This is a genomic window from Paucibacter sp. M5-1, from assembly GCF_027498415.2.
Lineage (GTDB): Bacteria > Pseudomonadota > Gammaproteobacteria > Burkholderiales > Burkholderiaceae_C > Roseateles_E.
The window spans coordinates 4,081,157-4,302,652 of the sequence record NZ_JAPZLM020000001.1; the positions used below are offsets into that span (position 1 = coordinate 4,081,157).

208 protein-coding genes, 4 tRNA genes, 2 pseudogenes and 1 riboswitch (2 of these 215 only partly in view) are annotated in these 221,496 nt (G+C 68.2%); of the genes and pseudogenes, 150 read left to right on the forward strand and 64 right to left on the reverse strand.

Annotated elements, in window-relative coordinates:
- The 5 genes in view from O5M90_RS19270 to O5M90_RS19290 are tightly spaced (at most 32 nt apart) and all read left to right on the forward strand, a layout consistent with a single transcriptional unit that may run on beyond the window.
- On the forward strand, positions 1-1,079 hold the 3' portion of the coding sequence (locus tag O5M90_RS19270) for a TonB-dependent hemoglobin/transferrin/lactoferrin family receptor (RefSeq protein WP_269840007.1). 1,201 nt of this gene lie to the left of the window's left edge; the window shows 1,079 of its 2,280 coding nt (coding positions 1,202-2,280); its start codon lies off the left edge, out of view; it ends in the stop codon at positions 1,077-1,079.
- A gap of 15 nt (positions 1,080-1,094) precedes the next feature.
- On the forward strand, positions 1,095-5,132 hold the full coding sequence (gene cobN / locus O5M90_RS19275; RefSeq protein WP_269840008.1) for a cobaltochelatase subunit CobN: 4,038 nt from the start codon (positions 1,095-1,097) through the stop codon (positions 5,130-5,132).
- Positions 5,133-5,164: 32 nt separating this feature from the next.
- Positions 5,165-5,659: a MotA/TolQ/ExbB proton channel family protein gene (locus O5M90_RS19280; protein WP_269840009.1), complete on the forward strand. Its 495-nt coding sequence runs from the start codon at positions 5,165-5,167 to the stop codon at positions 5,657-5,659.
- A gap of 1 nt (position 5,660) precedes the next feature.
- Positions 5,661-5,987 (forward strand): DUF2149 domain-containing protein, encoded by a 327-nt coding sequence (locus O5M90_RS19285; protein WP_269840010.1) that lies wholly within the window; start codon positions 5,661-5,663, stop codon positions 5,985-5,987.
- Positions 5,984-6,874: a ChaN family lipoprotein gene (locus tag O5M90_RS19290; protein ID WP_269840011.1), complete on the forward strand. Its 891-nt coding sequence runs from the start codon at positions 5,984-5,986 to the stop codon at positions 6,872-6,874. The genes O5M90_RS19285 and O5M90_RS19290 overlap by 4 nt, the downstream gene beginning before the upstream one ends.
- Positions 6,875-6,907: 33 nt before the next feature.
- On the opposite strand, the gene O5M90_RS19295 is transcribed toward O5M90_RS19290, so the two are convergent.
- Together O5M90_RS19295 and O5M90_RS19300 are read right to left on the reverse strand one after the other, a co-directional pair.
- Positions 6,908-7,483: a peroxiredoxin family protein gene (locus tag O5M90_RS19295; protein ID WP_269840012.1), complete on the reverse strand. Its 576-nt coding sequence runs from the start codon at positions 7,481-7,483 to the stop codon at positions 6,908-6,910.
- Between the two features lie 13 nt (positions 7,484-7,496).
- Complete coding sequence (locus O5M90_RS19300; protein WP_269840013.1) at positions 7,497-8,048, reverse strand: carboxymuconolactone decarboxylase family protein; 552 nt, start codon at positions 8,046-8,048, stop codon at positions 7,497-7,499.
- 129 nt (positions 8,049-8,177) lie between these two features.
- Between O5M90_RS19300 and O5M90_RS19305 the strand changes: the two genes are divergently transcribed.
- Entirely contained in the window at positions 8,178-9,044 is an 867-nt protein-coding gene (locus O5M90_RS19305; RefSeq protein ID WP_269840014.1) for an AraC family transcriptional regulator, read from the forward strand.
- A gap of 98 nt (positions 9,045-9,142) precedes the next feature.
- Positions 9,143-9,952: an isocitrate lyase/PEP mutase family protein gene (locus tag O5M90_RS19310; protein ID WP_269840015.1), complete on the forward strand. Its 810-nt coding sequence runs from the start codon at positions 9,143-9,145 to the stop codon at positions 9,950-9,952.
- Between the two features lie 19 nt (positions 9,953-9,971).
- Here the strand turns inward: O5M90_RS19310 and O5M90_RS19315 are convergent, their stop codons facing one another.
- Complete coding sequence (locus tag O5M90_RS19315; RefSeq protein WP_269840016.1) at positions 9,972-10,541, reverse strand: hypothetical protein; 570 nt, start codon at positions 10,539-10,541, stop codon at positions 9,972-9,974.
- Positions 10,542-10,616: 75 nt separating this feature from the next.
- Positions 10,617-11,594, reverse strand: coding sequence for a helix-turn-helix transcriptional regulator (locus O5M90_RS19320; protein ID WP_269840017.1), 978 nt, complete (start codon positions 11,592-11,594; stop codon positions 10,617-10,619).
- A gap of 63 nt (positions 11,595-11,657) precedes the next feature.
- On the opposite strand from O5M90_RS19320, the gene O5M90_RS19325 reads away from it, so the two are divergent.
- From O5M90_RS19325 to O5M90_RS19350, 6 genes are all read left to right on the forward strand, one after another.
- Positions 11,658-12,833 carry a benzoate/H(+) symporter BenE family transporter gene (locus O5M90_RS19325; protein WP_269840018.1) on the forward strand — a complete coding sequence of 392 codons (1,176 nt, stop codon included), beginning with the start codon at positions 11,658-11,660 and terminating at the stop codon, positions 12,831-12,833.
- Positions 12,834-12,877: 44 nt separating this feature from the next.
- The gene (locus tag O5M90_RS19330) at positions 12,878-13,198 is read left to right on the forward strand and encodes a DUF6172 family protein (RefSeq protein ID WP_269840019.1); all 321 of its coding nucleotides are present in this window, start codon (positions 12,878-12,880) and stop codon (positions 13,196-13,198) included.
- Positions 13,199-13,282: 84 nt separating this feature from the next.
- Entirely contained in the window at positions 13,283-14,233 is a 951-nt protein-coding gene (gene gshB / locus O5M90_RS19335; protein ID WP_269840020.1) for a glutathione synthase, read from the forward strand.
- 89 nt (positions 14,234-14,322) lie between these two features.
- Positions 14,323-14,898, forward strand: coding sequence for an RNA polymerase sigma factor (locus tag O5M90_RS19340; RefSeq protein ID WP_269840021.1), 576 nt, complete (start codon positions 14,323-14,325; stop codon positions 14,896-14,898).
- Positions 14,899-14,906: 8 nt separating this feature from the next.
- Positions 14,907-15,113 carry a hypothetical protein gene (locus O5M90_RS19345; RefSeq protein WP_269840022.1) on the forward strand — a complete coding sequence of 69 codons (207 nt, stop codon included), beginning with the start codon at positions 14,907-14,909 and terminating at the stop codon, positions 15,111-15,113.
- Positions 15,114-15,181: 68 nt separating this feature from the next.
- Positions 15,182-15,694, forward strand: a complete 513-nt coding sequence (locus tag O5M90_RS19350; protein WP_269840023.1) for an OsmC family protein — start codon at positions 15,182-15,184, stop codon at positions 15,692-15,694.
- On the opposite strand, the gene O5M90_RS19355 is transcribed toward O5M90_RS19350, so the two are convergent.
- Positions 15,642-17,006, reverse strand: coding sequence for a cytochrome P450 (locus O5M90_RS19355; RefSeq protein ID WP_269840024.1), 1,365 nt, complete (start codon positions 17,004-17,006; stop codon positions 15,642-15,644). The two genes, O5M90_RS19350 and O5M90_RS19355, sit on opposite strands and share 53 nt — an antisense overlap.
- A gap of 63 nt (positions 17,007-17,069) precedes the next feature.
- On the opposite strand from O5M90_RS19355, the gene O5M90_RS19360 reads away from it, so the two are divergent.
- Genes O5M90_RS19360 through O5M90_RS19370 form a run of 3 tightly spaced genes read left to right on the forward strand, consistent with a single transcriptional unit; the run spans position 17,070 to position 20,583 of the window.
- Positions 17,070-17,933: a helix-turn-helix domain-containing protein gene (locus O5M90_RS19360; RefSeq protein ID WP_262971747.1), complete on the forward strand. Its 864-nt coding sequence runs from the start codon at positions 17,070-17,072 to the stop codon at positions 17,931-17,933.
- 32 nt (positions 17,934-17,965) lie between these two features.
- Entirely contained in the window at positions 17,966-18,424 is a 459-nt protein-coding gene (locus tag O5M90_RS19365) for a GNAT family N-acetyltransferase (protein ID WP_269840025.1), read from the forward strand.
- Between the two features lie 2 nt (positions 18,425-18,426).
- The gene (locus O5M90_RS19370; protein WP_269840026.1) at positions 18,427-20,583 is read left to right on the forward strand and encodes an FUSC family protein; all 2,157 of its coding nucleotides are present in this window, start codon (positions 18,427-18,429) and stop codon (positions 20,581-20,583) included.
- On the opposite strand, the gene glyA is transcribed toward O5M90_RS19370, so the two are convergent.
- On the reverse strand, positions 20,528-21,874 hold the full coding sequence (gene glyA / locus O5M90_RS19375; protein ID WP_269840027.1) for a serine hydroxymethyltransferase: 1,347 nt from the start codon (positions 21,872-21,874) through the stop codon (positions 20,528-20,530). The two genes, O5M90_RS19370 and glyA, sit on opposite strands and share 56 nt — an antisense overlap.
- Before the next feature lie 131 nt (positions 21,875-22,005).
- Here glyA and O5M90_RS19380 point away from each other — a divergent pair, with 131 nt between their 5' ends.
- Genes O5M90_RS19380 through msrA form a run of 4 tightly spaced genes read left to right on the forward strand, consistent with a single transcriptional unit; the run spans position 22,006 to position 25,433 of the window.
- Positions 22,006-22,929 (forward strand): LysR substrate-binding domain-containing protein, encoded by a 924-nt coding sequence (locus O5M90_RS19380; protein WP_440402265.1) that lies wholly within the window; start codon positions 22,006-22,008, stop codon positions 22,927-22,929.
- A 34-nt stretch (positions 22,930-22,963) separates the two neighbouring features.
- On the forward strand, positions 22,964-24,070 hold the full coding sequence (locus O5M90_RS19385; RefSeq protein ID WP_137942930.1) for an S-(hydroxymethyl)glutathione dehydrogenase/class III alcohol dehydrogenase: 1,107 nt from the start codon (positions 22,964-22,966) through the stop codon (positions 24,068-24,070).
- On the forward strand, positions 24,070-24,909 hold the full coding sequence (gene fghA / locus O5M90_RS19390; protein WP_269840028.1) for an S-formylglutathione hydrolase: 840 nt from the start codon (positions 24,070-24,072) through the stop codon (positions 24,907-24,909). The genes O5M90_RS19385 and fghA overlap by 1 nt, the downstream gene beginning before the upstream one ends.
- Before the next feature lie 17 nt (positions 24,910-24,926).
- Positions 24,927-25,433: a peptide-methionine (S)-S-oxide reductase MsrA gene (gene msrA, locus O5M90_RS19395; protein ID WP_440402266.1), complete on the forward strand. Its 507-nt coding sequence runs from the start codon at positions 24,927-24,929 to the stop codon at positions 25,431-25,433.
- Positions 25,434-25,442: 9 nt separating this feature from the next.
- Here the strand turns inward: msrA and O5M90_RS19400 are convergent, their stop codons facing one another.
- Positions 25,443-25,940, reverse strand: a complete 498-nt coding sequence (locus O5M90_RS19400) for a MarR family winged helix-turn-helix transcriptional regulator (RefSeq protein WP_269840030.1) — start codon at positions 25,938-25,940, stop codon at positions 25,443-25,445.
- A 38-nt stretch (positions 25,941-25,978) separates the two neighbouring features.
- Between O5M90_RS19400 and O5M90_RS19405 the strand changes: the two genes are divergently transcribed.
- Positions 25,979-26,731 carry a siderophore-interacting protein gene (locus tag O5M90_RS19405; RefSeq protein ID WP_269840031.1) on the forward strand — a complete coding sequence of 251 codons (753 nt, stop codon included), beginning with the start codon at positions 25,979-25,981 and terminating at the stop codon, positions 26,729-26,731.
- Between the two features lie 10 nt (positions 26,732-26,741).
- Here O5M90_RS19405 and O5M90_RS19410 read toward each other — a convergent pair whose 3' ends face one another.
- Entirely contained in the window at positions 26,742-27,995 is a 1,254-nt protein-coding gene (locus tag O5M90_RS19410; RefSeq protein ID WP_269840032.1) for a flavin-dependent oxidoreductase, read from the reverse strand.
- An 81-nt stretch (positions 27,996-28,076) separates the two neighbouring features.
- Between O5M90_RS19410 and O5M90_RS19415 the strand changes: the two genes are divergently transcribed.
- Positions 28,077-28,625: a MarR family winged helix-turn-helix transcriptional regulator gene (locus tag O5M90_RS19415; RefSeq protein WP_262971737.1), complete on the forward strand. Its 549-nt coding sequence runs from the start codon at positions 28,077-28,079 to the stop codon at positions 28,623-28,625.
- Positions 28,622-29,593 (forward strand): Bug family tripartite tricarboxylate transporter substrate binding protein, encoded by a 972-nt coding sequence (locus O5M90_RS19420; protein WP_440402267.1) that lies wholly within the window; start codon positions 28,622-28,624, stop codon positions 29,591-29,593. The genes O5M90_RS19415 and O5M90_RS19420 overlap by 4 nt, the downstream gene beginning before the upstream one ends.
- Here the strand turns inward: O5M90_RS19420 and O5M90_RS19425 are convergent.
- Positions 29,562-30,557, reverse strand: a complete 996-nt coding sequence (locus O5M90_RS19425; RefSeq protein WP_269840034.1) for an SGNH/GDSL hydrolase family protein — start codon at positions 30,555-30,557, stop codon at positions 29,562-29,564. The two genes, O5M90_RS19420 and O5M90_RS19425, sit on opposite strands and share 32 nt — an antisense overlap.
- A gap of 175 nt (positions 30,558-30,732) precedes the next feature.
- On the opposite strand from O5M90_RS19425, the gene O5M90_RS19430 reads away from it, so the two are divergent.
- From O5M90_RS19430 to O5M90_RS19440, 3 genes are all read left to right on the forward strand, one after another.
- Positions 30,733-32,634 carry an ATP-binding cassette domain-containing protein gene (locus O5M90_RS19430; RefSeq protein WP_440402270.1) on the forward strand — a complete coding sequence of 634 codons (1,902 nt, stop codon included), beginning with the start codon at positions 30,733-30,735 and terminating at the stop codon, positions 32,632-32,634.
- A gap of 80 nt (positions 32,635-32,714) precedes the next feature.
- Positions 32,715-34,391 carry an FAD-dependent oxidoreductase gene (locus O5M90_RS19435; RefSeq protein WP_137942779.1) on the forward strand — a complete coding sequence of 559 codons (1,677 nt, stop codon included), beginning with the start codon at positions 32,715-32,717 and terminating at the stop codon, positions 34,389-34,391.
- Positions 34,392-34,393: 2 nt separating this feature from the next.
- Positions 34,394-35,947, forward strand: a complete 1,554-nt coding sequence (locus tag O5M90_RS19440; RefSeq protein ID WP_269840035.1) for a GGDEF domain-containing protein — start codon at positions 34,394-34,396, stop codon at positions 35,945-35,947.
- Between the two features lie 6 nt (positions 35,948-35,953).
- Here O5M90_RS19440 and O5M90_RS19445 read toward each other — a convergent pair whose 3' ends face one another.
- On the reverse strand, positions 35,954-36,325 hold the full coding sequence (locus O5M90_RS19445) for a VOC family protein (RefSeq protein ID WP_269840036.1): 372 nt from the start codon (positions 36,323-36,325) through the stop codon (positions 35,954-35,956).
- A gap of 129 nt (positions 36,326-36,454) precedes the next feature.
- On the opposite strand from O5M90_RS19445, the gene O5M90_RS19450 reads away from it, so the two are divergent.
- Complete coding sequence (locus O5M90_RS19450) at positions 36,455-36,922, forward strand: Lrp/AsnC family transcriptional regulator (protein WP_440402271.1); 468 nt, start codon at positions 36,455-36,457, stop codon at positions 36,920-36,922.
- A gap of 33 nt (positions 36,923-36,955) precedes the next feature.
- On the opposite strand, the gene O5M90_RS19455 is transcribed toward O5M90_RS19450, so the two are convergent.
- Positions 36,956-38,416 (reverse strand): aminotransferase-like domain-containing protein, encoded by a 1,461-nt coding sequence (locus tag O5M90_RS19455; protein ID WP_269840038.1) that lies wholly within the window; start codon positions 38,414-38,416, stop codon positions 36,956-36,958.
- A gap of 74 nt (positions 38,417-38,490) precedes the next feature.
- Between O5M90_RS19455 and O5M90_RS19460 the strand changes: the two genes are divergently transcribed.
- Genes O5M90_RS19460 through O5M90_RS19490 form a run of 7 tightly spaced genes read left to right on the forward strand, consistent with a single transcriptional unit; the run spans position 38,491 to position 44,091 of the window.
- Positions 38,491-39,408: a DMT family transporter gene (locus O5M90_RS19460; RefSeq protein ID WP_269840039.1), complete on the forward strand. Its 918-nt coding sequence runs from the start codon at positions 38,491-38,493 to the stop codon at positions 39,406-39,408.
- Positions 39,405-40,139, forward strand: coding sequence for an aspartate/glutamate racemase family protein (locus O5M90_RS19465; protein ID WP_137942784.1), 735 nt, complete (start codon positions 39,405-39,407; stop codon positions 40,137-40,139). Before O5M90_RS19460 ends, O5M90_RS19465 begins: the two co-directional genes overlap by 4 nt.
- A complete protein-coding gene (locus O5M90_RS19470; RefSeq protein WP_269840040.1) occupies positions 40,136-41,347 on the forward strand; it encodes an aminotransferase-like domain-containing protein in 1,212 nt (403 codons plus the stop codon). The genes O5M90_RS19465 and O5M90_RS19470 overlap by 4 nt, the downstream gene beginning before the upstream one ends.
- A complete protein-coding gene (locus O5M90_RS19475; RefSeq protein ID WP_262971730.1) occupies positions 41,344-42,186 on the forward strand; it encodes a PhzF family phenazine biosynthesis protein in 843 nt (280 codons plus the stop codon). The genes O5M90_RS19470 and O5M90_RS19475 overlap by 4 nt, the downstream gene beginning before the upstream one ends.
- 5 nt (positions 42,187-42,191) lie before the next feature.
- Positions 42,192-42,770 (forward strand): VOC family protein, encoded by a 579-nt coding sequence (locus tag O5M90_RS19480; RefSeq protein ID WP_269840041.1) that lies wholly within the window; start codon positions 42,192-42,194, stop codon positions 42,768-42,770.
- The gene (locus O5M90_RS19485; RefSeq protein ID WP_440402273.1) at positions 42,767-43,489 is read left to right on the forward strand and encodes an alanyl-tRNA editing protein; all 723 of its coding nucleotides are present in this window, start codon (positions 42,767-42,769) and stop codon (positions 43,487-43,489) included. The genes O5M90_RS19480 and O5M90_RS19485 overlap by 4 nt, the downstream gene beginning before the upstream one ends.
- The gene (locus O5M90_RS19490) at positions 43,486-44,091 is read left to right on the forward strand and encodes a glutathione S-transferase family protein (protein ID WP_269840042.1); all 606 of its coding nucleotides are present in this window, start codon (positions 43,486-43,488) and stop codon (positions 44,089-44,091) included. Before O5M90_RS19485 ends, O5M90_RS19490 begins: the two co-directional genes overlap by 4 nt.
- 23 nt (positions 44,092-44,114) lie before the next feature.
- Here O5M90_RS19490 and O5M90_RS19495 read toward each other — a convergent pair whose 3' ends face one another.
- Positions 44,115-44,573 carry a c-type cytochrome gene (locus O5M90_RS19495; RefSeq protein ID WP_432767364.1) on the reverse strand — a complete coding sequence of 153 codons (459 nt, stop codon included), beginning with the start codon at positions 44,571-44,573 and terminating at the stop codon, positions 44,115-44,117.
- Positions 44,574-44,725: 152 nt separating this feature from the next.
- On the opposite strand from O5M90_RS19495, the gene O5M90_RS19500 reads away from it, so the two are divergent.
- From O5M90_RS19500 to O5M90_RS19575, 16 genes are all read left to right on the forward strand, one after another.
- Positions 44,726-45,424: a cytochrome b/b6 domain-containing protein gene (locus tag O5M90_RS19500; RefSeq protein ID WP_262971728.1), complete on the forward strand. Its 699-nt coding sequence runs from the start codon at positions 44,726-44,728 to the stop codon at positions 45,422-45,424.
- A 7-nt stretch (positions 45,425-45,431) separates the two neighbouring features.
- Complete coding sequence (locus tag O5M90_RS19505; RefSeq protein ID WP_262971727.1) at positions 45,432-45,923, forward strand: GNAT family N-acetyltransferase; 492 nt, start codon at positions 45,432-45,434, stop codon at positions 45,921-45,923.
- Positions 45,924-45,955: 32 nt separating this feature from the next.
- On the forward strand, positions 45,956-46,855 hold the full coding sequence (locus O5M90_RS19510) for an SMP-30/gluconolactonase/LRE family protein (RefSeq protein WP_269840044.1): 900 nt from the start codon (positions 45,956-45,958) through the stop codon (positions 46,853-46,855).
- 109 nt (positions 46,856-46,964) lie between these two features.
- On the forward strand, positions 46,965-47,534 hold the full coding sequence (locus tag O5M90_RS19515) for an ATP synthase subunit I (protein ID WP_440402275.1): 570 nt from the start codon (positions 46,965-46,967) through the stop codon (positions 47,532-47,534).
- Between the two features lies 1 nt (position 47,535).
- Positions 47,536-48,405, forward strand: coding sequence for a F0F1 ATP synthase subunit A (gene atpB, locus O5M90_RS19520; RefSeq protein WP_137942793.1), 870 nt, complete (start codon positions 47,536-47,538; stop codon positions 48,403-48,405).
- 51 nt (positions 48,406-48,456) lie between these two features.
- The gene (atpE, locus tag O5M90_RS19525) at positions 48,457-48,705 is read left to right on the forward strand and encodes a F0F1 ATP synthase subunit C (protein ID WP_137942794.1); all 249 of its coding nucleotides are present in this window, start codon (positions 48,457-48,459) and stop codon (positions 48,703-48,705) included.
- A gap of 38 nt (positions 48,706-48,743) precedes the next feature.
- Entirely contained in the window at positions 48,744-49,214 is a 471-nt protein-coding gene (locus O5M90_RS19530; RefSeq protein WP_137942795.1) for a F0F1 ATP synthase subunit B, read from the forward strand.
- A gap of 2 nt (positions 49,215-49,216) precedes the next feature.
- Positions 49,217-49,750 carry a F0F1 ATP synthase subunit delta gene (locus tag O5M90_RS19535; protein ID WP_269840046.1) on the forward strand — a complete coding sequence of 178 codons (534 nt, stop codon included), beginning with the start codon at positions 49,217-49,219 and terminating at the stop codon, positions 49,748-49,750.
- A 102-nt stretch (positions 49,751-49,852) separates the two neighbouring features.
- Positions 49,853-51,412: a F0F1 ATP synthase subunit alpha gene (gene atpA, locus O5M90_RS19540; RefSeq protein WP_137942797.1), complete on the forward strand. Its 1,560-nt coding sequence runs from the start codon at positions 49,853-49,855 to the stop codon at positions 51,410-51,412.
- 62 nt (positions 51,413-51,474) lie between these two features.
- On the forward strand, positions 51,475-52,347 hold the full coding sequence (atpG, locus tag O5M90_RS19545) for a F0F1 ATP synthase subunit gamma (protein WP_137942798.1): 873 nt from the start codon (positions 51,475-51,477) through the stop codon (positions 52,345-52,347).
- A gap of 44 nt (positions 52,348-52,391) precedes the next feature.
- Positions 52,392-53,804, forward strand: a complete 1,413-nt coding sequence (atpD, locus tag O5M90_RS19550; protein WP_137942799.1) for a F0F1 ATP synthase subunit beta — start codon at positions 52,392-52,394, stop codon at positions 53,802-53,804.
- Between the two features lie 84 nt (positions 53,805-53,888).
- Complete coding sequence (locus O5M90_RS19555; RefSeq protein WP_137942800.1) at positions 53,889-54,302, forward strand: F0F1 ATP synthase subunit epsilon; 414 nt, start codon at positions 53,889-53,891, stop codon at positions 54,300-54,302.
- Positions 54,303-54,471: 169 nt separating this feature from the next.
- Positions 54,472-55,152, forward strand: coding sequence for a CsgG/HfaB family protein (locus tag O5M90_RS19560; RefSeq protein WP_269840047.1), 681 nt, complete (start codon positions 54,472-54,474; stop codon positions 55,150-55,152).
- A 10-nt stretch (positions 55,153-55,162) separates the two neighbouring features.
- Complete coding sequence (locus O5M90_RS19565; protein WP_269840048.1) at positions 55,163-55,546, forward strand: DUF4810 domain-containing protein; 384 nt, start codon at positions 55,163-55,165, stop codon at positions 55,544-55,546.
- Between the two features lie 25 nt (positions 55,547-55,571).
- A complete protein-coding gene (locus O5M90_RS19570; RefSeq protein WP_440402276.1) occupies positions 55,572-56,240 on the forward strand; it encodes a DUF799 domain-containing protein in 669 nt (222 codons plus the stop codon).
- Between the two features lie 57 nt (positions 56,241-56,297).
- Positions 56,298-57,167: a D-hexose-6-phosphate mutarotase gene (locus O5M90_RS19575; RefSeq protein ID WP_269840050.1), complete on the forward strand. Its 870-nt coding sequence runs from the start codon at positions 56,298-56,300 to the stop codon at positions 57,165-57,167.
- A gap of 7 nt (positions 57,168-57,174) precedes the next feature.
- On the opposite strand, the gene O5M90_RS19580 is transcribed toward O5M90_RS19575, so the two are convergent.
- From O5M90_RS19580 to O5M90_RS19590, 3 genes are read right to left on the reverse strand one after another with little or no spacing between them, the layout of a single operon-like run.
- Positions 57,175-57,696 carry a TPM domain-containing protein gene (locus tag O5M90_RS19580; protein ID WP_269840051.1) on the reverse strand — a complete coding sequence of 174 codons (522 nt, stop codon included), beginning with the start codon at positions 57,694-57,696 and terminating at the stop codon, positions 57,175-57,177.
- On the reverse strand, positions 57,696-58,592 hold the full coding sequence (locus tag O5M90_RS19585) for a TPM domain-containing protein (RefSeq protein WP_269840052.1): 897 nt from the start codon (positions 58,590-58,592) through the stop codon (positions 57,696-57,698). The genes O5M90_RS19580 and O5M90_RS19585 overlap by 1 nt, the downstream gene beginning before the upstream one ends.
- Before the next feature lie 6 nt (positions 58,593-58,598).
- Positions 58,599-59,213 carry a LemA family protein gene (locus tag O5M90_RS19590; protein ID WP_171018242.1) on the reverse strand — a complete coding sequence of 205 codons (615 nt, stop codon included), beginning with the start codon at positions 59,211-59,213 and terminating at the stop codon, positions 58,599-58,601.
- Between the two features lie 86 nt (positions 59,214-59,299).
- On the opposite strand from O5M90_RS19590, the gene hemE reads away from it, so the two are divergent.
- Together hemE and O5M90_RS19600 are read left to right on the forward strand one after the other, a co-directional pair.
- Positions 59,300-60,385, forward strand: coding sequence for a uroporphyrinogen decarboxylase (gene hemE, locus O5M90_RS19595; RefSeq protein ID WP_440402278.1), 1,086 nt, complete (start codon positions 59,300-59,302; stop codon positions 60,383-60,385).
- Between the two features lie 299 nt (positions 60,386-60,684).
- The gene (locus O5M90_RS19600; protein WP_269840053.1) at positions 60,685-62,772 is read left to right on the forward strand and encodes a primosomal protein N'; all 2,088 of its coding nucleotides are present in this window, start codon (positions 60,685-60,687) and stop codon (positions 62,770-62,772) included.
- On the opposite strand, the gene O5M90_RS19605 is transcribed toward O5M90_RS19600, so the two are convergent.
- The gene (locus tag O5M90_RS19605) at positions 62,773-65,178 is read right to left on the reverse strand and encodes an alpha/beta hydrolase family protein (protein ID WP_269840054.1); all 2,406 of its coding nucleotides are present in this window, start codon (positions 65,176-65,178) and stop codon (positions 62,773-62,775) included.
- A 33-nt stretch (positions 65,179-65,211) separates the two neighbouring features.
- A complete protein-coding gene (locus tag O5M90_RS19610; protein WP_137942807.1) occupies positions 65,212-66,180 on the reverse strand; it encodes an AEC family transporter in 969 nt (322 codons plus the stop codon).
- 157 nt (positions 66,181-66,337) lie between these two features.
- On the opposite strand from O5M90_RS19610, the gene O5M90_RS19615 reads away from it, so the two are divergent.
- Positions 66,338-67,462 (forward strand): hypothetical protein, encoded by a 1,125-nt coding sequence (locus O5M90_RS19615; protein WP_440402280.1) that lies wholly within the window; start codon positions 66,338-66,340, stop codon positions 67,460-67,462.
- Here O5M90_RS19615 and O5M90_RS19620 read toward each other — a convergent pair.
- Positions 67,420-68,946 carry an alkaline phosphatase D family protein gene (locus tag O5M90_RS19620; RefSeq protein ID WP_269840057.1) on the reverse strand — a complete coding sequence of 509 codons (1,527 nt, stop codon included), beginning with the start codon at positions 68,944-68,946 and terminating at the stop codon, positions 67,420-67,422. The two genes, O5M90_RS19615 and O5M90_RS19620, sit on opposite strands and share 43 nt — an antisense overlap.
- 11 nt (positions 68,947-68,957) lie before the next feature.
- The gene (locus O5M90_RS19625; protein WP_171018243.1) at positions 68,958-69,734 is read right to left on the reverse strand and encodes a substrate-binding periplasmic protein; all 777 of its coding nucleotides are present in this window, start codon (positions 69,732-69,734) and stop codon (positions 68,958-68,960) included.
- 112 nt (positions 69,735-69,846) lie between these two features.
- Here O5M90_RS19625 and O5M90_RS19630 point away from each other — a divergent pair, with 112 nt between their 5' ends.
- From O5M90_RS19630 to O5M90_RS19655, 6 genes are all read left to right on the forward strand, one after another.
- On the forward strand, positions 69,847-72,327 hold the full coding sequence (locus tag O5M90_RS19630; RefSeq protein ID WP_269840058.1) for a hypothetical protein: 2,481 nt from the start codon (positions 69,847-69,849) through the stop codon (positions 72,325-72,327).
- Between the two features lie 45 nt (positions 72,328-72,372).
- Positions 72,373-74,439, forward strand: a complete 2,067-nt coding sequence (locus O5M90_RS19635) for an ATP-dependent helicase (protein WP_269840059.1) — start codon at positions 72,373-72,375, stop codon at positions 74,437-74,439.
- 147 nt (positions 74,440-74,586) lie between these two features.
- The gene (locus O5M90_RS19640; RefSeq protein ID WP_262971703.1) at positions 74,587-75,072 is read left to right on the forward strand and encodes a hypothetical protein; all 486 of its coding nucleotides are present in this window, start codon (positions 74,587-74,589) and stop codon (positions 75,070-75,072) included.
- Between the two features lie 163 nt (positions 75,073-75,235).
- Complete coding sequence (gene alaC, locus O5M90_RS19645; protein WP_269840060.1) at positions 75,236-76,447, forward strand: alanine transaminase; 1,212 nt, start codon at positions 75,236-75,238, stop codon at positions 76,445-76,447.
- 94 nt (positions 76,448-76,541) lie between these two features.
- Positions 76,542-78,110, forward strand: coding sequence for an ABC transporter substrate-binding protein (locus tag O5M90_RS19650; RefSeq protein ID WP_269840061.1), 1,569 nt, complete (start codon positions 76,542-76,544; stop codon positions 78,108-78,110).
- 193 nt (positions 78,111-78,303) lie between these two features.
- Positions 78,304-78,981: a lysoplasmalogenase gene (locus tag O5M90_RS19655; RefSeq protein ID WP_269840062.1), complete on the forward strand. Its 678-nt coding sequence runs from the start codon at positions 78,304-78,306 to the stop codon at positions 78,979-78,981.
- A gap of 7 nt (positions 78,982-78,988) precedes the next feature.
- Here the strand turns inward: O5M90_RS19655 and O5M90_RS19660 are convergent, their stop codons facing one another.
- The 7 genes from O5M90_RS19660 to O5M90_RS19690 all read right to left on the reverse strand — a co-directional run bounded on the left by O5M90_RS19660 (position 78,989) and on the right by O5M90_RS19690 (position 84,970).
- Positions 78,989-79,993 (reverse strand): questin oxidase family protein, encoded by a 1,005-nt coding sequence (locus O5M90_RS19660; protein WP_269840063.1) that lies wholly within the window; start codon positions 79,991-79,993, stop codon positions 78,989-78,991.
- 76 nt (positions 79,994-80,069) lie between these two features.
- Entirely contained in the window at positions 80,070-80,912 is an 843-nt protein-coding gene (locus O5M90_RS19665) for a LytR/AlgR family response regulator transcription factor (protein WP_137942818.1), read from the reverse strand.
- A 10-nt stretch (positions 80,913-80,922) separates the two neighbouring features.
- The gene (locus O5M90_RS19670) at positions 80,923-81,336 is read right to left on the reverse strand and encodes a hypothetical protein (RefSeq protein ID WP_269840064.1); all 414 of its coding nucleotides are present in this window, start codon (positions 81,334-81,336) and stop codon (positions 80,923-80,925) included.
- Positions 81,333-82,778, reverse strand: coding sequence for a sensor histidine kinase (locus O5M90_RS19675; protein ID WP_269840065.1), 1,446 nt, complete (start codon positions 82,776-82,778; stop codon positions 81,333-81,335). The genes O5M90_RS19670 and O5M90_RS19675 overlap by 4 nt, the downstream gene beginning before the upstream one ends.
- Positions 82,779-83,198: 420 nt before the next feature.
- Positions 83,199-83,768, reverse strand: coding sequence for a YceI family protein (locus tag O5M90_RS19680; protein WP_269840066.1), 570 nt, complete (start codon positions 83,766-83,768; stop codon positions 83,199-83,201).
- 37 nt (positions 83,769-83,805) lie between these two features.
- Positions 83,806-84,390 carry a YceI family protein gene (locus O5M90_RS19685; RefSeq protein WP_137942822.1) on the reverse strand — a complete coding sequence of 195 codons (585 nt, stop codon included), beginning with the start codon at positions 84,388-84,390 and terminating at the stop codon, positions 83,806-83,808.
- A gap of 22 nt (positions 84,391-84,412) precedes the next feature.
- Positions 84,413-84,970 (reverse strand): cytochrome b, encoded by a 558-nt coding sequence (locus tag O5M90_RS19690; protein ID WP_269840067.1) that lies wholly within the window; start codon positions 84,968-84,970, stop codon positions 84,413-84,415.
- Positions 84,971-85,136: 166 nt separating this feature from the next.
- Between O5M90_RS19690 and O5M90_RS19695 the strand changes: the two genes are divergently transcribed.
- From O5M90_RS19695 to O5M90_RS19765, 15 genes are all read left to right on the forward strand, one after another.
- Positions 85,137-85,712, forward strand: a complete 576-nt coding sequence (locus O5M90_RS19695) for an HD domain-containing protein (protein WP_269840068.1) — start codon at positions 85,137-85,139, stop codon at positions 85,710-85,712.
- A 250-nt stretch (positions 85,713-85,962) separates the two neighbouring features.
- Positions 85,963-87,792, forward strand: a complete 1,830-nt coding sequence (locus tag O5M90_RS19700) for a PAS domain-containing protein (RefSeq protein ID WP_440402281.1) — start codon at positions 85,963-85,965, stop codon at positions 87,790-87,792.
- Positions 87,785-90,172, forward strand: a complete 2,388-nt coding sequence (locus tag O5M90_RS19705; RefSeq protein WP_440402282.1) for a two-component system response regulator — start codon at positions 87,785-87,787, stop codon at positions 90,170-90,172. The genes O5M90_RS19700 and O5M90_RS19705 overlap by 8 nt, the downstream gene beginning before the upstream one ends.
- Positions 90,173-90,272: 100 nt before the next feature.
- The gene (locus O5M90_RS19710; protein ID WP_137942827.1) at positions 90,273-90,908 is read left to right on the forward strand and encodes a response regulator transcription factor; all 636 of its coding nucleotides are present in this window, start codon (positions 90,273-90,275) and stop codon (positions 90,906-90,908) included.
- Positions 90,898-92,691 carry a hybrid sensor histidine kinase/response regulator gene (locus O5M90_RS19715; protein WP_269838352.1) on the forward strand — a complete coding sequence of 598 codons (1,794 nt, stop codon included), beginning with the start codon at positions 90,898-90,900 and terminating at the stop codon, positions 92,689-92,691. Before O5M90_RS19710 ends, O5M90_RS19715 begins: the two co-directional genes overlap by 11 nt.
- A complete protein-coding gene (locus tag O5M90_RS19720) occupies positions 92,648-96,682 on the forward strand; it encodes an alpha/beta fold hydrolase (protein ID WP_269838351.1) in 4,035 nt (1,344 codons plus the stop codon). The genes O5M90_RS19715 and O5M90_RS19720 overlap by 44 nt, the downstream gene beginning before the upstream one ends.
- Position 96,683: 1 nt before the next feature.
- A complete protein-coding gene (locus O5M90_RS19725; protein WP_269838350.1) occupies positions 96,684-98,315 on the forward strand; it encodes an alkaline phosphatase D family protein in 1,632 nt (543 codons plus the stop codon).
- Between the two features lie 31 nt (positions 98,316-98,346).
- Positions 98,347-98,712 carry a DUF1801 domain-containing protein gene (locus tag O5M90_RS19730; protein ID WP_269838349.1) on the forward strand — a complete coding sequence of 122 codons (366 nt, stop codon included), beginning with the start codon at positions 98,347-98,349 and terminating at the stop codon, positions 98,710-98,712.
- A gap of 21 nt (positions 98,713-98,733) precedes the next feature.
- Positions 98,734-99,084, forward strand: coding sequence for a DUF2845 domain-containing protein (locus O5M90_RS19735; protein ID WP_269838348.1), 351 nt, complete (start codon positions 98,734-98,736; stop codon positions 99,082-99,084).
- 17 nt (positions 99,085-99,101) lie between these two features.
- A complete protein-coding gene (locus O5M90_RS19740) occupies positions 99,102-99,539 on the forward strand; it encodes a GFA family protein (RefSeq protein WP_269838347.1) in 438 nt (145 codons plus the stop codon).
- Positions 99,536-99,997, forward strand: a complete 462-nt coding sequence (locus O5M90_RS19745; RefSeq protein ID WP_269838346.1) for a YybH family protein — start codon at positions 99,536-99,538, stop codon at positions 99,995-99,997. Before O5M90_RS19740 ends, O5M90_RS19745 begins: the two co-directional genes overlap by 4 nt.
- A 65-nt stretch (positions 99,998-100,062) precedes the next feature.
- Positions 100,063-100,779, forward strand: coding sequence for an SDR family NAD(P)-dependent oxidoreductase (locus tag O5M90_RS19750; protein WP_269838345.1), 717 nt, complete (start codon positions 100,063-100,065; stop codon positions 100,777-100,779).
- Positions 100,780-100,796: 17 nt separating this feature from the next.
- On the forward strand, positions 100,797-101,321 hold the full coding sequence (locus O5M90_RS19755; RefSeq protein WP_269838344.1) for a GNAT family N-acetyltransferase: 525 nt from the start codon (positions 100,797-100,799) through the stop codon (positions 101,319-101,321).
- A gap of 144 nt (positions 101,322-101,465) precedes the next feature.
- A complete protein-coding gene (locus tag O5M90_RS19760) occupies positions 101,466-101,903 on the forward strand; it encodes a GNAT family N-acetyltransferase (RefSeq protein ID WP_269838343.1) in 438 nt (145 codons plus the stop codon).
- A 34-nt stretch (positions 101,904-101,937) separates the two neighbouring features.
- Entirely contained in the window at positions 101,938-102,390 is a 453-nt protein-coding gene (locus tag O5M90_RS19765) for a thioredoxin family protein (protein WP_269838342.1), read from the forward strand.
- Here the strand turns inward: O5M90_RS19765 and O5M90_RS19770 are convergent.
- Genes O5M90_RS19770 through O5M90_RS19780 form a run of 3 tightly spaced genes read right to left on the reverse strand, consistent with a single transcriptional unit; the run spans position 102,354 to position 105,140 of the window.
- Positions 102,354-103,538: an alkane 1-monooxygenase gene (locus O5M90_RS19770; RefSeq protein ID WP_269838341.1), complete on the reverse strand. Its 1,185-nt coding sequence runs from the start codon at positions 103,536-103,538 to the stop codon at positions 102,354-102,356. The genes O5M90_RS19765 and O5M90_RS19770 overlap by 37 nt on opposite strands.
- Before the next feature lie 58 nt (positions 103,539-103,596).
- Positions 103,597-104,256 carry a DsbA family protein gene (locus tag O5M90_RS19775; protein WP_269838340.1) on the reverse strand — a complete coding sequence of 220 codons (660 nt, stop codon included), beginning with the start codon at positions 104,254-104,256 and terminating at the stop codon, positions 103,597-103,599.
- Positions 104,250-105,140: an MBL fold metallo-hydrolase gene (locus O5M90_RS19780; RefSeq protein WP_269838339.1), complete on the reverse strand. Its 891-nt coding sequence runs from the start codon at positions 105,138-105,140 to the stop codon at positions 104,250-104,252. Before O5M90_RS19780 ends, O5M90_RS19775 begins: the two co-directional genes overlap by 7 nt.
- A 119-nt stretch (positions 105,141-105,259) precedes the next feature.
- Here O5M90_RS19780 and O5M90_RS19785 point away from each other — a divergent pair, with 119 nt between their 5' ends.
- The gene (locus O5M90_RS19785) at positions 105,260-106,759 is read left to right on the forward strand and encodes a CYTH and CHAD domain-containing protein (RefSeq protein ID WP_269838338.1); all 1,500 of its coding nucleotides are present in this window, start codon (positions 105,260-105,262) and stop codon (positions 106,757-106,759) included.
- 5 nt (positions 106,760-106,764) lie between these two features.
- On the forward strand, positions 106,765-107,673 hold the full coding sequence (locus O5M90_RS19790) for a LysR family transcriptional regulator (RefSeq protein WP_269838337.1): 909 nt from the start codon (positions 106,765-106,767) through the stop codon (positions 107,671-107,673).
- A 40-nt stretch (positions 107,674-107,713) separates the two neighbouring features.
- On the opposite strand, the gene O5M90_RS19795 is transcribed toward O5M90_RS19790, so the two are convergent.
- Complete coding sequence (locus tag O5M90_RS19795) at positions 107,714-109,855, reverse strand: prolyl oligopeptidase family serine peptidase (RefSeq protein WP_269838336.1); 2,142 nt, start codon at positions 109,853-109,855, stop codon at positions 107,714-107,716.
- 43 nt (positions 109,856-109,898) lie between these two features.
- Positions 109,899-110,489: a PEP-CTERM sorting domain-containing protein gene (locus O5M90_RS19800; protein WP_269838335.1), complete on the reverse strand. Its 591-nt coding sequence runs from the start codon at positions 110,487-110,489 to the stop codon at positions 109,899-109,901.
- 141 nt (positions 110,490-110,630) lie between these two features.
- On the opposite strand from O5M90_RS19800, the gene O5M90_RS19805 reads away from it, so the two are divergent.
- On the forward strand, positions 110,631-112,268 hold the full coding sequence (locus O5M90_RS19805) for a winged helix-turn-helix domain-containing protein (protein WP_269838334.1): 1,638 nt from the start codon (positions 110,631-110,633) through the stop codon (positions 112,266-112,268).
- A 93-nt stretch (positions 112,269-112,361) separates the two neighbouring features.
- On the opposite strand, the gene O5M90_RS19810 is transcribed toward O5M90_RS19805, so the two are convergent.
- The gene (locus O5M90_RS19810) at positions 112,362-113,156 is read right to left on the reverse strand and encodes a substrate-binding periplasmic protein (RefSeq protein ID WP_269838333.1); all 795 of its coding nucleotides are present in this window, start codon (positions 113,154-113,156) and stop codon (positions 112,362-112,364) included.
- Positions 113,157-113,393: 237 nt separating this feature from the next.
- Here O5M90_RS19810 and O5M90_RS19815 point away from each other — a divergent pair, with 237 nt between their 5' ends.
- Positions 113,394-113,819: a hypothetical protein gene (locus tag O5M90_RS19815; protein ID WP_440402284.1), complete on the forward strand. Its 426-nt coding sequence runs from the start codon at positions 113,394-113,396 to the stop codon at positions 113,817-113,819.
- A gap of 39 nt (positions 113,820-113,858) precedes the next feature.
- Here O5M90_RS19815 and O5M90_RS19820 read toward each other — a convergent pair whose 3' ends face one another.
- The 8 genes and pseudogenes from O5M90_RS19820 to O5M90_RS19855 all read right to left on the reverse strand — a co-directional run bounded on the left by O5M90_RS19820 (position 113,859) and on the right by O5M90_RS19855 (position 121,294).
- On the reverse strand, positions 113,859-114,185 hold the full coding sequence (locus O5M90_RS19820; protein ID WP_269838331.1) for an antibiotic biosynthesis monooxygenase family protein: 327 nt from the start codon (positions 114,183-114,185) through the stop codon (positions 113,859-113,861).
- A gap of 62 nt (positions 114,186-114,247) precedes the next feature.
- A pseudogene (locus O5M90_RS19825) lies at positions 114,248-114,664 on the reverse strand (DUF3224 domain-containing protein).
- A 180-nt stretch (positions 114,665-114,844) separates the two neighbouring features.
- Entirely contained in the window at positions 114,845-117,565 is a 2,721-nt protein-coding gene (locus O5M90_RS19830; RefSeq protein ID WP_269838330.1) for a M16 family metallopeptidase, read from the reverse strand.
- A gap of 80 nt (positions 117,566-117,645) precedes the next feature.
- Positions 117,646-118,374: a DUF4386 domain-containing protein gene (locus O5M90_RS19835; protein ID WP_269838329.1), complete on the reverse strand. Its 729-nt coding sequence runs from the start codon at positions 118,372-118,374 to the stop codon at positions 117,646-117,648.
- Positions 118,375-118,420: 46 nt separating this feature from the next.
- Complete coding sequence (locus O5M90_RS19840) at positions 118,421-118,771, reverse strand: hypothetical protein (protein ID WP_262971666.1); 351 nt, start codon at positions 118,769-118,771, stop codon at positions 118,421-118,423.
- A gap of 79 nt (positions 118,772-118,850) precedes the next feature.
- Positions 118,851-119,273, reverse strand: coding sequence for a hypothetical protein (locus tag O5M90_RS19845; protein ID WP_269838328.1), 423 nt, complete (start codon positions 119,271-119,273; stop codon positions 118,851-118,853).
- Between the two features lie 157 nt (positions 119,274-119,430).
- Positions 119,431-120,387, reverse strand: a complete 957-nt coding sequence (locus O5M90_RS19850; RefSeq protein ID WP_269838327.1) for a tripartite tricarboxylate transporter substrate binding protein — start codon at positions 120,385-120,387, stop codon at positions 119,431-119,433.
- The gene (locus tag O5M90_RS19855) at positions 120,380-121,294 is read right to left on the reverse strand and encodes a LysR family transcriptional regulator (RefSeq protein ID WP_269838326.1); all 915 of its coding nucleotides are present in this window, start codon (positions 121,292-121,294) and stop codon (positions 120,380-120,382) included. Before O5M90_RS19855 ends, O5M90_RS19850 begins: the two co-directional genes overlap by 8 nt.
- Positions 121,295-121,383: 89 nt before the next feature.
- Between O5M90_RS19855 and O5M90_RS19860 the strand changes: the two genes are divergently transcribed.
- The 6 genes from O5M90_RS19860 to O5M90_RS19885 all read left to right on the forward strand — a co-directional run bounded on the left by O5M90_RS19860 (position 121,384) and on the right by O5M90_RS19885 (position 128,717).
- Positions 121,384-122,601: a PEP-CTERM sorting domain-containing protein gene (locus O5M90_RS19860; protein WP_269838325.1), complete on the forward strand. Its 1,218-nt coding sequence runs from the start codon at positions 121,384-121,386 to the stop codon at positions 122,599-122,601.
- Positions 122,595-123,926, forward strand: coding sequence for a hypothetical protein (locus O5M90_RS19865; RefSeq protein WP_440402286.1), 1,332 nt, complete (start codon positions 122,595-122,597; stop codon positions 123,924-123,926). The genes O5M90_RS19860 and O5M90_RS19865 overlap by 7 nt, the downstream gene beginning before the upstream one ends.
- A gap of 187 nt (positions 123,927-124,113) precedes the next feature.
- Positions 124,114-125,256: a TRAP transporter substrate-binding protein gene (locus O5M90_RS19870; RefSeq protein ID WP_262971660.1), complete on the forward strand. Its 1,143-nt coding sequence runs from the start codon at positions 124,114-124,116 to the stop codon at positions 125,254-125,256.
- A 72-nt stretch (positions 125,257-125,328) separates the two neighbouring features.
- Positions 125,329-125,949 (forward strand): TRAP transporter small permease subunit, encoded by a 621-nt coding sequence (locus O5M90_RS19875; protein WP_262971659.1) that lies wholly within the window; start codon positions 125,329-125,331, stop codon positions 125,947-125,949.
- Positions 125,946-127,898 carry a TRAP transporter large permease subunit gene (locus tag O5M90_RS19880; RefSeq protein ID WP_269838324.1) on the forward strand — a complete coding sequence of 651 codons (1,953 nt, stop codon included), beginning with the start codon at positions 125,946-125,948 and terminating at the stop codon, positions 127,896-127,898. The genes O5M90_RS19875 and O5M90_RS19880 overlap by 4 nt, the downstream gene beginning before the upstream one ends.
- A 45-nt stretch (positions 127,899-127,943) precedes the next feature.
- A complete protein-coding gene (locus tag O5M90_RS19885; RefSeq protein WP_269838323.1) occupies positions 127,944-128,717 on the forward strand; it encodes a DUF2189 domain-containing protein in 774 nt (257 codons plus the stop codon).
- A 9-nt stretch (positions 128,718-128,726) separates the two neighbouring features.
- On the opposite strand, the gene O5M90_RS19890 is transcribed toward O5M90_RS19885, so the two are convergent.
- From O5M90_RS19890 to O5M90_RS19900, 3 genes are all read right to left on the reverse strand, one after another.
- The gene (locus O5M90_RS19890; protein ID WP_137942861.1) at positions 128,727-130,256 is read right to left on the reverse strand and encodes a methyl-accepting chemotaxis protein; all 1,530 of its coding nucleotides are present in this window, start codon (positions 130,254-130,256) and stop codon (positions 128,727-128,729) included.
- 198 nt (positions 130,257-130,454) lie between these two features.
- A complete protein-coding gene (locus O5M90_RS19895; RefSeq protein ID WP_137942862.1) occupies positions 130,455-131,264 on the reverse strand; it encodes a substrate-binding periplasmic protein in 810 nt (269 codons plus the stop codon).
- A 37-nt stretch (positions 131,265-131,301) separates the two neighbouring features.
- Positions 131,302-134,847 carry an indolepyruvate ferredoxin oxidoreductase family protein gene (locus tag O5M90_RS19900; RefSeq protein WP_440402289.1) on the reverse strand — a complete coding sequence of 1,182 codons (3,546 nt, stop codon included), beginning with the start codon at positions 134,845-134,847 and terminating at the stop codon, positions 131,302-131,304.
- A gap of 222 nt (positions 134,848-135,069) precedes the next feature.
- On the opposite strand from O5M90_RS19900, the gene O5M90_RS19905 reads away from it, so the two are divergent.
- Genes O5M90_RS19905 through O5M90_RS19915 form a run of 3 tightly spaced genes read left to right on the forward strand, consistent with a single transcriptional unit; the run spans position 135,070 to position 137,661 of the window.
- A complete protein-coding gene (locus tag O5M90_RS19905; RefSeq protein WP_137942938.1) occupies positions 135,070-135,618 on the forward strand; it encodes an Lrp/AsnC family transcriptional regulator in 549 nt (182 codons plus the stop codon).
- A 16-nt stretch (positions 135,619-135,634) separates the two neighbouring features.
- Positions 135,635-136,732, forward strand: coding sequence for a GGDEF domain-containing protein (locus O5M90_RS19910; RefSeq protein ID WP_137942864.1), 1,098 nt, complete (start codon positions 135,635-135,637; stop codon positions 136,730-136,732).
- Positions 136,733-136,761: 29 nt separating this feature from the next.
- Entirely contained in the window at positions 136,762-137,661 is a 900-nt protein-coding gene (locus O5M90_RS19915) for an EamA family transporter (RefSeq protein WP_269838382.1), read from the forward strand.
- On the opposite strand, the gene O5M90_RS19920 is transcribed toward O5M90_RS19915, so the two are convergent.
- Entirely contained in the window at positions 137,616-138,224 is a 609-nt protein-coding gene (locus tag O5M90_RS19920) for a flavin reductase family protein (protein WP_137942866.1), read from the reverse strand. The genes O5M90_RS19915 and O5M90_RS19920 overlap by 46 nt on opposite strands.
- A gap of 38 nt (positions 138,225-138,262) precedes the next feature.
- On the opposite strand from O5M90_RS19920, the gene O5M90_RS19925 reads away from it, so the two are divergent.
- A complete protein-coding gene (locus O5M90_RS19925; RefSeq protein ID WP_269838322.1) occupies positions 138,263-139,075 on the forward strand; it encodes a class I SAM-dependent methyltransferase in 813 nt (270 codons plus the stop codon).
- A 12-nt stretch (positions 139,076-139,087) separates the two neighbouring features.
- Here O5M90_RS19925 and O5M90_RS19930 read toward each other — a convergent pair whose 3' ends face one another.
- On the reverse strand, positions 139,088-139,396 hold the full coding sequence (locus O5M90_RS19930; RefSeq protein ID WP_269838321.1) for an EthD family reductase: 309 nt from the start codon (positions 139,394-139,396) through the stop codon (positions 139,088-139,090).
- A gap of 46 nt (positions 139,397-139,442) precedes the next feature.
- On the opposite strand from O5M90_RS19930, the gene O5M90_RS19935 reads away from it, so the two are divergent.
- From O5M90_RS19935 to O5M90_RS19945, 3 genes are all read left to right on the forward strand, one after another.
- Positions 139,443-140,108, forward strand: coding sequence for a hypothetical protein (locus O5M90_RS19935; protein WP_269838320.1), 666 nt, complete (start codon positions 139,443-139,445; stop codon positions 140,106-140,108).
- A 69-nt stretch (positions 140,109-140,177) separates the two neighbouring features.
- Positions 140,178-141,425, forward strand: a complete 1,248-nt coding sequence (locus tag O5M90_RS19940; protein WP_269838319.1) for a glycoside hydrolase family 18 protein — start codon at positions 140,178-140,180, stop codon at positions 141,423-141,425.
- A gap of 45 nt (positions 141,426-141,470) precedes the next feature.
- Positions 141,471-142,055, forward strand: a complete 585-nt coding sequence (locus tag O5M90_RS19945) for an NAD(P)H-dependent oxidoreductase (protein ID WP_269838318.1) — start codon at positions 141,471-141,473, stop codon at positions 142,053-142,055.
- Here O5M90_RS19945 and O5M90_RS19950 read toward each other — a convergent pair.
- The gene (locus tag O5M90_RS19950; protein WP_269838317.1) at positions 142,041-142,598 is read right to left on the reverse strand and encodes a GNAT family N-acetyltransferase; all 558 of its coding nucleotides are present in this window, start codon (positions 142,596-142,598) and stop codon (positions 142,041-142,043) included. The genes O5M90_RS19945 and O5M90_RS19950 overlap by 15 nt on opposite strands.
- 17 nt (positions 142,599-142,615) lie before the next feature.
- A complete protein-coding gene (locus O5M90_RS19955) occupies positions 142,616-144,790 on the reverse strand; it encodes a gluconolaconase (RefSeq protein ID WP_269838316.1) in 2,175 nt (724 codons plus the stop codon).
- A gap of 110 nt (positions 144,791-144,900) precedes the next feature.
- Between O5M90_RS19955 and O5M90_RS19960 the strand changes: the two genes are divergently transcribed.
- From O5M90_RS19960 to O5M90_RS19975, 4 genes and pseudogenes are all read left to right on the forward strand, one after another.
- Positions 144,901-145,500: a histidine phosphatase family protein gene (locus O5M90_RS19960; protein WP_269838315.1), complete on the forward strand. Its 600-nt coding sequence runs from the start codon at positions 144,901-144,903 to the stop codon at positions 145,498-145,500.
- Positions 145,484-145,870 (forward strand): hypothetical protein, encoded by a 387-nt coding sequence (locus O5M90_RS19965; protein WP_269838314.1) that lies wholly within the window; start codon positions 145,484-145,486, stop codon positions 145,868-145,870. The genes O5M90_RS19960 and O5M90_RS19965 overlap by 17 nt, the downstream gene beginning before the upstream one ends.
- Positions 145,867-146,277: pseudogene (locus O5M90_RS19970) on the forward strand (cysteine hydrolase family protein); the annotation flags it as partial. The gene O5M90_RS19965 and the pseudogene O5M90_RS19970, both read left to right, overlap by 4 nt.
- 162 nt (positions 146,278-146,439) lie before the next feature.
- Positions 146,440-146,883, forward strand: coding sequence for a GNAT family N-acetyltransferase (locus O5M90_RS19975; protein ID WP_262972394.1), 444 nt, complete (start codon positions 146,440-146,442; stop codon positions 146,881-146,883).
- 24 nt (positions 146,884-146,907) lie between these two features.
- Here the strand turns inward: O5M90_RS19975 and O5M90_RS19980 are convergent, their stop codons facing one another.
- On the reverse strand, positions 146,908-147,642 hold the full coding sequence (locus O5M90_RS19980) for an SDR family NAD(P)-dependent oxidoreductase (protein WP_269838313.1): 735 nt from the start codon (positions 147,640-147,642) through the stop codon (positions 146,908-146,910).
- A 66-nt stretch (positions 147,643-147,708) separates the two neighbouring features.
- Here O5M90_RS19980 and O5M90_RS19985 point away from each other — a divergent pair, with 66 nt between their 5' ends.
- From O5M90_RS19985 to O5M90_RS20035, 11 genes are all read left to right on the forward strand, one after another.
- Positions 147,709-148,713, forward strand: coding sequence for an NAD(P)/FAD-dependent oxidoreductase (locus tag O5M90_RS19985; protein WP_269838312.1), 1,005 nt, complete (start codon positions 147,709-147,711; stop codon positions 148,711-148,713).
- 175 nt (positions 148,714-148,888) lie between these two features.
- On the forward strand, positions 148,889-150,493 hold the full coding sequence (locus O5M90_RS19990) for an ABC transporter substrate-binding protein (protein WP_269838311.1): 1,605 nt from the start codon (positions 148,889-148,891) through the stop codon (positions 150,491-150,493).
- Positions 150,493-151,533 carry an ABC transporter permease gene (locus O5M90_RS19995; RefSeq protein WP_269838310.1) on the forward strand — a complete coding sequence of 347 codons (1,041 nt, stop codon included), beginning with the start codon at positions 150,493-150,495 and terminating at the stop codon, positions 151,531-151,533. Before O5M90_RS19990 ends, O5M90_RS19995 begins: the two co-directional genes overlap by 1 nt.
- Entirely contained in the window at positions 151,530-152,444 is a 915-nt protein-coding gene (gene nikC / locus O5M90_RS20000; RefSeq protein ID WP_269838309.1) for a nickel transporter permease, read from the forward strand. The genes O5M90_RS19995 and nikC overlap by 4 nt, the downstream gene beginning before the upstream one ends.
- Positions 152,444-153,295: an ABC transporter ATP-binding protein gene (locus O5M90_RS20005; protein WP_269838308.1), complete on the forward strand. Its 852-nt coding sequence runs from the start codon at positions 152,444-152,446 to the stop codon at positions 153,293-153,295. The genes nikC and O5M90_RS20005 overlap by 1 nt, the downstream gene beginning before the upstream one ends.
- Positions 153,292-154,059, forward strand: coding sequence for an ABC transporter ATP-binding protein (locus tag O5M90_RS20010; protein WP_269838307.1), 768 nt, complete (start codon positions 153,292-153,294; stop codon positions 154,057-154,059). Before O5M90_RS20005 ends, O5M90_RS20010 begins: the two co-directional genes overlap by 4 nt.
- Before the next feature lie 194 nt (positions 154,060-154,253).
- The gene (locus tag O5M90_RS20015; protein ID WP_269838306.1) at positions 154,254-155,036 is read left to right on the forward strand and encodes a TIGR04255 family protein; all 783 of its coding nucleotides are present in this window, start codon (positions 154,254-154,256) and stop codon (positions 155,034-155,036) included.
- 8 nt (positions 155,037-155,044) lie between these two features.
- Positions 155,045-155,560 (forward strand): hypothetical protein, encoded by a 516-nt coding sequence (locus O5M90_RS20020; RefSeq protein ID WP_269838305.1) that lies wholly within the window; start codon positions 155,045-155,047, stop codon positions 155,558-155,560.
- Between the two features lie 365 nt (positions 155,561-155,925).
- The gene (locus tag O5M90_RS20025) at positions 155,926-156,246 is read left to right on the forward strand and encodes a hypothetical protein (protein WP_440402293.1); all 321 of its coding nucleotides are present in this window, start codon (positions 155,926-155,928) and stop codon (positions 156,244-156,246) included.
- A gap of 113 nt (positions 156,247-156,359) precedes the next feature.
- The gene (locus O5M90_RS20030; protein WP_269838303.1) at positions 156,360-157,028 is read left to right on the forward strand and encodes a glutathione S-transferase family protein; all 669 of its coding nucleotides are present in this window, start codon (positions 156,360-156,362) and stop codon (positions 157,026-157,028) included.
- Positions 157,029-157,065: 37 nt separating this feature from the next.
- Positions 157,066-157,440 (forward strand): methylglyoxal synthase, encoded by a 375-nt coding sequence (locus O5M90_RS20035; protein ID WP_269838302.1) that lies wholly within the window; start codon positions 157,066-157,068, stop codon positions 157,438-157,440.
- 24 nt (positions 157,441-157,464) lie between these two features.
- Here O5M90_RS20035 and O5M90_RS20040 read toward each other — a convergent pair whose 3' ends face one another.
- The 4 genes from O5M90_RS20040 to sodC all read right to left on the reverse strand — a co-directional run bounded on the left by O5M90_RS20040 (position 157,465) and on the right by sodC (position 162,208).
- Positions 157,465-158,613, reverse strand: coding sequence for a DNRLRE domain-containing protein (locus O5M90_RS20040; RefSeq protein WP_269838301.1), 1,149 nt, complete (start codon positions 158,611-158,613; stop codon positions 157,465-157,467).
- 138 nt (positions 158,614-158,751) lie between these two features.
- Positions 158,752-159,696 (reverse strand): class I SAM-dependent methyltransferase, encoded by a 945-nt coding sequence (locus tag O5M90_RS20045; RefSeq protein WP_269838381.1) that lies wholly within the window; start codon positions 159,694-159,696, stop codon positions 158,752-158,754.
- Positions 159,697-159,701: 5 nt separating this feature from the next.
- On the reverse strand, positions 159,702-161,609 hold the full coding sequence (locus O5M90_RS20050) for a B12-binding domain-containing radical SAM protein (RefSeq protein WP_269838300.1): 1,908 nt from the start codon (positions 161,607-161,609) through the stop codon (positions 159,702-159,704).
- A 59-nt stretch (positions 161,610-161,668) separates the two neighbouring features.
- The gene (gene sodC, locus O5M90_RS20055) at positions 161,669-162,208 is read right to left on the reverse strand and encodes a superoxide dismutase [Cu-Zn] SodC (RefSeq protein WP_269838299.1); all 540 of its coding nucleotides are present in this window, start codon (positions 162,206-162,208) and stop codon (positions 161,669-161,671) included.
- Positions 162,209-162,415: 207 nt separating this feature from the next.
- On the opposite strand from sodC, the gene O5M90_RS20060 reads away from it, so the two are divergent.
- From O5M90_RS20060 to O5M90_RS20075, 4 genes are all read left to right on the forward strand, one after another.
- Entirely contained in the window at positions 162,416-162,574 is a 159-nt protein-coding gene (locus O5M90_RS20060) for a hypothetical protein (RefSeq protein ID WP_269838298.1), read from the forward strand.
- A gap of 21 nt (positions 162,575-162,595) precedes the next feature.
- Positions 162,596-163,564: a DUF2157 domain-containing protein gene (locus tag O5M90_RS20065; protein WP_269838297.1), complete on the forward strand. Its 969-nt coding sequence runs from the start codon at positions 162,596-162,598 to the stop codon at positions 163,562-163,564.
- Positions 163,561-165,204, forward strand: coding sequence for a GDYXXLXY domain-containing protein (locus O5M90_RS20070; protein WP_269838296.1), 1,644 nt, complete (start codon positions 163,561-163,563; stop codon positions 165,202-165,204). The genes O5M90_RS20065 and O5M90_RS20070 overlap by 4 nt, the downstream gene beginning before the upstream one ends.
- Positions 165,205-165,250: 46 nt before the next feature.
- Positions 165,251-165,342, forward strand: a riboswitch (cyclic di-GMP riboswitch).
- A gap of 107 nt (positions 165,343-165,449) precedes the next feature.
- The gene (locus O5M90_RS20075; RefSeq protein WP_269838295.1) at positions 165,450-167,639 is read left to right on the forward strand and encodes a putative bifunctional diguanylate cyclase/phosphodiesterase; all 2,190 of its coding nucleotides are present in this window, start codon (positions 165,450-165,452) and stop codon (positions 167,637-167,639) included.
- Here the strand turns inward: O5M90_RS20075 and O5M90_RS20080 are convergent.
- The gene (locus O5M90_RS20080; protein WP_137942892.1) at positions 167,599-167,844 is read right to left on the reverse strand and encodes a hypothetical protein; all 246 of its coding nucleotides are present in this window, start codon (positions 167,842-167,844) and stop codon (positions 167,599-167,601) included. The two genes, O5M90_RS20075 and O5M90_RS20080, sit on opposite strands and share 41 nt — an antisense overlap.
- Entirely contained in the window at positions 167,841-169,001 is a 1,161-nt protein-coding gene (gene mltA, locus O5M90_RS20085) for a murein transglycosylase A (protein ID WP_269838294.1), read from the reverse strand. Before mltA ends, O5M90_RS20080 begins: the two co-directional genes overlap by 4 nt.
- Between mltA and O5M90_RS20090 the strand changes: the two genes are divergently transcribed.
- Complete coding sequence (locus tag O5M90_RS20090; RefSeq protein ID WP_262971629.1) at positions 169,000-169,131, forward strand: hypothetical protein; 132 nt, start codon at positions 169,000-169,002, stop codon at positions 169,129-169,131. The two genes, mltA and O5M90_RS20090, sit on opposite strands and share 2 nt — an antisense overlap.
- Here the strand turns inward: O5M90_RS20090 and O5M90_RS20095 are convergent.
- Both O5M90_RS20095 and apaG read right to left on the reverse strand, forming a co-directional pair.
- Positions 169,128-171,140: a site-specific recombinase gene (locus O5M90_RS20095; RefSeq protein WP_171018250.1), complete on the reverse strand. Its 2,013-nt coding sequence runs from the start codon at positions 171,138-171,140 to the stop codon at positions 169,128-169,130. The genes O5M90_RS20090 and O5M90_RS20095 overlap by 4 nt on opposite strands.
- On the reverse strand, positions 171,140-171,514 hold the full coding sequence (apaG, locus tag O5M90_RS20100; RefSeq protein ID WP_137942894.1) for a Co2+/Mg2+ efflux protein ApaG: 375 nt from the start codon (positions 171,512-171,514) through the stop codon (positions 171,140-171,142). Before apaG ends, O5M90_RS20095 begins: the two co-directional genes overlap by 1 nt.
- A 92-nt stretch (positions 171,515-171,606) precedes the next feature.
- Here apaG and O5M90_RS20105 point away from each other — a divergent pair, with 92 nt between their 5' ends.
- Both O5M90_RS20105 and O5M90_RS20110 read left to right on the forward strand, forming a co-directional pair.
- The gene (locus tag O5M90_RS20105) at positions 171,607-172,377 is read left to right on the forward strand and encodes a substrate-binding periplasmic protein (RefSeq protein ID WP_137942895.1); all 771 of its coding nucleotides are present in this window, start codon (positions 171,607-171,609) and stop codon (positions 172,375-172,377) included.
- Entirely contained in the window at positions 172,374-172,982 is a 609-nt protein-coding gene (locus O5M90_RS20110; RefSeq protein ID WP_137942896.1) for a DNA-3-methyladenine glycosylase I, read from the forward strand. Before O5M90_RS20105 ends, O5M90_RS20110 begins: the two co-directional genes overlap by 4 nt.
- Before the next feature lie 12 nt (positions 172,983-172,994).
- On the opposite strand, the gene O5M90_RS20115 is transcribed toward O5M90_RS20110, so the two are convergent.
- From O5M90_RS20115 to O5M90_RS20125, 3 genes are read right to left on the reverse strand one after another with little or no spacing between them, the layout of a single operon-like run.
- A complete protein-coding gene (locus tag O5M90_RS20115) occupies positions 172,995-173,447 on the reverse strand; it encodes a fasciclin domain-containing protein (RefSeq protein ID WP_269838293.1) in 453 nt (150 codons plus the stop codon).
- 46 nt (positions 173,448-173,493) lie between these two features.
- A complete protein-coding gene (locus tag O5M90_RS20120) occupies positions 173,494-174,420 on the reverse strand; it encodes a fasciclin domain-containing protein (RefSeq protein WP_269838292.1) in 927 nt (308 codons plus the stop codon).
- A gap of 52 nt (positions 174,421-174,472) precedes the next feature.
- Positions 174,473-175,363, reverse strand: a complete 891-nt coding sequence (locus tag O5M90_RS20125) for a fasciclin domain-containing protein (RefSeq protein ID WP_269838291.1) — start codon at positions 175,361-175,363, stop codon at positions 174,473-174,475.
- 173 nt (positions 175,364-175,536) lie between these two features.
- On the opposite strand from O5M90_RS20125, the gene O5M90_RS20130 reads away from it, so the two are divergent.
- The 7 genes from O5M90_RS20130 to O5M90_RS20160 all read left to right on the forward strand — a co-directional run bounded on the left by O5M90_RS20130 (position 175,537) and on the right by O5M90_RS20160 (position 183,169).
- Positions 175,537-176,142 (forward strand): TetR/AcrR family transcriptional regulator, encoded by a 606-nt coding sequence (locus O5M90_RS20130; protein ID WP_137942900.1) that lies wholly within the window; start codon positions 175,537-175,539, stop codon positions 176,140-176,142.
- Positions 176,143-176,175: 33 nt separating this feature from the next.
- The gene (rpe, locus tag O5M90_RS20135) at positions 176,176-176,871 is read left to right on the forward strand and encodes a ribulose-phosphate 3-epimerase (RefSeq protein WP_137942901.1); all 696 of its coding nucleotides are present in this window, start codon (positions 176,176-176,178) and stop codon (positions 176,869-176,871) included.
- 13 nt (positions 176,872-176,884) lie between these two features.
- Positions 176,885-180,085 carry an nSTAND1 domain-containing NTPase gene (locus O5M90_RS20140; RefSeq protein WP_269838290.1) on the forward strand — a complete coding sequence of 1,067 codons (3,201 nt, stop codon included), beginning with the start codon at positions 176,885-176,887 and terminating at the stop codon, positions 180,083-180,085.
- 32 nt (positions 180,086-180,117) lie between these two features.
- The gene (locus tag O5M90_RS20145; RefSeq protein ID WP_262971624.1) at positions 180,118-180,498 is read left to right on the forward strand and encodes a hypothetical protein; all 381 of its coding nucleotides are present in this window, start codon (positions 180,118-180,120) and stop codon (positions 180,496-180,498) included.
- A gap of 266 nt (positions 180,499-180,764) precedes the next feature.
- Positions 180,765-181,043 carry a helix-turn-helix domain-containing protein gene (locus O5M90_RS20150; protein WP_137942904.1) on the forward strand — a complete coding sequence of 93 codons (279 nt, stop codon included), beginning with the start codon at positions 180,765-180,767 and terminating at the stop codon, positions 181,041-181,043.
- 150 nt (positions 181,044-181,193) lie between these two features.
- Positions 181,194-181,661, forward strand: a complete 468-nt coding sequence (locus tag O5M90_RS20155) for a low molecular weight protein-tyrosine-phosphatase (protein ID WP_269838289.1) — start codon at positions 181,194-181,196, stop codon at positions 181,659-181,661.
- A 53-nt stretch (positions 181,662-181,714) separates the two neighbouring features.
- Complete coding sequence (locus O5M90_RS20160) at positions 181,715-183,169, forward strand: GGDEF domain-containing protein (protein ID WP_269838288.1); 1,455 nt, start codon at positions 181,715-181,717, stop codon at positions 183,167-183,169.
- On the opposite strand, the gene O5M90_RS20165 is transcribed toward O5M90_RS20160, so the two are convergent.
- A complete protein-coding gene (locus O5M90_RS20165) occupies positions 183,170-184,087 on the reverse strand; it encodes a pseudouridine-5'-phosphate glycosidase (protein WP_440402295.1) in 918 nt (305 codons plus the stop codon). It abuts the gene before it with no gap.
- Positions 184,088-184,095: 8 nt separating this feature from the next.
- A complete protein-coding gene (locus tag O5M90_RS20170; protein WP_269838287.1) occupies positions 184,096-185,184 on the reverse strand; it encodes a carbohydrate kinase in 1,089 nt (362 codons plus the stop codon).
- A gap of 105 nt (positions 185,185-185,289) precedes the next feature.
- On the opposite strand from O5M90_RS20170, the gene gph reads away from it, so the two are divergent.
- Positions 185,290-185,982, forward strand: coding sequence for a phosphoglycolate phosphatase (gene gph, locus O5M90_RS20175; protein WP_269838286.1), 693 nt, complete (start codon positions 185,290-185,292; stop codon positions 185,980-185,982).
- Here gph and O5M90_RS20180 read toward each other — a convergent pair.
- The gene (locus tag O5M90_RS20180; RefSeq protein ID WP_137942908.1) at positions 185,936-186,532 is read right to left on the reverse strand and encodes a chalcone isomerase family protein; all 597 of its coding nucleotides are present in this window, start codon (positions 186,530-186,532) and stop codon (positions 185,936-185,938) included. The two genes, gph and O5M90_RS20180, sit on opposite strands and share 47 nt — an antisense overlap.
- A 352-nt stretch (positions 186,533-186,884) precedes the next feature.
- Between O5M90_RS20180 and trpE the strand changes: the two genes are divergently transcribed.
- The 15 genes from trpE to O5M90_RS20255 all read left to right on the forward strand — a co-directional run bounded on the left by trpE (position 186,885) and on the right by O5M90_RS20255 (position 202,229).
- Positions 186,885-188,369 carry an anthranilate synthase component I gene (gene trpE / locus O5M90_RS20185; protein WP_137942909.1) on the forward strand — a complete coding sequence of 495 codons (1,485 nt, stop codon included), beginning with the start codon at positions 186,885-186,887 and terminating at the stop codon, positions 188,367-188,369.
- 81 nt (positions 188,370-188,450) lie between these two features.
- Complete coding sequence (locus O5M90_RS20190; RefSeq protein WP_269838285.1) at positions 188,451-189,035, forward strand: aminodeoxychorismate/anthranilate synthase component II; 585 nt, start codon at positions 188,451-188,453, stop codon at positions 189,033-189,035.
- Positions 189,032-190,114: a low-specificity L-threonine aldolase gene (gene ltaE, locus O5M90_RS20195; protein WP_269838284.1), complete on the forward strand. Its 1,083-nt coding sequence runs from the start codon at positions 189,032-189,034 to the stop codon at positions 190,112-190,114. Before O5M90_RS20190 ends, ltaE begins: the two co-directional genes overlap by 4 nt.
- A 20-nt stretch (positions 190,115-190,134) precedes the next feature.
- Entirely contained in the window at positions 190,135-191,169 is a 1,035-nt protein-coding gene (gene trpD / locus O5M90_RS20200) for an anthranilate phosphoribosyltransferase (RefSeq protein ID WP_269838283.1), read from the forward strand.
- Between the two features lie 17 nt (positions 191,170-191,186).
- On the forward strand, positions 191,187-191,975 hold the full coding sequence (gene trpC, locus O5M90_RS20205) for an indole-3-glycerol phosphate synthase TrpC (protein ID WP_262971616.1): 789 nt from the start codon (positions 191,187-191,189) through the stop codon (positions 191,973-191,975).
- Complete coding sequence (locus tag O5M90_RS20210) at positions 191,972-192,661, forward strand: uracil-DNA glycosylase (protein ID WP_269838282.1); 690 nt, start codon at positions 191,972-191,974, stop codon at positions 192,659-192,661. Before trpC ends, O5M90_RS20210 begins: the two co-directional genes overlap by 4 nt.
- A 120-nt stretch (positions 192,662-192,781) precedes the next feature.
- Positions 192,782-193,714 (forward strand): BadF/BadG/BcrA/BcrD ATPase family protein, encoded by a 933-nt coding sequence (locus O5M90_RS20215; RefSeq protein WP_269838281.1) that lies wholly within the window; start codon positions 192,782-192,784, stop codon positions 193,712-193,714.
- 7 nt (positions 193,715-193,721) lie between these two features.
- Positions 193,722-194,471: a GntR family transcriptional regulator gene (locus O5M90_RS20220; protein WP_137942916.1), complete on the forward strand. Its 750-nt coding sequence runs from the start codon at positions 193,722-193,724 to the stop codon at positions 194,469-194,471.
- A 7-nt stretch (positions 194,472-194,478) separates the two neighbouring features.
- Positions 194,479-195,612 (forward strand): N-acetylglucosamine-6-phosphate deacetylase, encoded by a 1,134-nt coding sequence (nagA, locus tag O5M90_RS20225; protein ID WP_269838280.1) that lies wholly within the window; start codon positions 194,479-194,481, stop codon positions 195,610-195,612.
- Positions 195,605-196,615, forward strand: coding sequence for an SIS domain-containing protein (locus O5M90_RS20230; protein ID WP_269838279.1), 1,011 nt, complete (start codon positions 195,605-195,607; stop codon positions 196,613-196,615). The genes nagA and O5M90_RS20230 overlap by 8 nt, the downstream gene beginning before the upstream one ends.
- Positions 196,616-196,617: 2 nt before the next feature.
- The gene (gene nagZ, locus O5M90_RS20235) at positions 196,618-198,102 is read left to right on the forward strand and encodes a beta-N-acetylhexosaminidase (protein WP_269838278.1); all 1,485 of its coding nucleotides are present in this window, start codon (positions 196,618-196,620) and stop codon (positions 198,100-198,102) included.
- A 7-nt stretch (positions 198,103-198,109) separates the two neighbouring features.
- Positions 198,110-199,423 (forward strand): MFS transporter, encoded by a 1,314-nt coding sequence (locus O5M90_RS20240; RefSeq protein ID WP_440402297.1) that lies wholly within the window; start codon positions 198,110-198,112, stop codon positions 199,421-199,423.
- A 15-nt stretch (positions 199,424-199,438) separates the two neighbouring features.
- A complete protein-coding gene (locus tag O5M90_RS20245) occupies positions 199,439-200,362 on the forward strand; it encodes a glycoside hydrolase family 16 protein (protein ID WP_440402299.1) in 924 nt (307 codons plus the stop codon).
- A 19-nt stretch (positions 200,363-200,381) separates the two neighbouring features.
- Complete coding sequence (locus O5M90_RS20250) at positions 200,382-201,440, forward strand: acyltransferase family protein (RefSeq protein WP_269838275.1); 1,059 nt, start codon at positions 200,382-200,384, stop codon at positions 201,438-201,440.
- A gap of 81 nt (positions 201,441-201,521) precedes the next feature.
- Entirely contained in the window at positions 201,522-202,229 is a 708-nt protein-coding gene (locus O5M90_RS20255; RefSeq protein WP_269838274.1) for a DUF6445 family protein, read from the forward strand.
- A gap of 146 nt (positions 202,230-202,375) precedes the next feature.
- Here the strand turns inward: O5M90_RS20255 and O5M90_RS20260 are convergent, their stop codons facing one another.
- The gene (locus O5M90_RS20260) at positions 202,376-205,033 is read right to left on the reverse strand and encodes a TonB-dependent receptor (RefSeq protein WP_269838273.1); all 2,658 of its coding nucleotides are present in this window, start codon (positions 205,031-205,033) and stop codon (positions 202,376-202,378) included.
- A 391-nt stretch (positions 205,034-205,424) separates the two neighbouring features.
- Between O5M90_RS20260 and O5M90_RS20265 the strand changes: the two genes are divergently transcribed.
- The 14 genes from O5M90_RS20265 to O5M90_RS20330 all read left to right on the forward strand — a co-directional run bounded on the left by O5M90_RS20265 (position 205,425) and on the right by O5M90_RS20330 (position 221,048).
- A tRNA-Tyr gene (locus tag O5M90_RS20265) sits at positions 205,425-205,510 on the forward strand.
- Positions 205,511-205,602: 92 nt separating this feature from the next.
- Positions 205,603-205,676, forward strand: a tRNA-Gly gene (locus O5M90_RS20270).
- A gap of 82 nt (positions 205,677-205,758) precedes the next feature.
- A tRNA-Thr gene (locus tag O5M90_RS20275) sits at positions 205,759-205,833 on the forward strand.
- 43 nt (positions 205,834-205,876) lie between these two features.
- Positions 205,877-207,067 carry an elongation factor Tu gene (tuf, locus tag O5M90_RS20280; RefSeq protein WP_262971603.1) on the forward strand — a complete coding sequence of 397 codons (1,191 nt, stop codon included), beginning with the start codon at positions 205,877-205,879 and terminating at the stop codon, positions 207,065-207,067.
- 14 nt (positions 207,068-207,081) lie between these two features.
- A tRNA-Trp gene (locus tag O5M90_RS20285) sits at positions 207,082-207,157 on the forward strand.
- Between the two features lie 150 nt (positions 207,158-207,307).
- On the forward strand, positions 207,308-207,691 hold the full coding sequence (gene secE, locus O5M90_RS20290; protein WP_262971606.1) for a preprotein translocase subunit SecE: 384 nt from the start codon (positions 207,308-207,310) through the stop codon (positions 207,689-207,691).
- A 17-nt stretch (positions 207,692-207,708) separates the two neighbouring features.
- Positions 207,709-208,296, forward strand: coding sequence for a transcription termination/antitermination protein NusG (gene nusG / locus O5M90_RS20295; protein ID WP_137945762.1), 588 nt, complete (start codon positions 207,709-207,711; stop codon positions 208,294-208,296).
- Positions 208,297-208,449: 153 nt separating this feature from the next.
- Complete coding sequence (gene rplK, locus O5M90_RS20300; protein WP_137945763.1) at positions 208,450-208,881, forward strand: 50S ribosomal protein L11; 432 nt, start codon at positions 208,450-208,452, stop codon at positions 208,879-208,881.
- Between the two features lies 1 nt (position 208,882).
- Positions 208,883-209,590 carry a 50S ribosomal protein L1 gene (gene rplA / locus O5M90_RS20305; protein ID WP_137945764.1) on the forward strand — a complete coding sequence of 236 codons (708 nt, stop codon included), beginning with the start codon at positions 208,883-208,885 and terminating at the stop codon, positions 209,588-209,590.
- 277 nt (positions 209,591-209,867) lie between these two features.
- Positions 209,868-210,401, forward strand: a complete 534-nt coding sequence (rplJ, locus tag O5M90_RS20310; RefSeq protein ID WP_137945765.1) for a 50S ribosomal protein L10 — start codon at positions 209,868-209,870, stop codon at positions 210,399-210,401.
- A 48-nt stretch (positions 210,402-210,449) separates the two neighbouring features.
- Entirely contained in the window at positions 210,450-210,830 is a 381-nt protein-coding gene (gene rplL, locus O5M90_RS20315; RefSeq protein WP_137945766.1) for a 50S ribosomal protein L7/L12, read from the forward strand.
- Between the two features lie 335 nt (positions 210,831-211,165).
- Positions 211,166-215,287 (forward strand): DNA-directed RNA polymerase subunit beta, encoded by a 4,122-nt coding sequence (gene rpoB, locus O5M90_RS20320; protein WP_137945767.1) that lies wholly within the window; start codon positions 211,166-211,168, stop codon positions 215,285-215,287.
- Positions 215,288-215,306: 19 nt separating this feature from the next.
- A complete protein-coding gene (rpoC, locus tag O5M90_RS20325; RefSeq protein ID WP_262971605.1) occupies positions 215,307-219,527 on the forward strand; it encodes a DNA-directed RNA polymerase subunit beta' in 4,221 nt (1,406 codons plus the stop codon).
- Positions 219,528-219,647: 120 nt separating this feature from the next.
- Positions 219,648-221,048, forward strand: coding sequence for an IS1182 family transposase (locus O5M90_RS20330; RefSeq protein ID WP_262968893.1), 1,401 nt, complete (start codon positions 219,648-219,650; stop codon positions 221,046-221,048).
- A 183-nt stretch (positions 221,049-221,231) separates the two neighbouring features.
- Here O5M90_RS20330 and O5M90_RS20335 read toward each other — a convergent pair whose 3' ends face one another.
- On the reverse strand, positions 221,232-221,496 hold the 3' portion of the coding sequence (locus O5M90_RS20335) for a putative toxin-antitoxin system toxin component, PIN family (protein ID WP_269838272.1). 197 nt of this gene lie beyond the right edge of the window; 265 of the gene's 462 nt are visible here — the last part of the coding sequence; its start codon lies beyond the right edge, outside the window — the gene reads right to left on this strand; its stop codon occupies positions 221,232-221,234.

The window sequence follows — 221,496 nt, forward strand, 5'->3', positions numbered from 1 at the left end:
ATTCGCTCAAGGATGGTGCCAACTACCTGAACGGCAATCTGGTCACGACGGGCAGCAATGCCTTTATCGTCAACAAGAGCTTTCCGGACACCGACTACCGCTTGTTCGGCGCCTTCATTCAGGATGAGATCACACTGGGCAGCTTCACCGTGACGCCGGGCCTGCGCCTGGATCGCTTTGAACTCGATCCGCGCAAGAACGACCCGCTTTACACCGTCAACAACAAGACCGAACCGGCCAAGCTCAGCGACCAGGAGCTGTCGCCCAAGCTGGGCGTGGTGTGGACCTACACGCCGATGCTGCGCGTGTTCGGTCAGTACTCGCATGGCTTCCGCGCGCCGACACCCAGCCAGGTCAATGGTGGCGTGACCAACCTGAACCCGACCCTGCCGAGGCCTTACCGCTCGATCGGTAATCCTGACCTGAAGCCCGAGACCAGCGATTCCATCGAACTGGGCCTGCGCGGCCGCAGCGAGACGCTGCGCTACAGCGCGGCGCTATTCAAGGGTCGCTACAAGGACTTCATTGCCTCCGGCATCGATGTGAGCGCCACCACTACGGTGCCGCTGGAACCCGGCATGCCCAGCAACACCCAGACGCTCCAGTCGATCAATCTGAACAAGACCACGATCAGCGGATTCGAGCTGAGCGGCGCATGGAGCTTCCTGCCCAACTGGACGATCAGCGCAAGCTACGCCCACACCAAGGGCGACAGCGAGGCGCCGGGCGGTGCCAGGAGCCCGCTGGAGAGCATCGACCCCGACAAGGGCGTACTGGGCCTGCGCTACGAACAGGCCGGCGCCTGGGGTGCGGAGCTCAACATCACCGGCATGAAGAGCCAACGCCGCAATCCGAACCCGGCCGTCCACTACGCGCCCAAGGGCTTCGTCGTCGCGGACCTGTCGGCCTGGTACGAGATCGGCAAACAGTGGTCGCTCAACGTCGGCGTCAGCAATATCGGCGATGTGAAGTACGCACTGTGGTCGGACACGCGATCCGTCGCGCCGACGGCCGTCGCGCTGGACGCCTACACCCAGCCCGGCCGCAATCTCAGCGCCAGCGTTCGCTACCAGTTCTGAGGTCGCCAGTCCCGTATGCGTCGTTTCCTGACCTTGTGGCTGCTGCTGGCCGCAGCCGCCGTACTGCCCGGCCTGGCCCAGGCCGCCACCGTGCTCTTCGTCTCGGCCAGCCCGGTCGCGCCGGGCAAGTTCGTCGCGCTGGCCAAGGCGGCCGAGCCGCTGGGCCTGCGCATCGAGGCGCGCTTTGCCGAGAAGCTGGGGCCTGATCTGGACGCCAAGTTCTGGTCCGGCGCCGACCTGGTCTTGATCGACGCGCCGCGCCAGCATATCGAGGACTATGTGAGGCAGCGCCTGGGCGCCGCGCTGCCGGCGCTGGCGGGCAAGCCCCATGTCTGGCTGCCCAGCGCCGCGCCCAAGTCTTCAGGCCTGCCCGAGGCGCTGGCCCAGCGCCTGCATGCCTACTACGTCAACGGCGGGCGTTCGAACATGGACGCCTTTCTGCGCAGCATCGCTGCGCATCTGAAGAGCGGGCCGGGCAGTCAGGGCATTCAGGACTGGGCCCGGCTGCCCGCGCCTATCGTGTTCCCGCCGTCCGCCCTCTATCACCCGAAGCTGGCCGATGGCAAGGTCGTGCTGCCGACGCCGGCAGCCTATCTGCAGTGGCGCGGCATCGACCCGGCCCTGGATGCAAAAAAACGCCTACCGACTATCGGCATCGCCTTCCACCAGCAAAGCATATCGGCCGAGCAGACCGGCTTCATCGACGACTTGATAGCCCGAATCGAGGCGGGCGGCGCCGTGGCCTGGCCTTTCTACAGCCCGGTGATGGGCGACGACAACATCCGCAAGATGGTGACCGGCGCCGATGGCACGCCGCTGGTCGATGTGCTGATCAACACCCAGATCACCTTGAGCCCCGAGCAGCGGCGCAAGGAGTTCGAGGCCCTGGGCCTGCCGGTGATCCAGGCCATGGCCTACCGGCGCGGCGACGCCGCCGCCTGGGCCGCCGACCCGCAGGGCGTGCAGCTGATGGACGTGCCTTTCTACCTGGCCCAGGCCGAGTACACCGGCATCACCGATATCCAGATCGCGGCGGCCACGCGCAAGGGCGACGAGCAGGTCGAGCCCATCGCGGCGCAAAGTGCGGCGGTGGTGGGCAAGGCGCTGAACCTGGCGCGGCTGCAGCGCAAGAGCGCGGGCGAGCGCAGGGTCGCGGTGTTCTTCTGGAACTATCCGGGCGGCGAGAAAAACCTCAGCGCCTCCTTCATGAATCTGCCCAAGAGCCTGTCGGCCACCCTGGCCGCGCTGCAGGGCGCCGGCTACCGCACCGAGACCATGGGCGAGACGCCGCTGACCCTGCAGCTGCAGCGCCTGCTGGCACCGGCCTACCGGCCACCCGAGGACAAGCAGGTGCTGCAGGCCCTGCTGCGCGAGGGCCTGGCCGATCGCCTTCCGCTGGCCGACTACAAGCGCTGGCTCGCCGGCCTGCCGGAGCCCGTGCGGGCCCAGCTGCGCCAGTCCTGGGGCGAGCCTGAGAGTTCGTCGATGCTGCTGGCCGAGGGCGGCCAGCGCTTCTTCGTAATCCCGCGCCTGCAGCTGGGCCATGTGAGCCTGCTGCCGCAGCCGGGCCGTGGCGACCGCGGCGGCGACAAGGAAAAGTCGCTGTACCACTCGAGCAGCGCCGCCCCCTCGCACCATTACATGGCCACCTATCTGTGGGCCCGCCAGAGCGCCGACGCGCTGGTGCACTACGGCACCCATGGCAGCCAGGAGTGGCTGCCCGGCAAGGAGCGCGGGCTGTCGGCCACGCACGACTATCCGATGTTGGCGGTCGGCGATCTGCCCGTGGTCTACCCCTATATCGTCGACAACATTGGCGAGGCTACCCAGGCCCGCCGCCGCGGCCGCGCCACCATCATCAGCCACCAGACCCCGCCGTTCGCGCCGGCCGGCCTGCATGCCTCGCTGACCCGCATCCACGACCTGCTGCATGACTGGCTGGCCCAGGACGAGGGCAGCGTGCGCGACAAGATCCGCGCCGAGTTTCTCGAGGCCGTGCGCAAGCAGCGGCTGCCGCAGGACATGGGCTGGAGCGAGGCCCGCATCGCCGCCGAGTTACCGGCCTTCGTCACCGAGGTGCACGACCATCTGCACGAGCTGGCGTTGACGGCCCAGCCCATGGGGCTGCACACCTTCGGCCAGGGTGCCGGCGAGCCCTGGCGCACCGCCACCGTGCTGATGATGTTGGGCAAGGAGTTCTGGGAAGGCGTGGCCGGGCCCGGCGAGGAGGCCGATGAGATGCTGGTCGGCGACTGGAGCAAGCTGCCGGAGTCCACGCCGTTTCGCAAACTGCAGGCCCTGCTGGCCGGCGACGACAGCGTGGCCAAAAGCCTGCCGGCAACGCTGCAAGCGAAGCTGGCCCAGGCGCGCAGCTGGCACCAGGCGTTGGGTGCGCAAAGCGAGATGGACGGTCTGCTGGCGGCGCTGGCCGGCCGCTATATCGCGACCAGCTATGGCGGCGACCCGATCAAGAATCCCGACTCGCTGCCGACCGGCCGCAACCTCTATGGCTTTGACCCCTCGCGCGTGCCGACCCGCGCGGCCTGGGAGGCCGGCAAGGACGCGATGAATCAGTTGATCGCGGCCCATCAGGCCAAGAGCGGTGGCAAGCCGCAGAAGCTGACCTTCACGCTGTGGTCGGTCGAGACCATGCGGCATTTCGGCCTGCTGGAGGCGCAGGCGCTATGGGCCTTGGGCGTCGAGCCGGTCTGGGATGCCGGTGGGCGAGTCAGCGATGTGAAGCTGATCCCGCGCGCGCAGCTGGGCCGGCCGCGTGTCGATATCGTGCTGTCGGCGACCGGCCTGTACCGCGACCATTTCCCCAATGTGATGCGCCAGCTCGCCAAGGCCGCCAAGCTGGCCGCCGAAGCCGCTGACGAGGCCGACAACCCGGTGGCCACCAACGCCCGACGCATTGCGCAGCAGTTGCAGGCCCGGGGCGTCGATGCGGCCGCCGCGCTCCGGGCCGGCCAGACCCGCATCTTCTCGTCCGAGAGCGGCCGCTACGGCACTGGCCTGGACGATGCGGCGCTGGCCACTGACACCTGGAAGACGCAGGCCGAGGGCGACCGCAAGCTGGCCGAGCTCTACTTGTCGCGCATGCAGTTCGCCTACGGGCCGGACGAGGCCGAATGGGGCAGCAAAGGTGTCGCCGCCGGCGGAAAGGCGGGCCAGCTGAACCTCTATGCCGAGCATCTGCGCGGCACCGAGGGCGCGGTGCTGGCGCGCAGCTCCAACCTCTATGGCATGCTGACCACCGACGATCCCTTCCAGTACCTGGGCGGCATCGGCCTGGCGGTGCGCCATCTGGATGGCAAGGCGCCCGAGCTCTACGTCTCGAATCTGCGGGGGTCGGGTGGCGGCAAGGTCGAGGGCGCGGCCGAGTTCCTGGCCAAGGAGTTGGCCACACGCAACTTCCATCCCGGCTATATCAGCGGGCTGATGAAGGAGGGCTATGCCGGCACCTTGCAGGTGCTCGACGGCATCAACAACTTCGCCGGCTGGCAGTCGGTGGCGCGCGAGATCGTGCGCCACGATCAGTGGCAGGAGTTCATGGATGTCTATGTGCGCGACAAACACAATCTGGGCCTGAAGCGCTGGTTCGAAAGCCAGAACCCGCACGCGCTGGCGCAAAGCATCGAGCGCATGCTGGAGGCGGCGCGCCAGGGCCAGTGGCAGGCCGATGCGCAAAGCGTCGCGGAGCTCAAAGTCCGCTGGCGTGAGCTGTCCCGCCGCCATGATGTGAAGACCGACAACCAGGCCTTCAATCAGTTCGTCGGCGCAGTGGGCTTTGGTCTGGAGCGTGTGGCCGCAGCGGTCGTGGCCCAGGCGGCGGCCGCCGCCGCTGCGCCACCGGCTGCCGATGTGGCGCCGCCACCCCCGCCAATTCAAGGCATGAAGCTCGACAAGGTGGCCGAGCCGCCGCCGGCCCACGCGCCGCAGCTGATCGTCACCAGCCTGGCCGTGATGCTCCTGCTGCTGCTGGCCACCGTCGGCGGTGGCTGGCGCGCCTGGCGTCAGGACGCCTCTGCGTCTCTGCGCATCGCCTCCTGAACAACCCTCTCATTTCCGACTCTCCAAACCCTATGTCTTCCATTCTCGAAAACAGCATGTATCTGGTGGCGCAGTGGTTTCTGCTGCCCACGCTGGCCCTGATCGCCGTCCTCTTTCTCTATGCCTTCTGGGTGCTGGGCGCTTTTGTCGTGCACCTGCAGCGGCGCCGCTCTGGGGCGGGCCGCCCGCTGCTGGCCGCGTATCGGGCGGCCGGGCCTGAGGGCTTGAGCGAGGATGAACTGGACCTGAAGGCCCACCGCCTAATGGAAGGCCCGCGCATCGCCAGCCGCGTCACGCCGATGCTGGGCCTGGTCGCGACGATGATCCCGATGGGGCCGGCGCTGCGCTCGCTGTCCGACGGCAATCTGGCCGCCGTCTCGCAGAACCTGACCGTGGCCTTCTCGGCCGTGATCCTGGCGCTGATCGCCGCGTCCATCACCTTCTGGGTGGTCAATATCCAGCGCCGCTGGCTGGCCGAGGAGATCGTCGAGATCGGCAAGCTGCGTATGAAGCAAGCGGGAGCCTGAAATGGCGCTCAAGTTGCTGCACGAAGCCGAGACCGACGATCCCATCCTGTCGGTCGTCAACCTGATCGACATCTTCCTGGTCGTGATCGCCGCGTTGCTGATCACGGTGGCGCAGAACCCGCTGATCAACCCCTTCAACAAGCAGGATGTCACCGTGATCACCGACCCCGGCAAGCCCTCGATGGAGATCATGGTCAAGAAGGGCGAGAAGGTCGAACGCTTCAAGGCCAGTGGCGCGATCGGCAGCGGCGACGGCGAGAAGGCCGGCGTGGCCTACAAAATGAAGGACGGTTCCATCGTCTACGTACCGGAAGGCGGCACACAATGAAAAAGACTCTGCTGATGGGCTTGAGCCTGCTGTTGGCCGGCTGCGCCCAGCTGGGCATGACACCGAGCAACGAGCGCATCGTCGAGGTGGCCAGCGGCCGCGCGATCAGCCGCGACGAGCTGCTGCAGAAGCTGCTCGCCAGCGACTATGTGCTGCTCGGCGAGCAGCATGACAACGCCGTCCACCATCAGCGCCGTGCTGAGCTGCTGAACGCGCTGGGCGCGCGCGTGCCGGTGGTGGCCGAGCACCTGACGCGCGGCCAGGCGGTGCTGAACGGCCCCGCGCTGCTGCCGCGCCTGCAGGCGGCCGGCTTCGACGAGAAGGGCTGGCGCTGGCCGCTGCACGAGCCGCTGTTCGCGGCCGTAGCGGCGCCGGGCCGCATGCTGGTCGGCGGCAATGCGCCGCGCGATCTCGCGCGCGAGCTGGCGCGCAAGGGCGAGGCAGCCCTGCCCGAAGACTTGCAGGCCGTCACCCGGGCCGCGCCGCTGGACGAGGCCGGCACCAAGGCGCTGGATGCCGACCTGGTGCAAGGCCATTGCGGCATGCTGGCCGGCGAGCGCCTGGTTGGCATGGGCTGGGCCCAGCGCGCCCGCGATGCGGCGATGTGGCTGAGCCTGCAGGCCGCGGCGCAGGCCCAGGGCAAGCCGGCGGTGCTGCTCGCCGGCAACGGCCATGTGCGGCGCGACTACGGCGTGGCCCAGCTGATCGCGGCCCAGCAGCCGGCGGCGCGGGTGGCCAGCGTCGGCTTTGTCGAGACCGGGGCCCAGATCCAGGGCGCGCCCTACCACTACGTCTGGATCACCGCCGCACCCAAGCGCGAGGACCCCTGCGCGGGCATGCGCGAGATGATGGACAAGATGAAGACCAGGGAGGCCGCCAAGCCATAGCGGCCCGAGGGCTTCCTGGCCGAGATCGATGCCTCAGCGGGAGTGCTGGGCCGCAGATTCGGGCAGGCGGCAGCCCTGATCGTCGCAGAGCGGCGCGGCGGCTGCGTCCTCGTCGGGCTCGGCGAGCAGGCGGCCGATCAGTGCACCCAGGCGCAGGTCGTCGACGCGGCCGAATTGGTGCAGCCGGATGCGGCCCCGCTTGTCCAGCAGTATCAGGCTGGGCGTGCCGCGCAGGCCCAGGGCCTGCATCGTCAGCGGCACCGGACCGCCGCGCGGATCGGGCCGGTCCAGCCCGATGGCGAAGCCGAGCCGGTACTCATCGATGAAGGCCTGCAGCGCGGCGGCATTACCCATCACCTCGTGGTGTTCGAACACGCTGTGCAGCCCGATCACGGCCAGCTGCTCGGGCGGGAACAGCTCGTGCAGCCTGGCGGTCTGCGGCAGACCATGGGCGACGCAGCCGGGACACAGCATCTGGAAGGCATGCAGCGCGACGACGCGGCCGCGCAGCTGCGGCAGCGCGATGGGCTGGCCGCCGGTATTGAACCATTGCGCGATCTGCAGCGGCGGCGCCAGATCGGCCTGGGCGGCGGGGATCTCGAAGGACATCGTGGTCTCCGTTTCAGAGGGGCTGGGTCCCGCGCCGCTTGACGGCCGGGAAATCGAGCGGCACCTGGAAGGCCAGGTTCATATAGTTGGTGAACAGGTTCAACGCCACATGGGCCAGGATCTCGACGATCTGCTCGTCGTTGAAGCCGGCCTCGCGCAGCGCCTGCACATCGGCATCGCCGACCTGGCCGCGGTTGTCGACCAGCTGCAGCGCGAAGCGCAGCGCGGCGGCGGTTTGCGGGTCGGTCGATTCGCCCTGCTGGGCGGCGGCCATCTCGGCGGTGCTGGCACCGGCCTTGCGGCCCAGCATCGTGTGGGCGGCCAGGCAGTATTCGCAATCGTTGCGGTCGGCGACGGCGACGGCGATCTGCTCGCCCAGCTTGGCCGGGATCACGCCGGAACCCAGGGCGCCGAATGCGCCCCACATGCTTTGCAGGGCCGCCGTGGAGTTGGCGACCGCGCGGAACATCGCGGGGGTGGCGCCGAAGGCACCATGGATCTGCTGGAGCAGCTCCTTGCGGGTGCCGGTGGCCTGGGCGGGATCGATCAGATGAAGGCGGGACATGAGGGTTCTTCCTTTGCTGTGGAGGCGATGGGTCGGGAGGGTTCGGGCAGCTGCTGGATCTCAGTGTGCGCCGCCGCGTCGTACCATTGGCCACTTATCGTCCAAGTCGCATACCAATTCGTCCAGACCATGAGCCAGCCGACCATAGACCGCCTGTCCAGCCTGCTGGAGCGCTTCAAGGTGCGGGCACGCCTGTTCCACCAGGGCCCGCTGTGCGGCATCAGCCGCTTCCCGGCCGAGCCCGGGCGCGGGTTCCTGCATGTGATGCGGCGCGGCGAGCTGGAGTTGCGCCATGGGGCGAAGCAAAGCGAGCTGCCGCGCCGCCTGCTGGTCACCGAGCCGACCCTGCTGTTCTATCCAAGGCCCTTGGCGCACCAGTTCCGCAACCCGCCCGAGGACGGCTCGGACTTTGTCTGCGCCGAGCTGGAGTTCGACGGTGCTGCGCTGAACCCGCTGGTGCGCGCGCTGCCGCCGCTGGTGGTGCTGCCGCTGGCACGGGTCGAGGGGTTGGGGCTGTCTTTGCAGCTCTTGTTCAGCGAGACCGAGCGGCTGCGCTGCGGCCAGCGCCTGCTGGCAGACCGGCTGTTCGAGGTGGTGTTGATCCAGCTGCTGCGCTGGCTGATCGACCATCCGGCCGAGGCCGGCGTGCAGCCGGGCCTGATCACCGGCCTGGCGGACCCACGGCTGGCGCGCGCGCTGGTGGCGCTGCACGAAGACCCGGGCGCGGCCTGGAGCCTGGCGGCGATGGCCGAGCGAGCCGGCATGTCGCGCAGCGCCTTCGCCGCCCATTTCAAGGCGGTGCTGGCGCAGACGCCGGCCCACTACCTGGCCGACTGGCGCCTGACCCTGGCCCAGTCCCGGCTGCGCCAGGGCCGGCCGGTCAAGCAGATCGCCGACGAGCTGGGCTACGCCAGCGCCTCGGCGCTGTCGCGCCTGTTCAGCCAGCGCCTGGGGCGCTCGCCACGTCAATGGCTGGACGGCCAGGCCGAGGTCTGAGCCCGCAGCAAGGAGGCAGAGGTCCGATAACTTCCAGCAGCCGGCGCAGGCGCATGGGAGGATGGCGGCCTTCAATCGATCACCAGGGAGCCGACACCATGCCCGCCGACCACGCCGCCGCCTTCCATGCGCTGCACCACGCCGCCTCGCCGCTGCTCTTGCCCAATGCCTGGGACCCGGGCAGCGCGCTGCTGATGCAGAGCCTGGGCGCCGCAGCGGTGGCCACCAGCAGCGCCGCCGTGGCCTGGGCCATGGGCTATGGCGACGGCGACCGGCTGCCGGTCGCCAAGCTGATCGCGCTGACCGAGGCGCTGGCCGCGCGCCTGACGGTGCCGCTGACGGTGGACTTCGAGGGCGGTTATTCGGACGATCCGCAGAGCGTCGGTGCCAGCGCCGCCGCGCTGATCGCCGCCGGTGCCGCCGGCATCAATATCGAGGACGGCCGCGCCGCGCCCGAGCTGCTGGTACGCAAGATCGCGGCGGTGCGCGAGGCGGCCGAGCGCGCCGGTGTGCGCCTCTTCATCAATGCCCGCAGCGATGTCTATCTGAAGGGCCTGGTGCCGCCCGAGCAACGCGTTGACGAGCTGCTGGCCCGCGCCGAGCGCTATGCCCAGGCGGGCGCCGACGGCCTGTTCGCGGCCGGCGCACGAGCGCCCGAAGAGATCGCGGCGATCTGCGCCGGCAGCCGCCTGCCGGTCAATATCCTGGCCCTGCCGGGCGTGCCCGCAGCAGCCGAGCTGGGACGGCTGGGCGTGCGCCGCATCAGCGCCGGCTCGGGCATCGCCGAGTCGGTCTACGCCCGCATCGCCGAGCTGACCCAGGGCTTCTTGCGCAGCGCTGACGGTCAGGCGCTGGGCGAGCGGGCGATGGCTTATGGCGAGCTGAACGCCTTGATGGCCCAGCCCTGAGCCGGCCGGCGGCGCGGCCTCAGCGCCGCGTCCACAGCATCACCCAGTTTTCCGCCCAGCGCTTGCCGCCGTCGCGCGACACGGCCTGGTACCAGCGGCAGGACCTGGGCGTGATCTGGTCCCAGACGCCGCGATAGATCACGGTCGCCTCGCCGTCCTTTTCCTCGCTGTCCCAGGTGCCGACACCGGCCACGAAACTGCCCCAGGACGGCGGTGGGGTTAGTACCCCGCTCTTGGCATTGACCCAATGGTCGGCCCAGAGCCTGCGCTCCACATCCAGCAGCCGCAGCCCCATGCCGCTGAAGCCGCGCGCGGGGATGCGCAGCTCCTCGACGCTGCCGACGCCGCCCAGAATGGCGTGCACCGTGGCCTCGCCGTCGAACTGCTCCCATTCGCCCTGTTTGTTCAGCTGGCGATGCTTGATCGTCCATTCGCCGCTGAGAAAGTCGAAGTCACCGGGCTTGCCGGTGGCCGGCGGCGGCGCCATCGCGGCCAATGCCGGCAGCACGATGCCGCTGCCGGCAGCGGCCAGGCCGGCGCTGAGTTGCAGCATCGAGCGGCGCTGCAGATCGGGGTTGCTGGTGTTCATCCTTGGTCTCCGTTGTGGCGCTGCGGAATTGGCGCCGGCCCGGCCACTGTGCAAGGCTTTATATGACAACAAATGTCAGCTTTTCTCCGGCGCCTCGCGATAGACGCGATGCAGGGCCGCAGCCGCCTCGCGCAGCGCCACGCGCAGCTCGGCCGGTGCCAGGGCTTCGACGTCCGGCCCCAGGCGCAGCAGCTCGCCCACCGCCGCCTCGTTCGACTCGATCGGGATCTCCAGCCGATGCCAGCCATCCGCATCGCAGGGGCCGGCGCCGGCCACCGCCTGCGCCATCGCATGGCTGGCCTCGGCCAGCCGCCGCAAGGCCTGCGGCCGCGCGCGCACCCGGGCGCGGCCGGCCTGCATGCGGGCCTCGTAGTCGCGTGCGAAGGCCTCCCAGTAGCGGCCGAGATTGAAGTCGGCTGGCGGCTCGGCGCGCTGCTGTTCGATCTGCAGGCTCCGGATCGCGCTGACCCGGTAGGTGCGAACCTGCGGGCCAACGGCCGCCACTAGATACCAGAGCCCGCCCTTCAGCACCAGGCCCAGCGGCGCCACCTGGCGCGCCACCCGACCCTGCCAGCTCTGGTAGTCCAGGCTCAGCAGGCGGCCGGACCAGACCGCCTCGGCCAGCGCCGGCAGCAGTTGCTGGGCTTCGGGTCCCTGGAACCAGGCGACCGGGTCGAGGTGAAAGCGTGCCGCCACGCGCAAGGCATCCTGGCGCAACGCCTCGGGCAGGGCGGCCATCAGCTTCAGCCGGGTGGACTCCAGGCTGGCGCCCATGCCCAGTTGCGCCGCCGCGAAGGGCACGCCGGCCAGGAACAGGCTCTCGGCCTCGGGCCTGTCCAGGCCGGTCAGCGCGGTGCGGTAGCCCTCGCGCAGCACAAAGCCGCCCGAGCGGCCATGCTCGGCATAGACCGGCACGCCGGCGGCGCTGAGCGCGTCGATATCGCGGTAGATGGTGCGCACCGAGACCTCCAGCGCCTCGGCCAGCGCCGCGGCCGACACCCGCCCCTGCGCCTGCAGGCGCAGCAGGATGGAGAGCAGCCGGCTGGATCGCATGGCCGCTATCTTGCCCGCGCGCCGGCCCAGGCTTGTCAGCAGCCTCGCCGCTATGCTGGCGCCATGACGACGCAACATCGCCTCTGGCTTCAAGACCTGACCCTCTCCGCCGCCGTGGCCGGCTTTGTCGCCGTGCTGGTGGGTTTCACCAGCTCGGTGGCCATCGTGTTCCAGGCCGCCCAGGCGCTCGGTGCGACAGCCGCCCAGACCAGCTCCTGGATGTGGGCGCTGGGACTGGGTATGGGCATCACCAGCCTGGGGCTGTCGCTGTGGACCCGCCAGCCGGTGCTGACCGCCTGGAGCACGCCCGGCGCGGCCTTGCTGGCCGGCTCGGCCGGGCTGTCGATGGCCGAGGCGATCGGCGCCTTCATCGTCTGCGCGGCGCTGATCATGCTGTTCGGGGTGACGCGCTGGTTCGAGCGGGTGATGGACCGCATCCCGCTGGCCGTGGCCTCGGCCCTGCTGGCCGGCGTGCTGGCCCGTTTCGGGCTCGATGCGGTGCTGACGGTCCAGAGTGCGCCGCTGATGGTGCTGGTGATGGCCGGAGCCTATCTGCTCGGCAAGCGCTTCATGCCGCGCTATGCGGTGCCCGGCGTGCTGCTGGCCGGTGTGGCGGTCGCGGCGGCGCAGGGCCGGCTGCGCCTGAGCGCGGTCGACTGGGCCTGGGCCCAGCCGGTCTGGACCACGCCGGTTTTCAGTCTGGCGGCCCTGGTCGGCGTGGCCCTGCCGCTGTTCCTGGTCACGATGGCCTCGCAGAACCTGCCCGGCGTCGCGGCGCAGCGAGCCTCGGGCTACCAGACCCCGGTGTCGGCCAGCATCACGGTGACAGGTCTTGCCTCGCTGCTGTTGGCGCCGTTCGGTGGCTATGCCTTCAATCTGGCGGCCATCACCGCCGCCATCTGCATGGGCCGCGAGGCGCACGAAGACCCGGCCAAGCGCTACACCGCCGCCATGATGGCCGGCCTGTTCTATATCGCCGTGGGCCTGGCCGGCGGCGCGGTCGTCGGCCTGCTGGTCGCCTTCCCGCGCGAGCTGGTCGCAGCGGTGGCCGGCCTGGCCTTGCTGGGCACGATTGCCGGCGGTCTCTCGGCCGCGCTGAAGGACGAGAAACACCGCGACGCCGCCATCCTGACCTTTCTGGTCACGCTGTCCGGCGTCTCGCTGCTGGGCATAGGCTCGGCCTTCTGGGGCGTGGTGGCCGGCAGCGCGGCGCTGCTGGTGGCGCGTTGGCGGGCCTGACGGATAATTCCTGCCCCGAACGCGCGCTGTCCCAGAGACTTGCCATGAAGAAGACTTTCCAACTCCACGTCGAAGGCAAGAACCCCGAGCGCCTGCTCGAAGCCATCAAGCACGAGATCCGCCAGTACCTGAAGCGCGAGCGCCGCAAGCCCCTGCCGGCGCAAGCGGACTTCTGGGACTTCGACTGCCGCTTCGGCCTCAGCGAGGCGGCGGCCGAGGTGATCCATGTCGGCGCCTTCATGGACCGCATCAACGAGGCCGCTGCCGCCCAGGCCCCGGCCTTCTACCTGGAACTGCTGGCCAAGCCGGCGCAGCGCAGCTTCGTGCCGCGCGCATCGGCGCTCGACGACGACCACGAAGATTGATGAAGGGCTGAGCCCTGCGCCTTGGCGCCAGTCGTGCAACACTGCGCACCGCCGAGTACCTCCCCTTGTGAAAGTGCGCCCGTCATGATCCTCTTATTCGTCGCCGACCCGCTGGAGTCCTTCAAGACCTACAAGGACACGACTTTTTCGATGATGCGCGAGGCCGCCAAGCGCGGTCATGTGCTGTGGGCCTGCCATCCGGCCGATCTGGTCTGGATTCGTGGTGGCAAGGTCAGCGCCCACGGTGCCCGCCGGATCACGCTGACCGGTGACGAGCATGACTGGTTCAGGGTCGAGCAGACGACGGACCTGGTGCTGGCCGAGACGGATGCCATCGTGATGCGCAAGGACCCGCCGTTCGACAGCGAGTTCTTCTACGCCACCCATCTGCTGAGCCAGGCCGAGCGCGAGGGGGCGAAAGTCTTCAACAAGCCGGCATCGCTGCGCGACCATCCCGAGAAGCTGGCCATCCTGGAGTTTCCCGAGCTGATCGGCCCGACCCTGGTGACGCGCAGCGCGGCGGCTATCAAGGCTTTCCACGCCGAGCACCGTGACATCATCCTGAAGCCGCTGGACGGCATGGGCGGCATGGGCATCTTCCGCGTCGGCCCCGACGGGCTGAACCTCGGCTCCATCATCGAGACGCTCAACCAGGGCGGCGCCGAGACCGTGATGGTGCAGCGCTATCTGCCGGAGATCGTCCAGGGCGACAAGCGCGTGCTGCTGATCGGCGGCGAGGTCGTGCCCTTCTGCCTGGCCCGCATCCCGCAGGGCACGGAGATCCGCGGCAATCTGGCCGCCGGCGGCAAGGGCGTGGCCCAGCCGCTGACCCCGCGCGACCGCGAGATCGCCGAGCAGCTGGCGCCGGTGCTGGCCGCGCGCGGCCTGCTGCTGGTGGGCCTGGATGTGATCGGCGACTGCGTCACCGAGATCAATGTCACCAGCCCGACCGGCTTCCAGGAAATCACGAAGCAGACCGGCTTCGATGTCGCGAAGCTGTTCGTCGATGCGCTGGAGCGGGCCGCCGGAGCCTGAGCTTTTTCTTCGGGCGCTGAACCCTTTGGGCCGTTCGGGCCCTCCTTGCTGCAGAAACTGGTGTGAACCCTCTGCAGGAGTGCTGAAGAATGTTGCAAGCCCCGATTGAACTGGTGGAGTCCGCGCGCCGTGGTGACAAGGGCGCGGTACTGCAGTTGCTGAGCCTGTGCCAGCCCGATCTGAAGCGCTTTGCGCGTCGCAGCTGCAGCAGCAGCGAGGATGCCGAGGACGCGGTGCAGCTGGCGCTGTGGCAGCTGTATCGCCGTGTCGGCGCGCTGCGCGCGGCGGCAGCGCTGGCCGGCTGGCTGTTCCGCATCGTCGAGCGCGAGTGCTACCGGCTGCTGCGCCTGCGCAAAGGCAGCGACTCGCTGGAGGACCTGCCCGAGGCGCTGGAGCCCCAGGCGGCGGTGCTGCCGCTGGATCTGCGGCGCGATCTGGCCCGGGCGATCGAGCAACTGAGCCCGGCCTATCGCGAGGTGCTGCTGCTGCGCGATGTGCACGAGTTGACGGCACCCGAGGTCGCGGCCCAGCTGGGCCTGAGCCTGGAGGCAGTCAAGAGCCGGCTACACCGGGCCCGCGCCCGGGTGCGCGAGCAGCTGCTGGCCAGCGGCTACTGGCTCAAGGACGGCGCGCCACAGACCGGCGCCCAGGGCGACGCACCGTGAGGCCCGGAATGTTTTTTTGCAGTCGTTCCATCACCATTCATCTGCTGCGCGGCGCGGCGGCCGCGCTGCTGCTAGTGCTGGCGCTGTGGCCGGGGCCGCAGCAGGGCTGGCTGCGCGCCGGAGCGCTGCTCGGCGCGGTGCTGCTGATGCGCGGCTGCCCGATGTGCTGGCTGCTGGGGCTGTTCGAGACGGTGCGGCAACGCTTGAAGCCTTGACGCCGAAGAGGCCCCGGGTCGGCACCGCTAGGATGTGAGGCTGCGTTCAACCGATAGGAGCATCTGTGATGGCCGAGTTCTCCGCATCCGTGACCTGGGCACGCCAGGCCGATGAAGTCTTCACCGACCAGCGCTACAGCCGTCGGCATGCCTGGGGCTTCGATGGCGGCGTACAGGTGCCGGCCTCCTCATCCCCGCATTCGGTGCCCCTGCCTTACTCGGACCCGGCGGCGGTGGACCCCGAGGAGGCCTTTGTGGCTTCGCTGTCCAGCTGCCATATGTTGTGGTTTCTGAGCCTGGCGGCCAAGGCCGGCTGGGTGGTCGAGAGCTATCGCGACGATGCGCTCGGTGTGATGGCGCGCAACGCGCGCGGCAAGATGGCGATGACGCGCGTGACCCTGCGGCCTGTCGTGCAGTTCGCCGATGCCGCGCCCGATGCGGCGGCTCACGAGGCTCTGCACCACGCCGCCCACGAGGCCTGCTATATCGCCAACTCGGTGGCCTGCGAGGTGCTGTGCGAGCCGCAGCTCAGCAACGCGGCCGCAGCGCCAGCCGCAGGGGTTCCGTCGGCCGCAGCGTGATCTGCAGCGCCGGTATCGGCGCCGGCCGGCCGGGCGCGGGCGCCAGCTCGTAACGCTGCAGTAGCAGGGCCGCGATCAGCCCGATCTCGGTCAGCGCGAAATGGCTGCCCAGGCAGACCCGCGGTCCGGCGCCGAAGGGCAGCCAGGCGCCGCGCGGGATCTCGGCATGGCCGCTGGCCGGATCGAAACGCTCGGGGCGGAAGGCCTCGGGCTCCTCGAACCAGCGCGGATCGCGCTGGATGATGCCCGGGGTCAGCCGGATCATCGAGCCCGCCGGCAGGGTGTAGCCGCCGATCTGCAGCGGCGCGGTGCTGATGCGCGACAACAGGGCCGGGGCTGGCGGGTACAGGCGCAGCACCTCCTTGATGCAGGCCTGCAGCCAGGGCAGACGCGGTAGGTCGGCGGCGCTCGGTGCCCGCCCGCCCAGCACCTCCTGCAGCTCGTCGGCGGCGCGGCGCTGTGCGTCGGGATGGGCGGCCATGCACCAGCCCCACCAGGTCAGCGCGGCGGCGCTGGTCTCGTGGCCGGCCAGGAAGATGGTCATGCACTCGTCGCGCAGCGCCTGTTCGCCGAGCGGCCGGCCCTGCGGGTCGCGCAGCTGCAGCAGCATCTGCAGCAGATCCTCGCCCTGGAAGTCAGGCATGGCGCGGCGCCGCGCCAGCTCGCCGCGGATCAGCCCATCCAGGGTCTGCAGCGCCCGGCGCTTGCCCGCTTTCCAGGGCGCCCACAGCGGGGCGCTGGCCGGCCAGAACATCTCCTGCATGCCGATCAGGCTGATGGCATGGACGGCATCGGCGGCGCGCCTACCCTCGGCCGTGTCGCTGCGCGAGAACAGGCTGCGCAGGATCACCTCCATCGTCAGCTGGGTCATCGCCGACTCGAAACCGAACTCGGGGCCGCTCTGCCAGCCCGCCAGCGCCTGCTCGGTGGCCGCCACCATCAGCGGCGCGAAGGCCTCGACCCGCTTCGGCGCAAAGCCCGGTTGCAGCATCTGGCGCTGGCGCTTCCAGGCCTGCCCCTCGGCCACCAGCACGCTCTGGCCATGGGCCGAGGCAAACACCTCGATGCCGCGCTCCCAGCGGATCAGCCCTTCGTGGGCGGCCACAAGCAGCTCACGCACTTGCTCGGGATGGAAGAAGTTGTAGTCGCGGTACTGCATCAGGCGCAGATGCACGATGTCGCCATGGCGGCGCTGCAGGCCGCTCAGAAAGCCCAGATAGTCGCGCCGCAGCGCGCCCAGCTCGGGCAGGCCCAGCCAGCGGCAGGGCGGGCCGGGGGGCAGGGTGGAGCGGGTCAAGGTGTCGGTCGTCATGGCGGCGATCTTGCCGGCACCCTGTTTTTCGGTATTGAACGGTTGCGACACTAGACTGCGAGCATGGATCACTCCCTGCATCCCGATGCCGTCGCCCGCCTGCTGGTGCCAGGTCTTGCGCTGAGCGGCTGCCTGCATGCCCATCTGTGGCGCGACACCTCGGCGGCGGCCGGGCTCAGCGAGGCTCAGCGCAGCAGCTGGTTTCCGGCCACGCCGCTATGCGGCCTGAGCTGGGTGCTGGCCGGGGCGGGCGAGCAGTTGGACGAGGCGGGGCGCTCGCTGGGCCTGTTGCCGGGTCCGCTGCTGGTCACCGGGCCGCGCAGCCGGCCGGCCTTCTACCGCGCGCATGGGCCGACGCGCTGCTTCATGACCGCGATCACACCGGATGCGCTGCAGGCGCTGACCGGGCTGGACATCGCAGCCCTGTGCGACCGCTGCGTCAGCATGGAGCAGCAGCCCGGGCTGAATGAGCCGGACTGGCGTGCGTTGAACGCGGCGATGCTGGCCGCGCCCGACGAGCAGGCCTGCCAGCGCCTGCTGGAGGACTTCCTGCGGCCGCGCTGGCGCGCGGTGCCGCAGGCGGGCGGTAGCGGCTACCGTGACTGGATGCAACACCTGGCCCTGCGCGCAGTGGCCGCCGGCCATGGCCGCAGCCTGCGCCAGATGGAGCGCCGCATCAAGCAATGGAGCGGCCAGAGCCTGCGCGCGCTGCGTGCGCTCAGCCGGGCCGAGGCCACCTATGCGCAGGGCCGGCGCGCGATGGCCGAGGGCGAGCTGGTCTGGAGCGCGCTGGCCCAGGATATGGGCTATGCGGACCAGGCCCATCTGTGCCGCGAGACGCGCCGCGTCACTGGCTTCAGCCCCGAGGAACTGCGCCGGCGCATCGACAGCGAGGAGGCTTTCTGGCCCTATCGCGTCTGGGCCTGAGCGCCCCCTGTTTTCAAAGCAAGGAAGCCCAAATGTCCGTGCAACTGGTCGAAATCACCCGCCACAACCTGGCCGAGCTGCTGAAGCTGGACGCCGGCGACGGTGGCAAACAGGTGGCGCCCAATGTCAGATCGATGGCCCAGGCCGCCGTCTATGCCGAGGCCTGGCCGCGCGGCATTGCGGTGGACGGCGTGCTGGTCGGCTTTCTGATGCTGTACGACCCCAGCCTGACGCCCGCGCCCGAGGAACCCAAGTTCGCGCTCTGGCGGCTGATGATCGACAAGGGGCAGCAGGGCAGGGGTTATGGCGCGGCGGCGGTGCAGGCGCTGATCGCCCATGTGCGCACGCGGCCCGGCGCCGAGACGCTGTATCTGAGCTATGTGCAGGACAGCGCGAATGCAGCGGCGGCCGAGCGCTTCTACCGCTCGCTGGGTTTCACGCCGACCGGCGAGATCGATGATGGCGAGCTCGTGATGAGCCTGAAGCTCTGAACATGCCAGGCCCCTGGCGCCGCCTCTCCGCCGCCCAGTTGAACGGCATCAGTGTCGCGCTGGGCGTGGCGTTGATACAGGCCTTGTTCACTGCGCTGTTCGGGCTGGACGCCGGCCTGGCCGCCGCCGGTGGTGCGGTCTGCTGCAGCCTGCCAGACCTGCCGAACCCGCCGCAGCGGGTCTGGCGCCGGCTCTTCCCGGCCGCGCTGCTGGCCGCGCTGGTGACCCTGGCCGTCGGCCTGCTGCGGCATTCGCCGGTGGCGATGACGGGGCTGATCGCGCTGATCGCCTTTGGCACGCTGATGATGATGGCCTGGGGCCCGCGCGCCGGGCCGTTGTCCTTCACCGGCGTGCTGGCGCTGGTGTTCGCGATGGCCTGGCATGCGCCGCCGTCGGCCACCGCGGCCCTCGCCCATGCCGGCTGGGTGCTGGCCGGTGCGCTGGTCTACACCCAGTGGGCACGCGCCGGCGCCTGGCTGCTGCGGCGGCGCTACCGCGAGCTGGCCGTGGCGGCGGCGATGCGGGCCTGCGTGGCGCGGCTGCGATCGCGGGCGCAACGCATCGCCGGCGCGCTGCCGCCGGCCGATGCCAGCATCCGCGCCTCGATTGCCGACGACGTCCTGCTGGCCGACGCGCTGCAGGCCGCGCGCGACCAGGTCTTTGCCGCGCGACCCTCGGCCGTGAGCCGGCGCCAGACCGATCTGGTGCTGGGCCTGATCGAATTGCGCGATCTGATGCTGTCGATCCGGCTCGACGTCGAGCTGCTGGGCAGCGACGCCGCCGGCCTGCATTGGCGCGGTGCGCTGGCCACCACGCTGATCCACCTGGCCGAGGCCCTGGAGACCCTCGCCGCTGCCATCGGCCAGGGGCAAGTCATGCCCGCCGTGTCGGCGCAAGGCTGGCGCGAGGCGCTGGCAGCGCGTCTGGCCGGTGCGCCGGCCGCCGCCGACGACGCGCGCCACCACCTGGTCGACGCGCTGCAAAGCCGGCTCGGCCATATGCTGGACGATGTCGCGGCGATGGCCGAGCGCCAGGCGGGCCCGGACCGGGACAGTGCCTGGCCGCCCGAGAAGCTGCAGCTCTTCGTCTCGCCCGAGGGCTGGCCGCTGGCCGCGCTGAAGCCGCATCTGAGCCTGCAGTCCGGCGTGATGCGCCATGCCTTGCGCGCCGGCCTGGCCTTGTCGCTGGCCTATGTGCTGGGCCAGTTCCTGCCCTGGAACGCCCATCCCTACTGGCTGGTGCTGAGCGTCGCGGTGGTCTTGCGCGGCAATCTGGAGCAGACCCTGTCGCGCCGCAACGAGCGCATCATCGGCACCGTGATCGGCTGCCTGCTGGTGCTCGCGCTGGCACAGCTGCAGCAGCCGCGTCTGCTGGCGCTGGCCTTCATCGTCGCGGTGGGCGTGGCCCATGCCTATGTCAACCAGCGCTACCGCGTCGCCGCCACCGCCGCCACCCTGATGGCCCTGGTGCAGCCGCTGCTGCTGCAGCCGGGCAGCAGCCCGGCGATTGCCGAGCGCCTGGCCGACACCGTGATCGGCGCGCTGCTGGCCTGGGCCTTCTGCTTCGTGCTGCCCTCGTGGGAGCGCCGTTCGCTGCAGCGCCTGAGCGGCCAGCTGCGCGCGGCGCTGGCCCGCCATGCCGGCAATCTGCTGGTCTGGGCGCCGGCGCCCGAGCAGCAGCTGGCCCAGCGCCTGAGCCGCCAGCAGGCCTACACGGCCCTGGCTGCGCTGGCCGCCGCGGCCCAGCGCAGCCGGGTCGAGCCGCGCCAGGTGCGTCTGCCCGAGCCGGAGATCGAGGCGGTGCTGAGCCATGGCTACCGTTTCATGGCCCTGCTGGGCACGGTGCAGCAGATGCTGAACCGGCGCACCGACCGGCTCGCCGCCGAGCTGGCCGGCCCCGAGCTGGCGCTGGCCCGGCAGGACTGCGCAGCATGGCTGGTGCAAGGGCAGGGCGCCGAGCTGCCGGTGATGGCGCCCGCCGAGGTCGACTGGCCCGAGCATGCCGGCCAGCAAGACCTGACCCCCTGGTTGCTGCGTCGGTTGCGCCTGGCGCGGCGCGAAGCGGCAGACCTGGTCGCTGCCGAGTCGCGGTTGCTGGCGGCGATCAGCCGCGCAGATAGCGCAGGCCGCCCGCGCAGTGGCGTCGGCGAAAGGCCGTGACCTCGGGTGCCAGCGCGGCGGCCGCCGCATCCGATTCGAGCGCGCCGGCGATCAGCGCCGCCAGCTCGGCCATCTGAGCCGGACCCAGGCCCAGGCGCACGATCTCAGGCACGCCCAGGCGCAGGCCGTTGACATCGCCGGCCAAGGCCGGCACGCGGTCCAGCGGCAGACCGATGCCGCAGCTCAGCAGCCGGGCCCGTGCCAGGCGCTTGGCGGCGGCCTGGCCACCGCCCCAGGCGGCCGCCTCGATGGCGAACTGGTGCGAGTCGGTGCCGCCGCGTTCGCGGGCGAACACCGGCAGGTCGCGAGCGATCAGGCCGGCGGCCAGCGCCCGCGCGCTGGCCTGCATCGCCAGGCCGTAGTCGTGGCCGTGTTCCTTCCAGTCCAGCAGGCCCAGTGCCAGCGCGGCGGTCTTGCCGGCATCGAAATTGGCGGTCAGCCCCGGGTAGGCGATCGCGTCGAGCCGCTCGGCCAGGCCCGCGTCGTTGCCGACGATCAGGCCGCCCGGCGGACCGCCCAGGCTTTTGTAGGTGCTCATCGTCATCACATGGGCGCCCAGATCCAGCGGGTTGGCCCAGGTGCCGCCGGCAATCATGCCGCTCAGATGCGCGGCGTCGAACATCAGCAGCGCGCCCACCTTGTCGGCGATCTCGCGCACCGCCGCCACCGGGTGGGCGAACAGATTCAGGCTGCCGCCCAGCGTGATCAGCTTGGGGCGGACCTCGGCGGCAAGGCGCACCAGGGCCGGCACGTCGACACTGTAGCCATCGGCCCGCACCGGCGCCGGCACGCTGCGCAGGCCGTAGAGCCCGGCGGCGCCGGCCGCATGATGGGTCACATGACCGCCGATCTCGGCCGGCGGCACGATGATGGTGTCGCCGGGCTTGCAGCAGGCCATGAAGACATAGAGATTGGCCAGCGCGCCCGAGCCGACGCGGATCTCGGCATAGCGGGCCTTGAATACCTGGGCCGCCAGCTCGGCCGCGATCACCTCGATGCGCTCGATCGCCTCCAAGCCCATCTCGTACTTGTCGCCGGGATAGCCCAGCGAGGGGCGCGTGCCCAGGCCGGCGGCCAGCAGGGCCTCGGCGCGCGGGTTCATCAAATTGCTGGCCGGGTTGAGATTGATGCCCTCGACATCGTGGATGCGATGGTTCTCGGCCACCAGGCGGGCCAGCTCCTCGTCCAGCGCGGGGCTGTCCAGCGCGCCGGCCGCGCCGGCCAGCGCCTGTACATGGTGGTCGATAGCGGCCGGCACCCAGGGCCGGGCCTGCAATTGGGCTGTGCTCATCTGCGGGTTCGCTTTCTTGGTCGGGCATCGCGCGGAGATTGGCGACGGGCCGATGCTGGGGCCAAGCGCCGGCAGCTTCAAGCAAGTTATTCTTGGGTCCAGGCCTAGAGAATCTAGGCCTGAGTCGAGCCATGGCCGTCCAACCCCCCAACCCCCGTCTGCCGCCTTTCCTCGCGCTGCGCGCCTTCGAGGCGGCCGCGCGGCACCAGAGCTTTGCACGCGCCGCCGAGGAGTTGTGCGTGACGCCGGCGGCTGTCGCGGCCCAGGTCAAGGCGCTGGAACAATGGCTGGGCGCGCCGCTGTTCGAGCGCCACAGCCGGGGCCTGAGCCTGCGTGCCCAGGCGGCCGCCGCGGTGCCGGCGCTGGCCGCCGCGATGGACCAGCTGGGCCAGGCGGCGCAGACCCTGCGCAGCGAGGCTGGCGCCGCGCGGCTGCATATCGCGGCCCTGCCGGCCCTGGCCCAGCTCTGGCTCACGCCGCTGCTGCCGGCCCTGCGGCGCGAGCTGCCGGGGCTGCAGCTCTCGCTGAGCGCGCTGGAGGCGCCGCCGAATTTCCAACGCGAGGCCTATGACCTGGGCTTGTTCTATGCGCCGGCGCTGCCGCGCAAGCCGCCGCCCAAGGGTTGCCAGCGCCTGGTGCTGGCCGAGGATGCCTTGCTGGCGGTCTGCAGCCCCAGCCTGCTGGGCCCGCGCGGCCGCGCGCCCGAACTGGCCGAGCAGACCCTGCTACACGACATCGTCTGGTCGCAGGACTGGGCGCGCTGGCTGAAGGCGGCCGGCCGCAGCGATATCGCCGCGACGGACGGCCCACGCTTCTCGCTCTACAGCATGGCGCTGCAGGCGGCGCTGGCCGGGCAGGGGGTGCTGATGGGGCGGCAACGCCTGGTGGCTGCCGCGCTGGCCGAGGGCAGTCTGGTCGCGCCCTGGGGGAGCGCTGTGCCGCTGGCCGAGACCATCGCCCTGCTGATGCCCTTGCCTCGCGCCGGGCAAGACCTGACGCTGCGTCTGGTCGATGCCTTGCAGCGCCTCGGCGGCACGGGCGCTATGCGAAGATGAGACCACTGTTTCTTTGCAAGGATGTCCCGCCATGATCAAGACCCGTGCTGCCGTCGCCTGGAAGGCCGGCGCCCCGCTGAGCATCGAAGAAGTCCAGCTCGACGGTCCGCGCGCCGGCGAGGTGCTGGTGGAGATCAAGGCCACCGGCATCTGCCACACCGACTACTACACCCTGTCCGGCGCCGACCCGGAAGGCATCTTCCCCGCCATCCTGGGTCATGAGGGGGCCGGCATCGTGCTGGAGGTTGGCGAGGGCGTCACCTGGCTGAAGCCCGGCGACCATGTGATCCCGCTCTACACGCCCGAGTGCCGGCAGTGCAAGTTCTGCCTGTCGCGCAAGACCAATCTGTGTCAGGCGATCCGCAGCACCCAGGGCAAGGGCCTGATGCCCGACGGCAGCGCGCGGTTCTCGATCGACGGCAAGCCCATCTTCCATTACATGGGCACGTCCACGTTTTCGAATCACATCGTGGTGCCAGGTATTGCCCTGGCCAAGATCCGCGAGGACGCGCCCTTCGACAAGGTCTGCTACATCGGCTGCGGCGTCACCACCGGTGTCGGCGCGGTGCTGTTCACCGCCAAGGTGGAAGCCGGCGCGAACGTGGTGGTGTTCGGCCTGGGCGGCATCGGCCTGAACGTGATCCAGGGTGCCAAGATGGTGGGCGCCGACAAGATCATCGGCGTGGACCTGAACCCGGCGCGCGAGAAGATGGCGCGCGAGTTCGGCATGACCCACTTCGTCAACCCAAAGGAGGTACCCAATCTGGTCGATCACATCGTGCAGCTGACCGATGGCGGCGCCGACTACAGCTTCGAGTGCATCGGCAATACCAAGGTGATGCGCGACGCGCTGGAGTGCACGCACAAGGGCTGGGGCCGCTCCATCATCATCGGCGTGGCCGAGGCCGGCGCCGAGATCAGCACCCGACCCTTCCAGCTGGTGACCGGCCGCAAATGGGAGGGCAGCGCCTTCGGCGGCGCGCGTGGCCGCACCGATGTGCCCAAGATCGTCGACTGGTATATGGACGGCAAGCTCAATATCGATTCGCTGATCACGCACAAGCTCAAGCTGGAACAGATCAACGAAGGTTTTGATCTGATGAAGCGCGGCGAGTCGATCCGCTCGGTGGTGGAATTCTGATGGAGCTGTTGTCCGAGCACGCCTCGTTCGGCGGAGCCCAGCGCTTCTACAAGCATGAGTCGGTCGAGATCGGCTTGCCGATGCGCTTTGCGCTGTACCTGCCGCCCGAGCCGAAGGCGCTGCTGGTCTTCCTCGCCGGCCTGACCTGCAGCGAGGAGACCTTCACGATGAAGGCCGGTGCCCAGCGTCTTGCGGCCGAGCTGGGCCTGGCGCTCTTGATGCCGGACACCAGCCCACGCGGCGCCAATGTGGCCGGCGAGAGCGCGGCCTGGGACTTTGGCGTCGGCGCCGGCTTCTATCTGGACGCGACGCAGCAGCCCTGGGCCCAGCACTGGCGCATGGAGAGCTATCTGACCAGGGAACTGGTGCCGCTGGTGCAGCGCGAGTTCGGCCTTGATGCCGCACGCACCGGCATCTTCGGCCACTCGATGGGCGGCCATGGCGCGCTGACCCTGGCGCTGCGCCATCCGGGTCTGTTCGCCTCGGTCTCGGCCTTTGCGCCGATCGCCGCGCCGACCCAGTGCCCCTGGGGCGAGAAGGCCTTCAGCGGCTATCTGGGCGATGACCGCAGCGTCTGGGCCGCGCACGATGCCAGCGCGCTGATGCGAGCGCGGCCCAGCGCACCCTTCCCGGGTGGCATCCTGATCGACCAGGGCCTGGCCGACAAATTCCTGACCGAGCAGCTGCAGCCCGAGGCCTTCGAGTGCGCCTGCAAGGCCGCCGCTCAGCCGCTGACCCTGCGGCGCCAGGCCGGCTACGACCATGGCTATTACTTCATCGCGAGCTTTGTCGACGATCATCTGCGCCACCATGCGGCGCAGCTGCTGCCCAAGTCTTGAACACAAGGAGTGCCATGATGGCAAAGGAAACTGCGGTACTGGCTGGTGGCTGCTTCTGGGGCATGCAGGAGTTGATACGCAAGCTGCCCGGCGTGTTGCAGACCCGGGTCGGCTACACCGGCGGGAGCAATGAGAGCCCGACCTACCGCAACCACCCTGGCCATGCCGAGGCGATCGAGATCGTGTTCGACAACGAGGCCACCAGCTTTCGCCGCCTGCTCGAGTTCTTCTTCCAGATCCATGATCCCAGCACGCTGAACCGCCAGGGCAACGATGTCGGCAGCAGCTACCGCTCGGCCATCTTCTACACCAGCGAGGCGCAGAAGGCGGTGGCCATCGACACCCTCAAGGATGTCGATGCTTCCGGCCTGTGGCCCGGCAAGGCGGTGACCGAGCTGGTGCCTGCGCCGCAGTTCTGGGCCGCCGAGGCCGAGCATCAGGACTATCTGCAGCACCGGCCGAACGGCTATACCTGCCACTTCCCGCGCCCCGGCTGGGTGCTGCCGCAGCGCAAGGCGGGCTGAACCCCGGCGTCAGTCCGGCGCGTCCAGATTGCTCCGGACCCGCTGCAGCAGGGCCAGCAGCTGTGCCTGCTCTTGCGGACTCATGCCGACAACGGCCTTGCCGGCCAGCCGCTGGGCCTGCTGCTTCAGCGTGCCCAGCAAGGCCTGACCCTCGGCGGTCAGCGTGAGCCGCGTGTTGCGGCGGTCGGCCGGGTCGGGTGTGCCGTCCAGCAGGCCGCGCTCGCGCAGGCCCTTGACCAGCCGGGCCAGCTGAGCCTTGTCGCGGCCGCTGTCGCCGGCCAGATCGCTCTGCGTGGCGCCCGGGTGGCGGCCGAAATAGCCCAGCACCTTGCTCTCCATATGGGTGATCTGATGCGGGCCATCGCGCAAGACCTGGTACTGCTGCGCGCGGTACTGATGCATCACGCGATGCACCAGCTCCAGCACATCGTCCTGCGCCGCGTCCGGCCGCCCATGGGCTGTCCCGGTGCGGGGTGAATGGTTGACAATGTCCAATGATTTGCGCATGATGGATGATATTGTCAACCATATCCAGGGAGCCCGCCATGAGTGCAGCCCAAGTCCCATCAGAGCGCCGCGTACAGCGCCTGCGCCACGAGATCGTTCGCCGCGAGCTGGAGGTGCGTCGGGTCGAGGCGCTGAGCCCGCATATGCGGCGCATCACGCTGGCCGGCCCCGAGCTGGCCGGTTTCCACAGCCCCTCGTTCGACGACCATATCAAGCTGATCTTCGGCCCGGCCGGCGCGGAACCGGCGCGGCGCGACTACACGCCGCGCCGCTACGATGCGGTCGCCGGCGAACTGACGCTGGAGTTCGCGCTGCATGGCGACGGGCCGGCGGCCGGCTGGGCTGCCCAGGCGCAGCCCGGCCAGCGGTTGACGATTGCCGGCCCGCGCGGCTCCTTTGTCATCCCGCTGGACTATGACTGGCATCTGCTGATCGGCGACGCGAGCGCGCTGCCGGCGATCGCGCGCCGCCTGGAGGAGTTGCCCGCCGGCGTGCCGGCCCTGGTGCTGCTGAGCGTGCCCGATGCGGCCGACCGCCGCGAGCTCGCCAGCGCGGCCGATGTGCGCTTGCAATGGCTGGATGGCGACGCCGAGCTGATCGCTGCGCTGCGTGCGCTGGCGCTGCCGGCCGGCGAGGGCTATGCCTGGTGTGCCGGCGAGGCCGGCACGATGGCTGCGCTGCGCAAGATTCTGGTCGATGAAAAGGGGCACAGCCGCCACGCGATCCGCGCCGCCGCTTACTGGAAGCGCGGCGCCATCGCCCATCACGAGAACCTCGAGGATCCTGCCTGAGGGTTCCGCCTCAGCCGGCAAGCGGGCGCTGTTGATGGCCGGCTGCGGCCTTGTAGCGCTTGACGAAGGCATCGACCTCGGCCGGGTCGATCACATCGGCCAGCCGCGCAAAGCCATCCGGCGCGCGATCCTCGACCAGATCGAGGATCGCGTCCAGCCCCTCCTGGCGATTCATCGTGACAATGCCGGCGCACAGCGGCCGGCGTTGCGCCTCGTAGGCGTCCAGTGCTGCCTCGACATCGGCCGTGCCGCTCAGCACCTCGGCGATGCATTGCGCATCCATGATGGCCTGGGTCGCACCGTTCGAGCCGATTGGGTACATCGGGTGGGCGGCGTCGCCCAGCAAGGTGATGCGGCCATGGCGCCAGCGCGGCAGCGGATCGCGGTCCACCATCGGGTACTCCAGCAGCTGGGTGGCGCCCTTGATCATCGCCGGCACATCGAGCCAGTCGAAATGCCAGCCGCCAAAAGTGGGCAGCAAATCGTCCAGCGAGCCGGGCTTGCTCCAGTCCTCGCGGCCGGGCGCCGTCAGGCCGCCGCCGATGCCGTCCTCGCGCAGCCGGCGGTCGCAGATCCAGTTGATCAGCTGCGTGCCGTCGGCCTGCGGCGGCGCGATCGGATAGACGACGAACTTGGCGCGCCGGTGGCCGGCCTGCACCATGGTGCGGCCGTCAAGAAAGGGTGGGGCGAGGCTGGTGCCGCGCCACATCATCATGCCGTTCCAGCGCGGCGCGCCTTCGTCCGGATAGCACTGGCGGCGCAGCGCCGAGTGGATGCCGTCGGCCGCAATCAGCAGGTCGGCGTGCAGCTCGGCCGTGTCGCCGTCGGCGAGCTGGACCTGGGCCACGACACGATCACCCTCGGTGCGCGCGCCGGTGATGCGCTGGCCGCTGCGCAGCTGCTCGGCGCCCAGCCGCGCCTGGGCCTCGGCCCAGAGCTTGAGCTGCAGCTCGCCACGATGGATGCTCAGCTGCGGATGGCTGTAGCCGCCGGCCAGCCCGCGTACATCGCGGTAGATCTCCTGGCCATGGCGGTTCGCGAACACCAGGGCCGAGGTCTCGACGGCCATCTCGCGCAGCGCCGGCAGCAGGCCCAAGCCGTCGAGCACCGCTACCGCATGCGGCAGCAGATTGATGCCCACGCCCAGCGGCTTCAGCGCCGCCGTCGCCTCGCAGACCCTGACCCGGTGGCCGCGTGCCTGCAGCGCCAGTGCGGTCGTCAGCCCGCCGATGCCGCCGCCGGCGATCAGGATGTCCAGGGCCATGGTGTTCTCCTTGTGGTCTTGATAAAGATCAGGGTAAGCGAGATTGTTGCGTAGTGCAACGATATCTAAGCTAGGGAAACCATGAGCAAGCTGCCCTCTCTTGAAGCCCAGCCGCCCGAAGGCCTGCTGATGCCGGTGCCGGGCCTGCGCTACGGCGTGCTCGACGACTTGCTGGGCTATGCCTTGCGGCGCGCACAGAACGCGCTCTACCTGGACTTCTACCGCGCCACCCAGGGCGAGGACATCAGCCCGCAGCGCTTTGCCGCGCTGGTGCTGGTGGCCGAGAACCCCGGCATGCGCCAGGGCCTGTTGGCCCAGGCCATGGGCTTGCACCGCAGCGGTGCATTGCGCCTGACCGACTGGCTGACCGCCCAGGGCTGGGTGGAGCGGCGCGACGACCCGGCCGATGCCCGCTCCTGGGGCCTGCATCTGAGCGCCACCGGCCGCCGCCGCATGGCCCGGCTGGAGCGGGCGGTGCGCGAGCATGATGCCGCTTTGCAGCGCGGCCTGGGCGAGCAGGCTGCCGTGCTGAAGGCTGCGTTGGAGCGCCTGGCCTGGGTGGCCACGGCGGCGGCCCAGCCCCTGCCCTCGAATTCATCCCCCAAGACAACCACTAGGAGACAGCGATGATGCAACGCCGTGATTGGATGCTGAGCCTGGGCGCACTGCTGAGCGGAGCGGGCGCGCGTGCCCAGGGGGCGGCGCCGCCGCGCATCCTGGTCGGCTTCCCGGCCGGCGGCTCGGTCGACGTCAGCGCGCGGCGCCTGGCCGAGGCCTGGCGCGGCCGCATGGCCGAGACCGTGCTGGTGGAGCAGAAAGTCGGCGCCGGCGGGCGCCTGGCGGTGATGGCGCTGAAGGAGGCGGCGCCCGACGGCCAGACCCTGCTCTTGAGCCCCTCGTCAATGTTCACGATCTACCCGCATGTCTACCGCAAGCTGGCCTACCGCGCCGAGGCCGATGCGATCCCCGTCTCGCCGGTGGCCAATGCGACCTGCGGCTTCGGCGTCGGGCCCATGGTGCCGGCCTCGGTCAAGACCCTGAGCCAGTTCGTCGACTGGGCCAAGGCCAATCCGCAGAGCGCCGCCTTCGCCTCGCCGGCGGCCGGCGCGATGCCGCATTTCCTGGGCAACCAGTTCGAGCGCGCGGCCGGCATCAAGCTGACCCATGTGCCCTACCGCGGCGCGGCACCGGGCATGCAGGACCTGATGGGCGGGCAGATCGCCGCCGGCTGCTTCATCGTCGGCGACTATCTGCCGCATCTGGCCAGCGGCCGGGTGCGCATCCTGGGCATCACCGATGCACGTCGCTCACGCTTCGTGCCCGAGGTGCCCACCTTCGAGGAGCAGGGCTTCAAGGGCATCGAGGGCGTGGAGAGCTATGGCCTGTTCCTGCCGGCCCGCACGTCGGCCGCCATCGTCGAGCGGGTCTACGACCTGGCCAAGCTGGCGCTGCGCGAGAGCGCCGTCACCGAAGGCCTGGCCAAGCTGGGTTTCGAGCCCGCGTCGGCCGCGCCGGCCGACTACGCGCGCCGCCTGGCGCGCGAGCGCGAGCAATGGGGGCCTGTCGTCAAGGCGTCGGGATTTTCTTCCGACGATTGACGCCAGCGGCCACGCCGGCAAGGCCCAGCATCCACAGCGCCGTGGTGGCGGGCTCCGGCACGGCCAGCGCGTACATCGAGTTGCTCAAGACCTGGTGGGCCAACGTGGTCGGGTGGATGCCGTCGTAGAACAGCGCGCTGGCCGGGTTGCAGCCCAGCACCGCCGCGCCGCAGGCCGCGCCGACGTTCTCGAAGCCGTAGCTGCTCGGACTGGCGACCACGTCGTTCAGCAGGCCGTAGACATCGAAGCTGCGCACGCCGGCGTCCTCAAAGGACAGGCGGGTCTGCAGCGCCGCATTCATCGCGGCGCTGATCGCGGTGGCCAGGCCGGTGCCGGCGGCGCCATAGCTCTGGGCCAGCGGTGTCAGGCCGAAGTTGGGTGCGTTCCAGACGATGATGTGCTTCGCACCGGCGGCCTGCAGGCCATCGACGATGGTGCCCATCGTGATCGCGTACTGGGTCGCCAGCGCCTGGGTGGTGGCGACCGGGTCGGCGCCGGCCATCACGTCCATCAGCGCGGCGCTGATATTGGGGCCACCGCCGGCCACGACATAGAGCCCGTCGGCATAAGCCTGACCGTTCACGTCGGCGAGGAACATGCCCAGTTGCGAAGTCATGCTGGGCGGCTCGCCCGGCTGCCATGCACCGTCGATCTTGGCGCCGCCAAACGCATAGTTGCCGCCGCCGGCCAGTGAGGGCGTGGCGCTCAGGCCCAGCCTCGTCGCGAACTGCTGGCTCCAGACGGCGCCGTTGCTATAGGTGCCCGAGGCGAACGGTCGGCTGGCGATGTACTGATTGCCGTCCACGACTTGAGCCGGATCGGCGCCGATGGCCAGCGCGTTATTGCCGCTGTCGGACAGGCTGTCGCCGAACACATAGAGGCTCGAATAACTGCCGGCCTGCGCCGCCCCGGCCAGTACCAGACTCAGCCCGGCAAGCAGGCGCACCCATCCATTGGATTTCATCGTGATCACTCCCTGGTGTTTGTGAGCCCGGCGCACCGCCTTGGGGCGGGGCTCTTGTTGCGGCGAGATTGCCGGTCGCAGCAGCATCCGTTATCCCTCGGCTGCTTGTCAATTGGACCGATGAGGGATTGCGCCCGCGCCGTGCTTGCGGTGCACTCGGCGACAATGGCTGCCTATGGCAGTCCTTTCCATCTCCAATGCCCATCTTGCTTTCGGCCACGTGGCCCTGCTCGATGGTGCCAATTTCTCGCTCGAAATCGGCGAGCGCGTCGGCCTGATCGGCCGCAACGGCACGGGCAAGTCCTCGCTGCTGAAAATCCTGGCCGGCATCGAAAAGCTCGATGACGGTCTGCTGCAGCTGCAGCAGGGCCTGACCAGCGTCTATGTGCCGCAGGAACCCGAGCTGAGGGCCGACGCAACGATCTTCGATGTGATCAGCGAGGGCGTGGCCGAGGCCAAGGCCTTGCGCGAGCGCTACGAGATCCACGACGAGAACGACGACCTGGCCTGGGTGCAGGAGCGCATCGAGCATATCGGCGCCTGGAACTGGGAGCAGCGGGTCGAGGAAACGCTGCAGCGCCTGGGCCTGGACGGCGAGCGCCTGGTCGGCTCGCTGTCGGGCGGGCTGAAGAAGCGGGTGGCGCTGGGCCGCGCGCTGGTGGCCCAGCCCGATGTGCTGCTGCTGGACGAGCCGACCAACCACCTGGATCTGGACGCGATCACCTGGCTGGAAGAGCTGCTGAACAACTTCCAGGGCTCGCTGCTGCTGATCACCCACGACCGCGCCTTCCTGGACAACGTCGCGAACCGCATCGTCGAGCTCGATCGCGGCCAGCTGCGCGGCTACCCGGGCAATTTCGCTGCCTTCACCGCCGCCAAGGCCTATGAGCTGGAGAACGAGGCGCTGTTCAATGCGCGCTTCGACAAGCTGCTGGCGCAGGAGGAGATCTGGATACGCAAGGGCGTCGAGGCCCGCCGCACCCGCAGCGTCGCGCGCATCCAGCGCCTCGAACAGATGCGCCTGGCCCACCAGGCGCGCCGCGATGTGCAGGGCAAGGTCAAGCTGGACATCGACACCGGCGGCGCCAGCGGCAAGATCGTCGCCGAGCTGGAGAACGTCTCGAAGAGTTATGGCGAGCGCGTCATCGTGCGCGACTTCACCGCGACGATTCTGCGTGGCGACAAGGTCGGCCTGGTCGGCGCCAACGGTGCCGGCAAGACCACCTTGCTGAAGATGATCCTCGGCGAGCTCGCGCCCGACAGCGGCGAGGTGCGCCAGGGCTCGCGGCTGACGGTGGCCTATTTCGACCAGATGCGCGACACGCTGAACCTCGATGCCACGCTGGCCGACACCATCAGCCCCGGCAGCGAGTGGATCGAGATCGGCACCCAGAAGAAGCATGTGAAGAGCTATCTGGGCGACTTCCTGTTCTCGCCGGCGCGTGCGAACTCGCCGGTCAAGAGCCTGTCCGGCGGCGAGCGCAACCGGTTGCTGCTGGCGCGCTTGTTCGCCCGCCCGGCCAATGTGCTGGTGCTGGACGAGCCGACCAATGACCTGGACATCGAGACGCTGGAACTGCTGGAGGAGCTGCTGGCCGACTATGACGGCACGGTCTTCCTGGTCAGCCATGACCGACGCTTCCTCGACAACGTCGTCACCTCCACCATCGTCAACGAGGGCGATGGCCGCTGGCGCGAGTACGAGGGCGGTGTGCAGGACTGGCTGATCCAGTCCAAGCGCGCGGCGGCGATCAACGAGCAGCGTGCCAAGCAGGCCGCCACTGTGTTATCCACTGCACCGGCCGCGGCACCGGCGGCAACACCTGCCCCCGCGCCAGCGCCCGTGGTCGCCAGCAAGAAGAAGCTCAGCTACAAGGAGCAGCGCGAACTCGACGAGCTGCCGGCCAAGGTGGCGGCGCTGGAGGCCGAGCAGAAGCAGCTCAATGCCTTGCTGGGTGGCACCGAGCTTTACACGCAGGGGGCGGCCCGCATCGCCGAGGTGACCGAGCGCGCCGGCCAGATCGACGAGGAATTGCTGGGCCTGATGGAGCGCTGGGAACTTCTTGACGCGAAATAAGCCGGGGCTTTGACCCTTTTGGGTCTCGGCAAACGGCGCCGCAGGCTCAACAATGGGTGCAAGCCAGGAGTGAGCACCCGATGAGCCAGGAACCCGCCGACCCCCAGCGTGCCGAACGGCACGAGCAGATGTTTCCCACCCTCAAGCCCGAGGAGATCGCGCGCATCAGTCGCTTCGGCACGCTGCAGCATTTCCCGCGCGGCAGCATGCTGGCCAAGGCCGGCCAGCGCGGGCCTGGCATGGTGGTGGTGCTCGCCGGCCGGGTGCGCATCAGCCAGCGCAACGGCCTGGGCGAGGTCGTCCCCATCATCGACAACGGGCCCGGCCAGTTCATGGCCGAGGTGGGCCAGCTGTCCGGCGCCGCCGCCCTGGTCGACGCCGAGGTGCTGGACGATACCGAGGCCCTGGTGATCCCGACCGAGCAGCTGCGCGCGCTGATCATCGGCGAGGCCGATCTGGGCGAGCGCATCACCCGCGCGCTGATACTGCGCCGCGTCGGCCTGATCGAGGCCGGCATCAGCGGGCCGGTGCTGGTGGGTGCGCCGGACTCGCCGGCCATCGTGCGCCTGCAGGGCTTCTTGCGCCGCAACGGTCAGCCGCACCAGCAGATGCAGGCCAGCGAATGCTCGGCCACCGCCGCGCTGCTGGAGCAGTACGGGGTGGCGGCCGACGATGCGATGGTGGTCTGCCCGAACGGCGCGGTGCTGGTCAACCCCAGCGAGGCCCAGCTGGCGCGCTGCATCGGCATGCTGGACATGCGCGTGCGCGAGGAGCTGTTCGATGTGCTGATCATCGGCGCCGGCCCGGCCGGGCTGGCGGCGGCGGTCTATGCGGCCTCGGAGGGGCTGTCGGTCGGGGTGCTGGACTGCCGGCATTTCGGCGGCCAGGCCGGGGCCAGCGCCCGCATCGAGAACTATCTGGGCTTTCCGACCGGCATCTCCGGCATGGCGCTGGCCGGGCGCGCCTTTGTGCAGGCGCAGAAGTTCGGTGCCGACCTGATGATCCCGTCCGAGGCGCTGGCGCTGGACTGCAGCCGCGCCGGACCCGAGGGCGAGCTGCGCCTGCAGCTCAGCGATGGCCGCTGGCTGCGCAGCCGCACGGTGGTGGTCGCCAGCGGTGCGCGCTACCGCCGGCCCGAGGTGCCGCGGCTGGCAGAGTTCGAGGGCCGCGGGGTCTGGTACTGGGCCTCGGCGGTGGAAGCCAGGCTGTGCGCCCAGGCCGAGGTGGCCCTGGTCGGCGGCGGAAATTCGGCCGGCCAGGCCGCCGTCTTCCTGGCCGGGCATGCGGCCAAGGTGCATATGCTGGTGCGCGGTCCCGATCTGTCGGCCAGCATGTCGCGCTATCTGATCGACCGCATCAGCCACACGCCCAATATCGAGCTGTGCACCCATACCGAGCTCTGCGGGCTGCGCGGTGAGCGCGGTGGCAGCCTGAACGGGCTGCGCTGGCGCGACCGGCGCAGCGGCGCTGAGCATGACTGCGATACCCGCAATCTGTTCCTGTTCGTCGGCGCCGAGCCCGAGACCGGCTGGCTGGAGGGCTGCGGCGTGGCCGTCGATGCCCGCGGCTTTGTGCTGACCGGAGCGGCCGCGGCCGAGGCGGCCGGCGCCTATCTGCCGGCCGCGCTGGAGGCCAGCGTGCCGGGGGTGTTCGCGGTCGGCGATGTGCGGGCCGGCTCGGTCAAGCGGGTCGGCGGCGCGATCGGCGAGGGCGCGGCGGCGGTGGCCCAGATCCACAGCTATCTGGCCGGAGGCTGAGCATGCGGCTGCGCCTCAAGGTGGTGTGCGGTGTGCTGCTGCTCTCCAGCTTGTTGGGCGGCCTGGGACTGTGGATGCTGCGTGCCAGCGTGGCCGCCAGCCATCTGGAACTCGAGCAGCGCGCCGCCCGCGAACACTTTGTGCGCCTGCTGCAGACACTGGACGACGAGCTGGCGCTGCGCGACCGGGTGCTGCGCGAGTGGAGCATCTGGCCGGATTTCTACCAGTTCGCCGAGGACGGCAACCGGCAGTTCGCCGAGCGCAATCTGACGCCGCAAAGCATCGCCAACTCCAGCCTCAACTGGCTGGGCTTCTACGACCCGCAAGGCCAGTTGCGGCACAGCATCGGCGCGCCCGGCCAGGCGGTCGAGCTGCGGCTGCCGCAGGACTTCAGTGCTGCGGTGCAGGCCCAGCTGAGCCGGCCGGCCATCGATACGCGCCTGCCTTGCGGGCTGGCGCGGCTGCGCCAGGACCTGATGATGGTGTGCCGCCGGCCGCTGCTGGACGGACTCAGCGGCGCGCCCGCGCGCGGCACGGTGGCGATCGCCGAATGGCTGAGCCCGGCGGTGATGCTGGCGGTGGCGCGGCGCAGTGGGCTGGACAGCAAGCTGCGCCTGCTGCGCGAGGGCGAGGTCTTGCCGGGCCGGCCGGCGAGCTTGGACTTCCAGGCGCTGACCGGCGACGGCCCGGTCTGGCTGGACGATGCGCCCGACTGGCTGCTGATCAGCTGGCCGGTGCAGGACCTGGCCGGCGCGCCGGTGGCGGTGCTGGAGACGCGCTGGCCGCGCCATATCCAGCAGCGTGGTCAGGAACTGCTGGGGCGGGTGCAGTGGGTGTTGCTGGGCCTGGCGGTCGCGCTGACCCTGGGCCTGCTGCTGCTGGCCGACCGTCTGGTGGTGGCGCGGCTGGTGCGGCTGCGCCGCGAGCTGGCCGATATCCGCGAGCAGCGCCAGTGGGGCCGCCAGGTCACGGTGCAGGGCCAGGACGAGATCACCGAGCTGGCCGGCGGCGCCAACCATCTGCTGGGCGTGATCGCATCCCAGGTCCATGTGCTGGAGCGGCTCTCGCAGACCGATGCGCTGACCGGGCTGGCCAACCGGCGCTGCTTCGGCGAGCGCCTGGAGTTGGCGATGCGCCAGCGCCAGCGCCGCAGCGATGCCGCGCTGAGCCTGCTGCTGATCGATGTCGATCACTTCAAGGCCTTTAACGACCGCTACGGCCATCACCAGGGCGATCTGGCGCTGCAGGCGCTGGCGGCCTGTCTGGCCCAGGTGGCGCGCCGACCCGAGGATCTGGCGGCACGCCTGGGTGGCGAGGAGTTTGCGCTCTTGCTGACGGCCGACCGCAGCGGCGCCGAGCATTGCGCGACCGAGCTGCGCGCCGCGCTGGCGGCCCGGGGCATCGCCCATGAGGCCGGCGGCCCGGGCGGCCTGCTGACCCTCAGCATGGGCCTGGCCCTGGCGGTGCCCGGCGAGAGCTCGGACGAGTTCTACCAGCGCGCCGATGCGGCCCTGTACCGCGCCAAGGCGGCGGGGCGCGACCGGCTGATGGAATGAGCGGGGCTAGTTGGCCGCGTCGGTCTTGACCTCGACGCGGTGGCCGTCCAGATCGCTGAACATCGCGCCGAAATAGCTGTCGCTGATATCGGGCCGCAGCCGTGGCGTGAACAGGTCCTGGCCGCCGGCCGCCAGCGCGGCCGCATGGACCTGCACGACCTGCTCGCGCGAGGCGGCGCGCCAGGCGATATGGGCGCCGGGCGCGGTCACCGGGGTGTCGGCCGGATAGATGAAGAAGCACCAGTGCTGGGCGCTGCCGAAGGCGGCTTCCTTGCCGGTATCGCGCAGCAGGCCCAAGCCCAGCGGGGCCAGCACGCGGGCATAGAAGGCGGCGGCTTCGGCATAGTGCCGGGAGCCGATGGAGACATGGTCGATCATGGGGCGTCGCTTGTCGGTGGATGTCGATGAATAATGCGCAGCCCTCAGTGTCGCGGCCGGACGGCGCCGCTGCGGCGCATAGGGCCGGGCCGGTTTGCGGCCTGGCCGCATCTTTTCAGCCGTTTTTGCATGATGACCCTGGACGCCCTGGACAAACGCATCGTCGCGCTCTACCAAGAAGACACCACCCGCTCGGGAGAATGGATCGGTGCCCATGTCGGGCTGTCGGCGGCGGCGGTGCAACGCCGTCTCAAGCGCTTGCGCGAGCAGGGCGTGATCCTGGCCGAGGTGGCGCGGCTGGATCCGCGCGCGCTGGGCCTGCACCTGACGGCCCTGGTGCATGTGGACCTGGTGGACGAGTCGGCGCTGGCCGCCGGCGCCTTCTGCCAGCGCCTGCTGGCGCGGCCTGAGGTGCAGCAATGCTATGGCGTGACCGGTGAGGCCGACTATGTGCTGGTCATCGTCGTGGCCGATCTGCCCTCCTACGAAGCTTTCTGCGCGGCCTGTCTGCTGCACGACGCCAATGTACGCAGCTTCAAGACGCAGATCGTGCTGGACGCCGTGCGGCGCGCCGGGCCGCTGGCGATCCCCGACTGAGCGCCGGGCCGGCATGGCGGCCAGGCCATAGGGTCAGGTCTTGCCCAGCCACTCGCCGCGCAGCAGCCGCAGCCGGGTCCAGAACTTGGCATCCTGCGCGGTCGCGAAGTTGATGCGCATCAGCGTGCCGGCACGCCGCGTCGCGCTGAACAGCAGGCCCGGCGCGATCAGCCAGCCTTCGTCGAGCAGGCGCTGGGCCAGCCGCTCGGTGTCGACGCCGACATCGACCCAGCCGAACAGGCCTTGCGGCGGCGTGACGAAGCGGCAGCCGGCCTCCAGCGCCAAGCGCACCGAACGGCTGCGCGCGGCGTCGAGCCGGCTCAGCACCCGCTCGGCATGGCGGCGAAGCTGGCCCTGTTCCAGGCAAATCGCGACAGCGCGGTCCAGCAGCGGGCTGGTGGTCAGGGTCGACAGCAGCTTCAGCTCGGTCAGCTTGGCAATGCGCTCCGGGCTGGCCGCCAGATAGCCGACCCGCCAGGCCGGGGTCAGGATCTTCGAGAAGCCGGAGACATAGAGCGTGCGCCGCAGACCGTCCAGTGCCGACAGTCGCGGCGCATGGTTGGGCGCCAGCCAGGCATAGGTATCGTCCTCGACGATCAGCAAATCGCCGGCCTCGGCCAGCTTCAGGATCTGGTGGGCGGCGGCCAAGGACAGCGTGTGGCCGGTCGGGTTGTGCAGCACCGAGACGGTGACATACATGCGCGGCCGGTGCTGCTCGATCAGGCGCTGCATGATGGCCAGATCCGGCCCATCGGCACCTCGGGGCACCGGCAGCAGCCGCATGCCGGCCTGGCTCAGCCGGGCGTATTCGATGGCCCAGCCGGGGTCGTCGACCAGCACCGCGTCGCCGGGGTTCAGCAGGCTGCGGGTGATCAGGTCCAGCCCATGGGTGGCGCCCACCGTCGACATGATCTGCGCCGGCTGGGCCGCGATGCCCAGATCGGCCAGGCGCTGGGCCAGCGCCGCGCGCAGCCGCGCATCGCCGCCGGGCTCGCCGTACTGCAGGGCCAGCTGGTCCGGTCCCTCGCTCTGGGCCAGCACCTTGCGCATCGCGCTCTGCAGCATCGGCAGGTCCAGCCACTCGGCCGGCAGGGTGCCCAGGCCCGGCGCGCTGCGCGCATCGGCCTGGAACATGCCACGTATCAAGGCGGTGGCATCAAACGGCGCCTGGCTCTGCAGGCGCACGGGGCGCGGCTCGGGCGCGGCTGTGCGCCCGGCCCGCACGCCGGACTCCCGGACAAAGAAGCCGCGCTGCTTGCGCGCCTCCAGCAGGCCCTGGGCCAGCAGCTGGTCGTAGGCGGCGACCACGGTGTAGGGGCTGACGCCATGATGCCGTGCGCATTCGCGCACCGAGGGCAGGCGTGAGCCCGGCAGCAGCAGGCGCTGGGCGATGCGCTCGGAAAAGCGCTGTGCCAGCTGTTCGGCCAGCGGCACGCTGGAGGCGCGTGACAGGATGGCCGCGTTGTTGCCGCTACTGCTTGTGCTGGTGTCCATGCCAATACAGTCGTTTGTGATGTCCGGCAAAGTGTACTGGTTCTGTATTGGTTGTCGAGACTAGACTGGGACGCATGACAGCCCTCGCCAGCCCGCCGCCCGCCCGTCTCGACGACGCCAGTCGCGGGTTGTTGCTGGGGGCTCTGGGCGTGTTCATCTTCGCCCTGAGCATCCCGATGACGCGGCTGGCCGGCGGCACGGCGGCGGCGCCGCAGCTCGATCCGCTGTTCGTCGCGCTGGGCCGGGCGGCGCTGGCCGGCCTGCTGTCGACCGCCTATTTGTGGCTGAGCGGCGCGTCCCGGCCCCGGCGCGAGCAATGGGCGCCGCTGGCCTGGACCGCGGCCGGCGTGGTGTTCGGCTGGCCGCTGCTGCTGGGTTATGCGGTGCGCCATGTCGATGCGGTCCATGCCTCGGTGATTTCGGGCGTGCTGCCGCTGGCCACCGCCGCGATGGCTGCCCTGGTGCTGCGCCAGCGGCCGTCGCTGGGTTTCTGGGCCTGCGCGCTGGCCGGTCTGGGCCTGGTGATCGCGTTTGCCTGGTGGCGCGGCGCGGCCGGCTTCCAGTGGGCCGATGGCCTGCTGTTGGGCGCGGTGCTGAGCGCCTCGGCCGGCTATGTGGGCGGCGCGCGGCTGAGCGCGCAGATGCCGCCGCAGCAGGTGATCTGCTGGGTGCTGGTGCTGAGCCTGCCGATCACGCTGCCGGTGGCGGCCCTGACCTGGCCGGCCCAGCCGGTGGCCTGGTCGGCCTGGGGTGGGTTTCTGTATGTCTCGCTGTTCTCGATGTGGCTGGGCTTCTTCGCCTGGTACCGAGCGCTGGCGATAGGCGGCACGGTGCGGGTCAGCCAGGTGCAGGTGATCCAGCCCTTTTTGTCGATGCTGCTGGCCGTGCCGGTGCTGGGCGAGCGGCTCGATGCGATGACCCTGGTGTTCGCGCTGGCGGTCATTGCGATGGTGTGGCTGGGCAAGAGAATGCCGGTGGAGACGCGCCCATGAGAACGCTGGGAATCCTGGGTGGCATGAGCTGGGAGTCCAGCGCCCATCTGTACAAGCTGCTGAATCAGGGCATGGCCGCCAGGCTGGGCGGCCTGCACAGCGCGCGGCTGATCTTGCACAGCGTCGACTTTGCCGAGATCGAGGCGCTGCAGCGCCGTGGTGACTGGGCCGCAGCGGCCGCCCTGCTGGGCCGTGCCGGCGCCGGGCTGAAGGCGGCCGGTGCCGAAGGCCTGCTGATCGCGACCAACACCATGCACAAGGTGGCCGATGAGATCGAGGCCTTGAGCGGCCTGCCGCTGATCCACATCGTCGACGGCACGGCCGCCGCGCTGCGCGCCGCCAGCATCGAGCGTGCCGGCCTGCTGGCGACCGCCTACACGATGGAGCAGGATTTCTACCGCGGCCGCATGGCGCGCCACGGCATCGAGTTGCTGACGCCCGATGCGCCGGGCCGTGCCGAGGTCCACCGCATCATCTATGAGGAGCTGTGCCGGGGCCGCATCGTCGATGACTCGCGCCGCTTCTATGAGCAGCAGGTCGCTGCGTTGGCCGCTGCCGGCGCGCAGGCGGTGATACTGGGCTGCACCGAGGTCTGCCTCTTGCTCGACCCGGCCACGGCGTCCACCCCCGTGCCCCTTTTTGACAGCACATCGCTCCATGCGCAGGCCGCACTGGACTGGATATTGGCTGCGCCACAATCGAATAAACCTGTTGGAGACCTGAAACCATGAGCAGCCCCTGGACCCAAGCGCGCCGTGCCGCGCGCATGAACCCGTCGATCATCCGCGAGATCCTGAAGGTCACCGAGAAGCCCGGCATCCTGTCGATGGCCGGCGGCCTGCCCTCGGCCGACACCTTTCCGGTCGACGCGCTGAAGGCCGCCTGTGACCAGGTGCTGAGCAAGAACGCCAAGGAGGCGCTGCAATATGCCTCCAGCGAGGGCTTTGCGCCGCTGCGCGAATGGGTGGCGGCCAAGGTCGGCAGCTTGGGCCTGAACGCGCGACCCGATCAGGTGCTGATCACCAGCGGCTCGCAGCAGGGCCTGGATCTGGTTGGCAAGATCCTCTGCGATGCCGGCGCGCCGGTGGCCGTCGAGACCCCCACCTATCTGGGCGCGCTGCAGGCCTTCACGCCCTATGAGCCCATCTTCACCAGCCTGGCCAGCGACGAGCAGGGCGTGCGCCCCGAGGCTTTTGGCCAGCTGCCGCACGATGCGCCGGGCACGCGCTTCGCCTATCTGCTGCCCAACTACCAGAACCCGACCGGCCGGGTGATGAGCCTGGCCCGCCGCGAGGCCGTGGTGGCCGCCGCCCAGGCCGCGCGCGTGCCCATCGTCGAGGACAACCCCTATGGCGATCTGTGGTTCGACGAGCCGCCGCCGGCCTCGCTGAGCTCGCTGTGGCCCGAGGGCTCCGTCTACCTGGGTTCTTTCTCCAAGGTGCTGACGCCGGGCTTCCGTTTGGGCTACATCGTCGCGCCCGATGAGCTGTATCCGAAGCTGCTGCAGGCCAAGCAGGCGGCCGATCTGCACACGCCGGGCTTCAATCAGCGCGTGGTCCACGAGGTCATCAAGAACGGCTTCCTCGACCTGCATGTGCCCAAGATCCGGGCCCGCTACAAGGCCAATCGCGATGCGATGGCCGCCGCGCTGCAAGAGCATCTGCCGCCCGGCTGCGAATGGCAGAGCCCGGCCGGCGGCATGTTCTTCTGGATCCGTCTGCCCGAGGGTTTTGATGCGATGGCCTTGCTGCCGCTGGCCGTCGAGGCCGGCATCGCCTATGTGCCGGGCGCGGCCTTCTATGCCCACAAGCCCGACCCGCGCAGCCTGCGCCTGTCCTTCGTGACCCTGACGCCGGAGCTGATCACCGAGGGCGTGGCGATCCTGGGCCGGGTCTTGCGCGAGGCCCTGGTCGAGACGGCGGAGACGACGACGCCATGAGCCAGCTCAGAAGGTTTGCCCAGGTCGATGTGTTCACGGCCGAGCCCCTGCGGGGCAATGCGCTGGCCGTCGTGATCGACGGCGAGGGCCTGGACGAGGCGCAGATGGCCGCGTTCGCGCGCTGGACCAATCTGTCCGAGACCACCTTCTTGCTGCCGCCCACCGACCCGGCGGCGGACTACCGCCTGCGCATCTTCACACCCGGCGGTGAGCTGCCTTTCGCCGGTCATCCGACCCTGGGCTCCGCCCATGCCTGGCTGGCTTCCGGTGGCGATCCGAGGAAGCCCGGCGAGCTGGTGCAGCAGTGCGCGATCGGCCTGGTGAGGCTCAAGCGCGAGGGCACACGGCTGGCTTTTGCCGCGCCGCCGCTGCGGCGCAGCGGGCCGGTCGAGGAGCCGGCGCTGCGTGCCCAGGTGGCGCGTTCGCTGCGGCTGGATGAGGCCGAGCTGCTCGATGTGGTCTGGGTCGACAATGGCCCGGGCTGGATGGCGGCGCGGCTCAAGGATGCGGCGGCGGTGCTGGCGCTGCGGCCGGATTTCGTCGCGATGCAGGGGCTCAAGCTGGGCGTGGTCGGTGCCTATCCCGCCGGGGCGGCCGAGGCTTTCGAGGTGCGCGCCTTCGTGCCCGGCCTGGGTGTGCCCGAGGATCCGGTCACCGGCAGCCTCAATGCCGGCCTGGCCTTGTGGCTGCAGGGGGCAGGTCTTGCGCCCGAGCGCTATATTGCAGCGCAGGGCGCGGCGCTGGGGCGGGCCGGCAAGGTGCATGTGGCGCGCGAGGGTGAGCACACCTGGATAGGCGGCGATGTGACGCCGCTGATCCATGGCCAAGTGAGGCTTTGAGCAGCATGGAACTCGATCATCTGGTGGTGGGTGCGGACACGCTGGAGGCCGGCGTGGCCTGGTGCGAACGGGTGCTGGGCGTCACGCCCGCTCCCGGCGGCAAGCACGCGCTGATGGGCACGCACAACCGCCTGCTGAACATCAGCGGCCTGAATCACCCGCGCAGCTACCTGGAGATCATCGCGATCGACCCCGAGGCGCCGGCCCCGGGCCGCGCGCGCTGGTTCGATCTGGATCAGCCGGGCCTGCAAGCGGCCCTGAAGCGGGGGCCGGGCCTGATCCACTGGGTGGCGCGGGTGCCGAATCTGGAGGCCGCGCTGGCCTACTGGCGTGGCGAGGGCGTCGACGCCGGCGAGCCGGTGGCGGCCTCGCGCGGCGCACTGAGCTGGCAGATCGCGCTGCGCGAGGATGGTCGCCGGCTGCGGCGCGAGGCGCTGCCGACCTTGATCCAGTGGGGCGAGGCCCATCCGACCGATACCTTGCCGGCCAGCGGCGTGCAGTTGCTGGGCTTTGACTCGCGCGATGGCCTGAAGGCCAGGCTGCGGACACCGCAGGGCGAGGTCGAGCTGGACTTGGTCGGATGACGACGGACCCCACGCTGGATCTGTTTCGCGAGGACGCGACGCTGCGCGAATGCACGGCGCGCCTGCTGCGCGCCGACGAGCGCGGCCTGCTGCTGGACCGCACGGTGTTCTATCCGATGGGCGGCGGCCAGGCCGGCGATGCCGGCGTGTTCGAGCTGCCCGATGGCCGGCTGATCGTGATCGCCGACACCCGCAAGGGGGAGGGGGGCGAGATCCTGCATCTGCCCGCCGGCGATCAGCCGCTCGATGGCCTGAGCCCGGGCGCCATCGTGCGGGCCCGGATCGACTGGTCGCGCCGCCATGCCCATATGCGTTTTCATACCGCCACACACCTGCTGTGCGCGCTGGTGCCGCATCCGGTCGATGGCTGCTCGATCACGGCCGGCTATGCGCGGCTGGACTTCCATATGACCGAGGCGCTGGACAAGGACGAGCTGACGGCCGGCATCGCGCGGCTGGTGGCCGCCGCCCATCCGGTCACTCATCGCTGGATCAGCGACGAGGAGCTGGATGCGAACCCGGGCCTGGTGCGCAGCATGAGCGTGCAACCGCCGCGCGGATCGGGGCGGGTGCGGCTGCTGAGCATCGAAGGCATAGACCTGCAGCCCTGCGGTGGCACGCATGTGGCGAACACCGCCGAGATCGGTGCGGTCGTCGTGACGAAGATAGAGAAGAAGTCCGCGAAGACGCGCAGAGTCGTGCTGGGGTTCTCGACATGAAGCTATTGGGACGTGCTGCCTCGATCAATGTGCGCAAGGTCTTGTGGACCTGTGCCGAACTGGGCCTGGACCCCGAGCGTGAGGAGCCGGACATGGCCGCGCCGGCGCTGCGCCAGCTCAATCCCAACGCGATGGTGCCGGTGCTGCTGGACGGCGACTTCGTGCTCTGGGAGAGCAACAGCATCTGTCGCTATCTGGCCGGGCGTGAGCAGCGCGTCGACCTCTTGCCGGCCGCGCCGCGCGCGCGGGCGCTGGTCGAGCAATGGATGGATTGGCAGGCCGGCGAGCTGAACAACGCCTGGCGCTATGCCTTCATGAGCCTGGTGCGGCGCAGCCCTGCGCATCAGGATGCGGGCCTGCTGCAGGCCGGCGTGGCCGGCTGGAACCGGCACATGGGGATGCTGGACGAGCGGTTGGCGGGCAGCGGCGCCCATGTCTGCGGCGCCGAGTTCACGCTGGCCGATGTGGTGCTGGGCCTGTCGGTGCAGCGCTGGATGATGACGGCGATGGACAAGCCGGCACTGCCGGCCGTCCAGGCCTATTACGAGCGTCTGAGCGAGCGGCCGGGCTTCATGGCCCATGGCCGCAACGGCCTGCCCTGAACAGGGCTCAGCCGCTCAGCCGCTCAGTCGTTGCGGAAGTTGTCGTGGCAGGACTTGCAACTGCCGGCGGCACTGCCGAAGGCGGCTTTCAGCTGGTCGAGGTTGTTGGCCTTGGCGGCCGCCGCCAGCTTGATGACCTCGTCCTGCATCTTCTTCGCGCCCTCGTCGAACTTGGCCCGCTCGGTCCAGACCTTGGTGTTGGGCTGGCCTTTCTCGGTGCCCGCCGTGCCTTCGACAAAGCCGGCATAGGGCAGCTTGGACATCGCGACGACGATGTCGGCGTTCGCCGCTGCGGCCGCCGCATCGAAGGGCACGCGGCCCTGGGCCATCGCGCCGATGCGGCCGAAATGCGTGGCCATCACGGTGAAGGCGGCCTTGCGGTACTTGACGGCATCCTCGGGCTTTTGGAACTGCGCGGCGGCGGGCAGGGCGCTGGCCAGACCGGCCAGGGCGGCCAAGGTGATCAGGGTGTGCTTCATCATGCTGGGGATTCCTTGCAGACGGGTTGATCAGGCGCGAGTGGCGCTTCGCCACGGGCTCGTGCAGTGTACGAAGGCTTGGCCTTGTTTGCAGGGCTGGGCCGGGGCCAGTTCTTGCGTTATCTTTGCCGCCATGCAATGGCGGGGTGACAACAATGGCTGAGGCTTCGACGAGCGGGGCGACGAGCCTGGTGCGGGTCTGGGATTTGCCGACGCGGCTGTTCCACTGGGTGCTGGCGCTGTGTGTGCTGGGCTCGGTGATCAGCGCCAAGATCGGCGGCAATGCCATGGTCTGGCATATGCGGCTGGGCTATGCGGTGCTGACCCTGCTGCTGTTTCGCCTGCTATGGGGCCTGGTGGGCGGGCGCTGGTCGCGCTTTGCCAGCTTCATCTACAGCCCGGCCGCCTGGCTGCGCTATCTGCGTGGCCGCCCGCAGCGCGGCGACTGGTTCGAGGTCGGGCACAGCCCGCTGGGTGCCCTGTCGGTGCTGGCGATGCTGGGCTGGCTTGTGGTGCAAGTGGGTTCGGGTCTGATTGCGGATGACGAGATCGCGATCACCGGGCCGCTGGTGCGCTTCGTCTCAATGGACACCAGCCTGGCTTGGACCGGGCATCACAAGAGCTGGGGGCAATGGCTGATCTATGCCTTGGTCGCGCTGCATCTGCTGGCCATCGTGTTCTATCGCGTCGTCAAGAAGCGCCGCCTGGTCGGGCCGATGATCAGCGGTGACAAGGCGCTGCCGCCCGAGGTGCCGGCCTCGCGCGACAGCGCCGCCACCCGCTGGCTGGCGCTGCTGTTGCTGGCGGCGAGCGCGGCGGCCGTGGCCTGGCTGGTGAGCCTGGGTACACTTTGACGCGTTCATGAGCAGTCCCGACATCACCCTGATAGCTCCCGACGATGCCGAAGGCTGGCAGGCCGTCCGCGAGATCCTGCGCGAGTACAGCCAGAGCTTGGCGGTCGACCTCAGCTTCCAGAACTTCGAGGCCGAGCTGCAGCAGCTGCCTGGGCAGTATGAGCGGCCGGGTGGCCTGATGCTGCTGGCTCTGGTCGATGGCGCGCTGGCCGGCTGCGGGGCCTTCCGCAACCTGCCCGATTCCGACTATCCGAACGCCTGCGAGATGAAGCGGCTCTATGTGCGGCCGGCGTTTCGCCGTTTCGGCCTGGGCCGCACGCTGGCCCAGGCCCTGATCGACCGTGCGACCGAGGCCGGCTACTCGGCCATGCTGCTGGACACGCTGGACGATATGGAGGCGGCGCGCGGGCTTTATGAAAGCCTGGGCTTTGTCGAGGTGCCGCCGTTTTATTTCAATCCGGTGCCGGGCGCGCATTATCTGAAAGTCGAGTTGGGCTGAGTTACAGCGCATTACCGCCGTAGCATCGCGGCATGACCGATGAACTGATCGAATTGGCCGGCCCGCACCGGGCCACGCTGGGCGAATCGCCGCTCTGGCACGCGCAGGAGCAAGCCCTCTACTATGTGGACATCGCCGAGCGCCAGGTCTTGCGCCTGGACCCCGCCAGCGGCGCGCTCAAGTCCTGGCAGCTGGACAGCGAGCCCGGCTGCATCGCGCTGCTGGCCGGTGGCGGTCTGCTGGTGGCCCGGCGCGACGGCTTGTGGCGGCTCGACACCGAAAGCGGCGCGCAGGCGCAGATCGCTCCCGCACCCTATGACGCGGCGCGTCAGCGCTTCAACGACGGCAAGCCCGATGCGCAGGGGCGCTTCTGGGTCGGCACGATAGACGATGCGCGCGCCCCTGATTCGGCGCTGTTCCGCTTTGCCGGCGGCGCGTTCGAGCAGATGGCCAGCGGTATCGTCACCTCCAACGGCCTGGCCTGGAGCCCGGACCAACGCCGGCTCTACTGGTCGGATACCAAGGCGCATCAGATCTATCAGCTGGATTTCGATGCGGACAGCGGCGCGGTCAGCAACAAGCGTCTGTTCGCCGGCTTTGCGCCGCGCGCCGCCGGCGCCTCACTGGATGGGTATGGCGGCCGGCCCGATGGCGCGGCGGTCGATATCGAGGGTTGTTACTGGGTGGCGATGTTCGAGGGCCAGCGCCTGCTGCGGCTCTCGCCCGAGGGCCAGGTGCTGCGGGAGCTGCGCCTGCCGGTGCGCTGCCCGACCATGCCCGCTTTTGGTGATGCCGATCTGCGCACGCTCTACATCACGACGGCCTGCGAGAAGCGGCCGGCCGAGGAACTGTCGGCCCAGCCCTGGGCCGGCTGCGTGCTGAAAGTGCGGGTCGAGGTGCCGGGCTTGCCGGCGCAGATTGCCCGGCTCTGAGGCCGCGCCCTGCCAGAAGTCATGATCGCCGGCAAGTACGCCTGACCGACTTGTAGGGAGACCCCGCCACCCGCCTTGGCGGCGATGTGCGGGTTTCCACATATAATCTTTGGGTTTTGCCGACCAGCCCCGAGTTGCCGTGAATCCAAACCCTCTGCGCGCACGACCGAAAGCCGTGCCCAGCGCTGATGAGGGGCAGGACAGCCGCTGGGGTGATGAGGGAGGAGATGCGGACGATGACGCGGCTTTCAAGCCCCTGACGCGAGAGCAAGCGCAGGCCTTGAAGGCACGGAGTCCTCTGCTGTCGCCCTGGCAGATCGTGGCGGCCCAGGCGTTGGCGGGATTGTTGTGCGTCCTGCTGTGGGGTTTGTTCACGTTCGAGGCCGGCAAGGCGTGGTCGGCGCTGTTGGGCGCGATCGCGGTGGTGCTGCCGAATGCCTTGATGGCATGGGGCACGACCCGACGACCGGTGAATCACGCGGGAGCCGCTCTGGTCTCGCTGATGATCTGGGAGTTGATCAAGATCTTTCTGGTCATTGCCATTTTGGTGGCGGTGGTCAAGATGGTAGGCAATCTGAGTTGGCCGGCACTGCTGCTGACCATGATTGTGTGCCTCAAGGTTAATTGGCTGGTCCTGCTCACGCGGGGCCGATTCAAGAAAATTAGCGACGGAAACTGATATGGCAGCCGAAGGACATGGGCCCAGCGCTGGTGAGTACATCACTCACCACCTGCAACATCTGCAGAAGAATTTCTCGTTCGAGAGCGTCAAGCAGACCAGCATCGTCGACTTCAGCGTCTTCAATCTGGACTCGGTGGCGTTCTCGCTGCTGCTGGGCGTGATCGGCTGCTTCGTGCTGTGGCGCGCCGCGCGCAAGGCCACCTCGGGCGTGCCGGGCCGCTTCCAGGCTGCCGTCGAGATCCTGTCCGAGATGGTCGAGAACCAGGCCAAGGGCGTGATCCACAACGCCAAGAGCCGCAAGCTGGTCTCGCCGCTGGCGCTGACCGTGTTCGTCTGGATCTTCCTGATGAATGCGATGGACATGCTGCCGGTCGACCTGATCCCTGCGATCTGGCACAGCGCCGGTCCGGCCCTGGGTTTCAAGGACTACATGCGTGTCGTGCCGACCGCCGACCTGTCCACCACGCTGGGCCTGTCGAGCAGCGTGCTGCTGATGTGCTTCTTCTACAACATCAAGATCAAGGGCCTGGGCGGCTGGGGTCATGAGCTGATCTCGGCGCCGTTCGGCGCGCACTGGGCGCTGTGGCCCTTCAACTTCCTGATGCAGGTCATCGAGTTCGTCGCCAAGACGGTCTCGCACGGCATGCGGTTGTTCGGCAATATGTTTGCCGGCGAACTGGTCTTCATGCTGATCGCACTGATGGGTGGTGCGTTCACGCTGTCGGCTACGGGCATCGGCCTGGCCATTGGCCATGTCATTGCCGGTACGGTGTGGACCTTGTTCCACATTCTTGTGATCACGCTGCAGGCCTTCATCTTCATGATGCTGACGCTGATCTACATCGGTCAGGCGCACGACGCGCATTGATCACGAGTTTCTCTTTTCTCTTTCTTTCTTTCATCTCTCTAGGAGCAAATAATGGAAAACATCCTCGGCCTCGTGGCACTGGCTTGCGGCATCATCGTTGGTCTGGGCGCTATCGGCGCTTCCATCGGCATCGCGCTGATGGGTGGCAAGTTCCTGGAGTCCTCGGCTCGCCAGCCTGAGCTGATGAACGAACTGCAAACCAAGATGTTCATCTTGGCCGGTCTGATCGACGCTGCTTTCCTGATCGGCGTGGCTATCGCTCTGCTGTTCGCGTTCGCCAACCCCTTCGTGCTGGCCTGATAACTCCCGAACCTTTCACGACTTGAAAGGATCGTGCCGTGAATATCAACGCAACCCTATTTATCCAGGCGATCGTCTTCGCGATCCTGGTGTGGTTCACGATGCGTTTCGTCTGGCCGCCTATCACCAAGGCGCTGGATGAACGTGCAGAGAAGATCCGCGACGGCCTGGCCGCTGCGGATAAGGCCAAGGCCGAGTTGGCAACCGCCAACAAGAAGGTCGACGAGCAACTCGCACAAACGCGCAACGAAACCACCAAGCTGCTGGCCGACGCCGAAAAGCGTGCCGCTGCCATCGTGGACGAAGCCAAGAAGCGTGCCGAGGACGAGGGCGCCAAGATCGTGGCCGCCGCTAAGTCCGAAGCCGATCAGCAAGCCACCCGCGCCCGCGAGGCCCTGCGCGAGCAGGTCGCTGCGCTGGCCGTCAAGGGTGCCGAGCAAATTCTGCAGCGCGAGGTCAACGCCTCGGTGCATGCCGAATTGCTGGGCCGTCTGAAGACGGAGCTGTAATCATGGCTGAGCTCGCAACCATTGCACGCCCTTACGCTGAAGCGCTCTACCAGGTCGCCAAGAAGCACGATGTGAAGGCTTGGGGCCAGGCGCTCGACGCGCTGTCCCTGGTCGCGCAGGATGCCGATCTGCGCCAGTTCGCCGATAACCCCAAGGTCACGTCCGAGCAGGTCTACGCGGTCATCACCGCGGCGGCCAAGCAAGACCTGGCCCCGGAGCTGCAGAACTTCCTGCGCGCGGTGATCGAGAACTCGCGCCTGGCGGCTCTGCCGGCGGTGGTCGGACAGTTCCATGTCCTGGCCAACGCGGCTGACGGCGTGGCTGATGCGCAGATCTTCAGCGCCTACCCCATCGAAGCAGCCCAGCTGAGCGATGTGGTGGTCACGCTGGAAAAGCGCTTCGGTCGCAAGCTCGAAGCCCATGTATCGCTGGAGCCCTCGCTGATTGGCGGTATCCGCGTGGTGGTTGGCGACGAGGTGCTGGACACCTCGGTCAAGGCCCGCCTGGAACGCATGAAGGTGGCCCTGACCGCTTGACCGAATCAAGCGCGACGACACCGAGACCGAATCACCCCCTTAGCCCGGCCGTGACACTGCCTTGTGCAGCGCGCGGAAGGGCCGAGCAGATGGGAGCAAGCAATGCAACTGAATCCTGCTGAAATTTCCGAACTCATCAAGTCCCGTATCGAGGGTCTCGGTGCATCGACGGACGTCCGTAACCAGGGCACCGTGGTGTCCGTGTCCGACGGCATCTGCCGCATCCATGGTCTGTCCGACGTGATGCAAGGCGAAATGCTGGAGTTCCCGGCCGACGCCAACGGTCAGCCCTCGTTCGGCCTGGCCCTGAACCTCGAGCGCGACTCCGTCGGCGCCGTGATTCTGGGCGCCTACGAGCACATCTCCGAAGGCGATACCGTCAAGTGCACGGGCCGCATTCTGGAAGTGCCGGTCGGCCCCGAGCTGATCGGCCGCGTCGTCAACGCGCTGGGCCAGCCTATCGACGGCAAGGGCCCGATCAACGCCAAGATGACCGACGTGATCGAGAAGGTTGCCCCGGGCGTGATCGCCCGCAAGTCGGTCGACCAGCCGGTGCAGACCGGCCTGAAGTCGATCGACTCGATGGTGCCCGTCGGCCGTGGCCAGCGCGAGCTGATCATCGGCGACCGCCAGACCGGCAAGACCGCCGTGGCCATCGACGCCATCATCAACCAGAAGGGTCAGAACATGACCTGCGTCTACGTTGCGATCGGCCAGAAGGCTTCGTCGATCAAGAACGTGGTGCGCGCTCTGGAGCAGGCCGGCGCGATGGAGTACACCATCGTCGTGGCCGCCTCGGCCTCCGACTCGGCCGCGATGCAGTATGTGTCGGCCTACTCGGGCTGCACGATGGGCGAGTACTTCCGCGACCGCGGCCAAGACGCGCTGATCATCTATGACGACCTGTCCAAGCAAGCCGTCGCCTACCGCCAGGTCTCGCTGCTGCTGCGCCGTCCGCCGGGCCGCGAAGCCTACCCGGGCGATGTGTTCTATCTGCACAGCCGCCTGCTGGAGCGCGCCGCTCGCGTGAACGCTGACTATGTCGAAGCCTTCACCAAGGGTGAAGTCAAGGGCAAGACCGGTTCGCTGACGGCACTGCCCATCATCGAAACGCAGGCCGGCGACGTGTCCGCTTTCGTGCCGACCAATGTGATCTCGATCACCGACGGTCAGATCTTCCTGGAAACCAGCCTGTTCAACGCCGGTATCCGCCCCGCGATCAACGCCGGTATCTCGGTGTCGCGCGTCGGTGGTGCGGCCCAGACCAAGCTGATCAAGGGCCTGTCCGGCGGTATCCGTACCGACCTGGCGCAGTACCGTGAGCTGGCCGCGTTCGCGCAGTTCGCTTCCGATCTGGACGAGTCGACCCGCAAGCAGCTGGACCGCGGTGCCCGCGTGACCGAGCTGCTGAAGCAGGCCCAGTACTCGCCGCTGCCGATCAGCCTGATGGCCGCGACGCTGTACGCGGTGAACAAGGGCTTCATGGACAGCCTGGACGTCAAGAAGGTCCTGGCCTTCGAACACGGCCTGCACCAGTTCCTGAAGACCAGCCATGCCGCTCTGCTGGCCAAGCTCGAAGCCGACCAGGCCTTCGACAAGGAAGGCAAGTCCGAAGCCGAACTGAACGCCGCGATCACCGCGTTCAAGAAGTCCTTCGCCTAATGACCATGACCGGGCGCGTATTGAAGCAATTCGGCACGGCCCGGCCCTAGACAGGAGAAATCATGGCATCAAGCAAGGAAATTCGCGGCAAGATCAAGTCGGTCGAGAACACCAAGAAGATCACCAAGGCCATGGAAATGGTCGCCGCTTCCAAGATGCGCAAGGCGCAGGAGCGGATGCGCTCGGCTCGTCCCTACAGCGAGAAGATCGGCAATATCGCCGCCAATCTCGCCACGGCCAACCCCGAGTACAAGCACCCCTTCCTGGTCAAGAACGAGCAGGCCAAATCGGCTGGCTTCGTCGTCGTGACCACGGACAAGGGCTTGTGCGGCGGTCTGAACACCAACCTCTTGCGCGCGGCCACGGCCAAGCTCAAGGAGCTGGAGACGGCCGGCCAGAAGGCCGAGGTCGTTGCCATCGGCAACAAGGGCCTGTCCTTCATGAACCGGATCGGCGCCAAGGTGGTCTCGCAGGTCACGCAACTGGGCGACCAGCCGCACATCGAGAAGATGATCGGCCCGGTCAAGGTGCTGCTGGACGCTTATGCCGAAGGCAAGCTGTCCGCCGTCTACCTCTGCTACACCCGCTTCATCAACACGATGAAGCAGGAGCCGGTGGTGCACCAGCTGCTGCCGCTGACGACCGAAGGCATGAAGACCGATGGTGGCACGCACTCGTGGGACTACATCTACGAGCCCGATGCCGCGACCGTGATCGACGAGCTGCTGCTGCGCTACACCGAGGCCCTGGTCTACCAGGCTGTGGCCGAAAACATGGCGTCCGAGCAGTCGGCACGCATGGTGGCCATGAAGGCCGCGACTGACAACGCAGGCACCCTGATCGGTGAGCTGAAGCTGGTCTACAACAAGACCCGCCAGGCTGCGATCACCAAGGAACTGTCGGAAATCGTCAGTGGCGCTGCCGCCGTGGGCTGACAAGCAGGCTACGCAATAGTTTTTGGAATTGAAGGAACGAAAAAATGGCTAACACTCAATCAGTGGGCAAGATCGTTCAGTGCATCGGCGCCGTGGTGGACGTGGAATTCCCGCGCAACCAGATGCCGAAGATCTATGACGCGCTGAAGATGGAAGGTTCCGCCCTGACTCTGGAAGTCCAGCAGCAGCTGGGCGACGGTATCGTGCGCACCATCGCGCTGGGCTCGTCGGACGGCCTGCGCCGCGGCACCCAGGTCTACAACACCGGCGACAACATCAAGGTGCCGGTGGGCAAGGCGACGCTGGGTCGCATCATGGACGTGCTGGGCGCGCCCATCGACGAGCGCGGCCCTGTCGACCAGGCGCTGACCGCGTCGATCCACCGCACGGCCCCGGCCTACGACGAGCTGAGCCCGTCGCAAGACCTGCTGGAAACCGGCATCAAGGTGATCGACCTGATCTGCCCGTTCGCCAAGGGCGGCAAGGTGGGTCTGTTCGGCGGCGCCGGCGTCGGCAAGACCGTCAACATGATGGAGCTGATCAACAACATCGCCAAGGCTCACTCGGGTCTGTCGGTGTTCGCGGGTGTCGGCGAGCGTACCCGCGAGGGCAACGACTTCTATCACGAGATGGCCGATTCGGGCGTCGTGAACCTCGAGAAGCTCGAAGACTCCAAGGTCGCGATGGTCTACGGCCAGATGAACGAGCCTCCGGGCAACCGTCTGCGCGTGGCCCTGACCGGTCTGACCATCGCCGAGTCCTTCCGTGACGAAGGCCGCGACGTGCTGTTCTTCGTGGACAACATCTACCGCTACACGCTGGCCGGTACCGAAGTGTCCGCGCTGCTGGGCCGTATGCCTTCCGCTGTGGGCTACCAGCCGACGTTGGCCGAGGAAATGGGCCGTCTGCAAGAGCGGATCACGTCGACCAAGGTCGGCTCGATCACCTCGATCCAGGCCGTCTACGTCCCTGCGGATGACTTGACCGACCCCTCGCCGGCCACGACCTTCGCCCACCTGGACGCCACCGTCGTGCTGTCGCGTGACATCGCCTCGCTGGGTATCTACCCCGCCGTGGACCCGCTGGACTCGACCTCGCGTCAGATCGACCCGAACGTGATCGGCGAAGAGCACTACAACACGACCCGTGCGGTGCAGGGCATCCTGCAGCGCTACAAGGAACTGCGCGACATCATCGCCATCCTGGGTATGGACGAACTGGCTCCGGAAGACAAGCTGACCGTGGCCCGCGCCCGCAAGATCCAGCGCTTCCTGTCGCAGCCTTTCCATGTGGCCGAAGTGTTCACCGGCTCGCCCGGCAAGTACGTGCCGCTGAAGGAAACCATCCGCGGCTTCAAGATGATCGTGGCCGGCGAGTGCGATCACCTGCCCGAGCAGGCCTTCTACATGGTCGGCACCATCGACGAAGCCTTCGAGAAGGCGAAGAAGCTGCAGTAATTGCGATACCAGCGGCACGCGGCTCGACGGGGCCGTGCGCCGCTGATCCGTTACCGAAGTTTCTTAACGCTAAGGAAGATTGAGATGGCAACTATCCACGTTGATGTGGTTTCCGCCGAAGAGCTGATCTTCTCGGGCGAGGCCAAGTTCGTCGCGCTGCCGGGCGAAGGCGGTGAGCTGGGCATCCTGCCCCAGCACACGCCGCTGATCACCCGTATCAAGCCCGGTGCGGTGCGCATCGAGAAGTCCGATGGCGGCGAAGAGTTTGTCTTCGTGGCTGGCGGCATTCTGGAAGTGCAGCCCGGCACGGTCACCGTGCTGGCCGACACCGCGATCCGCGGCAAGGACCTGGACGAAGCCAAGGCCTCGGAAGCCAAGAAGCTGGCCGAGGAAGCGATGAAGAACGCCAAGAGCGATATCGACTTCGCCGCCGCGCAAAGCGAGTTCGCCGCGATGGCCGCCCAGATCGCTGCGCTGCGGAAGTTCCGCAAGAAGTAAACGGCAGGCCCCTGGTGGGCACTCTGCTCTGCAACGGCAGGATGTGCGAGAAGTCGCACTCCTGCCGTTGCTCTTTGGTGATCGTGAAAAAGCTCCCTCGCCGAAACATTACAGTTACATACCCACCCGAATCCATCGGGCAGGGAATAAAGACTGTTGAGGGAGTTCTATGCAAGTTTCTGTCTTGGCCCAGCGGGCCGGTTTGGCGCTGGCGGTGTCGGCATTGTTTGGATGCGCCGCAACCGAGCAATCACGGACGATCGAGGTGCCCAAGCCTGCCGCCGTTGCGCCGGTCACGCAGGGTGCGCGCTCGCCCATCGCTGTTGGCAAGTTTGACAACCGGTCCAGTTTCATGCGCGGCATGTTCTCTGACGGGCTGGATCGTCTCGGTTCGCAATCCAAGTCCATCCTGATCGCCCACCTTCAGCAGAGCCAACGCTTCAATGTGCTGGACCGAGACAACCTTGAAGAGGCCAAGCAGGAAGCCCAATTCAAGGCGGGCGCTTTGAACATCAAGGGTGCGGATTATCTCGTCACGGGTGCCGTGACCGAATTCGGTCGCAAAGAGGTCGGTGATCAGCAATTGTTCGGGCTCTTGGGTCGCGGCAAATCTCAGGTTGCTTATGCCAAGGTGACCTTGAATGTGGTCAACAGCCAGACCTCAGAAGTGACGTTCTCCGTCCAAGGGGCAGGTGAATACACCCTGTCCACTCGGGAGGTCGTGGGCTTTGGCGGGACCGCCAGCTACGACTCGACCTTGAATGGCAAGGTGCTGGACTTGGCCATCAAGGAAGCCGTCACCGCTCTGGTGGCTGGTGTCGATGCCGGTGCCCTGCGCACTCAACGGTGAGGAGCCGCATATGACTCTCTATCACCTCGTGTCGCGCCTGGGATCTCTTGCTCTGATCGTCTCGCTTGTCGCATGTGCCGCACCTCAAAAACCGCTTTACCAGTGGAACGGCTACCAATCGCGCCTCTATGAGCACTTCAAGAGTGGTGGTGCCAATGCTGGCGAGCAGATCACCGCACTCGAAGCGCAACTGCTGAAGAACAAGGCTGCCGGCGAAGCTTCGCCACCGGGTCTGCACGGTCACCTGGCACTGCTGTACAGCAAGGTCGGCAACGATCAAGCGGCCCGTGCGCATCTGGAGGCTGAGCGTGCCTTGTTCCCCGAGTCGGCGGCCTATGTCGACTTCCTGCTCAAGAGCGGCAACGCTGACGCCAAGCCTGCCTCCAAGAGCTGAGCCAAAGAAAACTGGGAGATTGATCATGAAAAAAACCTACGAGTTGCTGCGCCGCCTGCTGGCCGTGGTGGGTCTGGCCGCGCTGACTGCTTGCGCCACCCAGACAAAGCCTTATGACTACACTGCGCTCAAGGAGGCAAAGCCGGCCTCGCTGCTGATCTTGCCGCCACTGAACGACTCGCCGGATGTTGCCGCTACTTACAGTGTCTATTCACAGTTGACGCAGCCACTGGCCGAGTCGGGCTACTACGTGTTGCCCGTATCACTTGTTGACGAAACGCTGCGTGCGAATGGCGTGGTCAACCCGGCCGAAGCCCAATCTATCGAGCCGGCCAAACTGCGCCAGATCTTTGGCGCCGATGCGGCCCTTTACGTCGTCGTCAAGCGCTATGGCTCGGTCTACAAGGTCGTGTCCAGCGATGCAACGGTTGAAGTGGAGGCGAAGCTCGTCAGTCTCAAGACGGGACAGCAACTGTGGGATGGCAAGGCCGTGGCTTCCACAGCTGAGCAGAACAACAGCAATCAAGGTGGTTTGGTAGGGATGCTGGTGAAAGCGGTGATCGACCAGGTGGCCAACAACCTGACCGAACGCAGCCATGGGGTTGCCGCCATCGCCGGCCAGCGCTTGTTGACAGCAGGCACACCCAACGGACTTTTGCACGGTCCGCGCGCGCCTGCTGCTGCGAAGAACTAAGATTCGGCTCCAGGCGCTACGACCCACCGGCTTGCCGGTGGGTTTTTCTTTTCTGTCATGAATACACGCATAGTTCCTACTCACTACCAAGGGCTGGAGGCCCTGGAGCTGCTCGCTCCCGACGGCGCCCGCGCCACGCTGCTGCTGCACGGCGCCCATATCGTCTCCTGGGTGCCGGCCGGCGCCGACGAGCAGCTGTACCTGTCGCCGAAGTCGGTCTTCGCCACCGGCCAGGCGATACGCGGCGGCGTGCCGGTGTGTTTTCCGCAGTTCGCCGCGCGCGGTCCGCTGCAAAAGCATGGTTTCGCGCGCAACAAGCCCTGGCAGCTGGTGTCGGCCGAGCAGGGCGAGGATGACGCGCTGGCGGTCTTGCGTCTGGCCGATGACGCTGCCTCGCGCATGTTCTGGCCCCATGCCTTCGAGGCCGAGCTGAGCGTGCGCGTGGCCGGTCGCAGCCTGGAGATCGAACTCGCCTGCGAGAACCGTGGCGACACGGCCTTCAGCTTTACCGGTGCGCTGCATAGCTATCTGCGCGTTCAGGATCTGAATGAAAGCAGCGTTCAGGGCCTGTCGGGCCTGCATTACTGGGACTCGGTCGAGAACGTCGAGAAGAGCCAGCGTGTCGACCTGCTGCTGCCCGGCAGCCCCGGTGCGCAGGATCTCGACCGCATCTATCACCAGGTCAAGCAAGACCTGACCCTGATCGAGCAGCGCGGCGCCGACAAGCGCGAGCTGCTGATCCGCCAGCAGGGCTTCGAGGACGCGGTGCTCTGGAACCCCGGCGCCGAGAAGTGCGCGGCGCTGGCCGATATGCCGGCCGAGGGCTGGCGGCAGATGCTGTGCATCGAGGCGGCGGCCATCGAGCATCCGATCACGCTGGCTCCCGGCGAGGGCTGGGCCGGCATGCAAAGCCTGACCCTGCTCTAGCGCTCACTCAGAGCAGCACCACCGCGTCCGGCAACTCGTTCGGGTTTTTCTGACCCTCGGCCAGCGGATAGTGCTGGCGCAGCAGGCGGTCGACCGCATCGACCGCCGCGATCAGGCCCGGCTCGAAGCGGCCGGCGCGCAGATCGGCGCGCAGCCCTTCGATCACCGTGGCCCACTCGTCCACCGACACCCTGGCATTGAGCCCGCGGTCGGCGACGATCTCGATCGCGTGATCGGCCAGCAGCAGATAGATCAGCACGCCGTTATTGGCCTCGGTGTCCCAGACCCGCAGCTTGCCGAACAGGGTCAGGGCGCGGTCGCGGGCGCGCAGGCCCTTCCACAGATAGGACAGCGGCAGCCCGGCCTCCACGCAGACGCAGATCTCGCCGCTGTGGTGGCCCTCGCTGTCGCGCACCTTCTGCTCCAGATGCGACACCGCGTCGCCGGGCAGGGCGCGCTTCAGATCGGACTCATCGGTCCAGCGGTGTTGCAGCAACCGCAGCAGGCGGTTCTTGGTCAGCGTCGGCATCACCAGTCTCCCGAGGCGCCACCGCCTCCAAAATCGCCCCCGCCGCCGGACGAGAAGCCGCCGCCGTCACCTCCGCCCCAGCCGCCGCCACCGCCGCCGCCCCAGATGATGGGGCCGCCGCCCAGCCCTCCGCTGCGCCCGCCGCGGCGGGCCGCGCCGATGCCAAGCACGCCCACCAGCACCAGGGCCGCGACGCCGGCCAGGCCGGCGACGATGATGCTGGTGCTGAAGAACCAGCCCAGTGCACCGGCCGCGCCGCCGGTCGCGACGCTGCCGAGCTTGCGGCCGAAGATGCCGGTCAGCAGCGCGCCCAGCACCGGCACGCCGATGAAGAACACCGCCGCCAGTTCCTCGAAGTCGAAGCCGCTGGCGCCGCTGCCTGCGGAGCCTTGCCGCGGAGCCGGCAGGTTCTCGCCGCGTATGCGGGCCTGCAACTGGTCCACGGCCTGGTTCAGGCCGCCCGCATAGTCGCCCTTCTTGAAAGCCGGCGTGATCGCGTTCTGGATGATCTGCCGCGCCGCCAGATCGGGCACCGCGCCCTCCAGCGCCTTGGCCACTTCGATGCGGATCTTGCGATCCTCCTTGGCCACCAGGATCAGCACGCCGTCACCGACCTCGCGCCGACCTATCTTCCAGCTGTCGGCCACGCGCTGCGCATAGGCGGCGATGTCCTCGGGCAGCGTGGTCGCCGTGATCAGCACGACGATCTGCGGCCCTGACTCGGCCTCGAAGGTCGCCAGCTTGGCCTCCAGCGCCGCGCGCTGGGGCTCGCTGAGCGTGGCGGTGCGGTCGATCACCCGCGCACTGAGCACCGGCACCGGCTGCTCCTCCTGCGCCGAGGCCGGCAGGCTCAGTGCGAGGAACAGCCCCAGGATCAGGGCAATCGGGCCGCGCATGTCCGCCTACTTGGACGCGGGCTTGTCGAAGCTGACCGCCGGCGCGGTCTGGATCGCGGCCTCGTTCTCGACCGTGAAGTTGGGCTTGGTGTCGTAGCCGAACACCATCGCGGTCAGGTTGTTCGGGAAGCTGCGGGCATGCACGTTGTAGTCGGCCACCGACTTGATATAGCGGTTGCGTGCCACCGTGATGCGGTTCTCGGTGCCTTCGAGCTGCACGCGCAGATCCTGGAAGCCCTGGTTGGCCTTCAGATTGGGGTAGTTCTCGGTCACGACCAGCAGGCGCGACAGCGCGCTGGAGAGCTCGCCCTGGGCGGCCTGCCACTTCTTCAGCGCCTCGGGGTTGTTGGCCAGCTCGGGCGTGACCTGGATGCTGGTGGCCTTGGCGCGCGCCTCGACCACCTTGGTCAGCGTCTCCTGCTCGAAATTGGCCTCGCCCTTGACGGTGTTGACGATGTTCGGAATCAGGTCGGCGCGGCGCTGGTACTGGCTCAGCACCTCGGACCACTGGGCCTTGACCTGCTCGTCCAGGCGTTGGAACTCGTTGTAGCCGCAGCCCGACAAGCCCAGCGTCGATGCCAAGACCAGGGCGGCGAGGCCGCTGCGTTTGATCCAATTCATGAAACACCTCCTTGTGGAACGGTCCGCCGGGTAGATGGTGATGTCCGGGCGCGAATCAAGCCAGTATCGCAGCGGATAATGTCGCGATGAGCGCCCCCCTGCAAAACGACAGCTTTCTGCGCGCCTGCCTGCGCCAGCCCACCGAGCACACTCCCGTCTGGCTGATGCGCCAGGCCGGCCGCTACCTGCCCGAGTACCGTGCGACGCGGGCCACGGCCGGCAGCTTCATGGGTCTGGCCACCAACCGCGACTATGCGACGGAGGTGACCCTGCAGCCGCTGGAGCGCTACCCGCTCGACGCGGCCATCCTGTTCAGCGACATCCTGACCGTGCCCGATGCGATGGGCCTGGGCCTGTCGTTTGCGATTGGCGAGGGGCCGAAGTTCGAGAAGGTCGTGCGCGACGAGGCGGCCGTGGCCGCGCTCGAAGTGCCGGACATGAACAAGCTGCGCTATGTCTTCGATGCGGTGAGCTCGATCCGAAAGGCGCTGAACGGCCGCGTGCCGCTGATCGGCTTCTCCGGCAGCCCCTGGACCCTGGCCTGCTATATGGTCGAGGGCGGCGGCTCGGACGACTACCGCCAGGTCAAGAGCCTGATGTATGCGCGCCCGGATCTGATGCACCGCATCCTGCAGGTCAATGCCGACGCAGTGGCCGCCTACCTGAACGCGCAGATCGAGGCCGGTGCGCAGGCGGTGATGCTGTTCGACTCCTGGGGCGGCGTGCTGGCCGACGGCATGTTCCAGCGCTTTTCGCTGGACTACTCGAGGCGCGTGCTGGCCCAGCTCAAGACCGAACACGAAGGCCAGCGCATCCCGCGCATCCTGTTCACCAAGGGCGGCGGTCTGTGGCTGGACGAGATCGCCGATGCCGGCGCCGATGTGGTCGGCCTGGACTGGACGGTCAATCTGGGCCGCGCCCGCGCCCAGCTCGGCCACAAAGTCGCGCTGCAGGGCAATCTCGATCCGAACGTGCTGTTCGCCCCGCCCGACGCGGTGCGCGAGCAGGTCAGGGCGGTGCTCGACAGCTTTGGCGCCCCCGGCCCGGACAGCGGCCATATCTTCAATCTGGGCCACGGCATCAGCCAGCACACCCCGCCGGAATCGGTGACGGCCCTGGTCGACGAGGTGCATGCCTATTCACGGCTTTTGCGGCAGCGGCGCGGTGGGTGAGCAAGCACTCCGCTTTTGACTTATCCCCATTTTTCGCAACGCGAAAACTTCGCATTTGCCATGCTGCGGCGCAGCTCAGTGTTTTCCCGAGAGTCTTCTAAGTCATTGATTCATTGGGCTTTCACTGATTTGAGGGGGAATGCATTTTGCAGAGCTACCGGGCGCCGTCCGGCGACGGCGACCGGGCTGTTAATAAATTTCCCACAAAGTTATCCACAGAAAACATGCTTCCGTGGAAAACGTATTGAAATCATGGATTTAGAGCCTGTTCCTCAGCCCGATTCGATCTTGAGGCGGGAATGAGCGAGGCCGGGCAGCAGCGCGTGCGCGTGGTGGTCGACGCCCCCCAGCACAGCGGCATCACCGGGCCGCTGGACTATCTGAGCGAGCGCGCGCTCACACCAGGCACGCTGGTGCAGGTACCGCTGGGGCGGCGCGAGCTGACCGGCATGGTCTGGCCCGGCACCCCTGACCCGGCCGCCGAGCAGCTGGATGAATCCCAGCTGCGACCGATCAGCGCCGTGCTTGACGGCCTGCCGCCGCTGCTGCCGAGCTGGTGCGCGCTGGTGGATTTCGCCGCCAGCTACTACCAGCGCAGTGCCGGCGAGGTGGCCTTGTCGGTGCTGCCGCCGCAGCTGCGCGAGCTTGACGGCCAGCAGCTCCAGGCGCGGCTGAAGAAGCTCGACAAATGGACCGCGGCCCAGGCCGCCAGCCCCGAGCCCGCCACGCCCAGGCCGCAGCTGAGCTCGGCCCAGGCCGAGGTGCTGGAGAAGATCGATGCCTTGATGGCGGCCCGTGCCGAGACGGTGCCGTCGCCGGTGCTGCTCTATGGCGTCACCGGCAGCGGCAAGACCGAGGTCTATCTGCGTGCTGCCGAGCATGCGCTCGCCGCCGGCCGCCAGGTGCTGGTGCTGGTGCCCGAGATCAATCTGACGCCCCAGCTGGAGGCTCGCTTTGCCGAGCGCTTTGCCGGCCGTGTCATCGTCTCGCTGCACAGTGCCCTGACGCCGGCCCAGCGCCTGCGCAACTGGCTGGCCGCCCACCTGGGCCAAGCCGAGCTGGTGCTGGGCACACGGCTGGCGGTGTTCGCCTCGATGCCCCGCCTGGGCCTGATCGCGGTCGATGAGGAGCACGACCCCTCGTACAAGCAGCAGGATGGCGCCCGCTATTCGGCGCGCGACCTGGCCGTCTACCGCGCCCGGCTCGAAAAGGTGCCGGTCATTCTCGGCTCGGCGACACCGTCGCTGGAGAGCTGGCAGCACGCCAATAGCGGCCGCTACCAGCGCCTGGCCCTGCCCGAGCGCATCGGCGGCGGGGCGCTGCCGCGGGTGCGCCTCTTCGACATGAACAGCCTGCCGCGCAACAAGGGCGTGATGACCGCGCTGACCGCGCCGCTGATCGCCGCGCTGCGCGGCCGGCTGGAGCGTGGCGAGCAGAGCCTGGTGTTCCTGAACCGGCGCGGCTATGCGCCGGTGCTGCACTGCACCGAGTGCGGCTGGAAGAGCGAGTGCCCGCACTGCAGCGCCTACCGCGTGTTCCACAAGGGCGACCGCACGCTGCGCTGCCACCACTGCGGCTTCACCGAGCGCGTGCCCCATGCCTGCCCCGACTGCGGCAACCAGGACATCGCGCCGCTGGGTCGCGGCACCGAGCGGCTGGAGGAACAACTGGCCGAGGCACTGCCGGGCGCCCGCGTTGCCCGTATCGATGCCGATTCGACCAAGCACAAGGGTGCGCTGGAGGCCCAGCTAGGCGCCGTGCATGCCGGCGAGGTCGACATCCTGGTCGGCACCCAGATGATCACCAAGGGCCATGACTTCCGCCGCATCACGCTGGTGGCGGTGGTCAACCCGGACGGCGCCTTGTTCAGCAGCGACTTCCGCGCGCCCGAGCGATTGTTCGCGCTGCTGATGCAGGCCGCCGGCCGGGCCGGGCGCGATGCCGAACAGGCCGCGCGCAGCGAGATGTGGGTGCAGACCTGGCATCCGCAACATGCGCTCTACAAGGCGCTGGAGCGCCATGACTTCGAGGCCTTTGCCCAGAGCCAGCTGGCCGAGCGCGAGAGCGCCGGCCTGCCGCCTTATTCACACCTGGCGCTGCTGCGCGCCGAGGGCCGCACGGTGGAGGCCGCGCGGGACTTTCTGAGCGCCGCCGCCCAATGGGCCCAGGCCCTGCCCGAGGCCAGCGGCCTGCTGATCTACCCGCCGGTGCCGATGAGCGTGGCCCGGGTGGCCAATATCGAGCGCCTGCAGATGCTGGTCGAATCGCCGACCCGCGGCGCGCTGCAGCGCTTGCTGTGGCTATGGATGCCCGAATTGCAGATGCTCAAGCGCGAGCACAAGGGATTGCTGCGCTGGGCGGTGGATGTGGATCCGCTGGCGATCTGATCAGGGCTTGTCGCCCCCGCGTGGATCACCCAGATGGGTCTTGAGCCACTGGCTCATTTCCCACTGCACCTGGCCGACCGACTCGCGCGCCGTGTAGCCATGGCCCTCGTGTGGCAGCGACACATAACGCACCGTGCCGCCCAGGCCGGCCAGGGCCTGGTAGAGGCGCTCGCTTTGCATCGGATAGGTGCCGGAGTTGCTGTCTTCCTCGCCGTGTATCAGCAGCAGCGGCTCCTTGATCTGGTTGGCATAGAGAAAGGGCGAGAGCTTCAGATAGGTTTCGCGGGCGTCCCACAGCGAGCGGCGTTCGCTCTGGAAGCCGAACGGCGTCAGCGTGCGGTTGTAGGCGCCGCTGCGCGCGATGCCGGCCTTGAAGAGCTTGGTGTGGGCCAGCAGATTGGCGGCCATGAAGGCGCCGTAGCTGTGGCCGCCGATCGCCATGCGGCGGGTGTCGGCCACACCCAGCTCCTCGGCCTTGTCGATGATGGCGCGGGCATTCATCGTGATCTGCTCGATGAAGCCATCATTCATCGTGCGCGCATCGCCGACCACCGGCATGGTCGCGTCGTGCAGCACGACAAAGCCGTCCAGCGCCAGCAGCTGCGGGCTGATGCCGGCGAACGTCGCATAGCGGCTCGGCGCGCCGGCCAGCTGGCCGGCCAGCGCGGCGTCGTTGAACTCCAGCGGATAGGCCCAGACCAGCGTGGGCCGGCGCTCGCCCTCCTTGTAGTCGGGTGGCAGATGCAGCCAGAACGAAAGCTCGACACCATCGGCGCGCTTGAAGCTGACCAGCTCGCGCTTGACCCGGCGCAGCTGCGGGCTCGGGTCCTTGATGCGTGTCAGCGCCTGCGCCGTCGCGCCACCATTGCCCAGTTCGCGCAGGTACAGATTCGGCGGCTCGACCGGGCTCTCGCGCTGCAGCAGCAGGCGCTTGTCGTCCAGCGTCGCCAGCGGCATCTCGTAGGCGCTGTCGGCCGACTGGAACAGGCGCTGCACGCTCAGGTCCTTGATCGACAGCCGGTCCAGGAAGGGGCGCTCGCCGCGCGGGTTGGCGCCCTGGCCGATCAGGAAGATCTCGCCCTCGCGCGTGCTCTGGATCACGCTGTGGCCATTGACCAGCGTGCGCATCAGCGGCGCGCCGGGGTGGCGGTAGCGTTCGCGCAGCGAGTGCTCGAACAGCGGCTTGCTCTGGCTGCCGTTGAGCGGCAGCAGATACGTGCGGGTCCAGGCGCGCAGGCGGTCGGTCTCGGTCAGCAGCGCGTGCTGGCCATCGTCGAGAAAGCGCAGCCGCGTGAAGCGCTGCGGCATGCGCTGCACCTCGATGGGCTCGCCGTCATAGGGCGGGTCCAGTCGCATCACCCGGTCGCGGAAGGCCACCCGGCTGTTCGGGTTGCCGCCGTCCAGCGCCTCGACCCAGTAGACCGCCGCATCCTTGGTCGGCGAGGGGTAGAAGATGCGCGGGCCGGGCAGCACGCCGTCGATCGCGACGCCGGCCTTCAGCGGCAGCTTGGCAAGCTCGCGCAGCACCCGGCCGTCGCGCTGGCGCAGCTCGATCACCTGCGGAAAATCATCCCAGGTCAGGCGGTAGCTGAAGGGGCGCACCAGGCGCTCGGTCAGCAGGTACTGGCCCTCGCCGACGCTGCTGACATAGGCGAACAGGCCTGGCTCGCCGATATCGCGGGACTGCGCGCTGGCCAGATTGACCAGGGTCAGCTGCGAGCGCGCATGGTGCTCGAACAAGGCCTCGTCATGCGGCGACTGCAGCAGATCTGGATAGCTGCGCTCGGGCGAGGCGCGGCCCTGATGCTCCTGCACCACCGGGCTGGGCTGGGCGCGCGGCGCCGCGCCGCGCCGCTTGGGTATCGTCAGCACGACCAGCTCGCGCGGGTTCAGCCAGGCCTGCTCGCCCTGGCCCAGCGCATTGCTCAGGCGCACAAAGGGAATCTGGCGCAGCTCGCCGCTGGCGGTCTCGCCCATCCACAGCTCATTGCCCAGGTCGACGCGCCGCTCCAGCACGAAGCGCTGGCCGTCCGGCGCCCAGCTGAAGCTGTGAAAGCCCTCGCCGGGCAGCTCGACGGCGCGCTCCGGCGCATCCGGCTGCAGCAGGCTGCGCAGGCGCAGGCGCCGCACGGTGGCCAGCGGCTGCGGCGTGCCGCTGGCCGCGTCGAAGCGAAGGCCGGCCAGGCGCAACCCCGGGCGGGCCAGCTCGGCCAGGCTGTTGAAGCGCTTGAGTTCCAGCAGGGCCAGGGTCTGCTTGTCGGGCGAGGGCAGCAGGCGCGGCGGCGCCGGCGCGTCCAGCAGCTCGCGGATCGCGGTCGAGGGCTGGCGATAGCCGTTGGCCAGCGCCTGGAGTGGTTCGCCCAGGGCAACACAGAGCAGCAGAAGCAGGGCGTGGCGCAGGAGCATGGGGTTCGTGCAATCAGACAGCGCGCAACGATATCAGGCCGCCGGTCGGGCACCGAGCAGCCAGGCCAGCGCGGTGAAGCTGACGAAGGCCAGGCTGGTCGAGGCCAGGATGATGCGGGCCACGCGGCCGTTGTCGGCGCCGTAGCGCTCGGCCAGCAGCGAGACATTGCTGGCGCTGGGCAGGGCGGCGGCCAGGGTCAGCACCAGCAGCTGGAAGGGCGTCGGGCCGACGCCCAGCGCATGGGCGGCCGCGCCCAACGCGAACACCAGGGCCGGATGGACGATCAGCTTGATCAGCGCCACCGGCAGGAACAGCGCCACCGGCGTGCGCGTGTGGGCATGCTGCCCGGCGCGCCACAGCACCGCGCCTATCGTGAACAGGGCCACCGGCGTTGCCGCATCGGCCAGCATCTTGACGACGCTGTCGACCGGACCCGGCAGGCGCAGCGCGGTGGCCGAGGCCACCGCGCCCAGCGCGATGGCCCAGGGCAGCGGATTCGACAGCGCGCCGCGCAAGGCCTGCAGTGCGGCGCGCTTGGCATTGCCGGCGCCGGCATCGTGGGCGCGCGCCAGCGCGATGCACAGCGAGCTGGTGACGAAGAGATCGGCCAGCACGGTGCAGATCACCGGCCCGGCCGCGGCCGGGCCCAGCAGCGCCACCAGCAGCGGCACGCCCATGAAGCCGGTGTTGGGGAAGGCCGCCACCAGCGCGCCGAAGGCCGCGTCCTTCAGCTGCACCCGCGCCGACAGGGTCACCGCGATCGTGAATGCGACGATCAGCAGCGCCGCGACCAGATAGACGCCCAGCACGCCCGGGTTCAGCAGTTCCAGCACCGGCGTGTTCATGCCGAAGCGGAACAGCATGCAGGGCAGCGCGAAGAACAGCACAAAGCCGTTGAGCCCCGGGATTGCGCTCTCGGCCAGCACGCCGCGCTGCGCCGCCAGATAGCCGCACAGCACCAGCGCGAAGAAGGGCAGGGTGACGGCCAGAATCGCTTGCATGGGGGCGGAGTATCGCAAGGCTTGGGCCGGGCCGCCGCCCGTGCACAAGTTCTCGCCGAGCGTGAGCGATTGCGCGCGACACCCCGTGTTGAGGGGGGCGCCGGGCGCCGCTGCGGCCTGGCTTGAGCCTAGGATGCCGGGCAAACCCTGAATACTCATGTCCTCCGCCCGCTTCTCCGCCTCTTTTCCCGCACCGGTCAGTGCCGGCGCCCCGCTGCCGACATCGCTGTCGGTTGGCGAGCGCCTGGGCGTCTGGCGCATCGCCGCCGCCCTGCACGCCGGTGATTCGGGCCGCTGGTACCGGGCCGAGCATTCGCTGGCAGATGATGTCAGCGCGGCGCTGCTGGTCTATCAGCAGAGTGCGGACGCGGCGGCGGTGCTGCTGCGTTTTGCCGAGCTGTCGGCGGCCCTGAACCAGCTCAGCCATCCGGCCCTGGCCACGCCGCTGGACAGCGGCCTGACCGCCGAGGGCAAACCTTTTCTGGCCCTGCCCTGGCAGGACAAGGGCCAGCCCCTGCTGGCCGCCGCCGCCGAGCTGCCGCTGCGCCAGCGCCTGCAGCTGCTGCTGCAACTCTGCGACGCGCTGCAATATGCCCATGAGCAAGGCCTGCTGCTGCGCGAACTCGATCCCGGCCTGCTGTGGCTGGTCAACGGTACCGAGCTGCGGCTGATGGCCCTGGGCCTGGCCGAGCTGGCGCCCGAGCCGGACGCCGAGCCGCCGCTGTTCAGTGCCGCCGCCGCGCCCTTTGTCGCGCCCGAGCTGCAGCGCGGCGCCCAGCCCAGCCTGGGCAGCGAAGCCTATGCGCTGGGCGTGCTGGCCTGCTGGTTGATCAATGGCCGGCCGCCCAGACCCGATGCCAACGGCGTGCTGATGCCCTCGGCCGCCAGCCTGGGCGGCCTCAGCACGGCCGAGCGCTTCAGCCTCGAAGCTCTGCTGCAGAAGGCCATGGCGCCGATGTCGGTGGCCCGCTATCCCTCGGCCCGCGAGCTGGGCGAGGATTTGCGCGCCTGGCTGGCCGGGCAGAACCATTCGGCCCTGGTGCTGCATCCGATGCCCGAGCCCAGCCCGGCGCCGGGCAGCCGCTTCATGCCGGCCTTCGACGGCAGCCTCAGCACCCCGCCGCTGCAAAAGCCCGCCAAGCGCAAGCGCTGGCGCACCTTGCTGGCCGCCGGCGGCCTGGCCTTGCTGGCCGTGGGTGGCTGGGCCGGCCACCAGTACCTGGGCCTGGACGGCCTGCTTCAGTCGCTCAGCGCGCCAGCGCGGCCGGCCTCCACGACATAGCGCGCCTGGCGGCGCAGCGCGCTGGCGGCATCCCAGGGCTGCTCGACCGCGCGCAGCTCCGCCTCCAGCCGGCCGGCGCTCAGCTCGAAGCGGATATAGCCGCGCTCATCGCTGCGCGCATGGCGGATATGCGGGTTGTGCGGGCGCATCTGGTCGAGCCGGCGCTGCGCCAGGCCGTGGCTGCTGATCGAGCTGCCGCAGAACTCGGTGGCGATCACCGGCTTGTCGGCGCCGCCGGCATGCAGATCGCTCACGTAATGGGCATGGACATCGCCGCCCAGCACCACCGCATTGCGCACCCGCGCCGCCTGCAGATCGCGCAGCAGGCGCTGGCGGGCGGCCGGGTAGCCGTCCCAGCCATCGGTCCAGTGCAGGCCGCTGCCCTGCTCGGGCGGCTGCCAGTTCAGCGGCGCCATCAGGGTCTGCTGGGCCAGCAGGTTCCAGGGCCGCTCACGATCCCAGCTCTGCGCCAGCCATTGCTCCTGGGCCTTGCCCAGCAGGCTGCGGGCCGGGTCCAGCAGGGCCGGGCAGTCGCTCAGCGCGACGGTGTTGGAACCGCCCCGGCCCGGCTTGGGGCAGGCCTGGGGGTCGCGCCACTGGCGGTTGTCCAGCGTGATGATGCGGGCCAGCGCGCCCCAGTCGTAGCGCTCGTGCAGACGGAACTCGGCACCGCGCGGCCGCGCCGCCTTCGGAAAGGGCAGATGCTCCCAGTAGGCCTGGGCCGCCGCCGCGCGGCGGCGCGCGAAGCCGGGCTCCAGATGCTGGGAGATGTTGCCGGCATAGTCGTTCTCGACCTCGTGGTCGTCCCAGGTCAGCAGCCAGGGCGCGGCCGCATGCATGGCTTGCAGATGCGGGTCGCTCTTGTACTGGGCATAGCGCTGGCGGTAGTCGTCCAGCGTGCGGCACAGCCCGCCCTGGTGGCGGCGTGCGGGCGCGCTGTCGGCTGCGGTCGCGGATTCGTAGATGTAGTCGCCGAGGAACAGCAGCAGGTCCAGCTCCTGGCCGGCCAGATCGCGCCAGGCGGCGTATTCGCCGTGGTCCCAGCGCTGGCAGGAGGCGATCGCGAAGCGCAGGCGCTGCACCGCCGCGCCGGGCGCCGGCGCCGTGCGGCTGCGGCCGACCGGGCTTTGCTGACCCAGCGCGCTGAAGCGGTACCAGTACCAGCGATCGGGCTTCAGCCCGGCCGGCTCGGCATGGACGCTGTGGGCGCTGCCGGGCTCGGCCCGCTCGGTGCCGCTGGCGACGAGGGTCTTGAAGCCCTCGTCCTCGGCCAGCTCCCAGCGCACCGCGACCTGGTCCGGCAGCGCCTCGCCGAGCAGCCGGGTCCACAGCACCAGGCCGTCGGGGCGTGGGCAGCCGGAGGCCACGCCCAGCGCGAACAGCGGCGCAGCGGCCGGCGTCGCGGCATGGCTGACAAGAGCCGGCGCGCAGCCGGCGGCGAGGACGGCCTGCAGCAGGCTGCGGCGACTGAGGGCGGTGTTCATCGGCGGCAAGCCTACTCGGGAATTTTGACCTTCCAGCGACGCGACAGCTCGTCGAGCTCACCGCTGGCGCGCAGCGCGGCAATGGCACGCTCCAGCTCGTCGCGCAAGACCTGGCCCCGGTTGTCGCGCGGGTAGGCAAAGTGGCCGCGCAGCTGGCCGATCGGCGGGCCGGCCGGCACCAGTTCCTGTGCCAGACCCAGGCGCTGCAGCACTGGCTCGGTATTGCGCTCGTTGCTGGCGAACAGGTCGACGCGGCCCAGGCGCAGCATCTGCAGGCCGGTGTTGACGTCGCGCACCGTGCTGATGCGCAGGCCGGCGCGGGCCTGCTCGTAGCTCTCGCCATAGGCCCAGCCCTGCACCTGGGCGACCGGGCGCTGGCCCAGCGCCGCATAGTCGCCGCGCCACAGCCCGCTCTGGGCGCGGCGAGCGTAGAACACCAGCGCGTCCTCGTAAAAGGGCTGGGGCGAGAACAGATAGCGCTGCTCGCGGTCGGCGGTGCGGTAGGGGCCGACCAGGATATCGGCCAGGCCGCGCTCCACCATGGCCTGGGCGCGCAGCCAGGGGTAGTGCTCGAAACGCAGGCTGTGGCCCAGCCGGGCGGCGGCCAAGGTCAGCAGGTCCACGCCCAGGCCGCTCGGCTCGCCGCCGTCCTTGGCGGCCTCGTAGATGCGCGGGAACTCGGTGCCCACCACCAGCAGCTCGCGCGCCTGCGCGGCCGATCCCCAGGCCAGCAGCAGGAACGTCCAGGCTTGCAGCCAGCGACGGCCGAGGGCCAACACAAGGGCCATGCTCATAGTCCTGCCGTTGTACTAGGGGTTCCCAATGTAGCGCCTGCCGGCATGGGCTTGGCTATCATCCGCGCGACCCGGCGCGAGCCTGCGCCCCAACTCCGCCGCCCGCATGAAGCTCTCCGTGCCCGATTCCTCCAAGCGCTGGCTGGGCCTGAGCCTGGCCGCCGGCAGCGCCGGCGCCGGCCTGTGGCTGGCCTGGCACTACCCCTTGCAGCCCGGGCTGGCCTGCCTGCTGTGGCTCATGGTGGCGGTGCTGGGCTTTGTGCGCTGGCAGGTCTTGCCGCTGCTGATTCCCGGCCTGGTTCCGGTGCTGGGATTCGCGCCCTGGACCGGCTGGATCAGCTTCGAGGAGCTGGACCTGCTGGTGCTGGCCGTCGCCGCCGGCGGCTATGCGACGCTGGCCCTGGGCGCGAAACGCAGCGTCGAGCTGGCACCGGCCTGGCAGCGGCCGCTGGCGTGGTCGGGCCTGTCCAAGCTCTTGCTGACGCTGTTCTGTGCCTCGCTGCTGCTGGCGATCTGGCGCGGCGTTGAGCAGGCCGGGGGCTGGCAGTTCGGCTGGTGGCAGGGCTATCACGAGCCGATGAACAGCCTGCGCCAGGGCAAGAGCCTGTGGCTGGTGCTGCTCTTGCTGCCGCTGTGGCGCGCGGCCGGGGCGGCCGAGCCGGCCGCCGTGCAGCGCTGGTTCGGCCTGGCCATGCTGCTGGCCTTGGGCGGGGCCGGCCTGGCGGCGCTATGGGAGCGACTGGCCTACACCGGGCTGCTGAATTTTTCGAGCGACTACCGCAGCACCGCGCTGTTCTGGGAGATGCATGTGGGCGGCGCGGCGCTGGACGGCTGCCTGGCGCTGGGCCTGCCGTTTGCGCTGCTGTGGGTGCTGCGCGAGCGCCGGCCCTGGGCTTTTGCCGCCGCGCTGGGCCTGCTGCTGCTGGCCGGCTATGCGGCGCTGACGACCTTCTCGCGCGGCGTCTATCTGGCCCTGCCGCTGGGGGCTGGCGTCTGCCTGCTCTTGCTGGCGCGCCAGCGCCGCGGGGAGCGGGCGGCGGGCCGACCGGCCGCCTGGCCGCCCCGCGGGCGCGCGTGGGTGGTGCCCCTGGCGGTGCCGCTGGCATTCGGCGTGGCCGCCTGGCCGGTGTTTCAGGCTGGCGGCTACCGTGCCTTGCTCGCGCTGGCCGGTAGTGCGCTGCTGGTGATGGTGATGCCGCCGCTGCGGCTGCGGCAGACGCGCGGGCAGCTGCTGCTGGCCCTGCTGCTGGCCCTGCTGGCGGCGGCCTTGGCAGGGGGTGTGAGCTGGCTGGTGGCGCTGGCCCTGCCGAAGTCGGCCTACGTGATCGATGCGCTGGTCGTGCTGAGCGGGCTGTGGCTGGCCTGGTGGCTGCGTGCCGGGCTGCCGCGCCATCTGAGCGTCTGCCTGGTGGCGGGGGTCTGGTTCTGGAGCCTGGCCTGCGTGGCCGTGGTGGCCGGCAACTGGGGTGGCGAGCAGGCCTTGCAAGAAGCGCTGCTGCCGGTGCTGGGCCTGGCGCTGGGTTGGGCCGGCTTGCAACTGCTGCCCGGAACGGCGGCGCAGTTGCTGGCCGAGCTGCCCTGGCGGGCCAGGAGCCTGTTGTGGACCGCTTGCCTGATGCTGTTCGCCGTGGTGGCGGCGCTGGCGGGCGGCGCCTACATCGGCGACCGCATCGCTACCGGGCAGCGCGATCTGGAAGGTCGCTTCGAGCACTGGCGGCTAGCGCGCAGCCTGCTGGACACGCCGCAGGACTGGCTGCTGGGCAAGGGGGTGGGCCGCTTCGCCAGCAATTTCCTGTTCGTCGGCCCGGCCGCCGAGCAGGTGGGCGACTACCGGCTCGTCGAGTCGGCCCAGCCACCCCATCTGCTGCTGAGCAGCGGCAAGCATGTGCTGGGCTGGGGCGAGCTGTTCCGCGTCAGCCAGCGCATCGCCGCGCCGCGTGGCGAACTGCTGCTGACGCTGAAGCTGCGCAGCGCCAGCGATGTGAACCTGCATCTGGAGGTCTGCGAGAAACATCTGCTCTACAACGCGGAATGCGTGGTCAAGAACCTGCCGCTGCAAAGCCAGGGCGGCGGCTGGCAGACGCTGCAGGCCTCGCTGGGTCAGGCGCCGGCCCTGGGCGGGCGCTGGTGGGCGCCGCGCTTTGTGGTGTTCTCGGTGGCGCTGGGTTCGCCGGCGAGCGCGGTGCAGATTGCCGAGCTGCGCCTGCGCGACGCGGCCAAGCCCGCCCTGCTGGCCAATAGCGACTTCTCGCGCGGCATGGCGCATTGGTTCTTCTCCAGCGACCGCCACCACCTGCCCTGGCATATCAAGAGCCTGGGCCTGCACCTGCTGTTCGAGCAGGGGCTGCTGGGTCTGGCCCTGGGCGTCAGCCTGGTCGCGGCGGTGCTGTGGCGCTGCAGCTTCGGCCATGCCCGCGCCCACGCCCTGGCGCCGGCGCTGGTGGGTGCGCTGACGGGCTTCCTGATCGTGGGCCTGTTCGACAGCCTGGTCGATGCGCCGCGCATCGCCTTCCTGTTCTACGCGCTGCTGCTGCTGGGCCTGGGGCTGCGTTCGACCCGGGCGCCGCTGCCGCCTAGCATGAAATAGGGCAGGGCGACTTGGCTATCATGCGCAGCCCCGCCCCTGTTCGCCATGTCCTCAGCCGTCTCCACCCTCAATCCCGCCCAGCTCGAAGCCGTCCACCATCTCAACGGGCCCTGCCTGGTGATCGCCGGGGCCGGCTCGGGCAAGACGCGGGTGATCACGATGAAGATCGCGCGGCTGCTGCAGGCCGGCTATGCGGCCAAGAACATCGGCGCCATCACCTTCACGAACAAGGCCTCGCAGGAGATGCGCGAGCGCGCCCGCGATCTGGTGGGCCCCCGGGCGGCCAAGGACCTGGTGATCTCGACCTTCCACAGCCTGGGCGTGCGCATCCTGCGCTCCGAAGGCCATCTGGTCGGGCTCAAGGAGCAGTTCTCCATCCTCGACAGCGACGATGTGCTGGGCCTGCTGCGCGATGCCGGCGGCACCACCGACGCCAAGCAGGCGCGCAGCTGGCAATGGACCATCTCGCTGTGGAAGAACCAGGGCCTGACGGCCAAGCAGGCGCTGGCCGCCGCCAAGGACGAGGACGAGCGCGCGACGGCCGTCGTGATGGAACGCTACCAGGAGCGGCTGGCGGCCTACCAGTCGGTGGACTTCGATGACCTGATCTCGCTGCCGCTGCGCCTGCTGCAGGACTTCCCCGAGGCGCGCGGCAAGTGGCAGGACACCTTGCGCTATGTGCTGGTGGACGAGTACCAGGATACCAATGCCGTGCAGTACGACCTGCTCAAGCAGATCGTCGGCGAGCGTGCCCATTTCACTGCGGTGGGCGACGACGACCAGAGCATCTACGGCTGGCGTGGCGCGACGATCGAGAACCTGAAGCGCCTGCCGACCGACTTCCCGGCGCTGAAAGTGATACCGCTGGAGCAGAACTACCGCTCCACCGGCGCCATCCTGCGCGCGGCCAACAACGTCATCGCGGTCAATCCGAAGATCTTCGAGAAGAAGCTGTGGAGCGAGTTCGGCGACGGCGAGCCGGTGGCCCTGATCGAGAGCGACGGCGAGGAGCACGAGGCCGAGCGGGCGGTGGCGCGCATCCAGGCGATCCGCGCCAATGCCGGCGGCGTGCAGTTCAAGGACTTCGCCATCCTGTACCGCGCCAACCACCAGGCCCGCGTCTTCGAGCAGGCGCTGCGCCGCGCCGAGATTCCCTACAAGGTCTCCGGCGGCCAGAGCTTCTTCGACAAGGCCGAGATCAAGGACCTGTGCAGCTGGCTGCGCCTGCTTGTCAATCCGGACGATGACCCGGCCTTCTTGCGCGCGATCACCACGCCCAAACGCGGCATCGGCCACCAGACGCTGGGCAGCCTGAGCCAGTTCGCCGGGCGCTGGAAATCCAGCATGTACGAGGCCTTGTTCGCCGAAAGCCTGTCCACTGCGCTGAGCACCCGCGCGATCAGCGGCCTGCATGAGTTCGGCCGCTATGTGAACGATCTGGAATACCGCGCCCGCAACACCTCGGGCGACAAGGAGGCCAAGGCGCTGTTGATGGAGTGGCTGAAGGACATCGGCTACGAGCAGCACCTGATGGAGCAGGAGGAGAACGAGAAGGTCGGCGCGGCGCGTTGGGGCAATGTGCTGGACTTCGTCGACTGGGTTGCCAAGCGCTGCGGCGGCCAGATCAGCCAGGAGGGCGGCATCACCTTCGAGGAGCCCAAGCAGACCGTGCTCGAAGTGGCCCAGACCATCAGCGTGATCCTGTCGCTGGCCGAGCGCGGCGACGAGCAGGACCAGGTCACCTTGACCACCCTGCATGCCTCCAAGGGCCTGGAATGGCCGCATGTCTTCCTGGCCGGCGTCAACGAGGGGCTGCTGCCCTTCAAGGCCGACGACGAGGACATGACCCCGCAGCGCCTGGAGGAAGAGCGCCGCCTGATGTATGTGGGCATCACGCGGGCGCGCACGACTTTGGGCGTCAGCACCTTGCGGCGGCGCAAGAAGAACCGCGAGCTGGTGATGGGCATCCCCAGTCGCTTCATCCTGGAGATGAAGCTGCACGAGAACACCGTCAAGGAAGACCCGCGCGAAAAGCTCAAGCGGCTGCGCGCGGAGTTTGCGGCCAAGGGTGAGGCGAGCGCGGCGGCGCAGGCGAAAGACGGCAAGGCCTGAGGGCGACACCCCCATAGGTAGGACGGGGCGGCGCTGTTTCCCGCCGGAGAATGCAGCCGCCCACGGCGCCTGCGGCCATGCAGAAAGCGTGCTGCCCGGTCGCCGGGGGCAACGGGTTCTTCACGCATTTCCTCCATCCCAGCCACCATGAAAAAACTCATCCTGCTGACGCTGACCGCGCTCGCCGCCTTCTATGCCCATGCCCGGCTCTCGTTCGCCGAGCCCAAGCTCGCCTCGTGGCTGGTCCAGCAATCGGCCAAGGCCATGTCCGGTGACAGCTCGGCCTGCGAGGCCTATGCGGACAATCTGCAGGTGACGCTGAGCGCCGACGGCCGGCGCGGCAAGTGGGAGGTGGAGGGTGGCAAGGAGGAGATGTGCGACTACCTCAAGCAGGCTGCGGCCGCCTTCACGGTGCTGCAGGCGCGCACCCATTCGGAGTTCGACGACATCCGTATCGTCCGCGACGGTTTCCCCTGGACCAGCGCGCGGGTCAGCTACACCCAGCGCATGACGGTGGAGGCCAACGGGCTGCCGACGACGACCGTGACCGGCGAGGATGACCTGGTAGTGGTTCGCACGCTGTCGGGTCTCAAGATCAAGACCATCGAGTCGCGATCAAGTGGCGGGCTTTGATCAAGCGCTTGCCGCGCCGGCCTGTGATGCGAATCGGCGACAAGGAAGTCCGTGTACGACCCTGAGTCCTAGCGTGGCCTGAGGTAGCATCGCCTCCGGATCGGCCCCCATCGGCCGATCACGTCGCTCGGACGGTTCCGGGCGCTTACGTGAGACACATCCCATGAGCACTGCCTCTTCAGGCAAGCGCCGCTTCGCGCGCATTGATCGCCTGCCTCCCTACGTCTTCAATATCACGGCCGAGCTGAAGCTTGCGGCGCGGCGGCGGGGCGAGGACATCATCGACATGAGCATGGGCAACCCCGATGGGGCCACGCCGGCCCATATCGTCGCCAAGCTCACCGAGGTCGCGCAGCGGCCCGACACCCATGGCTACTCGGCCAGCAAGGGCATCCCGCGGCTGCGCCGCGCGATCTCGCATTGGTACGACAAGCGCTACGGCGTGGCCATCAATCCCGACACCGAAGCCATCGTCACGATAGGCTCCAAGGAAGGCCTGGCCCATCTGATGCTGGCGACGCTGGACCGGGGCGACACGGTGCTGGTGCCCGACCCCAGCTACCCCATCCATATCTACGGCGCGGTGATCGCCGGTGCCGACATTCGCGCGATACCGGTGTCCAGCGAGCTGGACTTCTTCACCGAGCTGGAGAAGACGATTCGCGGCAGCTATCCCAAGCCCAAGATGATGGTGTTCGGCTTCCCGTCGAACCCGACCGCGCAGTGCGTAGAGCTGGAGTTCTTCGAGCGCGTGATCGCACTGGCCAAGAAACACGACATCCTGGTGGTGCACGACCTGGCCTATGCCGACATCGTGTTCGATGGCTGGCAGGCGCCGTCCATCATGCAGGTGCCGGGCGCCAAGGATGTGGCGGTCGAGTTCTTCACGCTCAGCAAGAGCTACAACATGGCCGGCTGGCGCATCGGCTTCATGGTCGGCAACCCCGATCTGGTGGCCGCGCTGGCCCGCATCAAGAGCTATCACGACTACGGCACCTTCACGCCGCTGCAGGTCGCGGCGATCGCGGCGCTGGAGGGTGACCAGGCTTGCGTCGGCGAGATCACCGCCAGCTACCAGCGCCGCCGCGATGTGCTCTACAAAGGCCTGACGGAGGCCGGCTGGGCCGTCGAGCTGCCCAAGGCCAGCATGTATATCTGGGCCCGCATCCCCGAGCCCTACCGCGCGCTCGGCTCGCTGGAGTTCGCGCGCCAGCTGCTGGACAAGGCCAAGGTCTGCGTCTCGCCGGGCATAGGCTTCGGCGACCAGGGCGACGGCCATGTGCGCTTCGCGCTGATCGAGAACGAGGCCCGCATCCGCCAGGCGGTGCGCGGCATCAAGGCCATGTTCAAGGCAGACGGACTGATCAAGGCCTGACCCTGCGGGACAGAAGCTTATGGGGAATAGGTATTTGCCGGCCGCGGCGGATGCGGGCAGTATTCAGGGTTTTCCAGGACGAGAACCCCACCCCATGCGCCCCATCCGCCTTCTGATCGCCCCGCTGGTGCTGGCCCTTGTGGCTGGCGCGGCGCTTGCCAAACCCCTGCGCTGGGCCAGCCAGGGCGATGTGCAGAGCTTCGACCCCCACGCCTACAACAGTGCGCTGAACAACCAGTTCAACGCCTTTGTCTACGAGGGCCTGGTGGCCTACGACCAGCAGTTCACGATCGAGCCGGCCCTGGCCTCGAAGTGGACCCAGGTCGATGCCACGCATTGGCGCTTCGAGCTGCGCCCCGGCGTCAAGTTCCATGACGGCACGGCGCTGACGGCCGACGATGTGGTGTTCTCCTTCGAGCGTGCGCTCAGCCCCACCTCCAACTTCAAGGTGCTGCTGCAGGGCGTCAGCAGCGTCAAGAAGCTCTCGCCGTCCAGCATCGAGATCACGCTGGCAGCACCCAACCCGGTGCTGCTGCGCCAGATCACCGGCGTGCGCATCATCTCGAAGGACTGGGCCACCAAGCACAAGATCGAGAAGCCGCAGAACTTCGCGCAGAAGGAAGAGACCTATGCGGTGCGCAATGCCAACGGCACCGGTCCCTTTGTGCTCAAGAGCAGCCAGCCCGGCATCAAGACCGAGCTGACGCTGAACCCGACCTGGTGGGGCAAGCTGAACGGCAATGTCAGCCAGATCGTCTACACGCCTATCGGTTCGGACGCGACCCGGCTGGCGGCCCTGCTGTCCGGCGAGATCGACTTCGTGCTCGACCCGGCGCCGCAGGACGTGCCCAAGCTGCGCAACACACCGGGCGTCAAGATCATCGAAGGCGCCGAGTTCCGCACCATCTTCCTGGGTCTGGACCAGGCCAGCGATGAGCTGGCCGGCAGCAATGTGAAGGGCCGCAACCCCTTCAAGGACCTGAAGGTGCGCCAGGCGCTGTACCAGGCCATCGACATCGAGACCCTGAAGCGGGTGACGATGCGCGGCCTCGCGCAACCGGCCGGCTCCCTGGTCGCGCCGCAGGCCGATGGCTGGACCGCCGAGGGCGACCGTCGCCTGCCTTTTGACCCGGTGCGCGCCAAGGCCCTGCTGACCGAGGCCGGTTATCCCGAGGGCTTCCAGGTGCCGCTGGATTGCCCCAATGATCGCTATGTCAATGACGAGGAAATCTGCAAGGCCCTGACCGCCTTCTGGGCCAAGATCGGCGTGCAGGCGCGGCTCAACAGCCAGGGCTCCAGCACCTATTTCCCGAAGCTGCAGCGCAAGGAAAGCAGCCTGCATCTGCTGGGCTGGGGTGTCGCGACCTTCGATGCGCTGTACTCGCTGCAGGCCCTGGTGCACAGCCCGGTCGGTGGCGACGGCAGCTGGAACTACGGCCGCTATGTGAACCCCAAGCTGGATGCGCTGATCGATGCGGCCAAGGTCGAGGGCGATGTGACCAAGCGCCGCAGCCAGCTGATCGCCGCGCTGAAGATCGTGCAGGACGATGTGGCGGTGATCCCGCTGCACCACCAGGTCATCCCTTGGGCGGCGCGCAGCAATGTGAATCTGGTGCACCGCGCCAACAACCATATCGATGTGCGCTGGGTCCGCATCGACTGAGAGCCTGAGAACTTTTTACTGCGCCGCCGCCATGCGTCGTTGGTCCTATGCTCGGAATCCTCACGTACCTGGGGTACGTTCCGGTTCCTGCGCTCGGCCCGCCTAGCCTGACGACGGCTCGCTACAAAAGTTCCCAGGCTCTGAGGGCAAGCGCTAATTGGGGCCAGGTCTTGCGCCCAGCCAGAATGGGCCCATGCCCATTTACCGCCTGCTGCTGCCCCTGCTGACCCTGATCAGCGCGCTGATCGCCATTGCCGCGCTGAGCCACACCAGTCTGCCGCGCGAGCTGGCCTTTGTGGCCAAGCCGCTGACCACCGTGCTGATCATGCTGTACGCCTGGCCGCGCGGCGCCGATGCGCCCCGCCAGGCGCGGCTGCTGCGCCTGGGCCTCGCGTTCTCGCTGGCCGGCGATGTGGCCCTGTTGTGGCCCGAGTCGGGCTTCGTGCCCGGCCTGCTCTGCTTTCTGATCGCCCACCTGCTCTATATCGCGGCCTTTTGCCAGCACACGCGGCTGGCCCGGCCCTGGTGGCCCTGGCTGATGTTCGGCCTGATCGCCGGCTATGTGCTGAGCCGGCTGTGGCCGGGCGTGCCGGCCGCGCTGCAGGTGCCGGTGCTGGCCTATGTGGTCTGCCTGGCGGCGATGGCGGCCCAGGCCTGGAGCTGGTGGCGTGCCAGCATCGGCGGTGCGCGCGAGCCGCTGGCGCGCTGGGCGGCCTGGGGCGGCACCCTGTTCCTGGCCTCGGACGCGCTGCTGGCGATCAACAAGTTCGCCGGTCCGTTGCCCGAGGCGGCGCTGTGGGTGCTGTCGACCTACTGGTCGGCGCAGTGGTGCATCGCGTCCAGCCTGAGGGGTGGCGCCGCTCAGGCGTGAGCCCTGCCTAGACGCCCAGCGCCCGCGCCGCAGCCGCACGCCATGCCGGCGCGGGATCCACGCGGTCCAGCGCGCGGCAGGCGGCCACCAGCTTGATGGCATGGTCGTTGTGCTGGGCCAAGGTGAGGGCGGCCAGGCGGTCCCAGTCTTGCGGTGGCACAAGCACGGGCAGCGGGCCGGCAACGGCTCGCCGGGCAGCACGGCTCGACAGCAGCGCTGCCGCTGCGGCAGCCACGAAAGACCTCAGGGCCGGTTCGTTCAGCCACGGCGAGAGCTGGCGCAAGGCGGCGCTGGCCGTGATCATGTGCAGCACGGTGAAATCGGCCGTGTGGACATAGAGTGCGGCCGCGCTGCGGGCCAGGGCCGGCAATTCATCCACAGCCAGCCTACCGGCGAGGGCCTGCCAGTCCTCGCGCCCGCCCCAGTCGGCCATGCGCTGGGCGATCAGCGGGCGCGACGGCATCGCGTCGGCGTCCGGCAGCGCGCATAGCGCCGCCAGCCAGTCGCCCAGCGGCAGCGGCGAACCGGGCTGGGCCGTCAGTGGCGCCAGTGGCGCCAGTGGCATATGGCGGCTGGCCCAGTAGGCCAGCGCGGCGGCCAGCTCGCCCGGGTGACCGTGGCGCAGCGCGTGGCCGGTGCGTATCAGGCCATGGAAGGCCGCGCCGCCACAGCCCTGCATCAGCGCCGGCAGCTCGCGGCGCAGCAGCGCGTCGCGGCCGATGTCGAGCAGTGCTGTGCGGTAGTGAGCCAGCCAGGCCGGGTAGTCCGCGATGCGGCCGAAGGCGGCGGGCCGCGGCGTGCCGAGTGGGAGCGCCGGGGGCAGGCTGCTCAGCTTTGCGCCATAGCGCCGCCGGAACTCGTGCAGGCGTGCGCCGTCGGCCCCCAGGTCCTGCAGCGCGTCCAGCGCCATCGGCAGGTGCGAGCTGAGCTGGTCTTCGTACTCGGGGTTCAGCCCCAGTCCTTCGTCGAGCAGTTCGTGCAGCGTGGCGAGGGCGGCATCGGTTTCGGTCATGAGTGTTCTCGTGGTGTCGAACGGAGCATCACGATAAAAGCTCAAGTTAACTTGATGTCAAGCGCCGCCGGCCGTCTCACATGCCCTTGAACAGATGCGTGTAGCTGCGGCTGACTTCCAGTTTCTCGTTATTGCCCTTGACGCCGACCAGCTGGCGGCCGCGGAAGTCGCGGGTGACGCCGGCGATGGCCTTCACATTGACCAGGGTCGAGCGGTGGATCTGCCAGAACAGCGCCGGGTCGAGCTCGTCGACCAGTTCCTTGATCGGCTTGCGTATCAGGGCTTCGAGTGTGGCGGTCTGCACCCGGGTGTACTTCTCGTCGCTGATGAAGAACAGCACCTCCTCGACCGGGATCATCTGGATGGCCTGGCCGACGGTGGCCTGTATCCACTGCAGATAGCTGGGCGCACCGCCCGGATTCAGCTGGGCCGAGAGCTTGTGCAGCAGCTGCTGCAGCGGCGCGCTGGCCTTGTTGTCCGGCGCGGCCTCGGTGTCCTCGCGCAGGGCCAGGCGTTTCTTGATGCGCTGCACCGTCACTGTCAGGCGTTCGCGCTCGGCGGGCTTGAGCACATAGTCGGCCACGCCCTGCTCGAAGGCCTCGACCGCATACTGGTCGTAGGCGGTGATGAAGACGATCTCGGGCACCAGCCAGCTGTCGTCGTCGCCGGCATCGGGCAGCTGGGCGATCTGGCGCGCCGCATCGACGCCGGTCAGGCCCGGCATGCGGATGTCCAGAAAGACCAGATCGGGCTTGTGCTCGCGCACCAGTTCGACGGCTTCGAGGCCGTTCTTGGCCTCGGCGACGATGTCCAGATCGGGCCAGACTTCCAGCAGCCGGCTGCGCAGCTGCTCGCGCATCAGTCGTTCATCGTCGGCCAGCACGGCGCGCACGCGGGGGGAGTTGGGGGTTTCGCTCATGGCCGCCATGCTAAGGGTTGGGGCGAGCGCGGCCGGCTCCGGGTTTGTCCGGGGTGCGGCGCAGCATCAGCCACAGCAGCAGGCCCAGCAGGAGCAGCGGCGACAGCAGCAGGCCGCCCATGCTGAGCAAGGCCAGCAGCGCCAGGCCCAGCAGGCCGGCGACGATCAGCAGCGGCAGCCCCAGGCCCAGCACCAGCGCCAGCGGCAGCACGACCAGCAGCACCAGCGTGACGATCAGGCCACCGAGCATCAGGCTGCCCCAATGTGCAGCATGCAGCTCGTCGAGCCCCAGGTCCTGGCCGTTGATGCTGACGCTGACGCCCGGGTGGGCGGCAAACTCCTGCCAGATGAAGAAGCCGCCGGCCCCGGCCAGCAGCACCAGCAGCAGGCTCATCAAGAGCATCCATTGGAAAAAGCGCTTCATGCGGTGGCTCCTTCATCGCTGTGCTTGCGCGAGGTGGCATAAGGCACGGTGATCGTGACGACCGTGCCCGAGGGCTGGTTCTCGCTGACGGTGACGCCGGCCCGGTGGCCGTGCAGCAGCATCAGGCGCTCGCGGATATTGGCCAGGCCCACGCCGGTGCCGGCGGTGGCGGCGCGGCCGAAGCCCAGGCCGGTGTCGGCCACCGTGACGGCCAGCTTGCCGTGCACGATCTCGGCCCTGACGCTCAGCTTGCCGCCCTCGGCCTTGGGCTCCAGCCCATGCTTGATCGCGTTCTCGACCAGGCCCTGGATCATCATCGACGGGAATTCGGCCGACAGCAGGCCCTCGGGCACATCGATCTCGGTCTGCAGCCGCTCTTCCATGCGCACCTTCAGGATCTCCAGATAGGGCCGGATCACGGCCAGCTCGCGGCCCAGGTCGCGCCCGCCATTGGCATTGGCCTCGCGCATCGTCGGCATCGAGGCGCGCAGCAGCGCGATCAGGTTCTTCTGCATCTGCGAGGCGCGCGGCGGATCGGTCTCGATCAGGTGGTCGATCGAGGCCAGGGTGTTGAACAGGAAATGCGGTTCCACCTGGGCCTGCATCGCCGCCATCCGCGCCTCTACGACCTGGCGCTTCAGCGACTCGGCCTCGGCCGTCTCGGTGGCCGCCGCCGCCTTGACCTCGGCCTGGATGCGGCCCTTGTAGGTGATCTTGATGATGGCCGAGGCGACGACCAGGAACACCGCCAGCTCCTGCAGGAAGTCGCCCAGCCGCACAGTGCGGATGCGCACCCGGGGCTCCCCGTCGGCCTCGTTGCTCAGCGCCTCGCGGGCGGCTTCGGCCGCATCGCGCTGGGCCTGCTGGGCGTCGCGCACCGCCTGCTGGGCATCGCGGGCGGCCTGCTGCAGCGTTTCCTTGGCCTCCTGCACCGCCTCGCGCACATCGTCCCGGCTGACCGACTGAGGCAGCTTGATGTCGATCGAGGGCAGGCTGGGATCGATACCGGACTCGGCCGCCGAGGCGCCGGAGGCCGGCCGGCTGGCCACCCGCGGGATCACCCGCACACCGCGCTCGTCTATCGTCACGTCATAGCGTATGCCCTCGGGCGAGCTGGCGGGCAGCGGCGCCGGCTTGGCCAGTTCGACCGGTGCGGCCGGCGGCGCCGGGGCCGCGGGCGGCTTGGCACGCGCGCGGCGTGGCGCCGTTTCCTCGACATGCTCGGTGATGCGCCAGGTGAACGGCGGCAGGCTCTGCAGCACATTGGTGCCGATCAGCAGCAGCACCGCCAGCACGGCAAAGCGCTTCCAGCTGATGCCGACCAGCCAGTTGGCATAGACATGGAAGCCGCGCATCAGCGCCGATGACAGGGCCTGCCAGCGGGCGTAGGGCGTGGGCGCGCTGACGGCGGGCGGCGGTGGGGGAAAGGGAGGAGCGTTCATCGGTGGACCTTTTGATGCTCCGCACTGTACGCAAGCCGCGCGCAGGCGCCGATGGCGCTGCGATGCGGTGCCGCGACGAAGGGCTGAACTGCACCGGGCCGTGACAGTCGGTGATGCCGGCCCGACAAAGAACAAGGCCCCTGGGGTGAGCCAGGGGCCTTGACGGGATGCGGCTGCGCCCTCGCGCTAGAACATGGACTGGACGAAAAGAAGCAGCAGCACCATCAAGATGACCGCGAATTGAACGCCCCGTTGCTGAAACATTTGGATCCCCCTCTGCTTTTTGACCGCGGCCATGCTAGGGAACTCCCCAGTATTTGGCTGTCCCCTCTTAGGGGGAACCCGCAGTTCTTGCGAAGTGGCATCTTGTCACAGGGCGCCGCTAGCGGCCGGCAACAGATGTTGCCGGATGTACCTGGCTTACTGCTTGATCGCCTCGACCTGGATCACCAGCTTGACGTTCTTCGGGAAGCCCCAGGCCAGGCCGTAGTCGACGCCCCACTGGGTGCGGTCGATGGTGGCCTCGAAATCGCCGCCGCAGACCTCGCGCTTGAGCATCGGGCTGTCGTAGCAGCCGAAGTTGCTGGCCTTCAGCGTCACCGGGCCGGTCTTGCCCTTGAGCGTCAGCTGGCCGGCCACTTCGCTGACCTTGTCGCCGTTGAACGTGAACTTGTCGCCGACAAAGGTGGCGGTCGGGAACTTCTCGGCCGCGAAGATGTCGTCGCTCAGCAGATGCTTGTTGAACGGCGCGGTGCCGGTGTTGATCGAACCGATGTCCAGGGTCAGTTCGACCTTGCCGGTCTTGGCGGCGCGGTCCAGCGTGACCGAGCCTTCCTTCTTGTCGAAACGGCCGCGGTTGGTCGAGACGCCGAAATGGCCGATCTCGAAGGTGGCGAAGGTGTGCGTCGGGTCGATCGCGTACTTGACGGGTTCGGCCTGGGACAGCGAGGACAGGGCCAGCACGGCGGCGGCGAACAGGGCTTTTTTCATGGGATTTCCGGTTGCAAGGGTGGGGAAACTGAGGGCCTCAGAGCGGCGCGACGCCGTTGAAAACCAGCTTGAACTTGATCTGCACGTCATTGGCGACGATGGAGGTGTCGCTCCACTCGCCGTCGCCGACCTTGAACTCCAGGCGCTTCAGGATGAAACCGCCGGTCGCGGTGGACAGCGCGCCGGCCTGGGCCAGCGTGATCGGCACGACGATGTCGCGCGTCTGGCCCTTCAGCGTCAGCTTGCCGGCCACCTCGAACTTGCCCGCGCCGGCGGCCTTGACGGCCGTGCTCTGGAAGCTGGCCTGCGGCATCTTCTTGCTGTCGAACCAGGGCGCCTTGGCGAGCTCGCTCTCCAGCTCGGGCGCGCCCAGCGAGACGCTGGCCAGGTCGATCGTGAAGCCGACCTTGCCGGTCTCGGGCTTCTTCGGGTCGAAATTCAGCTGGGCCTCGAAGCGCTTGAAACGACCCTCCACCGGCACGCCCATCTGGCGGCTGGTGAAGCTCAGCTCGCTTTGAGCGGCCTGCAGCTGGGCGGGCTTGGCCTGGGCATGGGCCAGCGGCGCCTGCAGCAGGAGCAGGCCGGTGGCGACGGAAATCAGGGCGGTGGTGAGGGTTCGCATGGTTGGGGATTCTGGCTGGGGTTCAGGAACGGGCGGGCAGCATGCGCAGCAGCAGGCCATCCTTGTCGAGTAACTGGTGCTTCAGCGCGGCCGCCACATGGGCCACGACCAGGGCCGCCAAGCCGTAGGCCAGCAGCTTGTGGGTTTGCTTCAGGGTCTCGGCCAGGGCCTTGTCGGGGGCGACGAAATCGGGCAGCGGCAGCAGGCCGAACCAGACGATGGGGAAACCGGCCGCCGAGCTGTAGGCCCAGCCGGCCAGAGGCACCGCGAAGAACAAGGCATAGAGCAGGCCATGCACCCAGTGCGAGGCGCGGCGCTGCCAGGCCGGGGCCGGCAGATCGGCCGGGGCCGGGCGCATCAAGCGCCACAGCAGACGCAGCGCCGACAGGCTCAGAATCGTCACGCCGGCCCATTTGTGCCAGTTGTAGAGCTTGAGCCTACTCATTGAAAAAGGTTGATCGACCATATAGAGGCCGACCCCGAAAGCACCGACGATGGCCAGGGCCAGCAGCCAGTGGAAGGCGATCGCCAGCCCGTTGTAGCGGGCCGGTGGTGTGGCATGGCGTGAGCTTGTTGGCATGGCGGTTCAGTCTGGGAGCTTGGGATGGAGTTTGCATGCCCAGAGCGGGAGGGCGGTTCATGCCTCTTGAGGCTAGGGTTCAGTGATTTTGAATGGTTGCGTCATGCGCCGGTCACGCCCGCTGCGCAAGATGGCGGCTGCTGTAGTTTTTCGCAGGGAGTCCGCGATGGACCTGATCGCCAAGATCGAAGCCTTGTTCATGCGCCGGGGCGCTTGTGCCTACGACGGGGAGCGCCGCGAGAGTGTCAGCGCACTGGAGCATGCCTTGCAATGCGCGCAGCTCGCCGAGTGGGCGCATGCCGACCAGGCCTTGGTCGCGGCGGCCCTGTTGCACGATCTGGGTCAGTTGCTGGACGGCGGGCCGAGCGACGATCTGTGCGACGACCAGCACGAGGTCCGCGCACTGGGCCTGCTGGCCGCCGGCTTCGGCCCCGAGGTGCTGGAGCCGATCCGCCTGCATGTGCAGGCCAAGCGTTTCCTGGTCAGCACCGACGAGCGCTACGAGCAGGGCCTGTCGCCGGCCTCGCGCCACAGCCTGGCCTTGCAGGGCGGCCGCATGCGGCCCGAGGAGCGTCTGATCTTCCTGGCCCAGCCCCACGCCAGCGCGGCGCTGCAGCTGCGGCGCTGGGACGATCTGGCCAAGCACCCGGGCAAGCGCACGCCGCCGCTGGGCTATTACCTGTGCCTGCTGGAAGATCTGCTGCGCCAGGCGCGCCGGCCGGCGCGCTTGGCGATCGCCTAAGTGCGGGCTGCGAGCCGATCTCCCTCTTGAGGGGGATAGTCGCGCCGGGGGCGGAATCAGATACTGCTCCTCGATCACTCGCTGCCTGGACCTCAGCGTGCTGATCGAGGGGAGGAGTGCTATGCCGGCATGGCAAGACCCGCAAGGGTTTTGGCTTGCCGGCATAGTTATTTGTGCGCCCCGCCGCCCCTGCGTGCAATTTAAGGCAAGCCTTGTTATAAGGCTGCAAAGCATGCCTTAGGGAGGCACCATGGTTGACGAGCAGTCGGCCGCCGCGCTTGGCGCGTCGGCCCTGGACGTTCTGCTGGGCAGCGAGGCGCCGATAGGGCTGGCGGTGCTGGACAGCGGGCTGCGCTATCACCGCATCAACCGTGTGCTGGCCGAGGCCAACGGCCCCAGCGTGGCCCAGCATCTGGGGCGCAGCGTCGCCGAGGTGCTGCCCGAGGCCGCTGCCACGCTGCTGCCGCTGCTGCGCGAGGTGCTGGAGACCGGGCAGGCCAAGCGGGGCCTGCGCATCCTGGCCGAGGTGCCCAGCCTGCCGGGCGAGCTGTCCGAGTGGGAGGCCAGCTATCTGCCGATCACCGGTCGCGATGGTGCGGTGCAGGGTGTGCTGGTGCAGGCGCTGAACCTGACGCTGGAGCGCCGGGTCAAGACCGCCGGCGAGCAGCACTTGCGCCGCGTGCTCGATGGCCTGTTCGTCTTTGTCGGCGTACTCAGCCCCGAGGGCGCTCTGCTGGAGGCCAATCGCGCGCCGCTGGAGGCCGGCGGCATTGCGCTGGAGCAGGTGCGCGGCCTGCCGTTCTGGGACACGCCCTGGTGGACCCACGATGCCGAGCTGCAGGCCTGGATGCGCGAGGCGGTGAAGCGCGCCGCCGCCGGCGAAACCGTGCGCCGCGATGTGGTCGCCCGCATGGCCGGCGACAGCCGCATGGCGGTGGACTTCATGCTGGCACCGCTGTTCGATGACCAGGGCCGCGTCACCCATCTGGTGCCGTCCGGCATGGACATCAGCGCGCGGCGTGCCAGCGAGCAGGCGCTGCAGGCCAGCGAGGACCGCTTCCGGCGCGTCTTCGAGGGCGCCACCGTCGGCATGGCCTTGATCGACGCCGGCGGCCGGGTGCTGCTGGCCAACGAGAGCATGGCCGGCATGTTCGGCTACAGCCGCTACGAGCTGGCCGGCCTGGCCGTGCATCAGCTGGTGCCGGAGCGCCAGCGCGAGGTCCATGTCGGCCATGTGGCGGGTTTCATGCGCGCACCGGCGCTGCGTTATATGGCCAAGCGCCAGGAGTTGTATGCGCGCAAGAAGGACGGCAGCGAGTTCGCGGTCGAGATCGGCCTGAACCCGTTGCCCGGCAGCGAGGGCCAGCAGGTGCTGGCCACCATCAGCGATGTCACCGACCGGCGCGCCGCCCAGACCGAGATCGAGCGCGCGCTGGCCGAGAAGACCGTGCTGCTCAACGAGGTACATCACCGCGTCAAGAACAATCTGCAGGTCATCTCCAGCCTGCTGAACCTGCAGTCGCGCAATGCCGAGCCCGGCGTGCAGGCGGCGCTGCGCGACAGCCAGAGCCGCGTGCGCTCCATGGCCTTGATGCACCAGCTGCTGTTCGAGCGGCGCGACTTCAGCGCGCTGGAACTGGGTCCCTATCTGCGCCGGCTCGGCAGCCTGCTGCGCGACACCTATCTGGGCGGCGGCAGCAAGCTGCGCCTGGAGGTCGACGCGCCGGACCGCGGCTTCAGCATGGAGCTGCAGCAGGCCATCCCCTGCGGGCTGCTGGTCAATGAGCTGGTCACGAATGCGATCAAGCATGCCTTCCCGGACGGCCGTGCCGGCCAGGTCTGCATCCGGCTGCGGGCCGGCGCGGCGCCCGGCGACGGGCTTGCGGTGCTGGAGGTGCTGGACGATGGCATCGGCCTGCCCGAGGGGCTGGAGCCGGGCCAGGGGCGCGGTCTGGGGCTGCAGCTGCTGCCCCTGCTGGCCGAGCAGGCGCGGGCACGGCTGGCCCTGCGGCGCGGGGCCGGCACCTGCGTCGGCCTGCATCTGGAACAGGACACGATCAAGGGAGTCCATGATGTTTGATGCCATCGAGCGGCCGCTGCGGGTGCAGATCGTCGAAGACGAGCGCATCGTCGCGCTGGACCTGCGCAGCGGACTGGAGCAGCTGGGCTTCGAGGTGGTGGGCATTGCGGCCAACGAACCCGAGGCGGTCAGGCTGGCCAGTTCGACCTCCCCGGATCTGGTGCTGATGGACATCCATCTGGACCAGGGCAGCGACGGCATCGATGCGGCGCGCCAGATCCGCGAGCTGCTGGCCGTGCCGGTGATCTTTCTGACCGCCTATGGTGAGCCCGAGACGCTCAAGCGCGCGGCGCTGGCCGCGCCCTATGGCTATCTGCTCAAGCCTTTCGAGCTGCGCGAGCTCAACGCCACCGTCTGCATGGCGATGGCGCGGCGCCGCGAGGAGATCAAGACCGAGAAGGCCGAGCGCCGGCTGCTGCTGGCGCTGGAGTCGGCTCGCCTGTCGGTGCTGGAGCTGGAGAGCGCCGGCGGCGGCGCGCTGCGCTGGAGCGGCCATGGCCTGGGCAGTGAGCTGGCGCCGCTGGGCCAGACCCTGAGCCTCGCCGAGCTGCGCCAGCGCCTGGACCCACCGGCGGGGCAGGCGCTGGACGAGCTGCTGCAGCAGGGCCGGCCGATGGACATGGTGTGCCGCTGGCAGGCCGGGACGGGCGCGCCACGCTGGATGGAGATCCATGCGCGCCGCTTCGAGGCCGAGGGCCTGGTGATGGGCATGCTGCGCGATGTCACCGAACGCATCGAAAGCGAGACGCGGCTGCGCCAGGCCCTGGTGGTGTTCGACGCCACCGACGAGGCGATTCTCTTCCTCGACGCCGACTGCCGCGTGCTCAGCTGCAATCCGGCTTTCAGCGCGATGACCGGCTGGGCCGAGGCCGAGGTGCAGGGGCGCTGCCCGGAGGGTTTTCTGTATGCCCGCCGCCGTGGCGATCACAGGCCGGAGCGCGGGCAGCGTCAGGGCGAGGTCACCTGCATGCGGCGCGACGGCAGCACCTTCCCGGCACTGGAGCATCTGTGCGCGGTGCTCGACGCCCAGGGCCAGGCCAGCCACCATGTGCTGAGCTTCTCCGACATCAGCGAGATCCGCGATGCTCAGTTCAAGCTGCAGCATCTGGCCCTGCACGATCCGCTGACCGGCCTGGGCAACCGCCTGCATCTGCAAGAGGCCTTGCAGGCCCATATCGTGTCGGGCGGCGTGCCGCTGGGCCTGATCTTCATCGACCTGGACGGCTTCAAGACCATCAACGACACGCTCGGGCATGACTGCGGCGACGAGCTGCTGAAGTCGCTGGCCGCACGCCTGCAAAGCCTGCTTCGCCGCGAGGATGTCGCGATCCGGCTGGGCGGCGACGAGTTCGTCGTGCTGATGAGCCAGGCCACGCGCGCGGCCGATGCGCTGGCGCTGGCGGCCAAGCTGCTGGAGGCCATCGCCAAGCCGGTCTCGCTGCAGTCGCAGGTGGTCTGCGTCACGGCCAGCGCCGGTGTGGCCTTGTGGCCCGAGCATGTCGCCAGCCCGCAGGCCCTGCTGAAGGCGGCCGATGCGGCGATGTACGAGGCCAAGTCGCGCGGCCGCAACCGTGCGGCCTTGTACGAACATTCGCAGGCCGAGGAGGCCAGCGAGCAGCTGCGCATCGAGCAGGGCCTGCGCCAGGCGCTGGAGCGCCGCGAGCTGCTGCTGCACTGGCAGCCGGTGGTCGAGATGCGCAGCGGCCGCATCCTCGGTGCCGAGGCCTTGCTGCGCTGGCAGCATCCGGTGCTCGGCGCGGTGGCGCCCAACCGCTTCATCCCGGTGGCCGAGACCACCGGCCTGATCGTGCCCATCGGCGCCTGGGTGCTGGACCAGGCCTGCGCGCAGGCGGCGGCCTGGCAGACCCTGCAACCGGGACTGCGGCTGGCGGTCAATGTGTCGGTGCGGCAGTTCGAGCAGGACGATGTGCCGGCGCTGGTGCGCGATGCCTTGCTGCGCCACCGGCTGGATCCCGGCTGCCTGGAGATCGAGGTCACCGAGAGCCTGTTCGGCAACACGCTGGCGCTGCGCCATATGCTGGTCGAGCTGCGGGCGCTGGGCGTGCATATCGCGCTGGACGATTTCGGCACCGGCTACTCCTCGCTGGGGCAGCTGAAGACCCTGCCGCTGGACCGGCTCAAGATCGACCGCTGTTTCGTCGCCGACCTGAGCTCCGATAGCGACAGCCATGCCATCGTGCAGACCATCGTCACGCTGGCTCACAGCCTGAAGCTGGCGCTGACGGCCGAGGGCGTCGAGAACGAGGTGCAGCGCCAGATCCTGCTGGGCCTGGGTGCCGGCGACGCGCAGGGCTGGCTGTTCCATCGGGCGATGCCGGCCGATCAGTTCGAAGCCCTGCTGCGCGGTCCGGCCCGGTAGTCGCCCGCTGTGCTCGGCCACGGGCCGGTGGTATGGTGCGCGGCGTGCGAAAAAATCAGAACAAGGCGGCACGCCGAATCGTTGACAGGGACCGAACCGAATGCGCATCCTCATCATCGCTGACCAAGCGCTGTTCCGACAGGGCTTGCGGGTCTTGCTGCAGGTGCTGCGCCCGAGCGCCCGGCTGGAGGAGCTGGCCGGCGTCGAGCAGTTGCCGGCCGCCTTCGAGCACGAGCCCGACCTGATCCTGGTCAAGCTGGGCTGCAGCGGCCCCGCGCGCTGCGCGGCGCTGCCGCTGCTGCGCCAGCGCTTTGCCGGCGCGGTGCTGGTGGCGCTGTCGGACGTGCCCGACGCTGAATTGATGCGCGAGGCGCTGGCCGCCGGCGCCGCCGGCTACCTGCCCGGCACGATAGACCCGAGCAGCAGCATGCAGGCGCTGCAGCAGGTGCTGGATCTGGGCGTCTACCTGCCGCCCATGCTGCTGAGCGCCAAGCCGGCCAGCGCGCCCGAGCTGGCGCCGGCCGAGCGCCGCCTGCTGCAGCTGCTGCTGCAAGGCCTGCCCGAGCCGGTGCAGATGGCGCGGCTGGGTCGCAGCCTGGCCGGCCTGCGGGCCGATATCGCGGCGCTGTGGGCGCGGCTGGGGGTCAGCGACCGGGTCCAGGCCCTGTATCTGCTGGCCGCCCAGGGCTGGCCCGGCCTGCCGCACTGGCATCAGGAGCTCGCCCATGGCGATTGAACGGGCGCCCGAGCAGGTCGGTGTCGACGACGCGCTGCTGCAGCTGCTGGCCCAGCAGGGCCGGCGCGTGCCTTATCCGGTCGGCCTGTCGGCGGTGGTGATCGCGCTGATGGCCGGCGACAAGGTCTCGCCCTGGTTCTCCGGCCTGTGGGTGGCCCTGGTGTTTGCGGTGCTGGCGCTGCGCTGGTGGGCGCTAGGGCGCTTGCCCCGGCTCGACGACGTGCCGGTACGCCGGCGCCTGCAATGGGCGGTGGCCTTGAGCGCGCTCAACGGCGTGGTGTTCAGTGCCTCGCTGGCCTTCGCGCCCTATCTGTCGGACTACCAGCGCATGGTGCAGACCATTGTGCTGCTGGGCCTGTGCGCCGGCTCGGTGGCGACCACCGCCGGCTACCTGCCGGTGCTGCTGGTCTTCATCGGCCCGGTCACGCTGGCCAATGCGCTGGCCTGGGTCAGCGGCGGCGGCGGCGTCCATGCGGTGACCTGGATCGAGCTGGTGCTGGGGGCGCTGATTCTGGGCTTTGGCTGGATTCTGGTGAGCCTGGCCCGCGACGCCTACCGGGTCTTTGTCGAGTCGGTCACGATCCGCGCCCAGCAGCTCAAGAGCAATCAGCAGTTGCGCCTGGCGCTGCAGCAGGCCGAGTCGGCAATCCGCGCCAAGACCCGCTTCTTCGCCTCGGCCAGCCATGACCTGCGCCAGCCCATGCACACGCTGTCGCTGTTCGGCGCGGCGCTGACGATGCGGCCGCTGGACGCCGCCAGCGCCGACATCGCCAAGCACATGAACACCGCGCTGCGCTCGCTGGCCTCGCAGATGGACGCGCTGCTGGACATCTCCAAGCTCGATGCCCAGGTGGTGCAGGTCACGAACGAGGTGTTCTCGCTGTCGAGCTGGCTGGCGCGGCTGCAGCAGGAGTTCGCACCGGCCGCCACCCGCAAAGGGCTGAGCCTGAGCCTGGACTGCCCGGGCGGCGCCTATGTCGAGAGCGACCCGATGCTGTTGGAGCGGGTGGTGCGCAATCTGATCGACAACGCGATCAAGTACACCCAGGCGGGCGGCGTGCGCATCACGGCCGAGCGCCAGGGCGAGCTGTGGCGCGTCGCGGTGCACGACAGTGGCGCCGGCATCGCCGAGGCCGAGATGGCACATATCTTCGAGGAGTTCTACCAGGTCGGCAATCCCGAGCGCGACCGCGCCAAGGGCCTGGGCCTGGGCCTGTCCATCGTCAGCCGCCTGGTCGATCTGCTGGACCTGCATCTGGCCGTCGACTCCAAGCTGGGCGTCGGGTCTTGCTTCAGCCTCAGCATCGCGGCGGCCGAGTCACAGGCCATGCCGGCCGCGCCGGAAGCTGCGGCGCAGTGCTTGCTGAACCTGCGTGTGCTGGTGATCGACGACGAGGAGCCGGTGCGGCTGGCGATGCAGACCCTGCTGGCCGGCTATGGCTGCGAGGTGGTGCTGGCGGGCAGCACCCGCGAGGCCATGGTCAAGAGCCTCAGCAACCCGCCCGATCTGCTGCTGGCCGATCTGCGTCTGCGCGGCGGCGACGACGGCATTGCCGCCGCGCGCTCGCTGCGCTCAGCCGTGCCGGGGCTGCCGGCCATCCTGATCAGCGGCGACACCGCGCCCGAGCGCCTGCGCGAGGCTCACGAGGCGGGCCTGACCTTGCTGCACAAACCGGTATCGGCGGAACAACTGGTGACCGCCATCGAGGCGGCCATGGCGGAACGAGGGAGAGGCAGAGATGCAGCAGCACAAGCCCGGGGCGCCGCCAGCCCCGCCACCTGAGACCGCGCGCCGCTGGCTGTCCGAAGGGCTGGAGATCCTGCTGCATGAATTGCAGCAGCAGCCGCGTGCCGAGGATGGCTTCGATGTCGATGTGTTGATCGTCGGCAGCGGCTATGGCGGCGCGGCCGCCGCCGCCGAACTGTCGCGCTGCCCGGGCCAGCGCATCGTCGTGCTAGAGCGTGGCCGCGAATATCTGGCCGGTCAGTTCCCCGAGCGCATGGCCGATCTGCCCGGCCATGTGCGCTTTGCGACACCGGCCGCCGCGACGCCGTCCGGACGCTGGGAAGGGCTGTTCGATCTGCGCCTGGGTCCCGATGTCAACGTCGTGCTGGCCAACGGTCTGGGCGGCGGTTCGCTGATCAATGCCGGCGTGATGGAGCCGGCGCGGCCCGAGGTGTTCAGCCAATCGCCCTGGCCGCAGGCGCTGCGCCAGGCCCCTGAGCAGATGAGGGCCTGGTACGAGCGTGCCGGGCGCCTGCTGGGCAGCCTGGACAGCGCGGGGCGGCCCAACACGATAGACCGGCTGGCCAGCTATCGCCCGAAGCGCGCGCTGTGGCTGCAGCAGCTTGGCGACGCGGCCACGCGCCGGCCGGCGATCACGGTGGCGCTGGACGAGCAGCCGCAAAGCCCGGCCGGCCTGGATCTGAACCGCTGCATTGCCTGCGGCGACTGTGCGACCGGCTGCAACCATGGCGCCAAAGCGTCGCTGGACACCAATCTGCTGCTGCAGGCCCGGCAGCGCGGCGTGCGCCTGATCAGCGGCGCCAGCGTGCTGCGGCTGGAGCGCCTGGAAGCGGGTGGCTGGACCGTGCTGGTCAACCACACCGACGAGTTCCTGCGCCGCCGCCAGCTCGAACCCTTCGCGCTGCGCGCCCGCCGTGTCGTGCTGGCGGCCGGCAGCCTGGGCTCGACCGAGATCCTGCTGCGCTCGCGCGCCGCCGGCCTGGCCCTGTCGGACCGGCTGGGTCATCAGTTTTCCGGCAACGGCGATGTGCTGGCCGCTGCCGTGCAGGCCCCGCAGGCGCTGGATGCGGTGGCCGACGAAACCCAGGTGCCGAACGCGCGCGGCGTCGGCCCGACGATTACCGCGATGCTCGATGTGCGTGATGAGCAAGACTTCGTTGTGCAAGACCTGGCCATTCCCGGCGCGCTGCGCTGGGCCTGGGAGGAGAGCTTCGTGCTGGCCGATTGCCTGGACGGCCTGGCCCGCCCCGACGACAGCCACCATGGCGCCGATATCGAGTTCGACGATCCCTACACGGTCCGCCCCGAGGCCACGGCGCGCATGCTGCCGCTGGCCATCATGGGCCTGGACAGCGCCCAGGGCCAGCTGCGCCTGCTTGAGCCCGGCGCTTTGGGCGAGGGTCTGGCCTCGGTGCACTGGCCCGAGCTGAAGGACGATGCGCGGGTGGCCGCGCGCCATGCCTGGCTAGACGCACGGCTGCGGACCCAGGGCGCGCGCTTGCTGGCCAATCCGCTGTGGCGGCTGCTGCCGCCCGATCTGGAACATCTGCTGGGCGGCGCGCGCGGGCCCATGCTGACCGTGCACCCGCTAGGAGGCTGCGCGATGGCCGACCATGCCGCGCTGGGCGTGGTCAACGAATGGGGTCAGGTCTACCGCGGCCGCGCCGGCGCCGTGGTCTACGAGGATCTGGTGGTGCTGGACGGCGCCATCATGCCCAGCGCGCTGGGCATCAATCCGGCGCTGACCATCACCGCGCTGGCGCTGCGTGCGCTGGAGGCGCTGATGCGGCAATGGGGGCTGCAGGGGCAAGACCTGGCCCTGCCCAAGCCGGGGCCGCGCCCGGTCTACCGCCAGGTGCCCGCCGACAAGGTCCGGCCCCAGCTGCCGACGATGGCCGAGTTCCGCGAGCGCATGAGCGGCTTTGTGCGCCTTCCCGGTGCGCCGGGTTCGGGCGTGGTCTGCATGGAGCTGACCCTGGTGTTCGAGCCGGTGGCCGTGCAGCAGCTGCTGCGCGCCGGCCCCGGGCGGCGGCTCAGGACCCGACCGGGCGGCGAGAGCCGGCTGCGCCTGTTCGAGGCCCAGCCCGATCCCGATTCGCCGGGCCGCTGGATGGTGGTCAAGGCCGGCAGCCCGGCCAACGGACAGACGGGCCAGGGCAAGCTGTGGATGCATGCCGAGCGGGCCGATGCCGACGCGCTGTGGGTGGCGCCGCTGGCCAGCGCCGAGCTGCTCATCTTCCACCGCCTGCCGCTGGCCGCGCGCACCCGGCGCTGCAATGCCTTGCGCGCCTGGTTCCTCAACCGCGGCTGGCGCGATGCCGGCCAGGCCCTGCTGGAGCGGCTGAGTCAGAACCGCGCGCCCGAGCGCGCGCCGCGCCCGCTGTGGCAATGGGCGCGCGAGCAGTGGCGCAATGCCCGCGCGCTGGCCAGCCATGGCGGCGAGGTTCGGCTGATGGAGTACCGCCTGCAGCTCGGCGAGGCCGGGGCCACGCCGCCCTGGGCCGCCGGCCTGGCCGGGCTCGCCTTGCATGGCGCCAAGCGCATCAGCTACACGCGGCGCGGCAATCCCTGGAAGCAGCTGAGCCGGATGCGGCTGGAGAGCGGGCCCTTCCTGCCGGTCGGCCATGCCCCGCAGGCCGAGCTCGAACTGGACCTGTTCTACCTGGCGCGCCAGCGCGTGCCGCTGCTGCGCCTGACCCAGGCGCAGGACTCGCCCAGCGCGATCCGCGATATCGGCTCGTTGCTGGCCTTTGTCGCGCGGCTGATGATAGGCATCCATGTCTGGAGCTTCCGCAAGCCCGATGCGCCACCGCCCCGCGTGATCGAGCGCCTGCCCGGCGCGGTGCCGGGCCTGCCGCTGCCCGAGATCCAGGAGCTGGCCGCCGGCCGGCGCGGCGAGGCGGGGCTGAGCCGCCAGCCCATCACGAGCGAGGTCGCCGTGCAGGACCAGACGCCAGTCATGCTGCGCCTGACCCGCTACCGTGCCGCCCGGCCGGACGCGCGGCCGGTGCTGATGCTGCATGGCTACAGCGCCAGCGGCACCACCTTCGCCCACCACTCGGTGCAGCCCGGCCCGGCCAAGCTGCTGTGGGATGCCGGCTACGACGTCTGGCTGCTGGACATGCGCACCAGCGCCGGCATGCCCACGGCGACCCTGCCCTGGACCTTCGAGGAGGCGGCGTTCAACGACATCCCGCTGGCGGTCGACCATGTGCTGCGCGCCACCGGCCAGCTGCAGCTCGATGTGCTGGCCCATTGCATGGGCTCGGTGATGCTGCACATGGCTCTGCTGGAGGAGCGCGAGCAGCCCTTCGAGCACTTTTATGCGCTGCGCAGCCGGCTGCGCCAGAGCATCCGCCGGCTGGTGATCTCCCAGGTCACGCCGAAGATGATCTTCTCGCCGACCAATACCTTGCGCGCCTTCATGATGCAGTATCTGCGGCCCTATCTGCCGCTGCAGGACTTCGCGTTCAGACCGGAGGGGCCGCAGGGCCTGATGGACCAGCTGATTGACCGGCTGCTGGCCAGCCTGCCCTATCCCGACGAGGAGTTCGATATCGAGAACCCGCCGTTCCCGAGCCTGCGCAAGACACCCTGGACCGCGACCCGCCACCGCATGGACCTGCTGTACGGCCGCGACTTCGCGATTGCCAATGTCGATCAGCCGGTGTTTGACTACATCGACGATCATTTCGGCCCGCTGAACATGGACACGGTGGCCCAGGCCATCAACTTCGCGCGCAGCAACGAGATCACCGACTGGGCCGGCGCCAGCCTCTATCTGGACGATATGGCCAAGAGCCTGGCCCTGCTGCAGGCCTTCCCGGTGCTGTCGGTGCACGGCCAGGACAACGGCCTGTGCCAGAGCGAAAGCGGCGAGCTGACCGCCGATCTCTATCAACACCTGGCCCCCGGCCGTTACCGCTACCGGATGATTGCCGGCCATGGCCACCAGGACTGCCTGATCGGCCGCCATGCCGGCACCCGGGTGTTTCCGCACATCATTGCGTTCCTGAAGGAGGACTGACGTGGATCTGCGCCGCTTCGAGTCCAAGACCTTCTGCGCCTTCCCGCCGCTGACGCGCCTGGAGCGCGCGGCCGCCGATGACGGCATCCATCTGCATGTGCTGACCCAGTTGCGCCCCGAGCTCGGCTGGCCGCGCTGCTGGGCCTGGCTGCCGGTGCGCTGGAGCGAGGCGCACGGCGCCCAGGCGCTGGGGCCGGCGCACCGGCTGCCCTTTGTGAGGCCGGAGTCCGGCGACCCCGGCACGCCGCTGCGCAGCGAGCTGCCGCTGGCCTGGCTGCCCGACGCGCCCGACGCCGGCCTGCTGTGCCTGCTGGTCTATGCCGATCTGCGTGCGCAAAGCCACGAGGGCCATCTGGAGCCCGACGATGTCGATGCCGACGCGGCGATCGCGCGCAGCCTGGCCGAGGCGCTGGCGGTGCCGGCGCTTGAGCTGCGCCATGCCCTGCTGCGCCGGCCGGCTGGCGATCAGGCGGGCGAGGACCTGAGCCTGGTGCTGGCCGCCTGCCAGTACCCGCCGGGCCTGCTGGACCGCAGCCCCGGCGCCGAGCAGGACCCGAGCCTGGCCAGCCCCGCCGAGGCCTCGCTGGCGCGCCTGCTCGCCTTCGCGCGCGGCCCGGCGGCCGGCGCCGAGGTCTCGCTGCTGCTGCTGGCCGGCGACCAGGTCTATGCCGATGCCAGCGGCGGCTTCTTCGACCCGGTCAACAGCGTGGAGCGGCACGGCAAGCCGTATCAGCATTTCAAGGCCGGCCTGATGCGGCATCTGCCGCCCAGCCTGGAGCGCATCGTCCACATGCCCGACGATCACGAGATCCAGGACAACTGGGAGCCCATCGCCAATCCCGCCGCGCCGGGCGGCCGCGATGCAGGCCACTTCTTTAAACGCGCCACCCAGGCCGCCTGGACCCATCGCTGGGACGCCGCGCCAAGCCGGCGTGCGCCGCACGGCCTGTTCTGGCACAGCTTCGACTGGCGCGGCGCGGCCTTTTTCATGGCCGACTCGCGCACCGAGCGCGGGCCGCGCCGCGTCGACCTGCTGGCCGAGGCCCAGCTGCTGGAGCGGCCGCAGCGCGAGGCCTTGAGCGTCTGGCTGGCGGCCACGCCAGGCCGGCCGCGCTTTGTGCTCAGCGGCTCGCTGCTGCTGCCGCGCCGGCGCAGCAGCGCCGAGCATCCGGCCAGCGCGCTGCGCTCCGACGCCTGGGACGGCTATCCGGCCACGCTGCACTGGCTGCTCGGCGAGCTGTGGGCGCAGCAGGCCCAGGATGTGGTGTTCCTGTCCGGCGACGAGCATCGTTCGGGCCATGTCTCCGCCTGCATCGAGGCGGTGGCCGACGAGCCGGCGCCGGTGCGGCTGCATTCCATCCACAGCTCGGGGCTCTACACGCCCTGGCCCTTCGCGGTGACCAATGCCGAGGACTTCGCCGCGCCCGAGAGTTTCACCTTCCCCGGCCCCGGGGGCCAGGTCTTGCGCTGCACGGTCAGTGCCTGGGCCGATTTTCCGGGCGACGGCTTTGCGCTGCTGCGCCAGCGCGGGGGGCGGCTGGAACTGTGGTTCGACCGGGCGCGCCGGCCCTTGCACGAGGCCACCGAGCTGCCGGCCGCCGATGGGGTGTTCGAACTGACGGGCCTGGCCTAGCCCTGTCACTCAACTTTTCCTGGATCCCGAGATGGCAAACAACAAATCTGTGCAAACCCTGCTGGAAGACATCCGGCTTGTCAGCGAAGAGCGCTACCAGATCGTTGAAGCGGTTCGTGGCCTGGTGAGGGCGCAGTGCCAGCCTTTTGCGGAAGAGCTCAAGTACGGCGGCATCCTGTTCTCATCGGGTATTCAGTTCTGTGGCGTCTTTGCCTACCAAGCGCATGTCTCGGTCGAGTTCGGCAGGGGCGCGGGCATCGCGGATGTCTTCGGTCATCTGGAAGGCGCGGGCAAGGGGCGTCGGCACATCAAGCTGCGCACCCTGTCCGATCTGCAGAGCAAGCGGCTGGCCGACTACCTGCCGCTGGCGCTGCAGGCGGCCAAGCGCGGGGCCTGAGAACCTGTCCAGGAGCACAGCATGGGTATTTCTCGCATCGTCCTGATCCTCCTTTTCCTCTCGCTGGTCGGCCCGGTGCCCAGTGCACAGGCCGAATCCCTGCGCTGCGAGGGCGCCAGCGCGGCGGAAGGCGACTCCAAGCTCTCGGTGCTGCACAAATGCGGCCGGCCCCTGCTCTCCGACGCCTATTGCGAACCGGTGTACTACGCCGGCACGGCCAATCCGGTGCCGGCGCCGATCGCCGGGGCCCATGTGCCCTGCCAGCCGATCGAGGAATGGTTGTACGACCGGGGGCCGGGCAATCTGATGGCCACGGTCCGCTTCCGGGCCGGCGTGGTCCAGTCGATACGCTACGGGCGGCAGCCCAAGTAGCGAGAAGGTCATCACCGATGCATATCAACGGTGCCTGCCACTGCGGCGCGATCTCCTTCAGCGCCGAGATCGATCCCTCGCGGGTGATGATCTGCCACTGCGCGGACTGCCAGGTCCTGTCCGGCGCGCCGCTGCGTGCCGTGGTGGCCGCGCCCATCGCCAGCTTCGTGCTGCGCGGCCAGCCCAGGACCTATGTCAAAGTGGCGCAGAGCGGCGCGCGCCGCGCCCAGGTCTTCTGTCCGGAGTGCGGCACACCGCTCTACGGCAGCGCGCTCGAGAACCCGGCCTCGGTCATCATCCGCCTGGGCTGCGTCGAGCAACGCGCCCAGCTCACGCCCGCCGTGCAGATCTGGCAGCACTCGGCCATGCCCTGGCTGGCCGAGCTGCCCACCATCCCGGGATCGCCCGAGAACCAGCTGTCGCTGCCGGCGCAGGCGCCGCCGCAGTCCGCATGAGGGCTCTCAGAACACCGCGCCGCTGGCACCGTCTGGCCGCCGGCCTGCTGCTGGCGCTGCCGGGCTGGGCGCCGGCCGGCCCGGCGACCTTCGAGGCGGCGCTGAGCGAGCACCTCTCGGCGATCGACCGCCGCGACTGGGCCGCCTTCGAGGCCACGCTCACCACCGCGCCGACGCTGAGCTTTGTGCGGCCCAACGGCCGGCTCACGGTCTCGAGCGCCGACTTCAGGAAGGCGCTGCGGGCTTGGCTGGCCGACGGCGATTGGCACTGGTCCTACCGCATCGTCAGTTCAAGCGCGAACGCCCACACCGGCGTGGCGGTGCTGGAGGTGGACTACCGCGACAAGGACGTGCAGGGCGCCGAGTACCGGCTGCGCTATCTGCTGAGCCTGGTGTTCAGCAAGGAGGCGGACGGTTGGAAGCTGGTCCATGATCAGAACACGCTGATATCCCAGTAGGGCGTCGCGGCGACGACCGTGCGTCCGTCGCCCGTCCGGCGGGGTGGGATTTCTACAATCGCCGCATGAAAATTCTTGTGGTCGGCGCCAGCAAAGGGCTGGGGCGCGCCTTTGTCGAGGGCCTGGGTCAGGACGGCGATACCGTGATCGGCGTGTCGCGCTCGCGGCCGGCGGCGTTGAGTGGGGGACCTGGGGTGACGCAGGACTGGATCGTCGCCGATCTGTCCGATCCGCGCGCGGCGGTCGATGCGATCGAAGCCCAGTGCCCGGCGGCGCTGGACGTGATCATCTACAACCTGGGGCTCTGGGAGTCGCGTGCCTTCGGCGAGGACTACGACTTCCTGGCCGACGAGGACGCAGCGCTGATCGAGCTGCTGAACACCAATACGGTCGCGGCCATCCTCTTGCTCAAGCGCCTGCTGCCCCGGCTGCTGAGCGCGGCCAAGCCCCACATCATCCTGACCGGCTCCACCTCGGGCCTGCCCGGCAGCGGCCGACCCGAGGTGAGCTTCGGCGCCTCCAAACATGCGCTGCGTGGCATTGCCGAGGCCTTGCGCGAGGGCTTCCGGGCACAGCGCCTGGCCGTCACCTGCCTGCAGCTGGGCTATCTCAATACCGAGGACGCACTGGACCGGCCGGTGGCCGAGGCGGCCGCGCGTGGCGCGGGCCAGCTGGTGCCAGTGCATGATGTGCTGCTGCTGACCCGGGCGCTGCTGAGCCTGTCGGATGCGTCCTTCGTCAAGGAGCTGGTGCTGCCGGCGCTGCTGGACCCACGTTTTTGACTGCCGAGCGACAAGAGATGAAATCGATGCTGCGCATCATCACGGTGAGCCACGAGGCGCCCGAGGCCGCCCTGCAGTTCGATGGCAGTTTTCGCGTCTCGCAAAGACTGGTGCCGAGTCTGCAGGACGGCCGGCTCGGTTACCGGATACAGGCGCTTGAACAGGCTTACGAGAAATCCTATGCCGACGAACCGGACGATGAGCCGTCTGACCTGATACGGCTTGCCTACAGCGGCGAGCAGGCGATCGGTCGCATCGATCTGTCGCACGGCTGGAACGGCCTGGCGGTGATCGACAACCTGGTGGTCGACAGGGCCTGGCGCCGCTCGGGCGCGGCCACCGCGCTGATCGGCGATGCCGTCGCCTGGGCCCGGGCCGAGGGCCTGGCCGGCCTGATGCTGGAAACCCAGGACAGCAATGTCGCCGCCTGCCGTCTGTATGAGCGCTGCGGCTTTGTGCTGATGGGCTTTGACGGCGGCCTCTACCGGGCCCTGCCGGGCGCCACCGACGAACTGGCGCTGTTCTGGTACCGGCTGTTCTAGAGGTCGGCCGTGGCCTGAAGCCGGCCGGCGGCGCAAGACCTTGTTCGCCGGGCTTTACACCGGCCCGGCCGTCCCGCACCATCGGGCATCGTTTCGCCGCCGCCAGCCCATGAGCAAGACCCGACCCCTGATGCAGGAGTGCCAATGAGCGCGAACACCGGATCGCTGCGCCAAGCGCTCGCCTCGGACATCCCGGCGCTGTGGCGGGTGCGCTACGCGGTGCGCGAGAACACGCTGGCGCCGGGGCGCATCAGCGACGAGGAGGTGCGCGCCGAGATCGAGGTCACGGGGCGCGGCTGGGTGGTCGAGGACGAGGCCGGCGTGGTGCAGGCTTTCGCGATCGGCAATGCGCAGACCGGCAATATCTGGGCCTTGTTCGTCGCCCCCGAGGCCGAGGGCCGGGGCTATGGCGCACGGCTGCACGAGGCCATGATCGACTGGCTGTGGGCCCAGGGCCTGGACATCCTGTGGCTGACCACCGGGCCGGGCACGCGCGCGCTGGGCTTTTACGAGCGGCGCGGCTGGCGCCAGGTGGGGCGCACCGACACCGGCGAGTTGCGGCTGGAGTTGCAGCGGCCCTGATATCCTCGGCGCCACCTATCGAGGAGAACCCATCTTGCGCAAGACTCTTGCCCTGATCCTGCTGGCCGCCGCCTCGGTGGCCATGGCCAGCCCCGGCCCCTATGACGAGGCGGCCGATGCCAAGACCGAGATCGCCACGACGCTGGCCGAGGCGCAGCGCGCCAAGCTGCCGGTGCTGGTGGTGTTTGGCGCCAACTGGTGCGGCGACTGCAAGGTGCTGGACATGGCGTTCAAGAGCGGCGCTGCCGCAGCGCTGATGGCCCAAAACTTCCGGGTGGTCAAGGTCGATGTGGGTCGTTTCACGAAGAACACCGACATCGCCGAAGCCTATGGCGTGGTGCTGAAAAAGGGCATCCCGGCGGTGGCCCTGCTGTCGTCCGAGGGCAAACCGATCTATGCCACCAAGGCTGGTGAGCTCTCGAATGCGCGCCAGATGGGCGATCAGGCGATCTACGACTTCTTCGCCAAGGTGGCCAAGGGCGGCTGAGGAAAGCGCGAGCGCAGCGCCGCCTCGCGGCCCGGCTGCAGATTGGCCCGCTCCAGCACGCCGCCATAGTGGCGCATCACCCGTTCATCCATCACCCGAAACCACAGCGGCGGCAGATAGGCCAGCAGCAGCATGGCCGCATAGCCGGAGGGCAGCTGCGGCGCCTGCTCGACATGGCGCAGCGCCTGGTAGCGGCGTGCCGGGTTCGCGTGGTGGTCGCTGTGGCGCTGCAACTGGTAGAGAAAGAGGTTGGACACCCGGTGGCTGGAATTCCACGAGTGCTCGGGCCGGCAGCGTAGCGGCCGGCCGTCCGGCCCGGGCGGGCGCAGCAAGCCGTAGTGCTCGATGTAGTTGACGACCTCCAGCAGCGAGGCGCCGTAAAAGGCCTGAACCGCCAGGAAGGCCAGCACGCCCGGGCCCAGCCAGGCGGCCAGCGCGCCGTAGAGCAGCACCGTCATCGCCCAGGCCTGCAGGCATTCATTGCGCCAATGCCAGACGCCCAGGCCCCGGCCGGCCAGGCGGGCGCGTTCCAGCGCCCAGGCCGAGCGCAGGCTGCCCGCCATCGTGCGGGGCAGAAAGACCCAGAAGCTCTCGCCCAGGCGCGCGCTGGCCGGGTCTTCGGGCGTGGCGACGCGGCGATGGTGGCCGCGGTTGTGCTCGATATAGAAATGCCCGTAGGCGACCGGCGCCAGCGCGACGCGCGCCAGCCAGCGTTCCCAGGCCGGATGTTTGTGGCCCAGTTCATGGGCGGTGTTGATCGCGATGCCGTTGATGCCGCCGACGCTGAGGATCAGACCTATCCAGCCCAGCGGTGTCAGCGCCTGGCTCGTGGCGATCCAGGCGCCGTAAATCGTCATGCCGTATTGCAGCGGCACGAAGGCGACGACGATGGCGCGGTACCAGAGCCGGCGCTCAAGACCCGGCACCGCCGACTCCGGCGGGCTGCTGCGATCGGGGCCCAGCAGCGCGTCCAGCAAGGGAATCAGCCCATACATCACGGCCGGCGACAGCCACAGCCAGAAGACCTGTCCGGTCTCGACAAAGCGCAGCAGGTTCAGCCAGATCAGGCCCGGCAGCGCCGGCGACAGCAGCCACCACCAGCGCTTGGAATCGCGCCAGGGCGGGGCGGAGGCGGGGAGGGCCGGCATGGCGCGATGCTGCGCCCGCCGGCCCGGCCCGGTCAAGCCGGGATGGTCGCGGGGAGCCTCAGCCCTGCAGCGCCTGCCGCAGATACGCCAACCAGGCCAGGCGCTGGCCGTGGAAGCGGCCGATGTCCAGGCGGCGCATGCGGCCCTCTGCGGTCTGCAGCAGCAGGGTCGGGAAGCCCTGGCCGCCGGATTGCTGCAGCAGCTGGCGCGAGGCCTGGAGATGGGCTTGGGTGGCCGGGCCGGCCTGCCGCTGGTAGGCGGCGTCGAAGGCCGGGCCGTCCAGCCCCAGCTCGACCGCCAGGCTGCGCAGCACGCCGGGCTCGGCGATGCGCCGGCCTTCGATGTAGTGGGCCCGCTGGGTCCGCTCCAGCAGGGCCAGCGCCGCGTGGGCACCGGCCAGCTCGGTGGCGGCCAGCACCGCAGTGATCGGCGGCTCCGAGTCCAGCATCGCGTCCGGGTCCTTCAGCAGGCCGTCGGTATAGGCGCTGCCGAAGGGCTGGCCGCTGAGCTCGGCGATGCGCCGGTCGTGCGGGCCGACATAGGCGCGCAGCTCGGGCGTCACCGGCCGCCGGGCGGCGCCGGCAAACATGCCGCCGCCATGCAGGCGCAGGCCGGCCAGCTCGCTGGCCGCATGGACCAGCGGCGCGGCGCCGTAGCACCAGCCGCACAGCGGGTCGTAGACATAGTGCAGCAGGGCAGCGCCGGTCCCGCTCACCATTTCATCTCGCCCTTGTTGACCTTGGCGCCGATGTCCAGCGCGATACCCAGGCCGGCCTGCGGATAGGCGGCCTGCATCGTCGTGATCAGCGCGGCGGCGTTGGCGGCGCGCGGCAGCTCGGTCTCGAAGCGCTGCAGATAGTCGCGGGTGTAGCGCAGCACCGAGGCATCCTGCACCGTGCCGGGCAGCATATGGCCGGGCACGACCACGGCCGGCTGCAGCGCCAGCTGCTCGTCGATCTTGGCGACCCAGGCGGCGCGCTCGGCGACGCTCTGGGTGTCGGCCGTCCAGGCATGCAGGCCGCCGAAGCTGTTGACGCCACCGACCACGGCCTTCAGCGAGGGGATCCAGACATAGCTGCGGTGCGCCAGCGCGTCGGAGAGGCCACGCACCTCCAGGGTCCGGCCTTCCAGGCTCAGCGTGGTGCCGCTCATCAGCTCGGGGATGACGGGCTGGCGCGGCGCATTGGCGCCCAGGCGCGGACCCCAGACCTTGAGCTTGGTCGGCAGCGAGGCCTCGATCTTCTTCAGTGTCGGTGCGGCGGTGACGATGCGGGCGGCCGGGAATTCCTGCTTCAGCACTTCCAGCCCGAAGTAATAGTCGGGGTCGGCGGCCGAGACATAGATGGTGGACAGGGTCTTGCCGCTGTCCAGCACGGCGGCGGCCACGCGCAGCGCATCGGCGCGGGTGAAGCCGGCGTCCAGCAGCAGGGCTTCCTTGGCGCCCAGCACCAGCACCGAGTTGACATGGAAGCTGGCCGGGCCGTGGTTGATGACCTTCAGCTCCAGCGGGGCGGGCTCGGTTTGGGCGCCGGCGGTCGCGGCCGACAGGCCCAGGGCGGCGACGAGGCCGAGGTGCTTCAGGAAGGAGGGCAGATGCTTCATGGGGTGTCCTGTGGGGAGCTGCGTTGCGATGGGATCAACTGTATTTGCGCCGAATCAATCGATAAACAGCATGTCAGTCGATTGTTTGTTGCATGATTCGAGCAAATAGCGAGCAAGCCATGAACGAAATCGAACTCAAATTCCAGGTCCCGGCCGTCCGGCGCGAGGCGCTGCGGCGCTGGGTGGCCGGTGGTGCCAACCCGCCGGCACGGCGCCAGCGCCTGCAGGCGGCCTACTTCGACACGCCGGCCCGCGACCTGGCCCGCGCCGGCCTGGCGCTGCGGCTGCGGCGCGAGGGGCCGCGCTGGGTGCAGACGCTCAAGGGCGCCGGCGCGGACGGCATGACGCGGCTGGAGCACAACGTCGCTCTGAGTGATCGCAGCGCGGCCCTGCCGGCGCTGGAGGCCGCCCGCCATGCCGGCCATCCGGCCGGCGAGCGCCTGCTGGCGCTGCTGGCCGGCTTGCCTGCCGATGCGCTGGTCTGCCTGTTTCGCACCGATATCTGGCGGCTGAAGCGGCCGCTGCGCACGCGGCGCGGTGTCGTTGAGCTGGCCTTCGACGAGGGCTTTCTGATCGCCGATGGGGCTGCCGGCGGCCCGCAGCGCCTGCCGGTCTGCGAACTGGAGATCGAGCTGCTCAGCGGCGCGCCCCAGGCGGTGCTGGAGGTGGCCCAGCGCCACGCCCTGCGCCTGGGCCTGTGGCTGGACCAGCGCACCAAGGCCCAGCGCGGCGATATGCTGGCCCGCGCCGAGGCGATGGCGCCGCCGGTCGGCGCGCGGCCCGTCCAGCTGCAGCGCGGCAGCACGCCGGCCCAGGGCCTGCACGCGGTGTTGCTGGCCTGCCTGCAGCAGATCCTGCCGAACGCCAGCCAGCTGGCCGATGGCCTGTTTGCGCCCGAGCATCTGCACCAGCTGCGTGTGGGCCTGCGGCGGCTGCGCAGCGCGCTGGCGCTGTTCAAGGGCCTGGATGCGGCGGCCGATGACGAGACGCTGGCCGAGCTGAGCGCCGCGCTGTTCCGCGGCCTGGGCGCGGCGCGCGACGGCGATGTGCAGCGCGACAGCCCCTGGTCGGCCGAGCTGGCGGCGGCGCTGCGGGCGCACTGGCCGGAGGCGGCGCCGGCGCTCGCGAGTTCAGCGCCCGCCGAAAGTCCGGCCCTGCTGCTGCGTGGTCGCAGCGGCCAGATGCTGCTGCTGACGCTGATGAGCCGGATTGCCGAGCTGGCTGCGGCGCCCGAGGCCGAGGCCAAGCTGAGGCCGGCGCTGCGCCGGCGCCTGCAGAGCTGGAGCGAGGTGCTGCGCGCCGATGCCAAGCGTTTTGCTGCGTTGGACGAGTCTCAGCGTCACCGCTTGCGCAAGCGCATCAAGCGCCTGCGCTACGCGCTGGAGTTCAGCGCCGGCCTGTTCGAGCCCGGCGAGTTGAAGCGCTGGTCGCGCGGCTTGGCCGCTGCGCAGCAGGCGCTGGGTGAGCTCAACGACCTGGCGCTGGCCTTGCGGCAGGACGGCGGCGATGGTGGCGGCGAAGCCCGCCATTTCTTCGCGCTGGGCTGGCTGCAGGCCCTCCATGATCAGCGCCTGCGCGAACTCGTGCCGCTGATGCGCAAGCTGGCAAAGCAGGGCTGAGGGCGATGGACCGCTTGCAGGCCATGCAGGTCTTTGTCGAGGTGGTGGACCGCGGCAGCCTGACGGCGGCCGCCGAGGCGCTGGACATCTCGCGGGCCATGGCCTCGCGCCATCTGGAGGCGCTGGAGCAATGGCTGGGCGCGCGGCTGATGCAGCGCAGCACCCGGCGCCTGAGCCTGACCGACGCCGGGCTGGAGGCGCTGCCGCGTTGCCGCCAGATGGTGGAGCTGGCCGAAGAGGCGCGCGAGGTGGCCGGCGCGCGCCATCAAAGCGTCAGCGGCCGGCTGCGCATCACCGCCAGCATGTCCTTCGCCCAGCAGCACCTGGCCCCGGCGGTCGCGGTGTTCCTGCAGCAGCATCCGCAGACCCAGATCGAGCTGCTGGCCTCCGAGCATGCGGTCAATCTGGTCGAGGACCGCATCGATCTGGCGCTGCGCATCACGAACCAGCTCGACCCGGCCCTGATCGCGCGGCGCCTGAGCGTCTGCCGCTCGGTGGTCTGCGCCGCGCCGGCCTATCTGGCGCGGCGCGGCACACCCGAGCTGCCGGCCGAGTTGGCTCAGCACGATGTTGCGGGCCATGCCCGCTTTGGCAGTGACGAGTGGCGCCTGCAGCGCGGCGCCGAGCGCGTCAGCCTGGCGCTGCCGCCGCCGCGTCTGCGCGCCAACGAGGCCATGGTCTTGCTGCAGGCGGTGCTGGCCGGCGCCGGCATCGGCCTGCTGCCCACCTATCTGGCCGGCCCGCTGCTGGCCAGCGGCGCGCTGCAGCGCCTGCTGCCCGGCTGGGAGCCGGACGAGCTGGGCATCCACGCGGTCTACACCAGCCGGCGCCACCAGCCCCTGCTGCTGCGGACCTTTGTCGATTTCCTGGCCGGGCAGTTCGATGCCCAGCGGCCTTATTGGGATGCCATCTGAGCGCGGTAGGGCGCTGCGGCGGCCTGGCACGCACAGGCATTCACCCCGGCTGATATCTCTTCGCCCCCGTCCGCCACAAGACGAAGGCATACACGTCCGCCGCCATGGCGATGCGCTGGCTGCGGGTGGAACCGATGCCATGACCGGCATCAAAGTCGACGCGAAGCAGCACTGGATTGCCGCTGACCGTCGCGGCCTGCAGGCGGGCGGCGAACTTGGCGACATGCCAGGGAGCCACGCGGGGATCGGTAACGCCGGTCATGCACAGCACCGCAGGGTAGGACACGGCGTCGCGTATCGCCTGATAGGCATCCATGTCGTATATGATGCGAAAGCTCTTCGCGTCAATCATTGGCCCCCATTCCTCGATGTCGGAGACGTTCTGTTCGGCCGTATAGCGGATCGGATTCGTCCAGCCGACATCCGATATGGCTGCTGCAAAGAGTTCAGGTCGCTCGGTCAGCGCGCGTCCCACGGTGATGCCGCCAGCTGAGCCGCCCATGATTGCGAGCCTGGCAGGACTCGTCACCTTCGCGGCAATCAAGCCCTCACAGACGGCGATCAGATCTCGCCAGGTATTGGCCTTGGTCTGCTTTTGCCCACCCTTGTGCCATTCGCGCCCATATTCGCCGCCCCCTCGTACATGGGCGACGCAATAGACGCCGCCATCATCGAGGAAGGGCAGTCGAGCGGATGAGAACTGCGGTGTCAATGGAAGTTGATAGGCGCCGTAGGCGGTGACGAGTACCGGGTTGGCGCCGTTCAGCGTCAGCCCCTTGCGGTAGAGCAAGGTGTAGGGGATCTTCACGCCATCCTTGGCGCTCGCGAAACCGCGCCGTGCTTCGTAGGGCGCGGTATCGATCGGCGGACGCGGATTCAGCCCGGTATCGGTGACGCTGCCGTCGGCGCCGACCCGCCAGATCCCGCTGGGCTCCAGCCAGCCGGCGAGCCACAAATAGGCGCCGTCGTGCTCCGGCGTCGTGAACACGCCGCCGATCGTGCCTTCGAATGGCAGATCGATGGCCGCCACGCGCCCGCCGGCCAGCCGTGCAAGGCGCTGGACACCGCCATCCATGATCGTGACATAGACGCCATCTCGGGCAGAGCTCAGGCGCTCGATCACGGTCGGCCCCTGCGGGACCACCTCGCGCGCGGCGGTGAGATCAGGCCGGGTCAGCGAGGTTTTCAGGACACGCCCTCGGATCGCGCCGCGATGGGCGAGCAGGTACAGATCATCACCGGCTACCGCGGCCGAGGTCACCAGATCATCGAAGCCGGCGACCTGGGTCAGCATGGGCTTGCCGGCGATCAGGCCGGCGAGCCGCCCGGTCCAGATGGCTTTCTCTTGCCGGATGTCGGAGACCGTCACGAGCGCGATGTCTGACCCGGGGAGGGTCTGGATGCTTGGCAACTGCACCCGTTCCATCGGCAGCTCCGCATAGAGCCCGCGCTTCAGCACGAGCGTATCGGTCTTTGGATCAGCGCCCAGCCGGTGCAGCCGGAGCTCGCTGTCCAGATAGAACTCGGGCGTGCCGCGCTTGTTGACGAAGACGGTATAGAGGAAGCCGCTGCTATCGGGCAGCCAGCCGGTGACGCCATAGTCGGTGTTCGGGATTCGTTCCGGTAGCAGTTTGGCGGTCACTACCTCCATGACATGGCAGATCGAGGCCTCGGAGCCGGCTGCCGACAGGCCGTACACAATATGGCGAGCATCGAACGAAGGCTCCCACCAGTCGAGCGAGACATGGGCGCCGCCCATCTTCATCATGGTCGGGTCGATCAGCAGGCGGATATGGCCGTCGGAGCCCCGCACGAACAGTTTGAAGTTGTCGGCACCGGCCGGCCTTTGCTCATAGAAGAGCAGCTCACCGACCGGCTTGACGCGGCTTGTCACCGCGGTATCGCCGGAGAGTGCGGAGATTTTCTGCGCCAGCGCCGCGCGGCCAGGAATGGCATCGAGCGCCGACCGCGTCGCAGCATTCTGCGATTCGAGATAAGGGAGCCAGTCGGGATCCTGAGGATCCTCCATCCACCGGTAGGGATCGGTGACCCGGGTGCCGAAATAGTCGTCCACAACCGGCTGGATGCGTGCGGCCTTCGCAGGCTGCGGTCGGGCGGAAGCCCGCGGTGCAGCCATGAGCGCTGTTGCGGCAACAAGGAGGGTGCGGCGATCAAGAGTCATGGACGGGTCTCCTCAGCGCATCGGCGCTCCGGCCCTCAGTCCCTCAGTCCCTCAGGCGTCTGCGCGCCGCGCGCAGGCCGGCCGCGCCCAGCGCCACGGCCATCATCAGCCCGCTGGCGGGCTCCGGTACCGCCGCGGCGATCAACTCGCCGCTGAAGGCCACGTTGCCGAAGCTGGCCGGCTGGCCCTGATGCATGCCGAACTGCAGCGTGCCGATGGCATTGGCGTAGCCGCTGGCGCCGGCGTAGCGGCCGGTGCCGCCGGTGAAGACCATCTGCTCGGAAACATCGAACACACCGGGTGTGGCACCGACGCTGAGCGTGCCGCCATGCGTGCCGTGGACCGTGCCGTCGGCGAAGGTCCACTCGAACTGGCCGTCGAAATAGCTTCCGGGCGGCGGCGCCGCGATGCAATGGCTGGCCGTGTACTGGAAGTTGCCCAGATTGCTGCTGCCCTCGGCCATGAAGACGCCGGGCGAGAACAGGACGGTGATGGCCGGTGCGCAACGGCCGTTGGGTATTCCGCCGGCCGAGATGTTGCTGCGCGTGCCTTCGATGGCCACGCTGCCGGCCTGGGCGGTGGCGCAGAGCCCCAGTGCGATCGCTGCCGGGGCCCAGTGCTGAAGTCTTGACATGTTGAACTCCCATTGCTTCCGCCGGATTGGCGGTGCACCGATGCTGCGGCCGAGCCCTGCGCAAGGCCTGATGGAGACCCGATGCAAGTCTGATATGGTTCCGATGGAGGCGGCCCGAGCCCCCGCCGAGGAAGCCGCGCGATGCCTCTTGCCCCGCCGCCCGTCGTGCTGTCCGAACGCCAGGACTTCGCGCTGGGCGCGCTGCGGATCCGGCCGTCAACGCGGCGCATCGACGGGCCGGCCCAGGGCGTGGACCTGGAGCCGCGCATGATGCAGGTGCTGGTGGCGCTGGCCGACGCCGGCGGCGGCGTGGTGTCGCGCGACCTGCTGGTGGCGCGCTGCTGGGATGGCACGGTGGTGGGCGACGACGCGGTCCACCGTGCCATCGCCGGCGTGCGGCGCGGCCTGCGCGCGGCCGGCAGCGTGGGCGGCAAGGGCGTCGAAGTCGAGACCATCCCCAAGGTTGGCTACAAGCTGGTGGCCCCTGGCGGCTTCGAGCCCCCAGTCCCGCGGCAGGAACCTGTCGAGACCGCTGCGTCGGAGTCGGGCGGCCCGCTGGCACCCGGCGGCATGTCGGCGCCAGCGCAGCAGTTGCCGCCTGCGTCGGCGGGCCGGCGCCGGCTGCTGTGGGTGGCCGGCGCGCTGGGCGGCAGCGCGGCGGCGGGGCTGGCCTGGTGGTCGGTGTCCAGCGCTCGGAGCGAGGCCAAGCGATTGCAGGCGCTGTTTGACCTCAGCGACAGCGCATTGCGCGAGGCCGACCCGGCCTGGGCCCGTCAAGCCGTCGAGCCGCTGCGCGACGCCGTGCTACAGGCGCCAACGCATGCGCAGGCCTGGGGTCGGCTGGCTCTGGCGCTGCGCCAGGGCGCCGAGTTCGCGCCGCCCGGCGAGATGGCGGCGCGCCTGGGCGAGGTGCGCGACGCGGCCCAGCGCGCGCTGGCGTTGGATGCCCGTCAGCCGCATGCGCGTACCGCGCTGGCCCTGCTGCAGCCCACGACCGGCAACTGGGGCAGCATCCACGACGCCCTGCGCCAAGTGCTGGACGAGCACCCCGACCATGCGCCGGCGCTGGACGCGCTGAGCCTGGTGCTGTCCGCCAGCGGCATGCTGGCCGAGCATTACCCGCTGCGCCTGCGCACGGTAGCGCTGGACCCGCTGCATGCCGGCTACGCCTTCCGTTCAATCTATGCGCACTGGATGAACGACCGCCTCGTCGACGCCGACCGCGCCGGCGCTCGGGCGTTGGAGCTGCGGCCCGCACACCTGGCGACCTGGATGGCGCGTATCGGTGTGCTGGGCTTCACCGGGCGCGCCGACCGTGCGCTGGAGATGCTGGGCGCGCCGGCACCGCGGCCGATGCTGCCGCCGCCGCTGGAGTCGCTGCTGCGCGGCGCCTACAGCGCGTTGGTCGACGGTGGCGCCACGGCTCGCGCGGCGGCCGCCGATGCGGTGGCGACAACGGCGACACGGGGTGGGCCGCTGATGGCCGTCACCGCCAGCCTGCACCTGGCGGCGCTGGGCGACGTCGAGCGCGCGCTGCAGTTCTGCGAAGCCTTCCTGCTGGAGCGCGGGCCGGTGATGGCGGGGCCGGTCTGGGCGGCGGGACAGGCCCAGCATGTCGACGTGCGCCGGCGCTTCACCAGCCATCTGTTCTTGCCGGTGATGGCGCCGGTGCGCGAGATGCCCGGCTTTGCCGTGCTGATGCGTGACCTCGGCCTGGTCGACTTCTGGCGCGCCACCGGCCGGCGGCCCGATTACCTGGGTTCGGCACCACTGCCCTGAAGAGCCGCAGGCCGCGCGGACCGGGCGGTGTGATGTGCTCACCGCGTGGCCCGCCCTTGAATTGTCGGACATGCTGGATTGCCTGTCAGCCTCTCAGTGCGAGGCGCAGGCCTCGATAGGCGCCGAGGCCTGCTGCGCGGTGTAGAGCTCGGTGTAGTGGCGGTGCAGCTGGGTCAGCAGGGTCTTGTAGTCCGGGCGTTGCAGGAAGGCCTGCACCTTGGGCAACGCGGCCAGATGGGGCGAGCGCTTGGACATCTGGATGAATAACTCGCCGACCAGCACCGCTTGCGGCAGGGCCTGGATCTTGTGCTGGCAGCCCAGCACCGACAGCGTCAGCAGGCCCAGCTCGCGTCCGGTGGCCACCGCGTCCAGCCGCCCGGCCAGCAGCTTGCGCATATTGAGCGCTTCGCTGAGCGCGCGGTCGAGCTGGGTGTGCTGCAGCAGGAAGGCATCGAACTCGGCGCCCAGGCTGACGCCATGCACCATGCCCACGCGCAGGCCCTGCAGGTCCTGCCAGCGCTCGAACGTCAGCGGGCTGCCGCGCGGCACGAAGACGGCCGCCTCGTTGCGCCCCATCGCGGGCTCGACGATGACCGAGGTCTCGCGCCGCTTGGGGTTGTCAAAGGCGCAGATATTGACGTCGACATCGCCGCGCTCGATCAGGGCCTGGCAGCGCGCCCAGGGGCCGACATGGTCCAGCTTCAGCGTCAGCCCGGCGGCCGCGAAGGCGCGCCGCGCCACGTCGGCGCAGGTGCCGATGATCTGGCCCTGATGCTCCCAGTTCCAGGGCGGATAGGCATGATGACCGCAGCCGCTGAGGGTATGGGCCGCCGCTGCCGTCAGCATCAGCGGCAGACCGAGCAGCAGGGCGATCCGGGGCACAAGCATGGTCGCGAGGACCAGCGCGGGAATAAGGTGCTGGCCGGGACTGAGGATAGCGCAGCGTTTCAGGCTTGTATGGCACGGGATTCCGGTACTGCAGCACGCTCATCCCCCCTCGTGGCGATTGACCGAGAAGCTGCCCCACAACTTCAATCAGGGAGACCGCTCAGATCGGCCACCAGCTCTTCAACTACCCTCCACCGCGCCATGATGACAAACCCGCTTGTTCTGCACGCATCGGTCTTGGTCCTTGCCGCACTGCTGCCCCTGGCCAATGCCTGGAGCCAGAGCGTCTACAAGTGCACGGTCGACGGCAAGGCGAGCTACCAGACCCTGCCTTGTGCTGGTCAGGGCAAGTCCTTGACCATCGCGCCCGGGCCGACCGAACAGGACCAGAAGGAAGCGAAGGCACGAGCCGATGCCGAGAAGGCTCGTCTGGGCAGCTTCGGCGATGCATCGAAGCGAGGCGAGCAGTGGCAGCCGGTGGGCCAGCAGGTCGACTGCGCTCAGCTCAACAGGGCGCGCGGCGAAGCTTTCGGGCAACGCAACGCGGCCGTGCGCAGCAGTCGCCAGAGCAATGTCGACAACTCCGGCGCCGTGGGCCGCAGCCATGACCGCATCATCGCCATCGAGAGCCGGATGATGCAAGGCGGTTGCCGCCCCAACTGATTGATTGATTGATGCGGCCGGTCACACGCGGACGGCTGGCTACAAAGACGCGCTCGGCAGCAGGCCGGTCAGCTTGGCATCGCCATAGCAGCGCAGCACCTGCGAGATCACCACCTGGTAGCCGGCCAGCCACTGCGCCTGCGCGGCCTTGGCCTCCAGATGGCTGGGGTGTTGCATCAGCTGCTGCAAGGCCTCCAGCGTCTCCCAGTAATAGACATTGGAGACCAGACCGGTGTCGGCATTGCTCCAGCTCTCCTCGCCCAGATAGCCGGGGATGGTCTTGGCATGGGCCGCGATCTGCTGGTCCAGACGATGAAAGGCCTCGTCGAACTGCTGGGTCGCGAAGATGAAGGTGGAGGAGTACATCGAGATCCTGCGCCGCCGGTCGTGGAGGAAAGGAGCGCGATTATGTGGCCTGCGGGTCGTGCTCAGGGCAGGCGGTAGCTCAGCTCGTAATGGTGGACGCCGCCTTCGAGGCGCAGCCGCAGCTCGCCGCTGATGCCGGCCAGCCCGCCCAGACCCGAACCGGGCACGATGGCGATGCGCAGGTCCTACCGCTCACCGCTCATCAGGCCCAGATGGGCCAGCGCGAAACTGCCGGCACGGCCGTCCAGCGTGCCGCTGAAGGACTCCAGCGCGGTATAGGCCGCTTCGCCCGCCTGCGGCTGGCCGGCCGCCAGCATCTCGCCCAGCGCCTGGCCCTGCAGCCCGCCCTCGTACTGCTTGTCCAGCGAGCGGCGCGACAGGGGCGCCGCGCCCGGCGGCGCGCTCATCGCCTCGGGCGGGCCGATCTTGACCTTGAATTGGCCGAGGGCGAGTTGCTGCGGGGCGGTGGCTGGGTTCATCGGGTGGCTCCAGGGACGGGTGTGTTGAAGGCAGGGCCTGGCGACGATTGTGCAGGTCGACGGACTCAGTCGAGGTAGCGGGCCCAGAGCTGATTGCTGAACTTGCCGTCGGGTCGACCTGCAAAAAGAAAAACGGCCCGCAGGCCGTTTTATCGTGAAGCGTATGGGCTCGCTCGCGGTTTACTTGAAGTCGCCCGCAAACACGATCTGGAAGTCTTCAAGCTTGAAGTACTTGCGCAGCGCCGTGTTGACCTGCTCCAGGCTCAGCGCGGCGATCGCATCGTCGACCTGCTGGCTCTTGGCCATGGTGCGGCCCAGATAGAGATTGCCGGCCAGTGCGCGGCTCAGGCCCGGGTCCTGGGCGCGGCCCAGGCGGCGCTGCGAGAGCATGGCTTTCTTGGCGCTCTCGAGTTCGGCGGCGCTGAAGCCGTCTTTTAGCGCGCGCGCCACTTCCTCGCGCAGCGCGGTCTCGACCTTGGCGCGGTTGCTCGGCGCGAAGATGGCACCGATATTCCAGGGCGAGTTCAGGTCGATCTGGTTCCAGGCCAGGAAGGACCAGACCCCGTAGCTCAGGCCGTCCTTCTCGCGGATGCGGGTCCACAGTCGCGAATCCTGGCCGCCGCCGAACAGGTAGTTGGCCACCGAGACCGCCGCGTAGTCGGCGTGGTCATCGTTCAGTGCCAGCGGCATGCGGGCGGCCAGCACGGCGTTCTGCTTGTCGGGCGTGGCCAGCAGCTGCAGCTTGCCGGGCGCGCCGGCGCTGGGTGTCGCGATGCGCTGGTAAGGCGCGGCAGCCTTCCAGTCGCCCAGGGCCTTGTCGAGCGCTGTCTTCAGCGCTGCGGCATCGAAATCGCCGACCGCGCTGAACTGGGCCTGGGCGGCGCCGTAGAAGCGCTGGTGGAACTCGCGCAGCTGCTCGATCTTGACGGCCTTGGTGTCGGCCTCGATCTCGTCGAAGCTGCGGCTGTGGCGCACATCGCCGCGCGGATAGGGGTTGATGGCCAGGGCCAGCGCGTTCTCGGCCACCGCCTCGGGCTCGGCGCGCTGCGCCTGCAGGCCCGACAGGGCCTGGGCACGCACCTCTTCCAGCGCCTCGGGGGCCAGCGCCGGGCGGCGCAGCATCTCGGCGATCAGCGTGGCGGCCTCGACCGCATGCTCGCGCTTGGTGACCCAGGCGATGCTGACCGAATCGGCCGCCGGCACCACGCGCAGCTCCACCTTCAGCTCATCGAGCCGGTCGCGCAACTGCTGGCGGCTCAGCGTCTGCGTGCCCTTGTCGAGCAGGGCGCCGGTGGCCTCGGCCACCGGGCGCAGGCCCTTCAGGCTGTCGGCGTCGCCCCAGCGCAGCGTGATGCTGGCATTGACCGCGCCGCCGCGTGTGGGCTTGGGCAGCAGGGCCAGCTTCATGCCGTTGGCCAGCTGGTGGGTCTGGGTCAGCTTGTCGATATTGGCCGGGCTGGCGTCAAAGGCTGCAACCGCAGCTTCGGCGGCAGCCGGCTTGAAGGCCTTCATCTCGGCGGCCACGTCGACCTTGGCCGGGGCCGGCGCGCGCAGCGGCTTGTCGGTCGGGATGTAGTGGGCCAGCGTGCGGTTGGCCTGGATCAGGCGTTCGTTGGCGACCCGCTGCACATCGGCCAGCTGGGCGGCCTTGACGCGGTCGCGCAGCAGGAAGAACAGGCGCCAGTCACCCTGGCTGATGGTTTCGGACAAGGCGGTGCCGACCTGCTCAGGATCGGCGAACTGCTGCTCCCAGCGGTTCAGCCAGCGCTGCTGGGCGCGCTTGAGCTCGTCGGCGCTGATTGGCGTCTTGCCCAGGCCTTCGACGACGGCCAGCATCTCGCGGCTGAGCGCATCGAGATCGGCGCCCGGGGCCAGGTCGGCGCCAATCATCGTGAAGCCCGGCTCGGCCAGCGGCGCGCTGAAGGCGCTGACCGAGGCGGCGGTCTTGCTGGTCTCGACCAGCTGCTTGTGCAGGCGGCCGGCCGGCGGCTCGGTCAGTATCAGGTTCAGCAGCTCGACGGCCGCATAGTCCGGATGCGGGCCGGGCGGCACGTGGTAGGCCACGTTGGCGCTGGCCACGCCGCCGTTGCGGCGAACCGTCACCATGCGTTCGCCGTCCTGCACCGGGTCCAGGGTGTAGAGCTTGGGCAGCTGGCGCTTCGGCGCAGGGATCTTGCCGAAGCTGGCCTGCACCCAGGCCAGCACCTGGGCCGGCTCGAACTTGCCGGAAACGATCAGGGTGGCGTTGTCGGGCTGGTAGTAGGTTCGGTAGAAGCCCTGCAGGCGCGGGATGTCGACGTTCTCGATGTCGGCGCGCGCGCCTATCGTGCTCTTGCCGTAGTTGTGCCAGCTGTACATCGCGCCCATCAGACGCTCGTAGACGATGTAGCCGGGGTTGTTCTCGCCCATCTCCATCTCGTTGCGCACCACGGTCATCTCGGTGTCGAGGTCCTTGCGGGCGATGAAGCTGTTGACCATCGCATCGGCCTGCCAGTCCAGATACCACTTCAGGTTGTCGTTGTTGGCGGCGAAGCTGGCGAAGTAGTTGGTGCGGTCCAGCCAGGTCGAGCCATTGGCGCGCAGGCCCCGCTTGCTGAACTCGGCCCAGGGCGCGCGGTTCTTCGGCGTGCCCTTGAAGATCAGATGCTCCAGCAGATGGGCCATGCCGGTCTCGCCATAGTTCTCATGCTTGGAGCCGACCCGGTAGGTCACATTGACCGTGGTGCTGGGCTTGGAGTTGTCCGGCGCCAGCAGCACCTGCATGCCATTGGCCAGCCGGTACTCGGCAATGCCTTCGACCGTTGTGACGGCCGCCAGCGGCTTGGTCGCCGCCTGGGCGCCGGCCGTGCCGAAACAAAGAGCCAGGCAGAGCGCCAGACCGAGAGGGCGAACAAGAGTCATGGTGACAAATCCGGTGGATGCAGTTTTGGCGGGAGAGAGGGTAGCAGCAGCGGCAGGGGGTGCCAAAAGTATCGAAGGCCTCAGGCGAGCGCGTCGGCTCGTCGCCGCGCCCATTGCGGCAGGTCCACGCCCTTGACGATCAGCCACAGCGCCAGCGCCAGCTCGCCGATGAAGGCCGGCAGCAGGATGGCGGGAAACATCGCCGCCGCGAGCTTGGGCGCCAGCAGCAGCGCAAAGCTGTTGAGCAGATAGCTGAGGCCAGCAAGCAGCAGCAAGAGCCCCAGTGGCCTGGGCAGGAAGCCGCTGCGGGCGATCAGCCAGCCGCGCAACAGGCAGGCAATGCCGAAGAAGATCAGGCCGATACCGAAACCGTAGGCATGCAGATTGATCGCCAGCCTTGTCAGGGATTGCAGCTGCGCCGCGCTGAAGGCCTGGCCGATGCCACTGCCCTCCAGCAGCAGGACAGGCAGCAGCAGGTTGAGCTTGTTGGCGGCCAGCACGGCGGTCTGGATCAGGTTGAACCAGGTCGCGAGCAGGGCCAGGGGCCGGCTGACCGGCCGCAGCAGGTAGTAGAGCGCCAGGATCACCGGCAGATCGAGCACATGCATCAACAGATCGCCGGCGATGCCGGCCCGCCACAGCAGCGGCTCGGCGGCGATGCGCGCCGCGGTGGCCGCCGCATCGCCGGCCACGACCAGGCTGCCGCGCACGACCGCCTCACCGAACAGCCCGAGGGCGATGATGGCCAGATACAAGAGGCCGGCGATGCGCAGATAGGGCTGCGGCGAGCGTTCGAGGGATGGGGTCATGGGCAGATTCTGCAGTCTTCGTGCCCGACCGCAGGGCCTGCGCCCGTCACCACGTCATGGCCCAATCGATGCTCACATGGGGCCGAAGCTGCAACTCGCAGAACTTGACCTGCAGGTCGTTGTAGCCGACGCGCAGCAGCTCCCGGGTCGGCGTGGTTTCGATCCGCCAGTCGACGGCCAGCACCGATTGAACCCGCATACGGCGCACATCACCCTGCCACCACTCGAACGAGAACTCGGCCTCGTCCGGCGCCAGGGTCGCGATGACGCGGTCCTGGCCGCGTGTGGTCTCGAAGCGGACGCCGTAGTACCAGCCCTCGGGATGTACCCAATCGGGCTCGGTCTCGAAGAAGACCACGTAGTCGAGCAACTCGGGTCGGGCGGGAGGGCTATCCATGATCAGGGTTCAACAGTCGATCTGTGGGTTGTGTTCGATGGCTTCCGTTGGCGGGGTCCTGGCAGGATTGACGAGCCCGTCAAGCGCCGACTGTGGCCATCCGGGCGATGAACCAGATGGCGACCGACGTGACCAGGGTCGAGATGACCGCCACGACAGCCGAGTGTGCAAACGTGAGCCCCAAAGCCATCCGGAATCCGAGTACGTAAGCACCATACTGCAGCGCCAGCAACACCAGGCCGCTGCCGCTGTTGAGCAGTTCCCGGGGAGCGCCGACCATGAAGCTGACGGCTGTGAACGCCGCGATGGCGGTAAAGAACAAGGACAGGACAATCGCCTTGAATGCTTCGGTCAGCGACACGCTGACCCTCGACACCGCCGAGCTCGTGGCCTGAACGGCCAGTGATGCCAAAAGCAGGGACCCGGAAAAAACCAAGGCGCCCTTGAGTGGCGCCACCACGAACAAAGCCAGAAAGAAGAGAACGACCAAGAGGTACGCCATATGCCCGCTTCGGTGCTTGCCGTAAGGCAAGGTTGATCAGGGCGGCAGTTTAGGGTCGCCTGCATGGGCTTCGTCTCCTACCAAAGGGGGGGAGCCATGTTCCGAGGCTTCCCCGCGTCCGGTGATCCGCTTCACGCGGCCGGATGCCTAGAGCGTGCTACCGTCCCACGCCGCCCAGCCCCATCGACACCGCCCGGCCGCGCTCGCGCTCTATCAGCCGCTCGAAGTCCCGCGCACTGCCTCCGCCCGACAGATTGCTGCTGGCGACCAGGCGTTGCTGCAGCGCCGGCTCGGCAAGCACCTCGTTGAGCAGCTCGTTGAGGCGCTGCAGCCGCTGTGGTGGCAGGCCCTGCGGCGCGAAGATGCCGAAGCTGGAGACCAGATTGGCCGTGGGGTAGCCCAGCTCGGCCAAGGTCGGCACCTCGGGCAGCGCGGCCAGGCGCTGTGGCGCGCCGACCGCGATGGCTTTGAGCCGGCCCTGGCGAACATACTGCAATTGCTGGGGCGCGACATTCGAGGACAGCATCTCGAACTGCCCGCTCAGCGCGTCATTGAGCTGCTGGCCGCCGCCCTTGTAGGGCACATGGGTGATGTCGACGCCGGCGGCCAGCTTCAGCTGCTCCAGCACCAGATGGCCTGTCGTGGCCTGGCCCGAGCTGGCCCAGCGCACGCGGCCCGGCTGGCTGCGCGCCAGGGCCAGCAGCTCGGCCAGGCTGTCGGGCTTGAAGCCGGCGTGGGCCAGCAGCAGCACCGGCGTGTCCATCACCCGCATCACCGGCGCGAAGTCGCGCTGCGCGTCGTAGGCCGGCTGGCCCAGCAGCGGCGCGATCACCAACGGGCTGATGGCCGAGTAGCACAGCGTGTGGCCGTCGGGCGCGGCGCGCGCCAGCGCTTCCATCGCGGCCACACCGCCGGCGCCGGCGCGGTTCTCCACCAGCACCGGCACCTTGAGACGTTGGCTCAATCCATGAGCCAGCAGCCTTGCGGTCTCGTCGCTGACGCCGCCGGGCGGATAGGCCACCAGCAGCCGTATCGCCCGCTCCGGCCAGGCGCTGGCGGGCAGGGCGGCCAGCAGGGCCAGCAGCAGGGCCAGCAGGGCTGCAGGCCTAGGCATGCTCGAGCGCGATCTCGCGCGCCAGGTTCAGGAAGCTGGCCATGGTCCCGAGCTGGTCGGCCTGGCGGTAGACCAGGGTCAGCGGGGCTTGCAGCGCGGCGTTCTTCGGCAGCGGCCGGTAGACGATGGAATGGGCATGGGCGCCGCGCATCGAGGCCGGCACGATGGAGATGCCGGCGCCGGCCGCGACCAGGTTCAGATTGGTCATCATGCGCTCGACCTCGGCGGCGATGCGCGGCTGCACGCCGGAGCGCTCGCACAGGCTCAGCAGATTGGCATAGAGGCCGGCCGCGCCGGGGCGGCGCACCAGGATCAGTGCCTCGCCATGCAGCTCGGCCAGCGGCACTGCCGTGTGGCGGTTGCGGGCCGTGCCGGCCAGTCGGTGGTCCAGCGGCACAGCCAGCAGCGCCGGCTCGCTGAGCAGGGTCTCGAACACCAGCGCATCGGGCCGCGTCACCGGCACCCGCACAAAGGCGCAGTGCAGCCGCGCCTTCGCGACCGCCTCGATCAGTGCGGCCGCGTTGTCCTCGCTGAGCGTCAGCGCGATGCCCGGGTGGCGGCTGCGGCAGGCGCGCAGCACCGCCGGCGTGTAGGCATGGGCGGCGGCCGAGCTGGTGAAGCCCACCGACAGCAGGCCCTGCTGGCCGCTGGCCAGGCGCTCCATGCGCTCGCGCATCTCGCCGAAGTCCTGCAGCAAGCGCCTGGCCTCGACCAGCAGCAGCCGCCCGCCGTCGGTCAGGCTCACGCCCTTGGGATGGCGCTGCAGCAGCGGCAGGCCAAGCTGCTGCTCCAGAGCCTTGATCTGCTGGCTCAGCGGCGGCTGCTGGATGCCCAGCAGCGCGGCGGCACGGGTCATATGGCCTGTTTCGGCCACGGTGACAAAGTAGCGGAGCTGGCGCAAGTCCATATGCAAAAAGTCTTGAAATCCGGGTTTCGGGATATTTGACCCGAGGGCGCGGCCATCCTACTGTGTGCGGCAAACACAAGGAGACCGTGATGAAACTCAAGCTTGCCGTCCTTTTGCTGGCCGGCGCCGGCAGCCTGCAGGCCGAACCGATCAGCGTGCTGTTCGTCGGCAACAGCTACACCTTTGGCCGGGTCGATCCGGTGATGAGCTACAACAGCGCGAACGTGCGGGACCTGACCGCCGCGATGGCGCTGGCCAACCCCGCCGGCAGCAACAGCTTCGAGCCTCACCCCTGGGGCGGGGTGGCCGGCATCTTCAAGCAGTTCACCGTGCAGGCCGGGCTCGACTATGACGTGGCCTTGTCGACCCGCAATGCCGCCTCGCTGCGCGGCCACTTCCTGAACAGCAACCCGGCCGGCTGGGACCTGCGCGGCAATATCGCCTCGCAGGCCTGGAGCAAGCTGGTGCTGCAGGAGCAGAGCGACGAGGCCCTGCCCAAGCAGGCCGGGCTGGCCTCCAACCCGGCCTACTTCAACACCTATGTGGACCTGATCGAGGACTACGCGCACCAGGGCCATGCGCTGTCCTACCGCGAGCGCGAGCTGATCGGTGGCAGCAACGCCGAATGCGCGGCCATCACCGGCGCCAGCGCCGGCACCTGTGGCACCCTGCGCAACATCCCCGCCAACGCGAACGCCAGCGCGGCCACCGAGCTCTATCTGTACCAGACCTGGGCGCGGCCCAATCTGGTCAACGCGCCGTTCACGACCGTCACCGATCCGGTCACCGGCGTGGTCAGCTTCACCAGCACGCCGGCCACCTCGTTCTACGGCTCGCTGGGCGCGATGGCCGCAGACCTGCGCGCCGCCTATCAGACGGCGGCGAACCTGGCCGGCGCCGATGGCAGCGGCGGTGTCACCGCGATCGCGCCGGTCGGCGACAGCTTCATGCGCGCGATCGCCAGCGGCATCGCGACACCCGATATGTATGCGGCCGATGCCGCCAGCGACGGCCTGATCGACCTCTGGTTCGACGACGGCACCCATGCCAGCAAATACGGCTCCTATCTGAGCGCGCTGACCCTGTTCGGCAGCCTGACCGGGCTCGATCCGGCCTCGCTGGGCGCGGCCGAGATCGCGGCGGCCGACCTGGGCATCGGCAGCGCCGATGCGCTGCGGCTGCAGCGCGTGGCCAGCGAGCAGCTGGGCTTCACGACGCCGGTGCCCGAGCCCGCCAGCTACGCGCTGCTGCTGGCCGGCCTCTTGCTGCTGGGCCTGCGCGCGAAGAGGGGCTCGACCCCATGCTGAGTATCGAGCGACTATTGCTGGCCCTCTGTGCCGCGCTGCTGGCGGCCTGTGCCCACCAGACCCCGCCCGTGGTCGAGGCCGCGCCGCAGCCCCGGGCCTGCCCGGCCGGCCTCGGCGCCGATGTGCGCTGCCTGGGCGGGCAAGACAGCGCCGGCGCCTTCTATCTGATTGCCATGCCGGCGGCCTGGAACGGCCGGCTGCTGCTGCATGCCCATGGCGGCCCCTTCCTCGGCGCGCCGACGATGAAGCGGGTCGAGGAGGATTTGCAGCGCTGGTCCGTCATGCCGCGCGCCGGCTATGCCTGGGCGGCGTCCAGCTTCCGCCAGGGCGGCGTCGCGGTGACGGCCGCGGCCGAGGACACCGAGCGCCTGCGCGACATCTTTGTTCGGCATGTGGCCAAGCCGAAGCTGACTGTGCTGCATGGTCAGTCCTGGGGCGGCGGTGTCGCGGCCAGGGGGGCCGAGCTGTTCACCGCCGGCAAGCCCTATGACGCGGTGCTGCTGAGCAACGGCCTGCTGGCCGGCGGCACCCGTTCCTACGACTTCAGGCTCGACCTGCGCGTGGTCTACCAATACCTGTGCAACAACCATCCGCGCCCCGACGAGCCGCAGTACCCGCTGTGGATGGGGCTGCCGGCCGGCGCCATGCTGACTTCGGCGGAGCTGGCGCAGCGCGCCAGGGACTGCCTGGGCCTGGGCCTGCCGGCCGCAGAGCGCAGCGCCGAGCAGGCCCGGCGGCTCAAGACGGTCGTCGATGTGATCCGCATTCCCGAGCGCAGTGTGCTGAACCATCTGAACTGGGCCACATTCCACTTCCAGGACATCGCCAGCAAGCGCACGGGCGGCGGCAATGTATTCGGCAATATCGGCGCGGTCTATCGCGGCTCGGACGACGACCAGGCCCTGAACGCCGGCGTGTTGCGCTATGCCGCCGACCCGGCCGCCGTGGCCCGTTTCGGCGCCGATGCTGACCCCCGGGGCCGCATCCCGGTGCCGGTGCTGAGCGTCCATGGTATCGACGACCCGACCGTCTTCGTCGAGCTGGAATCGGTCTGGGCCGACACCATGGCCAGTGCCGGCCGCGCCGACGGCCTGGTCCAGGCCTTCACCGAGGACAGCGATCACAGCTACCTCAGCGACGCCAGCTATGTGGCCGCGCTGGACGCGCTGCAGGCCTGGGTCGAGCAGGGGCGCAAGCCGACGCCGGCCTCGGTGGCCGAGGGCTGCCGCGCGGCCCAGGCCCGCGTCCCGTCGAGCTGCCGCTTCCGGCCCGACTACCGGCCGCCGGCGCTGGAGAGCCGGGTGCCAGCACGGCGCCGACCCTGAAAGAGGGGTGTTCAGAAAATGTCCATATGAGTCGGGGGCCTCGCGGGTTTGACCCACTTGCCCGCTCCGGTCAAGGCTTTGATATTCAAGCTCAGCGCGGCCAGCCTCGGTCACAAGAGGCGGTGGCGCGGCGTTGGGGCGGCTGCCCGGGCGCGAGATCTTGATTTCAAAAACCTAGGAGACCGAGATGAGCGTAGAACCCAAAGACCAGGCCCCGGCCGCGCGCCGGCGCTTTCTGAAGAAAGCCGCCACCGGCACGGCCGCCGCCGGCGCGCTGGCCGCGCCGATGATCGCGACGGCCCAGACCACCAGCCTGCGCTTCCAGTCGACCTGGCCCTCGAAGGACATCTTCCACGAGTACGCCCAGGACTTCGCGAAGAAGGTCAACGACATGGCCGGCGGGCGCCTGAAGATCGAGGTGCTGCCGGCCGGCTCGGTGGTGCCGGCCTTCCAGCTGCTGGACGCCGTGGCCAAGGGCACCTTGGACGGCGGCCACGGCGTGGTGGCCTATCACTATGGCAAGAACTCGGCGCTGGCGCTGTGGGGCTCCGGGCCCTCCTTCGGCATGGACCCGAATATGCTGCTGGCCTGGCACAACTACGGCGGCGGCAAGGCCTTGCTGGAGGAGATCTATGCCTCGCTGAACCTGGACGTGGCCTCCTATCTCTACGGCCCCATGCCCACCCAGCCCTTTGGCTGGTTCAAGAAGCCGATCGCCAAGGAGGCCGATCTGAAGGGCGTCAAGTTCCGCACCGTGGGCCTGGCGGTGGACATGTACACCGATATGGGCGCGGCGGTGAACCCGCTGCCCGGCGGCGAGATCGTGCCGGCGCTGGACCGCGGCCTGATCGACGGCGCCGAGTTCAACAACGCCAGCTCGGACAAGCTGCTGGGCTTCCCCGATGTGGTCAAGAACTGCATGTTGCAGAGCTTCCACCAGAGCGGCGAGCAATTCGAGATCCTGTTTAACAAGACCAAGCTGAACGCGCTACCGGCTGAGCTCAAGGCCATCGTCGAGTACGGCGTGCAGGCGGCCAGCGCCGACATGAGCTGGAAGGCCATCGAGCGCAATTCCAAGGACTATGAGGAGCTGAAGAAGGCCGGCGTCAAGTTCTACAAGACGCCCGACGCCATCCTGCGCGCCCAGCTGGCCGCCTGGGACAAGATCATGACGAAGAAAGGTGGCGAGAACGCGATGTTCAAGAAGATCCTGGACAGCCAGCGGGCCTTCGCGGCGCGCGCCGGCCAGTGGCAGGGTGACTACACGGTGGACTTCAAGATGGCCTACAACCATTACTTCGGCCGCAAGGCGCCGGCGAAAAAGGCCTGAGCGGCCAGCGCTGCTGTGACAGGGGGCGCCGCGCCCCCTTTTTCTTGAGATCCGCGTTGGGAAGGAGTCTTGATGCAGAAGCTGCTGCTGGCGGTGGACCGTTTCTCCACCTGGATAGGCAAGGCCTTTGCCTGGTCCGTCGTGCTGCTGACCTTGCTGATCAGCTGGGAGGTGTTCTCCCGTTATGTGCTGAACAAGCCCCATGCCTGGGTGCTGGATGCGCAGATCATGCTTTACGGCACCTTGTTCATGACGGCCGGCGCCTACACGCTGAGCAAGAACGGCCATGTGCGCGGCGATGTGCTGTACGGCTTCTTCCGCCCGCGCACCCAGGCCTCGGTCGACCTGCTGCTCTATCTGCTGTTCTTCCTGCCCGGCATCGTCGCACTGACCTGGGCCGGCTGGCAGTACGCCCAGGAGTCGCTGGCCATCCGCGAGCAGACCTTCTCGGCCGATGCGCTGCCGCTCTACCCCTTCAAGTTCGTGATCCCGATCGCCGGTGGCGTGCTGCTGCTGCAGGGCCTGGTCGAGATCGTGCGCTGTGTGCTGTGCCTGCGCGACGGGCGATGGCCCCAGCGCGATGAAGACGTCGAGGAGGTCGATGTCGAGAAGCTCAAGGAGATGGTGCATGTGAAGGACGCCGACATCGAGGCCCTGGACCAATACGTCAGCAAGAAAGGCGGCCAGGCATGAAGCTGCGCAAGGAACTCTGGTTCGGCTTCATCCTGATGGGGCTGATCATCGCGGCCGCGCTGGGCATGCTGATCGCCGTGCCCAAGATCACCAACGGCCATATCGGCCTGCTGATGCTGTCCCTGGTCGTCGTCGCCATCATGCTGGGCTTTCCCACCGCCTTCACGCTGATGGGCATGGGCATGCTGTTCACCTGGATCGCCTACGAGGAGAACACCACCAAGACTCTGGACCTGATGGTGCAGTCGGCCTACAAGGTGATGTCCAACGATGTGCTGATCTCGATCCCCCTGTTCGTCTTCATGGGCTATCTGGTCGAGCGGGCCAATCTGATCGAGAAGCTGTTCCGCAGCCTGCATCTGGCGCTGGCGCGGGTGCCGGGCTCGCTGGCGGTGGCGACCCTGGTGACCTGCGCGGTGTTCGCCACCGCGACCGGCATCGTCGGTGCCGTCGTCACACTGATGGGCTTGCTGGCGCTGCCGCAGATGCTCAAGGGCGGCTACGACGTGCGGCTCTCGGCCGGCGCGATCACGGCCGGCGGCTGCCTGGGCATCCTGATCCCGCCTTCGGTGCTGCTGATCGTCTACGGCGCCACCGCCGGGGTCTCGGTGGTGCAGCTCTATGCCGGCGCCTTCTTCCCCGGCCTGATGCTGGCGGGGCTGTACATCGTCTACGTCATCATCATCGCCAAGCTCAAGCCGGCGATGGCGCCGCCCTTGACGGCCGAGCAGCGCTTCGTGCCGCTGCCGCCCGATCTGCTGAAGGTCGGCGCCACCCAGGCCAAGCGTGCCGTGCCGCTGCTGATCCAGGCGCTGAAGGGCTCGCGCAACCATGGCGTGCCGACTTCGTACCTGCTCAAGCAGCTGGGCGTTGCGCTGCTGCCGGCCCTGCTTTTCGCGGTGGTGGCCCTGGCCAGCTACAACAGCGCGACCAAGCTGCAGCCGCTGGAAGCGCCGAACAGCGAGCTGTCCGAGATGGGGGCCGGCAGCGAGCCTGGCGGCATCGCCGAGCCCGGCGGCCTGGCCGAGCCCAGCGGCGGTCTGTCCGAGCCGCCGGCCGAGGAGGAGGAACTCAAGGAGATGGGTAGCGAGGACGCCGCCAGCGAGGTGGCCAGCGAGGCCGCACCCCCGGCCCCGTCCGAGGCCAGCGCCGCCGCACCAGCGGCTGCCGACGCGGTGCAGACCGAGCGCAAGCCTGCCTCCACCGGCTTCTGGATCGGTCTGGGCATAGGCGCGCTGGCGCTGCTGGCCTTCTACGCCATCCTGAGCTTCGCGCGGCTCGAGATCTTCAAGATGCTGCTGTCCAGCTTCTTCCCCTTGCTGGTGCTGATCATGGCGGTGCTGGGCTCCATCGTCTTCGGCCTGGCCACGCCCACCGAGGCGGCGGCGGTGGGCGCCCTGGGCGGCTTTCTGCTGGCGGTGGCCTACCGGCAGCTGACCTTGAGCGTGGTCAAGGAAAGCGTGTTCCTGACGGCCAAGACCAGCGCGATGGTGTGCTGGCTGTTCGTCGGCTCGGCGATCTTCTCGGCGGCCTTCGCGCTGCTGGGCGGGCAGGAGTTGGTCGAGCAGTGGGTGCTGGGCATGAACCTGACCAAGACCCAGTTCCTGGTGCTCAGCCAGGTCATCATCTTTGTTCTGGGCTGGCCGCTGGAGTGGACCGAGATCATCGTGATCTTCATGCCCATCTTCATCCCGCTGCTCGACAACTTCGGCGTCGACCCGCTGTTCTTCGGCCTGCTGGTGGCGCTGAATCTGCAGACCGCCTTCCTGAGCCCGCCGGTGGCGATGAGTGCCTTCTACTTGAAGGGCGTGGCGCCCAAACATGTGACCCTGAACCAGATCTTTGCCGGCATGCTGCCTTTCATGGGCATCCAGGTGGTGGCCATCGTGCTGCTCTATATCTGGCCGCAGATCGGCATGTGGCTGCCGCAGGTGCTGTACGGGCGCTGACAGGAGGACTAGCATCGGGGCAGGCCGTCTGCACAGGAGTTCATCATGAATCAGCTGCTTGCCGAGTCCTCCGAAGCCATCGCCATGCCGCGCGTGCGCCAGGTCGGCATGGACCGACCCTGGGTCTGGCTGCGCCGCGGCGGTGCCGATTTGCTGCGCACGCCGGCGCAGAGCCTGGGCACCGGCGCCCTGGTCGCGGCCATCGGCCTGGCGCTGGGTGGGGTCGGCTGGCAGGCCTCCTATATCGCGCCGGCCCTGCTGGGCGGTTTTCTGCTGGTGGCGCCCTTTCTGGCCATCGTGCTGTATGCGCTGTCGCGCCAGTTGGAGCAGGGCGGGGCGGTGGACAGCGCCCAGGCCTGGCGAGCCTGGCAGACCAACGCCGGCTCGATCGCGCTGTTCGGCCTGATGCTGGCCCTGGCCTATATCGTCTGGGAGCGGCTGGCGGCCATCGTGTTCGCGCTGTTCTATCAGGGGCAGCCGCTGCAGCTGTCGCGCTGGCCGCTGGAGCTGATGTCCGGCCAGTACACCATGTTGCTGCTGGCCTTTGTCTGCGTCGGCGCGGCGCTGGCGGCCCTGGTGTTCGCGCTGGGCGTGGTCAGCGCGCCGCTGCTGATTGACCGCCCGGTGGATGCGATCACCGCGATGCTGACCAGCCTGCAATGCTGCCGCGTCAACGGCGCCGCGATGCTGCTGTGGGCCGCGCTGATCGCCGGTCTGACGGCGCTGGGTTTCGCCACGCTGATGCTGGGCCTGGTCGTGATCTTCCCGCTGCTGGCCCACGCCAGCTGGCATGCTTACCGCGACCTGGTCGAGCCTTGATGAATCCGCTCAGGCGGGCTGTGCCTCCAGCCTGAAGGCCTCGACCAGGCCGGCGAGCTGAGCGGCCTGGGTCTGCATGCTGGCGGCCGCCGCCGCACTCTGCTCGACCAGGGCCGAGTTCTGCTGGGTCATGGTGTCCAGATGGGCGACGGCCTGGTTGACCTGACCGATGGCCTGGCTCTGTTCGCGGCTGGTGGCGCTGACCTCGCCCAGCACGTCGGCGACGCGGCGCACGCTGCCGACCACCTCGCTCATCGTGCTGCCGGCCTGGTTCACCAGCGAGGAGCCGGCATCGACCTCCGAGACGCTGGCGCCGATCAAGCCCTTGATCTCCTTGGCCGCCTCGGCGCTGCGCTGCGCCAGCGAGCGCACCTCGGACGCCACGACCGCGAAGCCGCGGCCCTGCTCGCCGGCGCGCGCCGCCTCGACGGCCGCATTCAGCGCCAGGATATTGGTCTGGAAGGCGATGCCGTCGATCACGCCGATGATGTCGCCGATGCGGCCCGAGCTGCTCTGGATGCGGCCCATGCTGGCCACCACCTGACCCACCACATCGCCGCCGCTCTGCGCCACCTGGGCGGCGTTCAGCGCCAGCTGGTTGGCGGTGGCGGCCGAGTCGGAGGAGTGGCGCACGGTGGCGGTCAATTCTTCCATCGTCGAGGCGGTCTGCTGCAGGCTGCTGGCGGCCTCCTCGGTGCGGTGACTCAAGTCGGCATTGCCCTCGGCGATTTCGCTGGCCGCGGTGCGGATGTTCTCGGCGCCGGAGCGCACCGACTGCACGATATCGCGCAGCGATACCACCATGGTATTGAGCCCGCGCTGCAGATCGCCGATCTCGTCGCTGCGCTCGCCGCTGGCGATCTGTACCGACAGGTCGCCGCTGCCGATGCGCTCGGTGGCGGCCAAGGCAGCGCGCAGTGGCGGCACGATGGCGCGCACCATCAGCCCGGTCGAGACCAGCAGCAGCAGCACGACGGCGCCCAGCACGCTGGCGGTGATCGTGATGTCGATGCTGCGCGAGCGCTGGGCCTCGGCGGCCAGGGCCACCGCGCGCTCATGCTGGAGGTCGACAAAGGACTTCTGCGCATCGAGATAGCTGTTCAGCTCGCCGCGCACCTTGGCGATGGCGGCCTCGCTGCGCTCCTTGGCGGCGCTGTTGCGCGAGGCGATATAGCTGGCCCGGGTCTTGGCGATGTTGGCCAGGCTGGCCTTCTCGGCCTCCGATTCGGCGGCCGCGTCGATCTTCTTCTGCAGCTCCGAGATGGCGGCCGAGGTGGCATCCATCTCGGGCTTGAGCTGGCCGGCCAGCGCCGTGTCCTGGCTCATCAGGCCGGCCATGGTGCGGGCCGCATTGGCCTGGGTCAGGCCGGCCCATTGCAGCGCCATCTCGAGCTTGTCGCGCTGCGCGGTCTGGGCCTGCTGCTCGCTGGCCAGTTCGCTGGAGGTGCGCCAGCTGGAGACCACGGTCACCGCCGTCAGCAGCACGGCGGTCGCGAGCGTGGGGAGCCACAGACGGAAAGAGATGCCCAACTTTTTCATCGCATGTCTCCTGCTGGCCGAGCTCCGGCCTTATGCCGTCGATTGAATGCCGCTGCGCCGCAATAGTCAATGCGGAACAGTCATTGTTTTGGCGCCCAGACCTGAGCCTTGTGCGGTGTGTCAACAAAAAGCCCGCAGGTCTTGGTGCTGCGGGCTGCGGATCAAGCCGACGGGGTCAGGCCTTGCGCACGGGACTCTTCAGCGCCCGCAAAACTCGGTCTGCGTCGCCGGATGCAGCTGGGCGTACCTGGTTTCGAGGGCCTGCTGCTGGGCCTGCAACCACGCGACCTGGGCCGGCTGCTTCAGGAACGAACTCAGCTGCGGCAGCACGGCCAGGTGCTTGGAGCGCTTGGACATCTGCATGAACAGCTGCCCCTCGATCACCTTGCCCGGCAGCACGCGCAACTGCCCCTCGCAGCCCATATTGCGTATCAATTGCTGGCCTGCGATGCGTGCCGTGATTACCGCATCGAGTCGATCAAGGGCGAGCTTTTGCAGATTGTGCGTTTCACTGATCGCAATATCGAGCCGGGCATGTTGCGCCAGATAGCTGTCGAACTCCGATCCGAAGCTCACGCCACGCCCCATGCCGATGCGCAGACCCTTCAGGTCGGCCCAGGACCTGTAGACCAGGTGGCTGTTTCGGCGCACGATCAGCACCGCTTCGTTGCGGCCGACCGGTGGTTCCACCATCACCGCATACTCGCGCCGCTTGTCGGTCGCAAAGCCGCACAGGTTCAGGTCGACCTCGCCGGTCTCGACCATCAGCTGGCAACGGCTCCACGGGCCTGGCGGCTCCACCTGCAGCGCCAGCCCAACGGCCGAGAAGGCCTGCCGCGCGGCGTCCACGCAAACGCCGATCAGCTGCCCCTCATGATCCCAGCTCATCGGCGGCGCGGCCGGGTGACCGCAGGCCCGCACAAGCGGCCGCTCGTCCAGCTTGTCCTTGCCCCATGCACCGGTGTTCAGGCACATCAGCAGGACAAGGAAGCAGCGGCACAGCAGCATGGGCCCATGATACCCAGCCAGGCCGCGATCTGAGGGCTCAGAGGCCGGCCAGCAGGCGCTCCCAGTGGGCCCGGGCCAGCCGCTGATGGCGCTCCTTCACATGGCCGTAGCCGCGGATGTCCTCGGGCACGCGGGCCAGCTCGACCGCAGTGGCCAAGTTGTCCGCCGACAGCTTGGCCAGCGCGCGTTCGATGCCGGCGCGGTAGTCGACGATCCATTGGCGCTCCATCTTGCGCTCCTCGGTGCGGCCGAAGATGTCGAAGGCGGTGCCGCGCAGACCCTTGAGCTTGGCCAGCAGGCCGAAGGCCGGGCGAATCCAGCCGCCCATCTGCTGCTTGATCAGCTCGCCCTTGTCGTTCTTCTTGGCCAAGAGCGGCGGGGCCAGATGGTGAACCAGCTTGTAGTCGCCCTCGAACTGCGCGGCGATCTTGTCGGTGAAGCTCTTGTCGGTATGCAGGCGCGCGACCTCGTACTCGTCCTTGTAGGCCATCAGCTTGAACAGATAGCGGGCCACCGCCTCGCTGAGCCTGGTCGAGGACAGCGGCGCCTCGGCGGCGCGCACCTTGTCGACAAAGGTCCGGTAAGTCTGCGCGTAGGCAGCGTCCTGGTAGCCGGTCAGGAACTCGACCCGCTTGGTGATGATCTCGTCGAGGCCGGGGCGCTTGACGAACTGGATCACCTGGGTCGCAGCGAACAAGGCCTGCACGGCGGCCAGATCCTCGGCGCAGCGGCGGCCCCATTCGAACGCGGCCTTGTTGTTGTCGATCTGCACGCCGTTGAGCTCGATCGCCCGCATCAGCGCGGCATAGGACAGCGGCACCCGGCCCTGCTGCCAGGCATAGCCCAGCATCAGCGGGTTCGTGTAGAGCGAATCGCCCAGCAGCTTGACCGAGACCTCCTCGGCATCGAACTTGCCCAGCAGGGCCGGGCCCACCGCCTTGGCCACCGCGCTCTCGCAGGCGGCGCCGGGGAAACTCCAGTTGGCGTCGTTGACCAGGCTGGCGGTCGGCGAGCCATGGGTGTTCAGCGCCACATAGGTGCGGCCCTCACGCATCACGGCCAGCGTGGTCTTGTTGGCCGCGACGATGGAGTCGCAGGCGATCACCAGATCGGCCTCGGCCGTGCCGACCTTGGTGCAGTGGATGTCCTCGGCACGATTGGCGATCTGGATATGGCTCCAGGTGGCGCCCCCCTTCTGCGCCAGGCCGGCCGCATCCTGGGTGATCACGCCCTTGCCTTCCAGATGCGCGGCCATGCCCAGCAACTGGCCTATCGTGATCACGCCGGTGCCGCCGACACCGCCGACAACGATGCCCCAGGCCCGCTCGGGGTTCGGAATCAGCGGCTGCGGCAGGGCCGGCAGGCTGCTGTCGAAGGGGCTGAGCTTGCTATCCTTCTTGGGCTTCTTCAGCTCGCCGCCCTCGACGGTGACGAAGCTCGGGCAGAAGCCCTTGACGCAGCTGTAGTCCTTGTTGCAGCTGTTCTGGTTGATCTGGCGCTTGCGGCCGAACTCGGTCTCCAGCGGCTCCACCGACAGGCAGTTGCTCTGGATCGAGCAGTCGCCGCAGCCCTCGCAGACCAGCTCGTTGATGACGACGCGCTTGGCCGGGTCCACCAGCTTGCCGCGCTTGCGGCGGCGGCGCTTCTCGGTCGCACAGGTCTGGTCGTAGATGATGACCGAGGTGCCGACGATCTCGCGGAACTGGCGCTGGATCGCGTCCAGCTCGTCGCGGTGGTGCACGGTGACACCGGCCAGCAGTGCGACGCCGTTGTACTTGCTCGGCTCGTCGGTGACGATGCACAGCTTGGCCACGCCCTCGGCCGTGACGCTCTGCATGATCTGCATCACGCTATGGCCCTCGGGACGCTCGCCGACCTGCTGGCCGCCGGTCATCGCGACCGCGTCGTTGTAGAGGATCTTGTAGGTGATGTTGACGCCCGAGGCGATGCTCTGGCGTATCGCCAGCAGGCCGCTGTGGAAGTAGGTGCCGTCGCCGAGGTTGGCGAAGATGTGCTTCTCGGTCGTGAACGGTTGCTGGCCCACCCAGGGCACGCCCTCGCCACCCATCTGCGTGAAGGTGGCGGTGTTGCGGCCGGGCATCCAGGACACCATGTAGTGGCAGCCGATGCCGGCCACCGCCCGCGAGCCCTCGGGCACGCGCGTCGAGGTGTTGTGCGGGCAGCCCGAGCAGAACCAGGGCGTGCGGTCGGCGCCGCCGGCGGTCTTCTCTTCGAGCTTCAGCGAGTTCTCTTTGGCGTCGATGATGGCCACGCGCGCATCCAGGCGCGACTGCACATCGGCGTCGACACCCAGTTTCTTCAGGCGCTTGGCGATCGCGCGGGCGATGATGGCCGGGGTCAGGTCGGCCTGCGGGCGCAGCAGCCAGTTCTGGCTGGGGTTGGGCTGGTTCCATTCGCCGCCGGTGTTGTCGCCTTCGATCTCGTCGAACTTGCCCAGCACATTCGGGCGCACATCGGGGCGCCAGTTGTAGAGCTCCTCCTTGACCTGGTACTCGATCATCTGGCGCTTCTCTTCGACCACCAGGATCTCCTGCAGGCCTTGCGCGAAGTCACGCGTGATCGTCGCTTCCAACGGCCACACCACATTGACCTTGTGCAGCCGGATGCCCAGACGCCGGCAGGTGTCGTCGTCCAGCCCCAGATCGTGCAGGGCCTGGCGGGTGTCGTTGTAGGCCTTGCCGCTGGCGATGATGCCGAAGCGGTCCTGCGGCGTGCTGATGACGTTGTAGTTCAGCTTGTTGGCGCGGATATAGGCCAGTGCGGCGTACCACTTGTAGTCCATCAGCCGCGCTTCCTGCTCCAGCGGCGCATCGGGCCAGCGGATGTGCAGGCCGCCCTCGGGCATCTGGAAGTCTTCCGGCAGGATGATGTTGACGCGGTCCGGGTCGACGCTGATCGAGGCGGACGATTCGACGATCTCCTGGATCGTCTTCAGGCCCGACCACAGGCCCGAGAAACGGCTGAGCGCAAACGCATGCAGGCCCATGTCCAGGATGTCCTGCACGCTGCTCGGGAAGAACACCGGGAAGCCGACCGCCTTGAAGACGTGGTCGCTCTGGTGCGCGGCGGTCGAGCTCTTGGCGATATGGTCGTCGCCGGCCACCGCAATCACGCCGCCATGCTTGGCCGTGCCGGCCATGTTCGCGTGCTTGAACACATCGATGCAGCGGTCAACCCCTGGCCCCTTGCCGTACCAGATGCCGAACACGCCGTCGAACTTGTTCTTCTCGGGGAACAGATCGAGCTGCTGCGTGCCCCAGACGGCGGTGGCGCCCAGCTCCTCGTTGACGCCCGGCTGGAACACGATGTTCTGCTTGGCCAGATGCTTCTTGGCCTGCATCAGCATCTGGTCGTAGCCGCCCAGCGGCGAGCCGCGGTAGCCGGAGATGAAGCCGGCGGTGTTGAGGCCGACCATCGCATCGCGGGTGCGCTGCAGCATCGGCAGCCGCACCAGGGCCTGCACACCGCTCATGAAGGCGCGCCCATGGTCGAGCGCGTATTTGTCGTCCAGCGAGACCTTTTCTAGGGCGCGCAAGATGTGTTCGGGTAGCGGTGCGTTCATTGGCTTCGGTCTCCTGTGGGGCGACAAGCAGCGTCGGCCACTTGTGGCGGCCGCGCTGATCGTGAGTATGGGTCTTTTGAGGCCCGCCGCGCAGTGTAGGGAAAGCGGCCCGCGTGGTGCTTTCTCATTGGCGCGCAAAATCGGCCCCTGGAGCAATAATCTTGCTCAGATCTACATTGAGGATTTGGTTTGGCTTCCAGAAAGCCCTTATCAGGGCAAACCATTAGAAACAACTCCGAGGCCGACGGCGATGCGGAGCCGGGCGAGGGCCTGGACCGTTATCACATCGCCATCCTGGTGGAGCTGCAGCGCGACGCGCGCCTCTCGAACGCCGAGCTGGCCGCGCGCATCGGCCTGTCGGCCGCACCAACCTGGCGGCGCGTGCGCTGGCTGGAGGACCGGGGCTATATCACCGGCTACCGCGCCGAGATTGATCGCCGCAAGGTCGGCCTGGGCGTGCTGGCCTTTGTGCGGGTGGATACCGAGCGCAGCGCCGGCAGCGTCACCCGCGAGCTGGAGGCCGCGATCCGCGCCCTGCCGGAGGTCGTGGCCTGCCACTACATCTCGGGCGCCGGCACCTTCGAGCTGCAGGTGATGGCCACCGATCTGGACGCCTTCTCGCGCTTTTCGATCGACACCTTGCTGAACCTGCCCAATGTGAAGGATATCCACACCAGCTTCTCGCTGGGCGAGGTCAAGGCCGGCGCGGCGATGCCGCTGACGCATTTGCAATCCTTGAGCAATCGTGCCACTGGAAAGACGGGCGCTTGAGTTAGGCTCGCCGCCCATGCACGAACGCTTGGCTGACTGGCTGCTGACGACCGACCCCGCCCAGCGGCTGCGGCTGGGCCAGGCCGGGCTGGCCCTGTTGCTGATGGGTTTGAGCGTGCTGGTGATGCAGTACGCGGTCTGGGTCGCGAAGGCGCCGGTGGCGCCGGTGCTCTGGTGGACACTGCTGTCGCTGGGCGGGCTGATCGGCTTCTACCTGCTGATCCGCAGCGGCTGGTCGAGCCGCCTGCCGGACCCCTCGCTGACGGTGCCGCAGATGCTGTACGCGATCAGCAGTGCGGCCGCCGGCTATGCGCTGGCTGGCCCGGTGCGCGGCGCGATCTTCCCGATCCTGGCCGTGATCCTGATGTTCGGCATGTTCCAGCTGCGCGCGCGCAGCGCGCTGTGGGTCAGCCTCTATGCCTTGCTGCTGCTGGGCCTGGTGATGCTGGTGATGGCGATGCGGCGGCCCGAGGTCTACCGGCCGGCGGTCGAGTTCGGCCATTTTCTGATGCTGGCCTTCATGCTGCCCAGCGTGTCGCTGCTGGCCGGGCGGCTCAGCCAGATCCGCCGGCGCCTGGCGGTGCAGAAGCAGGAGCTGCAGCTGGCGCTGGAGAAGATCCAGACCATGGCCACCCGCGACGAGCTGACCGGCCTGCTGAACCGCCGCCGCATGCAGGAGCTGCTGGAGCAGGAGGTCTTGCGCAGCCGTCGCTCGGGCCGGGGTTTCTGCCTGGCCCTGCTGGACCTCGACCACTTCAAGCGCATCAACGACGGCCATGGCCACAGCGCCGGCGACACCGTGCTGCGCGCCTTCGCGCCGGCCGCGCTGGCGGCGATACGCGGCGCCGATGTGCTGGCGCGCTGGGGTGGCGAGGAATTCGTGCTGCTGCTGACCGACACCGCGCTGCCGGCCGCCCGCGCCGGCGCCGAGCGCCTGCGCCTGCAGGTCGAGAGCCTGCTGATCCCGGTCGGCGCCCAGGCCCTGGGCATCACCGTGTCGATCGGCCTGACCGAATATCGCGGCAGTGAGACGCTGGCCCAGCTGCTGGAGCGGGCCGACCTGCTGCTCTATGAGGCCAAGGCGCAGGGCCGCAACCGGGTCGAGGTGGGCTAGGGTAGGCTGCGGCCATGACTCATGCCGCGATGCCCATCCGCCACTTCCTGCTTGCGCTGGCCGTTGTCGCCATCTGGGGCAGCAACTTCGTCGTCATCAAGCTGGGCCTGAACGCCTTGCCGCCGCTGCTGTTCGCGGCGCTGCGCTTTTTCTTTGCGGTGCTGCCGGCGATCTTTTTCCTGCCGCGGCCCCAGGTCGGCTGGCGCAATCTGGCGGCCTACGGTCTCCTGATCGGGGTCGGCCAGTTCGGCGTGCTCTATCTGGCGATGCGCGCCCAGATCTCGCCGGGCCTGGCCTCGCTGGTGGTGCAGACCCAGGTCTTCTTCACGCTGCTGCTGGCGATGCGCCTGGCCAAGGAGCGGGTGCAGGGCTATCAATGGCTGGGCCTGGCGCTGGCGGCCGGCGGCATCGCGGTGATCGCCTCGCACACCGATGGCAGCACCACGGTGCTGGGCGTGCTGATGGTGCTGGCCGCGGCCTTCAGCTGGGCCTGCGGCAATCTCGTCGGCAAGCGAGCCGGCCGCGTCAATATGCTGGCCTATATGGTCTGGACCAGCTTGTTCGCGGTGCCGCCGCTGATCCTGCTGTCCCTGCTGGTCGAAGGCCCGGCCGCGATCGCGCAGGGGTTGCAGCAGGCGGGCTGGGGCACCTGGGCCGCCGTGCTGTGGCAGTCGGTCGGCAACACCTTGTTCGGCTACGGCGTCTGGGGCTGGCTGCTGGCCCGGCATGCGGCCGCCACCATCGTGCCCATGGCCTTGCTGGTGCCGGTCTTCGGCATCGGCAGCGCGGCCCTGTTGCTGGGTGAGCCGCTGCCGCCGTGGAAGCTGGGCGCGGCCGCCCTGGTGATGAGCGGGCTGGCGCTGAACCTGCTGTGGCCCTCGCTCTATGCCGGCCTGCGCATCTTGAAGCGCTCGCCCAGCTCGAAGTAGTCGGCCGGGCCGCCGCCGCGCAGGATGGGGCGGGCGGCGGCGGTGTCGTAGATACCGTCCACCAGCAGCTGCTCGGCGATATGCACGCCCACCACCTCACCCAGGGTCAGCCAGGTATCGACCGCCGCGCCGGCCGCGCTCTGCAGCCGTATCAGCTGGCTCAGCCGGCACTCGAAGGACACCAGCGCGGCCGCCACGCGCGGCACGCCGACGATGCGTGAGGGCGCCGTCGCCAGCCCGGCCAGCGCGAACTCGTCGACCTCGGGCGGCACGGCCGCGCAGCTGGCGTTCATCTGCTCGGCCAGATCGCGCGTCGCGAGGTTCCACACGAACTCGCCGGTGGCCTCGATATTGCGCACCGTGTCCTTCCAGCCGGTGCTGGCGAAACCGATGATGGGCGGCGTGTAGTTGAAGGCATTGAAGAAGCTGTAGGGCGCCAGGTTCAGCACGCCGGCCGCGTCGCGCGACGAGATCCAGCCGATCGGGCGCGGGCCGACGATGGCGTTGAAGGGGTCATGCGGCAGGCCATGGCCCAGCCGGGGTTCGTAGAAGTGTTCGCTCATATCGGTATCGTGAGGGTGGCGGGCTATGCTACGCGCTCATGACACAAGCTCATGATCAACAAGACACGGGCGCCGCGCTGCGCGGCCTGTATGCGGCCAGCGGCGGCGTCGGCGCGGTGTTCGACGCCAAGGTGGCCGACTACCAGGCCTCGCGGCCCGACTATCCGCCGGCCCTGTTCGACACGCTGGCCCGCGAGCTGGCACCGCGCCGTGTCGCCGATGTCGGCGCCGGCACCGGGCTCTTGACCCAGGGCCTGCTGGCACGCGGCTGGCAGGTGCTGGCGGTGGAACCGAATGCGGCGATGCGCGCGGCCTGCGATGCGCGGCTGGGTGCGCTCGCCGGCTACCGCAGCGCCGAGGGCCGGGCCGAGGCGATACCGGCCGCCGCTGCCAGTCTGGACCTGATCACCGCCGCCCAGGCCTTCCACTGGTTCGAGCCCGAGGCCGCCCGGGCCGAGGCCTTGCGGGTGCTGAGCCCCGCCGGCCAGGTGGCGCTGGTCTGGAACGACCGCCGGCGCGAGCAGCCGCTGCACCTGGCGCTGGATGAGGAGGTGTTCGAGCGCCATGGCGGCGAGGGTCGGCTGCGCCTGCTGGCGCACGAGGACCGCGGCCAGGTCGGACGCTTCTTCGCTGGCACCGCGCCGCGCGAATGGCAGTGGCCGCACGAGCATGGGCTGGACGAGGCCGGCCTGATCAGCCTGGTGTTCTCGCGCTCCTATATGCCCCGGCCCGACAGCGAGCCGGGTCGGGTCGTCACAGCGACGGTGCGCGAGATCTTTGCCCGCTTTGCGCGGGACGGCCGGGTGGCGGTGCCTTATACGACGGTGTTGATGCTGGGCCGGCCCGGCTGACCCGGCGCCGGCTCAGACCTCCTTGCTGTCGAAGATCAGGAGGTCCACGCCGGCCTGCGCGAAGTTGGCCAGGTCGGCGGCGGTGGCCTGGCCTTGCGGCGAGGCCATCGCGGTCTGGAGGGCCGCCAGCGAGTCGAAGCTCAGGATGGCCGCCAGGTGCAGCGGCGACTCGCCCTGCGGCGTCATCACGGGCCCGCTGCTGACCTCGTAGCGGCGCAAGCCCGCAATGGTCTTGGCCAGCGGCACATGGGTGGCGTGGTAGTGGGCGTCGAAGGCGGCCGCATCGGCCGGCTTCTTGTAGAGCGCAACAAGCTTTGCCATGGACTTCTCCATACCCGGCCGTGACGGCCTTCGCTATGCTAGCCCCATGATTGATCAACGACGCCTGATGCTGCGGGGCTGCGGCCTCTTGCTGCTGGCCCCGGTCCTGGGCCGGGCGGCAGAGGGGCCGCGCCAGAACCTGCTGGTCGAGCTGCGCTGGGCCGAGTCCAGTGTCAGCGGCGCGGCGGTGGCCGGCGTGCGCCAGGGCGGCGTGGTGGTGGGCACGGCCGGCTCGGTCTCGCCCCGGCCGGGGTTGACGCTTTCGACCCGGCGCCAGGAGGCCGAGGGCAGCCAGATCCAGCGCGTGCTGGTGCTCAATGGCTACCAGGCCAGCGTGCTGCTCAGCGAGACCGAGCTGCTGCAATGGCTGGACTATGGGGTCGAGCTGCGCGGCGGTGGGAGGGAGCGCCCGCGCATCCATGCCCAGACCCACAGCCTGCCCATCGAGCGCCAGCGCGGTTTTGTGCTGACCCCGTCCTGGCCGGGCGGCAAGCAGCCGGTGCGGGTCGAGCTGCGTGCCTTGGGTGCCGGCCAGCAGAGCGGGGCGCAGAGCGAACTGCTGTCGACCGTGCTGGTGGCGATGGGCGACTGGCTGACGGTGGCGCGCAGCGGCGCTGCGACCCGCCAACCCCAGGCCGGCGTGATCAGCAGCAGCGACGCCGAGGGCCAAAGCAGCCGTGAGCTGCAGCTGCGCGTCACGCTGGCACCTTAATTGGTATTAAATTGGCATCATATTGGTGTTAGTCTCGGGGCTACTAGCCCCTGATGGAGACACCGAGCGATGCGTTCCCTGCTGCTGGCCACCGGCCTGTTCCTGAGCACCACACTGGCCCAAGCCGAGCCGCCGCTGTTCGGCGCCGGGCCGCTGGCGGTGGAGCGCGGCAGCGATGCCAAGGTGGTCGGCGCCTATGTGCCGAACTGGGAGCCGGTGGCCGTCGTCGATGCCATCAAGCCCGGCAGCCTGAGCCATCTGCTCTATGCCTTTCTGCGCATCTGCGGCCCGGGTCAGCTGGCGCAGGATGCGAGCAAGTGCGAGGGCAAGCAGGCTTTCGAGCTGGCCACCGGCAAGGTCGACAGCGAGTTCGATGCCGCCTTCCTGCGTCTGAAGGCCCGCCAGCCTCACATCAAGGTCGTCGCCTCGGTGGGTGGTTGGGGCGGCTCCGATCCCTTCTTCCATCTGGCCAACGACGCGGCGCGGCGCGCGGTGTTTGCCGCCTCGGCCGTCGCCTTCCTGCGCGCGCACCCGGGCTTTGACGGCATCGACATCGACTGGGAGCACCCCGGCGGCAATGGCGCGGTCAACGGCGTGCAGCTCGGCAGCCCGGCCGATGGCCAGGGCTATGCCGATCTGATGAGCGAGCTGCGCCGCGCGCTCGATGCGCTGACGGCCGAGACCGGCCGGCCCTATCTGCTGACGACCGCGATCAACACCACCAGCGCCATCGTCGAGCGCATCAATTTCAAGCAGGCCCAGACCTCGCTGGACCTGGTCTTCATGATGACTTACGACTTCTACGGCGCCTGGTCGGCCGTGGCCGGCAACCACACGACGCTGCGCAGCAGCGCCCCCGAGGCCGACGACAGCCTGCAGCGCTCGGTGCGCAATATGGTGGCGGCCGGCGTGCCGGCGTCCAAGCTGGTGGCCGGCGTGGCCATGTACGGGCGCGGCTTCGCCGGCGTGGCAAGACCCGTCACCGGCGCGGCCAAGAAGGCCGCCTTCCCCGGCGCCGACGGCGCCGTGGTCTACCGCGAGATCGCCCAGCGCTACCTCGGCCCCAAGGGTCAGGGCTTGCGCGGCTTCAAGGCCCGCTTCGACCCGGTGACCGAGGCCTGGAATCTGCACCACCCCCAGCGGCAGCTCTTCATCGGCTACGACGACCCGCGCGCGGTGCGGGCCAAGGGTCGCTATGCGCTCGAGGCGGGCCTGGCCGGCCTGTTCGCCTGGGAGTTGAGTCAGGACAATGGCGACATTCTCAATGCGATGAACGCCGGGGTCGGCCACCGGCTGCTGCCCCACGCCAAACCCTGACCCACATCAAGCCCGGCGGAGGCCGGCGGGCTCAGCATGCGCAGCATGAGCCGCCTCCTGATCATCCAGGGCCATCCCGACGGCAGCGCCCCGCATCTATGCCATGCGCTGGCCGATGCCTATGCGGCCGGCGCGCTCGATGCCGGCCATGAGCTGCGCCGTGTCGAGCTGGCGCGGCTGGACTTCCCGCTGCTGCGCAGCCAGGCCGAATGGCAGCAGGGCGCGCTGCCGGCCGGCCTGCAAGAGGCCCAGGATGCGATCGCCTGGTGCCAGCATCTGCTGATCGTGTTTCCGCTCTGGCTGGGCGATATGCCGGCGCTGCTGAAGGGCTTTCTGGAGCAGGTGGCGCGGCCGGGCTTTGCCTTCCACAGCGAGGGCAACAATATGCTGGCCAAGAAGGGCCTCGCCGGCCGCTCCGCCCGTGTGCTCGTGACCATGGGCATGCCGGCCGCGCTGTACCGCTACTACTTCCGCGCCCACAGCCTCAAATCGCTGGAGCGCAACATCCTCGGCTTTGTCGGCATCGCACCGGTACAGGAGACCCTGATCGGCAGCGTCGAGGGTCTCAGCGAGGCCACGCGCAAGAAGTGGCTGGCGCAGCTGCGCAAGCTGGGTTCAGAGGCGGCCTAGCCCATCCTCGCGTGTCAGCCGGTACAGGCAATGCCGGCGCAGCGCATGGCCCATGGGCAGGGCGGGGTGGTCGAAATCCTCGGCGCTGTCGCTGCGCATGCCCAGTCGCTCCATCACCGCACGGGAGCGCAGATTGGTCAGCGCGGTGAAGGACACGATCTCGGCCAGGCCCAGCTGTTCGAAGCCTGCCGCCAGCGCTGCCCGTGCGCCTTCGGTGGCCAGGCCCTGGCCCCAGTGCGCACGCGCCAGCCGCCAGCCGATCTCCACGCAGGGCGAGAAGGGCAGCTGGCGGCGCGGCACGCTCAGGCCGATGAAGCCGATGAAGTCGCCGCTGTCGCGCAGTTCCACCGCCCAGTTGCTCCAGCCCCGCTCGGCGAACTGGGCCGTCCAGAGATCGATGCTGGCATCGCTCTGCTCACGGCTTTGCAGCGCGGGGAAGAACTCCATCACCTCCGGGTCGGCATTCAGCGCGGCAAAGGGCGCGCGGTCGCTGTCGCGCCAGGGGCGCAGCAGCAGACGGGCGGTGTTCAGTGTCAGCGGCATGGGGTGTTTGTACGCGATCAGCGCGGCGGCGGCGCTGCCTGCTGCAGCCTGAGCTCCCGAGTCGCCTCATTGCCCGCCCAGTCGCGCGCCAGCACCCGCAGCCGGTAGCGGCCCGGCGCCGGCAGGGTCAGCCGGCCCTCGGCCAGGCGCCCCTGGTCGACCCGGTTCATCAGCTGGTAGCGAAAGCGGGTGCTGGCCTGGCCGTGCACCGTGACGCCGCTGCCGGCGGCATAGGCGAGCTGGGTCATGCGGTCCTCGTCGACATCGCCCTGGGGCAGTTGCTCGAAACCGATCTGCCGGCGCGGCGGCTCGAAGCCCGGCAGCGGCCGGCCCGCCTCGTCGAGCAGCTGGTAGGCCAGGCTTTGCAGGCCCAGGCGCCGGCTCGGCTTGTTGCCGTCGACCTGGTCCCAGGCCTCGACCACCACGCTGAGGCCGGACGGGTCGGCAGGCAGCAGCAGATCGCCGCCCACGCGCGCGTTCAGCGGGCCGCCGGCCGCATCGAAGAGCTCGACCGACACGATGCGCGGCGGCTGCCGGTCGCTGAAGTCCTTGAAGCCCAGGGCCAGCGCATTGCCCTGGTGGCCGGGCGCGCCCAGGCTCAGATGCACATGGGCCATGCCGTTGAGCGTGCCCAGCACCTCACCGGCTTCAAAGCGGGTGCCGCGCCGCAGCCGCATGCGCTCGGGCCGGCCCTGCTCGTCGCGCAGCGGCACGAAGCGCTGCGGATCCAGCGGCCGCCCGTCGGCATGGCGGCCGACCCGCAGATGGACATAGGCCAGCGGCCCCAGCGCCAGCCCTTCGCTCAGCTCGCCAAAGCCCCAGCTGGCCAGCGGGCTCGTGACCTTGGCGTCGGCGATTGCCAGCACCTCGGCGCCGACCGGGCCGGCGATGTCCAGCCCGCCATGCAGATGGTGGCGCGGCTCCATCGTGCGCTCGCCCTTGTTGCTCCTGCCGCCGCGCACCTCGCCCAGCACCCCGACCACCTCGTGCGGGCCCTGCTGCGGCTTGAGCGGCCAGCGCCCGGCCGTCTGCGGCAGCGGCTGCTGCGCCGACGGCCCCAGCTCGCCCAGCGCCGCCTGGCTCTGGCCGGGCGCGACGGCGGCCAGGCGGTGCAACCGGTGGCTGGCGGCATCGGCCACCAGCAGGCTGCCGTCGGCCGCCAGCGCCAGGCCGGTGGGCCGGGCCAGCCGGTCGCCGGCGGTGATCTGCTGCAGCTGGCCATTGGGCGTCAGCTGCAGCACGCGGCCGCGCGCCTGCACACCGATATAGAGATGGCCGTCATGGCTCAGCGCCAGGCTCAGCGGGCGGCGCAGCAAGGCCTGCTCATCGTCCGGCGCGGCGCGCGCCACGGTCGTGACCGTGCCGTCCGGCGCCACCCGGCGGATCGCGTTATTGCCGGCATCGGCCACCAGGGCATGACCGTCGGCGGCTATCAGCAGCGCGGCGGGCGTGTCGAAGCGGGCCTCGGCGCCGATACCGTCGCGCTCGCCGGGCAGCTCGCCGCCGGCCAGGGTCAAGACCTGGCCCCCGGCGCTGATCAGACGGATGCGGTCGTTGTAGCTGTCGGCCACCCAGATCCGGCCCTGGCCATCGACGGCCAGGCCCAGCGGCCCGTTGAAGCGGGCCTGCTCGGCCGGCCCGTCGCGGTGGCCCGGCTGGCCGTCGCCGGCCAGGGTCGAGACCTGACCCTCGGGCGTGATCTTGCGGATGCGGTGGTTGCCGGTGTCGGCCACATAGAGATTGCCGGCGGCGTCCAGCGCCAGTCCCGAGGGCGTATGAAAGGCCGCCTCGGCGGCCGGGCCGTCGCGCCAGCCCTCGGCGCCGCTGCCGGCCAGGGTCAAGACCTGGCCCTCGGCCGTCAGCAGCCGGATGCGGTTGCTGGTGCCGCCGTCGGCGATATAAAGCCGGCCGCGCGCATCGGCGACCAGGCCGTAAGGGTCGGCAAAGCGGGCCTGGACCGCCGGGCCGTCGCGCCAGCCCTCGACACCGTCGCCGGCCCCGGGCCGCAACTGGCCGCGCCAGCCGATGACGGTGGGGGCGGGGCCTGCCGTCAGCGGCGCTGTGGCCTCCGGCACCAGCCCGGAGCGGCCGGCCAGCAGGACGGCGATCACGACGGCGCCAAACAGCGTGGCAATCAGCAGAACGGAACGGCGCATCATCGGCAGCAGCAGTACAAAGGGCAGGGCGCGCATCGTAGCCCTGTCCTTCGTCATCCCCCAAAAGAGCGGGCGCTTGTCGGGCCTGGATGACTTGTCGAGACGGCAGAATCTGGCTCCGTCGTCGCCGCCATCAAGGACCCGCCATGAGCGCTGAACCGCGCCGGCTCTATTTCATCAGCCATCCCAATGTCGTGATCAGCCGGGATGTGCCGGTGCCGCGCTGGCCGCTGTCCGAGCTGGGCCGCTCGCGCATGCGGCAGGCCCTGGCCCAGCCCTGGCTGGCCGAGGTCTCGGCGGTCTACTGCAGCAGCGAGCAAAAGGCCATCGATGGCGCTGACATCCTGGCCGCGCATCTGTCGCTAGGCGTTCAGATCGCCCCCGAGCTTGGCGAGAACGACCGCTCCGCCACCGGCTTCCTGCCGCCCGAGGAGTTCGAGGCCATGGCCGATGCATTTTTCGCCGAGCCGCTGCGATCGGTACGCGGCTGGGAACGCGCCGCCGATGCACAGGCTCGCATCGTCAAGGCGGTCTCCGCGCTCGCCGCAGCCGATACCAGCTCAGGAGCTATCGCCATCGTCTCGCATGGCGCCGTCGGCACCTTGCTGTACTGCCATCTCAGCGGCCAGCCCATCTCGCGCCGCTGGGATCAGCCGCCCAACGGCGGCGGCAACTACTACGGATTCGAGCTCGTGCCGATGCGGGCTCTGTCATGGTGGCTGCCCATCGATGAAGTCGCGTTTTGACAAGCTTTTCACCTTAGCCCTCATGCGCCTCATCATTGCCCTGTCGACTCTTTGCGCCATTGCCTCCTTGGCGCTTGCCCTGTACTGCGCAACGCGGATTCCGCTGCTGAAGCACAGCACGGAAACGGCGGTCGAACAGCTCAGCCAGAAGTACATGGATCGCTCACGACTCAAGACCTTGGAGCTTGCCGATGTTGACCGACACTTCGCGCTCATCCTGAGCAACGACAAGGCCAGGCATCGCGCCTGGTCGGAGCTGTGGCCGCTGGCTCCCTTTGGATTCCTGGCGATTTCGCTCGCGAACTTCGCGATCGCTGTTGCTTCCTATCGTTCGCGTCCTCGCGCTTCTCAAACTCTCACCATTCCATGAATCAAGCCGTCCTCGTCATCGATGTCCAACATGCCCTCAGCCACGGCGTCTATGCCGCCTTCGACGCCGACCGCGTGATCGAGCGCATCAATACGGTCTGCGCCAAGGCCAGGGCTGCCGGCATGCCGGTGATCCTGATCCAGCATCAGTCGGTCGGCGGCGCGCTGGACCATGGCAGCGAAGGCTGGCAGCTGGCCGCCGGTCTGGCGGTGCAGCCCGGCGATATCCGGCTGGGCAAGACCGCGACCGACTCCTTTCACAAGACCGAGTTGCAGGCCTTGCTGCAGCGCCTGGGCGTCGAGCGCCTGGTGGTCTGCGGCTTCCAGAGTGAGTTCTGCGTCGACACCACGGTGCGCCGCGCGCTGGGCCTGGGCTATCCGGTGAGCCTGGTGGCCGACGGCCATTCGACCTTGGACGGCCCGCTGCTGTCGGCCGCCCAGATCAGCGCCCATCACAACCGCACGCTGGCCGACATCGGCAGCTTCGGGCCGCGCGTGACGCCGGTGGCCGCCGCCGATCTGAGCTTCGAGGCGCAGTCCTGCAGCAAGGACCTTGTCGATGCGGGCGGCATCCGACTCGCCACGCTGGCCGATCTCGAGCCTGTCGCGGCCCTGTTCGACGCCTACCGCCAGTTCTACGAGCAGGCGCCGGATCTCGCGCTGGCCACCGGCTTCATCCGCGAGCGCTTGCAGAAACAGGAGTCGGTGATCCTGCTGGCCCGCGATGCCCAGGGGCAGGCCATCGGCTTCTGCCAGCTCTACCCGAGCTTCTGCTCGGTCGAGGCCCGGCCCATCTATGCGCTCTACGACCTCTATGTCGCGCCGGTGGCGCGCCGCTCGGGCACGGGCCGGGCGCTGCTGCAGGCCGCCGAGCGGCTGGCGCTCGAACAGGGCAAGGCCCGCATGGACCTGACGACGGCCAAGACCAACCGGGCCGCGCAATCGGTCTATGAGTCGCTGGGCTGGGTGCGCGACGAGGTCTTCTACGCCTACAGCCGGCAGCTCGGCCGCTAGCACCGGGCCGCAAGCCCGGCCCGCTCACCAGGGCAGCGTGCTGCCGTCGTAGCTGAGGAAGGCGCCGCTGTCCTCAGGGCGGGCGGCGTCCAGCACGGCCAGCATCTGGGCGGCCGCCAGCGCCGCCGGCCGGCCGATCTCGGCACCGCGAAAGGGCGCGGACAGCGCCGAGCTGACCGTGCCCGGATGCAGGGCCAGGATCAGCGCGTCGGGCTTGCTGCGGCGCAGCTCGATCGCGGCGGTCTTGACCAGCATATTCAGCGCGGCCTTGGAGGCGCGGTAGCTGTACCAGCCGCCCAGCCGGTTGTCGCCAATGCTGCCGACCTTGGCCGAGAGCAGGGCCAACACGCTGCGCTGCCGGCCGTCCAGCAGCGGCGTGAAATGGCGCAGCAGCAGGGCCGGCCCGAAGGTGTTGGCGGTGAAGGTGGCGAGCATCTGCGCCGGGTCCAGATCGGCCAGGCGTTTCTCGGGCATGAAGCCCTCGCCGTGCAGCAGACCGGCCGCGTTGATGATCAGCTGGAAGGGGCCCTGGTCGGCCAGCGCAGCGGCCGCCTCGGCGATGCTGTCGGGTCGGGCGAAATCGATGGCCAGCGGCGCCGAGTGGCGGTGCAGTGCGACGCACAGCCCGCAGCGCGGGTCGGCCCGCAAGGCCTGCACAAAAGCGGCGCCGAGGGCGCCTGAGGCGCCGATGACCAGGGCACGGTAGCCGTCGGGCAGTTTGCCAAGCAGCGCTTGGTCTGGAGGCGGGGCTGCTGTCATGGCCGCAGCGTAGCCGAGATGGCCAAGCCCTGCCGCGGCCGGGACAAGCCGGCACAATGCGCCGCCATGAGCTCTTCCTCAGTGCGCCTTGAGCTGGCCGTCATCGGCGCCGGCATCGCCGGCCTGGCCTGTGCCGACGCCTTGCAGCAGGCCGGTCACCGGGTGCGGCTGTTCGAGAAAAGCGCTGGCCCCGGCGGCCGCATGAGCACCCGGCGCGACGAGGCGGCCGGCTGGCAATGCGACCACGGCGCGCAGTACTTCACTGCCCGCGATCCGGACTTCCGTGCCGAGCTGCAGCGCTGGCTGGCGGCCGGCGCCGCCGCGCTGTGGACGCCGCGCCTGAGCGTCATCGGCGAGGCCGATCGGCACCGCCGCGAGGCCGGGCTGGAGCGCTTTGTCGGCCTGCCGCGGATGACGGCGCCGGCCCGGCTGCTGGCCGCCGAGCTGGCGCTCAGCAGCGGCTGCACCATCACCGCGCTGCAGCGCGAGCCCGGGGGCTGGCGGCTGCACAGCGCCGAGCAGGGCCTGTTGGCGGCGCGCTTCGATGCGCTGCTGCTGGCCCTGCCGGCGCCCCAGGCCGGCGCGCTGCTGCGGACCGCCGCTCAGGAAGAACTGGCCGCGCTGGCCGACAGCGTCCGCATGCGCGGCTGCTGGGCGCTGATGCTGCGCTACCCGGCGGCGCTGGCGCTGCCCTTCGATGCCGCCTTCGTCAACAGCGGGCCGCTGCGCTGGCTCGCGCGCGACAGCAGCAAGCCCGGCCGCGCTGTCGGCAGCGGGCCCGAGACCTGGCTCCTGCACGCCGAGGCCGAGTGGAGCGAGGCCCGGCTGACCTGGCCTGCCGACACGGTGGCGGCCGAGCTGCTGCAGGCCTTTGCCGCGCTGGGTGCGCCCGCGCCCGCGGCCTGGACCGCGCAGCGCTGGCGCTATGCCGACACGCAAGCGGCCCTGAGCCTGGGCAGCGTCTGGCGGGCCGAGACCGGCTTGGGCCTGTGCGGCGACTGGCTCAACGGCGGCAAGGTCGAGGGCGCCTGGCTCAGCGGCCGCGCGCTGGCCCGGCAGCTGCCGGGCTGAACTGTGCGCGCTGCGCACGGTCCATGCCCTGCGGCTATGCCAGGCTCTTCAACCGCTATCGCCGCCGGCGCCGGCGCTACTGGTTTACACCACCCGGGATAGCACGGAGCGCGGGCAAGAATGCGCTGTTCGTCTACCCCACAACGCAGCCATCAGTCGAGGAAACCCGATGCTCATGAGCCCCAAGATCTCCCGCCGCACCGTCCACGGCCTGCTGGCCGCCAGCCTGGCCCTGGCCTATGGCATCGCGCCGGCCGCCACGCCCAAAGACACCCTGGTTCAGGCCTTCGCCTTCGACGACATCATCTCGATGGACCCGGGCGAATCCTTCGAGCTCTCGGCCGGCGAGATCCTCGGCAATACCTATGACCGCCTGCTGCGCCTGGATGTGAATGACCCGTCCAAGGTGATCGGTGACCTGGCCAAGAGCTGGACCGTCTCGGCCGACGGCAAGACCTTCACTTTCGAGCTCAAGCCCGGCCTGAAATTCACCTCCGGCAATGCGCTGACCGCCGAGGACGTGGTCTGGTCGCTGCAGCGCGCGGTGCTGCTGGACAAGACGCCGGCCTTCATCCTGACCCAGTTCGGCCTGAAGAAGGACGTGGTCAAGGACCGCATCAAGCAGACCGGCCCGCTGACGCTGACGATCGAAACCGACAAGCCCTATGCGACCACGCTGGTGCTGAACTGCCTGACCGCCGATGTGGCCTCGGTGCTGGACAAGAAGCTGGTGCTGAGCAAGGAAGCCAATGGCGATATGGGCTACGCCTGGCTGAAGACCAATTACGCCGGCTCGGGCCCCTACAAGCTGCGCGAGTGGCGTGCCAACGAGATCGTCGCGCTGGAGCGCAATGAGAACTACAGCCTGGGCGCCAAGGCACCGCTGGCCCGCGTGATCTACCGCCATGTGAAGGAGGCCGCGACCCAGCGCCTGCTGCTGGAGAAGGGCGATATCGACATCGCCCGCAACCTGGCGCCGCAGGACATCACGGCCCTGGCCGCCAGCAAGGACATCAAGACCACCGCCGCGCCCAAGGGCACCGTGGTCTATATGAGCTTCAATATGAAGAACCCGGCGCTGGCCAAGCCCGAGGTGCGCGAGGCGATGAAGCTGCTGGTGGACTACGACGGCATCGGCGAGACCCTGGTCAAGCACATCGGCCAGATCCACCAGAACTTCCTGCCGGTAGGCCTCTTGGGCGCCAGCACCGACAAGCCCTTCAAGTTCGATGTGGCCAAGGCCAAGGCGCTCTTGGCCAAGGCCGGTTACCCGGACGGCTTCAAGGTCACCATCGATATGCGCACCGTGCAGCCGGTGCAGGGCATTGCCGAGAGCTTCCAGCAGACCGCCAAGCGCGCCGGCATCGACATCGAGATCATCCCCGGCGACGGCAAGCAGACGCTGACCAAGTACCGCGCCCGCAGCCACGACATCTATATCGGCCAGTGGGGCGCCGACTACTGGGACCCGCACACCAATGCCGACACCTTCGCGCGCAATGCCGACAACAGCGACGGCGCGGCCGCCAAGCCGCTGTCCTGGCGCAATGCCTGGGACATTCCCGAGCTGACCAAGAAGAGCGATGCCGCCGCGCTGGAGCGTGACGGCTCCAAGCGCGCCAAGATGTACCAGGATATCCAGGCCGAGTTCCGCAAGACCAGCCCCTTCGTGATCCTGTTCCAGCAGACCGAGGTGGCCGCCTACCGCAGCAATCTCAGCGGCCTGAAGCTGGGCCCGACCTTCAGCACCAACTACATGTTCAAGGTCTCCAAGCGCTGATGACGGGATTTGCTCGGGCGCTGAAGCCCAGGGCGCGCGCCCTGGGCGGATTTCTGGTGGTCATCGCGCTGACCTATCTGGGCCTCTTGGCCGTGACCTTCTTCATCGGCCGGGTGATCCCGGTGGACCCGGTGCTGGCCGTGGTCGGCGATCGCGCGCCCGAGCATGTGATCGCCCGGGTGCGCGAGGAGATGGGACTGAACAAGCCGCTCTGGCATCAGTTCTGGCTCTATCTGCAAAAGGTCGCCCAGGGCGATCTGGGCACCTCGGTGCTGACCTCCAACCCGGTGCTGCAGGACATCAAGCGGGTGTTCCCAGCCACCTTCGAGCTGGCCACCGTGGGCATCCTCATCGGTGCCGGCCTGGGCGTGCCGCTGGGCGTCTGGGCGGCGGTGCGGCGCGGCGGCCTGGTCGACCAGGCCGTGCGGGTGATGGCCCTGGTCGGCTACTCGGTGCCCATCTTCTGGCTGGGCCTGATGGCCCTGGTGCTGTTCTATGCCAAGCTCGACTGGGTGGCGGGGCCGGGGCGCATCGATGTGGCCTTCGAGTACAGCGTCACGCCGGTCACCGGGCTGATGCTGGTGGACACGGCGATGGCCGGTGAGTGGGAAGCCTTTCGCAATGCGCTCTCGCACCTGATACTGCCCGGCGCGCTCTTGGGCTATTTCTCGCTGGCCTATATCAGCCGCATGACACGCTCCTTCATGCTCAACGAGCTGAGCCAGGAATACGTGATCGCGGCCCGCGCCAAAGGGCTGAGCGAGGCCCGCATCATCTGGCGCCATGCGCTGCGCAATGCCATGGTGCCCCTGGTCACGGTGATCGCGCTGTCCTATGCCGGCCTGCTGGAGGGCTCGGTGCTGACCGAGACCGTGTTCGCCTGGCCGGGCCTGGGCCTGTACATCACCAACTCGCTGCAGAACGCCGATATGAACGCGGTGCTGGGCGGCACCCTGGTGGTGGGCTCGATCTTCGTGGCGCTGAATCTGTTGTCTGACTTGCTGTACCGAATGCTGGATCCGAGGACACGCGTCCGATGAGCACCGATCTGAAAAACCTGCATCAGTGGCTGATGAGCGAGCGGCCTGAGTCGCGCCGCCAGGCCGCGCTTGGTCGGGCCTATGCCGGCTGGCGCACTTTTGCGCGCAACCGCCTGGCCCTGGTGGGCCTGACCATCGTCGCGCTACTGATGCTGATGGCCCTGTTCGCCCACCAGCTGGCGCCCTATGACCCCAGCGTCGGCGATCTGCGCACGACCCGGCTGCTGGAGCCATCGAGTGCGCACTGGATGGGCACCGACGACCAGGGCCGCGACATCCTCTCGCGCATCATCCACGGCTCGCGCATCACGCTCTTTGTCGTCGTTCTGGTGGCCGTGCTGGCCGCGCCCATCGGCCTCTTGGTCGGCACGGTGGCCGGCTACCGGGGCGGCATGATAGACGCGGTGCTGATGCGCGTCACCGACATCTTTCTGGCTTTCCCGCGCCTGATCCTGGCGCTGGCCTTTGTCGCGGCCTTGGGCCCCGGCATCGAGAACGCGGTGCTGGCCATCGCGCTGACCTCCTGGCCGCCCTATGCGCGCATGGCGCGGGCCGAGACGCTGACGATACGCCAGGCCGACTACATCGCCGCGGTGCAGCTGGTCGGTGCCTCGCACAGCCGCATCGTGCTGCGCCACATCATGCCGCTGTGCCTGCCCTCGGTGATCGTGCGCGTCACGCTGGACATGGCCGGCATCATCCTGACCGCCGCCGGCCTCGGTTTCCTGGGCCTGGGCGCGCAGCCGCCGATGCCCGAATGGGGCGCGATGATCGCGGCCGGCCGGCAGTATGTCTTGGACCAATGGTGGGTGGCGGCGGGGCCGGGCCTGGCCATCTTCATCGTCAGCCTGGCCTTCAATCTGCTCGGCGATGGCCTGCGCGACACCCTCGACCCGAAAAGTAATAAGTGATGAGCGACACCACCCCTGCGCTGCTCGAAGTCGAGGACCTGCGTGTCTCATTCCTCACCCGCGACGGCGGTCTGTTCGAGGCGGTGCGCGGCGTCAGCTTCAGCCTGGGCCGCGAGCGGCTGGGCATCGTCGGTGAATCCGGCTCCGGCAAGTCGCAGACCGGCCGTGCCATCCTGGGCCTGACCGCGCCCGAGGCCCGCATCACGGCCAAGCGCCTGGCTTTCAAGGGTCAGGACTTGCTCGGCGCCACACCGGCCCAGCGCCGCGCGATGCGCGGCGGCAGCATCGCGATGGTCTTGCAGGACCCCAAGTATTCGCTGAACCCGGTGATGAAGATCGGTGAGCAGATCCGCGAGAGCCTGCAGGCCCATCAGCGCGGGCTGTCCTCGTCCGAGGCCAGGCAGCGGGTGCTGCGGGCGCTGGCCGATGTCGCGATCGATGACCCAGAGCGCGTCTACAAGCTCTACCCGCACGAGGTCTCGGGCGGCATGGGCCAGCGCGCGATGATCGCGATGATGCTGATCGCCGAGCCGCAGTTGCTGATCGCCGACGAGCCGACCTCGGCGCTGGACGTGACCGTGCAGCTGCAGGTGCTGGGCATTCTCGACAAGCTGGTCAAGGACCGCGGCATGGGCCTGATCTTTGTTTCGCATGACCTGCGCCTGGTGGCCAGCTTCTGCGACCGGGTGCTGGTGATGTATGCCGGCAAGGTGGTCGAGGAGGTGCGCGCCACCGAGCTGCAGGCGGCCAGGCACCCCTATACGCAAGGCCTGCTGAACTGCCTGCCGCGCCTGGGCGCGTCGCGCCATCCGCTGCCGACGCTGAACCGACAAGAGGAGTGGAAGCTGTGAGCGGGGACTCCCGATTGGGCATTGAAGTACAGGGCCTGCAGGTTCGCTATGGCGAGTTCACCGCGGTACATGAGGCGAGCTTCACCGTCGCGCCCGGCGAGAGCTTCGGCCTGGTCGGCGAATCGGGCTCGGGCAAGTCCACCATCCTGCGCGCGATCTGCGGCCTGGCGCCGCGCACGGCCGGCACGGTCAGGTTGATAGGCGCCGGTTCACAGCCCGAGCCCGGCAGCAAAACCTTCCGCCGCCTGGTGCAGATGGTGTTCCAGGACCCCTACGGCTCGCTGCATCCGCGCCAGACCATAGACCGCATCCTCGCCGAGCCGCTGGCCATCCACGGCATGGCCGCCGATGCCGAGGCCCGCATCCGCCGCGCGCTCGACGAGGTCGGCCTGGGCCAGGGCTTCCGTTTCCGCTACCCGCATCAGCTCAGCGGCGGCCAGCGCCAGCGCATCGCCATCGCCCGCGCGCTGATCCTGCAGCCGCAGATCCTCTTGCTCGACGAACCCACCTCGGCCCTCGACGCCTCGGTGCAGGCCGAGGTCTTGAACCTGCTGGAATCCCTGCGCCGCGAGCGCGGCCTCACATTCGTGATGGTCAGCCACGACCTCGGCGTCGTCACCCATCTCTGCGAGCGCCTGCTGGTGATGCAGCAGGGGCGCATGGTCGAGCAGGTGGACGCGGTGGCGCTGGCCGAGAGCCGGGTCGAGCAGGACTACACCAAGCAGTTGATGCGGGCGGCGGTGGGGTTTAGGAGGGAGGGGTGAGGGGCGGCCGAAGCGGAAGGCGCGTAGCAGTCCTGATCGGCCCTGTGCGCTGACGGGCTGCTTGCGATCCATAGGGCTGATGGGACATTGCTAGCTAGGGTTTGCGCGGTCCTCAAAGAAGGGAAGGGAGCGTCGGCTCTTCATGGCAAAATCCCACCGGACTTTTAGCTACACGCGCTCAGCCCGCGATAAGCATGAACCCCACTTGGGAAGCAGACACTCTGGTTGCGGTACGGTCGAAAAACGTCGATCGTTATAAGCGCAACTACTTACGCCAAGCGGTCTGTGAGTTGCGTTTCCCTACTCTCATGGAACTCGGAGCAGCGAGGCCGCCTGAGAAGTTTGTGACGGCGCTTCGAAAGGACTACCCGTACCTTGAGCTGCAGAATGAGGTGACCTTAGCTTTGGGGAGCGTGTCGTCTGGGTCGAACAGCACACATGTTTTTCGATCTGCAAAGCTGAATTGGACTGTTTCGCTTAAGGAAAGTGCAGTCTCCATTGAGACCACGGCGTATACGGAATACGCTCAAATGCGTGAGAAGGTGCTGCGTGTGGTTGATGCGGCGACAAAGGTGATCGATTCGGACTTTTTCACGCGAGTCGGGCTTCGATACATCAATGTCATTGAGGGAACGGATGATCCTCGCAATGGGTGGGTTAATCACCAGCTTGTTGCTCCCATTGTTGGGACTAATTTCAAGGGCATCGGCGAGTACGCTGGGAAACTGCAACTCGTTGCTGGAGACGGAGGCTGTTTGCTTCAGCACGGGATAAGGGTCAGCCGTCAGCAGAAGGACGCATCAATACATCCAGAGTACATGCTGGATGTTGACGTCTTTCGCAACGAGGTCGCCGTGGATGATGTCTCGGCCGCATTGGATGTAATGCACTCTCAGGCTTTTGATGTTTTTGACTGGTCGCTTGGAGAGAAGGCTCGTGAATATCTCTCCAGTGCAGGAAAATCGACGAAGGGGTAAGGCGCGCCATGGATTTCTATGTTGATACGACCCCCCTAATAACGCCGTCGTTTAGCTGGGTTAGTACAGCCCCTTTCGAGCCGGAAAAACAAGCTCGGAAGGGGTTGGCGAGTCGAACAGCTTTTGCGTCAGAGAAATCTGGAATTGTTGATTTTTTCAATGATACAAAGGAGGGGCCGCAAGCCCCAACTGCACTGACGCCAACATCGGTATCTGCGCCCAATGTGACGCCAATTGGGAATGAGTCATTCAAAGTCAAAGCTGCAGAGGCTGACTTCCATTCGGGTCAAGATGTAGACCGCATAGCAAGGCGTCGCGTTGAGTTGATGGCGGCCAAGTACGCTGGCGGCAGAAATACAGCTGAGATAGTCGCAAGGCTAGAAATCCTCAACAACCGTTTGATTGAAAGATCGCCGCGCATTACGCCCGCTCAGGTTGATGCGCTGGAAGAGGCTGCGCTGGTGGTGGCGCGAAGTAAGGCTACTCGGGAAGAGCGTGCTAAGCGACTGGGACTCTCTATTTAGTCGTGGCGCTTTTCCAATATCCCAAAGCCAAACACATTCGCGCGCTCAAGCCGGGGAAGTTTAGGCAGTACCGTACATATAAGCGTTTCCTGCAGTGGGAATTTGCAAGGGTATGCGTGTACTGTCGACAACCCGACAGCAGTGCTCCCAATCTGAATTTCGGGGTGGATCACTATAGGCCAAAGGGCATTCAGAGGTTTGCTCATCTTTTGTGTGACTACCAGAACCTGTTCTATTGCTGTGGTATCTGCAATAGCAGGAAGAACAACGATTGGCCTGTTGATGAGAAGGCTGGCCCTTTCATTGTCAATCCGTGTGACCATGAGATGGCTAGGCACCTGCGGTTCGATGCATCTACAGGGCGAATGGAGCCGCAGACGGCCGATGGCAGGCATACGGAAGAATTGCTGCTTCTCAATGACGGCGCAACGGTGGGATACCGGCTAGGCGCATTGAAAACGGCGAGCCTCCTCGCATCTGAAATCGCAAGCCAAGAAAAAATGTTGAAGGGTGTGGCTCGCTTGGTGCGGGCGGGCAAACTGACTAAACCGGAAGGTGCTGCCGAGGACGCGGCTATCAACCAAGAGTTGGATGTACTGCGAGACACGCTGCTGCGGACGACGGGAGAACTTCCATTGCCACCATTGCCCCGCCATCGAGGTGGATTGACGCTACTTTCCCCTTAGGCGATCAAGTTCAGGTTCTCCCTGCAGCCGTGTTTCCTGATGAGCATGTCGAACCCCGCCCACCCCATCCGTCGAGTCTCCATGGCACCATCGCCACCAACGGAGACATTCCCATGCCCCTGCAGCTCTACTACCACCCCTTCTCGTCCTACTGCCAGAAGGTGCTGATCGCGTTCTACGAGAACGCGATTCCGTTTGAGCCGCAGCTGCTGGAGGGGCCGGACTGTCCGGCGACGAAGGCGCTGGCCGAGTTGTGGCCGATCAAGCGCTTTCCGCTGCTGGTCGACGAGGAGCGCGGCGCCACCATCATGGAGGCGAGCTGCATCATCGAATACCTGGGCCTGCACCGCCCGGGCCCGGTGCGCCTGCTGCCCGAGGATGCGCAGGCGGCGCTGGAGGTGCGGATGCTGGACCGCTTCTTCGACAACTATGTCTCGACGCCGCAGCAGAAGATCGTCTTCAACGCCTTGCGGCCGCCCGAGCAGCGCGACGCCTACGGTGTCAGCGAGGCGCGGGCGATGCTGGATACCGCCTATGCCTGGCTCGATGCGCGCATGGCTGCAGGGCGCGAGTGGGCGGCCGGCGCGCAGTTCAGCCTGGCCGACTGCGCCGCCGCGCCCTTTCTGTTCTATGCCGACTGGACCCATGCCATCGACAAGGCCCACACCCATCTGCTGGCCTACCGCCGCCGCCTGCTGGCGCGGCCCTCGTTCGCGCGTGCCGTCGATGAGGCCAGGCCTTATCGCCACTACTTCCCGCTGGGCGCGCCCGACCGCGATTGACGCCGCGCTGTAACTGCCCGGCCCCTAAGATGCGCCCATGAGACTCGCCCTGATCGCCCACGACCGCAAGAAGAACGAGATGGTGGCCCTGGCCGCCGAGTTCCTGCCCTTCCTGAATACCTGTCAGCTGATGGCCACCGGCACCACCGGCGGGCGGCTGCGCGACGAGCTGGGACTGGTCCATGTCGAACGGCTGCTCAGCGGGCCGCTGGGCGGCGATCTGCAGATCGGGGCGCGGCTGGCGGTGGGCGAGGTGGACGGCGTGATCTTTCTGCGCGACCCGATGACGCCGCAGCCGCACGAGCCCGACATCAACGCGCTGGTGCGGGCCTGCGATGTGCACAACATCCCCTGCGCCACCAATGTGGCCGGCGCGCGGCTGATGCTGGAGGCCTGGGCTTTTCCAGGTTGAGCGGGCCGAGCGGGCCGAACCCCGCTAGTTGGTCACCAGGCTCCAGCCGGTGCTCCAGTCGTCGGAGTTGCCGCTCAGCGTCAGCGCGGCCGAGGTGCCGCGGGCGCAGGGGCCGATCAGATAGCTGCCGGCGCCCAGTGTGAAGCTGTTGCTGAGGTTGATCAGCTGCCGCACATTGGCGGTGGTGGGCATGATCTTGTAGCCGTTATTGGGCGAGAAGACCGTGCCGCCGCTGCTGAGGGCGTAGCAGACGTCGACGCGCAGATTGGTGTTGAGCGAGGCGGTGAAGCTCAGCGTGGCGGCGTTGCTGAAGCGCTGGGTGGTGGTGGTTGTCACGCTGGCGGTGGGGCCGAGGAAGGCATAGGTCGCGGTCGCGATCGGCGTGGTGCTGACCTGGCCGTTCCAGGAGCGCACCTGGTTGACGCCGCTAGGCCCCTGTGGCCCCTGGGCGCCGGTGTCGCCCTTGGGCCCCGTCGCACCGGTCAGGCCCTGCGGCCCCTGGGCACCGGTCGCGCCGGTATCGCCCTTGGGGCCGGGCGGGCCGGCCGGGCCGGTGTCGCCCTTGTCGCCCTTGGCCCCCTGGTCCATCAGGCTCAGGTCCAACCGGGCCACATGGCCGGTGGCGGTGTTCTCCTTGCTGTCGAAGAACACCACGGTGGCCGGCGCCGAGACGGCCGGCACCAGCGCGAAGCCATGGTTGCTGCCGGGGCTGGTGATCCATTGCCGCACCTGGGCCGTCACATCGATGGCCAGATACTGGCCGGCGGCACTGACCGGCACGGCCGGCACGCTGCCGGCGCCCGAGGTGGTCGGCGGGCTGGCGGCGGTGGCGCCCAGCTCGGTCCAGGGGCTGTAGACCGTCTGGGCCTCGATCGCGCCGGGCGTGCCGACCCGATTGACATACAGCACCAGGCTGGCCTTCTGCAGCTTGGCCGCCGTCAGCCCGGCCGGCAGCGTGCCCAGATCGAAGCGCAGCAGCGCCTGCGAGCCGCCGCCGACATTGAGCGTGGGCAGCGCGCCGAAATTGCTGGCCGGCAGGCTGGCGCTGATATGGGTGTCGGCCGCCGGCACCGCGTCGACGGCCCAGGCCACGCCGGTCGGCAGGCCGCACAGCAAGGCCAGGGCCAGGCACCGAGCGGCGGAGACTGAGAAACAAGAAAAGGCGTACTGCATGACGAACTCCCGGCCGCTGAAATGGGCCTGCGCCAGCCTAGCCCCCGGCGCTGCGCTTGACCATGGCCGCGCGTCCCCGAAACCGGCGAGGCCGGCGCTGTCGCTGCCGGCCCCTGTTTATCGTCTTGGCGGGGCGCCTCAGCCCAGTGCCGGCGCCTGATACACCAGCACCTTCAGCGAGCGCTGCTCGTCCACATCGGCAAAGGCCGCCGGGTTCGCCACCCGCTCGACAAAGCGCAGTGTGGGCGCCAGTTCCTGCATCTGGGCCTGCAGAAAGCCCAGGTCCAGCTTGGGCGTGTTCAGGCACAGCAGCGCGCGGCCGCCGGGCACCAGCAGCTCGGGCAGGCGGCGCATCAATCGGGCGTAGTCCTTGGTGGCGACGAAGCTGCCCTTCTGGAAGCTGGGCGGGTCGACGATGATCAGCTCGTAGGGGCCGGCGCGGCCGATCTTGCCCCAGCTGCTGAAGATGTCGTGCGGCAGGAAGCTGGCCGTGCCCATGCCAGGCGCGGCGGTCAGACCGTTGAGCTGATGGTTCTTCTTGCCTATGGCCAGCGCGCCGTCGCTCATGTCCACATTGACCACCTGGGTCGCGCCGGCCTGCAGAGCCACGACCGAGAAGGCGCAGGTGTAGGCGAACAGGTTCAAGACCTTGAGCCGGCGTTTGTCGGGCCAGCCGGCCACACACTCGCGCACCCAGCGCCGGCCTTCGGCCATGTCGAGGAAGAGGCCGTGATTCTGGCCGCGCAGCAGATGGACCAGATAGCGCGCGCCCTGCTCGCTGACGATGTGCTGAGGCTCGGGCAGGCTGCCGGCCATCAGCCGGGTCTCGCTGCGGCCCTCATGGCGAAACTGGTAGGCCCAGCTCAGCGTGGGCCCGCAGCGCGCGCTCAAGGCGCTGTGGATCTCGGCCAGCTCGACCTCGCTCAGCGGCTGCGAAAAACTGGTCAGCAGCCAGACCGGCGGAAAAGCATCCAGCGCCAGATGCTCGCAGCCCGGGTGCAGGCCGCCGCGGCCGTGAAAGATGCGATGGGCCTCGGTGGGGTTGGGCGTGAGGGTGGCGATGGTGTCGAGCAGGGGCTGCAAACTGGTCATGCAGGCACCGCCAGCGCCTTCGCGATCTTGTGCCGGGGCACCGTGGTCTTGGGCACCTTCATATCGAACCAGCTGCGCACATCCTCCTCGACGCCGATGCCGTGCATGAAGTTGTAGATGGCCTTCTTCAGCGCGCGGCCGAGGCGGTCGTGGTCGACGCCCGTGGGGTCGATGAAGCCGACATCGTTCTTCGCGAAGGGGCTGTCGGGCAGGGGCAGCAGCTGCACGCCGTAGTCCTCGGGGTTCATGCCCACCGGCGAATGCACGGTGCAGGCAAAACGGTGGAAGAAGCCGCTGTGGATGCAGCCGTTCTCGAACAGCTGGCGCACATACTCCAGCGCGTCCACCGTGTCCTGCACGGTCTGGGTCGGGAAGCCATACATCAGATAGGCATGCACCAGCACGCCGGCGTCGGCAAAGCCCTTGGTGACCCGCGCCACCTGCTCGACCGAGACGCCCTTCTTCATCAGCTGCAAGAGCCGGTCCGAGGCCACCTCCAGCCCGCCCGAGATCGCGATGCAGCCGCTGTCGGCCAGCTGCTGGCAGAGCTCGGGCGTGAAGGTCTTCTCGAAGCGGATATTGCCCCACCAGCTGATCGCGGTGCCGCGCTTTTCCAGCTCCAGCGCCAGCGTCTTCAGCGACTTCGGCGGCGCCGCCTCGTCGACCAGATGGAAGCCGGTCTGGCCGGTCTCGGCGACTATGGCCTCGATGCGGTCGACCAGCGTTTCGGCCGAGGCCGCGTCATAGCGCGAGATGTAGTCCAGCGAGACATCGCAGAAGCTGCATTTCTTCCAGTAGCAGCCATGGGCCACGGTCAGCTTGTTCCAGCGCCCGTCGCTCCACAGCCGGTTCATCGGGTTCAGCATGTCCAGTAGCGACAGGTATTTGTCCAGCGGCAGGCCGTCCCAGGTGGGCGTGCCCACCTCTTCGAAAGGAATGTCGGGCTCGACGAAGTTGATGTACTTCACCGCGTTTGCGTCGCGCACAAAGGTCCGCACCAGGCGCTGCTGCGAGCGCTTTCCCTCGAGGTGCTCCAGCAGGGCCAGCAGCGGGCGCTCGCCGGCGTCCAGCGTGATGAAGTCGACGAAGTCGAACAGGCGCGGCTCGCTGAGCTCGCGCAGCTCGGTGTTGACGAAGCCGCCGCCCAGCACGATCTTGACCGCCGGGCTGTGGGCCTTGATGGTCTGGGCGATGCGCAGTGCCGCATAGACGGCGCCGGGGAAGGGCACCGACAGCAGCACGACCTGGGGCCGGTGGCGCTCGATGGCCGCCAGGGTCAGGTCTTGCAGCAGCCGGTCCACCAGGTTCGGCGGTGCGGCCAGGGCCCGGGCCAGCGGCTCGAAGGTGGGCTGGGCGGTGGCCAGCTTCTCGGCATAGCGGACGAACTCGAAGCGCTCGTCCACCGCGTCGCGCAGCACATCGGCCAGATCGTTCAGATACAGCGTGGCCAGATGGCGGGCCCGGTCCTGCAGGCCCAGCGCGCCGAAGGCCCAGGCCAGCGGGTCGCCGCCGTCCTCATCGAGGTAGGCGTCCAGCGTCTCGAAGCGGCTGCCCTCGGGCAGGAAGGCACGGGTGTTGATGCGGTGGGCCAGCGTCGCGTCGCCGCCCTGCAGAAAGCGTATCACCGGCGTGATCGTCGCGGCATAGCGCTCGTACTGGGCCGCGAAGCTGCGCACCTGGGCCGAGCGCTGCGCCTCGGGCGTTGCCTGCACGGCCTGATGCAGGCCGGCCAGCCCCTCGCGCGAGAACAGCGCCAGCATCAGGGCCAGCGCCAGATCCTCCTGCACCGCCGGAATCTGGCGCGAGCGCAGAAAGCCGGTCAGATAGGCGGTCGAGGGATAGGGCGTGTTCAGCTGTGTCATCGGCGGGATGACGGCGAGCACGCGGGGAGCGAGGGAAGGCATGGGAGCGGCGGCGGCGGACAAGCCGGCATTTTGCCAGCCGGGCCGCCCGCTGCCGGGATTCAGCCTCCGATCACCCCGCAAGCCACGCGCGCTCCGCCACCGCCCAGCGGCGCCGGATGGTCGGCATGGTTGTCGCCACCGGCGTGCACCATCAGCGAGCGGTTCAGCACATCGGCCAGCTTCAGCCGCGGCCCCAGCACCGGCTGACTGGCCGTGCCGTCGGCGGCGACATACAGCGGCGGCAGATCGCCCAGATGGCCGCTGCCCCAGGGCTCGCCGTGCTTGCCGCTGCCGGCCGGGTCCAGATGGCCGCCGGCCGCCAGGGCCGGCACCATCACGCCGTCCTTGTTGGCGGCCGGCGCGCAGGACGGCTTCTCATGGACGTGAAAACCGTGCAGGCCCGGCGGCAGGCCGCTCAGCGCCGGGTGGAAGACCAGACCGTAGGGCGACTCGACGATGCGCACGGTGCCGACGGCGGCGCCGTCGCCGCTGGCGCCGGCGACGTTCAGGGTGACGCTGCGCTCGGCCGCCAGGGCCGGGGCTGCGGCGAGCAAGAAGGCGCCGAGCAGGGCGAGGGTGGTGCGAAGGTGTTGGGACATCGAGAGGCTCCTTGGTTGGTGTAGCTGGTGGCTTGGATTCTGGCCCGCCGAGCCGGGTCGGCGAGCGGCTTCTGCCCCGCATCGAGAGGACGAATCAGGGGACAAGCCGGCTACAAACGAAACAATTCCTCAACAAAGCAGCAATCTGCTTGAGACCGGCCGCGTCGACAGTGCAGCCATGCCGGATCCCGGCATCAGGAGCACGCCATGTCCGAGCCCACGCCTTTCCCGAGCTACCGCAGCGAGGCCTTTGCCGAAGACCTGATGGAGCCGGCGCCGAACCGCCTGAACCGCCGCATCGAGGCGGTGCTGGGTTTGCTGCCGCTGTGCACTGCCCTGCTCGGCTTTGCCTTCGCGCTGATCTGATTGCCGGGCATGATGCGCGGCATGGATTTGCGAGCCCGGATTTTTGAACTGACGGCCCTGCACGGGCTTTCCGCCACCCAGGCCCTGCGCCTGCATAGGCTGGCCGGCCTCTTCGACGAGCCCGCCCCGCTGCAGCGCTGGCTGCCCCGCATCATCGCGGCGCTGGCGGCCGCGCTGGGCGGACTGGGCCTGGTGATGTGGGTGGCGGCGAACTGGGCCGGGTTGGGGCGCTTCGAGCGCTTTGCGCTGCTGCAGGGGCTGATCCTGCTGCTGTGCGTGGGCGCGGCGCTGCGGCCGGCCGCGCGCGCGCCGCTGGCCCTGCTGGCCTTTGTGACGACCGGCGCGCTGTTCGCCTTCTTCGGCCAGACCTACCAGACCGGCGCCGATGCCTGGCAGCTGTTTGCGCTGTGGGCCGTGCTGGGCCTGCCGCTGGCTGTGGCGGTGCGCTCGGATCTGCTGTGGGCGCCCTGGGCCCTGGTGGTGCTGACCGGCATCTCGCTGTGGACCCAGACCCATACCGGGCGCAGCTGGCGGGTGCAGCCGGAGGACCTGGGCGTGCATCTGCTGGGCTTTGGCGCGATGCTGGCGCTGGGCGCCTGGCTGGGCCCGCCGCTGCGCCGTTTCACCGGCGCGGGGCTGTGGTCGCTGCGCCTGGTGGCCTTGTTCGCGGTGATCGCGCTGAGCCTGAGCGCCGGCGTGGGCCTGTTCCATGAGCGCATTGCGCCGCAATACGGTCTGGGCCTGCTGATTCTGGGCCTCGCGGCCGGCCTGCTGGCGACGCGGCGCGGCTTCGATGTGTTCGCGCTCAGCGCGGTGGCGCTGGGTCTGAACGCCTTGCTGGTGGCGGGGCTGGCGCGGCTGCTGTTCAGCGGCCGGGGCGATCAGGTCGGGAGTTTTCTGCTGGTGGCGCTGCTGGCCTCGGGTCTGCTGGCCGGCTCGGTCAGCACCATCCTGCGCCTGTCCCGGCACTACAGCGGGGAGTCGGCATGAAGCATGAACTGTTGTTGAAGGCGGCGGTCGCCGAAGGCCTGCTGCCCGCCGATGCCCAGGCGCCCGCCACCGAGCACCGGCCCTGGCCGGTCGTGCTGCTGACCGCGCTGGGCGCCTGGATCGCCGCGATCCCGCTGATGGGCCTGGTGTTCGCGCTGCTGGGCGGCCTGCTTGACAGCGGGGCCGGCAGCTATCTGGTCGGCGCGGCGGTGCTGGCGGGCGCCTTGTCACTGATGCGCCGGCCGGGCCTGCCGCTGTTTGTCGAGCAACTGGCGCTGCCGGCCCTGATGGTGGGCGCCGGTCTGCTGGGCTTTGCGCTGTTCCGCGATCTGCCGATGCGGATCGCGGCCCTGCTGCTGCTGGGCCTGGTGCTGGCCCTGGCGACATGGTTGCAGCGGCCCTGGCTGCGGGTGCTGCTGGGCGCGGCGGCGGCGGCGCTGCTGAGCGTGCAGCTGCTGCCCTCGCGCTGGTTCGACCTCGGCGGCGGCATGCTGTCCTTCTGGCTGGCGCCGCATCTGCTGCTGCTCGTCTGGGCCGTTGCGCTGTGGGTTCAGCAGCGCCATCTGCTGGACGGACCGCGCGTGCGCCGGGCCGCGCTGATCGAGGCGCTGGCCGGTGGCTGGGTGCTGGTGGCACTGGCCGGGCTGTGCTGGCTGGCGGGCATGACGTTTCTGGTGGGCGGTGTGCTGGGCGGCTCGGCGGCCGGCGGCCTGGCGCTGGAGCTCGGGAGCGCCTTGTCGCCGGCGCTGCGCTGGCTGCCGCTCGTGATGCGCGCCGGCTCGCTGGGCTTCGCGCTGGCCGGGGCGCTGCTGCTGGCGCGCTGCTGGCCGGGCTGCCGCCGGCCGCTGTTCCTGATGTTGGCGGCGGTGCTCGCGGCGCTGGCCTGGCTGCTGCCCAGCCTGGGTGGCGCGCTGTTCGCGCTGGCCCTGCTGGCGGTTAGCCAGCGCTGGCGCCTGGCCGGTGCTGCGGCCGTGGCGGTGGCCTGGATCATTGGCAGTTTTTACTACCAGCTGCACTGGCCGCTGGGCCAGAAGGCCTTGCTGCTGCTGGGCCTGGGCGCGCTGCTGGGTCTGTTGAGCTGGCTGACGCAGCGCCGTGCGGCAGCACCGGCCGCGCCGGCGGCACCGGCGCGCGGCCGCTGGGTGCTGCTGTGCGGGGCGGCGGCGGTGCTGCTGGTCGCCAGTGGCGCGATCTGGCAGAAGGAGCGCCTGATCCGCGAGGGCCGGCCGGTGTTTGTGGCGCTGGCGCCAGTCGATCCGCGTTCGCTGATGCAGGGCGACTTCATGCGGCTGAACTTCGCGCTGCCGGCGGCCGTCGAGACGCCGCTGCTGCAGGATCTCGGCAGCCAGCGGCCACGGCTGGTGGCGCGGCTGGACGGCCGTGGCGTGGCCCAGCTGCTGCGCCTGCATGCCAGCGACGCGGCGCTGGCCGAGGGTGAGCTCTTGCTGGAGCTGACGCCCAAGGACGGCCGCTGGGTGCTGGTCAGCGATGCCTGGTTCTTCGAGGAGGGCCGGGCGGCGGCCTTCGAGGCGGCGCGCTTCGGCGAGTTCCGGGTGCTGCCGGACGGCCGCGCCCTGCTGGTGGGCATGGCGGATCAGAATCTGCACTCTATTTCCGCTCAAGCGGCGCCCAAGCGTTAAAAAAGCGCGCGCCCCGGTCGCCCTGAAGCCTTAGCATCCCCTCCACATTCGACAAAGGCACACCCGTCTGAAAAGCGGGGTCGCAAAGCCTCCGGCCTACCGTCCGCTTCAGCGGACCAGGGCAGCGGGGTTGCCGCCCGGCAGTGCTGGCGCGCTGCGTGCCTGGTTCGATCTCGCTCACCCGGCCCGCGCATGTTGCAGTACTCCCCCTCGCTTATCCCCTCCAGGCTCCCCAGGAGCCGGCCATGATGCTGGTCGGCGGTGGCGCGGCCGCGCTGGCCCTGCTGGCCGGCGCGCACTGGCTGCGCATGCGCCAGGTGGTGCGGCGACTGCGGCGCGAGCAGGGGTTGCAGCGCCAGCAGGATCAGCGCTTCCAGGACTTCGCCACCGCCGCGTCCGACTGGTGGTTCTGGGAGCTCGATGCGCAGCTGCGCTTCACCTATGTCTCGCCGAACAGCGCCCATGTGACCGGCCGGGCGATCGAGTCGCTGCTGGGCCGGACCTCGCGCGAGCTGGTGCAGGCGCTGGCCCCCGAGGAGCAGCCGGCCTGGGATCAGCATCTGTCGGACCTGGAGCAGCACCGGCCCATCCATCAGTTCGAGTTCCGCCTGCCGCAAGCCGACGGCTCGCTGCGCTGGATCAAGATCAGCGGCCTGCCGGTCTTCGATGCGGGCGGCGCCTTCTGCGGCTATCGCGGCACCGGCAACAACATCACCGCGCGCAAGCACAACGAGCTGGAGCTGCGCCTGGCCGCCATCGCCTTCGAGACGCAGGAAGGCATGTTCGTGACCGGCGCCTCCGACGAGATGCTGCGCGTCAACCCGGCCTTCAGCGAGATCACCGGCTACAGCGCCGCCGAGGCGCTGGGCCGGACGCCGCTGATGCTGGGTGCGGGCCGCCACGATGCCGCTTTCGTTACCGAGATCCGCACCCTGCTGCTGCGCAACGGCCGCTGGCGCGGCGAGCTGATCAGCCGGCGCAAGGACGGCAGCACCTTTCCGATGAGCCTGACCCTGACCGCGGTGCGCGATGCCCGGGGTGAGGTCAGCCATTGCGTGGGCCTGTTCAGCGATATCAGCGAACGCAAGGCGGCGGCCGCCGAGATTGAGCGCCTGGCCTTCTACGACCCGCTGACCGCGCTGCCGAACCGCCGCCTGCTGCTGGACCGGCTGCAGCAGGCCCTGGTCGCGGCCCAGCGCAGCGGCCGCTGCGGCGCGTTGCTGCTGCTCGATCTGGACAATTTCAAGACCCTCAACGACACCCGCGGCCATGACTGCGGCGATCTGCTGCTCAAGCAGGTGGCGCTGCGGCTGGCGCCCTGCCTGCGCAAGAGCGACACGGTGGCGCGGCTGGGTGGCGACGAGTTCGTCGTGATCCTGGCCGAGCTCAATGAGGACAAGACTCAGGCGGCGGCCGAGGCCGAGGGCGTGGCCGGCAAGCTGATGGAAGCGCTGACCGAGCCCTACGAGCTCGGCCTGCATGAACACCATTGCACCGCCAGCATAGGCATCGCGCTGTTCGATGCGCTGGCGCAGGGCAGCGAGGATGTGATGAAGCAGGCCGATCTGGCCATGTACCAGAGCAAGGCGGCCGGCCGCAACGCGATCCGCTTCTTCGACCCGACGATGCAGAGCGCGGCCAGCGCCCGCGCCGAGCTCGATGCCGATATGCGCAAAGGCCTGCAGCGCGGCGAGTTCGAGCTCTACTACCAGGCCCAGGTCGACGGCGCTGGCGCGGTGATAGGCGCCGAGGCCTTGCTGCGCTGGCAACATCCGCGGCGCGGCCTGGTGGCGCCGCTGGACTTCGTGCCGGCGGCCGAGCAGAGCGGGCTGATCGTGCCGCTGGGGCAGTGGGTGCTGGACAGCGCCTGCCAGCAGCTGGTGGCCTGGGCGGCCGATCCGGCGCTGGCGCGCATGAGCCTGGCCATCAATGTCAGCGCCCGGCAGTTCCAGCAGCCCGACTTCGTCACCCAGGTGCAGCGCGCGCTGGCGCGCAGCGGCGCACGCTCGCAGCTGCTGAAACTGGAGCTGACCGAGAGCCTGCTGATGGACGATGTCGAGGGCATGATCGCGAAGATGAATGCGCTGCAAGCCTGCGGCGTCGGCATCTCGCTGGACGACTTCGGCGTCGGCTATTCCTCGCTGAGCTATCTGAAGCGCCTGCCGCTGGACCAGCTGAAGATCGACCAGAGCTTTGTGCGCAATGTGCTGACCGAGAAGCAGGACGCGGCCATCGTCAGCACCATCGTCGCGCTGGCACGGAGCCTGGGGCTGCAGGTGCTGGCCGAGGGCGTCGAGACCGAGGCGCAGCGCGACTTCCTGCTGGCCCAGGGCTGCCAGGCCCACCAGGGCTATCTGTTCAGCCGGCCGGTGCCGCTGGGCGAGTTCGAGCAGCTCACTCGGGCGCCGCACCCATCAGCTCGATCAGCTCCTTGAGGAACTCCAGCGCCTCCTCGGGCGTCGCGAAGTAGTACTCGCCGCCAAGGTCGGCGGCATCGCCGTTCGGGCCGATATGCACGACGGCCCAGCCCTCGGCCCCGCCGCCGATCGCGCAGATGCCGAAGGCGCCGGGCGCCAGGTCGCGGGCGGTGCCGGCGGTGACGAAGATGTCGCGGCCGAGATGGCAGTGGTAGCGTTTCATGAGGGCTCCCGGGGCCACAGCGCCCACAGCCGCAGCGCCTGCTTCATGCGGCCGGCCTGGGCCTCGGCCTCGCTGCCCCAGCCCCAGAAGTAGTCGGCCCGTACCGCGCCGACAATGGCGCTGCCGGTGTCCTGAGCCATCACGAGGCGGCGCAGCGGCGTGTCGGACAGCGGCTCGCTGCTGTCCAGCCAGACCGGCGTGCCGTAGGGGATGCTGGCGCGGTCCACCGCGATCGAGCGGCCCGGCGTCAGCGGCACGCCCTGGGCGCCGCGCGGCCCGAGCTCGGGGTCGGGCAGCGGCTCCTCGCGGAAGAACACATAGCGCGGGTTCTGCCATAGCAGCTCGTTCAGGCGGGCCGGGTTGCGGCGCGCCCAGTCCTTGATGGCCGGCCAGGAGGCCTGCTCGGCGCGCAGCTCGCCACGCTCGATCAGCAGCTTGCCCAGCGACTGGTAGGGCATGTCGTTGTGGCCGGCGAAAGCCAGCCGCGCCAGGCGCTGGCGGCCGTCGCTCTCCTGCACCCGCACGCGGCCCGAGCCCTGGATCTGCAGCACCAGCGCATCGAGCGGGTCCTCGATATAGAGCAGCTCCTGCGCTCGCAGGCGCTCGCGCTGCTCGGTGGCGATCTGCTGGCGGCTGAAATAGGGGCGGCGCTGCTGTAGATCGGGCGGCGCCGCATGCAGCGGCACCCGGAAACTGCCCTGCGGCCGGCGCGTGGCTTCGAGCAGCGGCTCGTAGTAGCCGGTCGCCAGGCCCTGGGTCTGGCCGTCCAGGCTCTCGACCCGGTAGGGTTGCAGATGCTTCATCAGCCACAGATGGGCCTCGACATCGTCGGCCGGCCGGTCGCGCGCGGCACGGGCACACAGGCCGGCCCAGCCGGGGGCAGATCTTGCGCAGCCGCGCAGCAGGGCCGGCCAGAGCTCGGCGGCCCGGTCCTCGCCCCAGCCGGGCAGCTCGGACCAGTCGCTGGCCAGCCAGCGCGAGCGTTCGCGCAGCAGCGTGGCGCGCTCTCGCTCCGGCGGCGCAGCGGGCGTAGTGGTGCTCGGCGCGGGCGCCGGCCCGGGTGGCATTGGCGGCAGCGGTGTCGTGGAGCAGGCCGCCAGCGCGCCTAGAATCGCCGCCGCCAGTCCGGCACGCCAGGAGAGAGTGGATAAAGACATGGGATTGCTGTTGCTGGAGGCCTTGGGCGCGCTGGCCCTGCTGATATTCATTGTCTGGTGGACCATGTTCTCCGGCCGCAAGGGCGGCGAGCGGCGCGACGCCGAGCAGGACCGCGACCCCAGGCCTTAGTTGGCCTTGGGCGGCAGGAAGAAGCTGCGCGGCTGCGCCTTGAAGCGCCGCCAGATCGCGCCGCTGACGCGGGCCCGGTCGGCCAGCATGATGCCGCGCGAGCGCAGGGCCACCTTGAAGGCCAGATAGAAGCTGACGCTGACATTGAGCGCGCCGGTCAGCGGCACGGCGGCCACGCACCACCAGAAATCGGCCCGGTGCAGCACCTCCAGCCCCAGCGCGCCGGCGGCCGCGGCAATCTGGCCGGCCGACAGCGTGACGTGGCGCACCTCGATGGGCAGCGCGAAAAAGCCCAGCAGCGCCGGCACCAGGCCCAGCATCATGCCCAGCGAGACATTGGCCGTCAGGCCCGAGATATTGCCGCGCCACCAGTCGGCCCAGCGCTGCGCGCGCGCCTGACCGAGGCGGGCGACGATGCGCGGGTTCCAGGCGATCGCGGCGTCGAGGCGGTAGAACACAAACCAGTTCTCGACCCAGCCGGCGATCAGGCTGCTGGCAAACAGCAGGGTGCCGGTCAGCGCGGCGAACAGCAGCGTGGGCCCCAGCAGGGTCAGGTTGTGCAGCACATGCTCGGCGTCCTTGGCTCCGACCAGCGGCGCGCCAAAGCTGAGCCAGCTCAGCAGCTGCACGCCCAGCACCATGGGCAGGACCAGGGACAGATTGCCGACGATGCCGGCGATCTGCGAGCGCAGCAGATGGGCCACCTCGTCGACAAAGCGCTCCAGGCCTTCGTCGTCGTCGATGTCGGTGAGTTTCTGCGCCATCGCCGGCGCGGTCATCGCCGGCTGCTTGGTGGCGACGGTCCAGTGCATCAGATGGATCGCGACAAAGCTGGCGGCATAGTTGGCGCCGGCCCAGAAGCCGGCCCAGAAGGCCGACAGCGAGAGCGCCCCGACCGCGAACTTGACGAAGGTGGTGCCGGCGATCACCAGGCCGCCGCCGGCCGCGCGGCGCAGCATGTCGCGGTACTCGGCGGCGTTGCGGGTGATGTAGTGCTCGCCGGTCTCGGCGCTGCGCTCGGCCACCTTGCGGGCCAGCATCGAGTAGTGGCGTGCGAACAGCGTGCGCACGCTGCGCCGCGCATGGGTCACCCGCACCAGGTTGGCGACCAGGCGCGCCAGCTCGCGCTGCGGCTCGGGCGAGACCAGGCAGTCCAGCAGGGTCTCGATGCGGCGCAGCCGCTCCAGCATCTGCTCGACCTCGAAGATGATGTCCACCGAGACGCCGTAGCCCTCGAGATGGCGCGGAATGCTCTCGGCCGCCAGCCGGCAGCTGTCCAGCAGCACGCGCAGGTATTGCAGGGCCGGCATCATCGCGGCGCGGTCGGCGCGCTGCAGTGCATCGCTGAACTGCTCGGTGGCGCGGCCCAGCTGCGTGAACGGCTTGTGGCTCAGCAGCTCGGGATCCATGCGCTGGCGCAGCGGGCCGGACAGGCCGGCCGCCGCGACGCCGCTGATCAGCACCGTGAGCCCGCCCAGCATGGGCTCGCGCCAGACATCGCCGGCCGGCACGGCCCGGCCGAACAACGCCGCAAGCCGGCTCAGCAGCTCGTCGTCAAGCTCGGCCAGCCACAGCGCGTCCTCGGGCTCGGGGAACAGCAGGCCGAACAGCTCGCCGAGCTCGCGGGTGTCCACCGTGTCGGGCAGCACGCGCTGGCGCAGCCGGTGCAGCAGCTCGCTCCACAAGGCCATGCGCGAGGCGAAGCCGACATCGGCGAACAGGCCCAGGGCCTGGATATCGCGCCAGACGCTGCCCAGCACACCGGCGAAGGCCTCGGCGTGGGCCGGGTTGCGCTCCAGCATATTGAGCAGATGCTTCAGACGCAGCAGCGGCAAGGGGCGCTCGCTGCCACCCTCCAGGCCCGCCTCGCCGTGGCGCTTGACCGGGTGGCGCAGCCACTCCATCAGGCGCACCAGCCAGAGATTGCGTGCCGCCAGTTCGGCCCTGGGGTCGGCCGCGTTCAGCAGGGCCGTCAGATCCCAGGCCCGGTTCACTCGCTTGAAGCGCATCAATGCAGGGTGCTGGTGTCGGCCAGCATGAATTCGGGCACCTCGGTGTAGAACACCTCGGCCTCGTCGGTGACGCACAGAAAGCGGCCGCGCATGCTGCCTTGCGGCGTGGCGATCTGGGCCCAGGAGCTGTACTGGAAGGTCTGCCCCGGGGCCAGCAGCGGCTGGTGGCCGACCACAGCCAGGCCGCTGACCTCTTGCACATGGCCGGCGGCATCGCTGATATGCCAGTGGCGGGCCACCAGCTGGGCCGTGACATCGCCGGTGTTTTCGATGCTGATCGTGTAGCTGAAGGCGTACCGGCCTTGTTCAGCCTCGGTCTGCTCGGGCAGGACTTGCACGACAACGCTGCAGGTGAATTGAGCTTGAGCCATGGTGACTATTCTATGGTTGCTGCGCTGCATCATGATGCCGGGCGGCTATGCTGAAGCCCGGGCCGACATTGGAAGCAGAGTCATAAACAGGGATGAGATACCCCGCGATCACACGACGGGCATGGCTGGCGGCGCTGGGCCTCGCGCCTTGGGCCGCCCTGGCACAGCCCGTGGTGCTGCGCACCACGGCGCAAAGCGGCGCACCGGTCAAGTATGCGCCCGGCGACAGCGCGCGGCCCGGCATCTGTGCCGAGCTGATGGCTGCGGTCGAGCGCCTTGATGCCGGGCTGCGCTTCGAGGGGCAGCGGCAGCTGACGCCGTTGCGGCGCATCGAGCGCATGCTGGCCCAGGGCGAGATCGATGTGTTCTTCTGCCTGCTCAACACCGTCGAGCGGGCCCGCCAATGGGACTATCTGCCGGTGCCGCTGTACCGGGTGCGGCATGTCGCGGTGCAGCGCCAGAACGACCCGACCACCTTGCGCGGCATCGCCGAACTCAGGGGCGCCGGCCTCGACAAGCCGGTGCTGGTGGCCCAGGGCTCGGTGCTGGCGCAGGCGCTGACGCAGGCCCGGGTGCCTTTCAGCGACGCGGCGCGCTCCGACCTGGATGCGCTGCGCATGCTGATGCTGGGCCGCTCCGACGTGGTCTACGGGCAAGACATGACCCTGCTGCCGCTGCTGAGCCTGCCCGAGTTCGCGGGGCGGCTGCGCATCGCACCGGTCGTGTTCCATGAAGATACCCAGTACGCGGTGGTGGCCAGAAAGCTGCCGCCGGCCCTGACGCGGCGTCTGCTGCAGGCCTTGCAAACGCTGGAGCGCGAGGGATTCCTGCGCGATCTGGCCGAACGTTATCGACAACCATGAATCCACAACTGCACATTCCCGCCGATGGCCGGCCGCGCTGCCGCTGGTGCGCCGCCGCCGCCGACTGGCCGCCCTATCTGCACTATCACGACACCGAATGGGGTTTCCCGGTCGCCGATGACCGGCGCCTGTTTGAGAAGCTGTGCCTGGAAGGTTTCCAGTCGGGCCTGTCCTGGCGCACCATCCTGGCCAAGCGCGAGGCTTTCCGTGCCGCATTCGCCGGCTTCGATGTCGAGCGCGTGGCGGCTTTTGATGCTGCCGACGTCGAACGCCTGCTGCAGGATGCCGGCATCGTCCGGCATCGCGGCAAGATCGAGGCGGTCATCAACAACGCGCAGCGCCTCATCGAGCTGGTCGCCGAGCAGGGCTCGCTGGCCGCCTATATCTGGCGCTTCGAGCCGGAGGGCGGCCACGAGAACCTGACCGAGTCGCCGGCCTCCAAGGCCCTGTCCAAGGACCTGAAGAAGCGCGGCTGGAAGTTTGTCGGCCCGACCACCATGCATGCCTTCATGCAATCGATGGGCCTGATCAACGACCATGCGCCGCAGTGCGTGACGCATGCCGAGGTGGCGGCCGCGCGGCGGCGTTTCAAGCCGCCGCGCTGAGCCCGGCCGGGCTTACTTGGGCATCACGACGCTGTCGATCACATGGATCACGCCGTTGTCGGCGGCGATGTCGGTGGCCGTCACCTTGGCGCCATCGACCGTGACCCCGCCCATCGTGGCGATGGTCAGCTCGCTGCCCTGCACCGTCTTGACCTTGCCGGCCTTGACGTCCTTGGCCATCACCTTGCCGGGCACGACGTGGTAGGTCAGCACGGCGCTCAGCTTGGCCTTGTCCTTCAGCAGGGCGTCGAGGTCGGCCTTGGGCACCTTGGCAAAGGCCGCGTCGGTCGGCGCGAACACGGTGAACGGGCCGGGGCCCTTGAGGGTGTCGACCAGACCGGCGGCCTGCAGCGCGGTGGCCAGGGTCTTGAAGCTGCCCGCCGCCACGGCGGTGTCGACGATGTCCTTGGCCTGCGCCGACAGCGCGAGCAGGGACAGGGCACTGATTGCAAAGAGCTTTTTCATCGGGTACTGCTTTCTTTGGGGTTGAGGAAAAGGGAGCGGGCGACGCTCACAGCGTCGGCAGGATGACCTTGTCGATCACATGGATCACGCCATTGCTGGCCAGCACATCGGTGGCGGTGATCCTGGCCTTGCGGCCGTTGCGGTCGCTGATGTCGAGATTGGCGTCGACCGTGAAGGTATTGCCCTGCACCGTGGTGATGGCCGGGCCGACCGGCACATCGGCCTTCAGCACCCGGGCCGGCAGCACGTGGTAGGTCAGCACCTTGGTCAGCAGGGCCTTGTCGGCCAGCAAGGCGTCCTTGCTGATGCCCAGCTCGGTCAGCAGCGCGGCGAAGGCCGCGTTGGTCGGCGCGAACACGGTGAAGGGGCCGGTGCCGCTCAGCGTGCCGGCCAGATCGGCGGCGACCACGGCATCGACCAGGATGCTGAAATCGGGCAGCGCGCTGGCGGTCTGGACGATGGTCTTGTCGGCCGGCAGCAGCACACGGTCCAGCACATGGACAACGCCGTTGCTGGCCTGGATGTCGGTGGCGGTGATGGTCGAGACGCGGTTGCGCCCGTCGGTCACCCGGGCGGTGCCGCCGCTGAGCTCGATCTTGAAGATCCCGCCCTGCAGCGTGGTGATGGGCTTGCCGGCCGGGATGGCCGCGCGCTCCACCTTGGCGGGCAGCACATGGTAGGTCAGCACCGCGGTCAACAAGGCCTTGTCGGCCAGCAGCTGGGCCTTGCTGATGCCCAGCTCGGTCAGCAGCGCGGCGAAGGCGTCATTGGTCGGCGCGAACACGGTGAGCGTGCCCGGTGCGGACAGCGTGCCGCCCAGATCCGCCGCGACCACCGCCTCGCTGAGGATGCTGAAGCGGGCGTCGCTGCGGGCGATGTCGACGACCGTGGGCGGGTGATCATCACCGCCGCCGCAGGCGGCCAGCAGGCCGACCGAGGCCAGCAGGGTGAGGCGTTTGAACCAGGCAAACATGGCGGTATCTCCTTGCTTGTTGATAAGGATTGAGGTTGGGGTGTCTGCGGCTTCAGAAGCCGTCGGGCAGCAAGGGCGCGGCCAGGCGGTGCAGCACGCCGTTGACGGCTTGCCAGTCGCTGCCAGGCTGCAGCGGCTGAGCGGTATCGCCGCAGCACAGCAGGCCCAGCGCGCCGAACTGGATCGCCGAGCCCTCGATGCTGTTCATGCGAGCGCCCCAGGGCAGCTCGTGACTGAGCCAGCGTCCGCCAAGCAGATGGTGGCGCACGAGTTGGCCGAGCCGCTCGCGATCGTTCATCAGCTCGCGCCGACGCAGACCCAGGCGTGCCGCCAATTGCTTGAAGCCACTGTCGTCGGGCGCCAGCAGCGTGAAGGGACCGCTGGAGCGCAGCACCACATCGAGACCGCAGCGATGCACGGCCTCGGCGAATTCGCTCAGGGACGGCGTCTGCTGCACCTGGGCCAGCAGGCCTTGTTGCGGCGCCTGCAGCACACGGTCGATGACATGCAGTCGCAACTCGCCCCAAGTCAGCTCACCGCTCAGCAAACGGGCCAGACGGCCCTGGGCATCAAGCAGGCAAGGGCCCTGGGCATCGGCTTGCAGTCGCAGGGTGCCGCGACCCATGCTGGGCAGCGGGAGGGGCTGAGGCACGGGCTCGGGGCTTAGCGGCATAGGCAGCAGATGCTCCAGCAGCAGCGCGCGCAAGCGCTGGGGTTCGGCCAGCAGCGCGTCCATGCCCAGGCCCTGTTCGCTCAGATGCTGCCGCAGCGCGGCGTCGCTGGGCGCCAGCAGGGTCAGGCTTCGGCCGTGGCTGAGCAGGCTCTGCAGTCCGGCGCGTGGCATGGCTGATACCAGCCAGGCCGGCGCCGTCGGCAGCTCGGTGCGCGGCTGCGCAGCGGCGCTAGCGCCGGGCAGCAAGCCGGCGCGGTGAGCGGTGGTCATCGGGCAAAGCCATCTGAGCATCTGGTCCTCGCTTTCTGGGTGTCGGCGCTGGGAGATGCGGAATTTGAACTGTTCAGTTCATTTTGTCAACTGATTGGTTTTGTAAAAATACTTAACGGTATCAATTCGACCTGCGTGTTCTGAATTGTTACGATGGGCCCTAGAATCGGGCCATGGCAAAAGTTTCATTCCGCGAACAGGTCCTGCAGGCCCGTGAGGACGCCATCGTCGATGCGGTCAACCGCCTGCTGGCCGAGAAGGGCTTCGACCTGATGACGGTGGATGAGGTGGTGGCCGATGTGGGCATCGCCAAGGCCAGCCTCTACAAGCACTTCAGCTCCAAGGAGGAGCTGGCGGCCGCCGCGATGGTGCGGGTGCTGGAGCGGGCGCTGGCCGAGCTGGCGCGGCTGCGCGAGCAGCCGGGCTCGGCGCTGGACAGGCTCAAGGCCGTGGCGCGCTGGACCATGCAGGTGCAGCTGGCCGGCGAAATGCCCTCGCTGCCGGCGCAGAACTCCAGCCTGCGCGCGGCGCTGACGGGGCACAAGCTCTATATGGACCGGCTGCTGACCCTGAGCGACGAGCTCGGCGAGTGGATCGCTGCGGCCCAGGCCGATGGCAGCCTGCGCCCCGATCTGCCGCCCGAGATCGTGCTCTACACCTTGTTCGCCCGCGCCTGCGATCCGGTACTCGCCCTGCTGAAGGCCGGCGGCCAGCACAGCGATGCGCAAATCATCGAGATGCTGCTGACCACCTGCTTCGGCGGGCTGGCGGGCTCCTAAAATCGGGGCTCACTCCCAGCCCCGCGCCCGATCATGAGCACCTCAAGCCGCCCCTCGCCGCTGATCTCCCCCAGCATCCTCTCCGCCGACTTTGCCCGCCTGGGCGAGGAGGTCCGCAACGTGCTGGCCGCCGGTGCCGACTGGATCCATTTCGATGTGATGGACAACCATTACGTGCCCAATCTGACCTTCGGGCCCATGGTCTGCGAGGCACTGAAAAAGCACGCCGTCAAGCCCGACGGCACGCCGGCCCCCATCGATGTGCATCTGATGGTGCAGCCGGTCGACAGCCTGGCCCAGGCCTTTGTGCGCGCCGGTGCCGATCTGGTGAGCTTCCACCCCGAGGCCAGCGCCCATGTGGATCGCACCTTGCAGCTGATCAAGGCCGAGGGCGCTCAGGCCGGCCTGGTGTTCAACCCGGGCACGCCGCTGGACGTGCTGGAGTGGGTGATCGACAAGGTCGACCTGGTGCTGATCATGAGCGTCAACCCGGGCTTCGGCGGTCAGAGCTTCATCCCCAGCGCGCTGAAGAAGCTGGAGGCGGCGCGCCGAATCATCGAGCAGAGCGGCCGCGACATCCGGCTGGAGATCGACGGCGGCGTCAAGGTCGACAACATCCGCCAGATCGCCGATGCCGGCGCCGACACCTTTGTGGCCGGCTCGGCCATCTTCGGCAAGCCGGATTACAAGGCGGTCATCGACGCGATGCGCGCGGAGCTGGCGCGCTGAGCGACGCCGCGCGATGCGCTTCGTCCTCGGCGACTGGGCGATCGATCCGGCCAGCAATGGCCTGAGCCGGGGCGAAGAGCGCCGCCAGATCGAGCCGCGGGCGATGCAGGTGCTGGTGGCGCTGTGCGAGCAGCCCGGCCAGGTGCTCAGCGCCGAGCAGCTGCTGCAGCAGTGCTGGCCCGAGCAACCGCTGGGCGACAACCCGGTGCACAAGACCGTGGCCCAGCTGCGCCGCGCGCTGGACGACAGCGCCACCGAGCCGCGCTATATCGAGACCCTGCGCAAGCGCGGCTACCGGGTGCTGGCCCCGGTCGCGTCCAGCGATGGCCCCGCGCCCCAGGCCCGCGAGGGCGGCTGGCGCGGCGGCTCGCCGTTTCGCGGCCTGCTGGCTTTTGATGCGGCCCATGCCGAGGTCTTCTTCGGGCGCGAGCGCGTGCTGCAGGAACTGTTGCTCAGCGTGCGCGCCCGCTGGCGCGAGCAGCGTGCCTTCACGCTGCTGCTCGGGCCCAGCGGCTCGGGCAAGACCTCGCTGGTGCAGGCCGGCCTGTTCCCGGCGCTGCAAGGCCTGGCCAGCACGGGGCTGGACCTCGGCGATATCGGCCTGCATGCGCCGCTGGCCGCGCTGGCGGCCGCGCTGCTGGACTGGGAGCTCGACGGGCGCTGCCTGTTCCCCGGCGCCAGTGCCGACAGCCTGGCCCGGAGCCTGGCGCACACGCCGCAGGCCGTGCTGGCCGAGATTGCGGCGGCGCGCGGCGGGCGCGACGCGGCGCTGCTGCTTTTCGTCGACCGGCTGGAGGCGCTGTTCGTCGCGCCGCATCTCGATGCCGCCTGTGTTGGCGACTTGCTGGCCGCGCTGCAGGCCCTGGCCGACAGCGGCGATGTCATCGTGATCGCGGCCTGCCGCAACGATTTCTATCCGCGCCTGTCCGAGCACAGCCTGCTGATGCGCGACAAGCAGCTCGGCGCGCACTTCGACCTGGGCCCGCCCAGCCGTGCCGAGATTGCCCAGATGATCCGCCTGCCGGCACGCGCGGCCGGGCTGAGCTTCGGCATCGATCCGAGCACCCGGGCGCGGCTCGACGATCAGCTCTGCGACGACGCGGCCCACAGCCCGGATGCGCTGCCGCTGCTGCAGTACACGCTGGAGGAGCTGTACCGGCTGCGCAGCCCGCATGGCGAGCTGAGCTTCGCTGCCTACCGCGAACTCGGCGGGCTGGAGGGCGCGATCGGCCTGCGCGCCGAGGCCGTGATCAAGAGTCTGCTGCCCATCCAGCAACAGGCCCTGCCTCAGGTGCTGGCGCTGCAGATCAGCCTGTCGGCCGAGGAGGCGCGCGCCACCAGCCGGCGCGCGCTGTGGGACGAGCTCGGTGGTGCGGCCGAGCGCGAGCTGGTCCAGGCCCTGGTCGATGCGCGGCTACTGGTCAGCGATCTGATCGAGCAGCGGGCCGGTTTTCGCGTCGCCCACGAGGCGATTCTGCGGCGCTGGCCGCGGGTCACCGAATGGATTGCCGAGCACCAACAGGCCCTGCAGCTGCGCAGCCGGCTGCGCCAGCAGGTGGCGCGCTGGCAGGCCGAGGGGCGGGCCGCCGAGTATCTGCTGCCCAAGGGCAAGCAGCTGGCCGACGCGCTGGCGCTGCTGGGGCATCGCGAGTTCGCGATCAGCGCTGACGAGCGCGACTATGTGCAGGCCTCGCGCCGCCGCGCCGCGCGCGGCGGGCATCTGCGCCTGGCGGCCGTGCTGGGCCTGGCCTTGCTGACCCTGCTCAGCGGCATGCTGGCCTGGCGAGCCGACCGCGCCGAGCAGCTGGCGCGCCAGCGCAGCGAGCAGGCCGATGACTTGCTGGGCTATATGCTGGGTGAATTCGCCGACAAGCTGCGCCCGGTGGGGCGGCTTGAGCTGCTCGACAGCGTCGGCGCGCAGGCCCTGAAGCATCTGGCCGAAGGCGACCGCCCGACTGAGCCACAGGCCCTGCTGCAGCGTGCCAAGGCGCTGACCGTGATCGGCGAGGTGCGGGTCTCCAAGCGCGAGCTGGATGCGGCGATAGCACCGCTGCAGCAGGCGCGCCGCCTGCTCGATGCGGGCACGCCTGCGGCCGAGCTGCTGCCGCAGTGGCGCAAGGCCCAGGGCGCGGCCGATTTCTGGTTGGGCCATGCCTTCTATGTGCAGCGCCAGTTCGACGCCGCGCGCGCCGCCTGGCGAGCCTACCGCGAGCACAGCGCCCAATGGCTGGCAGAGGCGCCCGGCCAGGCCGAGCCGCTGATCGAGCTGTCCTATGCCGAGAACAGCCTGGGCACGGTGATGCTGGACAGTGGCGATCTGCCCGGCGCGGCGCGGCAGTTCCGCGCCTCGATCGAGCTCAAGCAGCAGGCGATGCGGCTGCGCCCCGATGACCTCAGCCTGAAGGCCTGGTGGGCCAACAGCCTGACCTGGCTGGGCACGACCCTGCTGTGGCAGGGCGAGTTCGAGGCCGCGCGGCGCCTGTTCGAGCAGGGGCTGCAGGGCATTACACAGGCGCGCGCCCAGGCCCCGTCGGATCTGGAATGGCTGGACAGCGAAGCGGTGGCCCAGACCTGGATCGGTCAGGCCTGGCAGAAGCTGGGGCAGCGGGATCAGGCGCTGGCGGCCTTCGGCCGGGCCAAGGTCTTGTTCGGCCGCTTGCTGGCGCAGGAGAGCGACAACCGCAAATGGCGGCTGGGCCTGGCCCGGGTCGAGGTGCTGGAGATCGAGACGCAGGCCCCCGGGCGCAGCGCGGCGCGGCTGCGCGAGCTGCTGGCGCAGTTGCAGGGTTTCAACAGCGGCGCCAGCGCGGCGGCGACGCTGCGCCGCCTGCCCCAGCGCGCCCAGACCACGCTGGCGCTGGGCCGCGAGCTGCGTGCCCAGGGCGACGACGCCGAGGCCCTTGAGCTGCTGACTGGCCTGCTGCCCAGCCTGAGCGATGCACTGCAGACCCAGCCCGACGATCTGCGCCTGCATGCCGAGCGCGCCAAGGTCCGGCTGGCCGTCGCGGATCTGCACGCGCAAGCGCGCGCCGAGACGGCGGCACGCGCGCAATGTGAATCCGTGCTGGCCGAGCTGGACCGCCTGCGGCCCTTGCTGCGGGTTCATTTCGATATTACCGAGACCTGGGTCCAGGCATATTCCTGCCTGGAGCGGAAAAGCCAGGTCGGCGCCGAGCAGCAATGGTTGGCCGAACGTCGCGATCCCCGCTCCTGATTCATTTGAAAACCAGTTGAAAAGGGATAGCCATGTCGACCAATACCTACTATGTCAAGGCCTCGATAGACGCCAGCGGCAACTATGCCGACTGCAGTTATTTCACCGACCCGGCCTGTACCCAGGTGGCCGAGCAGCCTTTGCGCATTCCACAAAGCGCCGGGGTTTGTAACTTCGTGCAGGCCGCCGCCTCGCCGCTGGTGCTGGTCGGCTCGGTCTTCAAGACCCTGGGCCACGCGCCGACGCTGAACAGCCACAACTTCACGCCGGCCAATGACGAACACATCGTCGCGGTAGGCATGCCCACCAGCGAGATCGTCACCAAGGGCGTGGTGCTGATGTTCTCCAGCCCCGGGGAGGTCACCTGCCTGTATCCCAGCACCGACCCCGAGGTCAAGAACGACGACCAGTGAGCCGGCACCGTCCATCTGAGACCGAGATGAGACCAAGCTGAGACTGCCGCCAGCGCCGGGCAGGTCGACAATTCGCGGACTTGTTTGGCCGTAGATCCGTCAAAACCAAGGGTTGTCCCTTGGTTTTTTCGTTGATGAGGCACCGGAAGGTTTCCGGAAGCTTGCCCGGGACCGGGCTGCCTAGAGTCCGTGACGTCGTGGAGATCTGCGGCGCCGCGGCGGGACGCTCGACCGACCCGCCCCCATCATCAAAAGAGGGTCCGAGCATGCAGCAAGACACAGAACGCGCCGGTCGGCCGGTGCCGACCACTGGGCGGGTATTCCTGGTCTCCGAGATACTGAAGGATCTGCGCAGCGAGAAACTGCAGAGCCAGGAGGAAATGGCATTTTCCTGCAGCGACCGGAAAATCCGGGTCTCGATCGCGTCGATCAAGCGGGCCGAAACCGGCAAGCCGGTGATTTACCGGGTGGCCCGCGAACTGGCACGGTATTTCGATGTGCCTGTGCAGAAACTGATACGCAGCGAGCGCAGCGGCACCGCCTGATACTGATACCAAACTGATACTGGTTGGCCGGCCGCCAGCCACCAAACTAGTCTTCGCTCAGGGGCTGCGGAATATCGACCAAGCATCGGCCTTGAACAAGTGACAAGGCCGGGACGCCGGGCCGCAGCGGCGTCTCCTATCATCGCGGGGATGAAGAACATCCTGCTGGTGTGCACCGCCAATATCTGCCGCTCGCCGATGGCCGAGGCGGTCTTGAAGGCGCAAGGCCTGTATGCGCTGGTGCAATCGGCCGGCATGCGCGCCGGGCCGCGCGGCGAGCCGGTCGATGCCCGCGCCGCCCGCGTGCTCTTGCAGCGCGGCTATGAGCTGGGCAAGAAATGGCGTTCGCGGCGCGTCCAGGCCGAGGACTTTGCCCGTTTCGACCTGGTGCTGGCGATGGACCATGACAATCTGCGCGATTTGCGCCTGCTCTGCCCGGCCCAGCAGCAGGACAAGCTGCATCTATTCCTGGATTTCGTGCCCGGCCATGCCGGCCGGGAGGTGCCCGACCCCTATTTCGGCAGCATCCAGGGCTTCGAGCATGTGTTGAGCCTGGTGGAGCTGGGCGCGTCGGGATTGCGCGAAGCCCTGCAGAGCGGGCGTGTCTCGGCGCTGTGACAGCCCGGGTCGCAGCGCTACTCAATTGGCTGCCGCAGCGCTAAGCTGCGGCCATGCAGATACGCACCAAGCTCGCCCTCCACCTGATGGTGCAGGTCGTCCTGGTGGGGCTGATGGTGGCGGCCCTGCTGCATCTGGCCTCGGCCTACCGGGCGCTTGAGCAGGCCCAGTCGCGGCGCTTCGAGGGCCATCAGCTGGCGGCCGAGCTGTATCAAAGCTCCAACGAGCTGAGCCTGATGGCGCGTCTGTTCGTGCTGCAGCAGCAGCCGCGCTATGCCCAGTTCTATGCCGACATCGTGCGCATGCGCGATGGGCAGGCGCCGCGTCCGCTGGACTATGACGCGGCGTTCTGGGATCTGCGCCTGGCCGAAGCGCAGGCTGCCGACGGCCCCGGCCGCATGGCCTCGGCGCAGGAGCGCCTGCACGCGGCCGGTTTCACGGCGCAGGAACTGGGCTTGCTCGACGAGGCCCGGCAACGCTCCGAGGCGCTGATGACACTGGAGCGCCAGGCCATGGGCCTGGTCGAGAAGCGGCCGGGCTTCACTCCGCGCCCGGAGGACTGGCGCCAGGCCCTGGACCTGCTGCACGGCGAGGCCTATCTGCGCGCCAAGGCCGAAATCGCGGCGCCGCTGCGGCGCCTGACCCAAAGCCTGGCCCAGCGGCTGGAACAGGAGCGGCTGCAGGCGCAGCGCAGCGTGCGGCAGGCCTCCTATATGGCCGCCGCCATCCTGCTGGTGCTGAGCCTGCATGCGCTGTGGTCGGCGCACCGTTTCGACCGCTCGGTGCGCCAGCCGCTGGCGGCCCTGCGGGACTGGGCCCAGTCGGTGCGCTCGGGCCGCCATGGCAGCCGCACGAAGCTGCCGGTGGACACCGAGTTCGGCGAGCTGTCGGCGGTGATCGACGAGATGGCCGATGCGGTGGAGCACAGCCTGGCCGAGCTGCGCGAGGAGGTGCAGCGCCGCACCCGCGCCGAGGAGGTGGTCCAGCACCTGGCCAACCACGATGCGCTGACCGGCCTGCCGTCGCTGCGCCTGCTGCACGACCGGCTGGAGCGGGCGCTGGCCCGGGCCCAGCGCGAAGGCGAGGGCGTGGCGCTGCTGTTCATCGACCTGAACGGCTTCAAGCCGGTCAATGACCAGTACGGCCATGAGTCCGGCGATATGGTGCTCAAGGTGGTGGGCCAGCGCCTGGCCGGTGCGGTGCGCGATGCCGACACGGTGGGCCGCATCGGCGGGGACGAGTTCCTGGTCATCCTGCCCGATGTCGGCAGCCATGAGGCGGCCGTCCAGGTGCGCGACAAGCTGGACGCGCTGCTGCGCCAGCCCATCTATCTGCCGACCCACAAGCTGGTGGTGCAGATCTCGGCGGCCATCGGCATCGCCCGCTTTCCCGATATGGCCAAGGACTCCGCCAGCCTGCTGCGCCTGGCCGACGAGGACATGTACAAGCACAAGGCCGCCAGCGGGGCGGGGCGCCCGCCCTCGTCCCCGCCGATCAAGGTCGGCTGATCAGGCTGCCAGGGCCACCGCCAGGCGTGCGCCGGCCACCGCGTTGTGCTTGACCAGGGCGATATTGGTGGCCAGGCTGCGGCCCTCGGTCAGCGCCTTGATGCGGGCCAGCAGATAGGGGGTGACGGCCTTGCCGGCGATGCCTTGCGCGGCCGCCTCGGCCAGGGCCTGCGCGGTGATGCGCTCGATCTCGGCGCGCTCCATCGCCTGCCCGGCCGGCACCGGGTTGGCGATCACGACGCCGCCGGCCAGGCCCAGTGCCCACTTGGTCTGCAGGAAGCGCGCTTGCTCGGCCGCCGCGTCGATGCGGAAGTCGGCCTTGAAGCCGCTGTCGGGCGTGTAGAAGGCGGCGAAATTGTCCTGGCCGATCGCGATCACCGGCACGCCATGGGTTTCCAGGTACTCCAAGGTCAGGCCGATGTCGAGAATGGACTTGGCGCCGGCGCAGACCACGGCCACCGAGGTCTGCGCCAGCTCCTGCAGATCGGCCGAGATGTCGAAGGAGGTCTCGGCGCCGCGGTGCACGCCGCCGATGCCGCCGGTCACGAAGACCTGGATGCCGGCCAGCGCCGCGCAGATCATCGTCGCGGCCACGGTCGTCGCGCCGATCTTGCCGCTGGCCAGCACATAGGGCAGGTCACGCCGGCTGACCTTCAGCGCCTCGGGCGATTGGCCCAGCAGCTCCAGCTCGGCCTCGGACAGGCCGATGCGGATCTTGCCGTCGAGGATGGCGATGGTGGCCGGCACCGCGCCGCCGTCGCGGATGATCTGCTCGACCTCGCGGGCCGTCTGCACATTCTGCGGGTAGGGCATGCCATGCGAAATGATGGTGGATTCCAGCGCGACGATGGGGCTGCCGGCGGCGCGGGCGGCGGCCACTTCGGCCGAGTATTCGATGAAGGTGTGCAGGGTGCTCATGGGGGTTCTCAGTGGATGGATTGCAGCAGTTCGGGGCCGAGATCGGGATGAACGGTGGCTTCGGTCTGCAGGGTCAGCGCCGACAGCGCGAGGCCGCGGCGGCAGGCCAGGGCCAGGTCGAGCGGGTCCTGGTACAGCGAGGCACAGACCCCGGCCGAGAAGGCGTCGCCGGCGCCGGTGACATCGAGCACCGGCACGCTCGGTGCCGGCAACGCCAGCAGCGCGTCGCCGTCGCTGTAGAGCACGCCGGCCGCGCCCTGGGTGACGACCAGTTGTTGCAGGCCGCGCTCGCGCAGCTGGCGATGGGCGCGCCGCAGCGCGCTCGGGTTGGAGAGCGGCTTGCCACCGCACAGCGCGGCCAGCTCGCCTTCGTTCAGCAGCAGGCAGTGAACGCCGCTCAGGTCCTGCGGCAGCCGCGCCATCTTGGGCACCGAGACCGCGACGACGACCAGCGGCCGCGTGTCGGCGGCGGCCTCGCTGATCAGCTGGGCCACGCTGTCGGCCGGCAGGTTCAGGTCGATCACGGTGAGGCTGGCGCTGGCGCGCTGGGCCGAGGTGAGGCGCAGGAAATCGGGTGTCAACCTCTCGGTCAGCGCCATCTGCGCCAGGGCCAGCAGCATCGCGCCATCGGCGTCGAGTACGGCGGTGTAGCTGCCGGTGGCAGCGTCGGCGGCCTGCAGCGAGCCGCTGGTCGCGATGCCCAGCCGCGCCGCATGGGCCAGCAGCTCGCGACCGGCCGGGTCGTCGCCGACCGCGCTGAGCAGATGCACAGGCAGGCCCAGCCGCGCCAGGTTCTCGGCCACATTGCGGGCCACGCCGCCGGGCGTCTCGCGCTGGCTGACCGGGTTCGAGGTGCCCATCTGCAGCGGCGCCAGGGTGCGCAGCTTGCGGTCCAGATTGCTGCCGCCGATGCAGACGATGGGCGCACGCTGCGGCAGCACATAGGCCCGGCCCAGCAGCCGGCGCTCGCGCGTCAGGCTGGCGATATGGCCGGCCACCGCCGAGCGCGACAGGCCCAGGCGCTCGGCCAGGTCTTGCTGGCCGATGAAGGGGTTGTCGCGTATCAGTGCGAGCAGCTGTTCTTTTTTGCTGTCCATGGCGTTTATAAACAATTGTCCGTATTGTAAAACAATTGTCTAAATCGGGGTGGTGCGCCCAGCGTGCCCGCTAAACTCGCGGCTCCCCAGTTCGCCACCGCCGCCGTGACCTCTCAGACCTGCCCCCAAGCCTTCATCCTCGACCTTGACGGCACCCTGGTCGATACGCTGGGTGACTTTGTCGCGGTGCTGAATCTGGTGCTGCAGGAGCTGGCGCTGCCGGCCGTGAGCCGCGAGTTCGTCGAGCTGACGATAGGCCAGGGCAGCGAGCACCTGATACGCAGCACGCTGGCCGAGGTGGGTGGAGCGCCCGCGCTCTACGAGACCGCCTGGTCTCGCTACCAGCAGCACTATCTGGCGCTGAACGGGCAGTTCTCGGCGGTGTTTCCGGGCGTGGTCGAAGGGCTGGAGCGGCTGGCGGCGCTGGGCCTGCCGATGGCCTGTCTGACCAACAAGCCGCTGGCCTTTGCCCGTGAGCTGCTGGCGCGCAAGGGCCTGGCCGGCTATTTCGGCTGGGTGTTTGGCGGCGACAGCTTTGAGCGCAAGAAGCCCGATCCGCTACCGCTGATCAAGACCTGCGAGGCGCTGGGCACGGTGCCTGGCGCCACCTGGATGATCGGCGACTCCAGCAACGATGCCCGCGCGGCGCGCGGCGCCGGTTGCCCGGTGGTGCTGGTGCGCTATGGCTACAACCACGGTGAGCCCATCGACGCGGTGCCGGCGCTGCAGCACCTGGACCGGCTGGATCAGCTCACTGTCCCGAGCGGCTGCGCTGAATCCCCAGCAGCGCATCCTTGAGCTGGTCGTCGGCCGGCGACTTGCCCAGCCAGATCTTCAGCAGCACGCCGAAGAACTCCGGCTCCTTGATCGGCTCGCCGGCGACCTTGGCGCCGTTGACATAGACCACGGTGCCGGTGCCGGGAATCCACTCGACGCTGAAGTTCTCGCCGGTCGTGAGCTTTTTCTTGGTCGCAAAGATATCGGCGATGCGCAGCACGCCGTTGATGGCCTTGGCGAACTCCTCGCGCGAGGCGTTCTGCTCCATGCCCTTGGTGAAGAGCTTGCCGAGCTCGTTGCCGTCGATCTCGCGCAGCATCTGGATGTGCAGGCGTTTCGGGCCCGGCGCGGCGAGCGCGGCCTCCGGCGTGCCGGCCTTGGCGCCCAGATACAGGCCTGCGGTATAGACCTTGAAGACGGCCTTGTAGCGAATGCCGGCGCCGTTGAGTTGCAGCTTCTGGCCGGCCACTTCGGCCGTGGGCTCGTACTTGACGCCGGCCACCTCGACCGTCTGGGCCTGGATGGGCAGGGCCATGGCCAGCAGCAGGGCCGCAAGGAATTGTCTCGACATGTCTCGCTCCGTTTTATCGGCGAAGTATGGCGCGAAGCCCGCCCGCTTGTCCGTGTTGTGCATCACGCACAAACCCTGAACGGAGTCGTCACACAAGCACTGCTAAACTGCGCCGCATCATGTTCATCACGCGCAAGCACATCAAGGGGTCGAACGACCGGGGAGCCTGGCCCTGGCGTCGCCCGTCCGACTTCGCCTGAAGCCGCTTGATTGATTGACCGCGTGCCGGCTCCTGGTTCCCGGAGCTGCACAGCCCGAACCTTCCCGGTGGGATGGACGCAGTCAAGCGACCTGACATCCGGTGTGCCTGCGTCGCCTTCGAGCGCGGGGCCGCCCTGCATCAAGGTACGTGATGATTACCGAACTCGAATTCCAGAGCCTGGCCGCCCAGGGCTATAACCGCATCCCGCTGCTCAGCGAGGCTTTTGCGGATCTTGAAACCCCGCTGTCGCTGTATCTGAAGTTGTGCGCCGGTGCCGGCAACGGACGGCACAGCTTTCTGCTGGAGTCCGTCGTCGGCGGCGAGCGCTTCGGCCGCTACTCCTTCATCGGTCTGCCGGCCCGCACCGTGCTGAAGAGCCAGGGGCTGCGTACCGAGGTGCTGCGCGACGGTGCGGTGATAGAGACGCACGAGGGCAATCCGCTGGACTTCATCGAGGCCTACCAGCAGCGCTTCAAGGTTGCGTTGCGGCCCGGCATGCCGCGCTTTTGCGGTGGTCTGGCCGGCTACTTCGGCTATGACGCGGTGCGCTATATCGAGCCCAAGCTCGCCAAGACACAGAAGAGCGGCGGCCTGGACACGCCCGATGTGATGCTCTTGCAGTGCGAGGAGTTGGCCGTCATCGACAACCTGTCGGGCCGGCTCTACCTGATCGTCTACGCCGACCCCTCCCAGCCCGAAGCCTATTTCCGCGCCAAGAAGCGCCTGAGCGATCTGCGCGACAAGCTGACTTACAGCGTCTCGGCGCCCCAGGTCAAGCGCGGCCAGTCGCACCCGGTCGAGCGCGAGTTCGCACGCGCCGATTTCGAGGCCGGCGTGCTCAAGGCCAAGGACTACATCGCGGCCGGCGACTGCATGCAGATCGTGTTCGGCCAGCGCCTGCGCAAGCGCTACACCGAGTCGCCGCTGAGCCTGTACCGCGCGTTGCGTTCGCTGAACCCCAGCCCCTATATGTACTTCTACGATATGGGTGACTTCCAGATCGTCGGCGCCTCGCCGGAGATCCTGGTGCGACACGAGCGCACACCCGAGGGCCAGCAGATCACGATCCGCCCGCTGGCCGGCACCCGCCCTCGCGGCGCGACGCCCGAGCTCGATGCGGCGCTGGAAGTGGAGCTGAAGGCCGACCCCAAGGAGCGTGCCGAGCACCTGATGCTGATCGACCTGGCGCGCAACGACATCGGCCGCATCGCCAAGACCGGCTCCGTCAAGCTGAGCGATGCCTTCGCGGTGGAGCGCTACTCGCATGTGATGCACATCGTCTCGAATGTCGAGGGCACGCTGCGCGAGGGCTTGAGCAATATGGATGTGTTCCGCGCCGCCTTCCCGGCCGGCACCTTGAGCGGCGCACCCAAGATCCGCGCGATGCAGATCATCGACGAACTCGAGCCGGTCAAGCGCGGCATCTATGGCGGCGCCTGCGGCTATCTGAGCTTTGCCGGCGATATGGACCTGGCGATTGCGATCCGCACCGGCATCGTGCAGGACCAGACCCTGTATGTGGCCGCCGCCGCCGGCATCGTGGCCGACTCGGTGCCCGAGCTGGAATGGAAGGAAACCGAGGCGAAGGCGCGCGCGCTGATTCGCGCGGCTGAACTGGTTGAGGAGGGTTTTTGATGAGCCCCCACGTTCACATTCGTTCACTGCCCCCCGAGGGGGCTCAGGCCTCCCTTGGGACGGCCCTGCGGGAGTCCTGACATGCTGCTGATGATCGACAACTACGACAGCTTCACCTTCAATCTGGTGCAGTATTTCGGCGAACTCGGCGCGGATGTGAAGGTCGTGCGCAACGACGAGATCAGTGTCGCCGAGATCGCGGCGCTGAAGCCCGATCAGCTGGTGTTCTCGCCCGGCCCCTGCTCGCCGGCCGAGGCGGGCGTCTGTGTGGAGGCGATCCAGCACTTCACCGGCAAGCTGCCCATCCTGGGTGTCTGCCTGGGCCATCAAAGCATCGGTGCGGCGCTGGGCGGCAGGATCATCCGCGCCAGGACCCAGATGCATGGCAAGGCCAGCACGATCAGCACGGATCGCAAGGGCGTGTTCAAGGGCCTGCCGCAGGACTTCTCGGTGATCCGCTACCACTCGCTGGTGATCGAGGAGGCCACGATGCCGGCGGTGCTGGAGATCAGCGCGCGCAGCGAGGATGGCGAGATCATGGGCGTGCGCCACCGCGAGCTGGCCGGCACGGCCACGCCGCTCGAAGGCGTGCAGTTCCATCCCGAGTCCATCCTGTCCGAGCACGGTCATGCGATGCTGAAGAACTTCCTGGAGCGAGCCTTATGAGCGCCATCGTCGACCTCAGAAGCGACACCGTCACCCGGCCCACGGCCGCCATGCGCGAGGCGATCGCGCGTGCCGAGGTGGGCGACGACGTCTTCGGCGACGACCCGACGGTGCTGGCCCTGCAGGCCCGCATGGCCGCGCTGACCGGCATGGAGGCGGCGCTGTTCATGCCCTCGGGCACGCAGAGCAATCTGTGCGCGATGCTGGCCCATTGCGAGCGCGGCGACGAGTACATCGTCGGCCAGCTGGCCCACACCTACCGCTATGAAGGTGGTGGCGCGGCCGTGCTGGGCAGCATCCAGCCCCAGCCGCTGAGCCAGGATGGTCGCGGCCGGATGGATCTGGCCGACATCGCGGCGGCCATCAAGCCGAACGATCCTCACTTTGCGCGCAGCCGCCTGCTGTGCCTGGAGAACACCTGGAACGGCCAGGTCATGCCGCACGCCTATCTGGCCGAGGCCACGGCCCTGGTGCGCCGTCACGGCCTGAGCTGCCATCTGGACGGGGCGCGGGTGTTCAATGCGGCGGTGGCCGATGCCGGGGAGGGTGGCGATGTGTTCGCCGCGCTCGCGCGCATCACCGCGCATTTCGACAGTGTCTCGGTCTGCTTCAGCAAGGGCCTGGGCGCACCGGTGGGCTCGATGCTGTGCGGCTCGGCCGCGCTGATTGCGCGGGCGATGCGGGTGCGCAAGATGGTTGGCGGCGGCATGCGCCAGGTCGGCCTGCTGGCGGCCGCAGCCAACCATGCGCTGGACCACCATGTGCTGCGCCTGCGCGAGGACCACGCGCTGGCCGCCAGCCTGGCCGAGGGGCTCGCTGGCATCGAGGGCCTGAGCGTGCGCCCGGTGGACACCAATATCGTGTTTGCCGATGTGGCGGACGGACGCGGCGCCGATCTGCTGGCCCATCTGAAGGCGCAGGGCATCCTGGCCACCGGCCTGATCGGCCTGCGCTTCGTGACCCATCTGGATGTCGATGCCGAGGGCATCCGCCGCACCGTGGCCGCCGTGCGCGAGTTCTTCGCCGCCGGTGGCCGGGCGCCGGCCCCAGCGGCCCGCGCCGCGGCCGGCCCGTATTGAGATCTGCAGGAGCGACCCACATGCCCATTACCGACAACGAAGCCCTGACCCGCGTCATCGAGCACCGCGAGATCTTCCATGACGAGATGCTGACCCTGATGCGCCGCATCATGGCCGGCGAGATGTCGCCGGTGATCTCGGCCGCGCTGCTGACCGGCCTGCGCGTCAAGAAGGAAACCATCGGCGAGATCACCGCGGCCGCGCAGGTGATGCGCGAGCTGAGCAACAAGGTGCCGGTGCCGCCAAGCCCGCATCTGGTCGATGTCGTCGGTACCGGCGGCGACGGCGCCCACACCTTCAATATCAGCACCTGCTCGATGTTCGTCGCGGCCGCGGCCGGCGCACAGATCGCCAAGCATGGCAACCGCAGCGTCTCCAGCAAGACCGGCAGCGCCGATGTGCTGGAAGTGCTGGGCGCCAACATCATGCTGAGCCCGGCCCAGGTGGCCGAGAGCGTCAGGCAGACCGGCATCGGATTCATGTTCGCGCCGAACCACCACCCGGCGATGAAGAACATCGCGCCGGTGCGGCGCGAGCTGGGTGTGCGCACCATCTTCAACATCCTGGGGCCGCTGACCAATCCGGCCGATGCGAAGAACATCCTGATGGGCGTGTTCCACCCCGATCTGGTCGGTATCCAGGTGCGCGTGATGCAGCGCCTGGGCGCCGAGCATGCGGTGGTGGTCTACGGCAAGGACGGCATGGACGAGATCTCGCTGGGCGCGGCCACCCTGGTCGGCGAGCTGAAGAACGGCGAGGTGCGCGAGTACGAGATCCATCCGGAGGACTTCGGCCTGGCCATGGTGAGCAACCGCAGCCTCAAGGTCGCCGGTCCCGAGGAGTCGCGCGTGATGCTGATGGGGGCGCTGGAGAATGTCGAAGGGCCGGCGCGCGATATCGTGATCCTGAATGCCGGTGCGACGCTGTATGCGGCCAATGTCGCCGAATCGATTGCCGACGGCATTGCCAAGGCCCGTGCCGCGATCGCGTCCGGTGCTGCCAAGGCCAAGCTGGAACAGTTCGTCGCGGCGACCCAGTCGCTGGGCAAGGCTTGAGAGAGAGAAAGATCGAGATGGACGACATCCTAAAGCGCATCGTTGCGGTCAAGCACGAGGAGATCAAGGCGGCGCGCGCCGCGCTGCCGCTGGCCGCCGTGCGGCGCGAGGCCGAGCAGCTCGGCGGCCTGCGCGATTTCGAGGCCGCGCTGCGCGCCAGGATCGCCGCGGGCCACAGTGCAGTGATCGCTGAGATCAAGAAGGCCAGCCCTAGCAAGGGCGTGATTCGCGCCGACTTCCGGCCCGCCGAGATCGCGGTCAGCTATGAGCGGCATGGTGCGGCCTGTCTCAGCGTGCTGACCGATGCGCAGTTCTTCCAGGGCGCGCCGGCCTATCTGCAGCAGGCCCGCGCTGCCTGCGCGCTGCCGGTGCTGCGCAAGGACTTCATGGTCGACGAGTACCAGGTCTATGAGGCCCGCGCGATGGGGGCCGATTGCATCCTGCTGATCGCCGCCTGCCTGGAAGACGCGCAGATGGCCGATCTGGAGGCCTGCGCGCAAAGCCTGGGCCTGGCGGTGCTGGTCGAGGTGCACGACGGCGCCGAGCTGGACCGCGCGCTGCGGCTGAAGACACCGCTGGTCGGCATCAACAACCGCAATCTGCGCAGCTTCGAGGTCACGCTGGACACGACCCTGGGCCTGCTGAAGAACGTGCCGGCCGATCGTCTGCTGGTCACCGAGAGCGGCATCCTCGGCCCGGCCGATGTGCGGACCATGCGCGCGGCCCAGGTCAATGCCTTCCTGGTCGGCGAGGCCTTTATGCGCGCGCCCGATCCCGGCGCGGCGCTGGCCGAGCTGTTCGCGTGAGTGCCGACGCGGTCTCTGGCGGCTGGGCGCCCATCGTCGAGGCCTGGCGCGCCAGCCCGGCCGGCCAGGGCCTGGAGGCCTATCTGGCCCAGCGCCGCGCTGCCGGTGCGACGATCTATCCGCCCGAGCCCTATCGCGCGCTGCAGCTGACCCCGCTGGACCAGGTCAAGGTCGTGATCCTGGGTCAGGACCCGTACCACGGCCCGGGGCAGGCCGAGGGCCTGTCCTTCTCGGTGCCGCGCGGTCTCAAGAAACTGCCGCCCAGCCTGCGCAATATCTACAAGGAGTTGCAGCGCGATCTGGGCCTGACGCCGCCGGCCCATGGCCATCTTGCCACCTGGGCCGAGCGCGGCGTGCTGCTGCTCAACACCTGCCTGACGGTCGAGGACGGCGCGCCGGCCAGCCATGCCAAACGGGGCTGGGAGGCGCTGACCGATGCGCTGATCCGGGCCGCGGCGGCCGATGCTGCACCCAAGGTCTTCATGCTCTGGGGCGCGCACGCCCAGGCTAAGGCGATGCTGATCGCGGCGGCCGGTCCCCAGCATCTGATCCTGCAGTCCAACCATCCCTCGCCGCTGTCGGCGACACGGCCGCCGCTGCCCTTCATCGGCTGCGGTCATTTCTCGCGAGCCGCCCAGTGGCTGGCCGAGCAGGGACGGGCGCTGGAGTGGCGTTTACCGGAATAACCCTGATTTGGTGCCTTATTGGTATTAACCCGAGATTAAGGCAGAACCCGCGTCACTGAGGGTAAATCAGTGGAATACCAATTGACGTACCGGTATCTCTGGTACTAGACTGGTATTAACATGAGAACGGTCCTCGAACGCGCGCTCGATGCGCTCACTCCCAGCCATATCAAGACCATACGCTACCTGGTGGGCGTCGATGGCGGTGGCACCGGCACCCGTCTGCGGCTGGCCGATCTGGATGGTCGCCCGCTGGGTCAGGGTGAGGCCGGGCCCTCGGCCTTGGGGCAGGGGGCCGAGCAGGCTTGGCATCATATCCAACAAGCCCTGCAGGCGGCTTGCCGGCAGGCGGGCCTGGACTCGCTGAACCTGGCCGAGTGTGCCATCGGTCTGGGGCTGTCGGGGGCCACCGTGGTCGAGCAGGCCCAGGCTTTCATGCGCATCCAGCCCGGCTATGCCCATGTGGTGCTGGACAACGACGGCTACACCACGGTGCTGGGTGCCCATGGCGGCGCGCCGGGCGCGGTGGTCGCGGCCGGCACCGGTTCGGTGGGCGAGGCCTTGCGTGCCGATGGTTCGCGCGTGATGAGCAGCGGCTGGGGCTGGATCAACGGCGACGAGGGCAGCGGTGCCTGGCTGGGGCTGAAGGCGATGCGCCATGCCCAGCAGGCGCTGGACGGCCGGGTGCCGGCCGGGCCGCTGGCCCGCGCGGTCTGGGCTTTTGCCGGTAGCGACCGCGAAACCCTGCTGGCCTGGTGCGCCAGCGCCGCCCAGCATGGCCACGCGCGACTGGCGCCGCTGGTGTTCGAGAACGCGGCGCACGATCCGGTTGCCCAGGGCTTTGTCAACGAGGCCGTGGCCGAACTGGAGCGTCTGGCCTTGGCGCTCGACCCGCAAGGGCAGTTGCCGCTGGCGCTGTGCGGCAGCGTGGCGCTGCGCCTGGCGCCGCTTTTTTCCGAGTCGATACGAGCCCGCTGCGTCGCGCCCCAGGGCGATTCGGCCGCGGGCGCGCTGCTGCTGGTTCGCGGCGCCTTAACCGAGATGGGGTCCTAAGAAAATCATGTCAAGCGCCGCCAAGCTGCCCTTTCAATTCAAACCCGATCCGCAGGCCGCCTCGCCGCTGTATATGCAGCTGGCCCAGAAGCTGGCCCAGGCGATCCGCGACGGCCAGTACCACGCCGACGAGGCCCTGCCCTCGGAGCGGGTGCTGTCCGAATCACTGGATCTCTCGCGCGTCACGGCCCGCAAGGCCATCGACCGTCTCGTCGAGCAGGGGCTGATCATCCGCAAGCGCGGCTCGGGCAACTACATCGCGCCCAAGCTGGAGCAGCCGCTGTCGCGCCTGACCAGTTTCTCGGAAGAGCTGCACCAGCGCGGCTTCAAGCCCAGCTCGCGCTGGCTGACGCGCAGCTTCTCGCTGGCCGCGCCCGATGAGCAGCTGAGTCTGGGTCTGACCACCGGCGAGCGGGTCTCGCGCCTGGAGCGCCTGCGCCTGGCCGACACGGTGGTGATGGCTTACGAGGTCAGCGTGCTGCCCGAGGCGGTGCTGCCGGATCCGCAGGCCGTCGAGGCCTCGCTGTACGCCCATCTGGCCCAGCATGGCGGCGCGCCGGTGCGTGCGCTGCAGCACATCCGCGCCATCAATGCCGAGCCCAAGCTGGCCGAGCTGCTGGAAGTGCCGGTGGGGCAGGCGGTGCTGTTCATCACGCGGGTGGGTTTTCTGGAGTCGGGCCAGGCGGTGGAGCTGACGCACTCCTACTGCCGCAGCGATTACTACGACTTCGTCGCCGAGATGCGGCGTGAGGGCTGAGGCGGGGATGAGTTTGGGCCAGACCATCGAGGGCTATGTCCTGACGCCGCAGGGCTTTGTGCGCGGCACGCTGACCCAGCGGGACGGCCGCATCGCGGCCATCAGCGGCGAGCCGGTCAGCGAATCCGAGGTGCGCCAGGGCCGGGCGCTGCCCATCGTGCTGCCGGGTTTCATCGATGTGCATGTGCATGGCGGTGGCGGGCGCGACACGATGGAAGGCGGCGACGCCGCGCTGGCGATCGCCCGCATGCACGCACGCCACGGCACGACCGCGCTGCTGGCGACGACGATGACGGCGCCGATGGGGGATATCCGCACGGCGCTGAGCGCGCTGGGTCCGGTCTGCCGCGAGCGCGCGAGCGGCAGCGCCCGGGTGCTGGGCGTGCATCTGGAAGGCCCTTACATCAACCCCGGCAAGCTCGGCGCCCAGCCCGACTTCGCCAAGCCCGCCAGCATCGAGGAGATCCAGGCACTGCATGCGCTGGCCCCGATCCGGCTGATCACGCTGGCGCCCGAGCTGCCCGGCAATCTGGATCTGATCAGCGCGCTGCGTGCGGCCGGATTCCAGGTGCAGATCGGCCACACGCTGGGCACTTACGAGGACGGCGTGGCCGCGCTGGCGCATGGCGCCGGCGGCTTCACCCATCTGTTCAACGCGATGACCGGCCTGCACCACCGCGAGCCGGGCATGGTGGGCGCGGCGCTGGCCCATGCGCAGTATTCGGAAATTATTCCCGACCTGCTGCATGTGCATCCGGGCGCGATCAAGGTGGCGCTGCGCGCCATTCCCTGCCTGTTCTGCGTCAGCGATTCGACCGCTGCGGCCGGCATGCCCGATGGCGAGTACAGCCTGGGCAGCCACAGGGTGCGCAAGTGCATGGGCGGCGTGCGCCTGCCCGACGGCACGCTGGCGGGCAGCACGCTGACGCTGGACCAGGCGCTGCGCAATCTGGTGGGGCTGGGGCTGGAGATCGCGGACGCCTCGCGCCGCGTCTCCACCCATGCGGCCGATTACATGGGCCTGGACGAACGCGGCCGCCTGGCCGTCGGCGCCTGGGCCGATTTGGTGGTGATGGACCGGGATCTGCAGTTGCAGCGTGTGCTTGTTGAAGGGGAAGAGATTGACATCGCGAATGCTTGAGGAAGCGCTGAGCGCGCCTGCCGCCGTGGCGCGCCAGCTGGCCGCCGACCAGAATGCCTATGCGGCGCTTGGCGAGGCGCTGCGCGCCAGCCCGCCGACCAGCCTGCTGACGGTGGCCCGCGGCAGCTCCGACCATGCGGCCCACTACATGGCCTATCTGATGATGGCGCGGCTGGGCCGGCTGGTGACCTCGCTGCCGATGTCGCTGATCACGCTGTACCAGAGCAAGATCGAGTGCAAGGGCCTGGTCTCGCTGGCCTTCTCGCAGTCCGGCCAGAGCCCGGACCTGGTGGCGCCGACGAAATTCTTCAGCGCCGGCGGGGCCCGCACCGTGGCCTTTGTGAACGCCGAGGGCTCGCCGCTGGCGGCCGCCGCCCAGCATGTGTTCGGCCTGCATGCCGGCCCGGAGCAGAGCGTCGCCGCGACCAAGAGCTATATCGCCCAGCTGGTGGCCGGTGCTCGCGTCGTCGCGGCCTGGCAAGCGGACGAAGACCTGGCCGCCGCGCTGCAGACCCTGCCGCAGGCGCTGGAGAAGGCGGCCGCGCTGCGCTGGGATGTGGCGGTCGAGGCCTTGAAGGATGCCGACAAGCTGTTCGTGATCGGCCGCGGCACCGGCCTGGCGATCGCGATGGAGGCGGCGCTGAAGTTCAAGGAGACCTGCGGCATCCAGGCCGAGGCCTTCTCGGGTGCCGAGGTCAAGCACGGGCCCATGGCCCTGGTCGAAGAAGGCTATCCGCTCTTGGTGTTCGCGCCGCGAGGCCCGGCCCAGGCCGGCCTGATCGCGCTGGCCGAGGAGATGCGCGGCCGTGGCGCGCGCGTGCTGCTGGCAGCCCCGGCCGGCACGCCCGGTGCCGAGCTGGAACTGGCCTGCACCGGCAACGAGGACCTGGACCCGATCGCCGCGGTGCAGAGCTTCTACCCGATGGTGGAAGCGCTGGCGCGCGCGCGCGGGCTCAACCCCGACCAGCCGCGCCATCTGGCCAAGGTCACGAAGACGCATTGATCATGAGCGCCACCCCTGCTTTCCAGCCCGGCCGTCTGGTGATGGTCGATATCCAGGGCAAGTCCCTGGACGCGGCCACGGCCGCTTTTCTGCGCGAGCACCATATCCGCGCGGTCTGCCTGTTCCGCAAGAATCTGGGCAGCGAGGCCGAGGTGCGCCAGCTGACCCGCGATCTGCGCGAGGTGATGGGCCCCGAAGCCCTGATCGGCCTCGACCAGGAGGGTGGCTCGGTGGTGCGCGCGACCTTCCTGCCGCAGCCGCCCTCGGCGATGGCGCTGGGTGCGGCCGGCGACGAGGCCTTGACCGAGCGGGTCGGCGCCGCCGTGGCCCGCGGCCTGCGCGGCATCGGCGTGAACTGGAATTTCGCGCCGGTCACCGACATCAACAACAACCCGGCCAATCCGGTGATCGCCGAGCGCAGCTTTGCCGAGACCGCCGACGAGGTGACCCGTCTGGCCGGGGCCTGGATGCGCGGCTCGCTGGCCGCCGGCGTGGCCTGCTGCATCAAGCACTTCCCCGGCCATGGCGACACCCATGTCGACTCGCACCTGGACCTGCCGACGGTGGACAAGAGCCGCGCCGAGCTGGACGCGCTGGAGCTGCGGCCCTTCAAGGCCTTGCGCGAGCTCGCACCCTCGGTGATGACGGCCCATATCGTCTATCCGCAGATCGATCCCGACTATCCGGCCACGCTGTCGAAGAAGGTGCTGGGCAGCATCCTGCGCGAGGAGCTGGGCTACGAGGGCGTGGTCATCACCGACGCGCTGATGATGAAGGCCATTGCCGAGCGCTATGGCTATGCGCGCGCGGCGGTGCTGGCGATCAACGCCGGCGCCGACATGATCCTGGCCCAAGGCTCGCTGGAGGAGCAGGGCCAGTCTATCGCGGCCTTGCAAGCGGCCTTTGCCAGCGGCGAGCTGACGCAGGCCCAGGGCGAGCGCGCCGCCGCGCGCCTGGACGCGCTGGCCCGCGCCTACCCGGTGGTGCATGACGACTACCGCGGCGCGCAGCGCGACGGCGATGACGCGCTGATGCGCCAGGCCTGGGCGGCCGGGCTGACGGCGCTGCGCGGCGCGCAGGCGCCGGCACGCAGCGAGCGGCTGCGTGTCTATGTGCAGGACAGCGTGCCGACCGACGGCGTCTCCGAGGCGGGTCCGACCGGCGCGCAGGTGCGGGCACTGTTCGACGGTTTCGGCGATGTGGACTTCGTCGCGCTGGATGACATCGCCGCGCTGGCCTGGGCCGATGTGCCGGCCGACGGCCGCCGCACCATCGTCGCCTCGACCCACCGGGCCCGCTACGGCGAGCAGGCGGGCCAGTGGCGGCCGGACCTGCACCTGGTGCTGTGGAACCCGTTCCAGGCGCTCGATGTGGCCGCACCGACGGTCATCACCTGGGGCTATGCCGATGGCGCGCTGGCCGCGCTGCGCGACTGGCTGCAGGGCCACAGCCCGGCGGCGGCGCGCTCGCCCGTGACTCTGAACTGAGGACGCCATGACCCCGCCACGCTCCCCCCTCGCTTCCCCGATCCGCTGGGTGCCCACGCTGTACTTTGTGCAGGGCATGCAGTTCTTCGTCGTGATGCTGATCGCCGGCCTGATGTTCAAGAACATGGGCGTGGCCAATGACCAGATCGCGCGCTGGACCGGCTTGCTGGGCCTGGCCTGGGCGATCAAGCCGCTGTGGAGTCCGTTCCTGGAGCTGGCGCGCAGCAAGAAGCTGATCGTCGTCGCGATGCAGTTCACCGGTGCAGCGGGTCTGGCGCTGATGGCGCTGGCGCTGCAACTGCCGATGTGGTTTGCGGCCAGCATCGCGGTGCTGTTCGTGCTGGCCTATGCCTCGGCCACCCATGACATTGCCTGCGACGGCCTCTATATGGCCAGCCTCGATGCCAGGCAGCAGGCCGCCTATGCCGGCTGGCAGGGTGCGTTCTTCAATGCCTCCAAGTTCCTGACCCTGGGCGGACTGCTGGTGCTGGCCGGCCAGCTGGAGCGCAGCATGGGCGTGATGAACGCCTGGTCGGTGATCTTTGCGCTGCTGGCGGTGCTGCTGGCCCTGCTGGCGGCCTACAACGCCTATGCGCTGCCCGGCACGCTGAATACCGGCCATGCCGAGCTGACGGCCGCCAGCGTCTGGCGCACGCTGCGCGAGGTGATCGCCGATTTCCTGAGCAAGCCGGGCATCTGGTTGATGGTGCTGTTCATCGTGCTGTTCCGCTTCGCCGAGGGGCAGGTGCAGACCATAGGCCCGTTGTTCCTGATCGAGGCGCGCGACAAGGGCGGCCTGGGCCTGAGCACCGAGCAGGTCGGCGGTGTCTATGGCACGGTGGGCACGGCGGCCTTTCTGGTCGGCAGCATCCTGGGCGGCTACTTCACCTCCTGGCTGAGCCTCAAGCGCGCGATGCCCATCCTGATCATCGCGATGGCCGTGCCGAATGTGACCTTCTACTACCTGAGCCTGACCCTGCCGCAGGACATGTTCCATGTCGGTGCCGCCATTGCGGTGGAGATGATGGGCTACGGCTTCGGCTTCGTCGGCATGATTCTCTACATCATGCAGGTCGTCGCCCCGGGCAAGTTCCAGACCGCGCATTACGCCTTGGGCAGCGGTGTGATGCAGCTGGGCTTCATCTTCTCCAAGACCATCAGCGGCGACATCCAGCTGGCCATGGGCTACCAGAGCTTCTTCCTCTGGACCATTGCCTGCGGCGCGCCAGCCCTGCTGCTGCTGCTCTTCGTCAAGATCCCGGCCGCGCGAGCGGCGGCGCCCGTCGAGCCCGGCGCGGCCGAGCCTGTTGCCACCCGCTGAAGAAAAGACACCGACATGTCCAGTGCTTTGCGCGCGGCGGCGCTGGCCGCCGCCCTGACCACCGTTTGCCTTTGTCAACCTGCGCGGGCGCAAGCGCCTGCGCAGGTTTTTTTTGACGATTTCAGCTACCGCCACAGCGGCGAGCTGGGTAGCGGCGGCTGGACCCCGCGCAGCCAGGCCGGCCATCCCGGCATTCCGGGCGCGCAGTGGCGCAGCGACGCGCTGAGCCTGTTGGACGATGCCGAGCTCAAGGGCAACCGCCTGCTGCGCCTGCGCGCCGCCACCGATGGCACGGGGCCGGGCACGCAGCAGGTGCAGCTGTGCCATGCGCGCAAATATCTGGAGGGCACGTATGCGGCGCGGCTGCGCTTTCGCGATGCGCCCAGCAGCGGCGCCGACGGCGACCCGGTGATCCAGACCTTTTATGTGGTCAGCCCGCTGAAGCACGACTTTGATCCCGAGTTCAGCGAGATCGATTGGGAGTACCTGCCCAACGGCGGCTGGGGCAGCCCGGATACCCGGATCTACGGCATCAGCTGGCAGACCGTCAAGCTGGAGCCCTGGCAGGCCTTCAACGGTTCGCACCAGGAGCGCGGCTCGCTCAACGGCTGGCACACGCTGATGATGCAGGTGCTGGACGGCGAGGTGCGCCTCTTCATCGACGGCCGCCAGGTGGCCCGGCACAGCGGACGCAACTATCCGGTGGTGCCGATGTCGATCAACTTCAATCTGTGGTTCTCGCCCGGCGGCCTGCTGCCGGCCAGCGCCGCGCCGCGGGTCTATGAGCAGGATGTGGACTGGGTCTTTCATGCGCGCAACGCGCGGCTGAGCCCGGCCGAGGTGGCGGCGCAGGTGGCGGCGCTGCGCCAGACCGGCTCCGCCCGCGTCGACCAGGTGCCGCCGGCCCAGCCGCCGCTGGACAGCCGCTGCGATTTCTGAGCCCGGTCCGTAACAGTCGATGAATCAACGCTACGCCTCGGTCGATGCGCTGCGCGGCCTGTGTGTCGCCGCGATGCTGCTGGTCAACAACCCCGGTGACTGGGGCCATGTCTATGCGCCGCTGCAGCATGCGGCTTGGCATGGCTGCACGCCGACCGATCTGATCTTTCCCTTCTTCCTGTTCATCGTCGGCGTCTCGCTGAGCCTGGCGCTAAGTCCCAAGGTCGAGGCAGGCGTCGCCATCGCGCCGCTGCGCCGCGCGGTGCTCGTACGTGCGCTGCGCATCCTGCTGCTGGGCCTGGCCCTGCATGCGCTGGCCTGGTGGCTGATGGACAAACCCCACTTCCGCCTGATGGGCGTGCTGCAGCGCATCGCGATCTGCTTTGCGCTGACCGGGCTGGCGGCCTTGGTTCTGCGGCCGCGCCAGCAATGGGGTCTGCTGCTGGCCTTGCTGCTGGGCTGGGGGCTGTTGCTGCTGAGCGGCGGCAGCCTGGACAAGGCCGGCAATATCGCTGCCCGGGTCGACAGCCTGCTGCTGGGACCTCTGGCCTACGAATGGCGCGAGGGCCTGGCCCATGAGCCCGAGGGCCTGCTGTCTACCCTGGGTGCGCTGGCCACCACCATGCTGGGCCTGCGCGTCGGCGCCTGGCTGCGCGAACGCCACACGAAGGCGCTGTTGGCCACCGGTCTGCTCTGCCTCGTGGCGGGCTGGCTGTGGAGCCAGTGGCAGCCGATGAACAAGCAGCTGTGGACACCCAGCTTCGTGCTGTGGAGCGGCGGCGTCGCGACCTTGACCCTGCTGCTGGCCCAGCGCCTGATCGACCAGCGCGGCTGGCCGGCGCTGGGGCGCAGCTTTGGGGTCAATGCGATCACGGCGTATGCGGGCGCTTGGGTGATGAGTGTGGTGCTGGCCGCTCCGGGTTGGCAGGCCGCCATCTATCAGGGCTGGCTGCTGCCGACCGTCGGCGCGGCGCTGGGCGCTGAGGCGGCCTCGCTGGCCTTCGCGCTGGTCTTCGTTGCCGTCTGGTGGCTGTTGATGCGGTTGCTGGACCTGCAGCGGATCTACATCAAGGTTTGATCGGATGTTGCTGCCGCAAGCTGCGCCGGCTGGGACAATGGGCTGTCTCCCAATTCTCGTAGTTGCCGCTGAGCCCCGAGCATGAATGACCCCTACTCGATTCGCATGCCGCCCGACATCCGCTCGGTGCGGGTCGGCGAGCACCAGGTCGTCTTCATCGATGACTTTCTGGAGCACCCCGAGGCTTTGGTAGAGGCGGCCGCCCAGGCCCGCTTCGAGCCTTGTGCGGGCGCGGATGAGCGCAAGGGCTATCCCGGCGTGCGAGCGCCGGTGCCGCCGGCCTATAGCGAAAACCTGACGGAATTGCTTGACCCATTGATCCGGCTGAACTTCGGTGTGCCGGAGGAACTCGCGCTGCGCAAGTCACCGTGCACCTTCTCGCTGACCACGGTGGCGCCGCAGGATCTGGGCCCCTTGCAGCGCGTGCCCCATTTCGATGCCAGCACGCCGCATTTCATGGCCGTGCTGCTCTACCTCTGCGATGAGCGACATGGCGGCACTGCCTTCTACCGGCACAAGGCCAGTGGCCTGCAGCAGATCACGGCCGACCAGCGCGAGCCTTATGGCGAGATGATCTACGCGGAGACCGAGCGCCGACCGGCGCCACCGCGCTATTTCTCCGACTCGAACGAGTGCTTCGAGCTGCTGGGCATGATGCCCGCGCGCTTCAACCGTTTGGTGATCTACCGGGGCAGCTTGCTGCATTCGGCCATCGTCAACCCGCGGCAAGGCCTGAGCAGCGACCCGCGCCAGGGCCGGCTGACCCTCAATACCTTCTACGACTTCTAGCGCCGTCGACAGGCGCTGATCTGAAGAACGCGTGGCCCTTGGCCGCGCGTTTTGCTTTGTGTCGTCGGCGTGACTTTGCATGCCTGCGCGCAGATAAAAAAAAGCCCGGCGACTGCCGGGCTTTTGTGGTGACGAATATCCGTCGGTCAGAACTTGGCGCTCAGGCCCAGCTTGAAGGTGGTTTCACCCTTGAAGCTCCAGGCCGGGAAGCCGGCGCGCAGCGGGTCCTTGATGCCGGTGTTGGAGGCGGCGGCGGCACCGTACTGAACATCATCTTCCTTGGTCAGATTGATGGCCTCGAAGGAGAGCTTCAGGTTCTTGGTGATGTTCCATCCCAGGCTGGCGTCCAGCGTGCCGTAAGCGTCATGCATGCGGTTGCCATACCAGAAAGCGCCTTCGCGGATCATGTACTTGGAGCGCCAGTTGTAGGCTAGGCGACCGAAGTAGCTCTCGTTCTCGTAGTAGCCGACCAGGTTCACATTGTGCTTGGAGGACTGGGTGAACACGCCCAACTGATCCAGGTAGCTGCTAGCGGGGGCATTGCCCTCGGTGAAGGTGTAGTTGCCTAGCGCGCCGAAGCCGTTGCCGAAGGCGTGGCTGGCCTGCAATTCCAGGCCGCGGATCTTGCCGCCGCCGGAGTTCTGGAAGCTCTGCACCGTCCAGTTGTCCACACCGGTCAAGGGATCCACCAGGCCGACCTTTTGATTGGGCGTGACGTTGGCGACGACGAAGTTCGAGATGTCCTTCACGAAGTAGGTGGCGGACAGCATATTGCCGCGGCCGTAGTAGTACTCCAGGCCGATGTCGGCCTGGCTGGACTTCATGGGCTTGAGGCCGATGTTGCCGATAGTCCAGGTTTCATTGCCTCGGCGGTCGTCGTTGTAACCCGACACCGTCACGCCGAACATATTGGCGAAGTTCGGGCGGGTGATGGCTTGCGAGGCCGTGGCGCGCAGCACCAGATCCTTGCGCAGGTCGAAGGCCAGGTTCACGCTCGGCAACACATCGTTGTAGCTCGACTTCGTCGACACCGTGGTCTTGGCCCAGTTCTGGTTGCCGGCGTACTGATCAGGCGGGGAAACGCCGTCGAACTTGTAGGCGGTACTGGTGGCCCTGGTGGAGATGTAGCGCAGGCCGAAGTTGCCGCGCAGGCCTTGGGTGTCGAACTCGAACATGCCGTAGACCGAGCGGTTCTTCTCGTTCAACTCGCCATAGCCCGAGCGATCCTCGACCCAGCCCGAGATATTCTTGTTGGTGTTACTCAGCATGGCACCGATGTCCGCGCGCGGCACCGTCCAACCGCCAACGTTCACGGAACCATCGAACAGGGTGGAGGTGTTGACCGGGGCGATGGTGGCGTTCCAGATCGGACGGAAGCTGCGCTTCTCGAAGGTGTGGTCCGCCAGACGCACGCCGGTCTTGAAGGTGGTGATGACGCCCCAGTCCAGGTCGACGGTGGCATCGAACTGACCGAACTTCTCCTTGTCTTTGTTCGGGCCGGCCGAGGTCGCCCAGGTTTCCGGCGACATCTGCGCCGGCAGGGCGCCGATGCCCCAGGACTGGTTGGTGCTCGGGTTGATCTGGATCTGCTTGCCGGTGGCGTCGATCGTGCCCTGCCAGTTCGGACGAGTGAAGGGTCCGGCGGCCCCGTCAAATGCGGCCGTCTGATAGTTGGTGGTGGCCGAGGTGCCACCGCTGGCCTTGGTGCTGCCGATCACGAGGTCGAACTTGGCGTTGCCGAGTGTGTAATGGGCATCGGCGACTACGCTGTCCGAGTCCATGCTGGCGCCGCGGGCCCAGACTTGAAAGAACTTGTGGGCCAGGGGCTTGGCCGCCGTGGTTGTGCTGTGCAGGCACATGCCGTTGGGGTTGAAGGCCGCCGACGTGACTGCGGTGTTGCGCTTATCGCAGTTCTGGTCGTGCATCAGGTAATCGCTGGCATTGGAGCTGTTTGCATCCAGCTCCATCTTCAGCAGGTTCAGACCTAGCTCCAACCCTTCGACCGGGCGTGCCTGCAAAGCGACGTTGAAGGCGGTGCGCTTGCGTTCCTGAACGAAGGCCGTGGGGGCCACATCGCTGTTCCAGCGGCTGTCGGCCTCGACACCACGGCGGATGTAGTCGCCCTTGGATTGACCGGCGGCAACCAGCACGCCGAAGCTGCGGGCCTCATTGCGCCAGCTGTACAGGCCGGAGAACTCCTTCTCCGGGTCGCTGATGGTGCCGTCGCCGTAGCGCACGCTGCCGAAGGCCGTGTTGGCCTTCAGATCCAGCGGCTTGCGGGTCTTGACGATCACGGTACCGCCGATGCCGCCTTCGGTCAGGTTGGCCTGCGAAGACTTGTAGACCTCCATGCCGCCGATCAACTCGGCGGGCAGCAGCGAGTAGTTGAACGAGCGGTCGATGTCGTTCTGGTCATACCAGCCGGTGGACGCGACGGTCTGGCCGTTCAGCGTGGTGTAGGTCATCTGCGGATCGGTGCCGCGGATCGAAACCGCAGCGCCTTGGCCGAAGGCGCGACCCACCGAGATGCCGGGAATGCGGCCCAGCGCCTGGCCGACGTCAGCGTCCGGCAGCTTGCCCACGTCCTCGGCGGACACGGCATCCACCACGGCGGTGGCGTTCTTCTTGATGTTGGCGGCGGTTTCCAGCGAAGCGCGGATACCGGTGATCACCACCTGGTCGAGTTGGCTGGCCTCGGGCTTCGCAGCCGCTTGTCCGGCCTGCTGGGCTTGGGCGGCAAACGCCACGCCCAGCAATGTCAGCGACACGGCGGCCGCGATGGGGGTCTGTCGGACCTTCTTCATAAACTGCTCCTCGATATGGCCGTCAACGAATCGGCCTGTTTAGACGCGGAGCCCGATGCATACCCATGGAGAAGTGGCATGCGTCTGGCGCCCCAGATGGACATCAATGTGCAACCAATGCCATGCCACTATACGGCGGTGTAGTGCCACTTTGCTACCACTTCATGACTCGTGTTTTCCCTGCTTGTCGTTGCTTTTGCGACAGCAAACGGGTGTTGATGTTGTTTCTTGGTAGCTAATTGGTATTGCTTTCGGGTTTTGGCTGGTATTGGCTATAAGTGATGAAGGAGTGGGGTGGTGCGTTCCTGCTGTGAGCCGAGGGGCTGGCGTCGCTGGACTTGAAAAGTCTTTGCGGCCAAAAAAAGCTGTGCTATAGTCGCAGGCTCGCCTCGGAGGGGTGGCCGAGTGGTTAAAGGCAGCAGACTGTAAATCTGCCCGCTAACGCGTACGCTGGTTCGAATCCAGCCTCCTCCACCAAGGCGAACGTTTTGATGGGTCGAGATGCCGGTGATCCGGGTCTCGATTCCAGCGAGGCGATGAAGAAGAGTTGGATTGATCAAGACTCCCGGGCGGGAGTAGTTCAATGGTAGAACCTTAGCCTTCCAAGCTAATGACACGGGTTCGATTCCCGTTTCCCGCTCCAGTTGTGGGGTGCTTGGTTGTGTTGGGTGGTTGTAGCGTCGATACCGGTTTGCTGGTTGGTTTGCCGTCAAACCTGTGTCGATGCCCATGTGGCTCAGTGGTAGAGCACTCCCTTGGTAAGGGAGAGGTCACGCGTTCGATCCGCGTCATGGGCACCACCAATTTCTTCTGGTCTGATCTGATCCTATTCAGGAGCGCAAGATGGCAAAAGGTAAATTCGAACGCACCAAGCCGCACGTCAATGTGGGCACCATCGGTCACGTTGACCATGGCAAGACCACGCTGACGGCTGCTATTGCAACCGTGCTGTCGAAGAAGTTCGGCGGCGAGGCCAAGGCCTACGACCAGATCGACGCAGCGCCTGAAGAGAAGGCACGCGGCATCACGATCAACACCGCTCACGTCGAGTACGAAACGGCCAATCGCCATTACGCTCACGTGGACTGCCCCGGCCACGCTGACTATGTGAAGAACATGATCACCGGCGCCGCCCAGATGGACGGTGCGATCCTGGTGTGCTCGGCCGCTGACGGCCCGATGCCCCAGACCCGCGAGCACATCCTGCTGGCGCGTCAGGTCGGTGTGAAGTTCATCATCGTCTTCCTGAACAAGTGCGACATGGTCGACGACGCCGAGCTGCTCGAGCTGGTCGAAATGGAAGTGCGCGAGCTGCTGAGCAAGTACGACTTCCCGGGCGACGACACCCCCATCATCAAGGGTTCGGCCAAGCTGGCGCTGGAAGGCGACACGGGCGACCTGGGCGAGCAAGCCATCATGCGCCTGGCCGATGCGCTGGACACCTACATCCCCCAGCCGGACCGCGCCGTTGACGGCACCTTCCTGCTGCCGGTGGAAGACGTGTTCTCGATCTCGGGCCGTGGCACCGTGGTGACCGGTCGCGTCGAGCGCGGCATCATCAAGGTCGGCGAGGAAATCGAAATCGTCGGTATCCGCGACGTGCAGAAGACCACCGTGACCGGCGTGGAAATGTTCCGCAAGCTGCTGGACCAGGGTCAGGCCGGCGACAACGTCGGTATCCTGCTGCGCGGCACCAAGCGTGAAGACGTCGAGCGCGGCCAAGTGCTGGCCAAGCCCGGCTCGATCAAGCCGCACACCCACTTCACGGCCGAGATCTATGTCTTGTCCAAGGAAGAGGGCGGCCGTCACACCCCGTTCTTCAACAACTACCGTCCCCAGTTCTACTTCCGCACGACGGACGTGACCGGTGCCGTGGAGTTGCCGGCGGACAAGGAAATGGTCATGCCTGGCGACAACGTCAGCATCACCGTGAAGCTGATCGCTCCGATCGCGATGGAAACCGGCCTGCGCTTCGCCATCCGTGAAGGCGGTCGTACCGTCGGCTCCGGCGTCGTGGCGACCATCATCGCTTAAAGTTAGAAGGCCACAGGGGCATAGCTCAATTGGCAGAGCGTCGGTCTCCAAAACCGAAGGTTGGGGGTTCGAGACCCTCTGCCCCTGCCAGTCGCTTCGGATAAAAGCGACCGGTCCAAGTGGTCAAGCATCAGCCCGCGGGAACTGTTCCCGGCGGGCTTTGCTGCTGTTGGGTATCCCGTGATTTGATTGTCTGGGCCGGGTGGTTTGCTGCCGGGCACAGGTGCTAAAGAAAGTTCTATGTCCAATCCTCAAGTCGAAACGGTCACGACCGGCGCCGACAAGGCCAAGCTGGCTGCTGCCGTGCTCTTGCTGGTGGGCGCGCTGGTGGCTTTTTACGCGCTCGCCAAGCAGGGTCCGATTGCCCAGTGGGGCGCGTTGCTGGTGCTGCTGGTTGCCGCCGCTGCCGCGTTCTTCACCTCGGAGTCGGGCAAGTCGCTGATCGCCTACGGGCAGGACTCGGCGCGCGAGGTGCGCAAGGTCGTGTGGCCGACGCGCAAGGAGGCGACGCAGATGACGGGCTATGTGTTCGCCTTCGTGCTGGTGATGGCCTTGTTCCTGTGGCTGACCGACAAGACATTGGAATGGGTGCTGTACGACCTGATCCTGGGCTGGAAGCGCTGAGAGGCGGAAGGACTGCAATGAGCGAAGAACAAGGCGTTGTCACCGGCGGTGAGGCCGCGGTGCCCACCGGTCTGCCCAAGCGTTGGTATGTGGTTCATGCCTATTCGGGCATGGAGAAGGCTGTCGAGCGCAATCTGCGCGAGCGCATTGATCGCGCCGGCATGCAGGACAAGTTCGGTCGCATCCTGGTGCCGACCGAAGAGGTCGTCGAGCTGAAGAACGGCAAGAAGGCCGTCACCGAGCGTCGTTTCTTCCCCGGCTATGTGCTGGTGGAAATGGTGATGGAAGATGACACCTGGCACTTGGTCAAGCACACCTCCAAGGTGACCGGTTTCGTTGGTGGTGCGAAAAACCGCCCGGCTCCGATCTCGGAAGCCGAGGTGATGAAGATCGTCAACCAGATGCAAGAAGGCATCGAGAAGCCCCGGCCCAAGGTCGAGTGGACGGTGGGCGAGGTGGTGCGCGTCAAGGAAGGTCCGTTCACCGACTTCAATGGCGCGATCGAGGAAGTCAACTACGACAAGTCCAAGGTGCGTGTCTCGGTCACGATCTTCGGTCGTGCCACGCCGGTGGAGTTGGACTTCGCGCAGGTCGAGAAGGTTTAAGGCTCGTCGGTGCCCGGCGGCTTCGGCTGCCAATACCGACCGTAGTCAGTCCGCGACGAGATGCGGACAAGAGGAGCAAAGGTAACCAGTCCTTTGCGCTAGCACTCAGGTGTCGTGGCGCTGTTTACGCCGCGCCACTGATTGGAGAGAAATATGGCAAAGAAAATTGTCGGCTTTATCAAGCTGCAAGTCGCTGCCGGCAAGGCGAATCCTTCGCCTCCGGTTGGTCCCGCGCTGGGTCAGCGTGGCCTGAACATCATGGAGTTCTGCAAGGCGTTCAACGCCCAGACGCAGGGCCATGAGCCGGGCATGAAGCTGCCGGTGGTCATCACCGCGTTTGCGGACAAGAGCTTCACCTTCGTGATCAAGTCGCCCCCGGCGACCGCGCTGATCAAGAAGGCCGCCAAGATCGAGAAGGGCTCGCAAAAGGCTCACCTCGAGAAGGTTGGCAAGCTGACCCGTGCTCAGCTGGAAGAGATCGCCAAGATCAAGGTCAAGGATTTGACCGCTGCTGATCTGGACGCCGCCGTTCGTACGATTGCTGGTTCCGCCCGTTCGATGGGCGTGCTGGTGGAGGGTGTTTGAGATGGCAAAGCTGACTAAGCGCCAAAAGGCCCTGCAAGGCAAGGTCGAGACCACCAAGCTGTACACGCTGGGTGAAGCCCTGAATCTCGTCAAGAGCCTGGCTACCGCCAAGTTCGACGAGTCGATCGACGTGGCCGTGCAACTGGGCATCGATGCCAAGAAGTCGGACCAAGTGGTGCGTGGCGCCGTCGTGATGCCTAACGGCACCGGCAAGACCAAGCGCGTCGCCGTGTTCGCCCAAGGCGCCAAGGCTGACGAGGCCCGCGCCGCCGGCGCCGACATCGTCGGCATGGAAGACCTGGCCGAGCGCGTCAAGGCTGGCGACATGCCTTTCGACGTTGTGATCGCCTCGCCGGACACGATGCGTATCGTCGGTACCCTGGGTCAGATCCTGGGCCCGCGCGGCCTGATGCCTAACCCCAAGGTTGGCACCGTGACCCCGGACGTCGCGACCGCTGTCAAGAACGCCAAGGCTGGCCAGGTCCAGTTCCGCGTTGACAAGGCCGGCATCATCCACGGCACCCTCGGCCGTCGTTCGTTCGACACCGACAAGCTGGAAGGCAATCTGCGCGCGCTGATCGAGGCCCTGAACAAGGCCAAGCCGGCGTCGAGCAAGGGTGTCTACCTGCGCAAGGTGGCGGTGTCCTCCACGATGGGCGTTGGCGCCCGTGTGGATGTCGCCAGCATCAATGCCCAGGCCAACGCCTAAGCAAAGAAGTTGAGGTGCGGCGCGAAGTCTGGCGCCGTGCTGATGAATTGGTGGGGCGTGGGCAGGTTTTCTTGCTCGCGCGTCATCCAAGACCGTTGGTGTGAAGCCCCGCTGTATCGGGGGTGACGCTTAATCGGGTTGGCCTTGTGTCTTCCCTGCCAACGCAGATGGCGGTCCCGCTGTAAAGGATTTTCCTGAACAGAAGGTCGCTGAATCCCGGTGCCGAAGGTCCTGTGCTCAACACACGGGGCCGGAGGCGTAATGTGAGGAGTAGACCTTGAGTCTCAATCGCAACGAGAAGGCAGCCGTTGTCTCCGACGTCGCAGCGCAAGCTGCCAAGTCGCAGACCCTGGCGCTGGCCGAGTACCGTGGCCTCACCGTGGAAGCCTTGAACAAGCTGCGCATCGACGCGCGTGCCAAGGGTGTCTATCTTCACGTGCTGAAGAACACCCTGGCCCGTCGCGCTGTTGCCGGCACCCAGTTCGAAGCTGCCTCGGAGAGCATGGTCGGCCCGCTGATCTACGGCTTTTCGGAAGACGCGGTCGCTGCGGCCAAAGTCATCGCTGACTTTGCCAAGGGTAACGACAAGCTCGTCATCAAGGGTGGTGCCTACGGCGGCAAGGCTCTGGACGTCAACGGCGTGAAAGCGCTGGCGGCTGTTCCGAGCAAGGAAGTGCTGCTGTCGCAAATCGCCGGCCTGCTCAAGTCGCCGGTGCAACGCACCGCGGCCGTGCTGGCGGCCCTGGCTGCACAACGTGGTGCTGGCGCTGCTTCTACGGAAGTTGCTGCCGAAGCCCCCGCTGCAGCCTAAGACGATCCCGTCAAACGCAAGCAATCTGTATATAGGAAGAAACACATCATGGCATTCGATAAAGACGCATTCCTGACCGCCCTGGACAGCATGACCGTTCTGGAACTGAACGATCTGGTCAAGGCAATCGAAGAGAAGTTTGGCGTGTCCGCCGCTTCGATGGCTGCTCCGGCCGCCGGTGGCGCTGCTGGCGGCGGCGCTGCTGCTGCTGAAGAGCAAACCGAGTTCAACGTTGTGCTGCTGGAAGCCGGCGCCAACAAGGTCTCGGTGATTAAGGCTGTGCGCGAAATCACCGGCCTGGGCCTGAAGGAAGCCAAGGACCTGGTCGACGGCGCTCCGAAGGCTGTCAAGGAAGGCGTGGCCAAGGCTGACGCTGAAGCCGCCAAGAAGAAGCTGGAAGAAGCCGGCGCCAAGGCTGAGCTGAAGTGATTGTCTGGGGTCAGGGTTGCGCAGCAGCTCTGACCTCGCTGACTAGAAAGGGGCGGTCGCAAGACCTCCCCTTTCCCCGTTTCAAGGGTTTATCCGGTTGAGAATAGTTGAAAGCCCCGCGCAGGGTATGATGCGCGGTTCTTTCAAGTGTTCTCTGATCCGACTGCAGAGAACCGGTTTGGTCGGGCCCAGGTGCAATGCCGGGGTTGTCCGCCAGCGGTTGGTAGTGGCCAACCACCAAGCATCGAGCCGTCCGTTCTGGATCGGGCTCGACAAGCCAGTCGCCGACGAAGCCCGTCCCACGGCCAGGGGTGGGCTCTCGACACGGAGTGTTTATGGCGCAAACAACCCCCTATAGCTATACCGAGCGCAAGCGAATCCGCAAGAGCTTCGGTAAGCGCGAGAGCGTTCTCAACGTTCCCTACTTGCTGACCATGCAGAAGGAGTCGTACGTCGCCTTCCTGCAAAAAGAAGTGCCTCCAGCCAAGCGCAAGCCCGAAGGCCTGCAGGCTGCTTTCCTGTCCGCGTTCCCGATTGTTTCGCACAACGGTTTCGTGGAGATGAAATTCCTCGAATTCAATATCGCCAAGCCGCCGTTCGACACCCGTGAGTGCCAGCAGCGTGGCTTGACCTATGCGGCGGCCGTGCGTGCGCGCCTGCAGATGATCATCTATGACCGTGAGTCGCCCCAGGCGAAGACCGTCAAGGAGATCAAGGAGCAAGAGGTCTACATGGGCGAAGTGCCCCTGATGACCGACTACGGCTCCTTCATCGTCAATGGCACCGAGCGTGTCATCGTCTCCCAGCTGCACCGCTCGCCCGGCGTGTTCTTCGAGCACGACAAGGGCAAGACCCACTCGTCCGGTAAGCTGCTGTTCTCGGCCCGCATCATTCCTTACCGCGGCTCCTGGCTGGACTTCGAGTTCGACCCCAAGGACATCCTGTTCTTCCGTGTCGACCGTCGCCGCAAGATGCCGGTCACGATCCTGCTGAAGGCCATCGGCCTGAACCCCGAGCAGATCCTGGCGCACTTCTTCGTCTTCGACAATTTCCGTCTGATGGACGCCGGCGCGCAGATGGAGTTCGTTGCCGACCGCCTGAAGGGCGAGGTCGCCCGCTTTGACATCACCGACAAGAGCGGTGCCGTCATCGTCGAGAAGGACAAGCGCATCACCGCCCGTCATGTGCGCCAGCTTGAGCAAAGCGGCACCCAGCATGTGACCGTGCCCGAAGACTTCCTGGTCGGCCGCGTGCTGGCCAAGAACATGGTCGACGGCGACACCGGCGAGATCATTGCCAAGGCCAATGAAGAGCTGACCGACGCGCTGCTGAAGAAGCTGCGCCAGGCCGGCATCAAGGACATCCAGTGCTTGTTCACGAACGAGCTGGATGAGGGCGCCTACATCAGCCAGACCCTGGCCTCGGACGAAACCGCCGACCAGCTGGCTGCGCGCGTGGCGATCTATCGCATGATGCGCCCCGGCGAGCCGCCGACGGAAGACGCTGTCGAAGCGCTGTTCAACCGCCTGTTCTACAGCACCGACACCTACGATCTGTCGCGCGTCGGCCGGATGAAGTTCAACGCCCGCGTGGGCCGCGACACGCCGGAAGGCAATATGAACTTGTCGAACGAGGACATCCTCGACGTCGTCAAGATTCTGGTCGAGCTGCGCAATGGCCGCGGCGAGGTCGATGACATCGACCACCTGGGCAACCGTCGCGTGCGTTGCGTCGGCGAACTGGCCGAGAACCAGTACCGCTCGGGCCTGGCGCGTATCGAGAAGGCCGTCAAGGAACGTCTGGGCCAGGCCGAGACCGAAGCCCTGATGCCGCACGACCTGATCAACTCCAAGCCGATCTCCGCGGCGCTGAAGGAGTTCTTCGGTGCCTCGCAGCTGTCGCAGTTCATGGACCAGACCAACCCGCTGTCGGAAATCACGCACAAGCGTCGTGTTTCCGCCCTGGGCCCGGGTGGTCTGACCCGCGAGCGCGCCGGCTTCGAAGTCCGTGACGTGCACCCGACCCACTACGGCCGTGTCTGCCCGATCGAAACGCCGGAAGGCCCGAACATCGGTCTGATCAACTCGCTGGCGCTGTATGCACAGCTCAACGAGTACGGTTTCCTGGAAACGCCTTACCGCCGCGTCGTCGACGGCAAGGTGACGACCCAGATCGACTATCTGTCGGCCATCGAGGAAGGCAAGTACGTGATCGCCCAGGCGAACGCGACCTTGAACCCTGCCGGCGAGCTGACCGACGAGCTGGTCTCGGCGCGTGAAAACGGCGAATCGGTGCTGACCTCGCCCGAGCGCATCCAGTACATGGACGTGGCGCCGACGCAGATCGTGTCGGTCGCGGCCTCGCTGGTGCCCTTCCTCGAGCACGACGATGCGAACCGTGCACTGATGGGCGCCAATATGCAGCGCCAGGCTGTGCCGACGCTGCGTCCCGAGAAAGCCCTGGTCGGTACCGGCGTCGAGCGCGTCGCGGCCAAGGACTCGGGCACCGTGGTGGCCGCACGTCGCGGCGGCGTGATCGACTATGTCGACACCAACCGCATCGTGATCCGCGTCAACGACAACGAGACCGTGGCCGGTGAAGTCGGCGTCGACATCTACAACCTGATCAAGTATCAGCGTTCCAACCAGAACACCAACATCCATCAGCGCCCCATCGTGCGCCGTGGTGACAAGGTGGCGGCCGAGGACATCATTGCCGATGGCGCCTCGACCGACATCGGTGAACTGGCGCTGGGCCAGAACATGCTGGTCGCGTTCATGCCCTGGAACGGCTACAACTTCGAAGATTCGATCCTGATCTCGGAGCGTGTGATCGCCGAAGACCGCTACACCTCGATCCATATCGAGGAACTGGTGGTGATGGCGCGTGACACCAAGCTGGGCAGCGAGGAAATCACCCGCGACATCCCGAACCTGAGCGAGCAGCAACTCTCGCGTCTGGACGAGTCGGGCATCGTCTACGTCGGCGCCGAAGTCGGCCCCGGCGACGTGCTGGTCGGCAAGGTCACGCCCAAGGGCGAGACCACGCTGACACCGGAAGAGAAGCTGCTGCGCGCCATCTTCGGCGAGAAGGCTTCGGACGTGAAGGACACGTCGCTGCGTGTCGACCAGGGTACCAATGGCACCGTCATCGATGTGCAGGTCTTCACCCGTGAAGGCATCCAGCGCGACAAGCGCGCCCAGCAGATCATCGACGATGAGCTCAAGCGCTTCCGCCTGGACCTGAACGATCAGCTGCGCATCGTCGAGAGCGATGCCTTCGACCGTATCGAGAAGCTGCTGAACGGCAAGGTCGCCAACGGCGGCCCGCAGAAGATCGCCAAGGGCACGGTCATCGACAAGGCTTATCTGAGCAGCGTCGAGCGCTTCCACTGGTTCGACATCCGTCCCGCCGAGGATGATGTCGCCAATCAGCTGGAGTCCATCAAGAACTCGCTGGAGCAGACCCGCCATTCGTTCGATCTGGCCTTCGAAGAGAAGCGCAAGAAGCTGACGCAAGGCGACGAGCTGCCGGCCGGCGTGCTGAAGATGGTCAAGGTCTACCTGGCCGTCAAGCGCCGCCTGCAGCCTGGCGACAAGATGGCAGGCCGTCACGGCAACAAGGGTGTGGTGTCCAAGATCGCTCCGATCGAAGACATGCCCTATATGGCCGACGGCACGCCCGCCGACATCGTGCTGAACCCGCTGGGCGTGCCCTCGCGGATGAACGTGGGTCAGGTCCTGGAAGTGCATCTGGGCTGGGCCGGCAAGGGCATTGGCCAGCGCATCGGCGACATGCTGCAGGAGCACGCCCGCGTGTCCGAGCTGCGTCAGTTCTTCGATGAGCTGTACAACAAGTCGGGTGGCAAGACCGAGCATCTGGACGACCTGAGCGACGACGAAGTCATCGAGATGGCGCAGAACCTGCGCCATGGCGTGCCGTTCGCGACGCCGGTGTTCGACGGCGCCAAGGAAGAAGAAATCCGCGGCATGCTGAAGCTGGCCTACCCGGACGACATTGCCGCCAAGAAGGGTCTGACCGCCACGCGCACCCAGGCTCAGCTGCACGACGGCCGCACCGGCGAGGCTTTCGAGCGCCCGGTCACGGTCGGCTATATGCACGTGCTGAAGCTGCACCACCTGGTGGACGACAAGATGCACGCCCGTTCGACCGGCCCGTACTCGCTCGTCACGCAGCAGCCGCTGGGTGGTAAGGCGCAGTTCGGCGGCCAGCGTTTCGGTGAGATGGAAGTGTGGGCGCTGGAAGCTTATGGCGCCTCCTACATCCTGCAGGAAATGCTGACCGTGAAGTCCGATGACGTGAACGGCCGCACCAAGGTGTACGAGTCCATCGTCAAGGGCGAACACGCCATCGAAGCCGGCATGCCGGAATCGTTCAACGTCCTGGTCAAGGAAATTCGTTCCCTTGGCATCGACATTGAACTCGAGCGCAACTAATTAGGAACAGGAGAGACACATGAAAGGTTTGCTGGACCTGTTCAAGCAATTCACGCCCGACGAGCACTTCGACGCGATTGCGATCCGCCTGGCCTCGCCAGAGAAGATCCGCTCGTGGTCCTTCGGTGAGGTGAAGAAGCCCGAGACCATCAACTACCGGACTTTCAAGCCCGAGCGTGATGGCCTGTTCTGCGCCAAGATCTTCGGCCCGATCAAGGACTACGAGTGCCTGTGCGGCAAGTACAAGCGCCTGAAGCACCGCGGCGTGATCTGCGAGAAGTGCGGCGTTGAAGTCACCCAGACCAAGGTGCGTCGCGACCGCATGGGTCATATTGACCTGGCCGCGCCCTGCGCCCACATCTGGTTCCTGAAGTCGCTGCCTTCGCGTCTGGGCCTGGTGCTCGACATGACGCTGCGCGACATCGAGCGCGTGCTGTACTTTGAAGCCTATGTGGTCGTCGACCCGGGCATGACCCCGCTGAAGAAGTTCTCGATCATGACCGAGGACGACTACGACGCGAAGCGCCTGGAGTTCGGTGACGAGTTCATCGCGCTGATGGGTGCCGAGGGCATCAAGAAGCTGCTGGAGGAGATGGATCTCGACGTCGAGATTGATCGCCTGCGCAACGACATGACCGGCTCGGAACTCAAGGTCAAGAAGAACTCCAAGCGCCTGAAGGTGATGGAAGCCTTCAAGAAGTCCGGCATCAAGCCGAACTGGATGGTGCTGGAAGTGCTGCCCGTGCTGCCGCCGGACCTGCGTCCGCTGGTGCCGCTGGACGGCGGCCGCTTCGCGACCTCGGATCTGAACGATCTGTATCGCCGCGTCATCAACCGCAACAACCGCCTGGCCCGTCTGCTGGAGCTGAAGGCCCCTGAGATCATCGTGCGCAACGAAAAGCGCATGCTGCAGGAAGCCGTCGACTCGCTGCTGGACAACGGCCGCCGCGGCAAGGCGATGACCGGCGCGAACAAGCGTGCCCTGAAGTCGCTGGCCGACATGATCAAGGGCAAGAGCGGTCGTTTCCGTCAGAACTTGCTGGGCAAGCGCGTCGACTACTCGGGCCGTTCGGTCATCGTGGTGGGTCCGACCCTGAAGCTGCATCAGTGCGGTCTGCCCAAGCTGATGGCGCTGGAACTGTTCAAGCCCTTCATCTTCTCGCGCCTCGAAGCCATGGGCATCGCGACGACGATCAAGGCGGCGAAGAAGGAAGTCGAATCCGGCACGCCGGTGGTCTGGGACATCCTGGAAGAGGTCATCAAGGAGCACCCGGTGCTGCTGAACCGCGCGCCGACCCTGCACCGTCTGGGCATCCAGGCCTTCGAGCCGGTGTTGATCGAAGGCAAGGCCATCCAGCTGCACCCGCTGGTCTGCGCCGCCTTCAACGCCGACTTCGACGGTGACCAGATGGCCGTCCACGTGCCGCTGTCGATCGAAGCGCAGATGGAAGCCCGCACCCTGATGCTGGCCTCCAACAACGTGCTGTTCCCGGCCTCCGGTGAACCCTCGATCGTGCCCTCGCAAGACGTGGTGCTGGGTCTGTATTACGCGACCCGCGAGCGCATCAACGGCAAGGGCGAAGGCCTGATCTTCTCGGACATCCCCGAGCTGATCCGTGCACTGGAAAACGGCGTGGTCGAGATCACCGCCAAGATCAGCGTGCGCCTGACCGAGTACACCAAGAACAAGGAAACCGGCGAGTGGATCGCCGAGACCAAGTTGGTGGACACCACCGTCGGCCGCGCCCTGCTCAGCGAGATCCTGCCGAAGGGCCTGCCTTTCGCCAATATCAACAAGGCGCTGAAGAAGAAGGAAATCTCGCGCCTGATCAACACCTCGTTCCGCAAGTGCGGTCTGAAGGAAACCGTCGTGCTGGCCGACAAGCTGCTGCAAAGCGGTTTCCGTCTGGCCACGCGCGCCGGTATCTCGATCGCGGTGGACGATATGTTGGTGCCGCCGGAGAAGCCGCTGCTAATCGAGCGTGCCGAGAAGGAAGTCAAGGAAATCGAGCAGCAGTATGTCTCGGGCCTGGTGACCGCCGGCGAACGCTACAACAAGGTCGTCGACATCTGGGGCAAGACCGGTGACGAGGTCGGCAAGGTCATGATGACCCAGCTGTCCAAGCAGAAGACCATCGACCGCAACGGCCGCGAAGTGGATCAGGAGTCCTTCAACTCCATCTACATGATGGCCGACTCGGGCGCCCGGGGCTCGGCCGCGCAGATCCGCCAGCTGGCCGGTATGCGGGGCCTGATGGCCAAGCCTGACGGCTCCATCATCGAGACGCCCATCACGGCGAACTTCCGCGAAGGTCTGAACGTTCTGCAGTACTTCATCTCCACCCACGGTGCTCGTAAGGGCCTGGCGGATACGGCGCTGAAGACCGCGAACTCGGGCTACCTGACCCGTCGTCTGGTCGACGTGACCCAGGATCTGGTCGTCACCGAAGTGGATTGCGGCACCGACAACGGCATGAATATGCGTGCCCTGGTCGAGGGCGGTGAAGTCATCGAATCGCTGCGCGACCGCGTGCTGGGTCGTGTCGCAGCCATCGATGTGCTGCACCCCGAGACCCAAGGCGTGCTGCTGGCGGCCGGCAATATGCTGGACGAAGACACGCTGGACATGCTGGAGCAGGCTGGCGTCGACGAGATCAAGGTCCGCACCCCGCTGACCTGCGCCACCCGCTTCGGCCTGTGCGCCAAGTGCTATGGCCGCGATCTGGGCCGTGGCGGCCTGGTCAACACCGGTGAAGCGGTCGGCGTGATCGCCGCCCAGTCGATCGGTGAGCCGGGTACCCAGCTGACGATGCGTACCTTCCACATCGGTGGTGCGGCGTCGCGTGCAGCGGTGGCCTCCAGCGTCGAAGCCAAGTCGGACGGCATCATCGGCTTCAATGCCACGATGCGCTACGTCACGAACGGCAAGGGCGATCTGGTGGTGATTTCGCGTTCCGGCGAAATCATCATTGCCGACCCGCATGGTCGCGAGCGCGAGCGTCACAAGGTGCCGTACGGCGCGATCCTGAACATCAAGGCCGACCAGACCATCAAGGCTGGCACGATCTTGGCGAACTGGGATCCGCTGACCCGCCCCATCATTACCGAGTTCGCCGGCAAGGCGACCTTCGAGAATGTGGAAGAGGGCGTGACGGTGGCCAAGCAGGTCGACGAAGTGACCGGCCTGTCCACGCTGGTGGTGATCGATCCGAAGCGCCGTGGCGCTGCCAAGGTCATTCGCCCGCAGGTCAAGCTGCTCGACGTCAATGGCAACGAAGTGAAGATCCCCGGCACCGACCACTCGGTGACGATCGGCTTCCAGGTTGGCTCGCTGATCCAGATCCGCGACGGTCAGGATCTGTTCCCCGGCGAAGTGCTGGCACGTATCCCGGTCGAAGGCCAGAAGACTCGCGACATTACCGGCGGTCTGCCGCGTGTGGCCGAGCTGTTCGAAGCCCGTTCGCCCAAGGATGTCGGCGTGCTGGCCGAGCGTACCGGTACGGTCTCGTTCGGTAAGGAGACCAAGGGCAAGATTCGCCTGGAAATCACCGACCCGGATGGCAGCAAGCACGAAGAGCTGGTGCCCAAGGAGAAGAACATCCTGGTGCACGAAGGCCAGGTGGTCAATCGCGGCGAATTGATTGTGGACGGCGCCGCCGACCCGCAAGACATCCTGCGTCTGCTGGGTATCGAAGAGCTGGCTCGCTACATCGTCGACGAAGTGCAGGACGTGTATCGTTTGCAAGGCGTGAAGATCAACGACAAGCACATCGAGGTGATCGTTCGCCAGATGCTGCGTCGCGTGCAGATCACGAACTCGGGCGACTCGCACTACATCGTCAACGAGCAGGTCGAGCGCTCGGAGCTGCTGGACACCAACGACCGTCTGCGCGCGGAGGGCAAGATGATTGCCACCCACGCCGATGTGCTGCTGGGTATCACCAAGGCTTCGCTGTCGACCGATTCCTTCATCTCTGCGGCTTCCTTCCAGGAAACCACCCGCGTGCTGACCGAGGCTGCCATCATGGGCAAGCGCGACGAGCTGCGCGGTCTGAAGGAAAACGTCATCGTCGGCCGCCTGATCCCTGCCGGTACCGGTATGGCCTTCCACGACGCCCGTCGTGCCAAGGAAAGCATGGACGACGCCGAGCGCCGCTCCATCGCCCAGCAGGAGGCCGAGGAATTGGCCGCTGCCCAGATGGCCAGCGTGGACAGTGCTTCGGAAGGCAGCGCCGAGTAAGACTCAACGCTTTTCTCCAAGCCTCAAAGGGCCACCCTCGCAGTCCGTGTCAATACTCTGACGCTAAGCTGAAGGCCTGAAGACAATGCCCTGCAACGCAAGTTGCAGGGCATTGTTCTTATGGGCTACGTGCAAGGACAGAGTCGAGACCAGGGCAGCCTGTTTCCGGTGTCGCTGGACGAGTTGATCGGACCGGAGCATGTGTGCCGGGTGATCGCGGCGTTCGTGGCGCGGCTGGACCTGAAGGCGCTGGGTTTTGCTCGAGCCCACAGCAAGGCCACAGGCCGCCCGCCGTACGACCCGGCGGACCTGCTGATGTTGTACCTGTACGGCTACCTCAATCGGTTGCGCTCATCGAGGCGTCTGGAGCGGGAGTGCCAGCGCAACATCGAACTGATGTGGCTGCTGCACCGGCTCACGCCCGACCACAAGACCATTGCCGAGTTCCGTCGCTGCAACGCGCAGCCGCTACGCCGAGCCGGGGCCGAGTTCGTGCGCTTTTGCGCCGAAGCCGGTCTGATCCGCGGAGAGTGGGTGGCCGTGGACGGGACGAAGTTCCAGGCCGTGGCCAGCGGCAAGGCCATCCTGGACGAGGTCCAGCGGGCCGAACTGCAGGCCAAGCTGGAGCAGCGCATTGCGCAGTACCTGCAGGAGTTGGAGGCGGCCGACCAGCAGCAAGGCGAGGCGGAGCTGGACGCTCAGGCGCTGCGCCAGGCGCTGGCGCGGCTGCAGCTACAGCAGGCCGAGCTGGCGAAGGTGGACAGCGACAAGCAGCGCTACGTGAGCACCGAGCCCGAGGCTGTAGTGCTCAAGGGCAAGGGCCCGGGCTACAACGTACAGACCGCCGTCGACGCCGAGCATGCCCTGATCGTGGCCCACGAGGTCAACGCGCAGGCGGGTGACAACGGCTGCCTGCAGCGCATGGGCGAATCGGCGCAGCAGACCCTGGGCGGCACGGAGCTCAAGCTGGTGGCGGATGCGGGCTATGCCAATGGCGAACAGGCGCAGGCGCTGGAGGATCAAGGCGTGCGGGTGCATGTCCCCGTCAAGCGCGCGGTCAACAACCAGGGCGAGGGGGACTTGTTCGACCAAGGCCGCTTCACCTACGACGCACAGGCTGACGCCTACGTCTGCCCGGCAGACAAACTGCTGCAGCGCAAGCAGTTGCATCGGGCGGGTAAGGTCGTGATCTATGCAGCGCAGCCCGGCGATTGCGGCGCTTGCGCGATGAAGGCGCGCTGCACGCAGGCCCCACGGCGCACGCTCAGTCGCCATCTCTACGAAGAGGCATTGCAGCGCATCCACCAGCGCGCTACACCCCAGGCGATGAGGCTGCGCCGCTGCACCGTCGAACACCCGTTTGCGGCCCTGAAGTTCCACATCTTCGAGAAGCCCCGCTTCCTGATGCGAGGCCTGACGGGGGCCGGCGCGGAGATCGCGTTGGCGACACTGGCCTACAACGTCAAACGGGCACTGGCGGTGCTGGGTGGGCAGCAAATGTTGCAAAAGCTAGCTATGTGATGCCGGTGCCAGTGTTTGTTGCGGTCCGACACAAGGCTTCGGCTGTTCAGCCCACCGTCACGCAATACGCTCCAATGGACACCTCGCGCGCGCCCAAACAAAAGCGCTCCGAGAAACTCGGAGCGCTTTGCTCTTGGCGCCCTTCGCAGCCGTTTTGACACGGACTGCTCGGGTGGCCCTTTTTCATGGCGGGGCGGATCCGGCCTGCTGCTTGTTCCAAGCCGACGGCGTCAGGATGTCCAGCCCGAGCTTGCGTGCGCGCTTGGCCAGGGCCAGCACGGCGCGATCGCGCGATATCAGCCAGCGCGCCGGCGCAGCCAGCGCCAGATCGATGAAGATCTGGTCATCCGGATCCCGGCAGAGCAGGCGCACGGCAGGCGGCGGCGCCTGGTCAACCGTTAGGCAGAGTCGGGCGAAGCTCGTTTCGATCAATTCCAGGTCCGGCGCG

Bases quoted from the DNA above. Each gene is read 5' to 3' on its own strand.
- cobN (WP_269840008.1), top strand. From the start codon at position 1,095: ATGCGTCGTTTCCTGACCTTGTGGCTGCTGCTGGCCGCAGCCGCCGTA.
- O5M90_RS19280 (WP_269840009.1), top strand. From the start codon at position 5,165: ATGTCTTCCATTCTCGAAAACAGCATGTATCTGGTGGCGCAGTGGTTT.
- O5M90_RS19285 (WP_269840010.1), top strand. From the start codon at position 5,661: ATGGCGCTCAAGTTGCTGCACGAAGCCGAGACCGACGATCCCATCCTG.
- O5M90_RS19290 (WP_269840011.1), top strand. From the start codon at position 5,984: ATGAAAAAGACTCTGCTGATGGGCTTGAGCCTGCTGTTGGCCGGCTGC.
- O5M90_RS19295 (WP_269840012.1), bottom strand. From the start codon at position 7,483: ATGTCCTTCGAGATCCCCGCCGCCCAGGCCGATCTGGCGCCGCCGCTG.
- O5M90_RS19300 (WP_269840013.1), bottom strand. From the start codon at position 8,048: ATGTCCCGCCTTCATCTGATCGATCCCGCCCAGGCCACCGGCACCCGC.
- O5M90_RS19305 (WP_269840014.1), top strand. From the start codon at position 8,178: ATGAGCCAGCCGACCATAGACCGCCTGTCCAGCCTGCTGGAGCGCTTC.
- O5M90_RS19310 (WP_269840015.1), top strand. From the start codon at position 9,143: ATGCCCGCCGACCACGCCGCCGCCTTCCATGCGCTGCACCACGCCGCC.
- O5M90_RS19315 (WP_269840016.1), bottom strand. From the start codon at position 10,541: ATGAACACCAGCAACCCCGATCTGCAGCGCCGCTCGATGCTGCAACTC.
- O5M90_RS19320 (WP_269840017.1), bottom strand. From the start codon at position 11,594: ATGCGATCCAGCCGGCTGCTCTCCATCCTGCTGCGCCTGCAGGCGCAG.
- O5M90_RS19325 (WP_269840018.1), top strand. From the start codon at position 11,658: ATGACGACGCAACATCGCCTCTGGCTTCAAGACCTGACCCTCTCCGCC.
- O5M90_RS19330 (WP_269840019.1), top strand. From the start codon at position 12,878: ATGAAGAAGACTTTCCAACTCCACGTCGAAGGCAAGAACCCCGAGCGC.
- gshB (WP_269840020.1), top strand. From the start codon at position 13,283: ATGATCCTCTTATTCGTCGCCGACCCGCTGGAGTCCTTCAAGACCTAC.
- O5M90_RS19340 (WP_269840021.1), top strand. From the start codon at position 14,323: ATGTTGCAAGCCCCGATTGAACTGGTGGAGTCCGCGCGCCGTGGTGAC.
- O5M90_RS19345 (WP_269840022.1), top strand. From the start codon at position 14,907: ATGTTTTTTTGCAGTCGTTCCATCACCATTCATCTGCTGCGCGGCGCG.
- O5M90_RS19350 (WP_269840023.1), top strand. From the start codon at position 15,182: ATGGCCGAGTTCTCCGCATCCGTGACCTGGGCACGCCAGGCCGATGAA.
- O5M90_RS19355 (WP_269840024.1), bottom strand. From the start codon at position 17,006: ATGACGACCGACACCTTGACCCGCTCCACCCTGCCCCCCGGCCCGCCC.
- O5M90_RS19360 (WP_262971747.1), top strand. From the start codon at position 17,070: ATGGATCACTCCCTGCATCCCGATGCCGTCGCCCGCCTGCTGGTGCCA.
- O5M90_RS19365 (WP_269840025.1), top strand. From the start codon at position 17,966: ATGTCCGTGCAACTGGTCGAAATCACCCGCCACAACCTGGCCGAGCTG.
- O5M90_RS19370 (WP_269840026.1), top strand. From the start codon at position 18,427: ATGCCAGGCCCCTGGCGCCGCCTCTCCGCCGCCCAGTTGAACGGCATC.
- glyA (WP_269840027.1), bottom strand. From the start codon at position 21,874: ATGAGCACAGCCCAATTGCAGGCCCGGCCCTGGGTGCCGGCCGCTATC.
- O5M90_RS19380 (WP_440402265.1), top strand. From the start codon at position 22,006: ATGGCCGTCCAACCCCCCAACCCCCGTCTGCCGCCTTTCCTCGCGCTG.
- fghA (WP_269840028.1), top strand. From the start codon at position 24,070: ATGGAGCTGTTGTCCGAGCACGCCTCGTTCGGCGGAGCCCAGCGCTTC.
- msrA (WP_440402266.1), top strand. From the start codon at position 24,927: ATGGCAAAGGAAACTGCGGTACTGGCTGGTGGCTGCTTCTGGGGCATG.
- O5M90_RS19400 (WP_269840030.1), bottom strand. From the start codon at position 25,940: ATGCGCAAATCATTGGACATTGTCAACCATTCACCCCGCACCGGGACA.
- O5M90_RS19405 (WP_269840031.1), top strand. From the start codon at position 25,979: ATGAGTGCAGCCCAAGTCCCATCAGAGCGCCGCGTACAGCGCCTGCGC.
- O5M90_RS19410 (WP_269840032.1), bottom strand. From the start codon at position 27,995: ATGGCCCTGGACATCCTGATCGCCGGCGGCGGCATCGGCGGGCTGACG.
- O5M90_RS19415 (WP_262971737.1), top strand. From the start codon at position 28,077: ATGAGCAAGCTGCCCTCTCTTGAAGCCCAGCCGCCCGAAGGCCTGCTG.
- O5M90_RS19420 (WP_440402267.1), top strand. From the start codon at position 28,622: ATGATGCAACGCCGTGATTGGATGCTGAGCCTGGGCGCACTGCTGAGC.
- O5M90_RS19425 (WP_269840034.1), bottom strand. From the start codon at position 30,557: ATGAAATCCAATGGATGGGTGCGCCTGCTTGCCGGGCTGAGTCTGGTA.
- O5M90_RS19430 (WP_440402270.1), top strand. From the start codon at position 30,733: ATGGCAGTCCTTTCCATCTCCAATGCCCATCTTGCTTTCGGCCACGTG.
- O5M90_RS19435 (WP_137942779.1), top strand. From the start codon at position 32,715: ATGAGCCAGGAACCCGCCGACCCCCAGCGTGCCGAACGGCACGAGCAG.
- O5M90_RS19440 (WP_269840035.1), top strand. From the start codon at position 34,394: ATGCGGCTGCGCCTCAAGGTGGTGTGCGGTGTGCTGCTGCTCTCCAGC.
- O5M90_RS19445 (WP_269840036.1), bottom strand. From the start codon at position 36,325: ATGATCGACCATGTCTCCATCGGCTCCCGGCACTATGCCGAAGCCGCC.
- O5M90_RS19450 (WP_440402271.1), top strand. From the start codon at position 36,455: ATGATGACCCTGGACGCCCTGGACAAACGCATCGTCGCGCTCTACCAA.
- O5M90_RS19455 (WP_269840038.1), bottom strand. From the start codon at position 38,416: ATGGACACCAGCACAAGCAGTAGCGGCAACAACGCGGCCATCCTGTCA.
- O5M90_RS19460 (WP_269840039.1), top strand. From the start codon at position 38,491: ATGACAGCCCTCGCCAGCCCGCCGCCCGCCCGTCTCGACGACGCCAGT.
- O5M90_RS19465 (WP_137942784.1), top strand. From the start codon at position 39,405: ATGAGAACGCTGGGAATCCTGGGTGGCATGAGCTGGGAGTCCAGCGCC.
- O5M90_RS19470 (WP_269840040.1), top strand. From the start codon at position 40,136: ATGAGCAGCCCCTGGACCCAAGCGCGCCGTGCCGCGCGCATGAACCCG.
- O5M90_RS19475 (WP_262971730.1), top strand. From the start codon at position 41,344: ATGAGCCAGCTCAGAAGGTTTGCCCAGGTCGATGTGTTCACGGCCGAG.
- O5M90_RS19480 (WP_269840041.1), top strand. From the start codon at position 42,192: ATGGAACTCGATCATCTGGTGGTGGGTGCGGACACGCTGGAGGCCGGC.
- O5M90_RS19485 (WP_440402273.1), top strand. From the start codon at position 42,767: ATGACGACGGACCCCACGCTGGATCTGTTTCGCGAGGACGCGACGCTG.
- O5M90_RS19490 (WP_269840042.1), top strand. From the start codon at position 43,486: ATGAAGCTATTGGGACGTGCTGCCTCGATCAATGTGCGCAAGGTCTTG.
- O5M90_RS19495 (WP_432767364.1), bottom strand. From the start codon at position 44,573: ATGATGAAGCACACCCTGATCACCTTGGCCGCCCTGGCCGGTCTGGCC.
- O5M90_RS19500 (WP_262971728.1), top strand. From the start codon at position 44,726: ATGGCTGAGGCTTCGACGAGCGGGGCGACGAGCCTGGTGCGGGTCTGG.
- O5M90_RS19505 (WP_262971727.1), top strand. From the start codon at position 45,432: ATGAGCAGTCCCGACATCACCCTGATAGCTCCCGACGATGCCGAAGGC.
- O5M90_RS19510 (WP_269840044.1), top strand. From the start codon at position 45,956: ATGACCGATGAACTGATCGAATTGGCCGGCCCGCACCGGGCCACGCTG.
- atpB (WP_137942793.1), top strand. From the start codon at position 47,536: ATGGCAGCCGAAGGACATGGGCCCAGCGCTGGTGAGTACATCACTCAC.
- atpE (WP_137942794.1), top strand. From the start codon at position 48,457: ATGGAAAACATCCTCGGCCTCGTGGCACTGGCTTGCGGCATCATCGTT.
- O5M90_RS19535 (WP_269840046.1), top strand. From the start codon at position 49,217: ATGGCTGAGCTCGCAACCATTGCACGCCCTTACGCTGAAGCGCTCTAC.
- atpA (WP_137942797.1), top strand. From the start codon at position 49,853: ATGCAACTGAATCCTGCTGAAATTTCCGAACTCATCAAGTCCCGTATC.
- atpG (WP_137942798.1), top strand. From the start codon at position 51,475: ATGGCATCAAGCAAGGAAATTCGCGGCAAGATCAAGTCGGTCGAGAAC.
- atpD (WP_137942799.1), top strand. From the start codon at position 52,392: ATGGCTAACACTCAATCAGTGGGCAAGATCGTTCAGTGCATCGGCGCC.
- O5M90_RS19555 (WP_137942800.1), top strand. From the start codon at position 53,889: ATGGCAACTATCCACGTTGATGTGGTTTCCGCCGAAGAGCTGATCTTC.
- O5M90_RS19560 (WP_269840047.1), top strand. From the start codon at position 54,472: ATGCAAGTTTCTGTCTTGGCCCAGCGGGCCGGTTTGGCGCTGGCGGTG.
- O5M90_RS19565 (WP_269840048.1), top strand. From the start codon at position 55,163: ATGACTCTCTATCACCTCGTGTCGCGCCTGGGATCTCTTGCTCTGATC.
- O5M90_RS19570 (WP_440402276.1), top strand. From the start codon at position 55,572: ATGAAAAAAACCTACGAGTTGCTGCGCCGCCTGCTGGCCGTGGTGGGT.
- O5M90_RS19575 (WP_269840050.1), top strand. From the start codon at position 56,298: ATGAATACACGCATAGTTCCTACTCACTACCAAGGGCTGGAGGCCCTG.
- O5M90_RS19580 (WP_269840051.1), bottom strand. From the start codon at position 57,696: ATGCCGACGCTGACCAAGAACCGCCTGCTGCGGTTGCTGCAACACCGC.
- O5M90_RS19585 (WP_269840052.1), bottom strand. From the start codon at position 58,592: ATGCGCGGCCCGATTGCCCTGATCCTGGGGCTGTTCCTCGCACTGAGC.
- O5M90_RS19590 (WP_171018242.1), bottom strand. From the start codon at position 59,213: ATGAATTGGATCAAACGCAGCGGCCTCGCCGCCCTGGTCTTGGCATCG.
- hemE (WP_440402278.1), top strand. From the start codon at position 59,300: ATGAGCGCCCCCCTGCAAAACGACAGCTTTCTGCGCGCCTGCCTGCGC.
- O5M90_RS19600 (WP_269840053.1), top strand. From the start codon at position 60,685: ATGAGCGAGGCCGGGCAGCAGCGCGTGCGCGTGGTGGTCGACGCCCCC.
- O5M90_RS19605 (WP_269840054.1), bottom strand. From the start codon at position 65,178: ATGCTCCTGCGCCACGCCCTGCTTCTGCTGCTCTGTGTTGCCCTGGGC.
- O5M90_RS19610 (WP_137942807.1), bottom strand. From the start codon at position 66,180: ATGCAAGCGATTCTGGCCGTCACCCTGCCCTTCTTCGCGCTGGTGCTG.
- O5M90_RS19615 (WP_440402280.1), top strand. From the start codon at position 66,338: ATGTCCTCCGCCCGCTTCTCCGCCTCTTTTCCCGCACCGGTCAGTGCC.
- O5M90_RS19620 (WP_269840057.1), bottom strand. From the start codon at position 68,946: ATGAACACCGCCCTCAGTCGCCGCAGCCTGCTGCAGGCCGTCCTCGCC.
- O5M90_RS19625 (WP_171018243.1), bottom strand. From the start codon at position 69,734: ATGGCCCTTGTGTTGGCCCTCGGCCGTCGCTGGCTGCAAGCCTGGACG.
- O5M90_RS19630 (WP_269840058.1), top strand. From the start codon at position 69,847: ATGAAGCTCTCCGTGCCCGATTCCTCCAAGCGCTGGCTGGGCCTGAGC.
- O5M90_RS19635 (WP_269840059.1), top strand. From the start codon at position 72,373: ATGTCCTCAGCCGTCTCCACCCTCAATCCCGCCCAGCTCGAAGCCGTC.
- O5M90_RS19640 (WP_262971703.1), top strand. From the start codon at position 74,587: ATGAAAAAACTCATCCTGCTGACGCTGACCGCGCTCGCCGCCTTCTAT.
- alaC (WP_269840060.1), top strand. From the start codon at position 75,236: ATGAGCACTGCCTCTTCAGGCAAGCGCCGCTTCGCGCGCATTGATCGC.
- O5M90_RS19650 (WP_269840061.1), top strand. From the start codon at position 76,542: ATGCGCCCCATCCGCCTTCTGATCGCCCCGCTGGTGCTGGCCCTTGTG.
- O5M90_RS19655 (WP_269840062.1), top strand. From the start codon at position 78,304: ATGCCCATTTACCGCCTGCTGCTGCCCCTGCTGACCCTGATCAGCGCG.
- O5M90_RS19660 (WP_269840063.1), bottom strand. From the start codon at position 79,993: ATGACCGAAACCGATGCCGCCCTCGCCACGCTGCACGAACTGCTCGAC.
- O5M90_RS19665 (WP_137942818.1), bottom strand. From the start codon at position 80,912: ATGAGCGAAACCCCCAACTCCCCCCGCGTGCGCGCCGTGCTGGCCGAC.
- O5M90_RS19670 (WP_269840064.1), bottom strand. From the start codon at position 81,336: ATGAAGCGCTTTTTCCAATGGATGCTCTTGATGAGCCTGCTGCTGGTG.
- O5M90_RS19675 (WP_269840065.1), bottom strand. From the start codon at position 82,778: ATGAACGCTCCTCCCTTTCCCCCACCGCCGCCCGCCGTCAGCGCGCCC.
- O5M90_RS19680 (WP_269840066.1), bottom strand. From the start codon at position 83,768: ATGAAAAAAGCCCTGTTCGCCGCCGCCGTGCTGGCCCTGTCCTCGCTG.
- O5M90_RS19685 (WP_137942822.1), bottom strand. From the start codon at position 84,390: ATGCGAACCCTCACCACCGCCCTGATTTCCGTCGCCACCGGCCTGCTC.
- O5M90_RS19690 (WP_269840067.1), bottom strand. From the start codon at position 84,970: ATGCCAACAAGCTCACGCCATGCCACACCACCGGCCCGCTACAACGGG.
- O5M90_RS19695 (WP_269840068.1), top strand. From the start codon at position 85,137: ATGGACCTGATCGCCAAGATCGAAGCCTTGTTCATGCGCCGGGGCGCT.
- O5M90_RS19700 (WP_440402281.1), top strand. From the start codon at position 85,963: ATGGTTGACGAGCAGTCGGCCGCCGCGCTTGGCGCGTCGGCCCTGGAC.
- O5M90_RS19705 (WP_440402282.1), top strand. From the start codon at position 87,785: ATGTTTGATGCCATCGAGCGGCCGCTGCGGGTGCAGATCGTCGAAGAC.
- O5M90_RS19710 (WP_137942827.1), top strand. From the start codon at position 90,273: ATGCGCATCCTCATCATCGCTGACCAAGCGCTGTTCCGACAGGGCTTG.
- O5M90_RS19715 (WP_269838352.1), top strand. From the start codon at position 90,898: ATGGCGATTGAACGGGCGCCCGAGCAGGTCGGTGTCGACGACGCGCTG.
- O5M90_RS19720 (WP_269838351.1), top strand. From the start codon at position 92,648: ATGCAGCAGCACAAGCCCGGGGCGCCGCCAGCCCCGCCACCTGAGACC.
- O5M90_RS19730 (WP_269838349.1), top strand. From the start codon at position 98,347: ATGGCAAACAACAAATCTGTGCAAACCCTGCTGGAAGACATCCGGCTT.
- O5M90_RS19735 (WP_269838348.1), top strand. From the start codon at position 98,734: ATGGGTATTTCTCGCATCGTCCTGATCCTCCTTTTCCTCTCGCTGGTC.
- O5M90_RS19740 (WP_269838347.1), top strand. From the start codon at position 99,102: ATGCATATCAACGGTGCCTGCCACTGCGGCGCGATCTCCTTCAGCGCC.
- O5M90_RS19745 (WP_269838346.1), top strand. From the start codon at position 99,536: ATGAGGGCTCTCAGAACACCGCGCCGCTGGCACCGTCTGGCCGCCGGC.
- O5M90_RS19750 (WP_269838345.1), top strand. From the start codon at position 100,063: ATGAAAATTCTTGTGGTCGGCGCCAGCAAAGGGCTGGGGCGCGCCTTT.
- O5M90_RS19755 (WP_269838344.1), top strand. From the start codon at position 100,797: ATGAAATCGATGCTGCGCATCATCACGGTGAGCCACGAGGCGCCCGAG.
- O5M90_RS19760 (WP_269838343.1), top strand. From the start codon at position 101,466: ATGAGCGCGAACACCGGATCGCTGCGCCAAGCGCTCGCCTCGGACATC.
- O5M90_RS19770 (WP_269838341.1), bottom strand. From the start codon at position 103,538: ATGCCGGCCCTCCCCGCCTCCGCCCCGCCCTGGCGCGATTCCAAGCGC.
- O5M90_RS19775 (WP_269838340.1), bottom strand. From the start codon at position 104,256: ATGGTGAGCGGGACCGGCGCTGCCCTGCTGCACTATGTCTACGACCCG.
- O5M90_RS19780 (WP_269838339.1), bottom strand. From the start codon at position 105,140: ATGAAGCATCTGCCCTCCTTCCTGAAGCACCTCGGCCTCGTCGCCGCC.
- O5M90_RS19785 (WP_269838338.1), top strand. From the start codon at position 105,260: ATGAACGAAATCGAACTCAAATTCCAGGTCCCGGCCGTCCGGCGCGAG.
- O5M90_RS19790 (WP_269838337.1), top strand. From the start codon at position 106,765: ATGGACCGCTTGCAGGCCATGCAGGTCTTTGTCGAGGTGGTGGACCGC.
- O5M90_RS19795 (WP_269838336.1), bottom strand. From the start codon at position 109,855: ATGACTCTTGATCGCCGCACCCTCCTTGTTGCCGCAACAGCGCTCATG.
- O5M90_RS19800 (WP_269838335.1), bottom strand. From the start codon at position 110,489: ATGTCAAGACTTCAGCACTGGGCCCCGGCAGCGATCGCACTGGGGCTC.
- O5M90_RS19805 (WP_269838334.1), top strand. From the start codon at position 110,631: ATGCCTCTTGCCCCGCCGCCCGTCGTGCTGTCCGAACGCCAGGACTTC.
- O5M90_RS19810 (WP_269838333.1), bottom strand. From the start codon at position 113,156: ATGCTTGTGCCCCGGATCGCCCTGCTGCTCGGTCTGCCGCTGATGCTG.
- O5M90_RS19820 (WP_269838331.1), bottom strand. From the start codon at position 114,185: ATGTACTCCTCCACCTTCATCTTCGCGACCCAGCAGTTCGACGAGGCC.
- O5M90_RS19830 (WP_269838330.1), bottom strand. From the start codon at position 117,565: ATGACTCTTGTTCGCCCTCTCGGTCTGGCGCTCTGCCTGGCTCTTTGT.
- O5M90_RS19835 (WP_269838329.1), bottom strand. From the start codon at position 118,374: ATGACCCCATCCCTCGAACGCTCGCCGCAGCCCTATCTGCGCATCGCC.
- O5M90_RS19840 (WP_262971666.1), bottom strand. From the start codon at position 118,771: ATGGATAGCCCTCCCGCCCGACCCGAGTTGCTCGACTACGTGGTCTTC.
- O5M90_RS19845 (WP_269838328.1), bottom strand. From the start codon at position 119,273: ATGGCGTACCTCTTGGTCGTTCTCTTCTTTCTGGCTTTGTTCGTGGTG.
- O5M90_RS19850 (WP_269838327.1), bottom strand. From the start codon at position 120,387: ATGCCTAGGCCTGCAGCCCTGCTGGCCCTGCTGCTGGCCCTGCTGGCC.
- O5M90_RS19855 (WP_269838326.1), bottom strand. From the start codon at position 121,294: ATGGACTTGCGCCAGCTCCGCTACTTTGTCACCGTGGCCGAAACAGGC.
- O5M90_RS19860 (WP_269838325.1), top strand. From the start codon at position 121,384: ATGAAACTCAAGCTTGCCGTCCTTTTGCTGGCCGGCGCCGGCAGCCTG.
- O5M90_RS19865 (WP_440402286.1), top strand. From the start codon at position 122,595: ATGCTGAGTATCGAGCGACTATTGCTGGCCCTCTGTGCCGCGCTGCTG.
- O5M90_RS19870 (WP_262971660.1), top strand. From the start codon at position 124,114: ATGAGCGTAGAACCCAAAGACCAGGCCCCGGCCGCGCGCCGGCGCTTT.
- O5M90_RS19875 (WP_262971659.1), top strand. From the start codon at position 125,329: ATGCAGAAGCTGCTGCTGGCGGTGGACCGTTTCTCCACCTGGATAGGC.
- O5M90_RS19880 (WP_269838324.1), top strand. From the start codon at position 125,946: ATGAAGCTGCGCAAGGAACTCTGGTTCGGCTTCATCCTGATGGGGCTG.
- O5M90_RS19885 (WP_269838323.1), top strand. From the start codon at position 127,944: ATGAATCAGCTGCTTGCCGAGTCCTCCGAAGCCATCGCCATGCCGCGC.
- O5M90_RS19890 (WP_137942861.1), bottom strand. From the start codon at position 130,256: ATGAAAAAGTTGGGCATCTCTTTCCGTCTGTGGCTCCCCACGCTCGCG.
- O5M90_RS19895 (WP_137942862.1), bottom strand. From the start codon at position 131,264: ATGCTGCTGTGCCGCTGCTTCCTTGTCCTGCTGATGTGCCTGAACACC.
- O5M90_RS19900 (WP_440402289.1), bottom strand. From the start codon at position 134,847: ATGAACGCACCGCTACCCGAACACATCTTGCGCGCCCTAGAAAAGGTC.
- O5M90_RS19910 (WP_137942864.1), top strand. From the start codon at position 135,635: ATGCACGAACGCTTGGCTGACTGGCTGCTGACGACCGACCCCGCCCAG.
- O5M90_RS19915 (WP_269838382.1), top strand. From the start codon at position 136,762: ATGCCCATCCGCCACTTCCTGCTTGCGCTGGCCGTTGTCGCCATCTGG.
- O5M90_RS19920 (WP_137942866.1), bottom strand. From the start codon at position 138,224: ATGAGCGAACACTTCTACGAACCCCGGCTGGGCCATGGCCTGCCGCAT.
- O5M90_RS19925 (WP_269838322.1), top strand. From the start codon at position 138,263: ATGACACAAGCTCATGATCAACAAGACACGGGCGCCGCGCTGCGCGGC.
- O5M90_RS19930 (WP_269838321.1), bottom strand. From the start codon at position 139,396: ATGGCAAAGCTTGTTGCGCTCTACAAGAAGCCGGCCGATGCGGCCGCC.
- O5M90_RS19935 (WP_269838320.1), top strand. From the start codon at position 139,443: ATGATTGATCAACGACGCCTGATGCTGCGGGGCTGCGGCCTCTTGCTG.
- O5M90_RS19940 (WP_269838319.1), top strand. From the start codon at position 140,178: ATGCGTTCCCTGCTGCTGGCCACCGGCCTGTTCCTGAGCACCACACTG.
- O5M90_RS19945 (WP_269838318.1), top strand. From the start codon at position 141,471: ATGAGCCGCCTCCTGATCATCCAGGGCCATCCCGACGGCAGCGCCCCG.
- O5M90_RS19950 (WP_269838317.1), bottom strand. From the start codon at position 142,598: ATGCCGCTGACACTGAACACCGCCCGTCTGCTGCTGCGCCCCTGGCGC.
- O5M90_RS19955 (WP_269838316.1), bottom strand. From the start codon at position 144,790: ATGCGCGCCCTGCCCTTTGTACTGCTGCTGCCGATGATGCGCCGTTCC.
- O5M90_RS19960 (WP_269838315.1), top strand. From the start codon at position 144,901: ATGAGCGCTGAACCGCGCCGGCTCTATTTCATCAGCCATCCCAATGTC.
- O5M90_RS19965 (WP_269838314.1), top strand. From the start codon at position 145,484: ATGAAGTCGCGTTTTGACAAGCTTTTCACCTTAGCCCTCATGCGCCTC.
- O5M90_RS19980 (WP_269838313.1), bottom strand. From the start codon at position 147,642: ATGACAGCAGCCCCGCCTCCAGACCAAGCGCTGCTTGGCAAACTGCCC.
- O5M90_RS19985 (WP_269838312.1), top strand. From the start codon at position 147,709: ATGAGCTCTTCCTCAGTGCGCCTTGAGCTGGCCGTCATCGGCGCCGGC.
- O5M90_RS19990 (WP_269838311.1), top strand. From the start codon at position 148,889: ATGAGCCCCAAGATCTCCCGCCGCACCGTCCACGGCCTGCTGGCCGCC.
- O5M90_RS19995 (WP_269838310.1), top strand. From the start codon at position 150,493: ATGACGGGATTTGCTCGGGCGCTGAAGCCCAGGGCGCGCGCCCTGGGC.
- nikC (WP_269838309.1), top strand. From the start codon at position 151,530: ATGAGCACCGATCTGAAAAACCTGCATCAGTGGCTGATGAGCGAGCGG.
- O5M90_RS20005 (WP_269838308.1), top strand. From the start codon at position 152,444: ATGAGCGACACCACCCCTGCGCTGCTCGAAGTCGAGGACCTGCGTGTC.
- O5M90_RS20015 (WP_269838306.1), top strand. From the start codon at position 154,254: ATGAACCCCACTTGGGAAGCAGACACTCTGGTTGCGGTACGGTCGAAA.
- O5M90_RS20020 (WP_269838305.1), top strand. From the start codon at position 155,045: ATGGATTTCTATGTTGATACGACCCCCCTAATAACGCCGTCGTTTAGC.
- O5M90_RS20025 (WP_440402293.1), top strand. From the start codon at position 155,926: ATGGAGCCGCAGACGGCCGATGGCAGGCATACGGAAGAATTGCTGCTT.
- O5M90_RS20030 (WP_269838303.1), top strand. From the start codon at position 156,360: ATGCCCCTGCAGCTCTACTACCACCCCTTCTCGTCCTACTGCCAGAAG.
- O5M90_RS20035 (WP_269838302.1), top strand. From the start codon at position 157,066: ATGAGACTCGCCCTGATCGCCCACGACCGCAAGAAGAACGAGATGGTG.
- O5M90_RS20040 (WP_269838301.1), bottom strand. From the start codon at position 158,613: ATGCAGTACGCCTTTTCTTGTTTCTCAGTCTCCGCCGCTCGGTGCCTG.
- O5M90_RS20050 (WP_269838300.1), bottom strand. From the start codon at position 161,609: ATGCCTTCCCTCGCTCCCCGCGTGCTCGCCGTCATCCCGCCGATGACA.
- sodC (WP_269838299.1), bottom strand. From the start codon at position 162,208: ATGTCCCAACACCTTCGCACCACCCTCGCCCTGCTCGGCGCCTTCTTG.
- O5M90_RS20060 (WP_269838298.1), top strand. From the start codon at position 162,416: ATGTCCGAGCCCACGCCTTTCCCGAGCTACCGCAGCGAGGCCTTTGCC.
- O5M90_RS20065 (WP_269838297.1), top strand. From the start codon at position 162,596: ATGGATTTGCGAGCCCGGATTTTTGAACTGACGGCCCTGCACGGGCTT.
- O5M90_RS20070 (WP_269838296.1), top strand. From the start codon at position 163,561: ATGAAGCATGAACTGTTGTTGAAGGCGGCGGTCGCCGAAGGCCTGCTG.
- O5M90_RS20075 (WP_269838295.1), top strand. From the start codon at position 165,450: ATGATGCTGGTCGGCGGTGGCGCGGCCGCGCTGGCCCTGCTGGCCGGC.
- O5M90_RS20080 (WP_137942892.1), bottom strand. From the start codon at position 167,844: ATGAAACGCTACCACTGCCATCTCGGCCGCGACATCTTCGTCACCGCC.
- O5M90_RS20090 (WP_262971629.1), top strand. From the start codon at position 169,000: ATGGGATTGCTGTTGCTGGAGGCCTTGGGCGCGCTGGCCCTGCTGATA.
- mltA (WP_269838294.1), bottom strand. From the start codon at position 169,001: ATGTCTTTATCCACTCTCTCCTGGCGTGCCGGACTGGCGGCGGCGATT.
- O5M90_RS20095 (WP_171018250.1), bottom strand. From the start codon at position 171,140: ATGCGCTTCAAGCGAGTGAACCGGGCCTGGGATCTGACGGCCCTGCTG.
- apaG (WP_137942894.1), bottom strand. From the start codon at position 171,514: ATGGCTCAAGCTCAATTCACCTGCAGCGTTGTCGTGCAAGTCCTGCCC.
- O5M90_RS20105 (WP_137942895.1), top strand. From the start codon at position 171,607: ATGAGATACCCCGCGATCACACGACGGGCATGGCTGGCGGCGCTGGGC.
- O5M90_RS20110 (WP_137942896.1), top strand. From the start codon at position 172,374: ATGAATCCACAACTGCACATTCCCGCCGATGGCCGGCCGCGCTGCCGC.
- O5M90_RS20115 (WP_269838293.1), bottom strand. From the start codon at position 173,447: ATGAAAAAGCTCTTTGCAATCAGTGCCCTGTCCCTGCTCGCGCTGTCG.
- O5M90_RS20120 (WP_269838292.1), bottom strand. From the start codon at position 174,420: ATGTTTGCCTGGTTCAAACGCCTCACCCTGCTGGCCTCGGTCGGCCTG.
- O5M90_RS20125 (WP_269838291.1), bottom strand. From the start codon at position 175,363: ATGACCACCGCTCACCGCGCCGGCTTGCTGCCCGGCGCTAGCGCCGCT.
- O5M90_RS20130 (WP_137942900.1), top strand. From the start codon at position 175,537: ATGGCAAAAGTTTCATTCCGCGAACAGGTCCTGCAGGCCCGTGAGGAC.
- rpe (WP_137942901.1), top strand. From the start codon at position 176,176: ATGAGCACCTCAAGCCGCCCCTCGCCGCTGATCTCCCCCAGCATCCTC.
- O5M90_RS20140 (WP_269838290.1), top strand. From the start codon at position 176,885: ATGCGCTTCGTCCTCGGCGACTGGGCGATCGATCCGGCCAGCAATGGC.
- O5M90_RS20145 (WP_262971624.1), top strand. From the start codon at position 180,118: ATGTCGACCAATACCTACTATGTCAAGGCCTCGATAGACGCCAGCGGC.
- O5M90_RS20150 (WP_137942904.1), top strand. From the start codon at position 180,765: ATGCAGCAAGACACAGAACGCGCCGGTCGGCCGGTGCCGACCACTGGG.
- O5M90_RS20155 (WP_269838289.1), top strand. From the start codon at position 181,194: ATGAAGAACATCCTGCTGGTGTGCACCGCCAATATCTGCCGCTCGCCG.
- O5M90_RS20160 (WP_269838288.1), top strand. From the start codon at position 181,715: ATGCAGATACGCACCAAGCTCGCCCTCCACCTGATGGTGCAGGTCGTC.
- O5M90_RS20165 (WP_440402295.1), bottom strand. From the start codon at position 184,087: ATGAGCACCCTGCACACCTTCATCGAATACTCGGCCGAAGTGGCCGCC.
- O5M90_RS20170 (WP_269838287.1), bottom strand. From the start codon at position 185,184: ATGGACAGCAAAAAAGAACAGCTGCTCGCACTGATACGCGACAACCCC.
- O5M90_RS20180 (WP_137942908.1), bottom strand. From the start codon at position 186,532: ATGTCGAGACAATTCCTTGCGGCCCTGCTGCTGGCCATGGCCCTGCCC.
- trpE (WP_137942909.1), top strand. From the start codon at position 186,885: ATGATTACCGAACTCGAATTCCAGAGCCTGGCCGCCCAGGGCTATAAC.
- O5M90_RS20190 (WP_269838285.1), top strand. From the start codon at position 188,451: ATGCTGCTGATGATCGACAACTACGACAGCTTCACCTTCAATCTGGTG.
- ltaE (WP_269838284.1), top strand. From the start codon at position 189,032: ATGAGCGCCATCGTCGACCTCAGAAGCGACACCGTCACCCGGCCCACG.
- trpD (WP_269838283.1), top strand. From the start codon at position 190,135: ATGCCCATTACCGACAACGAAGCCCTGACCCGCGTCATCGAGCACCGC.
- trpC (WP_262971616.1), top strand. From the start codon at position 191,187: ATGGACGACATCCTAAAGCGCATCGTTGCGGTCAAGCACGAGGAGATC.
- O5M90_RS20215 (WP_269838281.1), top strand. From the start codon at position 192,782: ATGAGAACGGTCCTCGAACGCGCGCTCGATGCGCTCACTCCCAGCCAT.
- O5M90_RS20220 (WP_137942916.1), top strand. From the start codon at position 193,722: ATGTCAAGCGCCGCCAAGCTGCCCTTTCAATTCAAACCCGATCCGCAG.
- nagA (WP_269838280.1), top strand. From the start codon at position 194,479: ATGAGTTTGGGCCAGACCATCGAGGGCTATGTCCTGACGCCGCAGGGC.
- O5M90_RS20230 (WP_269838279.1), top strand. From the start codon at position 195,605: ATGCTTGAGGAAGCGCTGAGCGCGCCTGCCGCCGTGGCGCGCCAGCTG.
- nagZ (WP_269838278.1), top strand. From the start codon at position 196,618: ATGAGCGCCACCCCTGCTTTCCAGCCCGGCCGTCTGGTGATGGTCGAT.
- O5M90_RS20240 (WP_440402297.1), top strand. From the start codon at position 198,110: ATGACCCCGCCACGCTCCCCCCTCGCTTCCCCGATCCGCTGGGTGCCC.
- O5M90_RS20245 (WP_440402299.1), top strand. From the start codon at position 199,439: ATGTCCAGTGCTTTGCGCGCGGCGGCGCTGGCCGCCGCCCTGACCACC.
- O5M90_RS20250 (WP_269838275.1), top strand. From the start codon at position 200,382: ATGAATCAACGCTACGCCTCGGTCGATGCGCTGCGCGGCCTGTGTGTC.
- O5M90_RS20255 (WP_269838274.1), top strand. From the start codon at position 201,522: ATGAATGACCCCTACTCGATTCGCATGCCGCCCGACATCCGCTCGGTG.
- O5M90_RS20260 (WP_269838273.1), bottom strand. From the start codon at position 205,033: ATGAAGAAGGTCCGACAGACCCCCATCGCGGCCGCCGTGTCGCTGACA.
- tuf (WP_262971603.1), top strand. From the start codon at position 205,877: ATGGCAAAAGGTAAATTCGAACGCACCAAGCCGCACGTCAATGTGGGC.
- secE (WP_262971606.1), top strand. From the start codon at position 207,308: ATGTCCAATCCTCAAGTCGAAACGGTCACGACCGGCGCCGACAAGGCC.
- nusG (WP_137945762.1), top strand. From the start codon at position 207,709: ATGAGCGAAGAACAAGGCGTTGTCACCGGCGGTGAGGCCGCGGTGCCC.
- rplK (WP_137945763.1), top strand. From the start codon at position 208,450: ATGGCAAAGAAAATTGTCGGCTTTATCAAGCTGCAAGTCGCTGCCGGC.
- rplA (WP_137945764.1), top strand. From the start codon at position 208,883: ATGGCAAAGCTGACTAAGCGCCAAAAGGCCCTGCAAGGCAAGGTCGAG.
- rplL (WP_137945766.1), top strand. From the start codon at position 210,450: ATGGCATTCGATAAAGACGCATTCCTGACCGCCCTGGACAGCATGACC.
- rpoB (WP_137945767.1), top strand. From the start codon at position 211,166: ATGGCGCAAACAACCCCCTATAGCTATACCGAGCGCAAGCGAATCCGC.
- rpoC (WP_262971605.1), top strand. From the start codon at position 215,307: ATGAAAGGTTTGCTGGACCTGTTCAAGCAATTCACGCCCGACGAGCAC.
- O5M90_RS20330 (WP_262968893.1), top strand. From the start codon at position 219,648: ATGGGCTACGTGCAAGGACAGAGTCGAGACCAGGGCAGCCTGTTTCCG.